At 73.6% G+C, this 228,439-nt stretch carries 159 protein-coding genes and 6 pseudogenes; 87 read left to right on the top strand and 78 right to left on the bottom strand.

The window, feature by feature from the left end:
- Nucleotides 1–367: pirin-like C-terminal cupin domain-containing protein (locus tag PUR61_RS24700; RefSeq protein ID WP_329881571.1), on the top strand; the 367-nt coding region annotated here is incomplete at its 5' end.
- Between the two features lie 73 nt (nucleotides 368–440).
- Nucleotides 441–746 carry a hypothetical protein gene (locus PUR61_RS24695; protein WP_329881570.1) on the top strand — a complete coding sequence of 102 codons (306 nt, stop codon included), beginning with the start codon at nucleotides 441–443 and terminating at the stop codon, nucleotides 744–746.
- A 164-nt stretch (nucleotides 747–910) separates the two neighbouring features.
- Here the strand turns inward: PUR61_RS24695 and PUR61_RS24690 are convergent, their stop codons facing one another.
- The gene (locus tag PUR61_RS24690; protein ID WP_329881569.1) at nucleotides 911–3,112 is read right to left on the bottom strand and encodes an MMPL family transporter; all 2,202 of its coding nucleotides are present in this window, start codon (nucleotides 3,110–3,112) and stop codon (nucleotides 911–913) included.
- Nucleotides 3,113–3,465: 353 nt separating this feature from the next.
- On the opposite strand from PUR61_RS24690, the gene PUR61_RS24685 reads away from it, so the two are divergent.
- From PUR61_RS24685 to PUR61_RS24655, 7 genes are all read left to right on the top strand, one after another.
- Nucleotides 3,466–4,785, top strand: coding sequence for a wax ester/triacylglycerol synthase domain-containing protein (locus PUR61_RS24685; RefSeq protein WP_329881568.1), 1,320 nt, complete (start codon nucleotides 3,466–3,468; stop codon nucleotides 4,783–4,785).
- Between the two features lie 427 nt (nucleotides 4,786–5,212).
- Entirely contained in the window at nucleotides 5,213–6,820 is a 1,608-nt protein-coding gene (locus PUR61_RS24680; protein ID WP_329881567.1) for a prenyltransferase/squalene oxidase repeat-containing protein, read from the top strand.
- Nucleotides 6,817–8,058, top strand: coding sequence for a cytochrome P450 (locus tag PUR61_RS24675; RefSeq protein WP_329881566.1), 1,242 nt, complete (start codon nucleotides 6,817–6,819; stop codon nucleotides 8,056–8,058). Before PUR61_RS24680 ends, PUR61_RS24675 begins: the two co-directional genes overlap by 4 nt.
- A complete protein-coding gene (locus PUR61_RS24670; protein WP_329881565.1) occupies nucleotides 8,055–8,696 on the top strand; it encodes an HAD family hydrolase in 642 nt (213 codons plus the stop codon). The genes PUR61_RS24675 and PUR61_RS24670 overlap by 4 nt, the downstream gene beginning before the upstream one ends.
- Nucleotides 8,697–8,939: 243 nt before the next feature.
- A complete protein-coding gene (locus PUR61_RS24665) occupies nucleotides 8,940–9,149 on the top strand; it encodes a cold-shock protein (protein ID WP_329881564.1) in 210 nt (69 codons plus the stop codon).
- Between the two features lie 756 nt (nucleotides 9,150–9,905).
- Nucleotides 9,906–10,679 (top strand): ABC transporter ATP-binding protein, encoded by a 774-nt coding sequence (locus PUR61_RS24660; RefSeq protein WP_329881563.1) that lies wholly within the window; start codon nucleotides 9,906–9,908, stop codon nucleotides 10,677–10,679.
- 275 nt (nucleotides 10,680–10,954) lie between these two features.
- Nucleotides 10,955–11,881 carry an alpha/beta fold hydrolase gene (locus tag PUR61_RS24655; protein ID WP_329881562.1) on the top strand — a complete coding sequence of 309 codons (927 nt, stop codon included), beginning with the start codon at nucleotides 10,955–10,957 and terminating at the stop codon, nucleotides 11,879–11,881.
- Nucleotides 11,882–11,949: 68 nt separating this feature from the next.
- Here the strand turns inward: PUR61_RS24655 and PUR61_RS24650 are convergent, their stop codons facing one another.
- Nucleotides 11,950–12,714: an ABC transporter permease gene (locus PUR61_RS24650; RefSeq protein ID WP_329881561.1), complete on the bottom strand. Its 765-nt coding sequence runs from the start codon at nucleotides 12,712–12,714 to the stop codon at nucleotides 11,950–11,952.
- Between the two features lie 199 nt (nucleotides 12,715–12,913).
- The gene (locus PUR61_RS24645) at nucleotides 12,914–14,143 is read right to left on the bottom strand and encodes a beta-ketoacyl-[acyl-carrier-protein] synthase family protein (RefSeq protein ID WP_329881560.1); all 1,230 of its coding nucleotides are present in this window, start codon (nucleotides 14,141–14,143) and stop codon (nucleotides 12,914–12,916) included.
- Between the two features lie 250 nt (nucleotides 14,144–14,393).
- Here PUR61_RS24645 and PUR61_RS24640 point away from each other — a divergent pair, with 250 nt between their 5' ends.
- Both PUR61_RS24640 and PUR61_RS24635 read left to right on the top strand, forming a co-directional pair.
- Nucleotides 14,394–14,681, top strand: coding sequence for an acyl carrier protein (locus PUR61_RS24640; RefSeq protein ID WP_329881559.1), 288 nt, complete (start codon nucleotides 14,394–14,396; stop codon nucleotides 14,679–14,681).
- Between the two features lie 5 nt (nucleotides 14,682–14,686).
- Entirely contained in the window at nucleotides 14,687–15,982 is a 1,296-nt protein-coding gene (locus PUR61_RS24635) for a cytochrome P450 (protein ID WP_329881558.1), read from the top strand.
- Between the two features lie 90 nt (nucleotides 15,983–16,072).
- Here the strand turns inward: PUR61_RS24635 and PUR61_RS24630 are convergent, their stop codons facing one another.
- From PUR61_RS24630 to PUR61_RS24540, 19 genes are all read right to left on the bottom strand, one after another.
- A complete protein-coding gene (locus PUR61_RS24630; RefSeq protein WP_329881557.1) occupies nucleotides 16,073–16,276 on the bottom strand; it encodes an antitoxin in 204 nt (67 codons plus the stop codon).
- Between the two features lie 176 nt (nucleotides 16,277–16,452).
- Complete coding sequence (locus PUR61_RS24625) at nucleotides 16,453–17,514, bottom strand: 5-methyltetrahydropteroyltriglutamate--homocysteine methyltransferase (protein ID WP_329881556.1); 1,062 nt, start codon at nucleotides 17,512–17,514, stop codon at nucleotides 16,453–16,455.
- Nucleotides 17,515–17,967: 453 nt separating this feature from the next.
- A complete protein-coding gene (locus PUR61_RS24620; protein WP_329881555.1) occupies nucleotides 17,968–19,206 on the bottom strand; it encodes a hypothetical protein in 1,239 nt (412 codons plus the stop codon).
- A gap of 493 nt (nucleotides 19,207–19,699) precedes the next feature.
- Nucleotides 19,700–21,787, bottom strand: a complete 2,088-nt coding sequence (locus PUR61_RS24615; RefSeq protein ID WP_329881554.1) for a DEAD/DEAH box helicase — start codon at nucleotides 21,785–21,787, stop codon at nucleotides 19,700–19,702.
- Between the two features lie 126 nt (nucleotides 21,788–21,913).
- The gene (locus tag PUR61_RS24610; RefSeq protein ID WP_329881553.1) at nucleotides 21,914–22,624 is read right to left on the bottom strand and encodes a glycosyltransferase; all 711 of its coding nucleotides are present in this window, start codon (nucleotides 22,622–22,624) and stop codon (nucleotides 21,914–21,916) included.
- A 76-nt stretch (nucleotides 22,625–22,700) separates the two neighbouring features.
- Nucleotides 22,701–23,297, bottom strand: a complete 597-nt coding sequence (gene folE, locus PUR61_RS24605; protein WP_329881552.1) for a GTP cyclohydrolase I — start codon at nucleotides 23,295–23,297, stop codon at nucleotides 22,701–22,703.
- Between the two features lie 46 nt (nucleotides 23,298–23,343).
- A complete protein-coding gene (locus PUR61_RS24600) occupies nucleotides 23,344–23,964 on the bottom strand; it encodes a PIG-L deacetylase family protein (protein WP_329881551.1) in 621 nt (206 codons plus the stop codon).
- The gene (locus tag PUR61_RS24595; protein ID WP_329881550.1) at nucleotides 23,958–24,821 is read right to left on the bottom strand and encodes a 5'-3' exonuclease; all 864 of its coding nucleotides are present in this window, start codon (nucleotides 24,819–24,821) and stop codon (nucleotides 23,958–23,960) included. The genes PUR61_RS24600 and PUR61_RS24595 overlap by 7 nt, the downstream gene beginning before the upstream one ends.
- On the bottom strand, nucleotides 24,821–25,954 hold the full coding sequence (locus tag PUR61_RS24590) for a glycosyltransferase family 4 protein (protein ID WP_329881549.1): 1,134 nt from the start codon (nucleotides 25,952–25,954) through the stop codon (nucleotides 24,821–24,823). Before PUR61_RS24590 ends, PUR61_RS24595 begins: the two co-directional genes overlap by 1 nt.
- On the bottom strand, nucleotides 25,951–26,508 hold the full coding sequence (locus PUR61_RS24585; RefSeq protein ID WP_329881548.1) for a phosphoribosyltransferase: 558 nt from the start codon (nucleotides 26,506–26,508) through the stop codon (nucleotides 25,951–25,953). The genes PUR61_RS24590 and PUR61_RS24585 overlap by 4 nt, the downstream gene beginning before the upstream one ends.
- Nucleotides 26,505–27,452, bottom strand: a complete 948-nt coding sequence (locus PUR61_RS24580; RefSeq protein WP_329881547.1) for a radical SAM protein — start codon at nucleotides 27,450–27,452, stop codon at nucleotides 26,505–26,507. Before PUR61_RS24580 ends, PUR61_RS24585 begins: the two co-directional genes overlap by 4 nt.
- Nucleotides 27,449–28,483, bottom strand: a complete 1,035-nt coding sequence (locus PUR61_RS24575; RefSeq protein ID WP_329881546.1) for a glycosyltransferase family 2 protein — start codon at nucleotides 28,481–28,483, stop codon at nucleotides 27,449–27,451. The genes PUR61_RS24580 and PUR61_RS24575 overlap by 4 nt, the downstream gene beginning before the upstream one ends.
- On the bottom strand, nucleotides 28,483–28,926 hold the full coding sequence (locus PUR61_RS24570; protein ID WP_329881545.1) for a hypothetical protein: 444 nt from the start codon (nucleotides 28,924–28,926) through the stop codon (nucleotides 28,483–28,485). Before PUR61_RS24570 ends, PUR61_RS24575 begins: the two co-directional genes overlap by 1 nt.
- Nucleotides 28,923–29,486 carry a formylglycine-generating enzyme family protein gene (locus PUR61_RS24565; RefSeq protein ID WP_329881544.1) on the bottom strand — a complete coding sequence of 188 codons (564 nt, stop codon included), beginning with the start codon at nucleotides 29,484–29,486 and terminating at the stop codon, nucleotides 28,923–28,925. The genes PUR61_RS24570 and PUR61_RS24565 overlap by 4 nt, the downstream gene beginning before the upstream one ends.
- An 11-nt stretch (nucleotides 29,487–29,497) precedes the next feature.
- A complete protein-coding gene (locus tag PUR61_RS24560; RefSeq protein WP_329881543.1) occupies nucleotides 29,498–30,196 on the bottom strand; it encodes a reverse transcriptase domain-containing protein in 699 nt (232 codons plus the stop codon).
- Nucleotides 30,197–30,440: 244 nt separating this feature from the next.
- Entirely contained in the window at nucleotides 30,441–31,154 is a 714-nt protein-coding gene (locus PUR61_RS24555; RefSeq protein ID WP_329881542.1) for a 7-carboxy-7-deazaguanine synthase QueE, read from the bottom strand.
- Nucleotides 31,151–31,537, bottom strand: coding sequence for a 6-pyruvoyl trahydropterin synthase family protein (locus PUR61_RS24550; protein ID WP_329881541.1), 387 nt, complete (start codon nucleotides 31,535–31,537; stop codon nucleotides 31,151–31,153). Before PUR61_RS24550 ends, PUR61_RS24555 begins: the two co-directional genes overlap by 4 nt.
- A gap of 11 nt (nucleotides 31,538–31,548) precedes the next feature.
- Nucleotides 31,549–32,265, bottom strand: a complete 717-nt coding sequence (gene queC / locus PUR61_RS24545; protein WP_329881540.1) for a 7-cyano-7-deazaguanine synthase QueC — start codon at nucleotides 32,263–32,265, stop codon at nucleotides 31,549–31,551.
- 187 nt (nucleotides 32,266–32,452) lie between these two features.
- The gene (locus tag PUR61_RS24540; protein WP_329881539.1) at nucleotides 32,453–32,704 is read right to left on the bottom strand and encodes a hypothetical protein; all 252 of its coding nucleotides are present in this window, start codon (nucleotides 32,702–32,704) and stop codon (nucleotides 32,453–32,455) included.
- 182 nt (nucleotides 32,705–32,886) lie between these two features.
- Here PUR61_RS24540 and PUR61_RS24535 point away from each other — a divergent pair, with 182 nt between their 5' ends.
- Together PUR61_RS24535 and PUR61_RS24530 are read left to right on the top strand one after the other, a co-directional pair.
- Nucleotides 32,887–33,636, top strand: coding sequence for a helix-turn-helix domain-containing protein (locus tag PUR61_RS24535; RefSeq protein ID WP_329881538.1), 750 nt, complete (start codon nucleotides 32,887–32,889; stop codon nucleotides 33,634–33,636).
- Nucleotides 33,633–34,103, top strand: a complete 471-nt coding sequence (locus PUR61_RS24530; RefSeq protein WP_329881537.1) for an NUDIX domain-containing protein — start codon at nucleotides 33,633–33,635, stop codon at nucleotides 34,101–34,103. The genes PUR61_RS24535 and PUR61_RS24530 overlap by 4 nt, the downstream gene beginning before the upstream one ends.
- On the opposite strand, the gene PUR61_RS24525 is transcribed toward PUR61_RS24530, so the two are convergent.
- The 3 genes from PUR61_RS24525 to PUR61_RS24515 form a co-directional block, all read right to left on the bottom strand.
- Nucleotides 34,104–34,649, bottom strand: a complete 546-nt coding sequence (locus tag PUR61_RS24525) for an HD domain-containing protein (protein ID WP_329881536.1) — start codon at nucleotides 34,647–34,649, stop codon at nucleotides 34,104–34,106.
- 92 nt (nucleotides 34,650–34,741) lie between these two features.
- Nucleotides 34,742–35,596, bottom strand: coding sequence for an IclR family transcriptional regulator (locus PUR61_RS24520; RefSeq protein WP_329881535.1), 855 nt, complete (start codon nucleotides 35,594–35,596; stop codon nucleotides 34,742–34,744).
- A gap of 116 nt (nucleotides 35,597–35,712) precedes the next feature.
- Nucleotides 35,713–36,660, bottom strand: coding sequence for a quinone oxidoreductase family protein (locus PUR61_RS24515; protein WP_329881534.1), 948 nt, complete (start codon nucleotides 36,658–36,660; stop codon nucleotides 35,713–35,715).
- Between the two features lie 786 nt (nucleotides 36,661–37,446).
- Between PUR61_RS24515 and PUR61_RS24510 the strand changes: the two genes are divergently transcribed.
- From PUR61_RS24510 to PUR61_RS24475, 8 genes and pseudogenes are all read left to right on the top strand, one after another.
- The gene (locus tag PUR61_RS24510) at nucleotides 37,447–37,770 is read left to right on the top strand and encodes a transcriptional regulator (RefSeq protein WP_329881533.1); all 324 of its coding nucleotides are present in this window, start codon (nucleotides 37,447–37,449) and stop codon (nucleotides 37,768–37,770) included.
- Between the two features lie 63 nt (nucleotides 37,771–37,833).
- Entirely contained in the window at nucleotides 37,834–38,826 is a 993-nt protein-coding gene (locus PUR61_RS24505; protein ID WP_329881532.1) for a hypothetical protein, read from the top strand.
- Nucleotides 38,826–39,533 carry an ATP-binding protein gene (locus tag PUR61_RS24500; protein WP_329881531.1) on the top strand — a complete coding sequence of 236 codons (708 nt, stop codon included), beginning with the start codon at nucleotides 38,826–38,828 and terminating at the stop codon, nucleotides 39,531–39,533. Before PUR61_RS24505 ends, PUR61_RS24500 begins: the two co-directional genes overlap by 1 nt.
- Before the next feature lie 106 nt (nucleotides 39,534–39,639).
- Nucleotides 39,640–40,212: a WhiB family transcriptional regulator gene (locus PUR61_RS24495; protein WP_329881530.1), complete on the top strand. Its 573-nt coding sequence runs from the start codon at nucleotides 39,640–39,642 to the stop codon at nucleotides 40,210–40,212.
- Nucleotides 40,209–41,181: pseudogene (locus PUR61_RS24490) on the top strand (DUF2637 domain-containing protein). The gene PUR61_RS24495 and the pseudogene PUR61_RS24490 overlap by 4 nt, the downstream one beginning before the upstream one ends.
- An 84-nt stretch (nucleotides 41,182–41,265) precedes the next feature.
- Nucleotides 41,266–41,490, top strand: a complete 225-nt coding sequence (locus PUR61_RS24485; RefSeq protein WP_329881529.1) for a hypothetical protein — start codon at nucleotides 41,266–41,268, stop codon at nucleotides 41,488–41,490.
- 131 nt (nucleotides 41,491–41,621) lie between these two features.
- Complete coding sequence (locus PUR61_RS24480; protein WP_329881528.1) at nucleotides 41,622–42,104, top strand: MobC family plasmid mobilization relaxosome protein; 483 nt, start codon at nucleotides 41,622–41,624, stop codon at nucleotides 42,102–42,104.
- A complete protein-coding gene (locus tag PUR61_RS24475) occupies nucleotides 42,101–43,795 on the top strand; it encodes a relaxase/mobilization nuclease domain-containing protein (RefSeq protein ID WP_329881527.1) in 1,695 nt (564 codons plus the stop codon). Before PUR61_RS24480 ends, PUR61_RS24475 begins: the two co-directional genes overlap by 4 nt.
- A 1,004-nt stretch (nucleotides 43,796–44,799) precedes the next feature.
- Here PUR61_RS24475 and PUR61_RS24470 read toward each other — a convergent pair.
- A complete protein-coding gene (locus PUR61_RS24470) occupies nucleotides 44,800–45,705 on the bottom strand; it encodes a universal stress protein (RefSeq protein ID WP_329881526.1) in 906 nt (301 codons plus the stop codon).
- A 326-nt stretch (nucleotides 45,706–46,031) separates the two neighbouring features.
- Here PUR61_RS24470 and PUR61_RS24465 point away from each other — a divergent pair, with 326 nt between their 5' ends.
- Entirely contained in the window at nucleotides 46,032–46,727 is a 696-nt protein-coding gene (locus tag PUR61_RS24465; RefSeq protein ID WP_329881525.1) for a CBS domain-containing protein, read from the top strand.
- A 121-nt stretch (nucleotides 46,728–46,848) separates the two neighbouring features.
- On the opposite strand, the gene PUR61_RS24460 is transcribed toward PUR61_RS24465, so the two are convergent.
- Both PUR61_RS24460 and PUR61_RS24455 read right to left on the bottom strand, forming a co-directional pair.
- Nucleotides 46,849–47,349 (bottom strand): universal stress protein, encoded by a 501-nt coding sequence (locus PUR61_RS24460; protein WP_329881524.1) that lies wholly within the window; start codon nucleotides 47,347–47,349, stop codon nucleotides 46,849–46,851.
- Nucleotides 47,350–47,812: 463 nt separating this feature from the next.
- The gene (locus PUR61_RS24455) at nucleotides 47,813–48,769 is read right to left on the bottom strand and encodes a proline dehydrogenase family protein (RefSeq protein ID WP_329881523.1); all 957 of its coding nucleotides are present in this window, start codon (nucleotides 48,767–48,769) and stop codon (nucleotides 47,813–47,815) included.
- 133 nt (nucleotides 48,770–48,902) lie between these two features.
- On the opposite strand from PUR61_RS24455, the gene PUR61_RS24450 reads away from it, so the two are divergent.
- Nucleotides 48,903–49,907, top strand: coding sequence for a GlxA family transcriptional regulator (locus tag PUR61_RS24450; protein ID WP_329881522.1), 1,005 nt, complete (start codon nucleotides 48,903–48,905; stop codon nucleotides 49,905–49,907).
- Between the two features lie 555 nt (nucleotides 49,908–50,462).
- Nucleotides 50,463–51,068 carry a hypothetical protein gene (locus PUR61_RS24445; RefSeq protein WP_329881521.1) on the top strand — a complete coding sequence of 202 codons (606 nt, stop codon included), beginning with the start codon at nucleotides 50,463–50,465 and terminating at the stop codon, nucleotides 51,066–51,068.
- Between the two features lie 113 nt (nucleotides 51,069–51,181).
- Here PUR61_RS24445 and PUR61_RS24440 read toward each other — a convergent pair whose 3' ends face one another.
- The 3 genes from PUR61_RS24440 to PUR61_RS24430 form a co-directional block, all read right to left on the bottom strand.
- Nucleotides 51,182–51,736, bottom strand: coding sequence for a hypothetical protein (locus PUR61_RS24440; protein ID WP_329881520.1), 555 nt, complete (start codon nucleotides 51,734–51,736; stop codon nucleotides 51,182–51,184).
- A gap of 543 nt (nucleotides 51,737–52,279) precedes the next feature.
- Nucleotides 52,280–52,663, bottom strand: a complete 384-nt coding sequence (locus tag PUR61_RS24435) for a pyridoxamine 5'-phosphate oxidase family protein (RefSeq protein ID WP_329881519.1) — start codon at nucleotides 52,661–52,663, stop codon at nucleotides 52,280–52,282.
- Nucleotides 52,664–52,766: 103 nt separating this feature from the next.
- The gene (locus PUR61_RS24430) at nucleotides 52,767–53,468 is read right to left on the bottom strand and encodes a response regulator transcription factor (protein WP_329881518.1); all 702 of its coding nucleotides are present in this window, start codon (nucleotides 53,466–53,468) and stop codon (nucleotides 52,767–52,769) included.
- A gap of 299 nt (nucleotides 53,469–53,767) precedes the next feature.
- On the opposite strand from PUR61_RS24430, the gene chrA reads away from it, so the two are divergent.
- Entirely contained in the window at nucleotides 53,768–54,928 is a 1,161-nt protein-coding gene (chrA, locus tag PUR61_RS24425; RefSeq protein ID WP_329881517.1) for a chromate efflux transporter, read from the top strand.
- Between the two features lie 92 nt (nucleotides 54,929–55,020).
- On the opposite strand, the gene PUR61_RS24420 is transcribed toward chrA, so the two are convergent.
- A complete protein-coding gene (locus PUR61_RS24420) occupies nucleotides 55,021–55,554 on the bottom strand; it encodes a flavodoxin family protein (RefSeq protein ID WP_329881516.1) in 534 nt (177 codons plus the stop codon).
- A gap of 716 nt (nucleotides 55,555–56,270) precedes the next feature.
- Nucleotides 56,271–56,699: pseudogene (locus PUR61_RS24415) on the bottom strand (GAF domain-containing protein); the annotation flags it as partial.
- Between the two features lie 249 nt (nucleotides 56,700–56,948).
- Between PUR61_RS24415 and PUR61_RS24410 the strand changes: the two are divergent.
- Complete coding sequence (locus PUR61_RS24410) at nucleotides 56,949–57,620, top strand: pyridoxamine 5'-phosphate oxidase family protein (RefSeq protein WP_329881515.1); 672 nt, start codon at nucleotides 56,949–56,951, stop codon at nucleotides 57,618–57,620.
- Nucleotides 57,621–57,969: 349 nt separating this feature from the next.
- Here PUR61_RS24410 and PUR61_RS45500 read toward each other — a convergent pair whose 3' ends face one another.
- The 3 genes from PUR61_RS45500 to PUR61_RS24400 form a co-directional block, all read right to left on the bottom strand.
- The gene (locus PUR61_RS45500) at nucleotides 57,970–58,344 is read right to left on the bottom strand and encodes an ester cyclase (RefSeq protein ID WP_443035227.1); all 375 of its coding nucleotides are present in this window, start codon (nucleotides 58,342–58,344) and stop codon (nucleotides 57,970–57,972) included.
- Entirely contained in the window at nucleotides 58,289–58,495 is a 207-nt protein-coding gene (locus PUR61_RS24405; protein WP_329881514.1) for a nuclear transport factor 2 family protein, read from the bottom strand. The genes PUR61_RS45500 and PUR61_RS24405 overlap by 56 nt, the downstream gene beginning before the upstream one ends.
- 231 nt (nucleotides 58,496–58,726) lie before the next feature.
- Nucleotides 58,727–59,251, bottom strand: coding sequence for a universal stress protein (locus tag PUR61_RS24400; RefSeq protein ID WP_443035230.1), 525 nt, complete (start codon nucleotides 59,249–59,251; stop codon nucleotides 58,727–58,729).
- Nucleotides 59,252–60,385: 1,134 nt separating this feature from the next.
- Between PUR61_RS24400 and PUR61_RS24395 the strand changes: the two genes are divergently transcribed.
- The 3 genes from PUR61_RS24395 to PUR61_RS24385 all read left to right on the top strand — a co-directional run bounded on the left by PUR61_RS24395 (nucleotide 60,386) and on the right by PUR61_RS24385 (nucleotide 64,333).
- Nucleotides 60,386–61,468: a hypothetical protein gene (locus tag PUR61_RS24395; RefSeq protein ID WP_329881512.1), complete on the top strand. Its 1,083-nt coding sequence runs from the start codon at nucleotides 60,386–60,388 to the stop codon at nucleotides 61,466–61,468.
- A 91-nt stretch (nucleotides 61,469–61,559) separates the two neighbouring features.
- On the top strand, nucleotides 61,560–63,092 hold the full coding sequence (locus tag PUR61_RS24390; protein ID WP_329881511.1) for a hypothetical protein: 1,533 nt from the start codon (nucleotides 61,560–61,562) through the stop codon (nucleotides 63,090–63,092).
- A 119-nt stretch (nucleotides 63,093–63,211) separates the two neighbouring features.
- Nucleotides 63,212–64,333 carry a hypothetical protein gene (locus PUR61_RS24385; protein ID WP_329881510.1) on the top strand — a complete coding sequence of 374 codons (1,122 nt, stop codon included), beginning with the start codon at nucleotides 63,212–63,214 and terminating at the stop codon, nucleotides 64,331–64,333.
- Between the two features lie 56 nt (nucleotides 64,334–64,389).
- Here PUR61_RS24385 and PUR61_RS24380 read toward each other — a convergent pair whose 3' ends face one another.
- From PUR61_RS24380 to PUR61_RS24365, 4 genes are all read right to left on the bottom strand, one after another.
- Nucleotides 64,390–64,524 carry a hypothetical protein gene (locus PUR61_RS24380; protein WP_329881509.1) on the bottom strand — a complete coding sequence of 45 codons (135 nt, stop codon included), beginning with the start codon at nucleotides 64,522–64,524 and terminating at the stop codon, nucleotides 64,390–64,392.
- 18 nt (nucleotides 64,525–64,542) lie between these two features.
- The gene (locus PUR61_RS24375) at nucleotides 64,543–64,701 is read right to left on the bottom strand and encodes a hypothetical protein (protein WP_329881508.1); all 159 of its coding nucleotides are present in this window, start codon (nucleotides 64,699–64,701) and stop codon (nucleotides 64,543–64,545) included.
- Between the two features lie 209 nt (nucleotides 64,702–64,910).
- On the bottom strand, nucleotides 64,911–65,273 hold the full coding sequence (locus PUR61_RS24370) for an RICIN domain-containing protein (protein ID WP_329881507.1): 363 nt from the start codon (nucleotides 65,271–65,273) through the stop codon (nucleotides 64,911–64,913).
- A gap of 168 nt (nucleotides 65,274–65,441) precedes the next feature.
- Nucleotides 65,442–67,169 carry an amidohydrolase gene (locus tag PUR61_RS24365; RefSeq protein ID WP_329881506.1) on the bottom strand — a complete coding sequence of 576 codons (1,728 nt, stop codon included), beginning with the start codon at nucleotides 67,167–67,169 and terminating at the stop codon, nucleotides 65,442–65,444.
- Between the two features lie 528 nt (nucleotides 67,170–67,697).
- Between PUR61_RS24365 and PUR61_RS24360 the strand changes: the two are divergent.
- Together PUR61_RS24360 and PUR61_RS24355 are read left to right on the top strand one after the other, a co-directional pair.
- A pseudogene (locus PUR61_RS24360) lies at nucleotides 67,698–68,315 on the top strand (carbohydrate binding domain-containing protein); the annotation flags it as partial.
- Between the two features lie 204 nt (nucleotides 68,316–68,519).
- Nucleotides 68,520–69,473, top strand: a pseudogene (locus tag PUR61_RS24355) (chitinase); the annotation flags it as partial.
- A 178-nt stretch (nucleotides 69,474–69,651) separates the two neighbouring features.
- Here the strand turns inward: PUR61_RS24355 and PUR61_RS24350 are convergent.
- Entirely contained in the window at nucleotides 69,652–70,014 is a 363-nt protein-coding gene (locus PUR61_RS24350; protein WP_329881505.1) for a hypothetical protein, read from the bottom strand.
- Between the two features lie 201 nt (nucleotides 70,015–70,215).
- Nucleotides 70,216–70,443, bottom strand: a complete 228-nt coding sequence (locus PUR61_RS24345; protein ID WP_329881504.1) for a hypothetical protein — start codon at nucleotides 70,441–70,443, stop codon at nucleotides 70,216–70,218.
- Nucleotides 70,444–70,977: 534 nt separating this feature from the next.
- On the opposite strand from PUR61_RS24345, the gene PUR61_RS24340 reads away from it, so the two are divergent.
- Nucleotides 70,978–71,181, top strand: coding sequence for a cold-shock protein (locus PUR61_RS24340; RefSeq protein ID WP_030918248.1), 204 nt, complete (start codon nucleotides 70,978–70,980; stop codon nucleotides 71,179–71,181).
- A gap of 363 nt (nucleotides 71,182–71,544) precedes the next feature.
- The gene (locus PUR61_RS24335) at nucleotides 71,545–71,922 is read left to right on the top strand and encodes a CBS domain-containing protein (protein ID WP_329881503.1); all 378 of its coding nucleotides are present in this window, start codon (nucleotides 71,545–71,547) and stop codon (nucleotides 71,920–71,922) included.
- Between the two features lie 142 nt (nucleotides 71,923–72,064).
- Here PUR61_RS24335 and PUR61_RS24330 read toward each other — a convergent pair whose 3' ends face one another.
- Nucleotides 72,065–73,285, bottom strand: a complete 1,221-nt coding sequence (locus PUR61_RS24330; RefSeq protein ID WP_329881502.1) for a Dyp-type peroxidase — start codon at nucleotides 73,283–73,285, stop codon at nucleotides 72,065–72,067.
- 31 nt (nucleotides 73,286–73,316) lie between these two features.
- On the opposite strand from PUR61_RS24330, the gene PUR61_RS24325 reads away from it, so the two are divergent.
- Nucleotides 73,317–74,663, top strand: a complete 1,347-nt coding sequence (locus PUR61_RS24325) for a right-handed parallel beta-helix repeat-containing protein (protein WP_329881501.1) — start codon at nucleotides 73,317–73,319, stop codon at nucleotides 74,661–74,663.
- Between the two features lie 42 nt (nucleotides 74,664–74,705).
- On the opposite strand, the gene PUR61_RS24320 is transcribed toward PUR61_RS24325, so the two are convergent.
- Both PUR61_RS24320 and PUR61_RS24315 read right to left on the bottom strand, forming a co-directional pair.
- Nucleotides 74,706–75,416, bottom strand: a complete 711-nt coding sequence (locus tag PUR61_RS24320; RefSeq protein WP_329881500.1) for a hypothetical protein — start codon at nucleotides 75,414–75,416, stop codon at nucleotides 74,706–74,708.
- Nucleotides 75,417–75,677: 261 nt separating this feature from the next.
- Entirely contained in the window at nucleotides 75,678–78,497 is a 2,820-nt protein-coding gene (locus PUR61_RS24315; protein WP_329881499.1) for an SdrD B-like domain-containing protein, read from the bottom strand.
- A gap of 657 nt (nucleotides 78,498–79,154) precedes the next feature.
- Between PUR61_RS24315 and PUR61_RS24310 the strand changes: the two genes are divergently transcribed.
- Nucleotides 79,155–80,309: an inorganic phosphate transporter gene (locus tag PUR61_RS24310; RefSeq protein WP_329881498.1), complete on the top strand. Its 1,155-nt coding sequence runs from the start codon at nucleotides 79,155–79,157 to the stop codon at nucleotides 80,307–80,309.
- Entirely contained in the window at nucleotides 80,306–80,575 is a 270-nt protein-coding gene (locus PUR61_RS24305; RefSeq protein WP_329881497.1) for a hypothetical protein, read from the top strand. The genes PUR61_RS24310 and PUR61_RS24305 overlap by 4 nt, the downstream gene beginning before the upstream one ends.
- 188 nt (nucleotides 80,576–80,763) lie before the next feature.
- Here PUR61_RS24305 and PUR61_RS24300 read toward each other — a convergent pair whose 3' ends face one another.
- The 7 genes from PUR61_RS24300 to PUR61_RS24270 all read right to left on the bottom strand — a co-directional run bounded on the left by PUR61_RS24300 (nucleotide 80,764) and on the right by PUR61_RS24270 (nucleotide 91,522).
- Complete coding sequence (locus PUR61_RS24300; protein WP_443035226.1) at nucleotides 80,764–81,786, bottom strand: ABC transporter ATP-binding protein; 1,023 nt, start codon at nucleotides 81,784–81,786, stop codon at nucleotides 80,764–80,766.
- Nucleotides 81,783–84,620, bottom strand: a complete 2,838-nt coding sequence (locus PUR61_RS24295) for a hypothetical protein (protein ID WP_329881496.1) — start codon at nucleotides 84,618–84,620, stop codon at nucleotides 81,783–81,785. The genes PUR61_RS24300 and PUR61_RS24295 overlap by 4 nt, the downstream gene beginning before the upstream one ends.
- A 94-nt stretch (nucleotides 84,621–84,714) precedes the next feature.
- Nucleotides 84,715–88,080, bottom strand: a complete 3,366-nt coding sequence (locus PUR61_RS24290; protein ID WP_329881495.1) for an FtsX-like permease family protein — start codon at nucleotides 88,078–88,080, stop codon at nucleotides 84,715–84,717.
- 233 nt (nucleotides 88,081–88,313) lie between these two features.
- Entirely contained in the window at nucleotides 88,314–88,949 is a 636-nt protein-coding gene (locus tag PUR61_RS24285; protein WP_329881574.1) for a LysE family translocator, read from the bottom strand.
- A 244-nt stretch (nucleotides 88,950–89,193) separates the two neighbouring features.
- On the bottom strand, nucleotides 89,194–89,739 hold the full coding sequence (locus PUR61_RS24280; RefSeq protein ID WP_329881494.1) for a dihydrofolate reductase family protein: 546 nt from the start codon (nucleotides 89,737–89,739) through the stop codon (nucleotides 89,194–89,196).
- Nucleotides 89,736–90,665 carry a haloalkane dehalogenase gene (locus tag PUR61_RS24275; protein ID WP_329881493.1) on the bottom strand — a complete coding sequence of 310 codons (930 nt, stop codon included), beginning with the start codon at nucleotides 90,663–90,665 and terminating at the stop codon, nucleotides 89,736–89,738. The genes PUR61_RS24280 and PUR61_RS24275 overlap by 4 nt, the downstream gene beginning before the upstream one ends.
- A gap of 41 nt (nucleotides 90,666–90,706) precedes the next feature.
- A complete protein-coding gene (locus PUR61_RS24270) occupies nucleotides 90,707–91,522 on the bottom strand; it encodes an SDR family oxidoreductase (RefSeq protein ID WP_329881492.1) in 816 nt (271 codons plus the stop codon).
- A gap of 107 nt (nucleotides 91,523–91,629) precedes the next feature.
- Here PUR61_RS24270 and PUR61_RS24265 point away from each other — a divergent pair, with 107 nt between their 5' ends.
- The 3 genes and pseudogenes from PUR61_RS24265 to PUR61_RS24255 all read left to right on the top strand — a co-directional run bounded on the left by PUR61_RS24265 (nucleotide 91,630) and on the right by PUR61_RS24255 (nucleotide 94,033).
- Entirely contained in the window at nucleotides 91,630–92,208 is a 579-nt protein-coding gene (locus PUR61_RS24265; RefSeq protein WP_329881491.1) for a TetR/AcrR family transcriptional regulator, read from the top strand.
- A gap of 368 nt (nucleotides 92,209–92,576) precedes the next feature.
- Nucleotides 92,577–93,176: pseudogene (locus tag PUR61_RS24260) on the top strand (helix-turn-helix domain-containing protein); the annotation flags it as partial.
- Between the two features lie 38 nt (nucleotides 93,177–93,214).
- A complete protein-coding gene (locus PUR61_RS24255; protein WP_443035229.1) occupies nucleotides 93,215–94,033 on the top strand; it encodes a CapA family protein in 819 nt (272 codons plus the stop codon).
- 123 nt (nucleotides 94,034–94,156) lie between these two features.
- On the opposite strand, the gene PUR61_RS24250 is transcribed toward PUR61_RS24255, so the two are convergent.
- Nucleotides 94,157–94,384, bottom strand: coding sequence for a hypothetical protein (locus tag PUR61_RS24250; RefSeq protein WP_329881489.1), 228 nt, complete (start codon nucleotides 94,382–94,384; stop codon nucleotides 94,157–94,159).
- Nucleotides 94,385–94,912: 528 nt separating this feature from the next.
- On the opposite strand from PUR61_RS24250, the gene PUR61_RS24245 reads away from it, so the two are divergent.
- From PUR61_RS24245 to PUR61_RS24235, 3 genes are all read left to right on the top strand, one after another.
- Nucleotides 94,913–95,116 (top strand): cold-shock protein, encoded by a 204-nt coding sequence (locus PUR61_RS24245; RefSeq protein ID WP_030918248.1) that lies wholly within the window; start codon nucleotides 94,913–94,915, stop codon nucleotides 95,114–95,116.
- Nucleotides 95,117–95,488: 372 nt separating this feature from the next.
- Nucleotides 95,489–97,042 carry a DEAD/DEAH box helicase gene (locus tag PUR61_RS24240; RefSeq protein WP_329881488.1) on the top strand — a complete coding sequence of 518 codons (1,554 nt, stop codon included), beginning with the start codon at nucleotides 95,489–95,491 and terminating at the stop codon, nucleotides 97,040–97,042.
- A 216-nt stretch (nucleotides 97,043–97,258) separates the two neighbouring features.
- The gene (locus tag PUR61_RS24235) at nucleotides 97,259–98,671 is read left to right on the top strand and encodes a SulP family inorganic anion transporter (RefSeq protein WP_443035228.1); all 1,413 of its coding nucleotides are present in this window, start codon (nucleotides 97,259–97,261) and stop codon (nucleotides 98,669–98,671) included.
- Nucleotides 98,672–98,772: 101 nt separating this feature from the next.
- On the opposite strand, the gene PUR61_RS24230 is transcribed toward PUR61_RS24235, so the two are convergent.
- Both PUR61_RS24230 and PUR61_RS24225 read right to left on the bottom strand, forming a co-directional pair.
- Nucleotides 98,773–99,591, bottom strand: a complete 819-nt coding sequence (locus PUR61_RS24230) for a DUF1206 domain-containing protein (protein WP_329881487.1) — start codon at nucleotides 99,589–99,591, stop codon at nucleotides 98,773–98,775.
- 149 nt (nucleotides 99,592–99,740) lie between these two features.
- The gene (locus PUR61_RS24225; RefSeq protein ID WP_329881486.1) at nucleotides 99,741–100,226 is read right to left on the bottom strand and encodes a hemerythrin domain-containing protein; all 486 of its coding nucleotides are present in this window, start codon (nucleotides 100,224–100,226) and stop codon (nucleotides 99,741–99,743) included.
- 329 nt (nucleotides 100,227–100,555) lie between these two features.
- On the opposite strand from PUR61_RS24225, the gene PUR61_RS45495 reads away from it, so the two are divergent.
- The 9 genes from PUR61_RS45495 to PUR61_RS24180 all read left to right on the top strand — a co-directional run bounded on the left by PUR61_RS45495 (nucleotide 100,556) and on the right by PUR61_RS24180 (nucleotide 108,389).
- On the top strand, nucleotides 100,556–101,344 hold the full coding sequence (locus PUR61_RS45495; RefSeq protein ID WP_443035225.1) for an SCO2400 family protein: 789 nt from the start codon (nucleotides 100,556–100,558) through the stop codon (nucleotides 101,342–101,344).
- A gap of 187 nt (nucleotides 101,345–101,531) precedes the next feature.
- Nucleotides 101,532–102,083 (top strand): RNA polymerase sigma factor, encoded by a 552-nt coding sequence (locus tag PUR61_RS24215; protein WP_329881484.1) that lies wholly within the window; start codon nucleotides 101,532–101,534, stop codon nucleotides 102,081–102,083.
- A complete protein-coding gene (locus tag PUR61_RS24210) occupies nucleotides 102,080–102,907 on the top strand; it encodes a zf-HC2 domain-containing protein (protein ID WP_329881483.1) in 828 nt (275 codons plus the stop codon). Before PUR61_RS24215 ends, PUR61_RS24210 begins: the two co-directional genes overlap by 4 nt.
- A 126-nt stretch (nucleotides 102,908–103,033) precedes the next feature.
- Nucleotides 103,034–103,846 (top strand): ATP-binding cassette domain-containing protein, encoded by an 813-nt coding sequence (locus tag PUR61_RS24205; RefSeq protein ID WP_329881482.1) that lies wholly within the window; start codon nucleotides 103,034–103,036, stop codon nucleotides 103,844–103,846.
- A gap of 66 nt (nucleotides 103,847–103,912) precedes the next feature.
- Nucleotides 103,913–105,229 (top strand): hypothetical protein, encoded by a 1,317-nt coding sequence (locus PUR61_RS24200; RefSeq protein ID WP_329881481.1) that lies wholly within the window; start codon nucleotides 103,913–103,915, stop codon nucleotides 105,227–105,229.
- A gap of 20 nt (nucleotides 105,230–105,249) precedes the next feature.
- Complete coding sequence (locus PUR61_RS24195; protein ID WP_329881480.1) at nucleotides 105,250–105,819, top strand: hypothetical protein; 570 nt, start codon at nucleotides 105,250–105,252, stop codon at nucleotides 105,817–105,819.
- A 91-nt stretch (nucleotides 105,820–105,910) separates the two neighbouring features.
- Nucleotides 105,911–106,270: an ArsR/SmtB family transcription factor gene (locus PUR61_RS24190; protein ID WP_329881479.1), complete on the top strand. Its 360-nt coding sequence runs from the start codon at nucleotides 105,911–105,913 to the stop codon at nucleotides 106,268–106,270.
- A gap of 180 nt (nucleotides 106,271–106,450) precedes the next feature.
- Nucleotides 106,451–107,644, top strand: a complete 1,194-nt coding sequence (locus tag PUR61_RS24185) for an MFS transporter (RefSeq protein ID WP_329881478.1) — start codon at nucleotides 106,451–106,453, stop codon at nucleotides 107,642–107,644.
- A gap of 112 nt (nucleotides 107,645–107,756) precedes the next feature.
- Nucleotides 107,757–108,389: a TOPRIM nucleotidyl transferase/hydrolase domain-containing protein gene (locus PUR61_RS24180; RefSeq protein ID WP_329881477.1), complete on the top strand. Its 633-nt coding sequence runs from the start codon at nucleotides 107,757–107,759 to the stop codon at nucleotides 108,387–108,389.
- Between the two features lie 184 nt (nucleotides 108,390–108,573).
- On the opposite strand, the gene PUR61_RS24175 is transcribed toward PUR61_RS24180, so the two are convergent.
- On the bottom strand, nucleotides 108,574–110,079 hold the full coding sequence (locus tag PUR61_RS24175) for an MFS transporter (RefSeq protein ID WP_329881476.1): 1,506 nt from the start codon (nucleotides 110,077–110,079) through the stop codon (nucleotides 108,574–108,576).
- Between the two features lie 262 nt (nucleotides 110,080–110,341).
- On the opposite strand from PUR61_RS24175, the gene htpG reads away from it, so the two are divergent.
- The 3 genes from htpG to PUR61_RS24160 all read left to right on the top strand — a co-directional run bounded on the left by htpG (nucleotide 110,342) and on the right by PUR61_RS24160 (nucleotide 116,372).
- On the top strand, nucleotides 110,342–112,258 hold the full coding sequence (gene htpG, locus PUR61_RS24170; protein ID WP_329881475.1) for a molecular chaperone HtpG: 1,917 nt from the start codon (nucleotides 110,342–110,344) through the stop codon (nucleotides 112,256–112,258).
- A gap of 643 nt (nucleotides 112,259–112,901) precedes the next feature.
- Nucleotides 112,902–114,101 (top strand): hypothetical protein, encoded by a 1,200-nt coding sequence (locus PUR61_RS24165; RefSeq protein WP_329881474.1) that lies wholly within the window; start codon nucleotides 112,902–112,904, stop codon nucleotides 114,099–114,101.
- A 60-nt stretch (nucleotides 114,102–114,161) separates the two neighbouring features.
- The gene (locus PUR61_RS24160) at nucleotides 114,162–116,372 is read left to right on the top strand and encodes a tetratricopeptide repeat protein (RefSeq protein WP_329881473.1); all 2,211 of its coding nucleotides are present in this window, start codon (nucleotides 114,162–114,164) and stop codon (nucleotides 116,370–116,372) included.
- Between the two features lie 151 nt (nucleotides 116,373–116,523).
- Here PUR61_RS24160 and PUR61_RS24155 read toward each other — a convergent pair whose 3' ends face one another.
- From PUR61_RS24155 to PUR61_RS24140, 4 genes are all read right to left on the bottom strand, one after another.
- On the bottom strand, nucleotides 116,524–117,087 hold the full coding sequence (locus PUR61_RS24155; protein ID WP_329881472.1) for a DUF6545 domain-containing protein: 564 nt from the start codon (nucleotides 117,085–117,087) through the stop codon (nucleotides 116,524–116,526).
- Nucleotides 117,084–117,632 (bottom strand): ParH-like protein, encoded by a 549-nt coding sequence (locus tag PUR61_RS24150; RefSeq protein ID WP_329881471.1) that lies wholly within the window; start codon nucleotides 117,630–117,632, stop codon nucleotides 117,084–117,086. Before PUR61_RS24150 ends, PUR61_RS24155 begins: the two co-directional genes overlap by 4 nt.
- Nucleotides 117,633–117,723: 91 nt before the next feature.
- Complete coding sequence (locus PUR61_RS24145) at nucleotides 117,724–118,143, bottom strand: XRE family transcriptional regulator (protein ID WP_329881470.1); 420 nt, start codon at nucleotides 118,141–118,143, stop codon at nucleotides 117,724–117,726.
- Between the two features lie 315 nt (nucleotides 118,144–118,458).
- Nucleotides 118,459–119,454 carry a helix-turn-helix transcriptional regulator gene (locus PUR61_RS24140; protein WP_329881469.1) on the bottom strand — a complete coding sequence of 332 codons (996 nt, stop codon included), beginning with the start codon at nucleotides 119,452–119,454 and terminating at the stop codon, nucleotides 118,459–118,461.
- A 333-nt stretch (nucleotides 119,455–119,787) separates the two neighbouring features.
- On the opposite strand from PUR61_RS24140, the gene PUR61_RS24135 reads away from it, so the two are divergent.
- From PUR61_RS24135 to PUR61_RS24060, 16 genes are all read left to right on the top strand, one after another.
- Entirely contained in the window at nucleotides 119,788–120,453 is a 666-nt protein-coding gene (locus PUR61_RS24135) for a LysE family translocator (protein ID WP_329881468.1), read from the top strand.
- A 299-nt stretch (nucleotides 120,454–120,752) separates the two neighbouring features.
- Entirely contained in the window at nucleotides 120,753–122,246 is a 1,494-nt protein-coding gene (locus PUR61_RS24130) for an AMP-binding protein (RefSeq protein ID WP_329881467.1), read from the top strand.
- A gap of 1 nt (nucleotide 122,247) precedes the next feature.
- Nucleotides 122,248–122,511 carry an acyl carrier protein gene (locus tag PUR61_RS24125; RefSeq protein ID WP_329881466.1) on the top strand — a complete coding sequence of 88 codons (264 nt, stop codon included), beginning with the start codon at nucleotides 122,248–122,250 and terminating at the stop codon, nucleotides 122,509–122,511.
- A 2-nt stretch (nucleotides 122,512–122,513) separates the two neighbouring features.
- The gene (locus PUR61_RS24120; RefSeq protein ID WP_329881465.1) at nucleotides 122,514–123,521 is read left to right on the top strand and encodes a hypothetical protein; all 1,008 of its coding nucleotides are present in this window, start codon (nucleotides 122,514–122,516) and stop codon (nucleotides 123,519–123,521) included.
- Nucleotides 123,514–124,368 (top strand): tryptophan synthase subunit alpha, encoded by an 855-nt coding sequence (trpA, locus tag PUR61_RS24115; protein ID WP_329881464.1) that lies wholly within the window; start codon nucleotides 123,514–123,516, stop codon nucleotides 124,366–124,368. The genes PUR61_RS24120 and trpA overlap by 8 nt, the downstream gene beginning before the upstream one ends.
- A 12-nt stretch (nucleotides 124,369–124,380) precedes the next feature.
- The gene (locus PUR61_RS24110) at nucleotides 124,381–124,755 is read left to right on the top strand and encodes an ectoine synthase (protein ID WP_329881463.1); all 375 of its coding nucleotides are present in this window, start codon (nucleotides 124,381–124,383) and stop codon (nucleotides 124,753–124,755) included.
- A gap of 40 nt (nucleotides 124,756–124,795) precedes the next feature.
- Complete coding sequence (locus PUR61_RS24105; RefSeq protein ID WP_329881462.1) at nucleotides 124,796–125,935, top strand: acyl-CoA dehydrogenase family protein; 1,140 nt, start codon at nucleotides 124,796–124,798, stop codon at nucleotides 125,933–125,935.
- Nucleotides 125,936–125,967: 32 nt separating this feature from the next.
- On the top strand, nucleotides 125,968–126,657 hold the full coding sequence (locus PUR61_RS24100) for a transglutaminase-like domain-containing protein (RefSeq protein ID WP_329881461.1): 690 nt from the start codon (nucleotides 125,968–125,970) through the stop codon (nucleotides 126,655–126,657).
- Nucleotides 126,658–126,701: 44 nt separating this feature from the next.
- The gene (locus PUR61_RS24095; RefSeq protein WP_329881460.1) at nucleotides 126,702–128,093 is read left to right on the top strand and encodes a TrpB-like pyridoxal phosphate-dependent enzyme; all 1,392 of its coding nucleotides are present in this window, start codon (nucleotides 126,702–126,704) and stop codon (nucleotides 128,091–128,093) included.
- Nucleotides 128,094–128,100: 7 nt separating this feature from the next.
- The gene (locus tag PUR61_RS24090; protein ID WP_329881459.1) at nucleotides 128,101–129,459 is read left to right on the top strand and encodes a hypothetical protein; all 1,359 of its coding nucleotides are present in this window, start codon (nucleotides 128,101–128,103) and stop codon (nucleotides 129,457–129,459) included.
- Nucleotides 129,456–130,958 carry a UbiD family decarboxylase gene (locus PUR61_RS24085; protein WP_329881458.1) on the top strand — a complete coding sequence of 501 codons (1,503 nt, stop codon included), beginning with the start codon at nucleotides 129,456–129,458 and terminating at the stop codon, nucleotides 130,956–130,958. The genes PUR61_RS24090 and PUR61_RS24085 overlap by 4 nt, the downstream gene beginning before the upstream one ends.
- An 85-nt stretch (nucleotides 130,959–131,043) precedes the next feature.
- On the top strand, nucleotides 131,044–146,310 hold the full coding sequence (locus tag PUR61_RS24080) for a non-ribosomal peptide synthetase (RefSeq protein WP_329881457.1): 15,267 nt from the start codon (nucleotides 131,044–131,046) through the stop codon (nucleotides 146,308–146,310).
- Between the two features lie 72 nt (nucleotides 146,311–146,382).
- On the top strand, nucleotides 146,383–146,589 hold the full coding sequence (locus tag PUR61_RS24075; RefSeq protein ID WP_329881456.1) for an MbtH family protein: 207 nt from the start codon (nucleotides 146,383–146,385) through the stop codon (nucleotides 146,587–146,589).
- Between the two features lie 91 nt (nucleotides 146,590–146,680).
- Entirely contained in the window at nucleotides 146,681–148,177 is a 1,497-nt protein-coding gene (locus PUR61_RS24070) for an MFS transporter (RefSeq protein WP_329881455.1), read from the top strand.
- Nucleotides 148,178–148,285: 108 nt separating this feature from the next.
- On the top strand, nucleotides 148,286–149,341 hold the full coding sequence (locus PUR61_RS24065; RefSeq protein WP_329881454.1) for a MupA/Atu3671 family FMN-dependent luciferase-like monooxygenase: 1,056 nt from the start codon (nucleotides 148,286–148,288) through the stop codon (nucleotides 149,339–149,341).
- Nucleotides 149,338–149,889 (top strand): NADPH-dependent FMN reductase, encoded by a 552-nt coding sequence (locus tag PUR61_RS24060; RefSeq protein ID WP_329881453.1) that lies wholly within the window; start codon nucleotides 149,338–149,340, stop codon nucleotides 149,887–149,889. The genes PUR61_RS24065 and PUR61_RS24060 overlap by 4 nt, the downstream gene beginning before the upstream one ends.
- Before the next feature lie 101 nt (nucleotides 149,890–149,990).
- On the opposite strand, the gene PUR61_RS24055 is transcribed toward PUR61_RS24060, so the two are convergent.
- The 8 genes from PUR61_RS24055 to PUR61_RS24020 form a co-directional block, all read right to left on the bottom strand.
- A complete protein-coding gene (locus PUR61_RS24055; protein ID WP_329881452.1) occupies nucleotides 149,991–150,191 on the bottom strand; it encodes an MbtH family protein in 201 nt (66 codons plus the stop codon).
- Between the two features lie 68 nt (nucleotides 150,192–150,259).
- Entirely contained in the window at nucleotides 150,260–151,003 is a 744-nt protein-coding gene (gene fabG / locus PUR61_RS24050; protein ID WP_329881451.1) for a 3-oxoacyl-ACP reductase FabG, read from the bottom strand.
- Complete coding sequence (locus PUR61_RS24045; protein WP_329881450.1) at nucleotides 151,000–162,018, bottom strand: non-ribosomal peptide synthetase; 11,019 nt, start codon at nucleotides 162,016–162,018, stop codon at nucleotides 151,000–151,002. The genes fabG and PUR61_RS24045 overlap by 4 nt, the downstream gene beginning before the upstream one ends.
- The gene (locus PUR61_RS24040; protein ID WP_329881449.1) at nucleotides 162,015–168,026 is read right to left on the bottom strand and encodes a type I polyketide synthase; all 6,012 of its coding nucleotides are present in this window, start codon (nucleotides 168,024–168,026) and stop codon (nucleotides 162,015–162,017) included. The genes PUR61_RS24045 and PUR61_RS24040 overlap by 4 nt, the downstream gene beginning before the upstream one ends.
- A gap of 8 nt (nucleotides 168,027–168,034) precedes the next feature.
- On the bottom strand, nucleotides 168,035–171,388 hold the full coding sequence (locus PUR61_RS24035) for an amino acid adenylation domain-containing protein (protein ID WP_329881448.1): 3,354 nt from the start codon (nucleotides 171,386–171,388) through the stop codon (nucleotides 168,035–168,037).
- Nucleotides 171,381–174,875 (bottom strand): type I polyketide synthase, encoded by a 3,495-nt coding sequence (locus PUR61_RS24030; RefSeq protein ID WP_329881447.1) that lies wholly within the window; start codon nucleotides 174,873–174,875, stop codon nucleotides 171,381–171,383. Before PUR61_RS24030 ends, PUR61_RS24035 begins: the two co-directional genes overlap by 8 nt.
- Nucleotides 174,872–179,767, bottom strand: coding sequence for a beta-ketoacyl synthase N-terminal-like domain-containing protein (locus PUR61_RS24025; RefSeq protein ID WP_329881446.1), 4,896 nt, complete (start codon nucleotides 179,765–179,767; stop codon nucleotides 174,872–174,874). The genes PUR61_RS24030 and PUR61_RS24025 overlap by 4 nt, the downstream gene beginning before the upstream one ends.
- A 5-nt stretch (nucleotides 179,768–179,772) precedes the next feature.
- Nucleotides 179,773–186,126, bottom strand: a complete 6,354-nt coding sequence (locus tag PUR61_RS24020) for a type I polyketide synthase (protein ID WP_329881445.1) — start codon at nucleotides 186,124–186,126, stop codon at nucleotides 179,773–179,775.
- Nucleotides 186,127–186,853: 727 nt separating this feature from the next.
- Here PUR61_RS24020 and PUR61_RS24015 point away from each other — a divergent pair.
- A complete protein-coding gene (locus PUR61_RS24015; protein ID WP_329881444.1) occupies nucleotides 186,854–187,459 on the top strand; it encodes a response regulator transcription factor in 606 nt (201 codons plus the stop codon).
- Nucleotides 187,460–187,624: 165 nt separating this feature from the next.
- Here the strand turns inward: PUR61_RS24015 and PUR61_RS24010 are convergent, their stop codons facing one another.
- Both PUR61_RS24010 and PUR61_RS24005 read right to left on the bottom strand, forming a co-directional pair.
- The gene (locus tag PUR61_RS24010) at nucleotides 187,625–188,617 is read right to left on the bottom strand and encodes a LuxR C-terminal-related transcriptional regulator (RefSeq protein WP_329881443.1); all 993 of its coding nucleotides are present in this window, start codon (nucleotides 188,615–188,617) and stop codon (nucleotides 187,625–187,627) included.
- Between the two features lie 1,207 nt (nucleotides 188,618–189,824).
- Nucleotides 189,825–192,626: a hypothetical protein gene (locus tag PUR61_RS24005; protein ID WP_329881442.1), complete on the bottom strand. Its 2,802-nt coding sequence runs from the start codon at nucleotides 192,624–192,626 to the stop codon at nucleotides 189,825–189,827.
- 1,004 nt (nucleotides 192,627–193,630) lie between these two features.
- Here PUR61_RS24005 and PUR61_RS24000 point away from each other — a divergent pair.
- From PUR61_RS24000 to PUR61_RS23985, 4 genes and pseudogenes are all read left to right on the top strand, one after another.
- Entirely contained in the window at nucleotides 193,631–193,909 is a 279-nt protein-coding gene (locus PUR61_RS24000; protein ID WP_329881441.1) for a hypothetical protein, read from the top strand.
- Between the two features lie 70 nt (nucleotides 193,910–193,979).
- Nucleotides 193,980–195,434: a diaminopimelate decarboxylase gene (lysA, locus tag PUR61_RS23995; protein ID WP_329881440.1), complete on the top strand. Its 1,455-nt coding sequence runs from the start codon at nucleotides 193,980–193,982 to the stop codon at nucleotides 195,432–195,434.
- 190 nt (nucleotides 195,435–195,624) lie between these two features.
- Nucleotides 195,625–196,077, top strand: a pseudogene (locus tag PUR61_RS23990) (SRPBCC family protein); the annotation flags it as partial.
- Nucleotides 196,078–196,479: 402 nt separating this feature from the next.
- Nucleotides 196,480–196,851, top strand: coding sequence for a low affinity iron permease family protein (locus PUR61_RS23985; RefSeq protein WP_329881439.1), 372 nt, complete (start codon nucleotides 196,480–196,482; stop codon nucleotides 196,849–196,851).
- A 106-nt stretch (nucleotides 196,852–196,957) separates the two neighbouring features.
- On the opposite strand, the gene PUR61_RS23980 is transcribed toward PUR61_RS23985, so the two are convergent.
- A complete protein-coding gene (locus tag PUR61_RS23980) occupies nucleotides 196,958–197,899 on the bottom strand; it encodes a nitrilase-related carbon-nitrogen hydrolase (RefSeq protein WP_329881438.1) in 942 nt (313 codons plus the stop codon).
- Between the two features lie 199 nt (nucleotides 197,900–198,098).
- Here PUR61_RS23980 and PUR61_RS23975 point away from each other — a divergent pair, with 199 nt between their 5' ends.
- Nucleotides 198,099–199,100, top strand: a complete 1,002-nt coding sequence (locus tag PUR61_RS23975; protein WP_329881437.1) for a LacI family DNA-binding transcriptional regulator — start codon at nucleotides 198,099–198,101, stop codon at nucleotides 199,098–199,100.
- A 30-nt stretch (nucleotides 199,101–199,130) separates the two neighbouring features.
- Here the strand turns inward: PUR61_RS23975 and PUR61_RS23970 are convergent, their stop codons facing one another.
- Nucleotides 199,131–199,682: an adenylate kinase gene (locus tag PUR61_RS23970; protein ID WP_329881436.1), complete on the bottom strand. Its 552-nt coding sequence runs from the start codon at nucleotides 199,680–199,682 to the stop codon at nucleotides 199,131–199,133.
- 171 nt (nucleotides 199,683–199,853) lie between these two features.
- On the opposite strand from PUR61_RS23970, the gene PUR61_RS23965 reads away from it, so the two are divergent.
- Together PUR61_RS23965 and PUR61_RS23960 are read left to right on the top strand one after the other, a co-directional pair.
- Complete coding sequence (locus PUR61_RS23965) at nucleotides 199,854–200,225, top strand: gamma-glutamylcyclotransferase family protein (RefSeq protein WP_329881435.1); 372 nt, start codon at nucleotides 199,854–199,856, stop codon at nucleotides 200,223–200,225.
- Nucleotides 200,226–200,420: 195 nt separating this feature from the next.
- Nucleotides 200,421–204,815, top strand: coding sequence for a molybdopterin-dependent oxidoreductase (locus PUR61_RS23960; protein ID WP_329881434.1), 4,395 nt, complete (start codon nucleotides 200,421–200,423; stop codon nucleotides 204,813–204,815).
- On the opposite strand, the gene PUR61_RS23955 is transcribed toward PUR61_RS23960, so the two are convergent.
- The gene (locus PUR61_RS23955) at nucleotides 204,809–205,129 is read right to left on the bottom strand and encodes a putative quinol monooxygenase (protein WP_329881433.1); all 321 of its coding nucleotides are present in this window, start codon (nucleotides 205,127–205,129) and stop codon (nucleotides 204,809–204,811) included. The two genes, PUR61_RS23960 and PUR61_RS23955, sit on opposite strands and share 7 nt — an antisense overlap.
- A gap of 119 nt (nucleotides 205,130–205,248) precedes the next feature.
- Between PUR61_RS23955 and PUR61_RS23950 the strand changes: the two genes are divergently transcribed.
- Nucleotides 205,249–205,566 (top strand): ArsR/SmtB family transcription factor, encoded by a 318-nt coding sequence (locus tag PUR61_RS23950; protein ID WP_329881432.1) that lies wholly within the window; start codon nucleotides 205,249–205,251, stop codon nucleotides 205,564–205,566.
- Between the two features lie 92 nt (nucleotides 205,567–205,658).
- Here PUR61_RS23950 and PUR61_RS23945 read toward each other — a convergent pair whose 3' ends face one another.
- The 3 genes from PUR61_RS23945 to PUR61_RS23935 form a co-directional block, all read right to left on the bottom strand.
- A complete protein-coding gene (locus tag PUR61_RS23945; protein ID WP_329881431.1) occupies nucleotides 205,659–206,585 on the bottom strand; it encodes an ACP S-malonyltransferase in 927 nt (308 codons plus the stop codon).
- Nucleotides 206,586–206,757: 172 nt separating this feature from the next.
- Nucleotides 206,758–208,194 (bottom strand): class I adenylate-forming enzyme family protein, encoded by a 1,437-nt coding sequence (locus PUR61_RS23940; protein ID WP_329881430.1) that lies wholly within the window; start codon nucleotides 208,192–208,194, stop codon nucleotides 206,758–206,760.
- 42 nt (nucleotides 208,195–208,236) lie between these two features.
- Nucleotides 208,237–209,355, bottom strand: a complete 1,119-nt coding sequence (locus PUR61_RS23935) for an agmatinase family protein (RefSeq protein ID WP_329881429.1) — start codon at nucleotides 209,353–209,355, stop codon at nucleotides 208,237–208,239.
- Nucleotides 209,356–209,962: 607 nt separating this feature from the next.
- Between PUR61_RS23935 and PUR61_RS23930 the strand changes: the two genes are divergently transcribed.
- From PUR61_RS23930 to PUR61_RS23910, 5 genes are all read left to right on the top strand, one after another.
- Nucleotides 209,963–212,677, top strand: a complete 2,715-nt coding sequence (locus tag PUR61_RS23930; RefSeq protein WP_329881428.1) for an ATP-binding protein — start codon at nucleotides 209,963–209,965, stop codon at nucleotides 212,675–212,677.
- A gap of 312 nt (nucleotides 212,678–212,989) precedes the next feature.
- Entirely contained in the window at nucleotides 212,990–213,835 is an 846-nt protein-coding gene (locus tag PUR61_RS23925) for an ABC transporter ATP-binding protein (protein ID WP_329881427.1), read from the top strand.
- Nucleotides 213,832–214,722 carry an ABC transporter permease gene (locus PUR61_RS23920; RefSeq protein ID WP_329881426.1) on the top strand — a complete coding sequence of 297 codons (891 nt, stop codon included), beginning with the start codon at nucleotides 213,832–213,834 and terminating at the stop codon, nucleotides 214,720–214,722. The genes PUR61_RS23925 and PUR61_RS23920 overlap by 4 nt, the downstream gene beginning before the upstream one ends.
- The gene (locus PUR61_RS23915) at nucleotides 214,719–215,891 is read left to right on the top strand and encodes a sensor histidine kinase (protein WP_329881425.1); all 1,173 of its coding nucleotides are present in this window, start codon (nucleotides 214,719–214,721) and stop codon (nucleotides 215,889–215,891) included. Before PUR61_RS23920 ends, PUR61_RS23915 begins: the two co-directional genes overlap by 4 nt.
- Nucleotides 215,888–216,508, top strand: coding sequence for a response regulator transcription factor (locus PUR61_RS23910; protein WP_329881424.1), 621 nt, complete (start codon nucleotides 215,888–215,890; stop codon nucleotides 216,506–216,508). Before PUR61_RS23915 ends, PUR61_RS23910 begins: the two co-directional genes overlap by 4 nt.
- A gap of 52 nt (nucleotides 216,509–216,560) precedes the next feature.
- Here PUR61_RS23910 and PUR61_RS23905 read toward each other — a convergent pair whose 3' ends face one another.
- Both PUR61_RS23905 and PUR61_RS23900 read right to left on the bottom strand, forming a co-directional pair.
- Complete coding sequence (locus tag PUR61_RS23905; RefSeq protein WP_329881572.1) at nucleotides 216,561–218,183, bottom strand: flavin monoamine oxidase family protein; 1,623 nt, start codon at nucleotides 218,181–218,183, stop codon at nucleotides 216,561–216,563.
- Nucleotides 218,184–218,221: 38 nt separating this feature from the next.
- Nucleotides 218,222–219,046 carry a carbon-nitrogen hydrolase family protein gene (locus tag PUR61_RS23900; RefSeq protein ID WP_329881423.1) on the bottom strand — a complete coding sequence of 275 codons (825 nt, stop codon included), beginning with the start codon at nucleotides 219,044–219,046 and terminating at the stop codon, nucleotides 218,222–218,224.
- Nucleotides 219,047–219,197: 151 nt separating this feature from the next.
- Between PUR61_RS23900 and PUR61_RS23895 the strand changes: the two genes are divergently transcribed.
- From PUR61_RS23895 to PUR61_RS23885, 3 genes are all read left to right on the top strand, one after another.
- A complete protein-coding gene (locus PUR61_RS23895) occupies nucleotides 219,198–219,698 on the top strand; it encodes a PH domain-containing protein (RefSeq protein ID WP_329881422.1) in 501 nt (166 codons plus the stop codon).
- Nucleotides 219,695–221,404 carry a PH domain-containing protein gene (locus PUR61_RS23890; protein WP_329881421.1) on the top strand — a complete coding sequence of 570 codons (1,710 nt, stop codon included), beginning with the start codon at nucleotides 219,695–219,697 and terminating at the stop codon, nucleotides 221,402–221,404. The genes PUR61_RS23895 and PUR61_RS23890 overlap by 4 nt, the downstream gene beginning before the upstream one ends.
- 151 nt (nucleotides 221,405–221,555) lie before the next feature.
- A partial coding sequence (locus PUR61_RS23885; RefSeq protein WP_329881420.1) for a type I polyketide synthase occupies nucleotides 221,556–228,439 on the top strand: 6,884 nt, incomplete at its 3' end.

The raw sequence follows: 228,439 nt of genomic DNA, 5'->3' as shown, positions 1-228,439 counted from the left end.
CGCCCACCACCGCCTCCCCCTCGAACCCGACTTCGAGTACGCCGTCCTCACCATGTCCGGCCACACCGAGGTCGACGGCGTCCGCCTCGACCCCGGCGCCATGCTCTACCTCGGCACCGGCCGCCCCCACCTCCCCCTCCACGCCCACACCGACGCCACCCTCCTCCTCCTCGGCGGCCACCCCTTCGAGGAGAAACTCGTCATGTGGTGGAACTTCATCGGCCGCACCGGCGAAGAAATCCTCCAAGCCCGCAACGACTGGGAAGCCGGCACCCGCTTCGGCGACGTCCACGGCTACGACGGTGCTCGACTGCGGGCGCCGGAGCTCCCCGACATCCCGCTGAAGGCCCGTGGGCGAGTGCGATGACCTGGGAAGATGCATCGAAGGAAGCATCTGTTCCCGTCGCTGCCGACTGGACCGTTCCGGCATCGGAAGGGCAATGGCAGAACGAGTTCCGCTGCCCGCGCCTGCCTCCTCGGGGGGGCAAGGCGCGGGGCGTGTCGATTCTCAGGTCTACGCGCGTTTTGCAAGGTCTGCCCGTATCGATGCTGACCTTTTGCTGACTTTTCTGACTGATCGTCAGTGGCGGGTCGGCCTGGTCGGCCATCTCTTGATCAAGCCGGCCTCGCCGTGTTCGGGCTGGGCCACGATCATGTTGCTGACCACCGAGGATCTGGTGGTGCTCGGCGACCCTTTGGGCTGGGTGAGGTTCGTGAGTGCCGCTTCCTGTCGGACGGCTGCCTGATTCCGTGGATGCAGGGCAGCCACCTGTTGGGCACGGCTCTCTCGATCGAGCAGGCTGCCGCAGCGCCGGCCGAGCGCAAGATGCTCTTGAAGAGGCGCCGGAAAGAGCGCCCGGCTGGTGAGGTGGGGCTGGCGCGTCCGGGGTCGGGGCGGCCGCTCGCAGGTCTACTCCCGTCCGATCAGGGCCGGGGTGGTCGCGCCCGCGTCGGCCGCGTTCGGGTCACCTACTGGCCTGCTGGGCGGTCGGCCGGGTGCCCACCAGTTGGCGTCGCCGAGCAGGCGAAGGGTCGCCGGGACGAGCAGGGCCCGTACGAGGGTCGCGTCCACGGCCACCGCGACGAAGATGCCGATCGCGATCTCCTTGACCATCAGGACGCCGCTGGTGGCGAAGGCCGCGACGACGGTGAGCATCAGCACCGCAGCGGAAGTGATGATCCCTCCGCTCTGACGCAGCCCGGTGACGATGGCCGCCTCGTTGTCGCCTGTGCGGCGGTAGTGCTCGCGGATCCGTGAGAGCAGGAAGAGTTCGTAGTCGATGGAGAGGCCGAACAGCAGGGCCAGCATGACGACGGGCTCCAGGGCGCCGATGTATCCGTTGGGCTGGAAGTCCAGCCGGCGGGAGAGGTGGCCGTCCTGGAAGATCCAGGTCACGACGCCGAATGCGACGCCCAGGGAGAGCCCGGTGGTCAGCAGTGCTTTGAGCGGCACCACGACCGAGCGGAACGCGAGGAGCAGCAGCGCGAAGCTGGTCAGGGCGATGCAGAGTCCGATCAGTGGCAGCCAGGTCCGGAGGGTCTGCCGCAGGTCGACGGTGGCGGCCGCCGGGCCGCCGACGTCGAACGCTCCTCCGTCGGGTGCGGGCAGTGCCCGGACGGACTCGACGAGGTCGGCTGCCGGGCCGCTCTCCGGGCCGCTGTGCGGGGATTTCGGTCCGGAGACGGTCACCACTGCCGACCGGCCCGATACGGCTGTGACGTGCACGGAGCTGGCACCCGGCAGCGCGGTGAGCTGCTGCTTCCAGGTTTCGAGGGCTGCGCTTCCCTCCGGGGAGCTCAGGGAGTGGGAGAACTGGGTGACGACCTGGATCCGGTCCAGCCCCAGTGCGGGGAAGTCGCGCGAGAGCGCCTCGGTGGCCTGCCGGACGGGTGCGCTCTGCGGAAGCGTGCGGTGGTCGGTGGCGCCGAAGCGTGCGTGGGTCATCGGCAGGGTCAGTACCGCCAGCGCGACCAGAGCGCCCGCCAGGTAGCGTACGGGCCGCCGGATCACCGTGCGGCCGAGTCGCGCCCAAGCGCTCTGCTCCGCCGTGGACTGCATGGCCGCCACGGGGTTGCGCAGCCATCGGGGCACGGGCAGCCGTAGCGTGTTCACCCGGTGGCCCAGAACGGCGAGCGCTGCGGGCAGCAGCGTCAGCGAGGTCAGTACCGCCAGGAGGGCGGTCACCGCTCCGGCAACCCCGACGGAACGGGTGTAGTCGAAGGGCAGCGCCACCAGCGCGAGCATGGCCGCGGCGATGGTCAGGCCGGAGAAGAGCACCGTGTGCCCGGCCGACGCCATCGTCGCCGCCAGCGCCCGGGCCGGCTCGCTGCCACGGTCGAGTTCCTCACGAAAGCGCGCGACCATGAACAGGGCGTAGTCCACGGCCAGCGCCATCGCCACCATCGTCACCAGGTTGAGGGTGAGGACGGAAACCGGCATGACCAGGGTGAGCAGCCTCAGGGCCGCCGTGGCGGCCACAATGCTGGCCGCTGCGACGGCCATCGGGAGCACGGCGGCCGTCAGGCTGCCGAAGACGAGCCACAACAGTAGGACAAGGACCGGCGCGCAGAAGAGTTCCGCTCGGGCCAGGTCGCTGCGAGCGAGGTCGGTGGTGTCGGCGTAGAACGGCGTCTGCCCGACGTAGGCGACATCGATGCCGGCGGGATGCGCGGTGCTGCGCACCGTGCGGTACGAGGCCATCTTCGCGGTGTCGTCAGTGCCACCCAGGCTCAGGACGACGGCCGCAGAGTGCCGGTCCTCGGAGAGGAAGGCCCGGCTCCCGGTGTTCCAGTAGTCCTGGGCGCCGGTCACCACCCCCGGTGGCAGAGAGCTGAGCGAGGCCTGGACTCCCTCTCGGAAGGCCGGATCGTCGGCCGTCCACCGGTCGCTGCGGTAGACGGCGACGGCATCGGTGCCGCCGTGGCCGAAGTTCTCCCGGATCGCCGCTGTCGCCGCCGCGGATTCGGCCCCCCTCGGGGTGTCCCCGCCGTTCGCGAGGTGTCCGAACACCCCCAGATCGAACCATCCCAGCAGGCACATCAGCATCAGGGCCGCCGCCAGCACGGCGCGGCGGTGACGAACGATGAGATCGCTGAAGGCGGCCGGGATCACACTCCTCCTGGTTCGGCTCCGAGAACCCACCTGTACGGGATACGGGATTACCGCACCTCAGCCGTGCGGCGCACTCCGTTCAGCCCGATTGTCCCGTCGCCGTCACCCGATCGGGTGCACCGGAGCGAGCCCCGCGCCGGGCGCGCTCCCACAACGCCGACGGAATGCGGTCGGCGGAACGCCACATCAGCCCGCATCGCAGCGCAACGCCTGGAATGCCCCGCACGGGTGACAGCCCGTCCACGCCGAAGGCCTCTCGCTCCTGCGGCACATCAACGAAATGCGAGCATGACCGAACCACATCACGGCGACCACCGACATGCCGCAGAGTCACACGACCGATCGAGGTACCCATGACCGATGCCGCTCGCAGCCACCCGCTTGCGACGATCGACCGATGCTTCCTCGCCTACGAACTCGAGCGGCCTGCGGCTTACTTGCAGATCGGCGGTGCCGCGCACATGTCCGGCCCGTCGCCCGGGTTGGACTTTCTGCGGGAGCACGTGAGAGGCCGCCTCGAACAGCTTCCCGTCCTGGGCCAACGAATCACCGGGAGCGGTCCGGGCGCGACCTGGGAGGCCGACCCCGGATGCGATCTCACCCGCCATGTCCGGCAGTTGAGAGTCGTCCAGGGCCCGCGCGCAGCGAGTGAGGCCGTCGGCCTCCTGCGCACGTTGCCGCTGCCGGCCGACGCACCGCCGTGGGATCTCTGGCTCGTCCACGGTTATGCCGAGGAGGAGTACCTGCTGTGCTACCGCGTCCACCACGCCGCACAGGACGGTCTCGCCGCCATCCGCACCATCGCCGCTCTGTTCAGTCCCCGACCACTGGCGACTGCTTCCGCGGCGAGCAGGCCTGCGAGGGGAACGAGACGGGCAGGGCCGCGCGACGTGCTGAGACTGGCAGCCGCCGTGGGAGCCGATCTGCTTCCCACCTCGCCGTGGTGGGCGGCACGCCATCCACGCAGCGGACAGCAGCTCCTGTCGACCGGCCACGTGCCGCGCCGGCTCATGGCAGACGTCGGATCGGCTGTCGGCGGCGGTGTCAACGATGTGTACCTGGCTGCTCTGGCCGCCACCTTGCGCCGCTGGGTACCCACCGACATCGCCTCGGCTCCGCCGCGTCGCGCGTTGCACGCCATGGTCCCGGTCAGCACCCGTGCGCTCGGCGAACCCGGCGCGGCGCGCAATCAGTTCGGCCTGGCGCGCATTCCCCTGCCCTGGCACGAGGCGTCACCGCTACGACGTCTTCGGCAGATCGTGGACCACGACAGTGAGGTGCTCACAGTCCGCGGGCGCCGCACGAGCCGTGCACTGTTCGACCGGCTGGGCCCCGGTGCCATGCTCGGGATGATGAAGCTGCTCAGCAACCCGGGGTACGCACCGCTGATCGCCTCCCACGTACCCTTTCCCCACCAGCTGGTCCTGGGGGACAGCGAAGCTGTCGCGGTGATCCCGCACATGCACCTGCCCGACCGCCACCCCCTGTCCGTGTGCCTCTGCACCTACCGGGACACTGCCCAGGTCGCCTTCGTCGCGGACCGGGCCCTTCCCGGCGCCGAGCAGCTCGGCCGGCTGTGGGCCGAGGAAGTACTGCTGCTCGCTCGTGAGACGGGGGTGACAGTGCAAGACCGAGGACGGCTACGACCGACTTGCGTGCGACCGGGGAGCTGACATCCCGACTGCAGGCCCACCATCCCGTAGCCGTGGTGGGCCCGGCGGGACGCTTGCGATGTCCGTGTGCAGCAGAGTCCCCGGGGAATCGACTCTCGCCCTGCGGCAGCTCGTGAACAGAACCACCGGTTGAACCCGCGGCATGTGGCGTGCTCCGCAGCGACTTCCGCTGGTGGTCCAGATCGAGGACCACCGATCGTGCGCCCGGCCGGCGCCGGGGTGCGACTATCGGCAGCGGGTGGTCGTGGTCGCGCAACGAGTAGCGAATGTTGGTCTTCTTCGGACCAGATTCGAAGATCCACAGGTTTCCGGCGGCGGTGTGGGATTCGCTCATCCTCGATGACGGGGTCCTGACAGCCGCTGGTCCGTGGCTGTAGGCGGCGGCACCGGCCGTGCCGTGCGAACCGGGGAGAACGAGGAGTCGACCGTGACGACAAGCGAGATCGAGACGACCGGACCGGGCACGGCCCGCGAACCGGAGCCGATGCCCGGAGGGCTCGCGGTGGCCGGGGAGCGGGCCCGGGAGCGGGTGCGGGAGAGGCTGAGTGCGGCGGTCGGCGCGGACGGCGCGGTGCGCAGGCCGTGTTCCAGTCGGACGCTGGAGTCCGCGCTGTTACTCCTACTGCTGCGCCGGCGCGGCGGCCACCCGCGCCAGGAGCAGGAGCTCGCGGAGTTCCTGGCCGCCCCGCAGGCGCAGGCCGACGGGTTCGACGCGGCGCTGGCGCGGGCGGTCCTGCACGGCCGGACGGTCGGCACCGACGTGGTGGGCGGTGAGCTGCTGGCCGGGTTCGACCACTTCACGCTGGCGCGCAAGCGGCTGCTGTTCGACGTCTACCTGGCCGTGGCGGGCGCGGTCCCGTTCGAGGCGTCGATGCTGCGTCCGTACCGTGCGGCGGACCCGGGCGCGGACAACACGGTCACCTGGATCGAGATGCTCATGCTGAGCGTGCGGGTCCTGGTCGCCCACGGTCTCGGCGCGGGCGACCAGGTCGACGACGGTGAGCGCGAACGGCTGCTGGAGCTGCTGGGCTCCAGTCGGGCTCCGGTGTGGGAGAACTACACCGCGGCCCACCTCCTGGCACTGCTGGCCGTCCAGGAGTTCGCCCCCGGGCACCCGCTGGTCGAAACCGGCGTGGCCGCGGTGCTGGCGTGCCGCAACCCGGACGGCGGGGTACCGAGCATGTCGAACCTGGACGTGTTCAACACCGGCCCCGCGGGGCTCGCGCTGGCCCGGGCGGGAGCGGACCGCGCGCTCCTCCACCGTATGTGCGACTACCTGATCGACCAACAGATGCCGGACGGTGGATGGACGTTCGCCGAGCGCATGCGGCACACCGACGTGGACGCCAGCTCCTACGCCGCCGCGTGCCTGGCCGCCGTCGACCCGCTGCGCCACCGCGAGGCCCTGCTGCGCGCGGGCGGGTACTTCCGGGGCATCGCCGGGAGGGACGGCGGCTTCCCGACCTACATGAAGGGCGACCCGTCCGAGGCCGGCATGACCGCCGGCGCGGTCAGCGCGCTGGCATGGAACGCCACCGACCACGGCGACCTGCTCGACGGCGCGGCCCGCTGGCTGCTGGACGCCCAGCACCAGGACGGCACCTTCGAGCGCAGCTGGAGCCTGAGCGAGGCGAACACGATCTGGCGGGCGACGTGGGCGCTGCACTCCGTGCCCGAGGCGACCCGCACCACCCTCAAGGCGCGCATCGCCGACGCCGACGCCGCCTCCCACCGCTTCCTCGCCGAGGCGCAGAACGCGGACGGCGGCTGGGGCTACCGGCCGGGCGATGCCAGCGACACCACCAGCACCTGCTACTCGCTGCTGGCCCTGGCCGCCATGGGCCGACGCCTCCAGGACGACGCCGTCGTGCGGGCGGGCGTGGCCCATCTGCTGTCCCGACAGGAACCCGACGGCTCCTTCGTCGCGCTGCCCGACCAGGTCGCCCCCCGGCCCCTGCTGTTCGACGCGCCCGTCTTCACGGACACCTGGGTCCTGCTCGCCCTGACCGGCTTCGACCGCGACGGCACCCGATGACCGGGCACCCCGCACAGGCGGGCACCGCCCGCGCACCGATGCCCCTGCCCGTCGACCGTCCCGGACCACTGGACCCGCCCGCCGAACTCCAGCGCCTGCGCACCGACCTGCCGGTGGCACCGCTGGCCTTCCCCGACGGCCCACCGGGCTGGCTGGTCACCCGCTACGACGACGTCCGCGCCGCCCTCGCCGACCCCCGGCTCAGCTCGCGGCGCCCCCACCTCAACTCCCACATCCGGGCCAGCCTCATCACCCCCGAGGAAATGGCCGCACTGCGCCCGAGCGACCTGCTCACCAGCGATCCGCCCGAACACACCCGGCTGCGCCGGCTTGTCAACGGCCAGTTCACCACCCGGCGGATCAACCAACTCGACGCCCGGATCCAGGCCATCGTCGACCAGCACCTCGACGCCCTGGCCACCGCGCCCCGCCCGGCGGACCTGATGGCCACCGTCGCCCTGCCCGTCCCGTCCCTGGTGATCAGCGAACTCCTCGGCGTCCCCTTCGCCGACCGCGACCGGTACCAGCGCCTCACCGCCGAACTGCTCTCCCTCGACCGCACCCGCGACCAACTCCTGGCCAGCAAGGCCGAGATGAAGTCCTACCTGCTGCACCTGATCGGTCTCCGACGCGCCGAACCCGCCGACGACCTGCTCTCCGGCCTGCTCCAGGCCCAGGCCACCGACGCCACACTGACCGACGACGAGATCGCCGCCCTCGCCCAACTCGTCCTCATCGCCGGCCACGAGACCACCGCCAACGTCATCGGCCTCGCCACCCTCCTCCTGCTGCGCCCGCCCCGCCTCTGGGACACCGTGCGCCAACGCCCCGACCTCGTGGACGGCGTCATCGAGGAAACCCTGCGCTACGCCACCGTCCTGCAGTTCGGCCTGCTCCGCGTCGCCCGCGAACCCCTCACCGTCGCCGGGCAAACCATCCAGGCGGGGGAGCGGGTCGTCCTCCACCTGCCCGCCGCCAACCGCGACCCCGCCCGCTTCACCGACCCCGACCACTTCGACCCCCACCGCCCCGACGCCGCCAAACACCTCAGCTTCGGCCACGGCCCCCACCACTGCATCGGCGACCAACTCGCCCGGATCGAACTGCGCACCGTCCTCACCACGATGCTGCACCGCTTCCCGGACCTGCGCCTGGCCGCCGACCCGGACGAGATCCCCACCCACCAGCACCGGGTCGTCCACGGCCCGGCCCGCCTCCCCGTGGACTTCACCCCATGACGAGCCATCAGCGCAGCAGCTCCCCGGTGACGGCGACGGCGACGGAGGCGCCGGAGGGCCGCACCGCCTACGCCGCCTACGCCGCCTACGCCTTCGACTTCGACGGCACCCTCGCCGACACCAGCGACATCAACCACGGCTCCGTGCAGGCCTCGCTCGCCGCCCACGGCATCACCGTCACCCTCGACTGGGTGGCCGCCGAACCCGTCTTCACCGCCCGCCAGTTACGCAGACGCCTCGCCCTCTCCGCGGCCGCGCTGCCCGAGGAGACCTTCGCCAGGGCCGCCCGCGCCTACTGGTTCGCCAACACCGACCGGATCAGACCGATCACCGCGGCCAGCACCACCGCACGCGCCGCCGCCGAACACGCCGCGATCGCCGTAGTCTCCGCCAACTACAGCGACATCGTCCGACACGGCCTGGAGGTCGTCGGGCTCGACGACCTCCCCTGGACCGTCGTCGGCCGCGACCATGTCGCCCACCCCAAACCCGCCCCCGACGCCTATCTGCACGCCGCCCGCCTCCTGGGGGTCGAGCCGGGCCGCTGCCTCGCCCACGAGGACACCGACGAAGGCGTTACCGCCGCCACGGCCGCCGGCATGCACGTCATCGACATCAGGCACCGACCCTGGCGGTAGACGCGAAGGCGGCCTGGCCGCCAGAGCCGGGCCGGCCACGCACCGGGAACGCGGCGGCCGACGCCGGTACCAAGGGCGCTGAAGGCCGGCTCGGCTGACCCGGACTCGCGGCCCGGGTGAGCGTCAACCGCAGCGGTGACGGTCGGCGGGGGGCCGGGTGGCAATACCGTTTCTCACCGTGGGTATCTGATTGGCTACAGTTGGACGGGATGCTCCTGTCCAACTGCCCCCGAGGAGTGACGCATGGCGACAGGCGTTGTGAAGTGGTTCAGCACGGAGAAGGGCTACGGCTTCATCGTGCGTGACGACGGCGGTCCGGACGTGTTCGTGCACTGGGCCGAGATCCGGGCCGAGGACGATCGCAAGGACCTGGCCGAGGGAGAGCAGGTCGACTTCACCATCACCCGGGGCCCCAAGGGGCCGCAGGCGGAGCAAGTCACCCCGATCGGCTGAGCGGACCACCGCTCGGAGCCGGCGCTCAGCAGCGATGCCACGGAGGTCGTCGTGGAGGGGTGCTGCTGGTGGAGAGCGTCGAGCCGGTCACCGCGAAACGGCCGCGGCGCGTTGCTCGCTGCGGATCGCGACGGGCAGGCCCTCGGTGGCTCCGCCCCGCCCCTCGCGTGACAGGTCGGTCGGCGCGGGTGCCGGTGGCCGTGCGGCATCGCACGGCCACCCGCCGCCAGCGTGGGCCGCCACCCAGGGGTGAACACGCAGGCTTCGCGGGTGGCGATGTCGTCGCTGTCCTCCACAAGTTCCCGGCGAACTCCGGCGGCCGGTAGCCCGGGCGCGCAGTACAGGGGTACCGGCCGACCGACCGGGCCTCCGCCGGCCCGGTCTCGGCGCCGCCGATCTCCAGGCTGGAACCGCGGTCGAGTTTCGGATCGCCGTAGAGGCGGACGTGGCCCCAGGACAGTTGGCGACGAGGGCGGGCGATGCCAGGGGGCGGCAGGCTCGGGCGGTCGGCAGCACACCTCCGGCGGTCAGGACCTGGCAGCGGGACCTCGACGCCATCGCAGAGACCGGCGTACTCGCCGGAGGGCCCCTCGTAGTCGTGGCAGGCTCCGTCGGCCCCGCTGCCCTCGCGCCCGTCCACGAGGCGGGCAGGCTGGGAAGGCGGTGCGGGCCGGACCATGACTTCCCGTTCGGCACAACTGCTGTCACCTGCCTGCGTGCTTGACCGTCGTCGAGCGCTGTTGTGATCTTGGGGGTATGAAGAAGTCGGGCGAGCCGGACAGTGTCGTGGTGCGGGCGGACGGGCTCCGGGTGGTGCGAGGCGGCCGTACGGTCCTGACGGACGTGGGGTTCCGTGTGCCGGCCAGGTCGGTCACCGGGCTGCTGGGGCCGAGCGGGTGCGGGAAGACCACGCTGCTGCGGTCGGTGGTCGGGATCCAGTCCGGCCTCGGCGGACGTCTGGAGGTGCTGGGCCTGCGGGCCGGATCCGCTGCCCTCCGGGGCAGGATCGGATATGCCTCCCAAGCCCCCTCGGTCTACCCGGACATCAGCGTCCGGTCGAACCTGCGCTACTTCGCGACGGCCCTGGGTGTGCCTCGGGCCCTGCGGACAGCGGAAGTCGACCGGGTGGTCGCGGCTGTGGATCTGATCGCCTGCCAGCGCCGACTGGTACGGCGTCTCTCCGGCGGCCAGCGCGCCCGGGTGTCGCTGGCGGTGGCACTGCTCGGCTCGCCGCCCCTGCTGGTCCTGGACGAGCCGACGGTCGGGCTCGACCCGGTACTGCGACGGGAGTTGTGGGAGCTGTTCGCCTCCTTCGCGGCACAGGGCATGACCATGCTGGTCTCCAGCCACGTCATGGACGAGGCAGACCGCTGCGACCGGCTGCTGCTCCTGCGGGAGGGCCGTGTGCTGGCGCACGGAGCGCGGGAGGATCTGCTGGTCCGCACGGGTACCGACCGGGCGGAGGACGCCTTTCTCGTCCTGGTCGAGCAGGATCGCCCGGTGCCGGCCCTTGCCGCGGACGGCCGGTAGCGACGGCGCGCAACGGCCCCCGGTCGACCGCGCGACCGGTGGCGTGGGTTCGGCCGCCGGCGCCGGTCGAGCTCGGCGAAGCAGGCGTTCCCCCGAACGAGTTGACCCAGCGCGCGGTATCACTCGTCCGGACGATCGTGGAGTGGACGGGCGGGGGGCGGCGGCTGCCAGGATCCGTGTGTCGCCGCGCGGGCCCGTGGGCCCGGTCCGGCCGTCAGGTGCAGGCAGGGCCCGACAAGAGGTCGGCGCGGCCGCCACGACCAAGGAGAAGGAGAGTGACCGAGGTGGCACAGCCGTCCGCGTCTGTGAGGGTCGTCCGCGTCGGGCCGGTGGACTTCGAGGTCGAGTTCAGGACCGGTCCCTCGCCGCGCACCGCTCCGGTGCTGGTCGTCCGGGCGCCGGCCGAGAGCCCTCGGATCATGGCGCAGCAGGCCGAGGCGGTCGTTTCGTGGGCCGATCTGGTGGGCGTGCGGATCGGCGGCGTCACGGCTCCCGGCGTACTGCCGGCCGGCGTCGGCATGGAAGACCTCGCGGACGGCCTCGGGGAAGTCCTCGACGAACTCGGCCTGGCCCGGGTGAACGTGTGCGGGGGCTCGTTCGCGGGGGATCTGGCGTACCGCTTCGCCGTGCGCCACCCCGACCGGCTGGAGCGGGTGGTGCTCACGGGCCCGGGCGGCCGGGTCGGCGATCACCTGCCCCCGGGTATGGGCCCGCTCGAGCTCGCCGAGCGCCTGATGGAAGCAGGCCGCCCCGCGACGGCCGACTACATCGCCTCGGCGCTGCTGTGCCTGGACCCCGCGCTGCCCGTGCGGGGGCGCGCGGTGCTGCGCCGGGCGATGTTGGAGCAATTGCACCGCTCCGACGACGCGGAGTTCCACAGGTGGCTGCGCTGTCTGGAACTCCAGTACACGGCACCGCCGCTGACCGGTGACGGGCCTGGGGCGCCCCTGCTCGCGGTGACCGGCGAACACGATGTCCCGGCCCCTCCGGCGGCTTGCCGCGCGCTTGCCGCACGCTGCCCGCAGGGTGTCTTCGCCACGATCCGCGAGAGCGACCACTTCGTCTTCCTCACCCGCCCGAGCGAGCACCTGGATCTGACCCGCCGCTTCCTCCTGGACGAGCCCCTCGACGACCTGCCCTACCTCGCCGAGCTCGAACGCCCCTACCGCACGGCGGCCGTCGTGCCCGCGGCCACCGGCTGACCGACCGATCGGCATCCCGAGCCGAACGCGCGGCAGTGCATGCCGCCGCCGCGCGGCTTCCCGGCCGCTCACCGGGTGCGCCGGCGCAGGGTGGCCGCGCCGGCGGCGAGCACCACGAGGGCGGCGCACCACAGGACCGTGATGTCGTGGAGGAACACGGTGCTGATCTCCCGGTGCCAGCGCAGCTGGGTGGCGCAGTCCACGGCGTAGGACAGCGGCAGGAAGTGCGAGGCCGTGCCCAGTCCTGCGGGCAGGTGGTCGCGGGGCATCAGGACGCCGCTGAGCATGAACTGCGGCAGGAGCACGCCCGGCATGAACTGCAGGGCCTGGAACTCGCTTCCCGCGAAGGCGCTGACGAACAGTCCGAGGGAGAGGCCGAGGACGGCGGCGCTCATGGCGGTGAGCAGGAGCAGCCACCACGGGCCGGCGATGTGCAGGCCGAGGAACCTCAGGGCAAGGGTGGTGACGACAGAGCCCTGGAGAGCGGCGACGATGCCGAATCCGAGGGTGTAGCCGGCGATCAGATCGGACTTCCTCATGGGCATGGCCAGCAGGCGTTCCAGGGTGCCCGAGGCGCGTTCGCGCTGGATCACGATGGACGACACCAGGAACATGCTCACGCAGGGGAGCACCGTGGTCAGTGAGCCGCCCACGCTCTGGAACGCCGCCGGTGTCGAGTGGTAGACCCCCTTCAGCAGGGTCAGCAACCCGGACGGAACGGCCAGCATCAGCAGCACGGTCCGCGGATCGTGAGAGAGCTGGTCGAGGACGCGGTGTGCGGTCGCCAGGGTGCGGGGCAGTGACGGGCGGATCCCTCCGGCGGTCTCGGACATCCGGCCGGCGCGGAGGGCAGGCGATGGATGCCCTTCTTGTGTCATGTGTCCTCCTGGTGGGAAACCGCCCGGGGCGTCGTGAGCTGTCGTGCCGGGTGAGGCATTCCCCACCAGGTCCCCATCGGAGCGGAGGACGGGGCGCCCGGGCTGCGGACACGCCGGAGCCGGCCGCCTCCACGGCCACGGTCGGCCCACGGCCTCACGGGGTGGTGAAGACCAGAACGGTGTTCTGGCCGCCGAAGCCGAAGGAGTTGGACAGGGCGGCGTCGACCGGAACGGGGCGCGGTCGGCCGGTGACGACGTCGAGTTCCCGTCCGGGATCCTGACGCAGCAGGTTGGCCGTCGGTGGGACGAGTTGCTGCTCAAGGGTCAGCACGGTCAGCGCCGCCTCGACGGCCCCGGCCGCTCCGAGGGGATGGCCCAGCACGCTCTTGGGCGCGGTGACGGGCGGCGGGGTGCCGTCGAACACGCGGAGCAGCGCCTGTGCCTCGGCGGCGTCGCCGGCGTGGGAGGAGGTGCCGTGCGCGTTGACGTGGCCGATGTCGCGCGGGGCGAGGCCGGCGTTGTGGAGTGCGGCGCGCAGGGCCTGTTCGGCTCCGGCGCCTTCGGGATGCGGGGCGACGGGGTGGTGGGCGTCGCAACTGCTGCCGTAGCCGCGCAGCCGGGCGCGGATGTGGGCGCCGCGGCGCAGGGCGTGGTCGGGGTGTTCGAGGACGAGGACGGCGGCGCCCTCGGAGAGGACGAAGCCGTCGCGGTCGGTGTCGAACGGGCGGGACGCGAGGCGCGGGGCGTCGGTCCGGCGGGACAGGGCCCGTACCTGGGTCAGGCAGGTGACGGTCATGCGGTCGCGGGCGGACTCGGCGCCGCCGGCGAGGACGATGTCGCAGGCTCCGGCGGCGATCAGGTCGCGGGCGACAGCGAGGGCGGTGGCGCCCGAGGCGCAGGCGCTGGAGACGCTGAAGTTGGGGCCGCGAACCCCCAGGTCGATGGCGATCTCGGCGGCGGCCGCGCTGGGAAGGCTGCGGGGCAGGCTCAGGGGGGAGACCAGGGTGGGACGTTCCTGGCCGAGGAGGGCGAACCCTTCGAGGTAGGTCTCCAGGCTGTTGCTGGCGGTGCCGAGAACGACGCCGATGCGCGTGGGAGACCAGGTGTCGGGGTCGAGCTTGGCGTCGACGACGGCTTGTCTGGCCGCGCTGAGCGCCAAGTGGGAGAAACGATCCGTCCGGCGGGCCAGCCGTCGCCCGTGGGCGGCGACGGGTTCGAAGTCCTCGACGCGGCAGGCGATGTCGACGGGCAGGCCGACGAGCTCCGGATCCTTTTGGGCGAGGCCCCGGCCGGCGCACATGGCGGACCAGACGGCGTCGGCGTCGTGGCCGGCCGGGGTGATCAACCCCAGGCCGGTGACGGCGATGTGGACAGGGTGCGGCACGAGCGGTGTCCTCCTACGGCCGGTCGAGCAGCGAAAGCGCTTCGGGGCACGTCGAAGCGCTCGGTGGTCACAGGTCGAGAACGAGCCCGGCCGTGATCGGCAACTGTCTGCCGCCCAACGGGGGACACCCGTGCGGCCGCCCCCCGAACGGTCCGAAGTGCGTGCCGTCTGCTCCCCACGGCCGTTGAAGGAAACGCAATCCGGTCGTTAAAGCACTACAAACGGCTATCAAACGAACAGAGAAGGACAGATGACTTCAGCACCTACACAGACGTCGATGAGCCGGGCCCGGCTGATCGAGATCCTCGCGCGGATCGCCGCGGTCTCCCCTGCGGAGATCGACGAGAACGGCACCCTCGAGTCCCTGGAGCTGGACTCCCTCGCCCTGGCGGAGCTGCTGGTCGCCGTCGAGAACGAGACCGGCGAGCAGATCGGCTTCGGCCTGGACTTCACACCGGTCACCACCATCGCGGAGGCCCACCGCATGCTGAACGCCGCGGCCGCCGTGACCGCCGCCACCGGGCCGTCGGCCGGTTAGCCCCCGTGCAGAGCGCCTCCCCCTCCCTCGCTCCCGCCGTCCGCCCGGCTCCGCCGGCACCCGGCGCAGGGCCGGTCGACCTGCTCGCCGCCCAACTCCCCTTCGACCCCGCCAGTGCGGCCTTCCGTTCCGATCCCTACCCCTTCTTCGAGCAGCTGAGAGCAGCATCCGGTCCCGTCCACCGCACAGCCTCCGGCGCACTGGTCCTCCTGGGGTACCACGAGTGCGCCGCCGCCCTGCGCGACCCGGCGCTCGGGCACGGCGCCGCCTCCGCACGGCAGACCACCGGCTACGGCATGCCGGCGCGCTCCTTCCTGCGCACGGACCCGCCCCACCACACCAGCATCCGGCGCCTCGTCAGCGGCGCCTTCACGGCGCAGGCCAGTCGACAGCTCGAACCACTGATCACCCGGAACCTGCACGCCCTGCTCGCCCCCGCCGGCCGGGGCGAACAGGTGGACGTCGTCACCGACATCGCCCAACCACTGGCCATGGGGACCATCAGCCACCTGCTGGGCATCCCCGCCGAGGAGCAGGACCGCTTCCAACAGTGCGCGGGAACCGTCATCAACGGCATGGACCCCACCAGCCTGCTCGACGACGAGCAACGCCGCCACGCCGCACAGGCCCGTATCACCCTGGTCCAGCACCTGCGCCTGCACCTGCGGCAGGCCGACCGGGCCGACGAAGCCGGCTCCGGGGCCGCGTCCACCATGCTGGCCAGGCTTGCCGCACCCGTGACGCCCGACACCGGACCGATTCCCGTCACCGAAGCGATCGCCACCACGGCCCAACTGCTCGCCGCGGGATACGAGACCACCGTCGGACTGATCGGCAACGGCCTGCACGCGCTCCTGACCCACCCCGCCCAGCTCCACCACCTCACCGCCGCCGGCTTCGGGCAGCAGGCGATGGAACGGGCCGTGGAGGAAATCCTTCGCTACGAGCCACCCGTGCAGGTGACCGTCCGCATCGCGCTGGCACCCACCACCGTCGGCGGACAGCACGTACCCGAGGGAACCCTCGTCCTCCTGGCGCTCGGCGCGGCCAACCGCGACCCCGACGTCCACGACCGCCCCCACGACCTGGACGTCACGCGGGACACCCCGCACCTCTCGTTCGGTCTGGGACCGCATTTCTGTCTGGGCGCACCGCTCGCCCGACTGGAGGCCCGACTCGCGCTCGACGCGCTGCTCCGGCGTCGGCCCACCCTGCTGGAACAGTCCGTCACCCACGTCCAGTCGGTCTTCACCCGCAGCGTGCAGCATCTGCGCGTGCGCCTGGGCGATCCACCGTACTGAGACGACTTTCCCCGGTGAGCAATGGACCGGGGTTCCGGCAGCTCGTGCCGCCGGAACCCCGGTGCGTGCGGACGTGTCACCGGCTTGCGGCTACGCCTGCGGCGGGGCGTCCTCGTCGGCGTCCGGCGCCTTTTCGCCCAACTGCTCCTTCAGCTTCTGCTGGGCGGTGTCGACCTGCTCGCTGTACTTGCCCTGGGTCTTCTCGTCGACGAAGTCCCCGGCCTTGTCGATGCCCTGTCCGGCCTTGTCCTCGTGTCCCTTGAGCAATTGCGCCATGTTGTCCAGAATCCCCATGGGGTCTCCTTCCGTTGGTTCCGGACGCCCGCGAGGGGCGGGCGGATGTCTCCGCCACCTGGGCGGGTGGCTCGCGGAGTTCAGCCCGTTCCGCGTGGTGGGTTCGTCCCCATTCGCCGGATCGTGGGCGCCGTCGGGCGGCAGCCCTCACCTGGTGGGCGAACGTGCCACCTTGGTCAGGCTCCCAGTTGCTCGGCGGCGAGCGCGGTGCCCTCCACGCGGGCGCGGATCTTGGCGAACGCGGTGTCCCGGGAGGTGGAGGCGTCGTCGGCGAACGGTGCGAAGCCGGCGTCGTCGCAGGTGCCGAGCTGGTCGAGCGGGATGTAGCGGGCGGCGCGCAGGACGCGGTCGCGGACCTCCTGGGCCGTCTCCACGCGTGGGTCGATCGGGTCGGTCACACCGACGAAGACGCGGATGCCGGACCGCAGTTGGCCGGCCACGATGCCCAGGACCCGGTCCGGGTCGGCCTCGCCGGCCAGCTGGAGGTAGAAGTTGCCCGCGGTGAGCTCGAACAGGTGCGGCAGCAGGTCGGCGTAGTCGACGTCGAGGCTGTGGGTGGAGTCCAGGTCGGCCCCGGAGCCGCTGTAGACGCCGATCCGGGCGCGCTCGGCCTCGGTGAAACGGGACAGCACCGTGTTGTTCAGCTCGACGAGGTCGCGCAGCAGCTGACCGCTCGGGTCGAGCTTGAGCGACAGGCGGCCTTCCTCGAAGTCCAGTTGGACGACGTGCGCGCCCGCGTCCAGGCAGCCGCGGATGTCCGTCTCCGCCTCGCCCGCCAGGTCGTCGAGGAACTGTTCGCGCGGGTAGCCGGCGATCCCGTCGGGCGGGTAGAGCAGGCTCAGGGCGGAGGGGGCGACGACGGCCTGCTTCACGGGGAGATCCGTGTGCTGCTTCGCGGCCCGCAGGTACTCCTGCGCGTACGTCTTGTAGCGGAAGGGGCCGGAGGTCAGGCGGGGCAGCTGCCGGGTGTGGCCGTCGGCGAACGGGACGACGGCGCCGTCGGGGTCCAGGTCGGACAGCCCTTGGAGCGGGTAGGTGAGGAAGCTGGGCTTGGCCTGCTCGCCGTCGGTGAGCACCGGCGACCCGGTGGCCGCCAGCTTCTCCACGGTCTCGCGGACGGCCTGGCTCCGGCTCGCGGCCAACTCGGTGTTGCTGAGGTGCCCGGCCCGGAGGTCCGAGGCCGCGACCTGGAGCGCGGGGGGACGGGGGATGCTGCCAATGAGTTCGGTAGGGATCACGGCGGCAGAGTAGAGGGAGCGGAAGCGCAAGGCGCCGCCGACACGTGCGAGATGTCCGGGTGAGCCACTTTCAGGGCATCGCGTCCCGCTCGGTTGACCCGGGAGCACGGGAACCGAGCAGGGCCGCGTGTGGGAGAGCTACCTGTTCGACCGGTTGCTGGACCCGGAGGGGACGAACGACGGCGCCGCCGCCGCACCGAACGCCGCCGTGCTGTACCTGTTCGGCGACGACGAGCAGGCCGTGCCGGCCGGCGCGCTGGGCATCCGCGACGCGGACCCCCAAGCCGCAGCAAGGCCCCTGACCGCAAGGGGTGACGGATCCACCTCCGTGCTCCCAGCCTCGCGGGCGGTCCCCGGCGGCCCCGGTCGGCGGCGTGCTCGGAAGGACTCCCACCAGGTCGCCGCGGTCACCAGGTCCGTCGCCGATCGGGGCGGATCCTGTCGGTGCCCCGGTCAGAGCAGGAAGACGGCGACGGTGGTGGTGATGAGCAGAGTGGTGACGACGGGCCAGTAGAGCAGTCGTGCGGCCATGTTGCCGTTCCAGTCGATCAGGCGGAAGCGGCGGGTGGAGGTGTACTCGACCACATTGAAGGCGACGAGGGCGATCACCAGGTAGAGGATGAAGTAGAAGTACTCGGCGTAGACGACGTCGGTGGAGCCGGTGGTGGAGCGCAGTGAGCTGTGCTGGACGGCGACGACGAGCATCATGGCGCCGCAGAAGCCGATGACGGTCCAGGTGGAGAAGCCGGCCAGCGAGCGGCGGTCGCTGTCGATGGTGACGACGAAGAGCGAGGCGAAGACCAGCAGCGCGATGACGATCAGCGGGACGAGCCGGTCGAGCAGCGGGCTGAGGTACTCGCGGGTGACGCCGGTGGAGAAGTGCAGGGCGGGGATGGTGGCGTCGGTGGTGGCGCCGGTGAGGCCGAGGGTGGAGCGGGTGGTGGATTCGCCCATGGAGAAGGCGCTGAAGTGGACGCGCCACTCGCCGGTGACCATGCCGGTATAGAGGCCGAGGGCCGTGGCGGGTTCCCAGGGCGGGTAGGCGGCGAAGCCCGGGACGAGGACGGTGCCGGGGGTCCTGGGCCACATCGTCGACCAGATGACCTGCCGGTCCAGGGGGTAGTTGCTGTAGTCGAACTGTTCGCGCAGGGTGGTGCGCAGTTTCCAGCCGACGGTCTTGGTGTTGTCGCTGTTGGTGTGGAGGTAGACCTGTTCGGTGGCGCCGCCGTCGACTGCGGCGGGGAGTTCGAGGTTGGCGGTCTTGGTGTCGGCGTCGGCGGGCAGGCGTTGCCAGAGGTAGCCGGTGAGGCGGATGTTGTTGGCGTCGGTGAACTGGGAGGTCTGGATCATCACGCCGGTGGGGATCTGCCGCATCCCGTCGAGTCCGTCGTCGCGCAGGTAGGAGGTGGCTGCCGCCTGGGTGGTGACCACGGTGCCGGGGGAGCCGGTGAGGGTGTCGTCGGCGGCGACCACGCCCCAGACGAAGACGGTGGCGAGCAGGCAGAGCACGCTGACGCTCACGCTGAACCAGCCCAGGGTGGACGGCTTGGCGGGGCGGGGGCGCAGCAGCAGCCAGGCCACCAGGGCGAGCCCGACCACCGAGCAGACCAGCACCACGGCCAGGCGGCGGCCGTGCAGCATCACCTCGTGCACCGGCTCGTCGATCCCGGCGGCGGCGACACCGGCGAGCACGAAGAGGCCGACGGCGAGGCCCGCCGTGACGACCCGCGAGGGGCCCAGCGGGCACGGGTGGGGCTGGCGGGCGAGGACATGGCGGCTCCGTGGGCGAACGGGGGGTGTGCCCAGAGCATGAGCACACCCCGCCGCGGCAGCGGGCGGGGAATCGCCCGTCCGGTGACGATCCGTCGGGAAGTTCCACCGGACGGCCCTTGGGCTCGGTGGCGAGGCTGTTCCGGGTGGAGTCGGCGGCTGTCGGTCAGGAACAGCAAGGTAGGTCAGCGACGCCGTCTGGGGCTGATGATTGGGGTGTCCACCCTGGAGCGGCTGATCCCCGGGGCCCGCGAGCGTGCGGAGAAGCGGGGCCTGTGGGCGACCCGGGCGGGCGCGTCGAGCCCGGAGCAGGCCCGGCGCCTGGCCGAGCCGGCCGCCGTTGCGGCCGGGCGGCGCATGTCGGAGCTGGACCGGCTGCGGCGCTCCCCGCTCGACATCAGCGCCCGCGGGGTGCTCAAGTGCTGTCGGTGGGCGGAGGGAGGTCGACGCCGCACGCCACGAGTTCGGCGTGTTGCCACGATGCGAGTGTGCCCTTGCGGGCACCTTGCCGGCAGTTCTTCAACCAGTTTCCGAGGCGATCACGGTCACCACCCTCTCCCGACACCGGGACGCGTGTGTGGCCGTGCTCAGCCGCGAACGCTTTCAGCAGCTTGATGTTGTCCCGGAAGCGGGCTTCGGCGACGTTGGTTACGAACCCGAGTTTGCTCAGGGCTCGGCGCTGGTCCGTGCTGAGGGAGTCGAAGCGGACGCGCTTGCCGCGGACCTGGGCGCCGAGGGGCCGTTGGTCGACGGTTGTGACGTACGTGCTCGGCACCAGGAGATCACTGTGCTCCGCCTTGTAGTCGGTCAGGTCCTGGAGAAGTTGCTCCCACTCGGCGTCCCGGGCGTTCCAGACCACGCCGAGTTCGTCGAGCCGGTGTGCGACGGAGGAGGGGAGGGAGCCCTGGCGGTGTCGGTGCTTGGCGTTGTTCAGCCAGAGCCCGGTTCGCTCTCCGCTGGGGCCGATCCAGTCCCGGTCGACGCGGAGGTGGCCGTGTTCGGACTGGAAGTGCCGCAGGTCTTCGAGGTGGCGTTCCCTTCGGGATGCGGTGGAGAGGACGGTTCTGGTGGTGATCGCGTCGATGAATCCCTCGGGGATTCCGGTCCCGCTGAATGAGATCCATTTCGGTAGCAGGGCGGCCGGTGCCGGGCGGTTCACGCGGTCGTGGGGCCGGCGCAGCCGGGTGAGGTGGCGGTGGAGCCGGTCGTCCAGTGCCGCCATGGCCTCGATCGTGGCGACGGCGGAGTCGAAGCCGCTGTCCTTGCGGGTGGCCGCGTCGTCGGTGGCGGTGGCCGGGACGATGATGGCTGCGACCTTGCGGCGGTTCGGGTCGCCTCGGCGCAGGGCCCGTCCGGCGATCTGGGTGATTTCGATCTTTGAACGGCGTGGATCGACGATGGCGACCGCGTCCGTGTCGGGGGCGTCGAATCCCTCGACCAGGAGGCGGCTGTTCGTGAGGACCGCCAGCCCGTCCGTGCTGGTCCGGAAGCGGTCGAGGATGCGTTGGCGGACGGATCGGTCCTGGCGTCCGTTGACGTGCCCGGTCCACAGTGAGTGCGGTCGGTGCTCGGGCGGTAGGTACTCCGTCGCGTGCTGGAGGACGTGGGCGAAGGTGCGGGCTGACGCCACCGTCGAGTGGTAGGTGATCATGCGGTGGGCGCCGCGCTCCGTCGCCGCGCGCAGGACCGAGACGGCCTTCGCCAATACGCCGGCTTCGATGTGCATGGGGCCCACGGTCAGGAAGGTGCCCTGCCGAATGTGCTCGGTGACAGCCCGGTCGGCGGCGTCGGCGACGACCAGCTCGTAGTCGGCGAGCCGGTTGCGCTCGACCGCTTCGCCGACGGACAGGTGGTAGGCGATGGGACCGAACCGGTCGCGTCGGACCAGGATGCCGTCGTTGCCGACGAGGTCCCTGAGTGTGGCCGTCATGGACAGGCGGCGTCGGGCCGGAACAAGCCGGTCGTCGCGGATCCGGGCCCAGCTGTTGCTGTCCGAGCGGTGGAGCTCGTCGGCGATGACGAGGTCCCAGGCACGGGCGCCGGCGCGGTGGGCGGCGATGACGGCGTGCAGGCTCTGGTAGGTGCAGACGGCGGTGGTCCTCCGGCCAGCAGCCATGCGCTCGGCCAGTGCACCGGGGTCGCTGAGGACCTGGGCACGAGCGCCGTCGGTGTCGTGGTTGAACCGGTCGAGCACCCGTGGCTCGGAACAGACCGCGATCACCTCGCCGAGGGCGCGGGAGCCGAAGGCCCACAGCCACTGGGTGAGCATCTGGGCGACCAGGTCCAGCGTGGGTACGGCGATCAGCACGCTGCCGGTGTTCGGGTCGACCAGTTCCTTGGCGATGGCGCCCGCTGTCACGGTCTTCCCGGATCCGCAGGCCATCAGCACGACGACTTTTGGGACTTCGGCCAGCATCGCGCAGGCCTTCTCCACCGCCTCGGCCTGCTCCGGCCAGAGCGTCAGGCCGGCGAAGGCACGTGGTTCGGTGAGGACGGAGGTCATGGCTGTCCTGCGGTAGGAGTTCGGGCGGGAACCGGTTCCCCGGCCTCGTGTTTCGGGGCCAGGGAACCGGCGTGGAAGTGGTGGACTTTCGTCGGCCGACGATCGGACGGGTCGCCGGGCGAGGGATCAGGATGAGGTGCCCTGTGCGCGGGCTCGCGCCGCGGCGGCGGTCCCGCGTCGCAGTCGCTCGGCGGGGTCGAGGCAGACCTGGACCAGGGCGGCGGCCAGGCCTTCGGAGCAGGGGTCGCTGACCCATCCGTTGGCGTCGTAGCCGCCCTGAACGATCACCTGCTCGACATCGGCGTCGGAGAGGAGGATCGGCGGGGTCGCGCACGCCATGGCCTCCCAGAGGGACGCCGTGGTGTGCCGGGCGGCGCTGACGTACGCGTCTGCCGCTGCGAAGAGCGAGGGCAACTCCCCGTGGGGGACTTGGCCCGCGAGGAGGACGGACTCGCGGAGGCCGGTCGTCATCACGAGGGACAGGAGGCGGTCGGCGTCGTCGCTCCCGCTTCTCGGGCTGCCGCAGACGACCAGGACGGGTTGCACGCGTGGCTCCAAGGTGCGGCCGGCCGTGCTGATGGCGTCGAACAGAAGAGGTAGGCGTTCGTCTCGGCCGGGACCGAGAACGGCGACGACGAGCGGTCCGAGGTGGAGTGTCTGCATCCGGAGGCGGGCGAGGTCCACGCCCTCGGACGTGATGCCCCGGTTGCCGGGCGCGGGATCGAACGGGTCCACAGCAAGGAGGCGTTGGAGCAGGGCCGCCCGCTCGGTCGAGCGCATCCTGGTGGGCGTGAACAGCGTGGTGTCCACGTTGGGTACGGGTGTGGCCGGAGCCAATCCGGTGTCCTTCCTTCCTGTACCGGTCGAAGCGGGAACCCCGGGCGGCAGCGGTTCGAAATCGGCGCCGCGTCGGTCACGCGGGGATGGGCAGGGCGAGGCGTTCGATCCGGGCGGCGAGATCGGGGTCGCTCTCGGTACGGCCGAGTCGGCACATGGTGGTGGTGCGGACGGCGCTGGCCTTGACGCCGCGCATGCTCATGCACAGGTGCTCGCCGACGGTGAAGACGGCGACGTCGTCGGAGCCGGCCGCCTTGGCGAGGTCGTGGGCGACGTCGCGGGTGATGCGTTCCTGGAGCTGGAGGGCGTGGGTGCGGGCCTCCAGGTGCCGGACCAGCTTGGACAGGCCGAGGACGGCGGTGTCCGGAACGTAGGCGATGGAGACTTCGAGGCGGAAGGGGAGCAGGTGGTGCTCGCAGATGCTCCACGCCTCGATGCCGCTCAGTAGGACGAAGTCGCCGTACTGACCCTCCTGGGCGAAGGTGGTGGCAAGCCGGCCGGGGTCGTGGTCGAGGAACTCGCTCCACCAGTCGGCGAATCGGCGGGGTGTGTCCTTGAGGCCGTCGCGGTCGGGGTCCTCGCCGAGGGCGAGCAGCAGGTGGCGGGTCAGCTCTTCGACGCGGTGGCGGTCGACGGGGCGGCGGCGCTGGGCGTGCACGGGTATGGACGTCATGGTCGTCCCTTGGGGTGAGTTGACGGAGGGCGTGAGGTGCGGTGTGTCAGAGGTGGGCGGCGCAGGGCAGGCAGCCGAGGATCGGGACGACGGTGAACGCCTCCGCGTACGCGGTGCCGATCCGGGCGCCCCAGAGCCTGCCGAGCGTCTCGGCCATGGGGCCGAAGTGCTGCTCGACGGGCTGGCTCGCGTGCTCGCGCAGTGCGGCCATCTTGGTGTCGAAGGTCGCGGTGGCGTCCACGATCACGTCGGCGCGGACCGGTCCGTCGAGAGTGAGCGAGTTGTAGGTGTCGCAGGTGTAGAAACGGCTCGGACGGCCGGTGGTGATCCGGGGCTCGGGGACGGCCGCGAGCACGGCGACGGCGACGGCCCGGTGCTCGGGGTGGACGTCGTCGAGCGGGTGGGTGATGACGATCTCCGGGCGCTCCTCCAGCAGCAGTTGCTGCAGCAGGGCGTGGTCGAGCCGGGGTACTTGGTGCAGGTCGGCGCCGAGGAGTGCGGCGCCCCGGCGGGCCTCGGCGTCGCGGACGTCGTCGCGGTGCGGGACGGCGATGGTGACGGGGGAGTACCTGGCGTGGAGCGCGAGCGTGGAGCCGGCCCACAGTTCGGCGTCGTCGGGGTGTGCGAAGACGGCCAGGACCGAGCCCGGCACCGAGTCGGCTACCACAGCCCCAGCTTCTCGACGACGTCGGCGGGCCTCGGCAATTGGGGGCTCGCCAGGCCGGTGGGGGTGACGGGCACGGCCAGGTCGCGGTGGACCGTGATCATCGCCTCCCAGCGGAGGATGTCGGCCCAGGCGGTGGTGATCGCCGTGCCCTTGGCGCCGGTCAGCCGTCCGGACCCGGGCAGGTCGCGCAGCCGCATGCCGTCGCGCAGCAGGGTGGCGGCGACCTTCGGGCCGATGCCCCGCACGCCGGGGATGTTGTCGGACTTGTCGCCGGTCAGGGCGCGGAAGGCCGGCCACTGGGTGGGGGTGACGCCGAAGCGGGTGAGGACCTGGTCGGCGGTGATGATCCGCCGGGAGGACTTCCGGGAGCGGTTGAGGATGCGCACGCGCGCGTCGAGGAGCTGGTAGTAGTCCATGTCGCGCGACATGATCAGCACCGGACGGGAATCCGCCGCCCGGGTGGCGAGGGTGGCGATGACGTCGTCGGCTTCGGCGTCGTCCACCTCGATCCACTGGATCCCGTGCGCGTCGAGCCCGTCCTTGACCGGGGCGAGGAACTGCAGTGGCTTGAGCGCCTCCGGTGTCGCCTCCCGGTTCGCCTTGTACTCCTGGTCGGTGGCGGCGCGTTCGGCGGAGCCGTGCTCGCCGTCGAAGACCACCAGGACCTCGGGTTCCGTGACGTCGAGGTCGTCACGGATCGCGGCGCGCAGCAGGGCGAAGAACGCGAACAGCCCGGTCAGCTCACGGGTTTTGTCGCGGGAGTGGATCGGGGCGGGGAAGCCAAAGGTGCCCGCCCACAGAAGGTTGAATCCGTCGACGAGCAGCAACGGAGCAGGGGTAGCTGTGGTTTCGGGCATCACGACACCGCCTCCAGAAAGAAGTCAGCGATTCGGCGGGGCTCGAACGCGGCCGCCCGCCGATACACGGTCTGTGTAGTCGCGGCGTACAGTATGTCATCCTCCAGAAGGGTTTGTGCCGCCTTGTGGAGGGCGGACGGCCCCTCGTCGTGGTCGACGAGCAGGTGGTCGCCGTGGCCCGTCGGGTCGATCAGGGCCGGCAGGTTGCCCACACGGTAGGCGACGACCGGGGTGCCCACACTCATCGCCTCCAACGCCACCAGGCCGAAGGTCTCCTGGTGGCTGGGGACGATCACGGCGGCCGCTCCGGCGAGCCAGGGCAGCACCTCGTCCCAGGCCAGCGCGCCGCGCAGGTGGACGTCCGGTGTGCGGGCCGCCGCCGCGCGGCAGCGGTCGAGGAGTTCGGACTGGGAGCCCTCGTCGGCCTCGAACCCGGCCTCGGCGAGGGCCACTTCGACCGGCCGGTCCCACCCGGCGGCGGCTTCGAGCAGTTCGAGCACACCTTTCTCCGGTCCGAGCCGCGCGAGGACGCGCACCGGGCCGCTGCGGCGCAGCTGCTCGCGGCGGGACGGCGGCGGCAGGGCCACCGAGGCGTCGGCCAGGAGCGCGTTGGGCACGACGCGGACAGGGCGGGTGCTCCAGCCGGCCAGCTCGTCGCGGACAACCACGGAGGGTACGAGGACGCGGGTGGCGCGGGCGAGTGCGGGACCCGCGTCGAGGGTGTGCGGTTTGACGTGGGCGGCGAGCGCCCGGCGGACGTGGCCGGGGACGTCGCCGCGCAGGCGGCCGAGCCCCCACAGCGCGTCGGTGAACAGGACGGTGTCGATGCGCCGTTCGGTGATCAGGTCCCGGAGCTGACGGGTCAGCGCGGCATCCTGCTGGGTGACGGCGCGCCGCAGTACGGCGTCGTCGCACGGGAACTGGACGCCGTCGAGCCGCAGACGGGCGATGGCGACACCGGGAAGGCCGGGGTGACCGGGCTGGGGTGCGGCGGTCGCGATGACGGGCCGGTGGCCGTTCCGCGCGAGGCCGACGGCGAGGGCGGCCGTTGCGCGTTCGATCCCGGCCGGGGCGTCGGGAGTCCAGGAGACGAGGACCAGCAGGACTCCGCGGGAGGAGGCGTGGGCGATCATCGGGCGCTCACCTGTCGCAAGGGCGGGAGCGGCTGGGTCGGGCCGTCGTGCGCACGCTCCCAGGGGAAGACGACCCAGTCGTTGACGGTCCAGGCCCACCGGTCCGGCGGTTGCGTGCAGCCGCGGTTGCGGAACAGCGCCGCCGACATGATCGCGGCACCGTCGTCGAGTCGCCCGCGCAGCGCCTCGGAGACGGCGGAGAACGTCGCTCCGGTGCCGGCGATGTCGTCGACGAGCAGCACCGTGCCGACGAAGTACTCGGGAAGGGTGCCGTCGACCACGACGTCGACGCTGCCGGTGGCCTGCTGCCACGGCGCGTCGCTCTTGTTGTGCTTGGCGGTGACCGAGTGGAAGGGCACCTTGAGGTAGTCGGCCATGAGGCGGGCCGGTTCGATCCCGCCGGAGGCGATGCCGATCACGCAGGTCACCTCCGGGTCGGTCCCGACGAGGGACTCGGCGAGGAGCCGGGCCGCGTCGAAGCACTGGTAGCGCGTGGGCGCGAACGGGACGTGCTGGGCGAAGACCCGCCTCGCGGCGTAGGGGGCGTCGGTCATGAGGCGCTCCCTGGGGCGGGCAGACGCAGGTCGGCGGGGCCGGTGACGGGGATGAACGCGGAGATGCCCGTGGCACCTCGGGTGTTGCGCCACGCGTAGCCGTCGGCGCGCAGGACGGTGAAGCCGCCGGCGCTTGTGCGGGTGCGCAGCCGGACCCGGACGCCGTCGGGGACGGTGAGCGGTGCGACGGTCTCCTGGGCCTGTTCGTCGGTGAGCGTCTGCTCGGCGGCGAGCGCCGAACCGGAGCCGATGGGGAGCATCTGGAGGAAGGTCACCCCGCCGGCGCCGAGGTGGTCGGCGAGTTCCAGCAGCTCCTGGGCCTCGTGCTTGTTGGACTGCATGAGGACCATCTGGAGCTGGACGAACAGGCCCTCGGCCGCGGCGGCGCGGACGCCTTCGATGGCCCGGCGGTAGCTGTCCTGGCCGCGCCAGGTGTCGTGGGTGGCTTCGGTGGCGCCGTCGAGGGAGACGCGGATCGCGTCGAAGGCGTCGGCGATCTCCTTGGTGCGGCGGGCGAGGTGCCAGCCGTTGGTGGTGCAGCTGACGACGCTGGTGCCCTGCTGGCGGATCGCCCGGGCGAGGTCGGGCAGATCACGCAGCAGAAGGGGCTCGCCGCCGGAGATGTCGACGCCCAGGACACCCGAAGCGGCGATGTGCGCGGCCAGGGTCAGCCGCTCGCCCACGGTGGACTCGCGGACGCTCTTGTCGTCGAGGCAGTGCGGGCAGTCCAGGTTGCAGCGCACGACCGGGGACCAGCACATGCTCAGCGGGTATTCGAGAGCGAGGTCGGCCGGGTCGGGCTGGGGCCAGGCGGCGACCTGCTGGTCGTCGAGGGCGACGCAGCCGGTGGGGAGGGACTGGGGCGGAAGGTGGTTGGTGCCGACCGCCGGGTCGTGCACCACGGTGGTGCCGCCGAACGTGGCAGCGGCGAACGTACGGATCATCGGGTGATCACCTCGGCGTCGGTCAGGTGCTTGTCAGCGGCGGTGGCGAAGGCATGCCCGCGCCCGCCGGGTGCGGGCAGGGCCAGCAGGCGGCGGTAGTGGGCGAGTGTCGCGGGCCAGGCGGCGAGCTTGCTCTGCCACTGGGCGGTGGCGTCCGGTGGGTCGAGGTGGTATCCGACGGCCTGGCGCAGCGGGATGACGAGGCAGCCGGCGGCGATCAAAGCCGCGCCGAGGTGGGTGTCCTCCATGCCCCAGCCCAGCGCACCGAACTCCTCGTCGAAGCCGCCGACGTCCACCAGTTGCTCGCGCGGAACGGCGAGCAGCGCGGTGACGGCCATCCTGGGCAGGTCCCAGTCGTAGTAGGAGCGTCCGTACCCGAGGGTCTGGAAGTCGTCGGTGGCATCCAGCGGGCGCCCGTGCAGCTCGTCGGTGAGCGTGATGCCCGAGTACGGCAGGCGCTTGCCCACCGGGGGCTTCCAGGTGACGCGGTGGTCGGCCGCGAGGAGCGGCGGCCCGTCGGGCAGCAGCGGCCGGCCGAGGGACGAAGCCTGGTAGGAGACGTTGTGCCGGAACCCGGTCAGCACGGTGTCGCCTGCGGCGCGGGCCGCGAAGTCGGCGAACACGTGGGAGGGCAGCACCATGTCCGCGTCGACGAACAGGACTGTCGGGGCTTGGGCGAGCCGGGCACCGACGTTCCGGGCCGTAGCCGAGCCGCGTCGGTCGGCCAGGCGTACCGCGGTGGTGACCGCCGGGTGCCGGCGGGCGATGTCGAACGTGGTGTCCGTGGAACCGTCGTCGACCAGGATCACCTCCACGTCGGCCGAGTGCTGCTGGGCAGTGATCGCGTCCAGCACCGTCGGCAGGGCGAAGGCGGTGTTGCGGGCGGGGATCACGACCGACAGTGCCTGGCCGGCACCGGCGCCGGCCGGAGTGGGCTCGTGCCAGCCCAGAGCAGTGCGTTCGGTGAATCCCGTCGTGAAGTGCCGGTGGGCGTTGGTCCGGGCCTTGAGCGTGCCCGCGAGGCTGTGCATCACGGCCACCTCCATTCGTCGAGCACAGCGGCGACCTGGGGCCAGCCGCGAGGGTCGGGGATCCACTGCAGAACCGGCCGTTCCGGCAGCGCCAGGAGGTCGGTGAGCAGGACCAGGTAGTCGGGTTCGAGGACCAGCAGCACGCGTCGCGGAACCCCGGTGGCGGCGAAGTCGCGTCGCAGCTGGGTGTTCACGATCGGGCGCAGTCCTTCGATCCGGTTCGAGTCGAGACGTTGGTCGTACGCGGCGAGCAGGTCGTCCGCTCCCACCAGGCCGTAGGCCGCGGAGAGGAAGCGGATCCGGCTGCGGGCGTGCGGGTGTTCGGCGAAGCGGGCCCGCAGCTGCGGGGCGATGCCCCCGGCGTACCGTTCCAGGGCGGGCACGAGGCCGGTCTCCGGTGTCTTTCGGCGCGAGCAGCCCGCGATCACGAGGTCTCCGATCACGCCGGTCTCACCACCCGGAAGCCGATGCCTGTCGAGGCGGACTCGGCCGGCGCGGCGTTCAGGAACGTGCACCTGGCGTACAGCGGCAGGGAGTTGTAGGAGCCGCCGCGGATGACGAAGCCGCCGCCGATCGTCTTGGAGGCGGTCCACTCCCAGCAGTTGCCGGCCATGTCCCACAGGCCGGTCGGTGTCCGCCCGCGCGGGTGGGAGTCGACGGGAGTCAGCCGCCCGCAGACGTCGCGAAGATTCGCCCGGCCGTCGTCCGGTTCCTCGTCGCCCCAGGGGTACGGGCGGCGTTCGGTCCCCGAGGCCGCCCACTCCCACTCCTTCGACACGGGCAGCCGACCGCCCAGATCGGCCGCGATCCGGGCCGCCTGAGCCTGGGGCAGTCCGACCAGCGGCCGGTGGTTGGGGCCGAGACCGAGTTGAGCGGATGTGACCGGAGTGACCGTCCATTCCAGGTCGACCACCCGCAGCGGCCTATGCCGGTCGCCGAACAGACACACCCCTCCCGGCACCGGCACCCAGACGAGCGTTCGTCCGGGCGGGTTCGTCGTCATCGCTTCCCCGCTCATCCGGCGATCAGGAACAGGTCTTCGGCGTTCACGCCGGCCCAGACCTTCGACTTCGTGAGGTTCGGCCGCAGACCGCAGCGCGCCAACGCCCCGGTGACGGCCTCGATCGCCTCGGCAGCCTGCTCGGCGCCTTCGCAGAAGACGCAGTAGTTGTCCGCGAACCGCACCGTTCGATGGTCGGCGAGGCGGGCGTCGGCGCGCGACAGGCGCAGGTTGATCAGCAGGGGCGCGAGAGCGGTGCCCGGGACCAGCGGACAGGGCAAGGACTCCAGTACCCGCTCGAACAAGCGCAGGAAGGAGCCATCGGCCACGTGCTCGGCCAGCCAGTCGGTGACCTCGGTCGCGTTCGACCCCTCCGACACCCTCCGCACGTCCACGTCCGCCACCCAGCGGTAGCCCTCGCGCAGGTGCTGCTCGGAGTCGCGCAGTGCGGTGATCCGGTTCCGACCGGCCCGGTAGCCCGAGACCCAATCGGCGAACGCCCGTTGCTCCAGTACCGGTTCGATCGCGCCCCGCATCGCGCGCTGGACGATCCGGTCGCCCACCGTCGGGATCACCGAGCGGAACTCCTTGCCGGTGTAGGCGGTGATCCCCACCTCCCGCAGCGGACCGGGAGTCCAGGAGCCCGTTCGCAGCTGTTCGGCCAGCGCTTCCAGTCGGCCGTCCATGCCCTGCCGGAACTGTGCCCAGCTCATTCCATCGGCACCCGGCGCGCCGGCCCGGCGCATGCACGCCCGCGCGGCGGTTTTGAGATGCCGGGGATCGACGAGGAACGACATCAGCGAATGGGCGCGCGGAGGAAGGGAGTTGGTTATAGTAGGTGGTGCCTGGACGGCATGCAGGATCCCGCTCCCCTCCACACCGATTGCTTGGCCGCTACCCAACACGCGCGGCCCCGGGGAGCTGGAACGACCGCGCCGTCCAGGTTCTTTGCTGTCCTCACCGGTCACGTTCGTCCTCCCAGAGCAGCGTGTGCAGCCGCGGGGTGAGGTTCCAGCCCCGCTCCAGGACCTCGTCGGCCAGCTCCCGCATTCCGCCGAGGACCGCTTCGCTGCTCGTTCCCTCCGGCATGATCCAGACGTTGGGAAGCGAGAACCTCGCCACCAGGGCGGCCACCTCGTCGAGCTGGGCGGCCTCGCGGACGACGAACTTGAACCGGGCCCTGCCACAGGCAGCGAACGCCGACAGTGCTTCCGGGACGATCCGCCGGTCCCTGGGACCGGCGAAAGCCTCCAGCTTCGGCGACACGTTGAATGCCGCGGCCGACTCGATCAGCTCCGGCTGCGGGACGACGGTGCCGTTCGTCTCCACCTCCACTCGGCGTCCGGACAGCAGCTGGACCAGGCCGACGAGCTGGGACTGCTGGAGCAGCGGCTCACCCCCGGTGACCACCACCAGCCTGGGCGTGCGGGCCATCACCCACGCCGCCAGGTCCTCGACGCTGTGCCGTGTGGACACCTCACGCGGGTTGAATCGGGTCCAGTCCCAGGTCTGCGGGGTGTCGCATCCGGGGCAGTGGAGGTTGCACCGCGACAGCCGGACGAACAAGGACTGCTGCCCGGCGCTCGGTCCTTCCCCCTGGAACGTCGGACCGAAGCACTCCGCCACCAGCAGGCCTTTGCCGAAGCCGGCATCACCTCCCGACAGGCTCACCGCTCCTCCAGCACGAACTCGGCCCAGCTGCTCTGCGTCTCCGACACCCGCACCGACACCAGCCGACCCGGCAACGACGGTTCCACGTGCTCCGCGAACCAGCCGGCCAGCCAGGCAGCGACGTTCTCCGACGTCGGCGTGACCGGCAGGGCGTCGTTCAGCAGCCGGTGGTCGAGGGTGCTGTCGATCATCTGCTTCACCGGGGCGAGATCGCCGAAGTCCGTGACGAACCCGGGCACCACCAGCCGGTCGGCGGTGAGGACGAACTCGACCGTGTAGGAGTGGCCGTGCAGCCGTGAGCACTGGTGCCCCGTCGGCAGACCGGGCAGGAAGTGGGCCGCCTCGAACCGGAACGCCTTCCCGATCCGGTACCGGCCGGACATACCGGTCCCTTTCATCGGGCCGCCCCAGTGGGTGTGATGGCGTACTCGGTCGGGTCCTCGACCTCGGCGAGCACGAACGCCTCGATCCGCTCGGTACACGTTCCGCACGTGCCGCAGTGCAGCTCGCCGCCGCGGTAGCAGGACCAGGTGTCCGCGAACGGCACACCGACCTGTCGGCCGACCGAGACGATGTCGGCCTTCGTCTGGTCGATGAACGGAGCCAGCAGCCGGAAGCCCTCGGGGAGCAACCCCTCGTTGCCGATCCGCGCCGTCTCGGCGAACAGGTCGAAGAACTCGGTGCGGCAGTCCGGATAGATGGCGTGGTCGCCGGCGTGGGCACCGAAGGCCACCGCGTCCGCATCCGTGGCGACCGCCGCGGCCACGGCGATCGAGAGCATGATCGCGTTCCGGTTCGGCACCACGGTGCTGCGCATGCTCTCGGCGGTGTAGTGGCCGTCGGGCACCGCGATCGCCGGGTTCGTCAGCGCGGAGCCCGACCGCAGGCGGCCGAGTCCGCTCAGGTCGACGATCTCGTGGCGTGCGCCGAGAAGGCCGGCGCTCCGCCGGGCGAAGTCGAGTTCCTTCCGGTGCCGCTGCCCGTAGTCGAAGGAGAGCAGCGTGAGCCTGCTGCCGCCGTCGGCGAGCCAGTAGGCGACGGTGGTGCTGTCCAGCCCACCGGAGGCGATCACCACCGCGTGTCGCGGGGGAGTGAGTTCAGTCATCTCCATACGTCTTCCTCGTAGTCCTCCGCAGTCAGAGGTCGGAGTGAGTCCGGTCGTCGCACGTCCGTGACGGGCCCGGAATGCGGGTCAACACTGCACAGACGGGTCATGCCGGTGTGGATGCGAGAGCTTCGCCGTGGACGAGCTGAGGCGGAGGAGAGCCTGGTGATCGAGGCCGTCCTCGGGGAGGCGATCAGGCCGGCGGGGCATCGGGGGTACTCGAGGAGAGGAGCGGCGTATGCTCCTCTGCGGCGTTCGGCTGGTGGTCGATGAGCAGGCCCATCAGCAGGACACCCAAGACGTTGCCGGCCAGCCAGGCCGCTTCGGGCAGAGATCTCATGCCGTCGGGCCGGGCGTCGCGGTTTCGCGGCCTGGTGCCTCCGGAGTCCGTTCGGGCGGCGCTGCTCGGCGCGACAGCGGTGGTGCTCAGAGCAGGCGATTTCATGGCAGGTCTCCACGGATGAGCCGGCGAGATCAGCTGGAGCCGACGCGTCAGTCCGAGCTGGTGGAGCATCAGGATGCCGGGAGCCAGTGGGACATGATCAGGTCTGAGCTGGACGTCTTGGGACGTCCTCGGTATCGTCCAGTGGCCTCAGTACGTCCCAAGACGTCCCATCCGGGAGCGCAATGGCGAACGAACGCCTTCGGTCCGCCCTGGTCATCCGCGGAGTGACCGAGGGGGAGCTGGCGGAGCACTGCGGCGTGGACGCCAAGACCGTCGAACGCTGGATCCTCAAGAACCGCGAACCTTACCGGCGGCACAGGCAAGCGGCGGCGGCCAAGCTGCAGATCGACGAGGACTACCTCTGGCCGGACGCGAAGTCCGAGATCCAGCGCCAGGACGAGGCCGACGCCGAGATCGTCCACGTCTACCCTCACCGTTCCTCCGTGCCTCCGGACTTGTGGCTGCAGTTCGCCGAGCGGGCCACCACCGAGATCGGGGTCCTCGTCCATGCCGGTGTGCACCTCGCGGAGAACCCCCGATGGCATCGGACGCTCACCGATCGGGCGCGGTCGGGAGTTCGCGTCCGTATGCTGCTGGGGGACCCGGACAGCCCGGAAATCGCGCGGAGGGGTGAGGAGGAAGAGATCGGTGAGGGGGTGGCGTACAAGGTGCGCGAGGTCATGAAACTCTACCGCCCGCTCTACGGCACACCCGGAATCGAGTTCCGCTCCCACTGCTCCACGCTGCACAATTCCCTGTACAGGTTCGACGACGAGATGCTCGTCAACACCCAGGTCTACGGCGTGAGTGCCCCGTTGGCCCCGGTGCTCCACCTGAGACGGGTTGCCGGAGCCCAGCTGGTCTTGACCTATCAGCAGAGCTTCGAAAAGGTCTGGGCGAGCGCTCTTCCCCTACCAAGGCAGGCACCGTGAGCCGTACCGACTACTTCGACGACCCGGGCGCCCCGGAGGCTCGGCGGATCGTTCCCGCTGTCACCGCCTTCGTGGTGAACGACCGCGGCGAACTCCTTCTGGAGCGGCGTTCGGACAATGGCCGCTGGGGCATGCCGGGGGGTGTTCTTGAGATCGGGGAGAACCTGCCCGGCGCAGTCGTGCGCGAGGTGCGGGAGGAGACAGGGATCGAGGTCGAGGTCACCGGCCTCGTCGGCACCTACAGCGACCCGGGCCATGTGATCGAGTTCTCCGACGGAGAGGTCCGTCAGGAGTTCTCCCTGTGCTTTCGGGCACGGCCGGTCGGTGGTGAACTGAGCGCGAGCTCCGAGTCCTTCGAGGTCCGGTGGGCGGCGCGCGCGGAACTGGAGGCGTTGGACATCGCTCCGACCACTCGGCTGCGGCTCGCCCACGGATTCCGGAACGAGGCGGCTCCGCACATCGGTTGATCAGGACTGCCCGCACCCGGTAAGCCGCTTCTCCACGCGTTCGACCATGCCCAGCAGGGCCGGCCGGGCTGCGAAGACGGCTCGGTGGACGACGTGGTCCGGGCCGTACCGCTGCAGCACCTCATCGAGCCGGGAGACGGGGTCGACCGCGGCGCCGCCGGGGCCGCTGGTGAGGTCGCAGTAGGTGATCGCATCCAAGAGTTCCGACGACGGCCGACGGAACGCCGCGAGCTCGGCCGACAAGCCGAGTTCGGCAGCCTCCCACTCCGACGAGGAGTGGAAGGCGACGAGCGAGCAGACCTCCGGATCCACCCCGAGCCGACTCAGGTGTCGGGCGCCGTCGATCATGTGCTGGCCGGTGTCGACCGCGGTGGATGCGTAACCGACATCGTGGAGGACCGCGGCGACCGCGAGGACCTCGGCGTCCGCCCCGAGTACCGGCGCGAGACGTTGGGCCTGCTCAAGGACCCGACGGGAGTGTGCCCAGCGCGAAGGGAGATCCGCGAGCAGGGATTCGGCCGTCCGGTGGGCAGTCCTCAGATCCATCGCCCCAGGCTAGGTGACGATGTGGCGCCGGCGCGCGCTGTCACCTGGTGGTGCGCCAGGTGACAGCGCGGCAGGCTCGTTGCGAACCGGATTCAGATGGCGGCCGCGACCGGGCTGGTGGTCAACTCGCTGATGCTTTCGGCGGCCTTGAGCGTGTGGAAGATCAGCGGGCGCAGGTCGGTCGGCATTTCGGTGGAGCGCTTGAGCATGAGGACGGCGCCCATGATGGAGTCGTGCCAGTGGACCGGGGCGGCTACGGAGTCCCAGCCGGGCATGCACTCCTGGCGGCCGACTCCGAAGCCGAGTCGGCGGATCTCGTCGAGGGTGGCGGCGAGCGCGTCGTTGTCGCGGATGACGCCCGGTCCGGCCGTGGGCGGTACTTCTTCGGCGAGGACGAGGTCCTGGATGGACCGGGGCAGGTGGGCGAGGATGACCCGTCCGGAGGCCCCGGTGCGCAGGGAGCGCGAGACGGAGACGACGTCCTCCGCGGACATGCCGACCTCGGCGGGGTCCATGTCGCCGATGACATAGTCGGTGCACAGGCGCTTCGCGCCGCCGAACGGGGCGAGGACGTAGAGCAGCGCAAGGCCGCCGGTGGCCCGATGGAGACGTTCGAGAACGCTGTGTGTGGACGCGGCGCCGGGGGAGTGGGCCATGGCCTGGACGCCGGCGCGGGCGGTGCTGGTGCCCAGCCGGTAGCGGCCCCGGCCGACCTGTTCGAAGACGCCGTCGCCGACGCCGGTCTGCAGGATCCGGTGGGTGGTGGCGTCGTCCAGGCCGGCGGCGCCGGCGATGGCGCGGAGCGGGTGCACGTCGCCGGTGAGGCGGGTGAAGGCCTGCTGGACGGCGAAGGCGCGGGCCGCGAGCGAGGACGGCGGCTTGCTCGGCGCGTTGCTCGGGTGCTGCCCGGGCACGGTGCCGATCGCGGGCGCGGTGGTGGTCTTCATGAGCGGTTCCGGGGAGTTGTTGCGCCGCGCGGCGGCGCGAGAGCGGCGTCTCGCGGTAACCCGCCGGGGGCGGGTGCGCGAGGTGTGAGGGTGGGTTGCCGGTCAGCGGTCAGCGGTCAGCGGTCGACGTCGAGGACGACCTTGCCGGCGGTGAGACGGGCCGCGAGGTCGTGATGGGCCTGGCGGGCCTGGCCGAGCTTGTAGGCCGGGCCGTTGAGCGGCTTGAGCCAACCCTCGGCGACCGCCGCGAACAACGCGGCCATCGAGTCCTTGAGGTGCGTGCGCGTCGGGTAGAGGTTGGGGAGCCAGAAGCCGCTGACGGCCTTCGAGGCGGCGAGCAGGCTGGTGATGGGCACGAGGCCCTCCGACCCCGTGACGGCTCCGAAGACGGACATCCGGCCGCGCGGGCTCAGCGCGGCGAGGGTGGCGTGGAAGACGTCGCCGCCGGTCATCTCCAGTGCTGCGCTGACGGGGCCGCCCGCGGCGTCGAGGATCCGCTCGGTGAGGGCTTCGGTGGTGGAGGAGTCGACGGTGGCGTCCGCGCCCAGGTCGACGGCGGTGCGGCGCTTCTCCTCGCTGGAGGCCATGGCGACGACCTTCGCGCCGGTGCGCTTGGCGAGCTGGACGGTGAGCGAGCCGACACCGCCGGCGGCGGCCGGGACCAGGAGGGTGTCCTCGGCCGTCACCCGCAGGTCGGTGAAGAGCAGGTGCCAGGCGGTGTTGCCCTGAAGCGTGAGCGCGACGGCGTCGTGGTCGGCGACGCCGTCCGGTACCTCGAAGGCGAGTCTTCGGTGGACGACTGTCGTCTCGGCGTAGCCGCCGCCGCGGCCGAGGGCGACGTAGCGGCGCCCGTCCTCGGCTGTGCCCAGGACCTCGTTGCCCGGAATGAACGGGGCGGGCATGGGAGCCGGATAGGTGCCTTCGCGCAGATGGATGTCGGCGTAGTTGACGCCGGCCAGCCGGGTGCGGAGTCGGAGGTGGCCGGGGCGGTCGTCCGGCTCGGGCATCTCGGTCAGCTCCAGTACCTCGGGGCCGCCGAACTCCCGCACGGCTATTGCGCGCATCTTGTTCAACCCTAAATATTGCATGCCTACTTCTTGGCGAGGCCCCTTTGCCAGTGGCCTCGGGCAGTGAATATGCCTGCCGAAGGAATGCCGCTTCAGCAGCGCATATAGGTGTACGAACAAGTAGATGATTTCGAGTGGTACTCGTCACGTCACGCTTCGTGGTCGAAGTCGGCTGCTTGCTTACGGCGAGAAGTCAAGGTCATAGCCATGCTGGGCTGGATGGTTCTGCTAGCGGAGCGTTGTCGAGTGGGGCGTTCAAGATCGTTTCTCAGTCTCCGAAAAGACGTCGCTCCTACTCGCGTAGATGCCTGGAATTCATTGACCGATATCCGGGTCGATCCTTAATGTCGTCCTCGCGCCACGATCTTCCGTGGCCTACGTGATGGAGGATCACATAATGAAGTTTCAGTACGAACTCAGCCTGGGTGGCGATTGCGCGTCCGGTCGTCGACAGGTCGGCGAGGCGTCGGTGGAATCACCACGGGTGAGAGCATGCGGGCCCCGCTCGCCAGCAGCGTCCACCGCTCGGGAACGGGCTGGATCTGTGGCCCGCGGTGCCCCTATGGTTCTGCTCCCGCCGCGAACGCCGCCCGCGGACGAAGAGGGCGGGCCGGTCTGAGGGCCGGCCGTCCGCGCCCTGAAATGAGACCGGCGTCCTGGAGCTACCAACTCCTGGACGCCGGGCCCGGCGCCCCGGAGGGCGTCGATTCACTGCCACGCGCGCAGCGGGACTTCTTCGCACGAGGACCGTTGCGCGCGCTCCTACGAAGCACGGAGTATCGCATGCCCGCCATACCCAGCGGAACCCTGGCCTGCCCGCCTACCGACGCAGGTCCGCGCCTCGCCGCCAAGCTCGCGGACATGGTCCCGGGCGCTGCCGCGGTCATCGTCGGCTTCACCGATCCGGCAACGCAGTGGCCCCACGCGTACGCCCGCGCGACCGATGCCGTCGGCCGTCCCGTCCGGCTGAGCCCCGTCGCCCGAAGGGTCGTCGCGCGTTGGGTTCTCCGGGCGCACCCGGCCGCCGACTGGACCCGGCCGCACATCCTGGACCTCACCACCGGGCAGCTCACCGCCGCCAACCACGCGCCGGTCCGGGGCCGCTGACATGGCGCGGATACGCTCCATCAAGCCGGAGACCTGGGTGAGCGAGACGCTCGCAGAGGTGAGGTGTCCATCCCCGCGGTGCTCACCTTCCTCGGCATGACCAACCACGCCGACGACCACGGCAGACACCGTGACAACGCGGCGGTGGTCTACGGCCTCATCTGGCCGCTGCGCGACGAAATGAGCCGCACGGACGTCGAGGAGCACCTTCGGCAGCTTGCCTCCGTCGACGCCATCTGCCGGTACACCGGCTGCGACGGCCGCCGGTACTTCCACTACCCGACCTGGCGCAACCACCAGAAGATCGACAAGCCCAGCTTGTCCCGGCTACCTGCGTGCCCGCACTGCGAGCCGGAGCGGTGCGGCGTCTGCAAGGGCCCCTGCATCCAGCGGGCCGCCCTCGCCGACACCCCGGGAGTCGTGGCCGAGGATGCCGCGAGCGCTCCCCGAGTGTTCGCCGAAGCCCCGGCGAACGCTCCAGCAGCCCTCGACCAGACCTGCGGGCCCCTCCGGGCTCCTGCGGCGCAGCCGGATCCCGCCGCCCCCGAAGCGGCAGAACCGGCGATCGGCGCCGACCCCGAGCTGGTTCCTGCTCCCCGGAAAACCACAGGTCAGACGGCATTCGGCGAAGGCTCTCCGAAGGTTCGCCGAGACCTCCCGGAGCCCTCGGCGCCTGGATCCAGGATCTTGGATCCTGGATCTTCTTCCCCTACGGGGCGGAAAGCGCCCGACGCGGACACCGTCTCGGCGAACCAGCTCGTCGGCGAGTACGTCGCCACCTGCGCCCAGCGCCCACCGGGCAGCGTGCTCGGCCACCTCGGCAAGGTCGTCAAGGCCCTGCTGGACGAAGGCATCGCGGTCGAGCACCTCCGTGCCGGGCTACGGCGGTTCGCCGAAATCCAGGGCCACCCGTCCCGGCTGCCGAGCCTGGTCAACGACGCCATGAACGCACGAGGCACCGGTTTGGCGCGGCCGGGATCGCGGCCTAACGTGCCAGCCCACCAGGCGTGGACCAACCCGGTCGACGCCGTCACCGCCTACGCCGAGGAGCTGTGATGCGCACCCACCGCGACCCGCAGACGCTCGCCGACGGCCCGACGATCCTCGACCGGATGGCCGGGATCCTCGCCGCCCGGGGCATCGACCGGGCCACGGTCGACGCCCTCCCGGACGAGGCGGAACCCTTCTCGACGGAGCAGGCCCTGTCCGCCGGGCTGCCGCCGCGCTACCGCGACGCGGCGGCCGATCACCCGCTGGTCCTCGCCTGGACCCGGCAGGTCGCCGCTCAGGCCGTCGCCCCGAGCACGGGAGCCCGACGGCAGCTGACCACCGGCCCGAGCCTGCTGATGGCCGGGGTGACCGGCACCGGCAAGACCCACCAGGCGTACGGCGCGGTGAGAGTGCTGGTGCAGGCCGGCATCGGCGTGCGCTGGCGGGCGACCACCGCCGCCGACCTCTACGCCGAACTCCGGCCGAGCTCCGACACCGACGCCGAGCGGGTGCTCGCCGCCTACAGCCGGGTGCCGCTGCTGATCCTCGACGACCTCGGCGCCGCCAAGAGCTCCGAGTTCGTCGAAGAGCAGACCTACCGGCTGATCAACCGCCGCTACAACCACTGCCTGCCCACTCTGATCACCACGAATCTGCAGATCAGGGACCTCAAGGCCTACCTCGGTGACCGCGTCACCTCCCGGCTCGCCCAGATGACCACCCGGGTCGAGTTCGAGCCGGTCGACCGCAGACGCCTCCAGCGCGCCGCCTGAACGGCCGCCGCCCCGGCCGCCCCGGCGAGCCGCACACCTTCACCGACCCAGCACACCTCTCCGCCGACACCGCCCCGCGGGCGGAGAGCGATCGGAGCCACCCCGCATGACCACCACCGCCACGTCGACCACCCCGGTCCGCCACCGCTCGCTCGGCGACCACACCTGGCAGGACCAGGCCGTCTGCCACCCGACCGAGTACAACCCCGTCGACCCCGAGACCTTCTTCCCCGGGCCGGAGGACACCGACAGGATCGCCACCGCCAAGGCACTGTGCGCCCAGTGCCCCGTTGCCCGCGCCTGCCTGGACGCCGCCCTCGAAGTCGGCGACACCCACGGCGTCCGAGGCGGCCTCACCCAGGAGGAACGCGAACCCCTGCACACCAGGATCGCCGAACGCCTCGACCACAGCCGGGTCAACGCCACCCTCGCCGGGCGCGACATCCACCTCACCAAGGCCGAGCGCCGAGCGGTGGTCCTCGCCGGCTACCGCCAGGACATCCCGGTCGAACGCCTCGCCCGGCTCCTCAAGATCACCGACGAGCATGCCCTCAAGCTCTACCGCGAGATCCGCCGCGCGATCCGGCACCGGCAGATCGCCGAGGACGCCGCCCACACCGCCAGGACCGGTGACAGCAACGACCAGCTCGGCCGCGACGACTTCGGGACGGCCGCGTGAGCGCGACTGCCCCGACGGCCCCGCACGTCACCGGCTGGGACCGGGCCGTCGTCATCGCCCTCGGCGCAGCCGGGTGCGCGCTCTCCTACGACGCGCTGCAGCAGATGGCCGTCGCCATCCACGTGAGGGGCTTCCTCACGTACCTCTTCCCCGTCATCGTCGACGGCTTCATCGCCTACGGGGTACGCGCCCTGCTGGTCCTGCGCACCGCGCCGCTGCGGGCCCGGATCTACGTGTGGGCGCTCTTCGGCGCGGCCACCGGGACGAGCCTGTGGGCCAACGCCCTTCACGCCGTCCGGCTGAACGAGCAGAACGCCACGGGGCTTCGGCTGGGTGACACGGTGGTCGCGGTGTTGTCCACCATCGCCCCGCTCGCTCTGGCCGGTGCCGTCCATCTCTACATCCCTCATCGCCCGCGGACCGGTCAGCCCCGCTTACCGGGACGGTCACGGTGACCGACCGGTCGAGGTCGACTCCGGTCAGGTCACCCCTGACCCCGGCCCGGTCACCGCCGAGGGGGTCGCACTGACCGGGCGACCGGTGGCGCTGACCGCCGGTCAGGACGGCGCCGGTCACCGCGCCTCCGGTCAGCCGGTCGGCAACCCGGTCACCGCCGCGATGCCGGACCCGCAGCCGGCCCCGGTCGGCTCGGTCAGCCTGAGCAAGCCTGCTGACCTGGGCAGTCAGCCGGACACCGACCGGCCGGTCACTGACCGACCGCCGGTCAAGCCGCTGGTCACCGCCCCGCCGGTCACCGACCGGGACGGTGACCGCCACCCCGACCTGGACACCGAGGACCTGTTGAGGATCGCCCGGCAGGCGGTCAGGGAGGAGGACAAGCTGACCCGCAAGGTGGTCGCCCAGGCGATCCGGGGTCAGCAGATCCCTCTGTCCAGCGACACCCTGACCCAGCTGATGGCCCAGCTTCGCGAACAGCACGGTCAGCCGGTCACCGCTGACCGGAGCTGACCGACCCCTGACCGCCGGGGTGACCGATCACGTCACCCCGGCCGGTCACGCACCCGAACCACCAGCGAATGGGAGCACCCCACCATGCGCACCACCCCGGCCACCTGGACCGAGGCGGACTCCTGGCTGGCTGTCCTGCACCAGCGTGGCCACCTCCACCGCGTCGAAACCGGCTCCGACGGTGCCCGGACCGTCCAACGAGGCCGGCACTCCCGCCCCTGGACCCTTCACCACCCGGTCCTGGCCATCGATTGGATCGAACACGTCGTCCGCGACGTCCAGCAGCGAGACACGGAGCGGAGCCGGTGACCGGAACCGGCCGTCCCGCAACCACCCCTGGACGGGTCAGTGACCGTGCTCAGGCTCCTGGCGGAGCAAGTTGTGGGGTAAGGAGTCCTTACCCCGCCCCCGCCCCGAAGGGGGCGAGGGCTCCCCAGCCGGTGGCAGACCCAGGGGGGCCTGCCACCGACCGGGGAGTCGGCCCAGGGGCGCCGACGAAGGGGGAGGAACAACAGATTCTGCTGTCGGCCGAAGCCATACCCGCCGCCACCGGCCGCCGCCTTCGCCAGCCCGTCCCGCGAACCAACCGCACCTGCCCCCGCTTCAGCGATCCCGAGTGGTCCCTCCTTCAGCACGCAGCCCAGCAGGCCGGCCTCGCCCCTGGCGGTTACACCGCCGCTGCCGCGGTCGCCGCCGCCACGAGCGCGGACCCGAACGCTGCCGTCGCCGACTACCGTCGAGGCATCCAGGAACTCATGGAGTCCAACCGCCAACTCGGCGGCATTGGCAACAACTTGAATCAGGTCGCCCACTTCCTCAACGCTGGCGGCCAGCCCGCAGCCGAGCTCCGGCAACTCCTGGCCCGCGTCGAAGCCTCCATCGACGCGGTCGACCAGGCGGTCGACTGGCTGGTTCGCCGGTGATCCCCAAGATCCGCACCGGCACCGGAGGCACCTACGGCCTCATCCGCTACCTCTTCGGCCCCGGCAAGCGCGACGAACACACCGACCAGCACGTCGTCGCCTCCTGGAACAACTTCGCTCCCGACCCAGGCCGCAACGCCCACCACACGGTCGCCCAGCTCGCCGGCCAACTCGACCAGCCCGTCAAGGCCATCGGCGACCGCGCCCCGGACACCACCATCTGGCACTGCTCGGTCCGCGCGGACCCCGGCGACCGCCACCTCGACGACAACGACTGGGCGACCATCGCCCGCCGCATCGTCCACGCCACCGGCATCGCCCCCACCGGCGACACCACCGCCTGCCGCTGGGTCGCCGTCCGCCACGCGCAGGACCACATCCACATCGCCGCCACCCTCGTCCGCCAGGACGGCCGCCTCGCCGGCCTCTCCTTCGACAAGCGCAAGGCCCAGGCGGAGGCCCGCCGAATCGAGGAGGACTACGGCCTGCGCCGGCTCACCCCCGGCGACGGCACCGCCGCCAAGACCCCCACCAGCCAGGAACGCTCCAAGGCCGAGCGCACGGGCCGCACCGAGACCCCACGCGAAACCCTGTGCGAAGCCGTCCGCCAGGCCGTCGCCGGAGCAGCCGGCGAAGAAGAGTTCTTCTCGCGGCTGCGTGAGGCGGGCCTACGGGTGAAGCTCCGCCACGCCCCCTCCGGCGACATCCTCGGCTACAACGTCGCCCTGCCCGGCGACCGCAACCGTGACAGCGAGCCGATTTGGTTCGCTGGGTCCACCCTCGCGCCCGACCTCTCCCTCCCGCGGATCCGCCGTCGTCTGACCGACGGCCCCGTCGACACAGCGGCACCCCGCACCGCCTCCTCCGGCACCGACCGGTCCGCTCCTGCCCGGCAGCGCCGGGACGCCGCCGCCATCGCCGACCGAGCCGTCTCCGTTCTCGGCGACGGTGACGACGCGGCCGCCGCCCAACTCGTCGGCGCCGGTGAACTCCTCGACGCACTCGCCCAGACCTCCCCGACCGCCACCCGCGCCGAACTGCGAGACGCCGCCCGCGCCTTCGAACGCGCCACCCGCAGCCACGTCCGGGCCGAGAACGCCGACATCCGCGCACTGCGCTCGGCTGCCCGCGGAATCGTCCACGCCGGGTCGGCGCTCGGACGTGGAGAGGACGCTGGCGCCACCGCGATGGTCCTGTCCACCCTGGTCCTGCTCACCCTGGCCGCCGCCCGCTGGCACTCCGCCCGGGGACACGCCCAGCAGGCAGCAGCCTCCCGCCAGGCCGCCGGCCACCTGCGCGTCGCCTACCAGCAGGCGGCGACGTCGCCGATGCGGGCGATGCGCGAGGCAGGCCGGGCCCTGCCCGAGCCCGAACGCCGCCGGCACGAAGCCACCATCCGCACCGCCCTCGGCGAACCGGACAACCTCACCGGCACGGCCCGAGAACACGACGCCCTGGCCGCCACCCTGGCCGAAGCCGAGAAGACCGGCCACGACCCGAAAGCCCTCCTCGAGGAAGCCGCCTCCTGGCGGGAACATCCCGCTCAAGCCGCGCGGGCGGATTCGCTGACCTGCGGAAACGATGGCAAGGCGCGTGTTGGACGGGCTGCGGTATCGTCCGGCCTGCCTGCTTGGAACGTTGACTTCCGGGGATTCGGAGCAGTCATGCCGCCGGCGGTGGAGCAAATGTAGGGGGTCTTCAATCCTCATTTCTGGCTGGGTGTAACAGGGGCTGATCGGATCGATGCTGACCTCTTGCTGACGTTCCTGACAGCCAATCAGTCAATTGGTCTGGACCTCATGGCATCTCCGCGCCGTTGCGCGGCGACAGTGTGATCCGGGTAGCCGGCGCGGCCGGCAGGTCGAGCACGTCGACGGGGCGGCGTACGCCGACGCGGTGTCGGGGTGCGCCGCCCTGGAGCGGTGCGGGGCTGCGGGGCGGCAGCCCAGAACGGGCGCCGGGGCGTAGGCCTCGCGTCAAGGACGGGTGCACCGGGACGTACCGGGTCTCCACTGGAACTGCGGGCCCGGTTCGGCGCTCCGCACCCACCCGGAAGGAAGCGTCCACCATGAGCGAGCCCCAGACCGTCGTCGCCGTCGCGAGGCCGCCGCACGGCGTTGGACAGCCCGCTGCCGTCCTGCCGCGCCGCCCGGACCGGGCGCCCGTCCTCGCCCTCCGGTCGGCCGGCGTCGAAGGCGTGGGTGAGCGAGAGGAAGTGTCCGCGTCCGACGTGGACGGCGCAGGCGAGGTGCGCGGGAGGGGCACATTGCTGCATCGCCATGCAGTACCTCGACTGAGGGCGCTTCCGCCGCAGCGCTGATCACGCTGGGTGAACAGACACGGCAGCGGGGCGGGTTCGGCCGGCGGTGGCGCACGCGGAGGGGCGGATCACGCCGACGGCGTGTCGGGAGGCGCAGCCCATCGGTCGGGAAGCCGGAGGAACAGGCCGCGAGGGTCGTCCCGGTGGGGGCGGATCACGGTCGAGGACTGTCTGTGGTCACAAGCAGTCGAGTGCCGTTGGCCCAAGGCACCAGACGGCGGCGAGCCGTCCGTTGTGGCCGGTCTGCGTGCTGAGAAGGAGGATGCGCCGGCCTGGCTGCGTCCTCACTTTCCCGGCCCTGTCGGTGCCGCCGCTCGTCAGCGAGGTCCCCCTGACAGTCGGCATGGCCGTCGACCGGTGGCTCCGCGTCCGGTCTCAGCCGTAGGAGACGACCGCGACCGGACACTGCACGTGGTGGATGGCGGCGTGTGCGACCGGGCCGACGTGGGCGCCGATTGGCGAACGTCGAATTCGGCGGCCGACCACGAGGAGGCCGGCGCCGGCTGCGGCCTCTACGACACCGGCCGCCGCGTTGTCGTGGACGAATGCCGTGTTCACGGTCACCTGGGGACAGCGCGACCTCCAGAGGGCGAGCGTGTCCGTGAGCTGCCGCTGTTCGAGGGCGGACAGCTCCCCGTACATGCTCTCTACGGCGGCGAGCGCCGTGTACTCGCTGCTGATCGGCGGCGCCCAGGCGTGGACGATCCGGAGCTGCACCGAGCGGAGCCCGGCGGCATCGAAGGCGAAGGCGATGACATCGTCGCAGGGGTGCCGGAGGTCGAGGCCGAGGACGACGTCGCCGTCGTCGGCCGCGTCCGGCGACGCGGTCGCCTGCTCGTCCGCCTCTGCCCGTACCAGGACGACCGGGCAGCTCGCCCGGCGCAGCACCTCCTGGCTCACCGAACCGACCAGGAAGCCGCGGACGGTGCTCAGCCCGCGCGAGCCGAGGACCAGCATGGTGGCGTTCCGGCCGGCCGCTTCGAGGGCCTCGGCCGGATCCTCACGGACGTGCGCCGAGGTGATCTCGGCGCCAGAGGCGAGGACGGCACGGAGCTCCGCCTCCTTGGCGGCCAATTGCTCCCGGCTCCAACTGATCGCGTCGTCGGTGCCGAGGACGTCGGTGTTCGGCCACGGCCAGGCCTGGACGAGTACGAGCGGCAGTCCGCGGAGCAGCGCCTCGCGGGCGCCCCATCCGGTCGCGGCCACGCTCTCCGGCGAGCCGTCGAAACCCACCACGATCGGTCCGCTCACAGGACCCTCCAGGGTAGGGGCGTGGGTCATGAGGGAGACGGTGGCCGGCCGAGCCCGGGCCTCGTTCGGGTCGGCAACCACTCCCGGCCGGGTCCGCCACCGTGCTGGGCCGGAGCGAGGGCGTCATCCCTCCTTCCATGGTGGGGCCGACGACGCGAATCGGCACGGGCAGACGGTGGGGCAGGCCCGGCGGGGCGAGGGGAAGCGGCCGTTCCGTGCATGCCGGGGTGCCGGTTGTCCCGGGTCGAACCGGCCCTGGCGGCAGGGACCGTCCGGCCCTGTGCGGAGGCGCCCCGCGCGCGGAGAGTGAGGGCGGGGCCCTCCGTACGGGCCCGATCCAGGGAGGAGTGAGGACGATGCAGCACCGCAGCGTCAGCGATGTCATGACCCGCGAGGTCGTTACCGCCCGGCCCGGCACGCCGTTCAAGGAGATCGCGGCACTGTGCCACCACAACGACATCACCGCGATCCCGGTCGTGGACGACCAGAGTCGGCCGATGGGCATGGTCTCCGAGGCGGACCTGATCCGCAAGGCGGCCGTGCTGCCGGACCAGGAGGGCCGTTACCCGGGCCGCAGGCTGGACACGAAGGACCGCGCCCGTGCCGAGGCCGAGACCGCAGGTGGGCTGATGACCAGCCCGGCCGTCACCGCCCGGCCGGGCTGGTCGGTGGCCGAAGCGGCGCGGGCCATGGACAAGCACCGGGTCAAGCGTCTGCCCGTGGTGGACGAGACCGGCCGCCTGGTCGGAATCGTCAGCCGCCGCGATCTGCTGCAGGTCTTCCTGCGGCAGGACAGGGCCGTTGCCGAGGAGATCGTCCACGACGTGCTGGGCGAGACCCTCCGGCTCGCCCCCGAGGACGTCCGGGCCATCGTCCAGGACGGTGTGGTCACCCTGACCGGCCGCCTGCCGCGACGGAGTCTCGTTCCGATCGTGGAACGGCTCTGCCGCGCGGTGGACGGTGTCGTCGCCGTCCACCACACCCTCGACTGGACCGAGGACGACACCGAGCCCCGGTTGGAGCACCCCCGTGCCTACCGGGCCGCCCGGTAGCGGGGGCTGGGGAAGCGGGTTGTCCTGAACCGCCTGCCGGTCGGCGCCGCACTGGCGCCGACCGGCAGGCGACTGCGATCCGACCGCCCTCCTTGGGTCTTCCCCGGGCCACCGAAAGTCCTTACGCCCGTGCGAGTAGCCCGGCCGCCGGCGGCCGGGCTACTCGCACGGGCGCCGTAGCGGTGCCGGGCGGCATCGGGCAGTGCCGAATACGGGCCTCTCCGTCGTCGGTTGACCGGAGGCGGCGTGTGTCCGGCAAGCCGGGTGCAGGCGGCGGGGTGGTGTCGCTCACCTGCCGTGACAGGTCGAACGGCGCGGGAGTGACGTGCCCGGGCCGGGGTGCGTCAGATGGCGTGCAGGCCGTGCGCCTCGAAGAGGGCGCGGGCTTCGGCGACACCTCCAGCCCGGGCAGCGCGGCCGTGACCCGGTCGCGGATCGCCGCCACCGGCTCAGGGACCACGGTGCCGCCGCCGAGGTCGCGGTCCAGGGCGTCGGCCTCCGTTCCGGCGACGTGGACGATGCGTAGACCCAGCCCCGATCGCCGGGCTTCCCGGGCGGCCCACTCGGCCGCCGCAGCGCTGGGCACCGAACCGTCGATCCCCACCACCACACCGTGCGACATGATTGCAACCTCCCTTGTCCCGGGCGGGCCGTGGCGCCGGTGCGCACGGTCCCGTCCGGCGACAAGCGTCCCGCCGGTCCGTGGCCCGGCCACAGGGCCGAGCAGTCCCACCCCGGTGCCGAAGGTCCCGGGTCCGCGGCCCGCAGGCGAATGCACCGCACTCCGGGCAGGCACGAGCAGCTTCCTCCGCCGTGGCCGGATGCACCCGGCGGGTGCCGTCCTCAAGCCGTTCGACCCGTATGACGGACACCCCGTCGAGGCCGAGCAGCAACGACGCTTCGTTGGGCAAGCCCGTGGCTCCTGCTTGATCTCTCCCCGGAGAAGAAATGATCACGCGCTCGATGGCGAGGCAGCAACGGCCCGGGGCTGTCGTTGCGGCGGATCGGCTCTGGCCGTCGGGTCACTGGCGCTTCGCAGGGCAGTGTGCTCAGGCGTCATGACGTGGGCCCGGATCAGGTGGTGGTCATGCGGCCGCGTCGACGAGGGCCTGGAGCAGGCGCTGGGGGTCTTCGGCGATGCGGTTGCAAACGTAGAGCCACCACTCCGTGCCGAAGACGATGTACTCCCGGGTGGGGTGGCCGCGCTCGGCCATGGCTTGGAGGCGGTCGGGCCCGAGGCCGAGGAGGGCCTCGAACTCCCAAGGATCGGAATCGGTGCCCTTCCCTCCGAGGTGCTGGTCAACGCGGTTGATCAGATCCCAGTCGTGCGTGGCGAAGGAGCACAGATGGCCCGAGTCGGCCAACTGTTGCGCATACGCAAGATAGGCGGCGGTCAGGGCCGGAGCCTCGCGCCGGTGGGCGATGGCCTCAGATTCGAGGAAGGCGCCCTTGACCAGGCGGATGCGGCCGGGACGGGAAAGCAGCTCCGGCAGGTCGTCTGCGGTGCGATACAGGCGTGCCTGGACGGTGATGCCCACATGGTCGAACCGCTCGCACAGCGTGCGGTGCAGCGCAAGAACCTCGTCGGTCCGGTCGGAGCCTTCAGCCGAGATCACCATCTCCCGCCCGGTGTCGGCGGTGGCCTGGGCAAGGCGGGAGGCGTTGGCAAGGGCAAGCTCCGCATCGACGGCGAGGCCGATGTGGGACAGGTCGAGGGAGATCGAGCACCCGGGTGGCAGCAGACGGGCCGCGGAGAGGAACGTGTCGGTCTCTTCCGTGGCTCGCCGGGGGTCGCGGCAGCTCTCGCCCATGTACTCCACGTTCACGCGGTGGCCTGCGGCCAGGACCTGCTGCGCCCGAGCCAGGGCGTCGGGCAGGGTTTCACCGGCCACGTACCGCCGCGCAACTTTGCGGGCCAGAGGGCCCAGGACCGGGTCGCCTGGGACGCGCCACTTCAGTTCCTCGTCGAGCGCGAGCCCACGGAGGACTTGGGCAGCCTGTGACGAGAGGGCAGCGTTGGTGGCGGGGGTCTGCGTGGTCATGCGCTGTGCCTAGCTGTTCGCGGGATGGATGAACGCCTGCGAGCCTTCCAGAGCGGTGCTCCCACCTGAGAGTGGCAGAAACGACAGGTAAGCTGAAATTTCTGCCACCGTGGTGAGAAGGGATCGGGATTCTGTGCTTCACGACGTCGCCGTCCTGGCCCTCCAGGGTGCCCACGCGTTCGAGCTGGGCGTGTTCTGCGAGGTCTTCGGGATCGACCGCAGCGACGACGCGCTGCCCGCGTACGACTTCGCTCTTGTCTCGGCCACCGGCGACAGCGTGCCGACCCGCCACGGCTTCGAGGTGCGGGCCCGGCACGGCCTGGAGCGGCTGGCCTCGGCGGACCTCATCTGCGTCCCGGCCTACGACCTCAATGTGCGCCAGCCGGACCACCTGACCGAGGAACTGCGGGCTGCTGTGAAGCGTGGCGCCCGGGTCCTGAGCATCTGCACCGGGGCCTTCCTCCTGGGCGAGGCCGGGCTGCTCGACGAGCGACGCTGTACCACGCACTGGCGCTACACCGACGAACTCGCCCGCCGCCACCCGCGTGCCCGGGTCGAGCCGGACGTGCTCTACGTCGACGAGGACCCGGTCATCACCGGCGCCGGCACCGCCGCTGGCGTCGACACCTGCCTCCACCTCATCCGCAAGGAGCACGGCAGCGCCGTCGCCAACGCCATCGCCCGCCGCATGGTCACACCCCCGCACCGGGACGGCGGCCAGCACCAGTACCGCCAACGTCCCCTCCCCCGGGAGGGGACCGGGTCCCTCGCCCCTGTCCTGGCCTGGGTGGAAGCCAACCTCGACCAGGACCTGACCGTCGACGCAATGGCCTACCGTGCCCACCTCTCCCCACGGACCTTCGCCCGACGCTTCCGGCAGGAGACCGGGACCACGCCGCTGCAATGGCTGACCGGGCAGAGAGTCCTGCTCGCGCAGCACCACCTGGAGACCACGGACGACCCAGTAACCGCGATCGCCCACCGCACGGGCTTCGGTACCGTCGACAACCTCCGCCACCACTTCGCCCGTCACCTCGGCACGACGCCCCAGGCGTACCGGCGGGCGTTCAGAGCCCTGCCCACCAGCCGACGATCCGCGCCCCTCACAGTTTCACGAGGGCCGCGCAGTACTGACTGATCGCTGTCCGGCCCTGAGAACAGAACCAGGTCGGCAAGCCCGTCACTCACCGTGACTGCACGGCGGTGGCCCAGACACTGTGCACCGCTCACGATCGAAGACCCGGCAAGCCGGTGCCGAGTTCGCTGCCGCTGCCGCTGCCGCTGCCGCTGCCGCTGCCGTCGTCGTCGTCGCTCCGCCGCCGTCCCACCGAGCGGCCGCGACGGAGCGGGCCGCGGCCGCCCGCTCCGGCGCCCGGCGCCGGATGGACCGACGGAGTGCGACGGCGCGCCATACCGCGCGGGGAGTGCGACCGCACCGGGACTGTCGTTCCCGCAGTCGGGACCAACGGCCCGCAGACCGGTGAGGTGCCCGGGGCGCAGGCTTCGAGTGGACACCGGGACCGCGAGCGCACCGACCGTCCGTGCCGCCCCTCACCACGGGCGGGACGGCCACGGGCGCCCGGACCGGACAGCGTCCCGAACTTCTGCTCGACCCGAGTCGGTACCGGGTGCTCCGGCGAACCGGCTCGAACGGACCGCCACCGCCGAACCGTCCCAGCAGAGGAGAGCCGACATGGCCACCCAGCACGCCCACGCGCCCCTGACGCCCCGCCGCACCACCTTCCGTCGCACCGTCGCCCGGCAGACCGCCGCCCGCACCGTGTCCGCCACGGCCGCCGCCCTCGCCACCGTGCGACTGGCGCTCGGGGCGCTGTTCCTCTGGGCCTTCCTCGACAAGACCTTCGGCCTCGGCTACGCCACCTCCGACGGCCGTGCCTGGATCGACGGAGCCTCACCCGCCCAGGGCTTCCTGAGCCACGTCGGAGCGGGGCCGTTCCGCGAGGCCTTCCACGCGCTGGCCGGCCAGGCCTGGGTGGACTGGACGTTCATGCTGAGCCTCCTCGGCCTCGGGCTCGCACTGATCGGAGGCGTCGGGCTGCGGATCGCCGCGGTCGGGGGCACGACTCTGCTCGCCCTGATGTGGGCCGCCGAGTGGCCGCCCGCCCGCCACTTGGCCGACGGCACCGCGAGCGGATCCACCAACCCGCTGCTCGACTACCACGTCCTCTACGCCTTGGTCCTCATCGTCCTGGCCGTGACCGGCTCCGGCGCCACCTGGGGCCTCGGCCGCCGCTGGGCGGCGCTACCGGTGGTCCGTGACAACGCCTGGCTCCGCTGACGTCCGCTCACCATCCGCCCCCGGGCCGGCCGCGACCTCCGTCGCGGTCGGCCCGCTTGCTGCCGGGTGCCCGGTGACGTCCCGGAGCCGGCCGACGGACACCTCGGGCCGGGTCAGGGGCCGACGGTGAGAGTCGTCTGGGAGGTGGTGTGGTCGATTCCGGCGCCTGCGCAGGCCAGCGGGTCGAGACTCGGCACGATGGTGATCTGCTCGGCGGGCAGGCCCGCGAACCGCCCCGCCGTGATCGTGCCCGTGCGGACCGACGCGCTCTGCCCGCCGATGCTGGTCAGGGTGGTCGTGTACGGGAAGGTGCTGGTCTGTCCGTTGTCCCAGGTGAAGATCCGGGTGCCGCTCTGGGTGGCGACGCCCGAGGAACAGGACTGGGACGGGTTGCTGAAGCTCTCGTCGTAGTGAGCGGACGTGACGGACGCCCCGATGCCGAGGCACGACCCCGGGCTTGCCAGGGCACCGAAGTCACCGTGAGCGGTGATGTCCGTGGGCTTGGCCGTGTTCGTGAGGGGAGGCGAGTAGCTGATCTGCGACTGCCCGGTGCAGGTCACCGTGGTGAGGAGCGGCGCCGCGGCGGCGGTCCCCGTGGCCGAGAACGGCAGGAGCAGAACGGTGGTGAGGCCGGCGGCGGTGAACGTGAGCGCTGAGCGACGAAGCATAGGGGAGCACCTCTTCGGGGCGTGGAGAGCGGGGAGAGCCGGCGCGGGAGTAGGAGGACCTGGCGTCCCTGCGCCAGGTGAAGTGCCGGTCACCACCCAGACTGCGGTGCGGGGAAGCGGGCGCAAGCCGTGTGCCCTTCCTGGCCGGTCCGGGTCACCCGGGAGCGTCGGGCGGTAGCTCCGACAGAGCAGTCCGCCTGCCCGGCACGGAAGCCGCCGGCCGGCCGGACGACCTCGTCCGCCGAGCGTCGTCGGATCCGCGGGGAACGGGTGGACGGGTGCTGTCACGTCGCAAGGCGGGTCTGCCAGAATCGACCGGCCGGGGGCAGGGGACGAGGGAGGCCCGCGTGGGTGGGGACGAGGTTCGGTCGCGTATCCCGCAGTTGAGGCTTGATGAGCTGCTGGAGGAGCCGAGAGCCTGGGGGGAGTCTTCGAGCTGACGAGCCCCGAGGCCGGCGGTACCAGGTTGGCCTGGTCGGTGCCGCTGGTGCACTGACCCGGTTCTCGGGCGGGGTGTTCGACGTTCGGCGTGCCGAGGTCCGGTCAGGGCCGGGCCGGGCGCGTCGACGGGAACAGGCGGCCGCTCACCAGTTCGGGGAGGATCCGGACGGTGACCGTGTCGGTCGGACCGTTCGCCGTGTGATCCGGCGCGACGTCGGCGCGGCCGAGGACGGTCACGCTCCAGCCGGTGCCTTCGGCAGCGTTGAGCTCTCCTGCCTCGAAGGCGACGATCGCGCCGGATACCGCACGGACCAATTCGGACTCGGCGCCGGCGCTCAGCAGCACGCTGCCGTCGGCGCCGAGGCTGTAGCGGGCGGGCTGAACGGCGGGCAGTGCACCGACGGTGTAGACGACCCGGCCGACCGCGAGGCCGGCGAGGCGTCGTCGGCATTCCCACTCGTCCAGCCTTGTGGAGTGAGGTGTCATGACATCGATGGTGCCTTCGCACCGGGCGCCGGGGGAGAGGCCGTTGGTCCCCGGTGACGCTGCCGACCGGACCTGCCCGGTCGGGTGTCCCGGGGCGGCCGGTTCAGCGGTTGGGCCGACCGGTCGGCTGCGTGCGGTCGGCCAGGGTCTGGTTGGCGATCAGGGCGGCCTGGACACGCCGCTCCACGCCCAGCTTGGCCAGCAGGCGGGAGATGTGGTTCTTGACGGTCTTCTCGGCGAGATAGAGCCGCTGGCCGATCTGCCGGTTGGTGAGCCCCTCGCCGACCAGCGCCAGGACCTCCCGCTCGCGCTCGGTGAGCTGGGGGAGGCCGGAGCTCGATGCGGTGACGGCGTCTCCGCGCAGGCGGGCCATCAGCCGGGTGGTGGCGCCGGGGTCGAGCATCGACTGGCCGGAGGCGACGGTGCGGACGGCGGAGACGAGGTCGGTACCACTGATCTGCTTGAGGACGTAGCCGGAGGCCCCGGCCATGATGGCGTCCAGGAGCGCATCCTCGTCGTCGAACGAGGTGAGGATCAGGCAGGCCAGGTCGGGCATGCGGGAGCGCAGTTCGCGGCAGACCGTCACCCCGTCGCCGTCCGGCAGCCGCATGTCGAGTACCGCGACGTCGGGGCGCAGCGCGGGGACACGGGCGAGCGCCTGCTCGACGGTGCCGGCCTCGCCGATCACCCGGAGGTCGGGCTCGGCGTCCAGCAGGTCGTGGACGCCGCGGCGGACCACCTCGTGGTCGTCCAGCAGGAACACCTTCACCGGGCCGCGCGCCCCAGCCGCAGGACTGTCCGCCATCACCACTCCAACCTCCCCGTGGGCCCGCCCTGGCGGCAGGTCGCGTGTGAACCTCCGCTAAGTCTGGCGTGACCGGGGGCGGTTCCGATAGGGCGGGACGGCCCTGTTTCGTCGGGGCGCCGGGAATGGCAGGGGAGTTGCGGCGATTGGCGCGGGGGAGCCGGGGCGTCACAAGGCGGTCTCCACCGGCAGGCCGGGCGGCACCGATTGTTCAACCGCCCCCGGTAGTGTCACCGGACCGAGGCAGTACCGGTGACGTGGGAGATGGGCGGGATGTGGCGGCGGACGAGGACCGGGGCGTGGGTGCGGTCCGGGTTGGGTTGGGGACGATAGCGCGGGAGTGGGGAAGGATCGGCTGCATCGGGTTCGGTGGCCCGCCCACTCACATCGCCCTGCTGCGGAAGCTGTGTGTCGAGCGGCGGGGGTGGATCGCGGCATCGGAGTTCGAGGACTCGATCACCGCGACGAACCTGCTCCCGGGGCCGGCCTCCACCCAGTTGGCGATCCTCACGGCCTGGCGTCTGCGGGGTGTGCCCGGCGCGCTGGTCGGCGGGGTGTGTTTCATCGTGCCGGGCCTTGTACTGATCCTGGCCCTGGCCGCGCTGTTCCTGTCCGGGAACCCGCCGCTGTGGGTGCGAGGGGCAGCCGCCGGTGCGGGGTCCGCGGTGGCGGCGGTCGCCCTGCAGGCGGCCTGGTCGCTCGCCCCGGCGAGTTGGAAGCGCGCGGGGACGGATCGCCCGGCACGGGTGCGTTGGGCCGGGTACGCGCTCGCGGGTGGGACTGCTGCGGCGCTGACGGGCCCGTGGCTGGTTCTGGTGCTCCTGGCGGCCGGCCTGGCCGAGGTCGCCGTCCGCACCCGCGGGAGGCAGGGGCCAGGTCGTCGGGTGGTGTCCTGGCCGCTGCTCGTTGCGGCTCCGGCGCTCGGTGGCGGCACGTTGGCGTTGGCGTGGGTGGCGTTGAAGGTCGGTGCACTGTCGTACGGCGGCGGGTTCGTGATCATCCCGCTGATGCAGGCCGATGCCGTCGACCGTTACCACTGGATGAGTGACGGCCAGTTCCTCAACGCGGTGGCGCTGGGGCAGATCACGCCGGGCCCGGTGGTGCAGACCGTCGCGGTGGTCGGGTACGCGGCTGCCGGAGTGTGGGGCGGACTGCTCGCCGCCGTGGTGGCGTTCGGCCCGTCGTTCCTGTTCGTGGTCTTCGGAGGGCGGCACTTCGACGGACTTCGGGCCAGCGAGCGGGTACAGGCGTTCTTCACGGGGGCCGGACCCGCTGTGATCGGTGCGATCGCCGGGTCGGCGATTCCCCTCGCCTCGGCGCTGCGGCACGGCTGGCAGTACGCGGTGCTGGCCGGCGCCTTGCTGTGGCTGCTGGCCGCTCGCAAGGGCGTGGTCAGCGCCCTGTGCGGAGCGGGTGCGCTGGGCGTTGTCGCGGCGCTGGTGGGCTGGGCGGTCGTCTGACCGCGGGGCAGTGTGCGGGAGCCTGCGCATCGCCACCACGGCATCCCGGGGGAACCCGTCGGGCCGCCGCGACCGGGGCGGCCGGTGGCCCGTCAGACCAGGCCGGCGCCCCAGGCACGGGCGCGGTCGAGTTCGCCCGCCCGCAGGGGGCCGTCGGCATCCTCGACGATGAACCCCTCGGGTTCCGCCAGCACGTCGTAGTGGTGGCGGGAGAGCCGTTGCGCTATGGCGTCCGCCGCGCCGCCGCTCATCCGCATGTCGGCGCGTGTGTCGAAGGCCGCTGCGTGGGTACCGGGCTCGGTCTTCGGGAGGTCGTGGAACCACGTGCGAAGACCGGGCCCCTCGGCCGTCGAAGCGGCCTCCCGAGCGGCGTCCTCGTGGTCCTCCTTCCTCGCCTCGGCCGTGGCGGCCATCCTGCGGCTGAGACCGGAGGACATGCCGTGCATGTGTGTCGGGCCGCCGACCACCAGGAGATCGGCGGTCCGCGTCATGTCGGCGTCGGCCTCTGCCACCGGGATGCAGTCGACCGCCGCGTCCGGGGCGGCTTCGTGGACGCCTGCGGCGATCGCCTCGGCGATCTCACGCGTGTTGCCGTACATGCTCTCGTACACGATCACTGTGTGCATCGCTCTCACCTCTGCTCCCATCGTCCTCCGCCACGCACTCTGGAGGCGTGGGTCGTTCGGCCCTGACCGCGCCGCCGAGAGGACCGCGGCCGCCGGGTGTGCGTCGGCGGTGGAGGACGCGGGCCACACCGGACGGCGGATCCCGTGCGGCGCGGTGCCGGTCGCCGGCCCGGCGGCTCGTCCGACCGGGGCCCGGAACCGGCGAGCGGGGCGGGAGCGGCCACGGTGGTTCGGCTCGGATGACCCTGCGCGGCGCCCGCCGCCGGATCGGCGGGCTCGTCCGGTCGGCCGTGGTCGCACGGAGCCGGGGCGTCGTCGTTACGGGCCGGTCGCCAGTTCCCGGGCGACGGATCCGGTCCAGTGGTCGACGTCGTCCCAGTCCCGGTGGTCGCCGAACCGCCCGCCCATCAGTCTGAAGACCAGGCGGCCGAGGGCCGGCCAGTGGTCGGGCTCCACCGCCCCCGCGAAGTCGTGGTGGTCCCGTGGGGTGACGGCGCTCCTGACGGCGGCCGGGTGGACCGTCCGGCCCTTGGCCGGGCGGTGGTGCCCGGAGAGACTGGTGGCACCGGTCCGGCCGGATCGATCGAGGTGACGAGGAGGCGGGCCATGTCGGCGCCATCCACGACCACCGTGCGCCCGGCCGCGCGAACCACCCTCAGGCGGCATCTCCGTCGTGCCGTGGGGCGGGACCCGAATCCCCTGTGCCGTCGGGTGGCGGACCGCATCGGCGGGTGCCCGGTCGGGAAGCCGTAGGAGGCCGGGTGGTCGGAGATCCGGGCAAGCCGCAGCGGCTGCGGGTGGCGGATCAGCTCACCCAGCACGCCGTGGCCGGCCGGCAGGCCGCCGATCAGCGCCGTCTGTTCGTCGGTGACGCCTACGGGGATGAACTGGGATAGCCTCCGGTCGTCGCCGATCACGCCCAGCGCGCCGTATTCGGCGTCCACCAGGGTCACCGCCGCTTCCACGATGTGCCGCAGAGCCTGGGCGAGCTCCAGGTCGCGCCCGACCGCCAGCACGGCCTCCAGCAGGCTGTGCACCCGGTCACGGGTGCCCCGGGCAGCGTCCAACCTGGTCTGAAGCTCGTCCAGCAGCTCGTCCAGTCGCAGCCTCGGGACAGCGGCGGAACTCTCCGATGCGCTGTCCAAGGGGCCCTCCTCGGCTCGCCCGATGCCACTGACCAGCGTAGGCGCGGACGCGGGACCGCGCCGGGCGGGAGGCGGCGCGGATCCGGGCCGCAGGGACGTCGGTCGGCCCTCCCCTGGCGACGTTCCCGGTGTGGAGGAACGCTTGAGGCGGGAGCGGAGCCGGCCTCGCTGCTTCGCGGCCCCGGAGGAGCGAGCCGGTCGCGCTGGTCCCGATGTGACGCGCAGTGTCCGAGAGCCGAGGAGCCCACCGTGAACCACACCCCTGACCTTGGCGCCGTACAGCGAGCCGAACCCGCCGACGTCGCCCGCCGGATCAGAGACCGCCGCAGCCGTCTCGGTCTGACGGAGCAGGAACTGGCCTACCAGGCGGCCATGGCACCGCAGTATCTGCGCCATCTGCTGAAGGTGGGCCCGGCGTTCGACCCTGCCGCATTCGTCCGGATCGCGGTCGCGCTCGGCACCACGTGGCCGGTGCTGCTGGAGGGCCGTGCCGACGCTCCACCGGGCCAGACCGACGCCGGCGCGCGGCCGGTGCTGTTCCACCTCACCGAGCCCGAGTGCTGGGAGCTGATGGGCTCGCGGGGCATCGGCCGGATAGCCCTGAACGCAGAGCCAGGACCGGCGGTCTACCCGGTCAACTACGCCGTGGACTCCCGGACGGTCGTCTACCGGACGGCACCACGCGCCGCCGCCCCGGCCGACGAATCGCCGGTCTCGTTCCAGGTGGACCACATCGACGACCGCGGGAGCCGGGGCTGGAGCGTCCTCGTCGTCGGCCGGGCCCGTCACGTGGAGGACCTTGACGAACAGCAGCGGCTGGCGCGGCTCCCCGGTACCACCCCGTGGGCCGGTGGTGACCGTCCGCTGTGGATTCGCATCCGTCCTGACGAGATCACGGGACGCCGTATCGGCCGCGAGTGAGGGGACGTGCGGCGCCTTGTCGGCGGATCGATGGGGCAGGGAGACGATCGGATCCGGTCGACCCGCAGAGTGCAAAGCCGGTCCGGTTCGAACCGTTCACTGAATGGCGTGAGCGAAAATTAGTCGAACGCGAACTGTCTTTCGAAGGCGTGGGCCGTTGAAAGCTGATGGCGGCGGCCTGGGGGCTCGACTGTCCGGTTCGTGAATCTGCCGGTCGGGTGAATTTCTCAAGAGGCGCCAACAGAACGCTCTGCCGAGGCCATGTCCCTTTGCCCGGAGGCTCGTTGAATGAGTCATGGGAAGGGGAGCGGTCCTCTGCAGGCGACTCCGGGCATGGTGGTAGCGCCTTCTAGGCGGGCCGTCGACCTGCCGCGCGCCGACGCTCGTGCCACCGTCGGGCAACCCGTGTCCTGAGGTTGAAGGCAGCCTGCACGGTGCACTCGGCAGCCGAACCCCGGGGTGGGAGCAACCCGAGCCGCCGGGCCCACTCGGCACCGTCGAAGGCGACCCGGTTGAGTCTGACCCGGCCGGAGTCGACGTCCATGAAGTCGACGCCGTGGATGTCGAAGGCGCGGCCGTTCGGTTCGAACCCCTGGAACCCGGTGCCGTTGAACGTGCCCGTGATCCGCCACGCGACGGCTGCGCGTCCCCGGTGACGGCCTCCACGGTCATCGAGAGTCCGGCAGGGCGTCGCGCAGCTCCGTGAAGAAGCCCCGCACGGCAATCCGTCCGTGCTGTTCCCCGAACGGGAAGATGTCGAAGGCGACGTCCTCGTGGACGAGTTCGGCGAACCGGTCGAGATCGCCGGAACTGAGGGCATCAACCGCGAGCCGTGCGATGTCGCCAGGAGCCGTCGGAGAGGTGTGCGTGCTCATTTCCTTCTCTTGATGCCCTTCCAAGCGTTGCTCGGGACGCGCGGGGAAGCCAACCGGCCGGACCTGACGGGCGCCGTCGCGGTTGAGCGGGACGCAGGTCAGAGGCCGGCAGCGGCCTCACCGAGCAGCGCCCGCGCTCTTGCGGCATCGTTCGCCCGTGTCGGGTTCGCACGCCGACCGTCCGGGTCGACGGGGCTGAGCGGTCGAGGTCCCGTCGGGAGGCGGTCGTCCTCAGCGCCCGCCGACCGGGACGGCGGGGACGGTGATGACCGGGCAGTGGGCACGATGCAGCAGGCCGTGCGGGACCGACCCGAGCCGCATGCCGGTGAAGCCGCCCCGTCCACGGCGCCCCACCACGACGGCGAGCGCGTGCTCGGAGGCCTTGGCGAGCTCCTCGACGGGGTGGCCGCGGATCACCTCGTGCGTCAGCGTGATGTCCGGGTGCGTCGCGCGGCGCCCGGCTGTGGCCTCGTCCAGCAGCCGCCGCAGGGACTGGACGGTGGCCTCCTCGTCGACGTGAATGTGGCCGACGAGGTGCGACTGCCAGATGAGGAGGGTGCGCAGCGCGGCCTGCCTTGGCGCGGCGAGGTCGAAGGCGAAGTCGATCGCGGCGGCTGCGGCTGACGAGGGGCTGGCGTCCACGCCGACCACCACGTAAGGAGGTTGCTGGGTGACATGCTCCGGTTCGCGGACGACGACCACGGGGCAGTGGGCCTGGGCACTCACCGGGACGGTCACCGAGGAGGCGCTCAGCACCTCTTCCAAGCGGCTGAGCCTGCGCGACCCGAGGACGACGAGTTCGGCCTGCCCTGTGCTCCACACTAGGGAGGTCGTGGTACCCGGCGCGAGGGTCGACCGGCCCTCGCGCCGGGCCGACCGCACCGGTACCGGTCGTCCGGCCTCGGAGCGGCGTCCGGGTGGGCCGCCGACCGGGGCGCTGTCGGCGGGCAGGTACCAGCGTGACTGCGGTCTGCTACGGCGGGCCCGGCTCCGGCGGCGGCGCCGCGCACCCGGGTGCCTCCAGAGCACCACCGGGGTGCTGCATCCGCCAGGGCCGACCGGCCCCACCTCCCGGGTCTCCTCCGCCCGGGAGGGCCCGAACCGCGCCGGACCTGCCGGAAGCAGCCCGGGCGTGGGACGGCAGCACGCGTCGGCGGCTCCGACGTGCTCCCGATCGCGCCTCCTCTGCCCGCGCAGCACGATGGGAGGAGCGACCGACTGAGGAGATCGAGATGGCCGGGACGGACCGGAGAGCGTACCTCCGGTCCTCACCCTGACGGTGAACCCCACCGTTGCGAGTCCCGCTGCCGTCCGGCGAACCGCTCAGCGACGCCGGTGCCGGAGACGGAGGCTTCCCGTGGTGTCCGGTGTTGCCACGACCGTAGGACTTCGAAAGCACTCAAACTCAAGTCCGACACCGCAACCCGGTCCGTCTGCCACGCCACGGACGGTGCCTCAGGGGCTGATGCCGGGCTCGCTCGTGAACCTTGGGTCGAACCGAGGCCCCACCAATCACCCGCCGGAGCACTCTACTGTCCGGCAGCCCTTGACGAGCATGTGAGACCCCGGGGCACAGCCGTGCCGGGAGCAGTTCGAGGGCGGCCTCTGGCTGGTGGTTGTCGCCCCTGGCTGCGAGTCTGTCGCACACCCTGCGTGTCTCGCCGATTCTCCGAAGCGGCCGGCCCAGCTGGGCGCTCGGCAGCGCTGGTCCTCGCGGCTCTGGGCTCTGGGCCGGCCGGCGGCGGCACCGGGCAGCACGGGACCCAGGGGTGTTAGGCCGGCCGGATGGCAGAAGCCGTCCGGTGGTGATCCGTAGGGGGTGTCATGTGATGGAGCGTCGTTTCTGTCATATGAAGGGCATATACGCTTTGATGATCATCCGGGAGAGCCATGCAGGTCTGCACCACCGGCAAACCGCTCCACCGTCCGGGGACCCTCGCCGTCAGACGCGCCGCCGTGGGATCCGTCGCCGTGCTCGCCCTGCTCGGGACGGCCCCGACTGCCTCGGCGGCGCAGGAGCAGCCGACCGCCGTGAACGGGACGATGGCCCAGCCACAGGCCCCGAAAGGGGGGCTCGTCACCGCGGCGCCCGACTTCTGGGAGGGCAGTGGCGACCTCTATTCCGCCGGCCTGGCCAAACACCCGTCCTACTACCAGGCGTTCGATCTCAATGACGGAGCCACCGGGTACCTCACACAGACCCTGCAGAACATCAGGAGCGGTGCCGTCATCACCGTGCGATGGGACGACTCGCCGAACCGCTACGACGGCAACACCGCCCAGCGGCGCTACGAGGTGAGCGCCACGGGCGGCGTCGCCGAGCAGTTCACCACACTCTCCGGGACGACGGTCGGCACACCCTGGCGGAACACCAACACCTACCGGTTCACCGCGGCCGGCGACAACCCGATCCTGCGGTTCACCTCACTGGAGACCGGTGTGCTCGGCGCACTGGTGTCCAACGTCCGCATCGACCAGGGCGCTGCGGCGGCGACGGATACTCCCTCACCGGCCGTCCCCACGGCGGGTACCCCCGCGCCGGAGCGGCCCGCGATCCCCTCCGGGGACAAGCCGCCGGTGGCCGACTCCGACGCCTGCGTGCCCTTCGCGGACGGCTCGCTGCCGGACGGCTGCACCGCGCAGACCGCCAACCAGCAGGCCATCGACGCCTGCCCGCCCGACAGCGCCCCGTGTGTGGCGAAGTACGCCACCGACGGTGCGGCCACCAAGCAGGACACGGCGTCCACCTCGGCCCTGGTGAACAGCATCGTCAACAAGGACCGGTACTCCGACCCGAAGACCGCGGCCGGCCAGATGTGCGCGATCTCCGCCCAGCACACCGGCGCCTACCGGCCCGACCAGTACGAGTACGACCCGAGAACCTGGAACTGCCGCCCGGGCCTGTCCGACCAGGACGGCGAGCAGACCCGCCCCACCCCGGGTGGAACGCTCACCCCGCTCCCCACCCCGTGACCTGCCGCCCCCGCCCGGCCCGCCGCCCGTGCACGCCGCGGCCCACCGCAGCACGCAGTGCGGGCGTACCGGGCCCCATCAGGAGGAACCCGTGCCGATCGGACCGATCAGGACTCCCGCCTCGTACGTACTCGGCGGGGCCGTCGCTCTCTCCCTTGCGTTCGCCGCGACGCCCGCCGCCGCCGAGGACCCGTGGACGCCCGTCGCCGTCGAGAACTCCGACTTCGCCTCCCCGCCGGTCGCCTCCGCCACCAACCCGACCGCGACGGTGCCGACCGGCTGGTACGGGGCGAACCCGACCCGGCTCCAGGTCTTCTCGGCTGCCCTCGCCAACCACCCCAGGCGGCTTCAGACGGTGTCGCTGAACTCGGACGGCCCCGGGAGGCTGCGGCAGCGCCTGTGGAACGTGAACGCGGGCGCCCAGGTCCGCGTCCGGTTCTCCGACTCGGCCTCCACCCTCGGCTCGTGCAGCCCGGCGGAGGTGGCGGGCGGCCAGAAGTACCGGGTCAGTGCCTACCGCGAGACGGCGTACGACGCCGCCGGTGAGCCGGCCAGGGCGGCCGGCGAGATCGTCCGCACCGTGCAGTACACCCAGGACTACACCACCCTCGGGTACACCAAGGCGGCCGGCACCGTCGGCTCCGGGGCCTGGTCGCCGGCCCCCAGGGTGTTCGAGTTCACCGCGGCCGAGGACAACCCGCTGATCGTCTTCGAGTCGCTGGAGGACAATCCTCAGCCGGACGCCTCCTGCGGCCCGTTGCTCGCCGCCGTCTCCGTGGAGGAGCAGGCCGCCTTCATCGACCACCGGATCGAGCAGAACAAGCTGCCGTGGAGCGCCTACAACGGCGTCGACGAGATCTCCCTGGCCTCGGCCGCCCAGAACTGCCGGGCTGCCGCCAACGCCTGCCGCTTCACCGCCGACCCCCGGTACAGCTACCAGTTCTACGGGAGCAACCGGATCCTGGACTACGCCTACCTCAACTGCACCCGCAACCAGGTGGTGGACCGGCGCACGGTCACCTGGGCCGAGGAGGGCTTCGACAGCATCAGCCAGGAGGCCGGCCGGGTCAGGAACGCCAACTCCGCCGACCAGAACCCGGCCAACACCGGCGAGGACGACGCCGGCATGCAGTCGGCCAACCCGAACATGTTCAAGCAGGTCGCGGCCGGGTTCCAGCGCAACGAGGGCAACTCCGGCCTGGCCAACACCACCAACCCGCTGACCGCCTCCCGTTCCACCACCAAGCAGGTGGAGCAGGCCGTCCAACCGGGGGAGGCCAGCTGGATCGAGGTGCAGCCCGCGCGTGAGCGTATCGAGGGGCTCTTCCGCAGCCCTGGCGGGATCACCATCGACGCGATGTTCGACTTTCCGTCCGGCAAGGTGCCCGACCGACTCTACGAACGCACCGGCCCGCTCACCCAGGACGAGAAGAAGCACTGCCTGACCGAGCGCCCGCTCAAGGTCACCCCCGACAACGGCGGCACCCGCTCCCTTCCCGCCGCCGGGCCGCTGCGCGGCGGTTCGCTCCGCGGCGGTCCGCTCCCGGACGGCCTGCCGCGCGTTCCTGCCTCGCCGCAGAACCGGGACACCCGGCTCACCGAGCTGTCCCCCGCCCGGCCGTGAACCCAGCGGCCCGCTCTTTCGCCCACGACCCGACCGATCGAGCCGAGCTTCAGAGGAGAGGCCCCGTGCACCATCCGAAAAACCCTCCCGTCCCCACTGGCCCCCGTACGCGCCGGGCCATGGCCGCCCGCGCCGGTGCCCTCACCCTGGCGCTGACGGCCACCACCGCACTGCCCGCCTTCGCCGCACCGGCCGGCAGCGCGCCGGGCGGAGCCGCCGTCGCCAAGGCGTTCCGCAACGGCCAGAGCATCCCGGTGAAGGACGCGCTGCGGGCCTGCAGACGCAGCGACTGCAACTTCCGCGTCACCGCGGGGCCGACGGAGTACGTCACCGCCGTCACCAACGTCGGCAGCGCGGTCGTCAACTGCACCAACGAGGACATGGCCGTCGAGCGCGAAGTCACCCTCACTTCCGGTATCACCGACAACATCGAGGGCGAGATCTCGGGGAAGGCCACCATCGAGGGGACCGTCGACAACACCACCGAGGTCACCACCACGGCGGAGAAGCAGGAATCGGTCACCCAGCAGACCACCGAGACCATCACCAACACCTCCACCGCCACTACCGAGGTCGCCGCGACGGTGACCGGCACACAGACCAACGGCAGCGGCAACACCTTCCACACCGCGCCCAAGGACACCGGTCCCAACAGCGAGTTCACCAGCTCCGCCCAGTCGCAGACCCAGGCCGAGACCGCCGTGACCAACACCGCCCAGAACGAAGTCGCCAAGGAGGCCCAGAACCAGCTGTCGACCACCACCCAGGCCACCGGCACCGTCTCGGCCAGGGACGAACTGCACGTCGGCATCAAGGGAGCCTTTGAAGCCGCCTTCCGGCTCACCGCCGGAACGGAACTCGCCGAGACCTCCTCCGAGAAGATGACCTACAAGATCACCCTCAAGCCGAAGGACATCCTGGTCCTCTCCGCGCAGAACGCCATGGTGCGCACCAACGGGGTCCTGCACGTCGACGACGACGCCGGAAGCAGCACCGTGGAGAACATCACCGTCGACAGCCCCTCCACCGTCAACGCCAGCTCCCTGCTCGCCCAGACCTTCACCGGGGCCGAACAGTGCGAGACACTGCGGCCCACCCAGGACGCGAAAGACCCCCAGCCCACACAGCCCAATCGCCGAAGCAGTACACCGGGACTGCGCAACACCCCGCTCCCGCCTCCCGGAACCGCGCCGACCTCCACCCGGGTCCTCCTGGCTGCCCCCCGAGCTCCGAGGAAGTAGCGGCCGGTCGAATGTGCGGCCGGACGTGGGTTCCGCTGTCGGGAGGCAGGCGGGTGCTACGGGTTCCGCACCGTCATACGCAGGTAGCCGCCACCACGTCCGCGGAAAGGACCGGGCAGGCTGCCGAGCGTGCCCATCAGGGCGACGTTCCCGCCCTTGCCGGGGTACTTTTCGCCCAGGACCAGAGCCATCCCCGACATGATCCGGGGTCAGGGGATGACGTCCTCCCCGGAGCCACGCGCCTGTGCGTGCAGGCCCTCCGTGCTGAACTTCACCCAGGCACCACCGTCCGGCCGGCCGATGTCCCCCAGGATCCAGCGGCCGTCGACGCGTTCCAGCGGGCCCAGGGAATTAGTTGTCTCGTTCACACGCCCATTTTCGATCGCGCATTCCTCGAATCGCACCGCAGTTGCCGTCGGCACCGGGACGGAATTGGACACATACTCGTGAACCGCCCTCTGGGAAGGGCCTTGGGGCGCCAGCCGTGCGGCTGGCGCCCTTCGGTGTTGCTCTGGCCGGCATGAGGCGTGGGCGACTTCGGCCTCATGCGCGGCCAGGTGTCGTCAAGGGTTGTGCATCAGTGGAGCTGGAAGGACCACTCCTGCTTCCAGCCGCCCTCGCAGGTCCACACGCCGAGCTGCTTGTGGTCGGAGTCGTGGGTGAGGCAGTTGTCGTCGTCGATCCGGATCCGGTACTTGCCGTTGCCGAGGCTGACGAACTGCCACTTCTGGTTGGGGGTGTTGCCCCACGCCTGCTGTTCGGCGACGTAGGTGTCGGGGTTCTCGGTGAGGTTGAAACCGAGGTCGTTGACGATCCGGTAGCGGTCCCCGCCCAGCGGTTTGATCGTCCAGGTGGACCCCTTGTACCCCAGGATGCCGCCCAGGATCGGCGCACCCCAGCTCGCGGTCTCGTTGGGCGCCGTCGCGCCCAGGGCATCCATACGACGGGGCCGGCCGGATTGCCCTTTCGTGCACGACCCCGGCCCGCCGGGCTTTGCGGACCGGCCTCGATACCGGTGACGTCAGGATTGCCGCCGACGGCCCGTGCGCCCGGCCCGGCCCGTGCGCCCGGCCCGGGCCGGGAACGACCGGCGGCCGTGGCCGCCGGTTCAGCAGGAGCAGCCCCAGTGCGGGGTGGGCGCGGTCGCCGGGTCGGCTGCCGGGGGCTCGGAGGCCCGGCCGGTCGGTGCGGGCGGGTGGACGGTGGCGCCGGCCTTGATGGTCTCGACGACCTCGATGTCGCGGATCTCCTCCGGATCGACGGTCAGCGGGTTGGCGCTGAGGACGACCAGGTCGGCGAGCTTGCCGACCTCGATGCTGCCCTTGCGGTCCTGTTCGCCGTACTGGTGGGCGGCGTTGATCGTGATCGCGCGGACGGCGTCCAGGGGCGACACCCGGTGCTGGGGCCCGAGGACGGCGCCGGTGCGGGTGCGCCGGGTCACCTGGCTGGACAGCACGGCGATCGAGTTCGGCAGGGCGACCGGCGCGTCGTGGTGCGAGGTGTAGCGCAGGCCCCGGTCGAGCGCCCAGCGGGCGGGGGAGATGGCCTCCGCCCGCTCCTCGCCGAGGACCACCGAGCGGTACCAGTCGCCCCAGTAGTAGGTGTGCATCGAGAAGAAGGAGGGCACGATCTCCAGCCGGGCGAACGCCTCGACCTGCTCCTCGCGGGCCGTCTGCGCGTGGATCGCCACGGTCGGCCGCCGCCCCGGCCCGGCGGCCTCGACCGCCCGGAGGAACTGGTCGATCGCCGCGTCGCCGTTGACGTGCGCCAGGACCTGCCAGCCCCGCTCGACCGCCGTGCCGACCTGCTTGGCGACCACCGCGTCGTCCGGCACCGTCGGGTACCCGCTGTAGCCGTCCGGCTGCCCGGCCGGCGGCGTCAGGTACGGCTTGGTCAGCCACGCGGTGCGCCCCTGCGGCGAGCCGTCGAGGACCAGCTTCACCCCGGCCGCCCGGACGCGGTCGACGTACGTGTCGCTCACGCCGATCGGGTCGTCCAGCGCGGAGGCGAGGGCATCCTCGGCCTTCACGTACGCGACCACGTCGACCGGGAGCAGCACGGCGGCTGCCGTGTCCCGCAGGGCCTTGAGGTTGGCGAGGTTGGTGCCGCCCTCCTGCACCGTGGTGAAGCCGAAGGCCGCCGCGGTGGCCGCGCCCGTGACGAACAGCGCCCGCAGTTCGCGTTCCGGCAGCCCCGCGAGTGCCGATTCCGAGGCCGGGGTGAACGCCTTCTCCTCCAGGACGCCGTCGGGCTCGCCGTACGAGGGCGGGACGGCGAGTTCCCGCCGCCGGATCACCCCGCCCTCGGGGTCGCGCGTGGCGGCGGAGAAGCCGAGCAGCCGCAGGCCGAGGCTGTTCACCGCGCCGAGGTGGAACGACTGGTGGATGGCCAGCACCGGGCGTTCCGTGGACACTTCGTCGAGGTCGTCGCGGGTGGGGTGCCGGCCCTCGTCGAGCATCGCGTCGTCGTACCCGAACCCGATGATCCACGCGGAGTCAGTCCCCGTCGGGCCGTCGGCCCAGGCGCGCAGCTTGTCCTTCAGCGAGCCGATGTCGGTGACGTCGCCGTCCGGCGCGGCCAGCAGGTTGGCGATGACGGTCTGCAGGCCGATGCCGCCGAGGTGTCCGTGGGCATCGATGAACCCGGGCAGGAGGGCGCGGCCTTCGAGGTCCCGTACGACGGTCCGCGGGCCGCTCCAGTGTTCCGCCTCCTTCCGGGTGCCGACGAAGACGATCGTGCCGTCCTTGACGGCCACCGCTTCGGGCGACGCGTCGCTGTGCTCGGCGACGGTGACGATCTCGCCGCCGTGGAGGATGAGGTCGGCCTGTTCGGCCATGCGGGTCTCCCGTTCGGTAGGGGGTGCGAAACCGGGTCCCAACCTAGGAGCCCGGTGGCCGAACGTCGTTGAGAACGGCCGACGTTCACCGGGACGGGTCAATCACCTGCCGGTCCCGCCGGGCCCGGCCGCCACGCGGTCCTCCGGCGCCCGCCGCCCCTGGTGGGGGGAATCCGGCCACCGGGCGCACGCCCGTGACGGCCGGCGGCCGGAACTCGCCTGTGGTCGGCCGGTCGAGGGAGGCGGCGGTGGGCGTGGCCACCACCGGGCCGCGGACCGGGTGATCGGTACAACTGCCTTCACCTCCAGTGTACTTGTCGGCCCTTCCGTGCGCGGACCCTCGGCGGGCCGCCCTCGCTCGACCGGGCCGCGCCTCCCGGGATTGGTCCAGACCTATTGACGGGCCTCGCCACCCCTTCTACGATCCGGTCCGGCACAGCCCCACATGTCCCCACCTCACCCAGAGCCGGGCGTCACGCCCCCACGCGTCGGTCATGTCCATGGCGCTCGGCGGGAAGGGAGCACAACATGTTCCGTCGGAGGTCCCGTACTCCGCGTCTGTCGGGCGATTCCCGCCCTGGTGCGAACCCCGGCCGCCTCGAAGGCGACCGGACCGGGAGCGAGTCGTCCCGAACCCCCCGCCCGCAGCGGGCGGCCGTGGAGCGCGCATCGCACGTGAACCGGACCGGCCGCACCCGGCCCGGACCGGCCGTCCTGCGGCGCTCCCTCGCCGGGATGAGCGCCGCGGCCGTCATCGGCGCCGGCCTCGCGGTGGCCGGTACCGTCACGGCCGGGGCCGTCACCCCCAACCTGGTGGCCAACTCCGGATTCGAGAACGGACTCGCCGACTGGACCTGTTCCGGCGGATCCGGCGCGGCCGTCGGCAGCCCGGTCCGCTCCGGCACCTCCGCGCTCAAGGCGACGCCGACCGGCCTGGACAACGCCCAGTGCACCCAGACCATCAGCGTGCAGCCCAACTCCCAGTACACGCTGAGCGCGTACGTCCAGGGCAGCTACATCTACCTGGGCGCCACCGGCACCGGCCTCACGGGCACCACCTCCACCTGGACGCCGAGCAGCTCGTCCTACAGCCAGCTCAGCGTGGCCTTCGCCACCGGGGCGAACACCACCTCGGTGACCGTCTTCCTGCACGGCTGGTACGGGCAGCCCGCGTACCACGTGGACGACGTGTCGCTCGCCGGCCCCGGCGGCAACAGCCCGTCGCCGACCACTCCGACGACGCCGCCCACCACGCCGCCCACGACGCCTCCGACCACCCCTCCCACGACACCGCCCACCACGCCGCCCACGACACCGCCCACGACGCCTCCGACCACGCCGCCGGGTGACACCTGCCCGACGAAGCCCAAGCCGTCGGGCAAGGTGCTGCAGGGCTACTGGGAGAACTGGGACGGTGCCGCGAACGGCGTGCACCCCGGCATGGGCTGGGTCCCCATCACGGACAGCCGGATCGCCGCGCACGGCTACAACGTCATCAACGCCGCCTTCCCGGTGATCCTCTCGGACGGCACCGTCCTGTGGCAGGACGGCATGGACGCCGGCGTCAAGGTCTCGACCCCGGCCGAGATGTGCCAGGCCAAGGCCGCCGGAGCCACGCTCCTGATGTCGATCGGCGGTGCTGCCGCCGGCATCGACCTCAGCTCCAGCACCGTCGCCGACAAGTTCGTGGCGACCGTCGTCCCGATCCTCAAGAAGTACAACTTCGACGGGATCGACATCGACATCGAGACCGGCCTGTCCGGGAGCGGCAACATCAACACCCTGTCCGCCTCCCAGTCCAACCTGATCCGCATCATCGACGGCGTCCTCGCCCAGATGCCCGCGGGATTCGGTCTGACGATGGCCCCCGAGACCGCGTACGTCACCGGCGGCAGCGTCACCTACGGGTCGATCTGGGGCTCCTACCTCCCGATCATCAAGAAGTACGTCGACAACGGTCGACTGTGGTGGCTGAACATGCAGTACTACAACGGCAGCATGTACGGCTGCTCCGGTGACTCCTACCAGGCCGGCACCGTCCAGGGCTTCACCGCGCAGACCACCTGCCTGAACAACGGCCTGGTCATCCAGGGCACCACGATCAAGGTGCCGTACGACAAGCAGGTGCCCGGTCTGCCGGCCCAACCCGGCGCGGGCGGCGGCTACATGGCGCCGGGCCTGGTCAGCCAGTCGTGGAACGCGTTCAGCGGTTCACTCAAGGGGCTCATGACGTGGTCGATCAACTGGGACGGTTCCAAGGGCTGGAGCTTCGGCGACAACGTCAAGTCCCTCCAGGGCCGTTGATGTCCCGCTGATGTCCCGCTGATTCCCGGGGCTCCGGTGCGCCGTTGCGCGCCGGAGCCGATCACGGACCGAAACCACCCCTGCGGGTGATCCGAGGCCGCCGAGGGCCCGGATCACCCGCAGGGGTGTGTGCTTCGCAGAGGAAATTCGCAGGGGAAGGGCGGGGCGACCGTGGCTGTCAGGTGTCGGAGTAGCTGAGGTCTCCGACCGTCCAGGCGTTGACGTCCTCGATGGCGATGCGGTACATGCCCCCGGTGTGGGGCAGCGCGAAGTCGCCCTGGAGGATCTTCGCCCGGTGGAGGTGGAGGTGGGTGGGGCGTGCGGGCGGGCCGTCTGCGGGCTGGGCGAAGAGGGCGGCGAACGGCTTCAGGTGATCGGACGCCTGGAGGACCTCCGCCACCCGCTCCCACCACAGGGTCACCGGCGCGAGCCTGCCGGTGATGACCGCGCCTGGGACCACCACGGTCAAGGACATCTGGTTGCTGTGCTCGGATTCGACCATCGCGGCGATGTCGACGAGCAGCCCGTCGGGGTTCGACATGACTCCCAGCCTAGGACACCGTGCCGGGGCCGCCTAGCCTTGCCCCGGGGCGGTCTCCGCGGCGCTGCCACGGCGAGGCGTTCCCACGGCGCGACCCGTGGGCGTGCCGCCGGCCGATCGGCCGGACGCCCGGCGTCGACGACCGCCGGTGCGTCGGCCGGAGCCGGAGGGAGGGGGTGAACGGCGAGGTGAGGCGCCGGGTCAGAGCTTGTACATCGAGGTGTAGGGCTGGGTGATGCGTTCCTGTCGGGATCCGAAGTCGACGAGAACCGCGATATCGCTGTCGCCCTCGACCCCGATGGCCCGGCCGAGGCCGAACGTGTCGTGGCTGACGCGGTCACCGACGGCGAAGTGTTTGCGCGGCGCTTCGACCCGGGCCTTGAAGGGGCTGGTGGGCAGGTGGCGGTGGACTGCTGCAGATTTCCTCATCCCTTCCAGTATGCGCCGGATATCGCGGGGGTGGGACTTTCCCGAAGCATTCGGGTTGCGCGGGCCGTAATGCCGGGTGTGCCGACAGGACTCCCCGGATCGGGGCGGGGCGCCGACCGGGGTGGGCCGGACGGGCCCGGGCGGGCCCGGGGCGCGCCCTGGGGGGCTGTCGCGGCGACGGCGGGCGCGCCGCACCCGGGCGAGTCGTGCCCCGGAGGGCCGCGGGCTCGGACGGTGCGGCTGACCGCACCAACAGACCTACCCCCGGAGCGCGTTGGCCGTCCCGGCGCCCCGGTGCCGGCGGCCCCGCGGCGAGGTGCCGAAAAACCCGGGGCGAAATATCCGCCCGCAGCGGGCCGGGGCCTGCTAGAGTCGTTTTAGTTGCAGTAGTGGTTCCCATGAACTTTGTGTGCGCCTGCTGATGTATCGCAGGCGCATTTTTGTTTCCCGGATATTTCCGGGTGGGTGCTCATCGCGGCGACTCGAAGCACGTGCTGTACGTGTTTCGGACTGCCCTTGAAGGAGATTGTTTTTATGGCTAATGGCACCGTGAAGTGGTTCAACGCGGAAAAGGGCTTCGGCTTCATCGAGCAGGAGGGTGGCGGCCCGGACGTCTTCGCCCACTACTCGAACATCAACGCCAACGGCTTCCGTGAGCTGCTTGAGGGCCAGAAGGTCGAGTTCGACGTCACGCAGGGCCAGAAGGGCCCGCAGGCCGAGAACATTCGCCCGCTGTAGTTTTTCTGCCACGGCACCCGCCCAGCAGCGAGGGGCCCGCACCGAGTACTTGATGCCCGGTGCGGGCCCTTCGGCATTGCGTCACGACGCATCCCGGGCCGTCCGGGCCCTCGGTCCCGCCACCGGCGGCCGTCCCCACGCGAGACGTACGGCGCCGCGTCCGGACCGGCCTCCTCCCGTGACAGTTCACGGTTCGCGGTTCTTCGCTCCCGCCCTCTGCGGTGAGCACCGACCGTAGGCGACGTGCCGCACGGTTCCACCGTCCACGCCCCGCCCGTCACACGCCCGGCCCGTTGCCTCGCGGCTTCCGCGTGCGCTGATCAACCGGCTGCCTCGGCGAACGACACGAGAAGGAGCCCGCCCATGACCACGACCCTCGAACACCCCACGACCACCACGGTCGGCGACCTCATGCGACACCCGGAGCTGCAGATCGGCGACGACGTCATGGTCGACACGGCGATGGACATCCTGCGGAGCTCCGGCGCGGACCACCTCCTGGTCCGCGACGAGGACGGTCGCTGCGCCGGGCTGCTGACCCACCTGCACCTGGCGCCCTTCCAGGCCCGCTCCTGGTACACCGAGCGCACCCCGGTGCGCAACATCGTCCTGGACCGCGGCCCGTTCGCCACCGCCGACATGTCGGCCACCACGGCTGCTGCCGCCATGCGCTCCCGCGACCTGACCAGCTGGCCGGTGGTGGACCACGACGGCCACGTCGTCGGCCTGCTCAGCATCTAGCGCCGACGCGGACGCCGACCGGCCAGGACGGACGGACGGGCGGGGGTCCTTCGCGCCCCGGGTGGGGCGCAGCGGTCCCGCCCTGACCCCCGCTACCGCGCGCGGGGCGCAGCCGGCTCCGGGGTGTGCGGGCCCGGGAGCGTCAGGACCACAGGTGGTCGCCCAGGGCGGTGCCCTCCGGGGCGCCGGGGAGCACGTGGGCGACGGCGGACGCCGTGTGTTCGAGGAACGGATTGAGGGCGTCACGGGTGGCGAGGCGCTCCTGGACGCGGGTGAACTGGCCGGGGTCGCGCATGAAGGCGCAGAAGAGCAGGCCGCGGTCGCCGGGGGCGTCGTCGTAGCTGTGGCCCCGGCGGAGCATGCGGGCCCCGCCGTCCAGCCGGGGGCCGGTGAGGCGGACGTGGGCGGTGGCGGGGATGACGTAGGCACCGTTCGGGTGCTTGGCGTAGAGGTCGGGCTCGTCGTGTTCGGCCGTGCCGGTCAGCGGGGCGCCGTCACCGGCGCGGCGGCCCATCGCGAGGTTCTGATGCTCCTCGGGGAGGGCGGCGAAGGCGGCGGTGTCCATCCGGATCCGTCGGTAGACCAGGACGGTGGCGTTCTCGTGCGGCCCCGGTGGGCCCCAGACCCACTGTCGGGCCGCGTCCTCGTCCGGGTTGGCGCTGCCGTCCTTGAAGCCGAACAGGTTGCGGGGCGTGGCGCCGGGCTCCGTGCCCGGCAGGAAGCCGGACTGCGACCAGCGGGGCGTGGCCCCGGCGGCCCGGGCGGCGGTGGCGGTGAGTTCGCCGACGACGGCGAGCGTCCAGTGGTCGGCGGCGCCGAGCTGGAGCAGCAGGTCGCCGCCGCTGCGCGCCGGGTCGAGGCGGTCGCCGGGGAACGCCGGCAGCTCGGCCAGCCCGGCGGGGACGGCGAGGCCGAGCCGGGCGGCGAGGGCGGGGCCGAGGCCGACCAGCGAGGTGAGCCGGGTGGTGCCGCCGGCCCGTAGCCGCGGGTCGGGTGACGGGCCGGTTCCGGCCGTCGCCGAGGCAAGGGTGCGGGTCCAGGCGGCGAGGAGGGTGCGCAGGGCCTCCCGGTCCGCGGCGGTGGAGCTCGGCGGGAGGTCGAAGGCGACCAGTTTCGTCGCCGCGAGCTGAGGGGACGTCACACCGGACTGCCGGGCGCCGTGGAAGGGGATCGGTGCCCCGGGCGGTGGGCCGTCGGCTCCGGTGGCGCGGCCCGATGTCCGGTCGCCGTCCGTCAGTTCGCCCGCCGCGGCTCCGACGCCGGCGGCGAGCACCGCACCGGCCGCCAGCAGCGCCCGCCGCCGCCCGAGGCCGGGCGCGGCGATCGGGTTCGACGACGACGCGTTTCCCGGTTCGGTGGGCATGCGCCCTATTGGAGACGATAGAACACGTGCCATGCAAATCACGTTTCCTGATCGTCCGTCAGCCCTCCGGGCCGGAGCGGCGGCGACCACCCTGGCCCTCGCGGTCGCCCTGTCCGCCGGGTGCTCCTCCGCGGGTCCGGCCTCGGACGACGCAGCACACCCGGCCGGGACCGTGGTCCGCGTGCCGGAGGACTTCCCCACCGTCCAGAAGGCCGTGGACGTTGCGCGGGAGGGCGACACGGTGCTGATCGGCCCGGGGACCTACCGCGAGAGCGTGCGCGTTCCCAAGCGGAACGTCGTGGTGCGCGGGACGGACCGCTCGGCCGTGGTGCTGGACGGCGGGCTCAAGCTGGCCAACGGCATCACCGTCACCGGGCCCGGCTCCGTGGTGGAGAACCTCACCGTCCACGGATACCTGGCCAACGGCGTCCTGTTCACCGGCGTCACGGACGAGAAGCTGCAGCAGCGCGGCGCGGGCGGCTCGGCGTACGACCCGTTGGACACCGCCCGCTTCCCGCCCGTGGAGGGCTTCCGTGCGACCAGGGTGACGTCGTACAACAACGGCCTGTACGGCATCTACGCCTTCGACGCGCGCTCCGGCGTGATCGAGGACTCCTACGCCTCCGGGCACGCCGACTCCGGCATCTACGTCGGCCAGTGCAAGCCCTGCGACACCGTCGTGCGCGGCAATACCGTGGAGCGCAACGCGGTGGGGGTCGAGCTGACCAACGCCTCCGACGGCCTGTCGATCGTGGGCAACCGCGTGGCCGGCAACCGGGTGGGCGTCACGGTCAACTCCAACGACCTGGAGGCGCTGGCCCCGCAGCACGGCGCGGTGATCGCGGGCAACGTGGTCGTCGACAACAACGCCGCCGACACGCCCGAACAGGCCGACGGCGGCTTCGGGATCGGCATCGGGATCGGCGGCGGCACCGCGAACCGGGTGGAGCGCAACCTCGTCCGGGGCAACCGCGCGGCCGGGGTGATCGTCACCGATCCGCCGGGCCACCCGGCGACCGGCAACCGGGTCGAGGGCAACCAGGTGGACGGCAACGGCGCCGACCTGGTGCTCGCCTCGGCGGACCCCGGCAACTGCTTCAGCGGCAACCGGCCCGCCACGCAGAGCCCTGACGGTCTGGAGGCGGCGGCGGGCTGCGGAAGCCCGGCGCACGGGCCGCTGCCGGCGGGCCGGACGGCGACGGTCCTGGCGCCGCCCGGCGTCCCGTTCAGCCGGGTGCCCGCGCCGCCCGCGCAGCCGTCGCTGCCCGACCCGACGGTGCCGGGCCGCCCGGCGACCGGTCTGCCGGGCGCGGTGGACCCGGGGGCGTACCCGCTTCCGACGGATGCCGGCGTGCTCCCGGCGCAGCCCGCGCGCTGACGGTCGGGCGAAGGGGCGGGAGGCGGGTCGGGGGTCAGCCGGTCAGCCGGTCAGCCATGGCGCCTCGGGGAGCTTGGCGACGTCGTCGTGTCCGGCGAACTCCACGGTGGTCGGGGTGCCCAGGCCCGGCATCCGCATCGTCACCCGCCTCAGCGTGGCGTCGGCGTCGACCCAGTAGGTCAGGGGCGACCGGCCGCCGTCGGGCGCGGCGCCCTGGGCGCGCGGGCCGGCGAACCGGTCGTGGATCCGGCCGTCCAGGCGGTCGGTGCCGAGCCAGCGCGCCCCGGACTGGGCGAGCAGCAGCGGGTTGTCCGGCCGGTCGGCGCCCAGCTGGACCAGCAGTTGGAGCCCGGCGTCCAGCGGGTCCGCCGTGTAGGTGCGCGGGGACCAGCCCTGCCGGGGGACGCGCTCGGCCTGCTGCCAGGCCGGTCCGTCGGTACCGGCGGGCTCGGGGGCGAGCCCGAGCCCGCCGGCGTCCCAGACGACCAGGCCGTGGTCGAGCGGGCCGCTCGCCCCCGTGACCCGGTAGCGGCCCACGCCCCGGCGGGTGCGGTAGTCCACGACACCCTCGACCCGGACGTCGACGCCCCCGCCCTCGGCGGCGGTGAGTGTCACGGTGACCGGGCCGGCCTGGTAGAGGTTCAGGCGCGACAGGGCCAGCCGGGAGGCCTCGTCGACGGTCACCGCGCGCTCCCCGGTCCCGTCGGCGACGGTCCGGTAGGCGACGACGCCGCCCGCGGCGGTGGCGCACACCACGAGCGCGACCAGGGTCCTGAACCGGAGGGTCCGACGACGTGCCGCGCGGGGGTCGCTCCCGGGCTTCCCGCTGCCCGCCCCGGTGCCCGCCTTCGCGGCTTCTGCCCTTCGGGCCCCTGTCGTCCGGGCCCCTGCGTTCCGGGCCATGCGATCGCCTTCTCTCGTCGGTCGGTCACGACGGTCGGGCGGGTCCACGGACCGGAGTCCGCGGATCCGCCCGACCGGTGCCGGTCCCTCAGGACCGCCGTGCGGGGCGTGCTACTGCTGGCGGGCCCTGCGTCGGCGGGCCAGCAGCACGAGCGCCGCGCCGAGGACGGTCAGCGCACCCGCGCCGGCCACCATCACCGGGATCCCCTCGCTCGCACCGGTGCTGGGCAGGTGCGACCCGGGGGCGGGGACGGGGGCGGGTGCCGGCGGGGCGGGCGGCTTCGTGGCCGGGCTCGGCTGCGTCGGAGCCTGCGTCGGAGCCTGCGTCTGCGTCGGCGTCGGCGTCGGCGTCGGGGTCGGCGTGGGCGTGGGCGTCGCGCTCGGCGTCGGCGTCGGGATCAGCCGGTTGACGGCCGTCACCTCGACCCCGGCGCCGAGGTTCTCGGCGTTCAGCACCAACGGCCCGAACACCGTCACCTCCGGCGGGGCGTAGCCCTCCGGCGGCGCCAGCTCCTGCCAGTAGTAGGTTCCCGGCACACCGCTGCCCTTGCAGATGCCGTCGGCTCCGGTCGTGCAGGGGTCTCCGGCCGCCGTGTCGGGCTTCTCGCCGGAACTCTGCAGCCCGTCGGTGCCGTTGGTCTCCTTCCACAGTCGGAACTTCGCGCCCGCCAGCGGCTTGCCGTCCTGGTCGTGCTTGACCAGGCGCAGCGCGCCCTCCTGCTGTCGGAAGCCGAAGTCGAAGGTGTGGTCGTTCTCGCCCGGTCCGCCCGTGGTGAGCGCTCGTTCGGCGTACTGCCCGCCCGCCGGGACGACGCCCTTGGAGTCGACGAACCGGTTGTCGCCGACGTCGGCGTCGGTCGGCACCCACTGGTACAGCGGGCCGCCCTTGGCGTAGTCGGCCGGGTTGTCGAGCCGGACGGTGTACTTCGTGCGCGGCTTGAGGCCGCCGGTGACGTTGGAGTCGTCGAAGTAGTACTCGCCGCGCGCCGTGGTCTTCGCGGTGCCGACGAGCTTCCCCGACTCGTCGTACAGGTTGACGGTCGCCGCGGGCACCGGGCGCTGGCCCGGGCGCTGGACGCCGCTGCGCTCGGGGTCGTACCAGACCCGGTTGCCGATCTGGAGCGGGGCCTGGTCGCAGAGCACCTCCAGGTCGCCCATCGAGGCGCCCTTGCCGAACGGGGCGATGGTCCCCGGCGGGTTGAGCCGCAGGCCGAAGAGCGGGTCCTGCTTGCCGTCGCGCTGGACGAACGCGGTGCCGTAGCCGTAGGCGGTGGAGTTGGGGTCGAAGCCGGAGGTCGCGATGGTGTTCTCGACCTTCGACAGTGCCATGCCGGCGAAGGCCGCGTTGTGGTGCGACCCCATCCGGCTGTTGTCGAAGAACCGGGTGCCGCGGGGCGAGAGCCCGCAGCCGTTGTTGGTGTCGAGCACGTACGTGCCGTTCGCCGGGCAGGCCTTGTTCAGGTCGCCGCCGGACAGCACGTTCGCGACGGAGGTCGGCGTGGGCGCGGCCGGCGCGCGGTCACCGAAGCGGTCGCGGAACGCCAGCAGCATCGAGCCGTCCGTCTCGAACGTGATCTCGCCCAACTCCGGTTCCGGCTGCGCCAGGTAGGCCCCGCAGACCTGGCCGTTCTGCGAGGTCGGGTAGGTGCCGGTCCACGGGAACCAGCCCGCCCCGTCGCAGGTGCCGCCGCCGACCGTGGAGCCGCGCGGGTAGTCGAGCGGCTGGTTCAGCACCGCCGGTGCGAAGGCGCCGGTGGCCAGGTCGAACGGCAGCACCACCGCGCGCAGGTCGGAGGCCTTGCCGGTCGACTCGCCCGAGCAGACGCCGCCGAGGTAGCCGGTGCCGTCCTGGAGGCCGAGGCCGAACGGCCGCCAGTCCCCGGCCGCGGGGCAGCCCGGGTCGGGGATCGGGTAGGCGGCCTTCGGTGCGGCCGCCGTGGGCCCGGTGGCGTCGTAGCGGTAGAGCTTGCGGTCGTTGAGGTTGACGACGAAGAGGTCCTTGCCGTCGTCGCTGATCTTGATGCCGCCGAGGCTCTCCTTGCCCGGCACCGCCAGGAACGCGTCGTCGGTGCCGCCGCCGTGGACGGTCGAACCGGCGTCCGGGACGGTGGTGAACAGCGAGGTCCGCTTCTGCGCGAGGTCGGTCACGTAGACCGCGCCGGCGCCGCCGGGGCCGTAGTCCGTGGTCCGCTTGGCGACGGCCGAGGAGAACACCCGCCGGTCCGCCCGGTTCCACGCGATGCCGTACAGCGCACCGGTCTCGGCGTTGGTGGCGACGTTGGTGACGTTCACGTCCACGCCGTCCGTACCGCGGGCGCTGTACGGGAAGGACACCAGCGTGCGCTGCGTCCCGCCCTCCCGCGTGGTCGGCTGGCAGGTCGTGACCAGCGGCGCGTTCTTCTGACAGTAGTCACCGGGGCTCCACAGCCCGGTGGTGTACGCCACGTTCTTGCCGCCGGAGAGGTCGACGAACTCCTCGTTGCTGCTCAGCTGGGTCGGGCCGCCGGCCAGGCCCTGGCGCGAGGCGAAGGCCGGGAACAGCTTGCCCGGCTTCGGATTCACCACCTGGACACGGTACTTGCCGCCGGTGAGCTTGGTCGCGGCCGGCGCCAGCGTCACCGTGCCGTCCGCCGCGGTGGTGCCCTCGATGCCGCCTCCCGCGTCGTCCGTGAGGGTCACCTTCACGCCGGCCAGACCCGGCTCCAGAGCGGGCGTCCAGACCCCGCTCGTGTCCACGGCCCGCACCACGCGGACCGTCACCGTCCCGTCGCCCGCCTGCGGGAAGGCCGCAGGCGCCGCCACCAGCGAGCCCGCGCCGATTCCGACGGCCAGCGCCGCGGCGCCGCCCACCGTGCGGCGGCCGAGCACTCCCGGCCGTCGCCGCTCCGGGCCGCGTACGGCTCCGGGCCTCTGTTCATGTGTCGTGGTCATCCCTGCTCTCATCGTGCGGTCGGGCCTCCGCCCCGGCCTCGCGAGGGAGTTCGCGTGTGGCGGGAAGCCGCTGTTTTTAACGGGAGCTTAAGGGGGTTTCACACAAGTTCGCAGGAGAACCAGGAACTTTGACGAGCCGTCAGGCGTTCCGGTCTGCTGGGTGGTGAGGTCACGTCAGATGCGCGACGGCACAACGGAGTTACCCCTGGCTACCGGCCGGAACGGCGGTCTTTCCGTGCGGGAGTCCCGTCGGCCGCGGTCCGCCGGACAGGTCCCGCACTCGAACGCGTTGCGAGGCGACGAACTGGGGCACAGGAAGCGCCCGTCGCCCGGATCGCGCCGAGTGCCGTGAACCGCGCGAGGAGCCCGGGGCGGTGTGGCCCGGCAGGGGTCGGGGGTCCGGTCCGGGTCCGGGGCGGGCGCGGGGGTGCGGCCGGGGCCACCGCACCCGACCCGGACGGCGAGGCCGCGGGGGAGGGGCCCCGGGATTCGTCCCTGCGCGCGGCGGTCCGCAGAACCGGCGCGGATCGCGCCGTCACGTGCGGTGGAGGGACCGCGCGGTGCCGTTGGTCCGATCGGATGGCCGCCCCCGGCACCCCGGCGCGCCGAGCCCTCGGGGGAGCGGACCGGTACGGACGACAGGTTAGGTTCGGGCCCGTGACCGGCAACGACGCGGTTCTGGTGTTGGTGGTCGCCACCGCACTGGGATTCGACTTCACCAACGGATTCCATGACACCGGCAACGCCATGGCGACCTCGATCGTCACGGAGGCGCTGCGCCCGCGTGTCGCGGTCGCGCTCTCGGCGGTGCTGAACCTGGTCGGCGCGTTCCTGTCGACCGCGGTCGCCGCGACCATCGCCAGTGGCCTGGTGCAGAGCGGCGACGTGACCCTGGTGGTGGTGTTCGCGGGCCTGGTCGGCAGCATCCTGTGGAACCTGGCCACCTGGTACTTCGGCATCCCGTCCAGTTCCTCGCACGCGCTCATCGGCGGCGTGGTCGGGGCCACGATGGCGGCGGCGGGCGCCTCCGCCGTCAAGTGGCAGGGGCTGGTCTCCAAGGTGATCGTGCCCGCCACGCTGTCCCCGTTCATCGCCGGCACGGTCGCGGTGGTCGGCACCCACCTCGTCTACCGCCTCACCCGTGACGTGTCCGAACGCGCGCGTGACCACGGCTTCCGGATCGGCCAGATCGGCTCGGCCTCGATGGTCTCCCTCGCCCACGGCACCAACGACGCGCAGAAGACCATGGGCATCATCACGCTGGCCCTGATCGCCAACGGCACCCTGCACGCCGGGGCCACGTCCCCGACCTGGGTCATCGCCTCCTGCGCGGTGGCGATCGCCCTGGGCACCTACCTCGGCGGCTGGCGGGTGATCCGGACGCTGGGCAAGGGACTGCTGGAGATCGGGTCGCCGCAGGGCATGGCCGCCGAGTCGGCCTCGGCCGCGGTGATCCTCTCCTCCACCGACTTCGGCTACTCGCTCTCCACCACCCACGTGGCCACCGGCTCGATCCTGGGCGCCGGGGTCGGGAAGAAGGGGGCCGTGGTGCGCTGGAACACCGCCCGCCGGATGGCGGTGGCCTGGCTGTTCACCCTGCCCGCCTCCGCCGCGGTCGGCGCCGCGGCCTACTGGGCCGCGCACGGGATCGGCGGGACCCTCGGCGTCGTGGTGATCTTCATCGCGCTGCTGCTGGCCTCGACCGCCTTCTTCGCCGCCTCCCGGCGGACGCCCGTGACGCCGGAGAACGTCAACTCCGCCTGGACCGGCTCGCTGGCCCCGACACCGGACGTGAACGAGGCGGCCTCGTGATCGACTGGATCAACCTGGACGCGCTGTGGAAGATCGTCGTGGTGGGCCTCCTCGCCGGCGCCGGCCTGCCGGCCCTGTTCGCCGTCGGTCTGCGCGCGCTCAACCCGCCGACCCACCCGGGTGCGCCTGCGACTGCGACTGCGTCTGCGACCGCGGCCGGGCGGCCGACCGCCGGGCCGGCCGGCTACGCGGCGGCCGGCCTGTGCTTCGCCGTCGTGCTCGCCGCGATCGGCTGGGGCATCTCCGTCATCGTCAACCACAGCTGAACGGCCCCGCCGTGCCGGAGGGCGTCCGTGGTGCGTCACGACGCCCCGGTGACCCGCCGTCCGGACCCGCGACATCTGCGCCGGGCCAGGGGGACCGCCCGGGCCCGCGCCCACCTGACCGTCGCGGCCGAGACCTCCCGGCGGACTCGGTGCCGCGGTACCGGGAGGATCAGTCCGTCGAGCCCGCCTCAGCCATCGGCTCCCACGTCCTCGGCGCCCTTGTTCCCGGCGTCCTCGCTCCCGGTTCCGTCGGCCTCGGTGGCGGTCGGCGGGCGGCCGTGGTCGGGCCACACGGAGATGTGGTCGCGTTCCAGCACGAGTCGCACGCGGTCCGCCAGGCCCAGCGACTCGGTGAACTCGCGCGGCAGCTGGAGCCGGCCGACCCGGTCCAGCACGGTGTACTCCTGGGCGGTGAGCGAGCCGTCCGTACTGGTGACGGCCACGTGGCGCAGCACCTCGGTCGACGTGCGCCCGTCGCGGATCCGTACCGTGCGACGGACCTGGTCGGCCACCAGGGCGTCGTGGGTGACGATCAGCACGGTGGTGCCCAGCTCGCTGTTGGCGGTGCGCAGGGCGGTGAAGATCTCCTCCGAGGTGGCGGTGTCGAGTTCGCCGGTGGGTTCGTCGGCGAGCAGCAGCCGTGGTTCGTTAGCCAGCGCGATGGCGATCGCCACACGCTGTTGCTCGCCGCCCGAGAGCGCGGCGGGGGTGCGGTCCGCGGCCCGGGCGATGCCCATCAGGCCGAGCAGTTCCATCGCCCGGGCGGCGCGCAGGCGGCGTGGCACACCGACGTATCCCATCGGCAGCTGGACGTTCTCGCGGGCCGTCAGGTACGGCAGCAGGTTGCGCGCGGTCTGCTGCTGGATCACCCCGACGGTCCGGCGCCGGTAGGCGGTCCGCTCGCGCCGCTTGAGCCCGCCCAGGTCGGTGCCGGCCACCTCGGCGGTGCCCGCGCTGGGGGTGTCCTGGCCGGCCAGGATGCCGAGCAGGGTGGACTTGCCGGATCCGGAGGCACCGACCAGGGCGAGCAGCTCGCCCTCCTGCACGGTCAGGTCGAGCCCCTGCAGGGCCTGCACCTCGACCCCGCCGCGGGCGGTCGCGCCGGTGCGGAAGATCCGCACGAGGCTCTCGCACGCCACGATGGGCCGGTCGGTCCCGCGCGCGGGTCGTTCGGCACCGGCCGCGGGTCGATCGGTGGGACGGGTGTTCACAGGGCCTCCCCCAGTCGTAGCACGGCGCCCAGCCCTCGGCGGCGGCCGATCGCCGCCTCCAGGACGGCGGCCGTCGTCATCAGCACGGCCAGCGCGACGCCGAGCCCCGCGGTGATCGTCCAGTCGATGTGTACGGCGGGCTCGAACGGCCCGCCGGTGATGGCCCCCAGCCGCAGGCCGGATCCGAGTGCGACGGGCAGCAGCAGGCCGAGCGCGGTGCCGCCGACCGCCGCCGCCAGCACCAGCGGCACCAGCTGGAGCAGTTGCAGGCCGAGCACCGCGCGGCTGCCGATCCCCAGGGTCCGCAGGTAGGACGTGGTCCGGCCGCGTTCGGTGGCACTGAGCAGCAGGTCCAGGGCGAACGTGCCGAGCGCGAGCAGCAGGCCGAGCGCGGTGGTGGCCCGGAAGGCGAGCCGGGCCGAGTGCGCCAGCCCGTCCGACCGCAGCGTGTCGCGTTCGTCGTCCCGGTCGCGGAGTTCGACCGACGGCCCGGGCACGCTGCTGGGGGCGAGGTGCATGGCGGCGCCGACCCGCACCGCGGCCGGGTCCAGGGCCGGCCCGCCGGCGGCCGGGTAGAGCAGGAGCGCGGAGGGGTGGTTCTTCTGGGCGGGCAGGCGCTTCGCGGACGGGCCGGTGAACACCAGCAGGGCGCCGGGACGGGGTCCGTCGCCGAGCACCGGCCCGAGGACCGGGTCGCGCAACGCCTCCTCGGACAGGGCGCCGACCACGTGGACCAGGATGCGGCCCGTCCCGAGCGCGGTCAGTTCGAAGGTGCCGTCGGGGACCCGGGCGGCGAGCTCGGGGTCGGCCAGCGCGGTGACCACGGGGACTTCGAGGTCGGCGCCGGTCCGCTCGATCGGCGCGTCGGCGCCGTCGGCGGCCAGCAGGGCGCGGGCCATCGGGGAGGACGGGTCGGCGGCGCTCAGCGCGGCGGCGTCCAGCCCGACGAACTGGGCGCCCGGGAACGTCGTGCCGTCGTCCTGCGAGGTGAGTTCCCCGCTCGCGCCGGTGACGGCCACCTGGTGCCCCACGGAGGCGACCGGCGGCAGGTCCCCGGCCACCTGGTCCTTCGGTCCGACCAGGGCCATGGGCGCCCCGCCGGTGTGCCACTGGGCGATCTGCTTCTGTCCGTCCGCGAGGGTGCGCGGAATCAGCCCCCCGTAGACGCCGTAGCCCATGGCCAGCACCAGGACCAGCAGGGAGAGCGCGGCCGCGCCGCTCTGCGCCCCGGCCCTGGCGAGAGCCACCAGCGGGACCAGACCGCGCGATCGCTGCGCCGAGCGGGTGGCCCGGCGGACCAGCGGGGGCAGCAGCCGGAGCAGGATCCCCACCGTGATCAGTGCCAGGAGTACCGGTGTGAACGCGAGTTGGGGGTCGATGCCGGTGCCCGCGTAGGCGCTGCGGGTCCGCAGTGCGACCAGTCCTCCGGCGGCCAGGAGCACGACCAGGGCTTCCAGGACGATTCGGCGCGAGCGCGGCAGGGGCCGGGTCCGCCCGGCGGAGGCGAGCAGGACGGCCGCCGGTGCGCACCAGACCAGCAGGGCGGCGACCAGGACGGGCACCCAGGAGCCGAGGGCGGCGCCCTGCGGCGCGAGAGCGCGGCCGATCGCCCAGCCGGCCGCGACCCCGGCGCCGACCGCCACCGCGGCCTCCACCAGCAGTCGGCCCGCGATCCCGAGCAGCCCGGCGCCGCGGGAGAGTTGGAGCGCGAAGGCGCCGGCCCGGCGGCGGGCCCCGAGCCGGGCGGCGGCGACCGCGGTGGCCACCACCATGGCGAGCAGCCCGGCGAGTGCGAAGCTCTGGAGCTGCTCGGTGCGTTGGCGCTGGACGGCGAAGGCGTCCAGCTCCGCGCCGAGCCGCTCGGTGGGGTTGACCGAGGGCACGATGTGGCCGGTCAGCATGCAGGCGTCCACGAGGCCGAGCCCGCACAACGCGTCCGGGCCGGCCTTGCGCAGTGCCTTCAGGCCGGATCGCATTCCGGCGATCCCGGCCGAGGTGGCGGCCGGTCCGGAGCGGTCGGTGGTCACCGGCAGTTCCCAGGCCACTGTGAACGCGAGGCTGTACTTGGCGATCAGCTCGATCCCGCCGGCACTGGTCAGCATCTGGCCGGCCAGTTTCTGGCCGGGGTCATCAGGCAGGATCCACGGGGCGACCAGCATCGGGGACTGCTGCCAGAGCCGCTTCGGGCCGAGGTCGGTACGGAAGACCCCGACCAGGAGCGCCGGGGCGGGCGATCCGGGGGCGGTGGTCGACAGATCGAAGTGCTGACCCACCGTCAGATTAAGTCTCTCCCGGGTGGCTTCGGACACCGCGACCTCGATCGGGCCTGCCTGGCCGGGCGGGACGAGCAGGTCGGCTCGGGGTTGCTGCGGCGCGCGGCCCTGGAGGTACTCGACCGCCCCGCCGGTGGCCTCGGGTTGGGGGTAGACGAGGCTGAACGACGGCGGCTTTCCGTAGGGCATGGGCATGCCGGGACCGCGTGCCGACGCGTCGAGGGTGGCGACACGGGCCCGCGGTTTGCCGAGCACGGTGGCCAGTGGGGAGGTCGCCGCGGTGCGCACCCGCTCGCCGAGCTTGTCGAGGTCCCGGTCGAGCGAGCCGGGGTCCGCGGCCGGCAGCCACGGCATCGGGGCGGTCGTGGTGGTGGCGGAGACCAGCGGCGCGTCCCGCTGGGCGCGGACCACCCGGTCCGCGAGCGTACCGGCCGCGAGCCGGTCGAACTGCGGCGGCCAGCTCAGCGGGATCGCCGTGAGCAGTGCGGCGAGCAGCGCGAGCACGGCCGAGACCGGCCAGGCGATCCGCGCCTCGCGCCGGATCAGGCGCAGTGTCAGCATGTGGGGCTCCCCCCGTCGAAGCGTCCGTCCTCGCGCACCCGGCCGGGACCGTCCGTGCGCCCTCGGCCCGCGCACCGCCGACCCTCCGCCGGGCTCATCCGTCGTCCCCCGCGCGCAGGGCCCGGACCAGGTCGACCCGGGCCAGCAGACGGGTGAGGACCAGCACGGCGAGGGTGAGCAGCAGCCCCCCGGCCAGCGCCGTGAGTACGGCGGCGGGCCGGCCCGGGTCGGCCACGATCGCCGGGAAGACCGACCCCCCGTAGTCCTCCAGTACGGTGAGCGCCAGCAGCAGGGCCGCGAGCAGCAGGCCCAGCAGCCCTCCGAACAGCACCGGAAGCACCGTCACCGCCACCTGTTCGGCGCGCAGCAGCGCGGTCAGCTCCGCGCGGCGGACACCCAGCGCGCGGAGCACCGCGAACTCCCGCCGGCGGGAGCGGACCGTGCTCACGGCGTGCAGGGTCAGCGCGGTCACCGCGAAGAACGGCGCGGTGACCAGGACCAGCAGCCAGGCGCAGCGCAGCCCGGCCCGGAACGGGTCGTCCGCCAGGCCGCCGGCGACCCTCAGGGCGCTCTGCGGCCGGCCGAACTCGCCGCGGCCGTCGACGGCGGCCCAGGTGGCCTCCGGGTCCGAACTGGCGAGCCACCACCGGGTGGCGACGGGTGGGGCGGCACCGGTGAGCGTGCGGTGCGCGGCGAGTGCGCGCACGTCCAGCAGGAGGTGGCCCTGGCCCCGGGAGTAACCGGGCAGCACGTCGACCTCGCCGGTGATCCGGACCTTCTGGGTACTCTGCCCGTCGCGCTCCCAGTTGAGCGGAACGGTGTCGCCGACCCTGGCGTTCACCGCGTCGAGCAGCACGCGGTCCGCGAGTACGGGCAGGATGGGGGGCACGGGCAGGAAGGCGCCCCCCTGCACGGCGCGGAGTTCGGGCACGCTGTCACCGCTCACGGGCTGCACCGCGAGGACCGCGTCCGATCCCGCCGGATCGGGGGGGTTCTCCGGCAGGTGGGATCGGATCACGGTGTGCAGCAGGTCGGACCCTTCGCTCTGCCAGGTGCAGGCCTCTGCCTGGGAGGCGATGTCGTCCGTGGGACGGCGTTCGGTGCCGGGGCAGTCGAGTGCGACCGGGGTGGCGAGGACCTTGCCCGAGCGGGCCCAGTTCTGCCCGGGCGGGAGCGAGAGGTCGGTTCGTTCTCCCGTGGCGGTGACGGCCGTGACCTTCGGCAGGCGCAGGTCGAGGGTGGAGCGCAGGAGCGTGCTGCCGGGGAAGTGGATTCCGAGCCGGCTGAGCGTCAGCGGACGGGCCCGCCGGTCGCTGTCTGCCAGGGCGAAGGTCAGCGAATGGGGGAGGCCGTCGGTCGGCAGGGGAGCGGTCAGCTGATCGGTCAGTCCGTCGGCGTCCTGGATCCAGAGCTGCAGGAGCAGACCGGGTGCCGGGATCGGCAGGTCGGTGCTCGCCCGGACGGTCACGTTCAGGGCGGCCGGCTCGCCGGGCAGGACGAGCCCCTGGGCGGGCACGGCGGTCAGGGGGGCCAGCAGCTCCTGGAGCGGACGGGCGGCCTGGTCCGGGCGGAGGCGCGGCAGCCCGGCGGCGGAGGCGGCCGTGGTGTCGACGGCGACCGTCTGTACCACGGTGGTGCCCAGGTAGGCGGTCTGCTCGGACACCGGGGTGAGGCTCGTCACGCCCGGGAGGGCGGCCAGTGCGGCGTGGCGCTGTCCGATCGCGCCGGACACTCCGGACAGCCGCAGATCGGCGCCGACCGCGTAGGCCGCCCGGTCCCGGTCGCTGGTCGGCAGTGCGGCCAGCACCCCGGCGGCCAGGCTGCTGCAGGCCACCGCCAGCAGCGTCACCAGCACCGGCACCGACTGGCGGCCGGCGTCGCGGCTCAGCCGCCAGGCGCCCAGGGGCAGGACCAGGCCGCGGGCCCGCCGGGCCGACCGCTCCAGCAGCCGCCCCACCGCCGGCAGCACCCGCAGCATGAGGACGGCCCCGGCCACCGCCATGACCAGCGGGGCGAGTACCAGGGTCAGGTCGACCGAGGAGTCGAACCCGACGCCGGCGTTCTTCACCACCACCCCCTCGTAGTGGTCGAGTTGGAAGTATCCGAACGCCGCCACGGCGAGCAGTGCCAGGTCAGCACCGGCCCGCTGCAGACCCAGCCGGCGCGGACTGCGTGCCCGCAGTGCCCGCTGGGCACCCGGGTCCATCGCCTGCCGGGCGAGCGGCAGCAGCAGGGCCGCGCCCTGCACCAGGAGGACGAAGCCGGCGGCCCACCAGACGGTTCGGCCGTCGCCTGCGGCCAGGCCGTCGGCCCCGACGGCGCGCAGCACGGCAGCCAGCAGCGGCTCGGCCAGCAGCACCCCGCCGACCGCCGCCGGCACCGCGGCCAGCGCCCACTCACCGGCCGCCGCCGCGAGCAGCCGCGCCGCGCCGGCACCCCGGGAGCTCTGGAGCGCGTGTTCGCCGGCGACCGCGTCGGCCAGGCGACGGGCGGTCAGGACGAGGACCACCGAGGCGAGCAGGGCGAGCAGGCCGAGCGGTACGGCGATCTCGGCCCTGGCCGTCAGGACCGGCACCACCTGCCGGTCGACCGCGGCGGGCAGTGTACTGCGTACCGCGGTGTCGGTCAGGGCCGGTTCGGCGCCGCGGTAGACCGAGCGGGCCGTGTCCGAGCGGGCGAAGACGGTCACCCGGTCGCGCAGCGCGGTGAGTTCGGACAGGCTCGACCGCCCGGTGTCGGGAAGGGCCAGCCAGACGGCGAGCATACGGCCGGTGAAGCCGGGCAGCGCGGCCAGCCGGGCACCGTCGACCAGCACGAGGGCCTGCTCCGCGGCGTCGGGGCCGCCGAGGCCGGTCCAGAACGCGGCGGCGTCCGGGTCCGGCCGGTAGACGCCGGTCACGGTGAACCGGAGCGGTTCGCCGGTGCCGGGCGTGCGGATGGCCGTGGTGCTGCCGCTGTCCAGGCCGAGCCGGTCGGCGGTGGTCTCGGGGAGGGCGACGCGCAGCCCGTCGCCGGCGGCCGGGGCGGCCTCGGGCGCGTCCGGCCAGGTGCCGCTGCGCAGTTGGGCGAAGCGGTCGGGAGCCGGCAGCACCGCCAGGCGGCCGGAGAGCACGGTTTCGGTGGCCCAGCAGCGCCCGTTGGGCGGCAGCGGGAGGTCGACGGTGCCGATGCCGCGCTGCGCCGTCTCGGTGCGGAACGGGGTGCCGGCCATGGTCCGGACCAGTGCCGAGTGCACCGCGCGGTCGGCCGCGGGCAGGCCCGGCGCCGTCCAGCGTGCGGTCACCTCGACCGAGCGCCCGGCGTCGGCGTCGAGCCGCTGGCGCACTCCGGCGGTGGCGGCCGACTGGGCCAGCCCGGTCACTGCGGACAGCACCGCCGTCGCCACCAGGATGCTCACGGCCAAGGCCGCCAGTACCAGTCCGTGCCGGCCGATCCGGCGCCTCACCCCCGCCAGTACCATCCATCGCTCCCCTCGGCACCCTCCGGAGATGGAGGGGCGCGCGTCACGAGACCAAGTGCGGTACAGAGTCGGGGTCTTGTCGCCACGGCCTGTTTTTGGTCTGGACCAATCGAACCGGCCCCATCTTGCACGACGGTCGGCCGGTCCGGCCGCGGGATGCTGCTTTTGCCTGGCTTGTCTGCCCGTAGAGGCAGCGGGGGCGCCGCCAGGCCGGGACGCGGCGACGTGGCCGGCTACTCCGGGGCGGTGACCAGCCGGACGGCCAGCGCGCCGAAGACGGCACCGCTGAGGACGTTCAGCCCCCGCGCCACCCGGGTGCTTCGACGCAGGAGAGCCGCCAGTCTGCCCGACAGCACGCCCACCGTGATGTCGACGGCCAGCCCGACAGCCACCATCGTCAGGCCGAGGAGCAGGAGTTGACCCGTGACGTGCCCCAGGCCGGGGCTCACGAACTGCGGCAGGAACGCGATGTTGAACATGATCACTTTGGGGTTGAGCAGGTTCGTCACGGTGCCCTTCGAGAAGGCGCGCAGCCGGCCGGGCACGGGGGCCCCGTCGTCACCGCCGTCGGCGCCGAGGGGCGACCGGTCACGGAACGCCTGGACGGCGAGGAGGACGAGATAGGCCGCGCCCGCCCAGCGCAGCACGTCGTAGAGCGCCGGCAGGTGGGCGAACAGCGACGACAGTCCGAGCATGGCGGCCAGGGCGTGCACCGTCGCCCCGAAGGCCACTCCCAGGGCGGCCATCACCCCCGCGGCCGGCCCGCCGCGGCCGCCCATGGCGACCACGAACAACATGTCGGGGCCCGGAGTGACGCACAGGGCCAGTGCGGCGGTCACGAAGGCCAGGTACAGCGGAAGGTCCAACATGACCAGCATCCATTTCTCCGTGCTTCACGGGTGCGGACCGGACGGGCCGTCGGGAGGGCCGTCGGATCAGGTGCGCGGCGACCGCCCGGGTGGGGCGGCCGGTACGGGGTCGGGCCCGAGGGATGGACGGTGACGACCCGTCGGTCTGTGGTTTGCGGTCTGTGGTCTCCGGATCCGCGCGGCCGTCCGGCGGTGCCCGCTCGGGGTGCCTGCCCGCAGCACGTGGCGGGCAGGCACCCTCCGGTCAGGCCGGCCGGTAGCTCAGGTCCAGCACGCCGGTGGAGAAGGCGGTCGAGCGGGTGAGCTGCAGCGGCACCCGGGCGGAGCCCTCGGCGAAGAGCCGCAGCCCGGTGCCCAGCACGATCGGGTGGACGAGCAGGCGCAGCTCGTCGACGAGCCCCGCCTCCAGCAGGGTGCGGGTCAGACCGATGCTGCCGGTCAGGTTGATGTTCCCGCCCGGCTGCTGCTTGAGCTCCTTGACCGCGGCGACGACGTCGCCCTCGATGACGGCCGAGTTGTTCCAGTCGGTGCCGGTGAGGGTGGTGGAGGCGACCAGCTTGCGGATGCCGTTGATGGCGTCGGCCATCTCACCGCTCCGGTGCGGCCAGACGGCGGCGAACGTCTCGTAGGTCTTCCGGCCCAGGAGCAGCGTGTCGGCCTCGGCGTGCATCTGGCCGACCGCGGCGCCCATCTCCTCGTTCATGAACGGGAAGTGCCAGGTCTCCGGCGCCTCCACGACGCCGTCCAGCGAGATGAACAGGCCGGTCACGATCTTGCGTGGTGCGGTCATGCGAATCCTCCGGGGAGTGGGTGGTGCTTCGGGTCTCGCCGGGCCTCGTCGGGCGAGGGGTCGCGGCGAAGCTTGTGGCGGTCCGCCCAGGCGGCGATCGCGGCGGCGATCGCGAGGGGCTGGTCCTCCGGCGTGTGGTGTCCGGCGACCGCGTCGCTGTGCTCGATGTCGAGGCCGGCGATGTTCGCCGCGCACCAGTCGACGATCTCCGGGCCCATCATGGCGCCGGGGCCGGGCGCGAAGGCGATCAGCAGTTTGGGGACGTCCGCGCTGGTCGCCAACCAGCGGTCGTAGGCCCGGATCCTGGCCACGACGTCGGCGGGTTCGCCATCGAGGGGCATCGACCGCGGCCACTGGAGCAGCGGTCGGCGGCTCTCCCGGGTGGGGTAGGGGCGGCGGTAGACGTCCAGATCGGCGGGGGAGAGGGGAGTGGCGACCGAGCCGGGCAGCAACTGCTCGACGAAGGCGTTGTCGTCGAGGATCATGGCCTCGCCCACCTGGGGCGTCCTGATCGCCCGGAACAGCCGGCGGCCGCCCTCGGGGAACTCCTCCCAGGCCATCGGCTTGACGATGGTCTCGGTGAACGCGATGCCGCGCACACGCCCGGGGTGCCGGGCGGCCCAGTCGAACGCCAGGGCGCCGCCCCAGTCGTGCCCGACCAGCACCACGTCCTCCAGGCCGAGTCCGTCGAACCAGGCGTCCAGGTAGCGGGCCTGGTCGGCGAAGGTGTACGCGAGGTCGGGCTTGCCGGACTCACCCATGCCGATCAGATCCGGGGCGAGGAGCCGGCCCGGCGTGCCGACGGCGGGGAGGACGTCCCGCCAGAGGTGGGAGGAGGTGGGGTTGCCGTGCAGGAAGACCATCGGCGCACCGGCGCCGACCTCCCGGTGGAACATGGTGGAGTCGAGTACGGGTCGAACGGGCAAGGCGCTACGTTCCTCTCAAGTGCGCGAGCCGGAAGGGTGGTTCAGCGGAAGGCGGGGGCGGTGCGGCCGGCCCACTCCGCGAAGGTCCGCGGCGCCCGGCCGAGGACGCGCTCGACGTCGGGGCTGATCGCCTGCTCGGCGGGCAGCGGCTCGCCGAGGATGGCGAGGGTGCCCTCCACCACCGGCTCGGGCATGAACGCCAGCATCTGCGCGCGGGCCTCGGCGCGGGTCTGCTCGACGAACCGCACCGGAGCGTCCAGCGCCGCGCCGATCGCCGCAGCCCGTTCGCGCGGGGTGACCACGGCCGGTCCGGTGAGCTCGTACGTCCGGCCCGCGTGGCCGTCCTCGCGCAGGACCGCGGCCGCGACCGCGGCGACGTCCGCCGGGTCGACGGTGGGCAGCCCGACGTCGCCGAAGGGCGCGGCGGCCGTCCGCTGCGCACGGATCGACTCGGCCCAGGCGAAGGCGTTCGAGTTCAGGCCGCCGGAGCGCAGGATCGTCCAGTCGAGACCCGAGCGGTGCACGGCGTCCTCGAACGCGGCGGGGTGGCCGTAGACCTCCGGCCGTGTCCCGGCGCCCTGCGAGGAGAGCAGGACGACGCGCCGCACCCCGCTCGCCGCGGCGAGATCGAGGACACCCTGCGGGTCGTCGCCGGCGACGAGCAGGAACAGGGCCCCGGCTCCGTCGAGGGCGGCGCCCAGACTCTTCGGGTCGGCGAGGTCGGCCTCGACGTGCTCGACCCCGTCAGGCAGTCGACCCGGGTTCCGGGACACGGCCGTCACCTGCTCGCCGGCTCCGACGAGGAGCCGCACGAGCTCCTGGCCGACGTTTCCGGTCGCACCCGTCACGACAATCACAAGAACCCCCATAGGCAAGGCAATCGGGCGGGCCAGCCGGATAAGTTAGTTGGCTGACTCAGATGAGACAGTAGCCGACGCCGCGTCAGGCGTCTACAGTCAGTCAGGTGACTGACTCAAGGAATACCCGGCGATCGTCGGGCAAGCGGGAACGGCTGGCGGCCGCCGCGGCGCAGGTGCTGCACGAGAAGGGCGTCGAACAGACCACGCTGGCCGACATCGCCCGGGCGGCGGACGTCCCCGTCGGGAACGTCTACTACTACTTCAAGACCAAGAACGAGCTGGTCGAGGCGGCCATCTCCGCGCACGCCCAGGGCCTCCGGGCCGTGATCGACACGCTCGACGCCCTTCCCGGGCCCAGGGAGAGGCTGAAGGCGCTCCTGAGCGGCTGGGTCGAGCAGCGCGAGCTCACCGCGCTCTACGGCTGCCCCACCGGAAGCCTCGCCTCGGAGCTCGACAAGCGGGCCGACGGCCTCGACGAGTCCGTCGCGGAGGTCATGCGGCAGCTCATCGACTGGGCGGAGGTCCAGTTCGAGGCGATGGGCCGCGACGACTCCCGTGAACTCGCGGTCGCGCTGGTGGCCGCGTACCAGGGGATCTCGCTGCTCACCAACACCCTCCGCGACCCCGAACTGATGGCCGTCGAGGGGCGCCGGCTGGAGCGCTGGATCGACTCGCTCGCCTGACCCGTCACCGGCGCCCGCCGGACCCCCGCCCGCGCGGCTCCCGGCGGTGCGGGCGGCGGGTCCGGTGCCGCCGCGGAACGCGCGCTCCGGGCCCGGCCGGCGACGGGCCGGGGCGCGCGGTGGATGAGCTTTCCCATGATCTTCAGCCGTTTCTGTCGCGCCGGGTGCCACGCGGCTCCCGGCGCCGCCGGATCGAGGTGGCCGCGAACGGCGGGCACGGTGCGGCGCGGTGGTGCGGGGCGGCGTCGCCCCCGGCCGGGTCGGTTCGTTGCCCGGGAAGGAAAAGCTATGTTGCGTTCACTGTGGGGTCAATTGACATGAGGGGGAATTTCGGTGCTTAATCCACCATATCTCGCGCAATTGTTGCAATGGAAATGCCGATGAATGCAACCGGAAGCGGTGGCTCATTGCAATGGCATGGCGGTGAACGCACCTTGATGCCGCCCTCAGGACCACGTACGCGACCACATCAGGAGCGACCGACCATGCCCCGAGGCAGGCTCACCCACCAGGACCGCCGACAGATCGCCGCAGGGCTGGCCGACGGACTCTCGTACACCGAGATCGCCAAAGGGCTGGAGCGGCCGACCTCGACCGTCACCCGTGAGGTCACGCGCAACGGCGGCCCGAGCGGCTACCGCGCCGACGGCGCCCAGCTGGCCACCCGGCGCCGGGCCCGCCGCGGAGCGGCCCTCCCGGCGGCTCCCGGGTCGGCCGGGGCACCCGAGCCGCCCGACCCGGCGTTCCCGCAGGAACTGCGGGCGTTCCAGGAACAGTTCATCGGGTTTCTGGTCAACGGGGGCCTCCCGCGGATGCCGGCAGGTGTCCTCGCCTGCCTGTGCACCAGCGACCACGGAAGCCTCACGGCGGCGGAACTCGCCGAACGTCTGAAGGTCAGCCCGGCCACCGTCTCCAAGGCGGTCGGCTACCTGGAGGGACAGGAACTGATCCGCCGTCGGCGCGACCCGCGGGAACGGCGCGACACGTACGTGATCGACGAGGACGTCTGGGTCCGTGCGATGATCGCCGGCGCCCGGGTGGACACCGTCCTCGCGCAGGTCGCGCGCGAGGGTGCGGGAATCCTCGGGGTGAAGTCGCCGGTCGGTCGCCGCCTCGACGGCATGGGGGCGTTCCTCGACCACGTCGGCCAGGACCTGATCCGGGCGGCCGAGCGCTGGCGGCACGGCTGACCCCTCGCGCGGCGTCCTCCGTGCGCCGGGGTTCTCCGTGCGCCGGCTACCCGGCCTTCAAGTCGCCGCCGCAGGTCGCCCGGGCACTCAAGGACGCCGGTTACACCTCCTGCGACACCGCCTCCAACCACACCCTCGACGACGGGGCGGCCGGTATCCGGTGCACCCTCGACGCGACGGACGCCGTGGGCCTGGCGCACACCGGCTCGGCCCGCGACCTGTCCGCCGGGCAGGGCGAGGGCCGGTCCGACATCGACCTGGTCCTCGGTACACACGCCCACATCCCGCAGGCATACGAGAAGATCAACGACACCTGGACGGTGTACGGCCTCGGCGACCAGCTCGCCGGGCACATGTTCACCTACGACGGCGCCGAGGACCCGCGCGGCAACGGGAGCTCGATCGCCCGCTTCACCTTCGCCCCGCCGGGCGCACCGGGGCGGCGATGGACGGTCGCCAAGGCCGAGTTCGTCCCCCAGGTGACGGACCTCGGCCCGCCCTACCGCGTTCTCGACCCGCGGGAGGCCGCCCGTAGTGACCCCGGTCGGGCCGACTGCGCCCGGGCGCTCGCCCACATCCGGTCGGTCGTGCTGAGCCGGGGCGCCGCCTCGGCCGGGCTGACCATGGCGCCGTGAAGCCGCCGGCGCCCCACGGACCGCGTCACTGCGCGGTCGGACGTGCGGGTGCGACGGCGGGGACGGTGGCGCGGCTTCGCGCCAGGGTGTGAGGAGGCCCCGGGCCGCCCCGGGGCCTCGTGGTCAGAGCTTGAACATCGAGGTGTACGGCTGGGTGATGCGTTCCTGCCGTGAACCGAAGTCGACGAGTACGGCGATGTCCCCGTCGCCTTCGACCTCGATGGCACGGCCGAGGCCGTAGCGGTCGTGGGTGACACGGTCGCCCACGGCGAACCGCTTGCGAGGTGCCTCGGCAGGAGCTTTGAAGGGGCTGGTGGGCAGGGGCCGGCGGACTGCTGGTGGTTTCGTCATTCCCCTCAGTATGCGCCGGAAATTGCGGGAGCGGACCCTCGGGTTGACTTCGATTCGGTCAAGCCCGAACGCCGTTCCCACCGTTCGAGCCCGCCGCCGTGCCGGCGGGGGGCGGGAGCGGTCGGCGGCGGCCGTCGCGGGGCCGGTGGCGCGGGGGCGCGCCCGTGCCCCGTCCGCTCCCGGCGATGTCGCACCGGCGAGGAAATTTCCGGCGGGGGGAGGAGTCCGTCGGGGACGGCAACGTCCCTGGTCACGCGGTGTGCCGCTGCCTCCGGCGGGTCGGATCGGCGGCCCGAGGGGGGAGGCTCCGGAGGAACCGGGAGCCAAAGGTTCCACCGAAGCGGGCTCGGGCCTGCTAGAGTCGCTGTTAGTTGCAGTAGTGGTTCCCATGAACTTTGTGTGCGCCTGCTGGTGTTTTGCGCAGGCGCATTTTTTGTTTCCCGGCTCTTCCCCGGGCGGGTCATCATCGCGGCGACTCGGAGTCTGCACCGTGCGGGCTCCGGACAGCCCTTGAAGGAGATTTTTTTTATGGCTAATGGCACCGTGAAGTGGTTCAACGCGGAAAAGGGCTTCGGCTTCATCGAGCAGGAGGGTGGCGGCCCGGACGTCTTCGCCCACTACTCGAACATCAACGCCAACGGCTTCCGTGAGCTGCTCGAGGGCCAGAAGGTCGAGTTCGACGTCACGCAGGGCCAGAAGGGCCCGCAGGCCGAGAACATTCGCCCGCTGTAGTTCTTCCGCCACGGCACCCGCCCGGCGGCGAGGGGCCCGCACCGCGTACATGCCCGGTGCGGGCCCCTCGGCTTTTCCCTGAACGACCCCGGCCGCCCGGGCTACCCGGCTCCCCGGTTCCGCCACCGGCGGCCGCTCCCACGCGAGACGCACTGCGCCGCGTCCGGATCGGCGCCCGACCGTGACAGCTCACGGTTCGAGGTTCCGCGTTCCCGCCCTCCGCGGTGAGCGCCGACCACGGGTGACGTGCCGCACGGCTTCGCCGTCCACGCTCCGCCCGTCACACTTTCTGGCTCGTTTTTTGTGGTCTCCGCCGGCGCCCCGCGCTGCGGACCTTCCTCGAAGCGCGCCGCTCCTGAGGAAGGTTTCCGCATGAACCGTTCCAGTCGTTCGTCCTACCAGAACGCCAACTCCCGCTCCGGAGGCGGCTTCGGCGCCGGCTCCCGTGCCGGCTCGGGCTCCCGCTCGGGTGGTGGCTTCGCCTCCGGCTCGGGCTCCCGCTCGGGTGGCGGGCGGCGCCCCTCCGGCGGGAGGGGTCGTCAGAATTCCACTCCGCAGGGTGAATTCGCCATGCCCGTCACCGTCACCCCGGCGCTTCCGGCCGTCGAGTCGTTCGACGAACTGGACATGCCGAACGCGCTGCTGGCGACGCTGACCCGGCGGGGCGTCACCTCGCCGTTCCCGATCCAGGCCGCCACGCTGCCGAACTCGCTGGCGGGGCGCGACGTCCTCGGCCGCGGTCGGACGGGTTCGGGCAAGACCATCGCGTTCGGTCTCGCCGTACTGGCCAACATCGCGGGGCAGCGGGCCGAGCCGCGCCGCCCGCTGGCGCTGGTGCTGGTCCCCACCCGTGAGCTCGCTCAGCAGGTCACCGAGGCGCTCACCCCGTACGCCCACGCGGTGCGACTGCGGATGGCGACCGCGGTGGGCGGGATGTCGATCGGCCGTCAGGCGCAGACGCTGAACCGCGGGGCGGAGGTCGTGGTGGCCACCCCCGGTCGGCTCAAGGACCTGATCCAGCGAGGCGACTGCCAGTTGGACGGGGTCGGTGTCGCGGTGCTCGACGAGGCCGACCAGATGGCCGACATGGGCTTCCTGCCGCAGGTCACCGAGTTGCTGGAGCAGGTCGCCGAGGGCTGCCAGACGATGCTGTTCTCCGCGACCCTGGACCGCAACGTGGACCGGCTGGTGCGCCGCTTCCTCAACGACCCGGTCACCCATTCGGTGGACCCGTCCGCGGCCGCGGTCAGCACCATGGAGCACCACGTGCTGCATGTGCAGAACTTCGACAAGAACGCCACGATCGCCCACATCGCCTCCCGCGAGGGCGGCGTGATCATGTTCACCGACACCAAGCACGGTGCGGACCGCCTGGTGGAGGACCTCCTCGCGAACGGCGTGAAGGCCGCGGCCCTGCACGGGGGCAAGTCCCAGCCGCAGCGCACCCGGACCCTGGAGCAGTTCCGCTCCGGCCAGGTGACGGCGCTGATCGCGACCAACGTCGCCGCCCGTGGCATCCACGTCGACGGGCTCGACCTGGTCGTCAACCTGGACCCGCCGGCCGACCACAAGGACTACCTGCACCGGGGCGGACGCACCGCCCGCGCGGGGGAGTCCGGCACCGTCGTCACGCTGGTGCTGCCCAACCAGCGCCGTGAGATGACCCGTCTGATGGCCACCGCCGGCATCACCCCCACCTCCACCCGGGTCCACCCCGGCGACGAGGAGCTCGCCCGCATCACCGGGGCCCGGGTGCCCACCGGGGTGCCCGTGGTGATCCCCGACCCCGTCGTCGAGCGCCCCCGCCGCAGGGCCTACGCGGGCGGTGGCGAGCGCCGTGGCCGCTCCGGCGAGACCGGGCGCAGCCCGCAGAGCACCACGGGTGCCCGTCGGCGGTCGCCGAGGCGCATCGCCCTGGCCGCGTAGGCGGAACGGCCGAAGGCGCGGGGTCCGCCACGGCGGTCCCCGCGCCGGACGGACGCCGGTCGCCCGGGCTCCCGCGATCCCCTTCTTGCGTGCACCGCCGGTCGCGCCCGAGTACGACAGGTCCACTCCGTCTTGCAGACTTCCCCGCCCGCCGCCCCGCGTTCACGCGTCCCCTTCCCGACCGGGCTGTCGGCGAAGGTCCTCCGCACCGAGGCGATGGCCGGTCTGGTGGTCGCGCTCGCGCTGATCCCCGAGGCCATCTCGTTCTCGATCATCGCCGGTGTCGACCCGAAGATCGGCCTGTTCGCCTCCTTCACCATGGCGGTGGTGATCTCGGTGGTCGGCGGCCGGGCGGCGATGATCTCCGCCGCCACCGGCGCCGTCGCCCTGGTGATAGCCCCGCTGAACCGCGAGCACGGCCTCGGCCATCTGGTCGCCGCGGTCATCCTCGGCGGCGTCGTCCAGATCGCGCTGGGCGCGCTGGGGGTGGCGAAGCTGATGCGCTTCGTCCCGCGCTCGGTCATGGTCGGCTTCGTCAACGCCCTGGCCGTCCTGATCTTCCTCACCCAGGTCCCCGAGATGCACGACGTGCCGTGGGCGGTCTACCCGTTGCTCGTCGGCGGCCTCGGGCTGATGGTGTTCCTCCCGAAGGTCACCAAGGCGGTCCCGGCGCCGCTGGTGGCCATCGTCGTCCTCACCGCGATCACGGTGGCGGCCGGCATCGCGGTACCGACCGTGGGGGACAAGGGCGACCTGCCGTCCTCCCTTCCCGTCCCCGGCCTGCCGGACGTGCCGTTCACCCTGGACACGCTGACCACCGTCGCCCCCTACGCCGTCGCGATGGCGCTGGTCGGGCTGATGGAGTCGCTGATGACCGCCAAGCTCGTCGACGAGATCACCGACACCCGCTCCTCCAAGACGCGCGAGTCGATCGGCCAGGGCGTCGCGAACATCGTCACCGGGTTCTTCGGCGGCATGGGTGGTTGCGCGATGATCGGCCAGACCATGATCAACGTGAAGGTGTCCGGCGCCCGGACCCGCCTGTCGACCTTCCTGGCGGGCGTGTTCCTGATGGTGCTGTGCATCGTGTTCGGCCCCGTGGTGTCGGACATCCCGATGGCCGCCCTGGTCGCCGTCATGGTGATGGTCTGCTTCGCGACCTTCGACTGGCACTCCGTGGCCCCGAGGACGCTGAAGCGGATGCCCGCCGGGGAGATCACCGTCATGGTGATCACGGTCGCGGTGGTCGTCGCGACCGGCAACCTCGCGGTCGGTGTCGCCGTCGGCTCGGTGACGGCCGTGGTCATCTTCGCGAAGCGCGTCGCCCGTCTGGCCGATGTCACGGCCGTCACCGACCCCGAGGGCGGCGAGGTGGTGTACGCGGTGACCGGCGAGCTGTTCTTCGCCTCCAGCAACGAGCTCGCGGGCCGGTTCGACTACGTGAACGGCCCGGCCAGGGTCGTGATCGACCTCTCGGCTGCGCACATCTGGGACGCCTCCTCCGTGGCCGCCCTCGACGCCGTCGAGGCCAAGTACGCCAAGCACGGGAAGACGGTCGAGATCGTCGGCCTCAACCAGTCCAGCGCGCGGCTCCACCGGACCCTCAGCGGTGAACTCACCAGCCACTGAGGGCCCGCATCCGTACCCGCACCGGTGCCGGCTCCGGGCGACGCGGCGGACGCCCGCGGGCGGTGGGTGTTCGGCCTGCCCGTGACGCTCGGCAGCAGGCGTCAGAAGCGTCGCCAGCGGACGGAGGCGAGGGAGAAGACGCCGAACAGCAGCAACCCCAGGGCCAGGACCGCCAGCAGCCACGGGCCGACCGGCGTGGCCGCGAAGGAGCGCAGGGTGTCGTCGACGCCCTTGGCCTGCGCCGGGTCGAAGCGGACGGCCGCGATCAGGGTGTGGACGCCGACGCCGACGAACACCACGCCGCGGGCGACGTTGCCGGCGATCCCGCCGGCCGTGACCGCGGCGCGGGTCCGCCGCCCCATGGCGGCCGTGTCCATCTTGCGCAGGAACTTCCGCAGGGCCGCCCGGGCGGCGATTCCGACTCCGACCCCGATCAGGACCAGACCGGCGGCCGAGACCAGGAACCGGCCACCGGTCCGGCCCAGCACGGTGGCCGTCCAGTCCTTGGACGCACTGTCGCTGTCGGACCCGCCCCCGGACCCGGCGGCGAACGCCGCGGTTCCCCAGCAGACCGACGCGTAGAATGCCGCGCGCCCGGTGTTGAGCAGCCTGCTGGTGGTCTTCTTGCGGCCCCGCTCACCGAAGGCGGCGGCCGAGGCGCGCCAGATCGTCATGCATCCGAAGCCCACGGCCAGCAGCCACAGCAGCACGCGGCCGAAGGGCTGGTCCGCGATCTGCCGGAGCGCGCCCTGGCGGTCGGCCTCCTCCGAGCCGCCGCCCAGCAGGGCGATCCGCAGGGCGAGGTAGCCGACCACGACGTAGACGAGGCCGCGGGCGGTGAACCCTCCCCGGCCGGCCAGGCGTAGCAGTCGGTCCGCGGAATCCCCACGGTGCTGCCGGGTCTGCGTGGCAGTGGACACGGCGACTCCCCCTTCGTCCGGGGCGCGCCCTGCGCCCGCCCGGGAGAGCGTGTGCCCGCGTCGGCCGCAGGTAGTCGCCCCGCCGGGCGCCGGGCGTGCGGAGGGCGGGGAACGGCGTCGGCGGGGCGGCGGTGCGCCGCCCCGCCGGCTCACGCCGTACCGAACCGGAAGACCCCGTCGGGCCAGTCGGCAGCCGGTCCGGACCTGTCGAGCGCCTCGCTGATCGCCCGTTCCTCGTAGCCGAAGTGGGACTCCATGACGGCCGCCAGTCCGTCGAGCTCGCGCCCGATCGCGTCGAGGGCAGGGCCTCGCGATTCGGTGGCCCGGTGCGCGAGTTCACCGACGCGGGACAGGATCGAGGAGATCATCCCGTGGTCCTCGACGAGCTTCGCGACCGTCGGCGCGAGATCGGGGCGTTCCCGCAGCAGGTGGGAGAACATCCCGTCGTCCTCGCCGCGGTGGTGCGACTCCAGGGCGGCGCAGAAGGCCAGGCAGTGGGTGACGAGTGTGTCGTCGCTCAGGCGGCGGTGCCCGAGATCCGTCCTGATCCCGGTGATCAGGCGGCGCAGTTCATCATGTGCTCGTGCGAGCTGCAGGCTCAGCGCGGCTGCACGGTCGCGATCCTGGGAGGCCAAGGTCGGCGGTCCCCTTCGGTTCCGCACCTCCATGCCTGACGCAGTCCGTCACCGGCACGCGATGCCCGGCCATCCGACCACGCGACGCGCCGGTACGGCAAGCAGGATCCGGGGCACGGTCAGGTCCCCGGTGCCCGGGTGACGGCGTGTCCGCCGCGGGGCCCGGGGGCGGCCGGCACACGGCATCTCTCCAGAAAACTCACAGCACGGTGTGGAACCCCCACAGCCGGGCTGCCTAGGCTCCGCATGCGCACGACGAAGTGCGCGGGGCCGGCGGCGACGGACGACGACCGGCGCGAGCCGGCCGCCCGGCAACACGGGAAGACCACATGGACTACTGCGCACCCTGCCGACGCCATCTGAACGGCGCTCTGGCCTGCCCCGGCTGCGGGGCGCCGGCGACCGGTCCGGAGCCGGCGGCGTACCGACCGGCGGACGCCGCGGCGGTGACGCGCCCGCAGCCCGGCGTGCCGGGGCCGGTGCCGCTGCCGGCCGGGCGCGGCGACGGTCGGACCGTCGGCCGGACCGGAGGTCGCGCGAACCCGCGGCGGATACGGCGACGGCCGGGGCGGATCGTGGTGTCCGTGGTCGGCCTGGCCGTCGTGGGGCTGGGAGCCGTGACGCTGGCGGCGAACGGCTCGGAGGGGGTGCCGCCCGAACCGGCGGCCGAACAGCCGGTGGCCACCGTGCCGCAGCACGTCCCGACCCCGCAGCCGACGGTGTCCGGCGCGCCGCCGTCCGCGACCGGGGCGCAGGGGCCGCCCACCCCGCAGCCCTCCGGCAGCCGCCCGCCCTCCGCCGCCGCATCACCCACCGCCCCCCTCTCCGCGTCCGCGTCCGCGTCCGCCCCGACCGCGGCCCCGTCCTCGGCGCCCCGGGGCGGCGCTCCGGCGGTGTCGGCGACCACCCGCGGGCCCGACCCGGTCGGCCCGAGTCCGGCGGCGCCGGGCCCGTCGGTGCCGGGCACGCCCCCGGCGGCTCCGGCGACCCCCGTGACCCCGGTGACCACCCCGCCTCCCGTCACGAGCCCGCCGTCCTCGCCCTCGACGCCGCCGACGGCCGCACCCGCCCCGCAGCCGACCCGCACCTGCACACCGTTCCTCTTCTGGTGCACCTGAGGACGTCCCGGCAGGGGCAGGGGCAGGGGCAGGGGCAGGACGCCGGGGGCCGCAGCGGGTGACTGCGGTGCCCGACGCCGGTCGGGAGCCCGCCTCCCCGCCGCGCGGACCGGCGCGATCCGGTGCTGTGACGTGGATCACGCCGCCGAGGAAAACCGGGAGCCGCCGTGCTCCGTCAGACCAGGACGTGAAACGTTCACCGGCCTCGCTGACCGAGGCCCAGCTGGTCCGACGGATCTCCTGCGGGGACACGGCGGCCTTCGACGAGCTGTACCGGCGCAGCGCCCCGTGGTTGACGGCGCGGCTGCGTCGGCGCTGCGCGGACGACGAGATCGTCGCCGAGGTCCTGCAGGAGACGTACATGGCGGTGTGGCGGGCGGCCGGGTCCTTCGCCGACAGCATGCGCGGCGAGGAGGCCGGTGGCTGGCTGTGGACGATCGCCGCCCGCCGGCTGGTGGACGCCTTCCGCGTACGCGGCCGGCACAGCACCCTCCCGCCGGCGACCGCCGCCCCGGGCCCGGCGCCCTCGGCCGAGCACGAGGTGCTGGACGCCGAGATCGGGGGCGACCTGGGTGCGGCGCTGGACCGGCTGGCTCCCGAGCTGCACCAGGTCCTGACCGCGATGGTGCTCGACGGGCTGACGGTCCGCGAGACGTCCGAGCTGCTGCGGATCCCCGAGGGCACCGTCAAGACCCGTGCCCGCCGTGCCCGCCTCGACATGCGAAAGGCCCTGTCATGACTGCGCACGTCCCCCGCGAGCTGCTGGTGAGCTACGTACTGGACCCCGGCGCCCCGACCGGGCCCAGTGCGGGTGCGCTGTGGACGCTGGAGGCCCACCTGGAGCGGTGCGCCGTCTGCCAGGCCGTGTTGAGGGAGGTGTCCCTCGCCCACCGTCCGGCCGACACCCTGCTGATGGCGCAGGTGCGCGAGCGCCTGACGGCGACCCTGACGCCGGTGCGCCGGCGCCGGTGGCGACGGGTGCGGAGCGAGCTGGCCCGGTGGGCGGCGCCGGCGCTCGGGCCGTGGGTGGCGGCGGTCGTCCTCGTCGTCCTCGGCGCCCTGGTGCTGTCGTCGGCCGTCCTGCGGGACTCGCCGACCCTGCTCCTGCTCGCGCCGGTGATGCCGCTGCTGGGCGTGGCGCTGAGCTGGGGCCCGCACTCCGATCCGGTCCACGAGCTGATCGCCACGACGCCCCGGTCGGGGCTCGGTCTGGTCCTGCGGCGGACCCTGGCCGTGCTGACCCTCGTCATCCCGGCTCTGGCGGTCGCCGGCGGGATCACCGGCGCCGCGTCCGCGCTGGTCCTGTTGCCGGCCCTCGCGTTGACGTGTGCGGGCCTGGCGCTGGGCAGCCTGGTGGGAATCCAGCGCGCCACCACCGGGCTGGGCGCCGGATGGGCCCTGTTCGTGGTCGTCCCCGCCGTCGACGGCAAGACCGTCCCGTTCTATCTGCAGGAGTCCGCGGCCCCGGGATGGGCGGCCGCGACCGCTGTCCTGGGTGTCGCCGTGGCCCTCTGCCACAGGGCCTACCTGCACCCCCGCGAGGCCCGCGCGCGCCAGCGCTGAACACCGCAACGCCGTTACGTGCGGAGCCCGTACCGCGCGGCGCCCGTTCCGCGCGGCGCCCCTGCACGTGGCGCGCGGCGCCCTTCACCCGTACCCCCTTCACCCGCACCGCGAGGAGACACGACCATGCCCGGAACCGGCATCGCGAGCGAGATCGCGCCCACCGGCTACGCCCATCACATCCAGGCCCACGCGCTGACCGTCCGGCGGGGCCGCCGCTCCGCCGTCGACGGGGTCCACCTGAAGCTGGGCGTCGGCGTGCACGGCCTGCTCGGCCCCAACGGGGCGGGCAAGACCACCCTGATCCGTACGCTCGCCACCGTCCTGACCCCGCACGGCGGCGAGCTGGAGCTCCTGGGCAGCGCGCGTCGCACCCGGGGCGAACTGCGTGAACTCCGCCGCCGGTTGGGCTACCTGCCGCAGTCCTTCGGACACTACCGGCGTTTCACGGTCAGGGAGTTCGTCGAGTACATGGCCTGGCTCAAGGAGGTGCCGAGCCGGCGGACCGCCGACGCGGTGCAGCACGCCATCGACCGCGTGGACCTGACCGGCCGGGCCGACGACCGCATGGGGTCGCTCTCCGGCGGCATGCTGCGCCGGGCCGGCATCGCCCAGGCGATCGTCAACGACCCCGACATCCTGCTGCTCGACGAGCCGACCGTCGGCCTGGACCCGGCCCAGCGCATGGAGTTCCGTGCCCTGCTGCGCGACATCGGCGCACAGTCCTGCGTCCTGGTCTCCACGCACCTCGTCGAGGACATCGGCGCCGCCTGCGCCGGCGTCGTGCTGATGTACGAGGGCGGCACGGTCTTCGCGGGCGACGTCGACCGGCTCCGCGCCGCGGGCACCGACGCGGACCCGGGCGACAGCGAGATCGAGCGCGGCTACTCCGCCCTCCTGCGCCGGCACCGGGAGGGGAAGGTCGGCGCCGGGGGATAGGCGACGCGGCACGACCACCGTCCGACACCCCTGCCCGCCCTGATCCCCGACGAATTGGAGTCCGTGATGTTCCGCATGGTGCGCCTGGAGGCGAAGCGCTCGATCGCCCTGCTGCTGTTCCTGGTGGTGGCCGCCCTGACCCGTGTCTTCCTCTGGATGGACGTCCAGCAGTGGGCGGCCAGTTGGACGCCCCTGGTCCACTCGATGCGGGGGACGGCCTGGATCGTGCTGCCGGTGGTGCTGGCCGCCGCGATCTGGCACGGCGGGCGGGAGCGGCGCGCCGAGGTCTCCGAGCTGTTCGCCGCCACGCCGCGGCCGCACCGGGTCCGTCTGCTGCCCGCCTTCCTGGTGTTCGCCGGTACGGCGGTGCTCGCCGTGGCGGCGGTGGTGGGATGGGCTGCGGTCGTGGTCGCCGGGAACGCGACCTTCGACGGCGGCGAGTGGCCGCTCGGCCTCGCGGTGGGACTGCTCGCCGCCGTCGCCGTCACCCTGGTCGGGCTGGGTGTCGGTCGGGTGGCACCCGCGCCGGTCGCGGCGCCGCTGGGCGCGGTAATGCTGTTCCTGGCCCTGACGTTCGCTCAGGTGCGGGACGACCGCCCGGCCAACCGCCTGGTGGACACCGTGCTGCCGATGCTGCCGGTCACGGACGACTTCCACCGGGTGCTGCCCGCCTTCTCGGTGGCCCAGGGCATCTGGTTCGCCGGCCTCGGGGCCACCGGCGTGCTGCTGGCCGTCGCGGTCACCTCGCGCGCCCGGGCCCTCGCCCTGGCGCCGGCCGTGGCCGGGGTGGCCCTCGGAGCGGTACTGGCGCCGTCGGGCGCGATCGTCCCCGCCCCGGCGGCCACCGCCCTGGTCTGTGCACCGGGCGACGACCGGATCTGTGTCACCCAGGTGCACAGCAGGGCTCTGCAGGACCTCATCGCGCCCGCGCGGAAGGTGCTCGAAGCCTTCGCCGAGGTGCCCGGCGGCCCGAAGCGGGTGCAGGAGGACCAGGTGAGCTGGATGTTCGACGACGGCAGGCCGACGGCCGGTGCCGATCTCGACACGGTCAGGGTCGCGCTTCCGTACCGGACCAGGGAGGGCGGCATCCGGTGGGAACCTGAAGCGGTCCTCTCGATCGTGGCCCAGGAAGCCACCGTCGACCCGGGCTGCTTCGACGGGCAGGAGGAGCAGCGCCGTGCGTTCGACGCCTCCGGTGCGATCACCGCGGCGCTCCTCGACACCCCCACCGACAAGCTGAGTCCCGCCGCCCGCCAGGCCTACGACACGCTGCGCGCGCTGCCGATCGAGGAGCGCCGCCGACGGATCGGGGACGGCCGCAGGGCCGGGCTGACCTGCGGGGACCCGCTGGCCGTCGTCATGGGTCGGGAGGCGGGCCGGTGACCCCGGGTCTGCGTGGTCTCGTGCTGCATTTGCGCAGCCGGGCGATCCCGGTGACCGTCCTGGTCTTCCTCGCCGCAGCCGGCGTCTCCTGGGCCGGATTCCGGCTCGACGATCCGGGCATGTCCCGGACGATCGGTCTGACCGCCCTGGTGCTGGGCGTCGCGGCGATCTCCCGGACGCTCTCCGGCCCGGACGAGGAACTGGAGCGCGGGACGCCCGTCCCCTGGCGGCTGATCCGCTTCCTCCACCTGGCGCTGCTGGGTGCGGTCCTCCTCGGCCTGCTGATCGCGGTCCGTCTGGTCGCCGGAGAGCGGACGCACGCCGTGCCGCTCGGCAACCTCGTGCTGGCCGGTCTGGCCCTGAGCGCGGTGACCGCTCTCGCCGCGGTGCTGCTGGGGGCGCACGCGGCCTGGGCCCCGCCGGTCGGCTGGGCCCTGGTCATGCTGACGGTGGGGTCCCGGAACTCCCCCGGCGGGCAGGCGCTGACCTGGATGGTGCAGGACCCCCGCACCGTCATCTCCACGACGGTGGCCGTCGCGCTGACGGTCGTGGGCGCCGCCGCCTACACCTGGCGGGGCAGCCGCTGGTGAACGGGGTGCGCCGGTCCTCCGGAGGCGCCGCGCGCCCCCGGAGGCTCGCCGGCCGAGCTTGACACGTTTCTTCGTATCGAGAATATTAGATATGTCTTACGGGGTCGTCGTAGTCGTCGTGCGGAGGGAGTGTGGGGCGGTGGATCCGCTGGCCGTTCACAAGGCGCTCGCGAACCCGGCGCGCGCGGACTTCCTGCGCTGGCTGAAGACGCCCGAGCGCTACTTCGACGAGGACTACTACCGTGAGCGCGGTGTCGGGTTCCACATCGGCGTGTGCGTGACGGACATCCGGGAGCAGTCGGGACTGGCCCAGTCGGTCGTCTCCGGCTATCTGCAGATCCTGCGGGACGCCGGGCTGCTCGTGTCGGAACGCGTCGGCAAGTGGACCTTCTACCGGCGCAACGAGGAAACGATCGCGGCGTTCGCCGCCTACGTCCGCGACGAGCTCTGAGGCTTCTCGGGCGGGCCGCGGGGCCTTGTCGGCCGGGCCCGGCGCCTCGCGGCGCCGGGCCGCCCTGCGGGCCCTTTTTTTCGGCATCATCCATCTAATTATCTAGATTTGTAGCTCGGTCTCCCGGGGCTGCGGGCCGGCGGTGAGCCGTCCTCCGGGGGCCGGGCGCGAAAGGCTGCCATGCGAAAGACCGGTCTCGTCGTCCTGACCCTCGCCCTGGGGGTGTTCGGGATCATCACCACGGAGATGGGCGTCGTCGGCGTCCTGCCCCGCATATCCGAGGAGTTGGGCGTCGCGCCGTCCACGGCCGGATGGCTGGTCGGCGTCTTCGCGCTCGTGGTCGCCGCCACCGGGCCGTTCACGACCCTCCTGGCCTCCGCCGTCCCCCGCAAGACGGTCCTCGCGACCGCGCTCGCCGTGTTCGCCGTCTCCAACGCCGTCTACGCGCTGACCGACCGGTTCGAGGTGATGTTCGTCTTCCGGGTGATCCCGGCGGTGTTCCACCCGGTGTTCTTCTCGGTCGCGCTCACCGCAGCGGCCCGGCTCGTCCCGGCGCAGCGGGCCACCCGGGCCGCGACGACGGTCTTCGCCGGCGTCACGGTCGGGTTCGCCTTCGGGGTGCCGCTCACCTCCTACCTCGCCGAACACCTGTCCCTCGCCGCCGCGTTCTGGTTCGGCGCGGGTGTCAACCTCCTCGCCCTCCTCGGCGTGCTGGCCCTCTTCCCGTCCATGCGGTCGGAGGAACGCCTCTCCTACGGAGACCAGTTGCTGATCCTGCGGCGCCCCCGGCTCTGGCTGGCGGTGCTGGCCGTCGTGGCCGTGTTCGCGGCGATGTTCTCGGTCTACGGGTACTTCGCCGAATACCTGGAGCAGGTCACCCGGCTGAGCGGCTCCCAGGTCGGCACCGCACTGATGGCGTTCGGGATCGTGATGGTCGCCGGGAACCTCCTCTTCGGCCGGATGCTGGAACGCGACCCGGTCCGCACGGTGACCGCCTTCCCGGTGCTCTACGTACTCGTCTACGCCGTGGTCTACGCGGTCGGACCGTGGGCCGTGCCGATGGCCGTCGGCGTGCTGCTCTGGGGGGCGGTGCACTCGGGCGGACTCGTCGTCAGCCAGAGCTGGCTGGCCCGGGACGCCCAGGACGCGCCCGAGTTCGGCAACAGCCTCTTCATCTCCTTCTCCAACCTCGGGATCACCCTCGGCAGCGCGGCGGGCGGGCTCGTGGTGTCCTCGCTGGGCGCGCACCGGCTGCCGTGGGCCGGAGCGGCGTTCGCCCTCGTCGCGCTGGCCGCCGTCCTGCTGCGGCGGCGCCTCGGGCCGGTCGTCGCGGCAGGCCCGGGCCGTGCCGGTCGTTCCGGAGGTCGTACGTGATCCTGAAGCGGACGGGCTCTCCGGGCGGGTGGAGCGCGGCCGGGAGCGTGCGGCGGCCGTGGTGCGCGGAAAAATCCGTGCCCGATCGCGTGCGCAGGAGCAGAATCGCCCTGTGGTGGACATGAGAGCGTTCCGGGACGCGGTCGTCGGCTGGGCGGCGGGCGGCCCCGAGGAACCGGCGCGGGAGTCGGCGGCGAGGGAACTGGCGGCGCGGCTCGGCGTGCGGACCGCGGTGCTGCTGGAAGGGCCGAGCGACCTGGAGGCCGTCGAGACGCTGGCGGCGCGCTGCGGCAGGGACCTGCCCGCCGAGGGCGTGTGCGCCGTCCCCATGGGCGGAGCCATGTGCGTCGGCCGCTACGCCGGCCTGCTCGGGCCGCCCGGGCTGGGTCTGCGGCTCGTCGGCCTCTGCGACGTGGGCGAGCAGGGCTTCTACGACCGCGGTCTGGATCGGGCCCGCGCGCCGCGCGAGGGGTTCTTCGTGTGCTCGGCGGACCTGGAGGACGAACTCATCCGGGCCCTGGGTGTGGCGCGGATCGAGGAGATCGTCCGGGCCGAGGGCGATCTCCCGGCCTGGCGGATCTTCGGACGCCAGCCCGCCCACCGGGGCGAGCCGCCGGAGCAGCAGATGCGGCGCTTCCTCGGCACGAAGAAGGGCCGCAAGATCCGCTACGGGCGCCTCCTGGCGGAGGCCGTCGACCTCGGGCAGGTACCCGCGCCCCTCGCGGGTCTGCTCGCCTGCCTGTGACCGCGCAGGAGGGGCGCGCTGCGGGGATCCGTGTCAGCGGGTGGCCGTAGGTTCGTGCGCAACGGCGGGCGGGACCGCCGTGCCGCCCCTCCGCACCGGATCGGGGCGAACATTTGTGCGGTGCGGTGCGGTGCGGTGCGGTGCCGGGACCGAACCGCACCGCACCGCCCACCGGCCGGGCCGGCTAGGCCGACGTCGTGCCGACGGCGCTCAGGGGCGAGGCCAGGGATTCCAGGCTGCGCCGTTCCGCGCGGACGCCGATCGCGGCCTCCACCAGCCCGGCGGCGGTCATCAGTCCCGCACCGATGCAGAACGCGAGGGTGGTGTCGGAGACGTTCCCGGTGCTCACCAGGCTGTTGAACAGCAGCGGCCCGCTGATGCCGCCGGCCGCCGTGCCGACGGCGTAGAAGAACGCAATGCACATCGCCCTGGTCTCCAGCGGGAAGATCTCGCTGACCGTCAGGTAGGCCGAACTCGCGCCCGCGGAGGCGAGGAAGAGCACGGCCGTCCAGCACGCCGTCATGGTGACGGCCGAGAGCGAGCCGTGCTGGAAGAGGGCGGCGGTGCCGAACAGCAGCAGGCCGGAGCCGAGGTAGGTGCCGGCGATCATCGGCTTGCGCCCGACCGAGTCGAAGAGGTGGCCGAGCAGCAGCGGGCCGAGGAAGTTGCCGACGGCGATCACCGCGAAGTAGTAGCCGGTGTCGCCCTGGGGGACGTCGAAGTACTGGGTGAGGATCACCGCGTAACCGAAGGTCACCGAGTTGTACAGGAACGCCTGGCCGATGAACAGCGCGAGGCCGAGCACCGTCCGGCGCGGGTAGCGGGCCACGACCGTGCGGGCGATCGTGACGAAGCCGAGCGGGGCGCGCTCACGGATCAGGATCGGCTCGTCGGTGAGCGGGGGCAGCGCGGTGCCGGTCTGCCGCTCGACGGCCCGTTCGGCCTCGGCGACCACCTTCTCCGCCTCGTCCGCGCGCCCGTGCGTGATCAGCCAGCGCGGACTCTCCGGGACGTGTCGGCGCACCAGCAGGATCACCAGGCCGAGGGCCAGACCCAGGCCGAAGGCGAGCCGCCAGCCGACGTCCGTGGCGAAGAGCGCGGTGTCGAGCAGGGCGATGGACGCGAACGCCCCGAACGCCGCGCCGATCCAGAAGCTGCCGTTGATGATCAGGTCGATCCGTCCGCGGACCCGGGCCGGGATCAGCTCGTCGACCGCGGAGTTGATCGCCGCGTACTCGCCGCCGATGCCGAAGCCGGTGAAGAAGCGGCAGACGAAGAAGAACCAGGCCGACGAGGAGAACGCCGTCACGGCGGTCGCGGCGAGGTAGACCGCGAGCGTCAGCATGAACAGTTTCTTGCGCCCCAGCCGGTCGGTCAGCCAGCCGAAGAACAGGGCCCCGCTGCACGCGCCCGCCACGTAGACGGCGGCGGCGACGGTGGTCACCTGGGTGGTCGAGATGGAGATCCCGCTGCCCTGCTCGGCGAGCCGGGCCGCCATGGTGCCGACGATCGTCACTTCCAGGCCGTCCAGGATCCAGACGGTGCCCAGGCCGATCACGATCCTCCAGTGCCAGCGGCACCACGGTAACCGGTCCAGCCGGGCCGGGACCCTGGTCTCGATCACGTCGTCGCTGCGGGAGGTGCGGGTCCGCTCTTCCGGTCGTTCGGACGGCTTCACCGGGTCGGCCATGACGGGTGTTCCTCTCGCGAGGTGTTCAGGACGCCCCCGCGTCTGCCCGGTCGCCCGGCGATCACACCGGCGGGTTCCCCGGCGGACGCGGCGGCCGGCCGCGGGCCCCCGCGCCGCCCGCGGCTCGGGACCCGGGCGGGTGGCGGACGGCCGGCGCGTGACGGCGGCCGGCGGGCTCGGCCTATCATTCCGGAGCCGACGGGGAGTCACCCGGACTCGCCCGTCCCGCCCAGCACGTTTCATCCCGAAAAGGAGCCTCCGAGTGGTTAGCACTGTCGAGACGCTGGAATTCCAGGCCGAGACGCGCCAGTTGCTCCGGTTGGTGATTCACTCGATCTACTCGAACAAGGACATCTTCCTGCGCGAGCTGATCTCGAACGCCTCCGACGCACTGGACAAGCTGCGGCTGGAGTCGCTGACCGACTCCGACCTCGACGCCGACACCTCCGACCTCCACATCCTCCTGGAGGTCGACGAGGCCGCCCGCACGCTGACCGTCCGCGACAACGGCATCGGCATGACCCGGGACGACGTCGTCGACCTGATCGGCACGATCGCCCGGTCCGGCACCGCCGGTCTGCTGGAGAAGATCAAGGAGACCCGGGACGCCGAGGCGGCGCAGAGCCTGATCGGTCAGTTCGGCGTCGGTTTCTACTCGGCGTTCATGGTCGCCGACCGGGTCACCCTGAGCACCCGGCGGGCCGGCACCGGTGCCGGGACCAGGTGGGAGTCCGACGGCGAGGGCACGTACAGCATCGAGGAGGTCGACGGACTGCCCGTGGGCACCTCGGTCACCCTGCACCTCAAGCCCGTCGACGGCGAGGACGGGGTCGCCGACTACCTGGCCGGGTGGAAGATCCGCCAGATCGTCAAGCAGTACTCGGACTTCATCCGCTGGCCGATCCGGATGGCGGCGGAGCGCCCCGGCGCCGACGGCGCCACCGAGCCCGGGGTCGACACGCTCAACTCGATGAAGGCCCTGTGGGCCCGGCCGCGCAGCGAGGTCACCGAGGCCGAGTACCACGAGTTCTACCGGCAGATCAGCCACGACTGGCTCGACCCGGCCGAGACGATCCACATGCGGGCCGAGGGCACCTTCGAGTACGAGGCGCTGTTGTTCATCCCCTCGCAGGCGCCGCTCGACCTGTTCTCGCGCGACACCCGGCGCGGCGTCCAGCTGTACGTCAAGCGCGTGTTCATCATGGACGACTGCGAAGCGCTGATGCCGGACTACCTGCGCTTCGTCAAGGGCGTGGTGGACGCCCACGACCTGTCGCTGAACATCTCCCGCGAGATCCTGCAGCACGACCGCCAGATCCGCGGCGTGCGCCGACGGCTGGTCAAGAAGGTGCTCGGCGCCCTCAAGAGCGTGCAGACCGCCGACGCCGAGCGCTACACGAAGCTGTGGGCCCAGTTCGGCCGGGTGCTGAAGGAGGGGCTGCTGGAGGACACGGACAACACCGAGGCCCTCCTGGAGCTGGTGTCGGCGGCCTCCACGCACGACGCGGAGCAGCCCACCACCCTGCGCGAGTACGTCGGACGCATGAAGGACGGCCAGGACGCGATCTACTACCTGGCCGGCGAGGACCGGGCCATGGTGGAGAACTCGCCCCACATGGAGGCCTTCGCCGCCCGGGGGTACGAGGTCCTGATCCTCACCGACCCGGTCGACGAGGTCTGGGTGGACCGGGTGCCCGCCTTCGACGGGCACCGTCTGCAGTCCGTCGCCAAGGGCCAGGTCGACCTCGGCGAGCCCGAGGACGGCGACCAGGACGCGGAGGCCGAGAAGGCCCGGCGCGAGCAGGACTTCGCCGCCCTGCTGCCGTGGCTGACGACGGCCCTGTCCGAGCAGGTGAAGCAGGTCCGCCTGTCGTCGCGCCTCACCACGTCGGCTGCCTGCGTCGTCGGCGACGCCCACGACATGACCCCGACCCTGGAGAAGATGTACCGGGCGACGGGGCAGCAGGTCCCCACGGTGAAGCGGATCCTGGAACTCAACCCCACGCACCCGCTGGTCACCGCGCTGCGCTCGGCGCACGAGGCGAACGCCGACGATCCCGCGCTCGCCGAGGTCGCCGAGCTGGTGTACGGCAGCGCGCTGCTCGCCGAGGGCGGCGACCTGCCCGACCCGGCCCGCTTCGCCCGGCTGCTGACCGCCCGTCTGACCCGGGCCCTGTGACCCGGGCCCGGTGACCGGTGGGGTGCGGCCCGCGGCGACCGGCCGCCGCGGGCCGCACCCCTGCCGCCGGCTTCCGGAGCGCCCTACGGCGGGCGATCCGGAAGCCGGACCGGAACTCAACTGAAGTAGATCATCCTCCGCCAGTCATTCATTTCAGTTTATATGTTGCCGAGGGACCTTTCTCCTGGGGCCGTGTCGATCCGGCCCGGAGTTGCGGCTGTCGCGCGCCGCGCGTCCCCTTCGAGCTGCGGAATCTCCCCGGATCGCCCGGGCGCCCCCGGATCGGGGGCGGCGATCCCTTGACGCGGTCACCACATCGTCAGCACTCTGGTGCCTGGCCGAGCTGATATGACTGAGCATCAGATGCTCATTCATCTCAGCTCATGGCTTCCCTGCGACCAGTGTGAAGGGAGGTGTCCGTCATGAAGAAGATCGTCGTCCGCAAGACCGGCCCGGTCCGTCTGACCAGCACGGCGCGTGCGCTGTACCTGCCGTGGGACTGCATGGTGCAGGCCTGATCCCTTTTCCCGGGGAAACGGGGGAGCGGTGTCGACCCGACATGGCACTGTCGACCGGCGCCGCTCCTCCTTCGCCCACCCCCTCCGCCCACCACCTCCGCCCACCCCCTTGCGGGAGGACACCCGTGCACTCCTCCGTGGACAGCAGCTCCGACGCCCCGGGCCTCGACCTGGACCGTCCGCTGCCACTGCGCCGGCTCGTCTACCTGGAGGAGGGCGACGAGGTCACCGTCGGCAGCCCGGAGACCGACACCTACGCCGTCCTCCCGGCCGACGGCGCCGAACTGGTCCGGATGCTGGCCGACGGCGTCACACCGCGCGAGGCCGCCCGGCGCTACGAGTCCGAGCACGGCGAGAGCGTCGACATCGCCGACCTGGTCGAGGCGCTCGTGGACCTGGACCTCGTCCGCTCCGCCGACGCCCCGGCGGAGGAGTCCGCACCCGTGCGCTGGCAACGGCTGGGCCGGGCCGTCTTCAGCCGGCCGGCACTGATCGGCTACGCGCTCGTGACGGCCCTCGCCGTGGTCGAGATGATCCGGGTCCCTCGGCTGGTACCCCGGATCGACAACCTCTTCTTCAGCTCCTCCTACACCCTCGTCGTGCTGATGCTGTTCTTCGGCCAGGCGCCGCTGCTCGCCCTGCACGAGGCCTTCCACGCGCTGGCCGGCCGCCGGCTCGGCCTGCGGTCGAGGCTCTCGGTCGGCCGCCGCCTGGTCTACCTGGTGCTGGAGACCTCCCTCGACGGGCTGGTCAGCGTGCCGAGACGGAAGCGCTACCTGCCGATCATGGCCGGCATGCTGGCGGACGTCCTGGCGATCGCCGTCCTCACCCTGGTCGCCGACGCGACGCACGGCGCCGCCCGGGGAGTGGCGTCGGTCTGCCTCGCGGTCGCCTACGCCACGACGCTGCGCCTCGCCTGGCAGGGCTTCTTCTACCTGCGGACCGACCTCTACGTCCTGCTCAGTACGCTCCTGGGCTCCGTGAACCTCCACGCCGCCGCCACGGACGTCCTGCGCAACGCCGTCCGGCGCGGCACCGGGCGCACGCCGCTGGACCTGTCCGTCCACCACCCGGTCGACCGGCGGGCCGCCCGCTGGTACGCCTGGCTGATGGTGGTGGGTTACGCGTTCACGCTCACCGTGTTCGCCGGCGTCGTCGTGCCGACGGCGTACCGCCTCCTGCACGATATGTGGCTGCGGCTGACCGGCCACGCCTCGGCGGCGGGCCGCCTCGACTCGCTCGTCCTCATGGTGCTCACCCTCGCGCAGACCGGCGCCGTCGTGGTCCTGGCCGCCCGGGAGCGGCGCGCCGCCCGGTCCGCCTGACCCCCGAACGCCCCGCCCCACCGCACCTCACCACGTCACCGCACGAAAGGCAGCTGCGTCATGGCCGAGCACCGCCACCACTGGGTCCGCGCCGCCCGGCGTCCCGACCGCGTCGACGCCCGCGAGCGGCTCGACCTGCCACCCGCCCTCGCCCTGGTGAACGCCGACCGCCGGCTGCGCGGGCCCTACACGGCCGTCGGGTCGATCCTGCGCACGATCGTCCCCGACGCGCTGGCGCGCTGCCCGGAGGCCGTCGCCGGACACGACATCGAGATCCTCTCCACCACGCCGGAGCTGCGCGACCTGGTGCCCGCCACCCGCGAGACGCTGACCTCGCTGGCGGTGCCCAAGGAGCGGACCCGCTTCTACTCCGCACTGCGCACCCTGCGGATCGCCCACGGTCTGGTCGAGTTCCTGGAGGCGTACCTGCGGGCGGTCGGCCCGGCCCCGCGCTCGCTGATCGTCGAGGACGCCCACCGGGCCGACCCCACCGACGGTGAGTTCCTCGCCGTCCTGCTGCGGCGGATCGACCCGGAGCTGCTCACCGTGGTGGTCACCACCGGGACCGAGGCGCCGGAGCGACCGGCCGGCCCCGGGAACGAGGTGCTGGCCGACGCGCTCGCCGCCCACTGCGCGGTGCTCGACGCGCCGGACGGGGGACGGCCGGCCGGGGACGCCGCCCGGACGGCGACCGGAACCGCCGCGCTCGGCCGCGCCCACGTCGCGGCGGACGGCGCAGGCGACGACCCCGACCGCATCGCCGCCTACCTGGCCCTGCCCGCCACCGAGCGCGCCCTGCTGCACGACCTGCGACGGGCGGAGCTGGAGACGGCCGGCGAGTCGTCCCTGCGGCTGGGGGCCATCGCCTGGCACGCGGAGCACGGCAGCGACCCGGCGGGCGTCGGGGCCGACACGCTGCGCCACGCCCTCGACCACTGCATGGACCTCGGCTACTACCACGCCGTCGTGGACCTCGGCGAGCGCGGGCGGCAGCTCGTCACCCACGAGAGCCACCCGACCCACTGGTGGGCCTTCACCACCAAGATGACCACCTCCTTCGCCGCGCTCGGCCTGGCCGATCTGGCGCTGCCGCTGTACGACGAGGCCCGGGCGCTCAGCGCCTCGCCCGAGGTCCACATGCAGGCCGCGTACGCCACGGCGATGCTCCACACCCGGCACTTCGACACCGACCGGCGCGACCACCGGCTCGCCCGGGGCTGGGTCAACCAGGCGATCGCCTTCGCCAGTTGGCACCCGGACCCGAAGGAGCGGGAGGCGCGCGTGGTGTTCAACCGCAACGGGCTCGCGCTGATCGAGGTCCACCAGGGCCGCCTCGAAGCGGCGTTGACGCTGCTGGACGGCTGCATCGCGACCCTCGACGAGACGCTGGAGCCGCACGAGCACGCGCTGCACCGCTCCGTGCTCCGCTACAACCGCGCTCAGGTGTACGCGGGCCTCCGCCGCCACGCCGAAGCCGTCGCCGACTACACCGCGGTGATCGAGTGCGACCCCAACTACTCCGAGTACTACTTCGACCGGGGCATGCTCTGGCGCGAACTCGGCCGTCCGGAACAGGCGCTCGCCGACTACGACCGCGCCGTCCGGCTCTCGCCACCCTTCCCCGAGGCCTACTTCAACCGCGCCGACGTCCTGGCCGAACTCGGCGACACCGACGCGGCGGTGGCGGACTTCGGGTACGTCCTCCAGCTCGACCCGGAGTTCCGTGACGCCCGCCTCAACCGGGCCTCCCTGCTGTTCGAGGCGGGTGAGTACCGGCTCGCCCGGGAGGACGTCCGGGCCGGTCTCGCGGGCGATCCGGAGAACCCCCGGCTGCTGTGCCTCAAGGGCCAGTTGCTGGCCGCCGAGGGTGAGGGAACCGCAGCCGCCGAGTCCTACGCGGCCGCGCTCGCCGCCGACCCCGGCTGCGCCCAGGCGTGGGCGCTGATCGGTGAACTCCGCTACCAGGAAGGCGATCTGGACGCGGCCGGCAGCAACCTGGCGCGTGCCGTCGAGCTCTCGACGGAGCCCGGCATCCGGTTCAACCTGGCCGTGGTCCACCACGACGCCGGGCGGTTCGGGGAGGCGCTCCGGCTCCTCGACGAGGTGGTCGACTCGACCGAGGACGTGGACGCCCGGCTGCAGCGGGCGCGTTGTCTCATCGGACTCGACCGGGTGGACAACGCCAGGGCCGACCTGCTCGCCTGCCTGGAGGCCGATCCCGAGTCCGCCGGGCAGGTGTACGAGCTGATGCCGGAGCTGGCCCGCGCCTGACACCGTCCGTCCCGCGTCCCACCGGGCGCGCCGTTCCCTCGCCCCGCCGGACCAGGCCGCCCCTGCCGCACCCGTCGCCCCCGTCGCCCCTGCCGTTCCCGCTGCCCCGCGCAACGGGGGCGGCAGGGGCGGCGGGGGCGGCGGCGTCCGGTCAGTGCGGTACCGCCGCCGCCCTGGCCAGCTCCTCGCGCACCCGCCTGCGGACGTGGGCCACCGCCGGCGAACCGGTGTACGCGGCGGCGACCCTGACCAGCCAGGCCGCCTCCTCGCGGAGGTCGGCCACCAGCGGGTGCGGCACGCACCCCTCGCCGGGCCCGGCGGGGAAGTGGTGCCGGGCCCGGGCCGCCTCCAGGACGGCGGCGATGGCGGCGGCCTCCACCACGACGGCGAACTCCTCGGCACGGGCCGGGCCGAGCACCTCCGCCACCCAGAGCGGGACGTGAGGATGCAGATGGGACCGGAGGGACAGCTGCCCGTCACGGATCTCGATGATCCGCCGGTACAGGGCGAACCGGATGTCCTGCCGCCGGGCCCTCGCCCGTCCGACGTTCCGGTCCTGGGTGACGAGTTCGATCTCCGGGACCACCGACCTCATCGCCGACCAGAGCGGGTCCAGCCTGCGGTGGTCACGCCGGGCGCGCGCCCGGCCGCCCCGGTCGTCCCAGCGGCTGACGGCACCGGCGAAGCAGGCTGCCGGTGTCGGCCACCCCGTCACCCGTGCCACGCCGCGCCGCGCGGCCCCGGCCGGCCGATCGTGCGCCACCACTGCGCCGTCCGGTCGGCCAGCCGGCCGATCGCGGTGGACCGGGGACGCTGCAGCGCCCGGTGCAGCGTCAGCGAGGCGACGAGCTCCGCCTCCTGCTCCTGCCGCTCCGTGTAGACCGACCGGCCGAGCACCCGGCGGACCAGCTCGTCCGGCAGCTGGGGTGTCAGCACGCGCGACACGACCGTGCTCAGTCCCGCGCCACCCGTGTGCGCGCAGAGCAGGTGACCGATCTCGTGCAGCACGATGTGCTGTTGGTGCAGGGCCGTGGTGTCGACCGCGTAGCCGATGTAGTCCGCGCGGTCGGTGCTGATCAGGACGCCGCACGGCGAGGGCGCCGGGCCGGAGAGGGGCATGAGCTCGATGGGCCTGCCGCGCAGCCGGGTGAGTGACTCGGTCAGTGCCGTGATGCCGAACGGTTCGGGAAGCGGTATCGACTCCGCGATGCCCCGACATCGCTGCCAGAGTTCATGGTCGACCCCACGCGAATGCCCCACGCCTGCCCCCCTGCTGTCCGACCGGCCCCGGTCGGGAGGCGATCCTACGGACGGGGGAGCGCGGGGAGAACCGCTTCGACGTCGATTTCCGCTACCTGCCACCGGCCTCGCGGCGGGCGATGGCCTCGATCATGTCGCTGATCGTGCCGAGGCCCTCGGGCGAGAGGGCCACCGCGCGCAGCGCCACGTCCCGGACGCCCGCGTCGCGCAGCGCTCCCAGCAGCGCCAGCTCCTCGGCGATCCGTGCGCTCTGCCGGTCGTCGAAGAAGTAGGTCGGCGGGACTTGGAAGAACTGTGCCAGCGCCTCCAGATGACGTTTCGTCGGGTTGTCCCGGCGGCCGGTCCGCAGCTGCCAGAGGTACGTGGCGGAGAAGCTCTCGCCGGTCGCCTCCCGACAGGCCCGGGCGACCTCCTCGTGGCTGTACTGCTCGCGGTCCGCGCGGCGGACGACGTCGAACAGCCGGTCCAGCTTCGCCGCGAGCGTGGACGCGACGGAGCCTGTGTCGGACACGGCCCACCCCTTCCCTCACCCCGTGCACACGCCCGGTGCGTGCGCGGACCGACCACTCCCGATGACCCGGGCCCGCGGAGCGGACCCGGGTCCTCATTCTAGGTGCCCCGTGGAGATGACGAGGGGGTACGCGGGGGACCGGTTCGATCGCACGGCCGGTGACCTGCGCGCGCGGTCGCACGCCCTGCCGGACACCCGGTCGTCCGGGAGGGGCCGGGTGTTGCGCCGGGTGTCGCGGTGGGCGGCGGTGGGCGGCGCCGGACCGCGGGGGCGGGCCGGCCCGGGCTCCTTCGGCCGGGCCGGCCCGCCCCCCGGCTACTTGAGCCAGCCCAGCTGTTGGGCCCGGACCCCGGCCCGGAAGCGGTTGTCCGCGCCGAGCTTCTCCATCAGGTCGTTCATCAGACGGCGCAGTGTCCGGGTGGAAACGCCGAGTTCGCGGGCTATCGCCTCGTCCTTGAAGCCGGCGTTCATCAGCCGCAGGATGCCCGCCTGCTGGCCGGTGAGCGGGGTGTCGACGGGGGTCTGGGGCGGCGGGGTGTCGGTGCCGAGCTCGACCGCCGACTGCCAGCAGTGCTCGAAGACCCGTCTGAGCAGGCGGGTGATCACCGGGCCGCGGGTGACCATGGCGGTGGGCTGCGCCTCCGTGCCGAAGGCCGGCGTGAAGGCCATCACGTCGTCGATGACGATCAGGCGGAACGGGATGGTGGGAGCCAGCCGGATCTGGACCCCGGAGCGCTGCATCTCCTCCAGCAGGGCGAGGCCCTGCGGCAGCCGCGCGGTGGAGGCGAGGTGGATGGTGCGCATCCCCACGCTGCGGTTGACGACCTTCTGGTTGCGTTCCAGACGGGCCTTGGAGCGGCTCTCGACGACCGGGCCGGGGTGCATGCTCAGCACCTCGTCCTGGGCGAGCTCGGTGCAGTCCTCCAGCACTTCGGAGATGTGGTCGAGGCCGACGATCAGTTCGGCGGGCGCGAGGCTCTCCTGCTGCTGGTACTGGTCGGCGAGTTCGGTGGTGAGGAGCCGCATCGCCTTGCGGACCCGGATGGTCTCCTCCAGCCAGCGTACGGCGGTCTGCTCGGCCTGCTGCGCGAGGCGGTTGAGCGCGACCTCGGTGGAGGTGACGGTGGGCCGCCCGCTGCCGCGGCCGGACCCGGTCAGTAACCCGAGCTCGGTGAGCAGCGCCGTGGCCTCGTGGAGGGAGGCCGGATCCAGGCCCGACCGGGCGCAGATCTCGGGTGTGCTCAGGTTCGGCTCGTTCCGCAACTGCCGGTAGAGGTCCGTCAGGACCTTCCGGTCGCGCTCAAGATCCATTGCTAACTCCGTGGTGGTGGTTCTGCTGCTCTGTGGTGCCCCCGTGGATAACCTGGCCGTCACCAGTCACGGCACCTATGGGACAGCTGTGATCCCTGGACTTGCCGAAGTGCGGTCGGCAGGATCGAAGGAACTTCGCTTGGGAAACAGAGTACGGCGGAGCTGAGACAAAGATCGATTAATTCGCTGGGGGGATGAGTAACATGGTGGCCATTCGGCAATCATTTCAGTCGGCTTGGGTGGGTTTCGGATTCCCGGGCGGGCGTGACGGGGACCTTGAGTGGGGCTGAGCCGTCCGGCTCGCTCCGCAGCTGACGGAGGGGGATGGGCCCGGTGGAGTTGACGCTCCCGTCGATGGCGGCGCTGCTGCTGTTCGTGCCGACGGTGGTCGCGGTGGTCGCGGTGCCCGGGCCGAACATGCTGCTCATCCTCAGTCGTGGCATCGGCCAGGGCCGGCGGGCGGCGTTCGCCTCGGCGCTCGGGGTGGAACTCGGCACGCTGGTCCACGTCCTGGGCACCGTGGTCGGGGTGTCGGCGCTGATCGCCGCCTCCGCCACGGCGTTCGACGTGGTGAAGTACGCCGGCGCCGCCTACCTGGTGTACCTGGGCATCCGCACCCTGCTGTCCAAGGGGGGCGCGCTGGGCGAGGGCCCGGCGGGCTCGGACAGCCCCCGGTCGGTCGGGACGCTGCTGCGCCAGGGGGCTCTGGTGAACGTGCTCAACCCCAAGGTCGCCCTCTTCTTCCTGGCGCTGCTGCCGCAGTACGTCGACCCGGAGCGGGGCTCCGGGGCGAGTCAGACCCTGGTGCTGGGGCTGGTGTTCTTCGCGATCGCCCTGGCCATGGATCTGGTGTACGCGGTGGCCTCGGTCGGGGTGGGCGCATGGCTCGCCCGTAGTGTGCGGTTCGCCCGTGCCCAGAAGTACATCACCGGCTGTACGTATCTTCTGCTGGGTATCTCCGCCGCGTTCGCGCAGCCTTCGGGGCGGCGCGCGGGCTGATCGGGCCGCCCCGGTTCCGGATTGCGGGATTCCACCTTCGGTATTCCGTCACGCGGAACTCCTCCGCGCCGACCGGGCGGTTTATCGGTCAACTTCTTCAGGTGTATTCATCTATTTACCCATGGACGAGTGCGGCCGCCCACGCCTGCGGCCGCCCGCCACCTGGCGATTCATCCTGCGCACATTTTCGGCGGCAGCCGTAATCGGCTTTCGGCTGCCCGCGCAGAACCGCTCAGACAGTCCGCAGACCACTCAGACCCACTCAGATACTCCCAGGACGTGAGACGGAGGACCGTTCGATGCCGTGGAGATCCCTCCCTGGCCGGATCGCCGAAGAGGCGAGAGTCCGCCCGCAGGCGCCGGCACTGCTCTGGCACGCGGACGAGGTGAGCTACGCCGAACTGCACCGCATGGCCGGTGCCGCCGCCGCGCGGCTGGCCGGGCTGGGCCTGGGCCCCGCAGAACCGGTGGCCATGGTGGCGAAGAAGTCGCCGCAGGCCGTCGCCGTGGTGCTGGCCTGCCTGATGCTCCGCCGGCCGGTGCTGTTGCCCTCGGCGGAGCTCGGCGCCGAGACCCTGGCCGCCCTGGTGGACCGCTGTGGCGCCCGACGCCTGCCAGACCCGATCCAACTGACCGAAGGACACGAGGAGTTCACCTTCGAGGGTGACCATGACCCGGAGGACGTGGCGCTGCTCCTGACCACGTCGGGCTCGACCGGGCTGCCCAAGGTCGTGCCGCTGACCGGTGGCGCGGTGACGCGGTTCGCCGACTGGGCCGCCGAGCAGTTCGGCATCGGCCCGGAGAGCACGGTGCTCAACTACGCACCGCTCAACTTCGACCTGTGCCTGCTCGACATCTGGACCACGCTCAGCCGCGGCGGGTGTGTCTCCCTGGTGGACCAGGACCTCGCCGCCAACCCGGCCCACCTGCTGGCGCAGTACCGCGCCCGGCCGGTCCAGGTCGTGCAGGGCGTCCCGATGCTCTACCAACTGCTCACCCAGGCCGCCGCGGGCGACCCGGCGCTGGTGCTGGACGGTGTGGAACACGCGCTGCTCACCGGCGACGCCGTCAGCGCCCGCGGCTTCGAACCGCTGCCGGCACTCCTGCCCAAGGCGGTCTTCCACAACGTCTACGGCTGCACCGAGACCAACGACAGCTTCCTCCACACGATCGACCCGGCGGACCCGATGCCGTACGGTACGGTGCCGATCGGCCGGCCGATCGACGGGGTCGACGCGCTGGTCCTGGACGAGGACGGCGTCGAGCTCGCCGGGCCGGGCCGCGGTGAACTCGTGGTCTCCACACCGTTCCAGACCGCCGGGTACCTGGACGCCGAGCTCGACCGGGGCGTCTTCTCCGAGCGGGCCGGAACCCGCTACTACCGCACCGGGGACCTGGTACGCCGTCACGACGACGGGGTGCTGACCCTGGAGGGCCGGCGGGACTTCGTGGTGAAGGTCCGTGGTGTGCGGATCAACACGGCCGAGGTCGAGACCGCCCTGCGCAGCCACCCGGCCGTCACCGAGGCGGCGGTGATCGCCGTCCCCGACGAGCTCGCCGGCACGCGACTGCACGCCGTCGTGCAGCGCGCCGAGGGCGGGAAGCTCAACTCCCTGACCATCCGCCAGCACGCCGCCGGGCTGCTGCCCCGGGTGGCCATCCCCGCCACCGTCGAGCTGGTGGACACCCCGCTGCCCCGCACCGGCACCGGGAAGCTCGACCGCAAGGCCGTCCAGCGCCGCCTCCTGCAGGCGCGGACCGACCGACCCGACACCACTGCCACCGGAGGCTGACATGGCGCGCACCGACGACATCAAGCGGTACCTGATCGATCAGTTCCTGCTGGAGGTCACGGTCGAGGAGATCGACGACGACTTCGACCTGCTGGCGAACGGCGTGATCGACAGCCTCGGCCTGCTGACCCTGGTCGGCTGGCTGGAGAACACCTACAAGCTGGACATCGACGCGCTCGACATCGTGCCGGACAACTTCCGCTCGGTCGCCTCGATCGACGCCTTCCTCGGTCAGGCCGAGCCGGTGGCGAGCGGAGCCAGCTGACCGTGTCCGATCTGCTGCAGAGCCTGGTCCGGGGCACCGAACCGGTGGAACGCCCGGTCTGGGCCGACTTCTGGGAGCGGCTGCACGAGCGCCGGCTGACGAACGGCGAGGCCCTCGCGGTGCTCGCCTCGCTCTCCACCCGCACCCCCGTGACGCCGACCCTGGAGTCCTTCCTCGGCTCGCTGGCCGACCGTGCCGCGCCGCTGCCGGCCCGCTGGCCCGGCGTCGTCAACCTGGTCGGCACCGGGGGCGGCCCCGCCACCTTCAACCTGACCACCGCCGCCGTCCTGGTGGCCGCGGCGACCGGGGTGCCGATCGTCAAGACCGGGTCGCGCGGCTACAGCAGCCGGTACGGCTCGATCGACATCCTGGACCGGCTGGGGCTGCCGACCGCGCGCTCGTACGCCGAGTGCGAGGACCTGCTCGGCCGCTTCGGCCTGGCCTTCGCCTCCGGGTTCGTCTACCCGGTCGAGCTGACCGAACTGGCGCGCGCCGTGCTGCCGTACGGCATGCAGCAGATCGGCCGGTTCGTCAACCTGCTCGGCCCGTTCCTGGCCGCGGTGCCCGTCGAGGTCCAGCTGACCGGTGTATCGTCGCCTGAACTCTGGGACGGATTCGCCGAGTTGGCGGCCGACCGGCGAGTCTGGCTGATCCGCAACGACCTCGGTGTGGACGAGCTGCTCAGCTTCACCGGGAACACCGTGCGGGCGAACGGCACGGAGCTGGCCGTCGGCCCCGGCACGGTGGGCGCGGCGGGCGGCACCCTCGCCGACCTCCGCCCGGCCGCGGAGGGCACCGACGCGGCCGAGCACCTGCTGGACCTGCTCCGGGGTCACGGCCCGGCGGCGGCGGTGGAGAGCATCTGCCTCAACGCGGCGGCCGCGGCGGTCGCCGCCGGCCGGACCACCGACTGGGCGGAGGCGTTCGCCACCGCCCGGGCGGCGGTGGTGGACGGCGCGGCGGTCGGGCTCGTGGAGCGGCTGCGCCGGGAGGTGCGGGCCGGTGTCTGACCCCACCGAGCACGACGGCCGGCCGGCGGGCGGGTTCTTCGCCGGCCGCAGCTCCGCCGACCCGGGTCTGGCGCTGTTCCTCAACGCCGGTGACCCGGGCCTGGACCGGCTCGCGGACCTCGTCCGGCTGCTGGACGAGGAGCGGGTGGACTGCCTCGAACTGGCCGTGCCGTTCCCCGACTCGGTGACCGACGGCCCGGTCATCCGGCGCTCCGCACGGCGGGCGCTGGAGCAGGGCGTCGACCTGGACGCGGTGCTCGGCTTCGTCGAGCGCGTCCGGCCGGAGCTGAGGCACACCCGGATCGCGCTGCTGGCCGACTGGGGCCACTCGGTGAAGCCGGTGGGCCTGGAGGAGTTCCTGCGCAGGGCCCGGGACGCGGGAGCGGACGCGACCCTGCTGCACGGCCTGCCGCCGCTGGCCAGGCGGCGGTACCTGGAGGCCGCGGAGCGGATCGGACAGCCGGTGGTCACCACCTGCTACCCGAACTCGCCCCGCGAAGTCCTTGCCGAGAGTGCCGAGTTCGCCTCGGCGTACCTGTACCTGGTGGCCCACTTCGGCCGCTCGGGCACGGCCCCGGCCCCGGACCGCTCGGCGCTCGCGCCGGTGGTCGCCACCCTCAAGGGGCTCACCCCGGCCCCGGTGGCCGTGGGATTCGGGGTCCGCACCGCCGAGGACGTCTCGGCCATGGGGGACCTGGGCGCGGACGCGGCGATCGTCGGAAGCGCCCTGGTGGCGGAGGTCGAACGGGTCCTGGAGACCGGTGGTGACCTGCTCGCCGAACTCGCGGGATTCATCGGTGGCCTGCGTCACCGACCCGTGCACGAAGAACAACTGTCCAATCACTGAACGGAGTTCGTCATGATCATTCGCAAGCTGGAGGACGTCAGAACGGTCGAGTGGGGCAACGGCGTCAGCCGCCGCTTCCTCCTGGAGTCGGACCGGATGGGCTACTCGGTCACCGACACGGTCGTGGCGGCCGGCACCAAGTCGCTGCTGGAGTACAAGCGGCACCTGGAGGCCTGCTACTGCATCTCCGGCCGCGGCGAGGTCGTCGACATGGCGGGCAACAGCCACGTCATCGAGCCCGGCACGCTCTACGCGCTGGACCAGCACGACGCGCACTGGCTGATCGCCTGGCCGGAGGAGGACCTGCGCCTCGTGTGCGTCTTCACCCCGGCGCTGCGCGGCGACGAGGTCCACGACCTCACCGGCGCCTCGTCCTCCCACTACTGATCCCGCCCGCGCCACCGACCACCGACCGGGGAATGAAGCGATGATCGAATGGTCCGCCGATCGGCGCGAGTTGCGCGACGGCCTGACACCGTGGTTCGAGAAGTTCGGCGACGACTACCTGGCCCACGACAAGGCCGCGCGGTTCCCGCGCGGACCCTGGCAGGCCGTGGTCGACTCGGGCCTGCTCGGGCTGCCGTTCGAGCCCGAGTACGGAGGGCTCGGCCAGGACCTGCTGACCACCATGTACGTCCTGGAGGGACTCGGCCACGGCTGCCGCAACGGCGGGCTCAACTTCTCCGTCACCACCAGCATGGTGAGCGTCGGAGTCCCGCTGCAGCGCTTCGGCACGGCCGCCCAGAAGGAGCGGTACCTGACCGGGGTGGCTGGGGGCGGCCTCATCGGAGCCCACGCGATCAGTGAACCCGGCGGTGGCTCGGACGCGCTGGCGATGCGTACCACCGCCGTGCCCGACGGCGACGCGTACGTGCTGAACGGGAGCAAGACCTTCGTCAGCAACGGACCGGTGGCGGATGTGATCGCGGTCTACGCCAAGACCGATCCGACCGCCGGTCCGCTCGGGGTGACCACCTTCCTGGTGGAGCGTGACACCCCCGGGCTGACCGTCGGCAACCCGATCGAGAAGATGGGCCTCAAGGCGTCCCCGATGTCGGAGCTGTTCTTCGACGACTGCCGGGTGCCGAAGGCCAACGTGATCGGCCGGCCGGGCACCGGGTTCCTGGTGCTCGACCACGTGATGAAGTGGGAGATCCTCTGCTCCTTCGCCGTCACCGTCGGCGAGATGCAGCGCCGGCTGGAGCAGTGCATCGCCTACGCCAAGGAGCGGACCGCGTTCGGGCAGCCGATCGGGTCGTTCCAGCTGGTGGCCGGCCGGATCGTGGAGATGCGGATCGGCGTCGAGACCTCGCGGCGGTGGCTCTACGACACCGCCGAGGCCCTCCTCGCCGGCCGGGACATCACCGTCGACCTGGCCTCCGCCAAGCTGGTGGTCAGCGAGGCGAACGTGGCGTCCGCCCTGAACGCCGTGCAGATCTTCGGGGGCAACGGCTACATGGCCGAGTACGGCGTCGAGCAGGAACTGCGCAACGCCGTCGCCGGGACGATCTACTCCGGCACCTCCGAGGTCCAGCGGGTCCGGATCGCCACCATGCTCGGCCTGTGAGCGCCCCCTTCCCAGAGTACGGAGTCCTCCCCATGTCGAGTGACGTGTCCGCCACCCTGGCGGCGACCGACTTCATCGACCACACCGCGCCGGAGGTGAGCGCCTTCGTCGCCGAGGTGCTGCCGGACGGCGGTACGGACGACCGCGACCGCGCGGTGCGGCTGTACTACGCCGTGCGGGACCGGATCAACTACGAGATCTACGGCGCGGAGTTCACCCGCGAGGCACTGACCGCCAGCGGGACCCTGCGGGCGAAGCGCGGCATGTGCATCCACAAGTCGCTGGTGTACCTGGCGGCGCTCCGCTCGGTCGGCGTCCCCGGCCGCCTGGTGCTCACCGACGTGCGCAACCACCTGGCGTCCGAGCGGATCAAGGAGTACGTCGGAGGCGACGTCTTCTACTACCACGCGCTCACCTCCGTCCAGCTGGACGGGCGCTGGGTGCGGGCCACCCCGGTCTTCAACAAGCTGCTCTGCCGTCTCTACGGGATGAAGCCGCTGGAGTTCGACGGGACGGCCGACAGCGTGCACCACCCCTTCGACGAGCACGGCGCCCGGCAGATGGAATTCCTGCACGAGCACGGCGAGTTCGACGACCTGCCGTACGACCTGGTGCTGACCGGGATGCGCCGTGAGCACCCCGGTCTGTTCGCCGGGCCGGAATCCCGGCGGTTCACCGCCGGTTCGCTGGTGGCCGACGCGGCCGCCCGCCGCACCACCTGACACCTCTTCCCCGCGACCCACCACCAGGCCCGGAGGCCGACACCGTGGACACCATCAAGTACCAGCTGGCCGATTCGCAGATCCCGACGTCCTGGTACAACCTGGCCGCCGACCTGCCCGTGCTCTCGCCCCCGCTGCACCCGGGCACGGGGCAGCCCGCGACGGTCGAGGACCTGGTCGGGATCATGCCGAAGGAGCTGGCCGAGCAGGAGCTCACCCTGGAGCGGGACATCGAGATCCCCTCCGTGGTCCGGCAGATCTACGCCCAGTGGCGGCCGGCGCCGCTGTTCCGGGCCCGCCGCCTGGAGAAGCTGCTCGACACCCCCGCGCGGATCTACTACAAGTACGAGGGCGGCAGCCCGGCCGGCAGCCACAAGCCCAACACCGGTATCGCGCAGGCCTTCTACAACAAGGAGGCCGGCATCCGCCGGCTCGCCACCGAGACCGGGGCCGGGCAGTGGGGCTCCTCGCTCTCCCTCGCCGGGGCCTTCTTCGGTCTGGAGGTCAAGGTCTTCATGGTGAAGGTCAGTTACCACCAGAAGCCCTACCGCCGCGCGCTGATGCACGCGTACGGCGCGACCTGCGTGCCCAGCCCGTCGACCGAGACCGCCGCCGGGCGCGGCATCCTGGCGGACGACCCGGACTGCCCGGGAAGCCTCGGCATCGCGACGTCCGAGGCGATCGAGGTCGCGATGAACGACCCGTTCACCAACTACGCGGGCGGCAGCGTGCTCAACCACGTCGCGCTGCACCAGACGGTGATCGGCAAGGAGGCACTGCTCCAGCTGGAGATGGCCGACGACTACCCGGACATCATCATCGGAGCGGCCGGCGGCGGCAGCAACCTGGCCGGCCTGGCCTTCCCGTTCCTCGGCGAGCAGCTGCGCGGCGGGCGCCGGGTGCGGGTGATCGCCGCGGAGCCGTCCGCCTGCCCGAGCCTCACCCAGGGCCGGGTCGCCTACGACTTCGGCGACACCACCGGACTGACCCCGCTGCTGAAGATGCACACCCTCGGCCACTCCTTCGTGCCGCCCGCGATCCACGCCGGCGGCCTGCGCTACCACGGCATCGCGCCGCTGGTCAGCCAGGCGCTGGAGGACGGCCTGCTGGAGGCGCGCGCCGTCCCGCAGACCAGCTGCTTCGAGGCCGGCGTGACCTTCGCCCGCACCGAGGGCATCGTGCCCGCGCCCGAGTCCACCCACGCCATCCGGGTGGCCATCGACGAGGCGCTGCGGCTCAAGGAGGAGGGCCGCTCCGAGGCCATCCTGTTCGGACTCTCCGGCCACGGCCACTTCGACCTCTCCGCCTACGAGAAGTACCTGGGCGGCGAGCTCGTCGACGAGGGCTTCGACCAGGAGCTCGTCGCGCGCTCGCTGGCCCGGCTGCCGGAGCAGTTCGGGTCGGGCTCCACCGGTACCCAGGCCACGGGGAGCTGAACGAACCGTGCGGCTGAAGGTGTGCGGGGTCACCGGTGAGGACCAGCTGCGGCTGCTCGCCGGAGCCCCGGTCGATCTGGTCGGGCTCTGGTACGGCGTGCCGGACGGGCCCGCGGACCTCGACCTGCCGGAGCTGGTCCGACTGGCCGAGTGCGCGCGCTCGGCCGGCGGGCCGGCCCCGGTCCTGGTGACCCTGCTCGCCGACCCGGCGGCACTGCGCGAAGCGGTCACCGCCTCGGGGGTGTCGCGGGTGCAGTTGCACGGCTACGCGACACCCGCCCAGGTGGCGGCGATCCGCGCGGAGCTGCCCGGCGTCGAGCTGCTGAAGGTGCTCCACGTCCGGGACGGCCGGGTGCTGGAGAAGCCGCTGATCGGGGCCTACGAGCAGGCGGGCGTGGACGTCTTCCTGTTCGACTCGGTGGGCGCCGACGGCCGGATCGGCAGCACCGGTGTGCCGCTGGACGCGGACGCCGTCGAGGCGGTGCTCGGGCGGCTGACCAAGCCGTTCATGCTGGCCGGCGGGATCAGCGCGGTCAACTCCGCCGCGTACCGGACCGTCCGGAGCCGCCCCGGCTTCGACGGCATCGACGTGGACAGCGCCGCGCGCGGTCCGGGCGGCGCCTTCGACACACAGCGGGTCGAGCGGATCAGCTCGGCCTGGCAGCCCGCCGCCGGGGCGTTCCCGGCGGCGCTGCTGGCCGCCCGGCTGCCGGTCGTCATGGAGCTCAAGGCCCGCAGCGCCCACGGCGAGGACCTGTTCCGCGGCCGGCCGGTGCAGGAGATCGTGGACCGGTACACCCGGCTGGGCGCGCCCGCGCTCTCGGTGGTCACCGGCTCCTGGTTCGGCGGCACCCCGGCGCTGCTGGACGAGGTCGTCGCCGCCACCGAACTGCCGGTCCTGGTCAAGGACTTCTTCACCAAGGACCGGCAGCTCGCGGCAGCCCGCGCGGCCGGTGCGGCGGCCGTCCTGCTCACCGCCACGGTGCTGCCGCGCGGGGTGCTGCCCGGGCTGATCGAGTCCGCCCTGGCCCACGGGCTGACCCCGTTCGTCGAGGTCACGGACGAACGCGAGCTGGCGACGGTGGTGCACGGCGAGTCCTGCGTGGTGGCCGTCAACAACAAGGACATCCGGCAGAAGGAACAGGACGCGCCCGACCTCGGCCGCAGCCTGCGCCTGCTGCCCGACGTCCTGGCCACCGGGACCAGGGTGCCCGTCAGCGCCAGCGGCATCGAGACGCCGCAGGACGCCAGGGGGCTGCTGGCCGCCGGGTACCGGGGCCTGCTGATCGGCACCGGCCTGCTGCGCCACCCCGACCTGGACGGCTGGTTCGGCGAGCTGGGCGAAGGAGCCGTGGCGACGTGGTGACCATCTACCCCCACCCCGCGGCGGAGACCGTGACCGCCGGGCTCTCGCTGCGCGCCGCGCTGGCCGGGCTGCCGGTGCTCGGCCGGGACGAGCCGATCGCCCGCGAGGCGGTCGCCGCCGACTTCGCCGAGCGGTACTCCGGCGTGCCGGCGGTCGGCCTGGCCCGGCCCGAACCGGCGGTGCTGTACACCGGGGTGCTGCCCGGCGCGGCCGGCCCGGCCGACGCGACGGACCCGCCCGGTCGTCCGGTGCCGTCCGGCCGCCCGGTCCCGCCGGTGCTGCTCGGGCTGTACGGCGACGAGGACCGGGTGCGCGGCTGGCTGCCCGGTCTGCCCCGGCACACCACGCCGCGGAGCGCCGCCGCCCTGGTGGCGGCCGGCCTCCCGCCGGTGCGGACGGACACCGCGCCCTGCCAGCAGGTGGTGGCGGGGGAGGTGGACCTGCGGGAGCTGCCGGTGCTCACCGCCACCCCCCGGGACGCCGGGCCGTACCTGACCGCCGCGCTCGTGCACGCGGGCGACGCCGCCACCGGGGGCAGCGCGCTCTCCGCGCACCGGATGCTGGTGATCGGCCGGGACCGGCTGACCGTCTGGATGGTGCCCGGCCGGCGGCTCGGGCAGCTCCACCAGGAGGCGGTGGCGCGCGGCGAACGCCTCCCGGTCACCGTCAACATCGGGGTGCCGCCCGCCGCGATGATCGCTTCGGCGATCAACTCCCGCTTCCTGCCGACCGGTTCGGACAAGCTGACGGTGGCCGGCGGCCTGGCCGGGGCGCCGGTCGGGCTCGTCCCCGCACTCACCCAGCCCGGTGCGACCGCGCTCGCGGAGAGCGAGATCGTGCTGGAGGGGTTTCTGGACGGCACGCTGGCCGACGAAGCCCTGCCGGGCTCCCGGCCGGACGGCTCGCTCCCGGAGTTCCTCGGCTACGACGGGCGGGCCAGGAGCGGGCTGCCGGTGCTCACCGTCACCGGTGTCACCACCCGGCGCGACCCGCTCTACCAGGCCGTGATCGGACCCGGCCGCGAGCAGTCGCACATCCTGGGCGCCGCCGGTGCGCTCTCGGTGGCCCTGTCGCTGCCGTCCGCGCCCGCGCTGCACGTGCACGACCTGCACTTCTCACCCGCGGGGGGCGGCATGCTCCTGCTCGCCGTCGCCGTCCGCAAGGAGTCCGCCGAGGGGGACCGGGCACTGGCCGCACTGGCCGAGGAGGTCGTGCGCCGGCACCCGTTCGTCAAGACGGTGCTCTTCACCGACGACGACGTCCGGATCCGCAGCGCCGAGGAACTGCTGTGGGCCCTCACCACCCGGGCCAACCTCGGCGCGGACTGCGTCGAACTGCCCGGGCACCCACCGGTCCCGATGGACCCGTCGCAGACCGCCGAATGGGCGGGGGAGCGCGGCGGTCCGCCGGAAGCGCCGGCCCGCACCTTCGTCGACGCCACCACCCCCTACCGGCTCCGCACCCGCACCGAGCGCAGCTTCCGGTCCGCACAGAGCTGACCACCGGGGCCGGCGCACCCCGCACCGCGAGCGCCACCGCTCAACGACGCGTCACCGAGCACGATGCCACCTCCGAGGGGAAGACATGACTGGGCAGCACACGGCCGGGCGCCGGATCGCCCCAGCCGACTGGAACGACACCGCGCAGGAGCTGCCCGGCACGTCGGCGACCCTGACCGGGCTGCTCGCCGACCAGGCAGCCCGTACGCCGGACCGCACCGCGCTGATCTTCGAGGACACCGAGCTCAGTTACGCCGAACTCGACACCAGAGCCGAGCGGCTGGCCGCCCGTCTGCGGCTGCACGGGGCCGGCCCGGACCGGCTGGTGGCGCTCACCGTGCCGCGCTCGGTGGAGCTGGTGGTCGCCCTGCTGGCGGTGCTCAGGACCGGCGCCGCCTACCTGCCGGTCGACCCCGACTACCCGGCCGACCGGATCGCCTACCTGCTCGACGACGCGGCGCCGGTGCTGCTGCTCAGCCACAGCACCGTGGGCCACCCGGCCGGGGCGGGCGTCCCGACCCTCGTCCTGGACGAGCTCCCGGAGACCGACGGGACTCCCGACGGGGCGTCCACCGGAGCACCGGTCGGGGCGCACGGCGGTCCGGGTGCCCCGAGCCCGGCCGACGCCGCGTACGTCATCTACACCTCCGGCTCCACCGGCCGCCCCAAGGGCGTCGTCGTCCCGCACGAGGGCATCGTCAACCGGCTCCACTGGATGCAGGCCGCGTACGGCCTGACCGAGGACGACCGGGTGCTCCAGAAGACCCCGTCCGGCTTCGACGTGTCGGTCTGGGAGTTCTTCTGGCCGCTGATCACCGGCGCCGTGCTGGTGGTCGCCCGCCCGGACGGACACCGCGACCCGGCCTACCTGGCCGAGCTGATCCGCGAACGCCGGGTCACCACCGTGCACTTCGTCCCGTCGATGCTCCAGGCCTTCGTCGACGAGCCCGCCGCCGCCGGCTGCACCGGGCTGCGCCGCGTGATCGCCAGCGGCGAGGCGCTGCCGGTCGAACTCGCCGCCCGCTTCCGGGCCCTGCTGCCCGGCGTGCCGCTGCACAACCTCTACGGGCCGACCGAGGCGTCCGTCGACGTCACCTTCTGGGAGTGCGTCCCCGAGCCGGGCGAGCTCTCCGTCCCGATCGGCCGGCCGGTCTGGAACACCCGGGTGCACGTGCTCGACGCCGAGCTGCGGCCGACCGCGATCGGCGAGACCGGCGAGCTCTACCTCTCCGGCGTCCAGCTGGCCCGCGGCTACCTCGGCCGCCCCGGACTGACCGCCGAGCGCTTCGTCGCCGACCCCTACGGGCCGCCCGGCACCCGGATGTACCGCACCGGCGACCTCGCCCGCTGGCGCGAGGACGGCGCGGTGGTGTACGCGGGCCGCGCCGACCACCAGGTGAAGATCCGCGGCCTGCGGATCGAACTGGGCGAGATCGAGGCGGTGCTGGACGCCCGGCCCGGCGTCGGCGCGTGCGCCGTGCTGGCCCGGGAGGACCGGCCCGGCAGCAAGCGGCTGGTGGCCTACCTGGTGCCGGAGCCGGACGGCGTCGTCGACGTCGCCGCGGTGCGCGAGGCCGCCGCCGCAGCCCTGCCCGAGTACATGGTGCCGAGCGCGTTCGTGCTGCTCGACGCCTTCCCGCTGACGCCGAACGGCAAGCTGGACCGCAAGGCCCTGCCGGCGCCCGCCGCCGCGCCGGACACCGTCCGGGCCGCTCCGCGCACGCCCACCGAGCTGATCCTGCACGACCTGGCCGCCGAACTGCTCGGCCTGCCGGAACTCTCGGTCGAGGAGAACTTCTTCGACCTCGGCGGCGACTCGATCCGCGCCATCCAGCTGGTCAGCCGGGCCCGCCGGGCCGGGTTCGCGCTCACCCAGCACGACGTGTTCACCCACCGCACCGTCGCGGCCCTCGCCGCCCTCGCCGGGGAGCCGGCCGAGGAGGCCGCCCTCGCGCTGCCCGCCCTGCCCGAGCCGCCCGCCGCCCAGCTGGCCCGGCTGCGCGCCGTCCAGCCCGACGCCGTCGAGTTCTGGCCGCTCTCCCCCCTCCAGCAGGGCCTGCTGTTCCACGCCGAGTACTCCAAGGGCGCCCTGGACGTCTACGCGGTCCAGCTGGTCTTCGAGCTGGACGCCGAGCCCGAGGCGCTGCGGACCGCGGTCGGCCGGCTGCTGGACCGCCACCCCAACCTCCGGGCCGGCTTCGCCCACGACGACCTGGAGCCGCCCGTCCAGTTCGTCCCGGCCGGCGCCGATCCGGAGTTCACCGTCGTCGAGTACGTCGGCCCGAACGCGCCGCGCAAGGCCGCCGAGCTGTTCGACGCCGAGCGCCGGCGCGGATTCGACCTCTCCACGCCGCCGCTGGTGCGGATCGCCGTCGCCGAGCTCGGCCCGCGCGGCCGCCGGGCCGCCCTGACCTTCCACCACATCCTGGTCGACGGCTGGTCGCTGCCGGTACTGCTGGACGAGCTGTCCGCGCTGCTCGCCGGCGCCGAGCCGGGCCCGGTCACCCCCTACCGCGACTACCTGGCCCTGCTCACCGGGCGCGACCAGGAAGCGTCCCGGGAGGCCTGGCGCACCCTGCTCGACGGGCTGGAGGAGCCCGTCCTGCTCGCCCCGGGCGCCGCCGGCGCCCGCATCGCCGACGAACTGCCCTGCGACCACTGGGTGGAGCTGTCCGCCGCGCTCACCGACCGGCTCGACGGCGTGCTGCGCGCCCGCGGGCTGACCCTCAACACCGCTGTCCAGGGCGCCTGGGCGCTGCTGCTGGCCCGGCTCACCGGCCGCGACGACGTGGTGTTCGGCGCCACCGTGTCGGGCCGGGCGCCCGAACTGCCCGGCATCGAGGGCATGGTGGGCCTGTTCATCAACACCGTGCCGGTCCGCGTCCGGATCGCACCCGGGCAGACCCTGTCCGCGCTGCTGGCCGGGCTCCAGGAGCAGCAGGCCGCGATGGCCGCCCACCAGTACACCGGGCTGGCCGAGATCCAGCAACTGGTCGGCCACGGCGAGCTGTTCGACACCCTGACGGTCTTCGAGAGCTTCCCCGGGGACCGCACCGGCGCCGCCGTGGACAGCCGCTACGCCGTGCACTACCCGCTGGCCCTGCTCGTCCACCCCGGCGAGCGGCTGCGGCTGCGGCTGAGCCACCAGACCCACAGCTTCAGCCCCGCCGAGGCCGTCCGGCTCGGCGAGCGGCTGGTCCGGCTGCTGACCGCGCTGGCCGACGACCCGGAGCAGCGGACCACCGAGGTCTCGGTGCTCTCCGCGACCGAGCGCCACCGGGTGCTGGAGACCTGGAACGACACCGACGCGCCGGTGGTCCACCGGACGCTGCCCGCGCTGTTCCGGGCCCAGGCGGCCGAGACGCCCGACCACCTCGCCGTCCTGGCGGGCGACCGCCGGCTCACCTACGCCGAGCTCGACGCCCGGGCCAACCGGCTCGCCCACGAGCTGATCGACCGCGGCGTCGGGCCCGAGCAGTTCGTGGCCCTCGCCCTGCCCCGGGACGAGCGCGCGGTGGTCGCCCTGCTGGCCGTCCTCAAGGCCGGCGCCGGCTACCTGCCGGTCGACCCCAAGTACCCGGTCGAGCGCATCGACTACCTGCTCCGGGACGCCCGGCCCGCCCTCGTGCTGACCGTCGGGGGAGTCGACCTGCCCGACACGGGGGTGCCCGCGCTGCTCCTCGACGAGCCCGGCCTCGCCGCCGCCCGCCCCGACACCGACCCGCAGGTGCCGCTGCGGCCCGAGCACCCGGCGTACGCCATCTACACCTCGGGCTCCACCGGCCGCCCCAAGGGCGTGGTGGTCCAGCACGCCTCGGTCGCCAACCTGGCGGCCTGGGCGCGCGAGGAGTTCGGACCGGAACGCCTCGCGCACGTGCTGCTCACCACCTCGCTCAACTTCGACGTCTCGGTGTTCGAGCTGTTCGGACCGCTGCTCTCCGGCGGTACCGTCGAGGTGCTGCCCGACCTCCTCGCGCTCGCCGACCGCGGCGGCCGCCCCGCCACGCTGATCAGCGGCGTGCCCTCCGCGCTCGCCCAGCTGGTCGCCCAGGGCGACCTGGACGCCAGGGCCGGCACCGTCGTCCTGGCGGGCGAGGGCCTGCCCGCCCAGGCCGCCACCGACATCGCGGCGGCCCTCGGCGCCGACCGGCTGGCCAACATCTACGGCCCCACCGAGGCCACCGTCTACGCCACCGCCTGGTACGGCACCGGCGCGGTGGACGCCGCCCCGCCGATCGGCCGGCCGCTGCGCCGCACCCGGGTCTACGTGCTGGACGCCGGGCTCCGCCCGGTGCCGGCCGGTGTCGCCGGCGAGCTGTACATCGCCGGTGACGGCGTGGCCCGCGGCTACCTGGGCCGCCCCGCGCTGACCGCCGAGCGGTTCGTCGCCGACCCGCACGGCGCCCCGGGCACCCGGATGTACCGCACCGGCGACCTCGCCCGCTGGACGGCCGACGGCCAGGTCGAGTACCTCGGCCGGCTCGACCACCAGGTGAAGATCCGCGGCTTCCGGATCGAACTCGGCGAGATCGAGGCCGAACTGGCCGGAGTCGACGGCGTCACCCAGGCCGTCGCCACGGTCCGCGAGGACCGCCCCGGCGACCGCCGCCTGGTCGGCTACGTGACCGGCACCGCCGGGCCCGACGAGGTGCGGCGCGTCCTGGCGCAGCGGCTGCCGGCCCACCTGGTGCCGTCCGCGGTCGTGGTGCTGGAGGCGTTCCCGCTCAACCCGAACGGCAAGCTGGACCGCAAGGCGCTGCCGGCGCCCGCCGCCGAGGCCGGGTCAGGCCCCGGCCGGGCCGCCCGGGGCCTGCCCGAGGAACTGCTCTGCGACCTGTTCGCCGAGGTGCTCGGTGTCGACCGGGTCGGCGTGCAGGACGACTTCTTCGCCCTCGGCGGCCACTCCCTGCTCGCCACCCGCCTGGTCAGCCGGATCCGTACCGCCTTCGGTGCCGAGCTCGGCGTCCGCGCGCTGTTCGACGCGCCCACGCCCGAGGCCCTGGCGCTGCAACTGGACGGCGCGGCCACCGCCCGGGCCCCGCTGGGCCGCCGCCCGCGGCCCGTACACCCGCCGCTCTCCTACGGCCAGCAGCGGCTCTGGTTCCTCAGCCGGATGGACGAGAACCCGGCCGCCGGCCACATCCCGGTCGCCCTGCGCCTGGGCGGCCCGCTGGACCGGGCGGCACTCACCGCGGCGCTGGCCGACGTCACCGCCCGGCACGAGGCGCTGCGCACCCTCTTCCCGGCCCGGGACGGCGAGCCCTACCAGCTGGTGCTGCCCGAGGCCGCCCCCGGGCTGCCGGTCACGCCGGTCCCGGCCGCGGGCCTCGCGGCCGCCCTGACCGCCTCGGCGGCCCGCCCGTTCGACCTCGCCGCCGAACCCCCGCTGCGCGCCGAGCTGTTCGAGCTCGGTGAGCAGGAGCACGTCCTCCTGCTGGTGCTGCACCACATCGCCGCCGACGGCTGGTCGATCGCGCCGCTGCGCCACGACCTGGCCCGCGCCTACGCCGCGCGGACCGTCGGCGACGTCCCGCGCTGGGACGAACTGCCCGCGCAGTACGTCGACTTCGCGCTCTGGCAGCGCGAGGCGCTCGGCTCCGAGGACGAGGCGGACAGCCCGTACGCCCGGCAGCTCGACCACTGGCGCCAGGCGCTGGCCGCGCTGCCGGACCAGCTCGAACTGCCCACCGACCGGCCCCGGCCGGCCCGGGCGAGCTACCGCGGCGAGAGCGTCCCCTTCGAGCTGGACGCCGAGCTGCACCGCGGGCTGCTGGCACTCGCCCGCTCCGAGCAGGCCACCCTGTTCATGGTGCTGCAGGCCGCCCTCGCGACCCTGCTCGGCAAGCTCGGCGCCGGCACCGACATCCCGATCGGCAGCCCCGTCGCCGGCCGCACCGACGAGGCCCTGGACGGCCTGGTCGGCCTCTTCATCAACAACCTGGTGCTGCGCACCGACACCTCCGGCGACCCGGCCTTCACCGAGCTGCTGCGCCGCGTCCGCGACACCGACCTCGCCGCCTACGGCAACCAGGACGTGCCGTTCGAACGGCTGGTGGAGGCGCTGAACCCGACCCGCTCGCTCGCCCGCCACGCGCTGTTCCAGGTCTTCCTGGCCCTGCAGAACACGCCCGACGCCGACCACGAACTGACCGGCCTCAGCACCGAGCCGGTCGAGGTCGCCCTCGACGCCGCCAAGTTCGACCTCTCGCTGTACTGCGAGGAGCGGCCCGGCGGCGGCATCACCGGCGTCGCCGAGTACAGCCTCGACCTCTACGACCGGTCGAGCGTCGAACTGCTGCTCACCAGGCTGCGCCGGCTGCTGGAGGCCGTCGTCGCCGACCCCGGCAGCCGCCTCGGCGGCCTCGACGTCCTCGGTGACGACGAGCGGGACCGGCTGCTGCACGACTGGAACGACACCGGCCGCGCCCTGCCCGCGCAGAGCCTGACCGAGCAGTTCGAGGCCGTCGCCCGGGCCACCCCGGACGCGCTCGCGGTCGTCGCCGGCACCGAGCGGCTGACGTACCGGGAGCTCGACGAGCGCGCCAACCGGCTCGCCCACCTGCTGATCGCCGAGGGCGTGCGGCCCGAGCAGTTCGTCGCGCTGGCCCTGCCGCGGACCGCGGACCTGGTCACCGCGCTGCTCGCCGTCCTCAAGACCGGCGCCGGCTACCTGCCGCTGGACGTGGACTACCCGGCCGAGCGGATCACCTACATGCTCCGGGACGCGGCCCCCGCCCTGGTCGTCACCACCTCCGACACCCCCGTCGACGGCGTCGTGCCCCGGCTGCTCCTCGACCGCGAGGACCGGCTCGCCGACCTGCCCACGACGTCCCCGGGCATCACCGTGGACCCCGCCACCCCGGCGTACGTGATCTACACCTCCGGGTCCACCGGCCGCCCCAAGGGCGTCGTCGTGCCCCGTTCCGCGCTCGGCAACTTCCTGGCCGCGATGGGCGAGCAGTTCCCGATGACCGCCGACGACCGTCTGCTCGGCGTCACCACCGTCGCCTTCGACATCGCCGCACTGGAGATGTACCTGCCGCTGCTGGCCGGCGCGGGGCTGGTGGTCGCCGCCAAGGAGACCGTCCAGGACCCGGCCGCGCTCGCCGCACTGATCGCGACCGAGCGGGTCCGCGTGGCCCAGGCCACCCCCTCGCTCTGGCAGGCGCTGATCGCCACCCACCCGCAGGCACTCGCCGGGGTACGGGTCCTCGTCGGCGGCGAGGCCGTGCCGCCCGCCCTGGCCGCCCGGCTGCGCGAACTGTCCGCCGGCGTCAGCAACATGTACGGCCCCACCGAGACCACCGTCTGGTCCACCTCGGCGGCACTGGACGGGCGCCCCGGCGCACCCGTCATCGGCCGGCCCGTCCACAACACCCGCATCCGCCTCCTCGACGGCAACCTCGCCCTCACCGCCCCCGGCGTCCCCGGTGAGCTGTACATCGCCGGCGACGGCCTGGCCCGCGGCTACCTCGGCCGCCCCGGACTGACCGCCGAGCGCTTCACCGCCGACCCGTACGGCCCGCCCGGCAGCCGGATGTACCGCACCGGCGACCTCGCCCGCTGGACGGCCGACGGCCACCTCGACTACCTCGGCCGGGTCGACCAGCAGGTCAAGCTGCGCGGCTTCCGGATCGAGCTCGGCGAGATCGAGTCCGTGCTCGCCGCCCACCCGCGCGTGGCGCAGGCCGCCGTCCTGGTCCGCGAGGACCGGCCCGGCGACAAGCGGCTCGTCGGGTACGTGGTGCCCGCCGCGGCCGACACCCCGGACGCCACCGGCCCCGACCCGGCCGAGCTGCGCCGGCACGCCGCGACCGAGCTGCCCGACTACATGGTGCCCGGCGCCGTCCTGCTGCTCGACCGGCTGCCGCTCACGCCCAACGGCAAGCTCGACCGCAAGGCCCTGCCCGCCCCCGCCCACGAGGACGAGCAGGGCGCCCGGGCCGGCCGCGCGGCGCGCACCGTCCAGGAGGAGCTGATCGCCGGCCTGTTCGCCGAGGTGCTCGGCCTGCCCTCGGTGCCGCTGGAGGAGAGCTTCTTCGCCCTCGGCGGCCACTCCCTGCTCGCCATCCGCCTGATCAGCCGGATCCGGGCCCTGTTCGACGCCGAGCTGAAGATCCGCCACCTGTTCGAGGCGCCGACCGTGGCCGGCCTCGCCGAACGGCTCGCCGGCGCCGCCGGCGCCCGCCCCGCACTGCGCCGCCACGAGCGACCCGAGCGGCTGCCGCTCTCCTACCAGCAGGGCCGCCTCTGGTTCCTCAACCGCTTCGAGGGCGGCTCGCCGCTGTACAACATCCCGATCGCGCTGCACCTCGACGGGCCGCTCGACCGGGCCGCGCTCGAAGCGGCGCTCGCCGACGTGACCGGGCGCCACCAGGCCCTGCGCACCCTCTTCCCGGAGTTCGACGGCGAGCCGTACCAGCGGGTCCTCGACCCGCAGGAGGCCCGCCCCCGGCTGCACGAGCGGGCGTCGACCCGCGAGACCCTCGCCGGCGACCTGCACGCCGCCTCCACCGGCGGCTTCGACCTCGCCACCGAGATCCCGCTGCGCGCCCACCTGCACGCCCTGGGCGAGCGGGAACACGTGCTGCTGCTGGTCCTGCACCACATCGCCGCCGACGGCCCGTCCACCACCCCGCTCACCCGCGACCTCTCCCGCGCCTACGCGGCCCGGACGGCGGGCTCCGCCCCGCAGTGGGACGAACTGCCCGTCCAGTACGGCGACTACACGCTCTGGCAGCGCGAGGTGCTCGGCTCCGAGGAGGACGAGCAGAGCCCGTTCTCCCAGCAGCTCGGCTTCTGGCGCACCGCGCTGGACGGCCTGCCCGACCAGCTCGACCTGCCCACCGACCGGCCGCGCCCGGCGGTCGCCGGCTACCGCGGCGGCACCGTCCCGCTGCGCATCGACGCCGGGCTCCACCGCCGGATCCAGGAGGTGGCCCGGGAGAACGGCGCCACCGTGTTCATGCTGCTCCAGACCGCGCTGGCCACCCTGCTCACCCGGCTCGGAGCCGGCGAGGACATCCCGATCGGCAGCCCGATCGCGGCCCGCACCGACGACGAACTCGACGAGCTGGTCGGCTTCTTCGTCAACACCCTGGTGCTGCGCACCGACACCTCCGGCGACCCGGCCTTCACCGAGCTGCTGGACCGCGTCCGCACCCACGACCTCGCCGCGTACGCCCACCCGGACCTGCCGTTCGAGCGGCTGGTCGAGCTGGTCAACCCGGCCCGGTCGCTGGCCCGCCACCCGCTGTTCCAGGTGATGCTGGCCTTCCAGGAGAGCCTCACCGCCGAACTCGACCTGCCGGGGCTGACCGGTCGCGCCGAGATCGTCCCGCTCGGGCTGGCCAAGTTCGACCTCGCACTCGACCTGGTCGAGCGGCGCGGCACGGACGGCCTGCCGGCCGGGATCGAGGGCGTCGTCGAGTACAGCGCCGACCTGTTCGACCGCGGGACCGCCGAGCGGTTCGCCGGACACCTGCTGCGCCTGCTGGAGAGCGCGGTCGCCGACCCCGGCCGCCGCATCGGCGAGCTGGAGATCCTCGGCACCGACGAGCGGCGGCTGCTGCTGCACGACTGGAACGACACCGCCCGCGAGGTCCCGGCCGCGACCCTGCCGGAGCTGTTCGAGGCCCAGGCGGCCCGCACCCCCGACGGCGACGCCGTGGTCTTCGGCGACACCGTGGTCTCGTACCGCGAGCTCAACGAACGGGCCAACCGGCTCGCCCACCGCCTGATCGGCCTCGGCGTCGGCCCCGAGCAGTTCGTCGCGCTCGCCGTGCCCCGCTCGGTCGAGATGGTCGTGGGACTGCTCGGCGTGGCCAAGGCCGGCGCCGCCTACCTGCCGATCGACCCCGGCTACCCGGCCGACCGCATCGCGTACATGCTGGCCGACGGAGACCCGGCGCTGGTGCTCACCACCGGGGCCGTCGCCGACCGGCTGCCCGCCGTGGACCGCCCGGTGATCGTCCTCGACCACCCGGAGGAGGACCGGTCGCAGCCGGCCGTCGACCCGACCGACGCGGACCGCACCGCGCCGCTCACCCTCGACCGGCCCGGCTACGTCATCTACACCTCCGGCTCCACGGGCCGCCCCAAGGGCGTGGTGGTCACCCACCGCGGCATCGCCTCGGTGGCCGGCACCCACGTCGACCGGCTCGGACTCGGCCCCGGAAGCCGCTTCCTGCTGGTCGTCTCTATCAGCTTCGACGTGTCGATGGCCGACATCGTGATGACGCTCTCCTCGGGCGCCGCCCTGGTGGTGCCCGGACCGGACCAGCAGGCCGCCGGCCAGGAGCTGTACGACCTGATCAGCCGGCACGGCGTCACCCACACCGACCTGGTCGCCCCGATGCTGGCCTCGCTGCCCGACGGCGACCTGCCCACCCTGCGCGGCTTCGTGGTCGGCGGGGAGGCCCTGCCCGCCGACATGGTCGAGCGCTGGTCCCCGGGCCGCACCGTGATGCAGGTCTACGGCCCCACCGAGACCACCGTCGTCGCCACCATGAGCGACCCGCTCAGCCCCGCCCCGCAGGCCCCGCCGATCGGCCGCCCGATCTGGAACACCCGCACCCACGTCCTGGACGCCGGCCTGCGGCCCGTCCCGGTCGGCGTGCCGGGCGAGCTCTACATCGCCGGATCCGGCCTGGCCCGCGGCTACTGGCAGCGGCCCGGCCTGACCGCCGAGCGCTTCGTCGCCGACCCGCACGGCCCGGCCGGCAGCCGGATGTACCGCACCGGCGACCTGGTGCGCCGACGCCCGGACGGCAACCTGGAGTTCCTCGGCCGGGTCGACCACCAGGTCAAGGTGCGCGGCTTCCGGATCGAGCTCGGCGAGATCGAGACCGCACTGGCCCGCCACCCCGGCGTCGCGGCGGGCGCCGTGGTCGTCAGCGAGGGCGCCGGCGGCGTCAAGCGGCTGGTCGGCTACGCCGTCCCCGCCACCGGCGCCGGCCTCGACCCGGCGGAGGTGCGCGCCTTCCTCGGCGGCGCCCTGCCCGACTACATGGTGCCGACCGTCGTCGTGGTCCTGGACGCACTGCCGCTGACGCCCAGCGGCAAGACCGACCGCAAGGCGCTGCCCGAACCGGACTTCGGCACCGCCGTGTCCGGCCGGGAGCCCCGCACCCCGCAGGAGGAGGCGCTCTGCACCCTGTTCGCCGACCTGCTCGGCCTGCCACGGGTCGGCATCGACGACAGCTTCTTCGACCTCGGCGGCCACTCCCTGCTCGCCACCCGGCTGGCCGGGCGCATCCGCACCGTCCTGGGCGTGGAGGTCGGCATCCGCACGCTCTTCGCGGCGCCGACCGTCGCTCGCCTCGCCGAGGAGCTCGGCGACGCCGAACAGGCCCGCCCCGCGCTGACGGCCGGCCCGCGCCCGGAGGTCGTCCCGCTCTCCTTCGCCCAGCGCCGGCTCTGGTTCCTCAACCGGCTGGAGGGACCGAACGCCACCTACAACATCCCGCTCTCCTTCCGGCTGCGGGGGCCGCTGGACCGCGCGGCGCTGCGGGCCGCCCTGGCCGACCTGACGGACCGTCACGAAAGCCTGCGCACCGTCTTCCCCGACCACGACGGCACCGCGCGACAGCACCTGCTGGCGCCCGCCGACGCCGCCCCGGACCTGGAGGTCCTCGGGACCGACGAGGACCGGCTCGCCGGCGCGGCCCGGGCCGCCGCCGCGCACGCCTTCGACCTGGCCACCGAGATCCCGCTGCGGGCCACCCTGTTCGCCCTCGGCGACCAGGACCACGTCCTGCTGCTCACCCTGCACCACATCGCCACCGACGGCTGGTCGATGGCCCCGCTGACCCGCGACCTCGCCACCGCCTACGCCGCGCGCAGCGCCGGCCGGACCCCCGGGTTCGCACCCCTGCCGGTCCAGTACGCCGACTACACCCTCTGGCAGCAGCGGGTGCTCGGCGCCGCCGACCGGCCGGGCAGCGTGCTCGCCGGCCAGCTCGACCACTGGCGGCGGGCGCTGGACGGCCTGCCGGAGGAGCTCGCGCTGCCCACCGACCGGCCCCGGCCGGCCGTGGCCGGCCACCGCGGCGAGGGCCTGGACTTCCGGGTCGACGCCCCGCTGCACGACGCCCTGGCCCGCCTGGCCAGGCAGCAGCAGGCGAGCCTCTTCATGGTCCTGCAGGCAGGTCTCGCCACCCTCTTCGGCGCCCTCGGCGCGGGATCGGACATCCCGTTCGGCACACCGATCGCCGGGCGCACCGACGAGGCGCTCGACGACCTGGTCGGCTTCTTCCTGAACACGCTGGTCCTGCGGACCGACACCTCGGGCGACCCGACGTTCCGCGAACTGGTCGACCGGGTCAAGGAGGCCGACCTGGCCGCCTACGCCCACCAGGACCTGCCGTTCGAGCACCTCGTCGAGGCCCTCAACCCCGTCCGCTCGCCCGCCCGGCACCCGCTGTTCCAGGTGCTGCTGACGGTGCACAACAACGCCGAGCCGGCCTTCGAGCTGCCCGGCCTGCGCACCGAGCTGTACGACACCGAGCAGAGCGGTGCCAAGTTCGACCTCGCCGCGCACTTCAGCGAGCGCTTCCACCCGGACGGCACGGCGGCCGGACTGGACGGCACCCTGCAGTTCGACGTCGACCTCTACGACCGCGCCACCGCCCGCGGGCTGGTCGACCGGCTGATCCGGCTGCTGACCCAGGCCGTCGCCGCGCCCGACCGGCCCGTCGGCAGGCTCGACGTGCTGGAACCGGTCGAGCACGAGCTGCTGCTCCACGACTGGAGCGGCGGCGAGCGGCCGGTGCCCGTCGTGCCCGTCCCCGAGCTGTTCGAGGCGCAGGCCGCCCGGACGCCCGACCGCCCCGCCCTGCGGGTCGCCGGGCAGACCCTCACCTACGCGGAGCTCAACGCCCGCGCCAACCGCCTCGCCCGGCTGCTGGTCGAGCGCGGCGCCGGCCCGGAGCGGCTGGTCGCCCTGGCCCTGCCGCGCTCGGCGGACCTGGTGGTGGCGCTGCTCGCGGTCCTCAAGTCCGGTGCCGCGTACCTGCCCGTCGACCCCTCGCACCCCGAGGACCGGATCGCCTACACCCTGGAGGACGCGGCACCGACCCTGCTGCTCACCACCCTGGAGGTGGGCGCCGGACTGCCGGTCGTCGACGGCCCCGAGGTCTGGGAGCTGGACCGGCCCGACGTGACCGGCCTGCTGTCCGGCCAGCGGGACACTGACCTGACCGACGCCGACCGGCTCGGCCGGCTGACGCCCCGCCACCCCGCGTACGTGATCTACACCTCGGGCTCCACCGGCCGCCCCAAGGGCGTACTGGTCGAGCACCGCTCGGTGGCGGACTACCTGGGCTGGACGGCGGCCGACTACCCGAGCGCCGGCGGCGCGGCCCTGGTGCACTCGCCGGTCTCCTTCGACCTGACGGTGACCGCGCTGTGGACCCCGCTGGTGGTCGGCGGCTGCGTGCACCTGGCCGCCCTGGAGGAGGACCCGCTGACCTCGGCCGCGCTCGCCGAGCAGCCGGTGACCTTCCTCAAGGCGACCCCGAGCCACCTGCCGCTGCTGGCCACGCTGCCCGACGCGTTCTCGCCCTCCGGGGAACTGCTGCTCGGCGGCGAGGCGCTGACCGGCGCGGTGGTCGCCGACTGGCGGCGCCGGCACCCGGACGCCACCGTGGTCAACGTGTACGGGCCGACGGAGGCGACGGTCAACTGCACCCAGTACCGGATCGCCCCCGGCGAGCCGCTGGCCGACGGCGCGGTGCCGATCGGCCGGCCGTTCGCCAACACCCGGGCGTACGTGCTCGACCCGCAGCTGCGGCTGGCCGCCCCCGGCGTCTCCGGCGAGCTGTACGTCGCCGGTGCCAGCCTGGCCCGCGGCTACCTCGGCCGCCCCGGGCTGACCGCCGAGCGCTTCACCGCCGACCCGTACGGCCCGCCCGGCAGCCGGATGTACCGCACCGGCGACCTCGCCCGCTGGACCGCGGACGGCCAGCTGGTCTACCTCGGCCGCGCCGACGACCAGGTGAAGCTGCGCGGCTTCCGGATCGAGCCCGGCGAGATCGCCGCCGCGCTGACCGGCCGTCCGGACATCGTCTCCGCCGCCGTGGTGGTGCGCGAGGACGTCCCCGGTGACCAGCGCCTGGTCGGCTACGTCGTCCCGGCGGCCGGCCCGCTGGACGGCTCCGCGATCCGGGCCGCGCTCGGCCGGACGCTGCCCGCCTACATGGTGCCGTCCGCACTGGTCGAGCTGGAGCGCCTGCCGCTCACGCCCAACGGCAAGCTGGACCGTCGCGCCCTGCCCGTACCGGACGCGGCCCCGTCGCTGCCCGGGCGCGCACCGCGGACGGCGCTGGAGAAGGAGCTGTGCGCCGCCTTCGCGGAGGTGCTCGACGTCCCGGTGGTCGGGGTCGACGACGGCTTCTTCGACCTCGGCGGCCACTCCCTGCTCGCCGCCCGGCTGATCGCCCGGCTGCGCGGGACCACCGGGGCCGACCTGGGCATCCGCGCCCTGTTCGAGGCGCCCACCGTCGCCCGGCTGGCCGAGCGGGTCACCGCCGGCGCGGCGGGGACGCTCGCGCGGTCGGACGACTTCGCCCCGCTGCTGCCGCTGCGCGCGGAGGGCACCCTGCCGCCGCTGTTCGCCGTCCACCCGGCGGCCGGCATCGCCTGGGTGTACTCCGGTCTGCTGCGCGAACTGGAGCCCCAGCGCCCGCTGTACGGCCTCCAGGCCCGCTCGCTGGCCGGAGCGGACGGCGCGCCGGCGACGCTCGCCGAGATGGCCGAGCAGTACCTCGCGCTGATCCGCGAGGTCCAGCCCGAGGGTCCGTACCACCTGCTGGGGTGGTCGTTCGGCGGCACGGTCGCGCACGAGATCGCCGTCCGGTTGCGCGAGCGGGGCGAGCAGGTCGCGCTGCTGGCCCTGCTCGACAGCTACCCGGCTCCGCGCCCCCAGGACGGCCTGACGGATGATCAGCAGGCGCTGGCGGATCTTCTTGACTCGCTAGGTCACCCGGTGCAGACTGGCGCCGTTGAGGCGCTCACGCCAGAGCGGGCGCTGGACCTGCTCAGGGCGCGACAGAGCCCGCTGGCCGAGCTGACGCCCGGACAACTGGTGGACCTGGCCCGCGGGTTCGTCCGGAACCTGGACCTGGCGAGCCGGTTCACGCCCCGCCGGTTCGACGGCGACCTGCTGTTCTTCACCGCCACGGCGGACAAGTCGGCCGACGACCCGACCGCCCACGACTGGGCGGCGCACATCACCGGGACGGTCCACGACCACCCGGTGGACTGCGAGCACGGCGCGATGACCCGTCCGCAGCCGATCGGCCGGATCGGCTCGGTGCTCGCCGCCGAGCTGCGCCGGACCGCGACCGGCTGAACCCCGCAACCCGCCGGGCCGGTCACCCGCGGCCGGCCCGGCTCCGCCCCGCTCCACCGAGAGGAACGCCCGATGAGCACCAACCCGTTCGAGAACGCCGACGGCAGCTACCTGGTCCTGGTGAACGAGGAGGGGCAGCACTCCCTCTGGCCGGTCACCGTGGCGGTCCCGGCCGGCTGGGACACCGCCTTCGGCCCCGACAGCCGCCAGTCCGCCCTCGACCACATCGAGGCCAACTGGACGGACCTGCGCCCGCGCAGCCTGGCCGAGCACGCCTGACCGGCGGACGCCCGACCGGCGCACGCCCGGCCCGCACGAGGGGCCGGGCCACCGAGGAGAGAACGATGAGCGAGCGAAACGAGGCCGGCCGATGAGTGCCACCGACACCGACCCGGAGACCGGCCGACCCGGCGTGCCGGAGCGGCTGCGAAACCCGTGGGTGGCGATGTTCGCCATCTGCTTCACCCAGGCGGTGGTCCTGCTGGACACCACGGCGGTGAACGTGGCCGTGCCCTCGCTGGCCGAGGGCCTGGGCGCCGGCGTCGACCAGGTGCTCTGGATGATCAACGCCTACCTGCTCTCCTACGCGGTGCTGCTGGTCACCGGCGGCAGGCTGGGCGACCTGTACGGCCCGCGCAGGATGTTCCTGATCGGCCTGGCCGTGTTCGTCCTCTCCTCGGCGGCCTGCGGCATCGCGCAGACGCCCGGCCAGGCGATCGCGGCCCGCGTCCTCCAGGGTGTCGGCGGCGCGCTCCAGACCCCGCAGGCGATGGCCGTCATCACCCGGATGTTCCCGGCCGACCGGCGCGGCGCCGCGATGGGCGTCTGGGGCTCCTTCGCGGGGATCGTCGCCGCCGCGGGACCCACCCTCGGTGGCTTCCTGGTCTCCTGGCTCGGCTGGCGGGGCATCTTCTACATCAACATCCCGGTCGGGGTGATCGGCGCGATCCTGGTGCTGACCTTCGTCCCGGCCCTGGAGCCGAACCGCAAGCACCGGATCGACGTCCTCGGCTCGGTCCTGCTCACCGTCGCCGTGTTCTGTGTGGTGTACGGCCTGATGGAGGGCGAGTCCCACCACTGGGGCCGGCTCTGGGGGCCGCTCACCGTCCCGATGCTGATGGTGGTCGGCGTGGTGGTGCTCGGACTCTTCCTGGTGGTCGAACGGGGCCGGCAGGACCGCGACCCGCTGGTGCCGTTCGCGATCCTGCGGGACCGCAACTTCACCGTGATGGCCGTGGTGGTGGGCGCGCTGCCGTGCGGCCTCGGCGGCATGCTCCTGCTCACCCCGCTCTACCTCCAGGAGGTGCAGGAGTTCAGCGCCTTCCAGGCCGGTCTGCTGATCGCCGTCGCCCCGCTGGTCTCGATCTTCGCCGCGCCGTACTCCGGCCGGTTCTGCGACCGCTTCGGCGGCAAGTACGTGATGGTGGCGGGTCTCACCCTCTTCGCGGTCGGGATCGCGCTGCTGGCGGCCCTGATCCGCGCCGACTCCGGTTGGACGGCGCTGCTGCCCGGCCTGGTCTTCGTGGGCCTCGGCATGGGCGTGGCCTACGCCCCGGCCGGGGTGGTCGCCTTCGAGAAGATCGAGCCCGCCATGTCCGGCGCCGCGTCGGGCCTGTTCAACACCACCCGGCTCTGCGGCAGCCTGCTCGGCAGCGCCTCGGTGGGCGCGCTCCTGCAGGCCCGCCTCGTCGGCGGCGACACGACCGGCGCCGTCCGCGCCACCTACCTGCTGCCGGTCGGCTTCCTCGTGGCCGGTGCGCTGGTCACCCTGCTGGTCCGGCGCTCGCGGCCGGCGGCCGCGGACGCCGGCGACGGTCCCGCCGGCGCGGCGCCTGCGCGGGCCACCAGCGGGAGCGGCAAGTCCTGACTTTCCGGTACCGCCCAAGCACGACCGACTTCCACCGGAGCTCCAGGCTCCGCCGGGCCACCGGCACCCGCCCGGGCCCGCATTCACCTTCGCCAGGGGGGCAAGGCAGTGCACTTCAGTCTCTTCTACTTCGCGGACGGCCAAGGTCGTGGACGGGAGCAGTACCGGCTGCTGCTGGAGGGCGCGCGGTTCGCCGACGCCCACGGCTTCAGCGCGGTCTGGACGCCGGAGCGGCATTTCCACGAGTTCGGCGGCCAGTACCCCAACCCGGCGGTCATCGGCGCGGCGCTGGCCTCCGTCACCGAGCGGATCGGCATCCGGGCCGGCAGTGTCGTGGGCCCGCTGCACCACCCGGTGCGGATCGCCGAGGAGTGGTCGGTGGTCGACAACCTCTCCGAGGGCCGGGTGGGCCTCTCCTTCGCCTCCGGCTGGCACGCCAACGACTTCGTCCTGCGCCCGGAGAACTACGCCGGCCGCAAGGAGGTGCTGATCGAGACCATCGACACGGTCCGGCGGCTGTGGCGCCAGGAGGAGGTCACGCTGCCGAACGGTGACGGCAACCCGGTGGCCGTGCGCAGCTACCCCGCGCCCGTCCAGTCCGAGCTGCCGGTGTGGCTCACCAGCGCGGGCAGCCCCGACACCTTCCGGCAGGCCGGTGAGCAGGGCCTCGGCCTGCTCACCCACCTCCTCGGCCAGGACCTGGAGGACCTGGCCAAGAAGATCGCCGCCTACCGCGCCGCCCTGCCCGGGGGCGCCGGGGGAGCGGCGGGCCAGGTGGCGCTGATGCTGCACACCTTCCTCGGCACCGACCGCGACGCCGTCCGGGAGACCGTCCGCCGGCCCTTCACCGACTACATCCGCAGCTCGATCGGCCTGATCATGAAGGCGGCCGGGGACATCCTGCCGGGCGTCAACCCGGACGAACTCGACGAGGACGACCTGGAGTTCCTGGTCGAGCGCTCCTTCGACCGGTACTTCGACACCGGCGGCCTGTTCGGCACCGTCGAGGACGGCCTGGCCACCCTGGAGCGCCTCGACGCGCTCGGCATCGACGAGGTGGCCTGCCTGATCGACTTCGGGGTGGACCCCGACCAGGTGCTGGCCGGACTGGAGCACCTGGACCGTCTCAAGGACGCCTGGGCCGCGCGCGGGGCGGGATCGTGAACCTCCTGCTGGTCACCGGCACCGTCGCGGGAACGTCCAGCTGCCACGCGCTCACCCGGCTGATCGGCGAGCGGGCCGAACTCACCGGACAGCTCACGGCCGGCGAGCTCGACCGGTCGCTGCTGGCGCTGCCCCCCCTCGACGCGGACCGCTACCGCAGCGGCGAACTGCTGCGGGAACCGGCGGTCGACCGGCTGTACAAGGAGGTGGCCGCCGCCGACGCCGTCGTGCTGGCCACGCCGGTCCAGCACGGCAGCCTCTCAGGGGTGCTCAAGAACCTCCTGGACCACCTGCCGGACGGCTCGCTCGCCGACCGTCCCGTCCTGGTCGCGGCCACCGCGACCAGCCTGCACAACGCCTCCGGCGCCTGCGACCACCTGCGGACGGTGGTCCGGGCCCTGGACGGCTGGGCGGTGCCCACCCACCTGGTGGCGCAGCGCAGCGACCTCGCCGACCCGGCGGCCCGTGCGGCGCTCACCGCCCGGATCGACGTGGCGGTGGCCGAACTGGCCCGGTTCGCCTCGGCCCTGGGGCCGGCGGTCCGCTGACCCCGGGGCCGTGCGCCCGTACCGCGTTCACCGGCCGGTGCCGGGGTCGAGAGGACCCCGGCACCGGCCGGATCGCCGTCCGTCCTTCGCCGCCCGCCGCTCTAGGACGGACCCGGGCGGCGAAGGCTCAGCGGACGGAGGTCGGTCCAGTGCGCCTCGACGTAGGACTCGCAGGCGTCCTCGGTGCCGGTGAAGCCGGCCGGGTGCCAGCCGGCGGGCACGGGGAGATCGGCGGGGAAGAGCCCGTGCTGCAGCTCGTCGTTGACCAGCACGGTCCAGTGCGCGGCGGGGCGGTCGTCCACGGGTGCTCCAGGCGAAGTCGGGGCGTCGGGCGGGTCGGGGGGCCGGGGATCGGGGGCCGGGCGGGTCGTCAGCGGAAGCCGCCGTCGATGCGGAAGACCTCGCCGGTGATGTAGGCGGCCCGCTCGGACACGAGGAAGGCGATCAGCTCGGCCACCTCCTCGGGACGGCCGAGCCGGCGCAGCGAGACCTGTTCGAGGGCGCGTCCGACGGCCTCGTCCGGTAGCCGGGCCACCAGATCGGTGTCGATGTAGCCGGGGGCCACCACGTTCGCCCGGATGCCGAACCGGCCGACCTCCTGGGAGAGGGACTTGGTGAACCCGATGATGCCGGCCTTGGTCGCCGCGTAGTTGCTCTGCCCGGCGTTGCCGCAGATGCCGGCGACCGAGGAGAGGTTGACGACGGCGCCGGACCGGCGCAGCACCATGCCGTCGATCACCGCACGGCAGGCGTGGTAGACGCCGCTGAGGTTGACCTGGAGGACGTCCTGCCAGTCCTGGTCCTCCATCAGCAGCAGCGGTGCGTCCCGCAGGATCGCCGCCGAGGTCACCAGGGCGGTGATCGGGCCCAGCGCGTCCTCGGCGCCGTCGACCAGCGCGCCCACCGCGGCGGCGTCGGACACGTCGGCCCGGCGGACGTAGGTGTTGCGGCCGAGGTCCAGCAGCTCCTTCTCCAGGGCCCGGGCGGACTCCGCGTCCGCCCCGTAGCACAGGGCGACGTCGAAGCCGTCCCGGGCCAGCCGCAGTGCGGTGGCGCGGCCGATCCCACGTGTCCCACCGGTGATCAGAGCCACCGGCCCGGCCGTCCTGGTCATCGTGTTCCCCTCTCCTGTCGGGTGCGGTGCTCGGTCTGCCCGGCCGAGTCCGGGGCGGGGGGTTGCGGTGCCGTGCGCTGCCGGACCAGGCGCCTCAGCTCGGCGATCCCGAGCTCCGGCCGCTGCGCCAACAGTGCGAGCAGGAAAGGCCACTGGCGCATCATCACGGCCATCGCCCGCGGCTCGATCCGCTCCGGGGAGTACAGCCACAGGCCGCGCAGGCCGCCGTCGGACTCGTGCATCATCAGGTACAGGTCGGCGTTGTGCGGCCGCATCTCGGTGATCAGCTCGGGGATCACCCCGTCGTCGCCGACGTTCAGGTTCAGCGGCGCCGACTTGAGGCCGTGCAGGTCCAGCGGCTCACCCGCGACGTTGAGCAGGTTGAACAGCAGCCGCAGCGGGTTGCGGTCCTCCCCGGCGTCCCGGCGGAGCCGCCGCAGCGGCACCTCCTGGTGCAGGTGGGCGTCCAGTACGCCCGCGCGGACCGCGGTGATCAGGTCCCGGACGGTCGCGTCCGGCGAGGGCCGGGGGCGCACCACCACCGGGTTGATGAAGAAGCCGATCATCTGCTCGGTCTCCGGGTGCTCCCGCCCGGCCAGCGGGAAGCCCACGGCGAGGTCGCCGTCCGCCACCCCGCCGTCCGCGCCGCCGCGGTCCGGGCCGCCGTCGGCGTAGGTCTGCAGCAGCAGGTGGAACGCCGAGAGCAGCACGATGAAGAGGGTGACGCCCTCCCGCTGCGCGGCGTCCCTCAGAGCCCCGGTGACGGCCGGCTCCAGGACGAAGCCGGTGGTGAACCCCTCCGCCGCGCCGGCCTTCTGGTGCTCCGGCGCCTCGAACCTCGGCAGCGGCGGCAGACCGTCCAACAACCGCTCCCAGTAGGCGACGTGCTCGTCCAGCGCGCCGTCGGCCAGCCGCCGCCGCTGCCACGCCGCCCAGTCCGGGTACTGGACCACCGGCTCGGGCAGCGTGGACTCCCGGCCCAGGACCCGGGCGGCGTACAGCTCGCGCAGTTCGCGCCCGAGCAGCGCGTAGGACCACAGGTCGACCACGATGTGGTGCAGCACCAGCACCAGCACCCACTCGTCCGGGGCGGTGGCGACCAGGGTGCCCCGGACCAGCGGCCCCCCGGCCAGGCTGAACGGGCGGCTCACCTCCGCCTCGACCAGCCGCCGCAGCTCCTCCTGCCGGGCCTGCTCCGTCCCGACCCGCAGGTCCGCGGTGGCCAGCGGCCAGCCCCCGACCGGATCCACCAGCTGCCGCCACTCGCCGGCGCCGTCGTCGACGATCCTGGTCCGCAGCGCCTCGTGGCGCCGCACGATCTCGTCCAGGCCGTGCCGCAGCGCCTCCCGGTCGAGCTCTCCGCTCAGGACGGTCGCGGTGATGACGTTGTGGTGCGCCTCGTCCGGGTCCACGGGCTGGTACATGATGTCCAGCTGGGCGAAGGACAGCGGGACGCCCCCGCGCCGGTCGGCCGGCGGGACGGCGCCGCCCCGCGGGCCGCCCCGGCCGAGGTGCCGGTTCCGGCGCCGGTCCGTCGGAGCGGGCCGGGCGACCGGCGGACCGCCCGCCCCGGGCAGGGCGGCGCAGGCGGCGACCGCCCGCAGGGCGGCGAACCAGGTCCCGGCCAGCTCGCGCACGTCCCGCTCGTCCAGCTGGTCGTCCGCCCAGGTCCAGCCGGCCGCCAGCTGCGGGCCCCCGGGGCCGTCGTAGGTGACCGCGTTCAGCTCCAGCGGGTGCGCGAGCAGGGTGACCTCCGCCTCGTCCCCGCCCGGGGCGGTTCCGGCGTCGGCCGTGACCGGTGCCCAGGGCGCGCCCTGCCCGGTGCCGGTGAAGCGTCCGAGGTAGTTGAAGGCGACCTCGGGGACGGGGAGCGCGGCCAGCGCGGCGGCGGTGTCCGGATTGAGGTGCCGCAGCAGGCCGAACCCCAGACCGTCGCCGGGCAGGGCGGCCAGCTGCTCCCTGATCCGGACCACGGCAGCGGCCAGCTCCGTCCCGGACTCCTCCACCTGGGCCCAGCCCAGCGGGCCGGAGGCGAGCCGGACCGGCTGGACGCCGGTGAACCAGCCCACGGTGCGGGACAGGTCGACCCCGGGCGCGAGGTCCTCGTGCCGGCCGTGGCCCTCCACGTCGACCAGCACCCCGCCGTCCGGTGCGCCGGGGCCGGGCCCGCCCCGGCGGTGGCGCCACTCCTCCAGGGCGATCCCGAAGGCGGCCAGGAGCACGTCCTGGACTCCGGTGTGGAAGGCCCCGGGGACCCGCCCCAGCAGGGGCGCGGTGTCGTCCGGCGGCAGGGTCAGGACCAGCCGCCCGATGCCGGTCCCGGCCCGGGCGACCGGTCGGTTCCCGGCGGGTCCGGCGGCGGCCGGTCCGCTCCCGGGCGGTGCGTTCTCCGGCCGGCGGGCCAGGAGCGGCGGGGCGCCGGCCAGCAGCCTCGTCCACTCCGGGAGCTCGGCGACGCGGTCCGGGGCGACCGCGTCGGCGGCCAGCAGGCCGGCCCAGCGGCGCACCGAGGTCCCCACGGGAGCCAGCACCACCGGCCGCCCCGCGAGCACCGCCTCACCGGCGATCCGCAGGTCCGGCAGCAGGATCCGCCAGGACACCCCGTCCACCACCAGGTGGTGGAGCACCAGCAGCAGCCGCCCCGGTTCGCGCGGCCCGGCGTCGAACCAGACCGCCCGGAGCACCACCCCGGCGACGGGGTCCAGCAGCCCGCGGGCCACAGCCGCGTGTCCGGCGACCCGCGCCCGCAGCCCTGCCTCGTCCGGTACGGTCCCGCCCGGCCCGGTGACGTCCACCCGGTGCAGCCGGTCCTCGACCCGCACCGAGCCGTGCGGCCCGGCCAGGAGCGACCAGCTGCCGTCCGGCCGGACGGTCAGCCGGGAGCGCAGCACGTCGTGGTGGTCGACCAGCGCCTGCAGCACCGCGGTCAACTGCCCCCGTCCGGTGCCCGGGGGGACCGCGACCACCGCCTCCTGGCTGAACCCGTCGATCGGGGTGTCCAGCCCGCGCAGCCACTCGACGATCGGGGTGGGGGCGATCTCGCCGGTCCCGACGTCCTCGGGGCCCTCCGCCGCCTCCGCGTCGGTGGCCACCGTGGCCAGGCCGGCGACGGACTGGTGGGCGAACACGTCCCGCACGGTGACCGTCAGCCCGGCGGTCCGGGCCTGGGAGACGACCTGGATCGCCTGGATGCTGTCGCCGCCCAGGTCGAAGAACCTGTCCCCGGTCCCGACCTCGGGAAGCCCCAGCACCTGCGCGTAGATCCCGCACAGGGTCTCCTCGACCGGCGTGCGGGGCCGCCCGGAACCGGGCGCCGCCGGGAAGTCGGGAGCCGGCAGCCGCTCCCGGTCCACCTTGCCGTTGGCGGTCAGCGGCAGGTCGTCGAGGACCACCACCGCGGCCGGGACCAGGTACGGCGGCAGCCGGCGGGCGAGCGCGGCCCGTACGGCCGCGGGATCCGGCCGCGCCGCCGGGCGCGGGACCACGTATCCGACCAGGATCCGGGTGCCGGGCCGGTCCTCACGGACCGTCACCACGGCCCGGGCGATCCCCGGCAGGGCGGCCAGGGCGGTCTCGATCTCGCCCGGCTCGATCCGGAAGCCGCGCACCTTCACCTGGTGGTCGGTCCGGCCGAGGAAGTCCAGCTGCCCGTCCGCCCGCCACCGCACCAGGTCCCCGGTGCGGTACATCCGCGCCCCGGGCGGCCCGTACGGGTCCGGGAGGAAGCGGCGTGCGGTCAGGCCGGGCCGGCCCAGGTAGCCGCGGGCCAGCCCGGAGCCGGCGACGTACAGCTCGCCCGGGACGCCGACCGGCACCGGCCGCAGCCCCTCGTCCAGGACACGCACCCGGGTGTTGGCGATCGGCCGGCCCACGGGCGGGACGCCGCCGCCCGACAGCGGCCCGGTCATGGTGGCGCACACGGTGACCTCGGTCGGGCCGTACGCGTTGACCATCCGGCGCCCGGCCGACCAGCGGGCGGCCAGCCCGGCCGGGCAGACCTCGCCGGCGACCACCAGGGACAGCCCGGCGGGCAGTCCCCCCTCCGGCACGGCCGCCAGCACGCTGGGCGGCAGGGTCACGTCCGTGACGCCGTACGCGGCGCAGGTCCGGGCCAGCGGCTCGCCCGGGAGCAGCTCCTCCTTCGGGAGCACGATCAGCGCGGCGCCGGACAGCAGCGCGTCGCACCGCTCCGCCACCGAGGCGTCGAAGCTCGGTGAGGCGAACTGCAGCAGCCGGCTGCGCCCGTCCAGCCCGAAGCCCTCGGTCTGGGCCGCGACCAGCGCGGGGATCCCGGTGTGGGTGACCACCACGCCCTTGGGCGTCCCCGTCGAGCCGGAGGTGTAGATGACGTACGCGGCGTGCGCCGGGGTCAGGGGTTCCGCGCGGTCGGCGTCCCCGGGCGCGGTGGCGGGGCGGGCGTCGAGCTCCCGGAGCACCTCCGGCCGGTCCAGGAGCAGGAGCGGGACGCCGGTGTCCGGGAGCACGCCGCTCAGCTCCCCGGTGGTGAGCAGCAGGACCGGGCCGGCGTCCCGGAGCAGGAGGGCGATCCGCTCCGGCGGGTAGTCCGGGTCGACGGGCAGATAGGCGGAGCCCGCCTTGACCACGGCCAGCATCGCGACCACCGACCGGGCCGAGCGGGGCAGGGCCACCGCCACCGGCCGGTCCGGACCCGCGCCGCGGTCGATCAGCAGCCGGGCCAGGCGGTTGGCCTCCGCCTCCAGCCGGGCGTACGTCAGCTCCCGCTCGGCGTCGACCACCGCGGTGCTGTCCGGGGTGCGGGCCACCTGGGCCTCGAACAGCTGCGGCAGGGTGGCCGACGGCAGGTCGCGGTCGGTGTCGTTCCACTCGGTCAGCAGCCGGTGCCGTTCGCCGGGGGTGAGCAGGTCCACGGCGCCGATCGGCACGTCCGGGGCGGCGCAGACCGCCAGCAGCAGACGGCGAAGCCGGTCGGCCAGGACCTCGACGGTGTCCGGGTCGAAGACGTCGGCGTTGTACTCGACCACGCCGTCGATCCCGGCCGGTGCGCCGGCGCCGGAGCCGCGTCGCCCGGTCAGCGCGAACACCAGGTCCATCCGGGCGGTGCCGGTGCTCACCGGTACGACCTCCTCGGCCAGGCCCGGCAGGCCGAGTTCGGCGTCGGGGAGGTTCTGCCAGGCGAGCATGACCTGGAAGAGCGGGTGGTGCGCGGTGGACCGGGCGGGCCGCAGCGCGTCCACCAGGAACTCGAACGGGACCTCCTGGTGGGCGAACCCGTCCAGGCTGCGTTCCCTTACCCGCGCGAGCAGCTCCCGGAAGGTGGGGCGGCCGGACGCGTCCACCCGCAGGACGAGGGTGTTGACGAAGAAGCCGACCAGGTCCTCGGTGGCGGCGTCGGTGCGGCCGGCGACGGTCGCCCCGATCGGGAGGTCGTCCCCGCCGCCCAGGCGGTGCAGCAGGGCGGCCAGGGCGGCGTGCACGACCATGAACTCGCTGGTGTCGTGGCGGCGCGCCAGGGCGGCGACGGCGTCGTGCAGTCCGGCGTCCCAGTGGAACGCGACCGTGCCGCCGCGGTGGCTCGCCTCGGCCGGGTGCGGCCGGTCGACGGGCAGCGCGATCCGCTCCGGCAGGCCGTCTAGCGCCCGCCGCCAGTGGTCGAGCTGCCGGGCCCGGACGCTGTCCGGATCCTCCGGGCCGCCGAGGAGCCGCCGCTGCCACAGCGTGTAGTCGGCGTACTGGACGGGCAGCGGTGTCCAGTGCGGCGGCCGGCCGGCCAGGCGGGCGGTGTAGGAGGTGGCCAGGTCGCGCCCGAGCAGGGCGACCGACCAGCCGTCCGCGGCGATGTGATGCACCACCAGGACCAGCGTGTGCCGCTCCGGGCCGTGGACCAGCAGTTCGGCGTGGAGCGGCGCCTCGCGGGCCAGGTCGAAGCGGTACCGGGCGGCGGCGGCCACCGCCTCGTCCGTGACGGGGCCGGGGACCTCGGTCACGGTCAGCCCGGGGCGTCCGGCCGCGGGGTCGAGGACGTGCTGGCGCGGCACGCCGCCCGTGTCGGGGAACGTGGTGCGCAGCGGCTCGTGTCGGTCGGTCAGGTCCGCCAGCGCCGCCCGCAGCGCGTCCACGTCCAGGGCGCCGGTCAGACGTACCGCCATCGGGATGTTGTAGGTGGCGGAGGGGCCCTGGACGCGGTCCAGGATCCAGAGCCGCTGCTGGGCGAAGGAGAGCGGCAGCTCGGCGGGCCGCGGCCCGGGCCGCAGCACGGGGCGGGGTTCGGGGCGCGGCGCCGGGGCCGCGCCGTCGTGGCCGACGACCTCGGGGTCGGTGCCGTCGGGGCGGGTTCCGTCGGCGTCGGCGGCGAGGCGGTGGGCCAGGCCGGCCACCGACGGCGTCTCGAACAGTGCGCGGACGTGGACCTCCACGCCCAGGGCGGCCCGGATCTGCGAGACCAGCCGGGTGGCGAGCAGGGAGTGGCCGCCCAGGTCGAAGAAGCTGTCGTGGACGCCGACCGCGGGCACCCCGAGCACCTTGGCGAAGAGCTCGCACAGCGCCTCCTCCCGCGCGTCGCGCGGCGCGACGAAGGCCGGGCCCAGGTCGCGGCGGTCGCCGTCCGGCGGGGGCAGGGCCCTGCGGTCGGTCTTGCCGTTGGGCGTCAGCGGCAGGGCGTCGAGGAGGACGAAGACGGACGGGACCATGTAGGCGGGCAGCCGCGCGGCCAGGGCGGACCGCAGGACGGGGGTGAGCCGGCGGGCCAGGCGGCGCCGGGCGCCGTTGACGTGGCGTGCCGGGTCCTGGTCGCCGGGCGGCGGCCCGGCCGCGGGCGGCAGCCCGACGGCGGGCTCGCCGTCGGCGCCGACGCGGCGGGCGACGAGGTCCAGCGCGCCGTCCGGGCCGTGCCCGGACCAGTCGAGGTCGATCCGGTACCCGGTCCGGTCGGCGAGGGACCACAGCTCCTCCGGGTCCACGGCCCCCTGGACCGGGAGGACGGGGGAGGCCGGCGGGTCCGCCGGGTCGCCGGCGGGCGCGGCGCCGAGCCGCCCGAGGGCGTCGGCGAGCGCGCGGACGCGGGCGTTGGGCACCCCGCGGACGGCGAGCAGGGACGGCCGCTCCGACGCCAGCCGGTCCTGAAGCGACGCCACGGTGAGCCGCTCGGCCTCCCAGTCCAGCCACGCGAAGTCCGCCTGCGGGGCCGCCTGGGCCTGTGCCCGGGCCCGGGCCTCCGCCGGCGGGTCCGTCCGTGCGGTGGTGAGGACCACGTCGTAGCGGAAGCGGGTCAGCTCGTTGTCGCAGTCGGCCCGCTTGGGCAGCACGCGGACCTCCTCGACGGCGGGGAACCGCCCCGGCAGGGAGGTGAACAGCCGCGGGTCGATCACGAGTTCCTCGTCCTCGTCCACGTGGCGCCGCACCCGCGCGAGCAACCGGTCTGCGGGGAGCCCGGGTTCGGCACGGGACAGCTGGACCGAGAGGTGGAACGACTCCAGCAGCGGCAGGCTGCGGACGTCGCCGAGGAACACCGACCCGCCCGGTGCGAGGCGGGCCAGCGCGGCTTCGACCACCCGCAGCAGGTACCGCTCGTCGGGGAAGTACTGCACCACCGAGTTGAGCACGACCACGTCGAAGAGCCCGTCGGGCAGCCGGTCCAGCCGGTCGGCCGCGCAGCGGTGGAGTTCGACCCGGCCGAAGGGGTGACCGGGGGCGTCGACGGCCGTCCTCAGGCCCGCGAGCGCGACCTCGGAGATGTCGGTGCCCCAGTACCGTTCGCAGTGCGGCGCGACCCGTTGCAGGATCAGCCCGGTGCCGCACCCGATCTCCAGCACCGAGCGGGGACGCAGGCCGAGCACGCGCTCCGCGGTGCGGTCGGCCCACTCGCGCATCTCCCCGGCCGGGATCGGTTCGCCGGTGTAGCTGCTGTTCCACCCGCGCAGGTCCTCGACGGGGATCGGTGCCGGCGCGGGGGAGCCGGCGCCCGCGAGGCCGGCGGGGGAGCGCCCGGGGCCGTCGGTGCCGGTGGGCGGCCGGCTGCCGTCCTCCTCGTCGTAGGCGGTGTCCCAGATCCGGCGCCACTCGTCGACCTGGTCCGGCCACTCCTCCGCCGGGCCGGAGCCGTCGTCGACGGCGGGCACCACGTACGCCACCAACCGCTGGTCACCGGGGACGTCCTCGCGGACCGTCACCACCGCGACCCCGACCTCCGGCCGCCGGGCCAACTCGCTCTCGACCTCACCGAGTTCGATCCGGAACCCGCGCAGCTTCACCTGGTGGTCCAGCCGGCCCAGGAACTCGATGCCGCCGTCACGCCGCCGGCGCACCAAGTCCCCGGTGCGGTACAGCCGCTCCTGCGGCCCGGCCCCGAACGGGTGCGGGACGAACCGTTCGGCGGTCAGCCCGGGCAGACCCAGGTAGTCCCGGGCCAGCCCCGCGCCGCCGATGTACAGCTCACCGGGGACACCGGCCGGCACCGGACGGCCCCGGTCGTCGAGCACGTGCAGTTCGGTGTTGGCGATCGGCTCGCCGATCGAGATCGGGCCCTCGCCCACCTCGGCCACCGCCGACCAGATCGTCGTCTCGGTGGGGCCGTACATGTTCCACAGCGTCACGCCGGTGGCCAGCAGCCGCCGGGCCAGCTCGGCCGGCAGCGCCTCGCCCCCGGCCAGCACCCGCAGACCCGGTGCGCCCGGCCAGCCCGAGTCCAGCAGCATCCGCCAGGTGGACGGCGTCGCCTGCATCACGGTGGCCCCGGAGGCGGTCAGCAACCGGGACAGCCGCTCGCCGTCGGCGACCGCCTCGCGTTCGGCGACCACCACCCGCGCGCCCTCGGCCAGCGGCAGCAGCAGCTCCAGCAGCGAGATGTCGAAGGAGTGCGTGGTGACCGCGAGCAGCGTCTGGTCCGGCCCGATGCCCGGCCGTTCCGCCATCGAGTACAGGAAGTTGCCGAGCGCCCGGTGCGGGATCCGGACCCCCTTCGGCTGCCCGGTCGAGCCGGAGGTGTAGATCACGTAGGCGAGGTCCTGCTCGGCCACCGGCTCGTCGAGGCCGTGCTCGGGCTCGACGAGGAGCCCGTCGTGGAGCTCGTCCAGGCACAGCACCTCGGCGCCGGTCCCGGGCAGCCGCTCCGCGACCGCCCGCCGGGTGAGCAGCACCGGCAGCCCGGAGTCGGCCAGCACGAAGGCGATCCGGTCCGGCGGGAACTCCGGGTCCAGCGGGACGAAGGCACCGCCGGCCTTCAGCACGGCCAGCATCGCCACCACCAGCTCGACCGAGCGCTCCGTGCAGATGCCGACCGGCACGTCCCGGCCGACACCGTGCCGCTTCAGCCGGTGGGCCAGCCGGTTGGAGCGCCGGTCCAGTTCGGCGTAGCTCAGCGCCTCCCGGCCGCAGCGGACGGCCTCGGCGGCCGGGGTGCGGGCGGCCCGGTCTTCGAAGCGACGGTGGGCGAACCCCGGGTCGGGCCACTCCCGGCGGGTGTCGTTCCACCGGTCGCGCAGCCGCCGCTCCTCCTCCGCCGCGAGCATCGGCACCTGCCCCACCGGGAGGTCCGGATCGGCGAGCAGGTTCTCGACCAGCAGCCGGAGGTGGCCGGACAGCTGGTCGACGGTGGCCGCGTCGAACAGGTCGCTGTTGTAGTCGAACCGCCCGCTCAGACCCTCCGGGCGGTCGAAGACCTGGAGCTCTAGGTCGAACCGGGCGGCGGTGCTGTCCACCTCCAGCGGTTCCAGGCGCAGCCCCGCGGCGTCGAAGGAGGGCATGGCGATGTTCTGGAAGACGAAGGAGACCTGGAAGACCGGGGAGCGGGACAGGTCCCGCTGCGGGTGCAGCTCCTCCACCAGCCGCTCGAACGGCAGCTCCTGGTGCGCGAAGGCGCCCAGGCACACCGGCCGTACCCGGCGCAGGAGTTCCCGGAACGTCGGGGCGCCCGACAGGTCCGTCCGCAGCGCCAGCGTGTTGGCGAAGTACCCGATCAGCCGCTCGACCTCGGGACGGCCCCGGTTGGCGACCGGCACCCCGACGACGACGTCCTCCTCGCGGGTGTAGCGGTGCAGCAGGACCTGGAAGGCCGCGAGGAGCGTCATGAAGGGCGTGACCCCCTCGCTCCGGCTGAACGACCGCACCCGGTCCATCAGGTGCGCGGGGAGGGCGAACGGCCGCGAACCGCCCCGGGTGCTGCGGACGGCGGGCCGGGGGCGGTCGGTGGGCAGCTCCAGGGCCGCGGGCGCCCCGGCGAGGGCCTGCTTCCAGTACTCCAGCTCGGCCGCCGCCCCCTCGCCGTCGAGCCGCCTGCGCTGCCACACCGCGTAGTCGGCGTACTGGACCGGCAGTTCGGGCAGCGCGGCCTCGGTGCCGGTGGCGTACGACCCGTAGAGGGTGACCAGCTCGTCGAGGAAGACCGAGGTGGACCAGAGGTCCCCGGCGATGTGGTGGATGGTGAGCAGCAGGACGTGCTCGTCCGGGGAGAGGCGCAGGAACCGCATCCGCAGCAGCGGGCCGGCCTCCAGGTCGAACGGGCGGGAGAACTCCTCCTGGGCCAGGGCGCGGATCCCGGCCTCCCCGTCCGGCCCGTGCAGGTGCTCGCAGGGCACGACGGTGAGCTCGGGCGCGGAGCCCTCGGTGACCACCTGCACGGGCTCGCCGTCCACCTCGCGGAAGGTGGTGCGCAGCGCCTCGTGGCGCCGGGCGATCTCCCGGACGGCGCGCTGCCAGAGGTCGAGGTCCAGCGGGCCGCGTACCCGGGTCGCGCCGGAGACGTTGTAGGCGGTGTCCCCGGGCGTCAACTGGTCGAGGAACCACATGCGTTGCTGCGGGAACGACGCGGGGAAGCGGTGCTGCCGCCGCCTCGCCGCCGGCGGCCGGGCGGTCTGCTGGGGAGTGGTCTGCTGCGGCGGTGCGGCCTGCTGGGGGGCGGGCCGCTGCCCGGCCTTCCTCCGGCGCAGGTGCTCGGCCAGCAGGGCCCTCTTCTCGGCGGCCGAGAGGGTGGCGGGGTCGGGGGTGGTCATCGCGCGTCCGTCCTCGTGTGTCCGGTGGCCGGCCTGCTCTCGCTCGCTCATGCCCGGTCCTCCCGGGCCCCGAGGTCGTCCGGCTCCTCGGCGAGCAGTGCCCGGAGCTGCGCCTCGACCTCGTCGTCGGACAGGTCGTCCAGCCCGTCCAGCCCGTCCAGCTCGTCGAGCCCGTCCAGCTCGTCGAGTGCGTCCGGTTCGTCGAGTGCGTCGAGGTCGCCGGGCCCGGTGAGGTCCGCCTCGTCGCGGCTCAGGATCTCGATCGCGTCCCCGTCGCGGCCGTTCCCCGCGCCCTCGCCGCCGGTCGCGGCCAGCAGCCCGACGGTGTGCGCGACGGTGGGGGTCTGGAAGAAGTCCCGCAGGTCGAGTTCGGTGCCGAACCGGCTCTGGATCCTGCTGTTGATCTGCACGGCCGCCAGCGAGTGGCCGCCCAGGGCGAAGAAGTCGTCGTCGACGCCGACCTCCTCGACGCCCAGGACCTCCCGCCAGACCGCCGCGACCGCCTCCTCCTGCTCGGTGGCCGGGGCCAGGAACGGGGTGGGGAGGTCGGGCCGCGGATGGGTGCCGCCCAGTGGCGCCAGCAGGTCGATCTCCCGCGCGAGGAGGGCGGGGGTGATCGACCGGGCCAGCCGGCGGAGCGCGCCGAAGTCCTTCGGCGTGACCACCAGGTGGGCCGGGAGTACGGGTTCCGCGAGGATCCGGGCGAAGGCCGCCCGGCCGTCCTCCTCGGCGAGGCCCTCGCCGAGCGCCCGCAGGGTCCCCGCTCCGGCGGGTGCCTCCCCGGGGCCGGCCGCCGAGGGGCCCGCCGTCGAGGCGTCGGCCGGCCCGGCCGTCGGTCCGGTGCCGGTGTCGGCGCCGGTCTCCGCCTCGGCCTCGGCCTCGGCCTCGGCCTCCGCGACGGTCTGCCGGAGCTGCTCCAGCAGGGCCTCGACGTCGTTGATCCGCTTGACCGTGAAGTCGGTCACCTGGACCAGCAACCGGCCGTCGGGGTCGAGGAGTTCGAGGTCGCAGGTGAGGGTCTCGCCGGACGACCCGTCGGGTTGCCGGATCTCCACGCCGACCAGCACGGTACCGGTCAGCGGGTGCAGGACCCGCAGGCTGCGGTAGGTGAGCGGGAGGTAGTACGGGTCCTGCGCGTGCAGCCGGAAGACCCCGCCCGCCATGTCGAGCAGGGCCGGGTGCAGCGGGTAGCCGTCCAGGTCGGCCAGGAAGGCGTCGTCCAGCCGGAGGGTGGCGAGCATCCGCCGGCCGCCGGTCCGGATGGTCTTCAGCACCTGCCAGCGCGGCCCGAACCAGAACCGGAGCGGTCCGCCGCCCTCCTCGAAGCGCTCCACCCCCAGCCGGCCCCGGATCTCCTCCTCGGTGGACAGGACCTCGGTGACCTCGCAGCGGGCCAGCACCTCGGCCAGGTCGCGCACGGTGTCCGGGCCGCGGTCGTGGAACGTCGCCCAGCCGACGGCGTGCTCCCGCCACCGTGCGCCGTCGCCGGTGCGGCTCCGGACCGTGAAGTGCGGCCGACCGTCCCGCTCCTCGATCGTGGTGTAGATCGTCCTGGTCCGCCCGTCGGGCACGATCACCGGTGTCATGAACAGCACGTCGTGGAGTTCGATCTCCCGGTCGGCGGCCTGTTCGGCCAGTGCGGCGCGGACCAGTTCGAGGTAGGCCGTGCCCGGGACCAGGCCGTGGCCCATCAGTCGGTGGTCGGCGACGATCCAGTGGTCCGCGGTGTTCAGGTCCGTGGCGTACGTCCGGGTGGTCCCCTCGGACCCGACCCGGCGGAGCAGCGGGTGTCCGGTGTCCTGCCCGGCCGGGTCGACCGTGCCCGGCCGGGAGGGGAGCCCGGCCGCCATGCCGACGCCCTCCCAGGTGCCCCAGGCGACGGAGGTCACCGGCCTGCCCTGCTGCCGCCTGCTCAGGGCGAAGGCGTCGAGGAAGGCGTTGGCCGCGGCGTAGTCGCTCTGGCCCGGCCCGCCCAGAACGGCCGTGACGGAGGAGCAGAGCAGGAAGAAGTCCAGCGGGTCGTCCTCGCAGAGCCGGTCCAGCACCAGGGTGCCGCGGGTCTTCGCCGCCAGCACCCGGTCCGCGTCCTCGCGTGTCTTCCGCGCGATCATCCCGCTGGACGGGGTTCCGGCCGCGTGCACGACGCCGTTCAACGCGCCGAACGCGGACCGTAGTTCGGCGATCCGGGCGGCGGTCTGCTCCGGGTCGGTCACGTCGGCCCGCAGCACGGCTACCCGGGCGCCGAGCTCCCGCAGCCGGGACAGCCGCCGGATCCGGACGCCGGTCGGGTCCTGCTCCCCGTGCGTCTCCAGCCACGCGGCCCAGTCCTCCTCGGCGGGGAAGTCCGACCGGCCGAGCAGCCCCAGCACGGGAGCCTCGACGCTGCGCGCGAGCTGCTCGGCGAGGGCCAGGCCCACTCCGCCGAGTCCGCCGGTGATCAGGTAGACGCCGCCGTCGCGCAGCGGGGCCACGGCCGGCCGGCCGGCGGTGCCGTCGGAGCCGTCGAGGCCCTCGGGGTCGTCGGAGCCGTCCGCCCCGAGCCGGAACGCATCGAAGTCACGGACCCACCAGTGCCGTCCACGCAGGGCCAGTTCGCGTTCCCCGGTGCCACGGACGAGCAGGTCGTGGACGGCGCGGACCGATCCGTCCGGCGGGGCGGCCGGGTCGGTGCCGGTGATGTCCAGCAGGCGGCACTCGACGTCCGGCAGCTCCTGCGGGACGACCGTGCAGGGGCCGGCCAGGGTGGCGTTCTCCGGTTGCAGCGGCTCGTCCCCGGTCACGCTGTGGACGCCGCGGCAGAGGACGTCGATGGTGATCGGCACCGACGGGCGGGCGTCCTCGATGCCCTGGGCCAGCGCGATCAGGCTGTCGAAGCCGACCCGTCGTGCCTCGTCGAGCCGGGTTTCGTCCAGCCGTGCCTCGTCGAGCCGTGCCTCGTCGAGCGCGTCGGCCGGGCCGCCGCCCAGGCTGAACAGGTGCACGATCCGGAGTGCTGCCGCGCTCCGCAGGTCCGGTGAGCGGAGGAGCTCGGCGAAGTGGTCACGGTCGGCCGGGTCCAGCGACCAGGACCGTTCGCCGCGGGAGCGGAGCCCGTCGTCGGCGCCGACCCGGACGACGGAGGCACCCCCGTCCTCCAATTGCCGGGCCAGGGTGCGGCCGAGGCCGAGGTCGTCGCCCAGCACCACCCAGAGCGGCTCCGGGCCGTCCCCGGGCCGCCGGCCGGTGCTGCGCGGTGCGAGGCGCCGCCAGCCGGGGGTGCGGAACCAGTCGCCGAGCGGCACGGCGGCGCCGTCCGCCGTGCCGTCCGTGGGGGTCGTGGTGGCGGTGGTGGCGGCGGGGTCGGGGTCCACCCAGTACCGCTGCCGCTGGAAGGCGTAGCCGGGCAGGCGCAGCACCCGGCGGCCCTCGGACGGCCGGACGGCCGCCCAGTCGACCGGGACGCCGGCGCTCCACAGCGAGCCCAGGGCCTCCAGCAGCCGTACCCGGTCGTCCGTCCGTTCGTGCGGGTGGCGCAGCGAGCCGGCCACGGTCCGGTCGTCGCGCCAGGCGCGGTGCTCGCGCACGAAGTTGCCGAGGGTGTGGCCCGGGCCCACCTCGACCAGGACCCGGGACGGGTCGGCCAGCAGCAGTCCGGCGGCCTCGGCGAAGCGCACGGGCTGCCGCAGGTGACGGCCCCAGTACTCCGGGCTGGTGGCCTGCTCGTCGGTGATCCAGGTGCCGGTCACGTTGGAGCAGAAGGGGATGCGCGGGGGGTTCAGCCGGACCTTGCGGACCTCCTCGACCAGCGGTCCGACGGCGCCGTCCATGGTGGCGGAGTGGAAGGCGTGCGAGGTGTGCAGCCGCCGGCAGGGGATGCCCGCGGCCCTGAGGCGGCGCTCCAGCCCGTCCACCGCGCCGGTCGGGCCGGAGACCACGCTCAGGGCGGTGGAGTTGACCGCGGCCAGGGCGAGGGCGGGACCGTCGCCGTCGTCGCCCAGCCAGGGCGTCAGCTCGTCCTCGGAGAGGAACACGGTGAGCATCGACCCGGCGGGCATGGCCTGGACCAGGCGGCCCCGTGCCGCCACCAGGTGGACGGCGTCCTCCACGGAGAAGACGCCCGCGAGGCAGGCCGCGACGTACTCGCCGACGCTGTGGCCGACCATGGCCTGCGGGTGGACGCCCCAGGCGGACCACTGGCGGGCGAGGGCGTACTCGACCAGGAACAGCGCCGGTTGGGCGAACTCGGTCCGGTTCAGCCGGGCTTCGGCCTCGGCCGCTCCTCCGGGCCGGGGGAAGAGCGAGTCGCGCAGGTCCGCGCCCAGCTCCGCGGCGAACAGCTCGGCGCAGCGGTCGAGTTCGGCGGTGAACACCGGCTCGTGCCGGTACAGGTCGCGGGCCATGTCGACGTACTGGGTGCCCTGGCCGGGGAACAGGAAGGCGACGGGAGCTTCGTCGGCGGCCCCGGCGGTCCCGGCGGTGACGGCGCGCAGTGCGGCGACGGCCTCCGCCCGGTCCCGGCCCACCACGGCCCGGCGCCGACCGAACGCGCGCCGCCGGCGGGCCAGCGTGTGGGCGACGTCGTCCAGGAGTGTGCCGGGGTGCTCCTCCAGGTGGTCGGCGAGCCGGTGCGCGGCCTGCTCGACCGCCTCCGGGGTCCTCCCCGACAGCGGCAGCAGGACCGGACCGGCGGGGGCGCCGGACTCGCGGGAGGGCGTGCGGCGGTCCTCCGGGCCGGCCTCCGCGTCGGCGTCCGGGCTGGGCCGCTCGGCGGGGGCCTCCTCCAGGACCAGGTGCACGTTGGTGCCGCCGATGCCGAACGAGCTGACCCCGGCCCGGCGCGGCCGGGATCCGCGGGGCCACGGCCGCAGCCGGTCGTTGACGAAGAACGGGCCGGACTCCAGGTCGAGTTCGGGGTTGGGCTTGGTGAAGTGCAGCGACGGCGGAATGGCCTCCTGCCGGAGCGCCAGCACGGTCTTGATGAGCGCGGCGACTCCGGCGGCGGCGTCCAGGTGACCGATGTTGCCCTTCACCGACCCGACCGCGCAGTAGCCGGTGGCCGCGGTGTCCTCCCGGAAGGCGCGGGTCAGCGCGGCGATCTCGATCGGGTCGCCGAGCGGGGTGCCCGTGCCGTGGGCCTCCACGTAGTCGACGGTGTCGGCGCCCACCCCGGCCATCGCGAGCGCCTCGGTGATCACCGACGCCTGTCCGTCGACCCCGGGCGCGGTGTAACCCGCCTTCAGTGAACCGTCGTTGTTGACCGCGGAGCCCAGGATGACGGCGTCCACGGTGTCGCCGTCGCGGCGGGCGTCGGCCAGCCGGCGCAGGACCACGACGCCGGTGCCGTTGCCGGGCACGGTGCCGCCCGCCGCGGCGTCGAAGGGGCGGCAGTGCCCGTCCGCCGAGAGGATGCCGCCGGGCTCGTACAGGTGGCCCTGGCGCAGCGGCGAGCCGACCGAGACGCCCCCGGCGAGTGCGAGGTCGCACTCGCCGCCCAGCAGGCTCTGGCAGGCCAGGTGGACCGCCGTGAGGGAGGTGGAGCAGGCGGTCTGCACGGTCAGCGCCGGGCCCGTCAGGCCGAGCTTGTACGCGACCCGGGTGGTGAGGAAGTCCTTGTCCCCGGCCAGCAGCGTCTGGTACGGCCCCGCGGCCTCGAAGACCCGGCGGTTGGCCGTCACGTTGTACAGCAGGTAGCTGTTCATGCCGGCCCCGGCGAAGACCCCGATCCGCCCCTCGAAGTCCTCCGGGACGCAGCCGGCGGACTCCAGGGCCTCCCACGCGCACTCCAGGAACACCCGGTGCTGCGGGTCCATGATCTCGGCCTCGCGCGGGCTGTAGCCGAAGAAGGCGGCGTCGAAGCGGTCGGCGCCGTCCAGCGCGCCCTTGGCCCTGACGTAGCCGTCCTGGCTCAGCAGGGCGGGGCTCACCCCCTCGGCCAGGAGCTCCTCCTCCGAGAAGACGGTCACGGACTCCCGGCCCTGTTCCAGGTTCCTCCAGAACGTGTCGACGTCGGGGGCCCCGGGGAAGCGGCCGGCCATACCGACGATGGCTATCTGGTCGAGCTCTTCGGACATCTCCGACATCGGGTCACCTATCGCTCTCGGGAACGGGCGCGGCGTCCGGCCGCCTGTCGCCGCCGGGCGTCGGCCCGCCGGCGGTTCTCCGCGCGCTGGCGCGCATCGGGCCCGGGGGTCGCGGCCGGACCCTCCGGTCGGCTCAGGTACGCGGCCAGCGACGCGACCGTGGGGTGCTGGAACAGCTCGACCATCGAGACCCGGTGTCCGGCGTCCGAGGCGAGCAGCGACCGCAGCTCGGCCATCAGCAGCGAGTGCCCGCCGAGGTCGAAGAAGTTGTCGTGGGCGCCGACCCGCTCGACCCCCAGGACCGCGCACCACAGTCCGGCCAGGGTGTGCTCCAGGCCGGCCGCGGGCGCCGTGAAGCGGGCCCCCGGCTCCGGCCGGCCGCCGCTCGGCTCGGGCAGGGCTGCGCGGTCCACCTTGCCGCTGGGCGTGAGCGGGAGGGCGTCCAGCACCTCGAAGACGGCGGGCACCATGTACGCGGGCAGGTGGCGCCGCAGGTGGCCGGCCAGCTCCGCGGGGTCGGGCGCCCCGGGGCCCCGCGCGGTGAGGTGGGCCACCAACCGGAGGTCACCGCCCCGGTGCGGGCGGGCGGTCACCACCGCCTCGCGCACGGCGGGGTGCGCGGTCAGCACGGCCTCGATCTCGCCCGGCTCGATCCGGAAGCCGCGCAGGTTGACCTGGTGGTCCAGCCGGCCCAGGAACTCCAGCGCGCCGTCCTCGCGGAAGCGGGCGAGGTCCCCGGTCCGGTACAGCCGGGCTCCCGGGTCCGCGTCGAACGGGTCCCGGACGAACCGTTCGGCGGTCAGTCCGGGCCGGTTCAGGTAGCCGCGGGCCAGACCCCGCCCGCCGAGGTGGAGCTCCCCGGGCACCCCGACCGGCACCGGCCGCAGCGACCCGTCCAGCACGTACACCCGGGTGTTGGCGATCGGCCTGCCGATCGGCACCGGCCGGCGGCCGTCCTCGGGCGTGCAGGTCCAGTGGGTCACGTCGACGGCCGCCTCGGTCGGGCCGTACAGGTTGTACAACCGGGCCCGGGAGCGGGCCAGGAAGCGGTCCTGGAGGTCGCGCGGCAGCGCCTCGCCGCTGCAGACCACCCGGCGCAGGGTGGTGCACTCCTCCACCGGCTCCTGGAGGAAGACCTGGAGCATCGACGGCACGAAGTGCACCGTCGTCACCCGCTCCTCCCGGATCGTGCGGGCCAGGTAGCCGCCGTCGCGGTGGCCCTCCGGGCGGGCGACCACGAGCGTGGCGCCCGTCGTCAGGGGCCAGAAGAACTCCCACACCGACACGTCGAAGGAGAACGGGGTCTTCTGCAGCACCCGGTCGGTGGCGTCCAGCCCGTAGGCGTCCTGCATCCACAGCAGCCGGTTGCGGATCCCGGCGTGCACGTTCATGACGCCCTTGGGGGTGCCGGTGGAGCCGGAGGTGTAGATCACGTAGGCCAGGTCCTCGCCGTCCACCGCGACCTGCGGGTCGTCGTCCGGCTCGCCGCCCGGTGCGGCCTCGAACTCCTCCACGCACAGCACCTCGGCCTCGGCGGCGGGCAGTCGCCCGAGCTCCTCGCGCCGGGTGAGCAGCACCGGGACCCGGGCGTCCCGGACCATGTGCTCCAGCCGGGCGGGCGGGAGGCCGGGGTCCAGCGGCAGGTAGGCGCCGCCCGCCTTGAGCACCGCCAGCAGCGCCACCACCAGCTCCGGCGACCGTTCCAGGCCGACGCCCACCACGACGTCCCGGCCGACCCCGAGCCGCAGCAGCCGGTGGGCGAGCCGGTTGGCCCGCCGGTTCAGTTCCCCGTAGGTCAGCCCGCGGCCCTCGAAGCGCACCGCCTCCGCCTCGGGGTGCCGTCGCGCCTGCTCCTCGAAGTCCTCGTGGATCCAGCCCCTCCCGGCGGGCCACTCCCGCGCGGTGGCGTTGAACTCCTCCAGGACCCTGCGGCGGTCGTCCCCCTCCAGCAGCTCCAGCCGGTCGACCGGGCGGTCCGGGTCCGCCACCACCTGTTCCGCCAGACGGCGGAAGTGGGCGGCGATCCGGGCCACGGTGGCCTCGTCGAAGAGGTCCCGGTCGTACTCGAACCAGCCGCTGAGCCCGCCGTCGCGGTCGAACGCCTGGAGTTCGAGGTCGAAGCGCGCGCCCTCGCTGCGGACCGGTAGGCGGTCCAGCTCCGCGCCGTTCAGGGTGAGCTGCGGCACCGCCTCCCGGCCGTAGGCGAAGCTCACCTGGTAGACCGGCGGCCGGCCGAGGTCGCGCGCGGTGTTCAGCTCCCCGACCACCAGCTCGAACGGCACCTCCTGGTGCTCGTAGGCGCCGAGGCAGGCCGTCCGGACCCGGTCGAGCACCTCGCCGAAGGACGGTTCCCCGCCCAGGTCGGTCCTGATCGCCAGGGTGTTGACGAAGTAGCCGATCAGCGGCTCCAGTTCGGGCCGGTCCCGGACGGCCATGGGCACGCCCACCACCACGTCCTGCTGCCGGCCGTACCGGGACAGCAGGACGGTGAAGACGGCCAGCAGCGCCATGTAGGTGGTCGCGCCGCTGCGGTGGGCGAGCCGGCCCAGCTCCCGCATCAGCGGTTCGGGGAGCTCGAAGGGCAGCGTGCCGCCGTTGAAGCCCTGGACCGCGGGGCGGGGCCGGTCCGTCGGCAGCTCCAGGGCCGCCGGGGCCCCCGCCAGGCGCTCCCGCCAGTAGGCCAGCTGCTCCGTCCACCGTCCCTGGTCCCGCTGTTCCCGCTGCCAGACGGCGAAGTCCCCGTACTGGACCGGGAGGTCCGGCAGGGGCGAGGGCCGGCCCGCGGCGAACGCCTCGTACAGGGCGGCGAGTTCGGACAGCAGCACCCACACCGACCAGCGGTCCGAGACCAGGTGGTGCAGGGCCAGCACCAGCACCGACTCGTCGTCCGCGGTCCGCAGCAGCGTCATCCGCACCAGCGGCCCGGTCTCCAGGTCGAACGGCTCGCCGATCGCCGCGGCGGCGATCCGCTCGTCCAGCGCCGTCCCGGTGAGCCGGTCCTGCCGCAGGTCGATCTCGGGCAGCTCCACCGTGAGCCGGGGCCGGACCAGTTGGGCCGGCCGGCCGTCGAGCAGCCGGAAGGCCGTGCGCAGCGCCTCGTGGCGCCGGACCACCTCGTTCAGCGCGTCCCGCAGGACCTCGGCGTCCACCGCCCCGCGGACGCGGACCGCGCCCGGCACGACGTACGCCGGGTTGCCCGGCCGGACCTGTTCCAGGAACCACATGCCCTGCTGGAACATCGAGAGCGGGAAGGCGTCCTCGGTCGTTCCGTCCTCCGCGAGCCGGCGGTCCGCGAGCAGTTCCGCGAGCCGCGCCCGCTGGGCCGGGGAGAGTTCGGCCAGCCGCCGTTCGAGGTCAGTCATCGGCCCGCTCCGCCCGCTCCGGAGCGCCCGCCCCGCCCCCGGACGCCCGGGCTCCGGGCGCCTCGTCCCCGGACACCTGGTCCAGGAGGGCCAGCAGCTCCGCCGTCCGGTCCCCGGCCCGCGCCACCCGCCGGATCGCCGGCACCTCGCCGCCGCCCGCCGTCCCCTGCCCCGCCGGGCGGCCCGCCAGCTCGCCGGCCACCTGCTCGGCCAGGCCGCGGACGGTCGCGCCCTTGAGGAAGTCGGCCACGGTCACCTTGATCCCGAGTCGGCTCTGGACCTCGTTCCTGAGCTCCACCGCCATCAGCGAGTCCAGCCCGAGACCGGACAGCGGCGCGTCGGGATCGACGGTGGCCGCCCTCGAACCCAGGGCCGTCCGCACGCTCGACGACAGCCGCTCGACCAGCGTGCCGACGCGTTCCCCGGCGGGCACCCGCAGCAGCTCCTCGGCCGTGGGGAGCCCGCTCGCCGCGGACCGGCCCGGCGCGCCGGGGACCCGGCGCGGCGCGGGCTGCCGGGCCGGCCGTTCCTCGACGCGCCGTTCCTCGCCGGTCCGTGTCTCGGCGCCCCGGCCGGGGCCTGGCCGCTGACCGCCGGGGCGATCCCCACCGCTGCCGTGGGCTCCGCCGGGGCGGGCCCGGCCGGCCCCGGCCGGAGCACCGCGGTCGGTCATCGGCGCCCCGCCGCCGTCCGGTTCGTGCCAGCAGCGGGTGGCGGCGAAGGGATAGTGCGGCAACGGCGCCCGGGAGCGGGCGTAGTCACGGTCGAAGCCGGCCCAGTCGACCTCGGCGCCGTCGGCGTACAGCCGGCCGAGGCTGCCGAGGAGGACCTCCCAGTCGTCGTACGAGGGCCGCAGGCTGGGCAGCGTCCGCACGTCGTCGCCGGTCAGGACCTCGCGCACCAGGCCCAGCAGGGTCGGCGCCGGACCGATCTCCAGGAAGGTGCGGTACCCCAGGTCGTACAGGGCCCGGACCCCGTCGGCGAAGAGCACCGGCTGCCGGGCGTGACGGAGCCAGTAGCCGGTGTCCAGGGCTTCGTCCCACGGCCACAGCCGGCCGGTCAGGTTGGACAGCAGCGGGATCCGGGGCGCGCCGAAGGAGACCTCGTCCAGGGCCTTGCGCAGCGGTTCCAGGACCGGTTCGACCAGCGGGGAGTGCGACGAGGTGGAGATGCGCAGCCGCTTGACCTCCGCGCCGCGGGCGGTGAACGTCCCGCAGACCGCGTCGACCACCTCCCGCACGCCGGAGACCGTGGTGTTGGCCGGGCCGTTGACGGCGGCGACCGAGATCAGGGCGGCGTCGTACCGGGCGAGCTCCTCGGCGACCTCCTCGACCGGGGCGGAGACGGCCGCCATGGCGCCCGACTCGGCGAGCCGCTGGAGCAGCCGGCCGCGCTCGGCGACCAGCCGCAGGCCGTCCTCCAGGGACATCGCGCCCGCGAAGCAGGCGGCGGTGTACTCGCCGAGGCTGTGGCCGATGACGGCGGCCGGCTCCACCCCCCACGAGCGCCAGAGCTCCGCCAGGGCGTACTCCACGGCGAAGAGGCCGGGCTGGGCGTACTCCATGGTGTTGATCAGGTCGGACTCGGCGGGCGGCCCGGGCCGCTCGGGGTGGAGGACGGAGAGCAACGGCACCGGCAGGACGTCCCGCAGGATCTCGTCACAGCGGTCGAGGGTCCGCCGGAAGGACGGCTGGGCCTCGTACAACTGCCGTGCCATGCCGGCCCGCTGTGGGCCCTGGCCGGTGAAGAGGAAGACCGTGTCACCGGTCGCGGCGCCGGCGCCCCCGGCCGGGCCCGACACCAGACCCTCCGCGGGGTCGTCCCGCACGAAGTCCGCGAGCCGGTCCGCGATCTCCCGGGGCGAGGCCCCGACGGCGGCGAGCCGGTGCGGGAAGTGCGAGCGCCCGGTGTTGGCGGAGAAGCACAGGTCGGCCGCAGCCTCCGGCTCCGCCGTCGCCAGCCGGTCCTGGTAGCGCCGGGCCAGCTTGAGCAGGGAGCTCCCGCTCTTCGCGGACAGGGCCAGCACCGAGAGGGGGCGCCGCCGGTCAGGTCCGGGCGCCGGGCGCTCCGGGGCCTGTTCCAGGATCAGGTGCGCGTTGGTGCCGCTGAACCCGAAGCTGCTCACGCCCGCCAGCCGCGGCGTTCCCTCCCCGGTCGGCCACGGGGTGAGGCCGGTCGGCACGGCGAAGGTGGTCCCGTCGAAGGAGATGTGCGGGTTGAGCTCGCCGAAGTGCAGGTTGGGCGGGATCAGGCCGCGGTCGAGGCAGAGCGCGGCCTTGATCAGCCCGGCGATCCCGGCCGCCGCCTCCAGGTGGCCGAGGTTGGTCTTCACCGCGCCCAGGTAGAGCGGCGCGCCCTCCGTGCGGCCGTAGACCTCGGCCAGCGCCGCCACCTCGATCGGGTCGCCCAGCTTGGTGCCGGCCCCGTGCGTCTCGATGTAGCCGAGCCGCTGCGGATCGACCCCGCCGGCCGCCAGCGCGCGGCGGAACAGGTCGCGCTGCGCGGCTCCGTTGGGCGCGGTCAGGCCCGAGCTGCGTCCGTCCTGGTTGACCGCGGAGCCGCGGATCACCGCGAGCACCCGGTCCTCGTCCCGCAGCGCGTCCGACAGCCGCTTGAGCACCACCACGCCGCAGCCCTCGCTGCGGACGAAGCCGTTCGCGGCCGCGTCGAAGGTCTTGCAGCGGCCGTCGTCGGCCAGCATCTCGGGGAACTGCGAGAAGGAGATGGCCGCCTCGGGCGACAGCACCGCGTTCACCCCGCCGCTGATCGCCAGGTCGCACTCGCCGAGCCGCAGGTTCTGGCACGCCTGGTGCACGGCGACCAGCGACGACGAGCAGGCGGTGTCCACCGAGACGCTCGGCCCGCGAAGGTCCAGCAGGTAGGACAGGCGGCCGCTGGCGATGCTGTGCGCGATGCCCGTGCTGGCGTGGGCCGTGATGTCCTCCGGCTCCCGGAAGAGGAGGCCGGCGTAGTCGTTGCTGCAGATCCCCAGGAAGACCCCGGTCCGGCTGCCGGCCAGCGCGTGCGGGGCCTGCCCGGCGTCCTCCAGGGCCTCCCAGGCGACCTCCAGCACCAGCCGCTGCTGCGGGTCCATGGACACCGCCTCGCGCCGGGAGATGCCGAAGAACTCGTGGTCGAAGCGGTCGATGCGGTCCAGGAAGCCGCCCCAGCGGGTACTTGTCCGCCCCGGGCGGCGCGGCTCCGGGTCGTAGAACGCGTCCACGTCCCAGCGGTCGGCCGGCACCTCGCCGATCGCGTCGGTGCCGCCGCTCAGCAGCTCCCAGTACGCATCGGTGTCGGTCACCCCGCCGGGGAACCGGCAGCCCACGCCCACGACGGCGATCGGCTCGGACCGGGCCTGCTCGTAGGCGTCGATCCGGTGCTGCATCCGCTCCATCGTCAGATAGGCGCGTTTCATCGCCGTCATCGACGCGGACCCGCCGTCCCGCGTGGTCCCGTCCCGGCCGGTCTCGTCCCGTGTGGTCATCGTCCCTGCCCCCGCTCGATCGGATCGGCACTGGCGTCGAACTGCTCGGTCCTGGCGAGGAGGAGCGCTTCGAGCTCGCGCTCCGAGAGCTCGTCGAGATCGAGCGCCGGGTCCGGACCCGGACGGGGCCCCGTCGTGGCGACCGGGGTGTTCCCGGGCTCCCGGACCGGTGGCGGTGCCGCCGCGGCGGCCTCCAGCGGGATGCCCATCCGCTCGGCGAGGAAGGGCACCAGCGCGTCGAGCGTGGGGTACTGCCAGCCGAGCGTCGACGGCAGCGCGACCCCGAGCGAGAGCTCCAGCCGCGAGCGCAGCTCCAGGGTGCGCAGCGAGTCGAAGCCGAGGCCGGCCAGCGGCGCCGTGCCGTCGATCGCGGCGGCGTCCGGCGCGGCCCCCTGTTCCCCGAGCACCCGGGCGGCGACGTCCCGGCAGTGCCCGGCCAGCAGGGCCCGGCGGCGCCGGCCCGGCTCGACCGCCAGCAGTTGCCGGCGGATCGCGTCGGCGTCGTCCGGGGCCGGTGCGTCGCCGTCGGGCCGGACCCGGGCCACCACGGCCCGGCTGCCCAGCAGCCGGCCGAGGGCGGCGACGCCCTCGCGGTCGACGCTCAGGGCGGGCAGTCCGAGGGCCCGGCGGTGTGCGGCCAGGGCGTCCAGGAAGGCGCCGACCGCGGCCTCCCGGCCGGGCGGGGCGGTGGGGGAGCACAGCACGAAGAAGTCCAGTTCCCTGGTGGCGGTGGCCAGATGGAGCTGCCACGCGCCGGCGGCCCGGGCCGCGGTGGAGCGCAGGAGCGCCTCGGCCGCCGGCACCGCGCCGTCGTGCGGGCCGTCCGCCGTGCCGTCCGCACCGCCGTCGTCCGTGTCGTCGTCCGTGCCGTCGTCCGGGGTGTCCCCGGTGTGGACGACACCGGCCAGGGGCGGCCCCGAGGCGTCCAGCCCGGCCAGGAGGTCGGCCACCTCCTCGGCGCGGGACAGGTCCACGAGCGGCCGTGCGATCTCGACGCCCCGGGAGCGCAGTTCGGCCAGCACCCCGGCCGCCCCCGCGGCACCGGCCGAGGCCCGGGCGTCCGGCTCGCCGTCCCCGCCGGGGGAGGGCGCCCCGACCAGCACGATGCGGCGGGCACCCCGGTCGGCGAGCTGCCGGGCGGCCTCCAGGGCCGCGGCCGATGCCCCACCGGTGACCAGGTACGACGCCTCCGCCCGGACGGTCCGGGCCGGGGGCACCGCGATCTCCGGTGCCTCGTCCGGCCGGAGCACCAGCTTCCCGGTGTGCCGGGCCCGGGCCATCCGGGCGAAGACCTTCCGGGCCTCGGAGAACGGGTGGGCCGTGACCGGGAGCGGCTCGAACTGCCCGCTGTCGAAGCCCCGCACCACCTCGTCGAACAGCTCGGCGAGCAGCGCCGGCCGCTCGTGGAAGGTGTGCTCCAGGTCGACGGCGAACAGCGAGCGGTTCCGCTTGAGGAAGCCGAGGCCGACCGGACTGTCGTCGTGGATGTCGCGCTTGCCGAGCTCCACGAACCTCCCGCCCGGCGCCAGCAGGGCGAGGCTGCGCCGCAGTGCCTCGCCGGTCAGCGAGTTGAGCACCACGTCGACGCCGCGGCCGTCGGTGAACCCGGCGATCTCGTCGGCGAAGGCCGGCGACCGGGAGTCCATCACCCGCGCCACACCCAGGTCGCGCAGGAACCGCCGCTTCTCCTCGGTCCCGGCCGTGGCGAGGACCTCGGCGCCGCACCGGCGGGCCACCGCCAGCGCGGCCAGGCCCACGCCCCCGGACGCCGAGTGGATCAGTACCTTCTCGCCCGCCCGCAGCCGGGCCAGGTGGCAGAGCCCGTACACGGCGGTGAGGAAGGCGACCGGGGTGGCCGCCGCCTGCTCGTCGTCGAGCGCCGCCGGTCGCGGCGCCACCAGGTGCGCCTCGGTGGTGGTGTACGCCGCGAGCGCGGACGGGACCACCGCCATCACCGGGTCGCCGACCCGGAAGCGGTCGACGCCCTCGCCCACCGCGCTGATCCGGCCGGCGCACTCGACACCCAGCGGGACCGTCCCGGTGGCGCCCGGGTAGGCGCCCATCGCCTTGAGGACGTCGCTGAAGTTGAGCCCGGCCGCCGTGACCTCGATCTCGACCTGGCCCGGACCCGGCGCGGCCCGTTCCCACCGGGTCGGCGTCAGGCTCTCCAGGATGCCGGGCCGCACGGCCAGGATCCGGTGGTTGGGATCGCGCCGACGGTCGAACGGCCGCCGCGGCCACGCCGCTTCGGTTCCGTCCGGGGTGACGTGCGGGACCGGGACGGGGGAGTGGCGGGCCGGGCCGCGCAGGGCGGTCCACGGCTCGTCACCAAGGCGGATCAGCAGGTCGAGCAGCCGGGCGGCGTCGTCCCGGGCCGGGTCCGGGTCGAGGTCGACGACGACGGGGCGGAGGCCGCCGAGCGCGGCGGCGGACGCCACGGCCGGTCCCGTCAGCAGCGCCCGGGCGGGCGCGGGAGCCGGGTCACCCTCGACCACCCGCTGGGCGCCCCGGGTCAGCAGCGCGACGCGCGGGCCGCCCGGCAGGCCGTCACGGGCGAGCTCCTCGATCAGCCGCAGGGCCGGGAGGGCGACGCCCTCCTGTTCCTCCGACGGCGGGAACGGTCCGGGGCCGCCCGGGGGCGGGCCGCCGGCGGTGTCCAGGCCCCAGGCGTACACCAGCCCGGTCAAGGGCTCGTCCCCGGCGGCGCGCACCTCCTTCAGCAGCGCGGTGAGATCCTCCGGGCGCAGCGGGTCGATCTCGTGGTGGAGCGGGTCCACGAGGTGGTGGTGCCGCCCGGGGGTGACGGTCACGCAGCTGCCGCCGCGGGCGGTGATCTCGGCGCGCAGCGCCTCGCCGACCCCCGTGCCGTCGGCGAACAGCAGCCATCGGCCGGGCGGGCCGGCGGGCGGCGCGCCGGCGTCGTCGTCCTGCCGTGCCCACTCCAGGGTGACGAGGGGAGGGCCGGCCGGCCGCTCCCGCCCGGCCGCCGGGTCGGTCGCCGGGTCGGTGGCCGTCGCCCCTGCGGCGGCCCCGCCGACGGCGGACCCGGCGGGGACCGGCCCGGTGACCGGTAGGGGCCCGTCCGCCGGCTCGGGTGCGTGACGCCGCCGCTGCCAGGGGTAGTTCGGGAGGTCGACGACGGCCCGGGGCAGGGCCCGGGAGCCGTCGTCCGCGCCGTCCGCGTCGTCCCGGCCCGGGTCCCGCTCGGCGAGGACCACGCCGGGCGGCGACCCGCCCTCGGCGAGCCCGTGGAGCGCCCGCAGCGCGGACGCCCGGTCGGGTGCGGTGACCCGCGCCTGCCAGCGGTGCCGCGCGCGACCGGCACCCACCGTGTACGCGAACGCCGGGTAGTGGCCGTCGTCCGGCAGCGCCGCGAGGCTCCGGTGGAACCCGGCCGCCAGGGCGCGCACCGCCTCCGGCGTCCGCGCCGAGACCACGAAGCCCCGGACCGGCACCGCCGCGCCCCCAGCACCCGCCGGGCCACCGCCCGCGTTCCCGCCTGCGCTCCCGGCCTTGCCCCCGGCGGTGTTCCCGGCCGTGTCCTCGGCCGCGCCGAGGACGACATGGGCGTTGGTCCCGCCCATCCCGAAGGCACTGACCGCCGCGTGGCGGCCACCGCGCTCCGGCCACGGCCGCAGCGCGGTCGGCAGGGTGATGCCGGTGCCGTCGAGGTCGATCAGCGGGTTCAGCGTGGCGAAGTGCACCAGCGGCGGCACCGCGCGCCGTTGCAGGCACAGCACCGCCTTGACCAGCGCGACGACCCCGGCGGCGGACTCCGGGTGGCCCAGGTTCGCCTTGACCGAGCCGACCACCAGCTCGGCCCCGCCGTTGCGGCGGCCCAGCGCGGCGGCGATCGCCTCCATCTCGATGGTGTCCCCGAGCGGGGTGCCGGTGCCGTGCGCCTCCACCAGGCCGATGTCGGCGGGGGCGAGCCCGGCGTCCGCCAGCGCCGTCCCGATCAGCGCGGCCTCCGACAGCACGTTGGGAGCGGTGAAGCCCGTCGAACGGCCGGTCTGGTTCACCGCCGAACCGTGGATCACGGCGTGCACCCGGTCACCGTCGCGCCGCGCGTCCTCCAGCCGCTTCAGGACCAGCACGCCGCAGCCCTCGCCCCGGGTGAAGCCGTTCGCCCGGGCGTCGAAGGGACTGCACCGCCCGTCCGGGGACAGCGTGCCCGCCAACCGGTGCAGCCGGGTCGCGCGCGGCGAGAGCACCAGGTTCACCCCGCCGGCCAGCGCCACGTCGCACTCCCGGCGGGCCAGCGCCTGCCGCGCCAGGTGGACCGAGACCAGGGACGAGGAGCAGGCCGTGTCCACCGTGACCGCCGGACCGGCCAGCCCCAGCGCGTACGCCAGCCGGCCCACCGTGAAGCAGTGGCCGTTGCCGGCGGCCCAGTGGGTGTCCGGCTCGCCCCGGTTCCAGTCCCAGTACTCCTGACCGGTGATGCCGACGAACAGCCCGGTCCGGGCGGCGTCCAACCGGTCCGGGGGGAGCGCGGCGTTCTCCAGGGCCTCCCAGGCGACCTCCAGCAGCAGCCGCTGCTGCGGGTCGACCCCGCGGGCCTCCTCGGCGCTCATCCCGAAGAACTCCGCGTCGAAGTCCATGACCTCGTCCAGGAAGCCGCCCACGTGGGGCAGCCGCTCCCACTCGGCGGCGAACGGCCCGCGCCGCCCTTCGGGCAGCGGGCGCACCAGGTCGCGGCCCTCCGCCAGCGCGCTCCAGTACCCGTCCAGGTCGGCGATGCCGCCCGGGAGCCGCAGGCCGATCCCGACGACGGCCAGCGGGCCGGTGCCGTTCGCGGCGTCGAGCTGCGCCCGCAGCTTCCGGACGGTGTCGAGCGCCCTCGTCAGCGGTGTGGGCGCGGCCGCGGTGATCTCGCGCTGTGCCTCCACGGCCCTCAGCCCTCGCCGTCCGTGGCGGCGTCCTCGCCGGCCGCCGGGTCACCGAGCAGCCGCTCGACCAGCACCGTGGAGAGCGTCCGGGCGGTGCCGTACGTCCACAGCAGGGTCGGCGACAGCCGCAGCCCGAACGCCGCCTCCAGCCGGTTGCGCAGTTCGAGCCCCATCAGCGAATCCAGCCCGAGCGACTTGAACGGCGTGTCCCGGTCGATCGCCCCGGTGTCCAGCCGCAGCACCCGGCCGGCCAGTTCCTGCACCTTGGCCTCCAGGAGTTCCTGCCACCGGTCCTGCGGGACGGACCGCAGCTCGGCGAGGAAGGCCGCACCGGCCGTCGTGGTGCTCCCGTGCCGGGCCAGTTCCCGCAGTGCGCCCCAGCTCTCCAGGGTCGCGGTGTCCGGGTACGCCTCCAGGTACTGCCGCAGGTCGATCGGCACGTACGCGACGACCTGCTCGTCCCCGCCGAGGAACCCCTCCAGGGCCCGCCACGCCTCCCCGGTGGTGAAGCCGGCCATCCCGCGTTCCGCCAGCCGGGCACCCCGGTTGTCCTCCCGGGCGGCCAGACCGACATCGGTGAACGGGCCCCACTGCACGCTCAGCGCGGGGAGTCCGCGCCGGCGCCGGGCCACCGCGAGCGCGTCCATGAAGGCGTTGCCCGCCGCGTAGGCCGCCTGCCCGGCGTTGCCGAACAGCGCCGCCGCCGACGAGAACAGCAGGAAGAAGTCCAGCGGGTCGCCCTCGGTGGCCGCGTCCAGGTTGAGCGCGCCGTCCACCTTGGGCGCCAGCACCCGCCGCAGCTGCTCCGGCGTCAGGTTCTGGACGGTGGCGTCGTCCAGCAGACCGGCCGCGTGCACCACCCCGCGGAGCGGCGGCAGCTGCGCCCGGACCCGGCGCACCGCCTCCGGGTCGGCGACGTCGGTCCGGAAGGTCTCCACCTCCACGCCGAGCGCCCGGACGGCCTCGATCCGCGCCACCGCCTCGGCCGACGGGGCCGAGCGCCCGACCAGCGCCAGCCGGCCCGCTCCGCGCTCCGCCAGGAACTCCGCCAGCGACAGGCCGAGGGCGCCGAGGCCACCGGTGAGCAGATAGGTGCCGTCGCCCCGGAAACGGCCGTCCCGCAGCGGTTCCGGGGCCACCGAGGTGACCGTGGCGGGGTCCGACAGCACGAACTTGCCGATGTGGTGGCCGCGTGACATCTCGCGCAGCGCCTCGGGGGCCTGCGCGAAGGTGTACCGCAGCAGCGGGACCGCCCCCAGCTCGCCCGCGCCGACCCGCTCCCACACCTCGGCGAACAGCCGGGTGAACAGCGCGGGACGGCGGGCGATCACACCGGCGAGGTCCAGCGAGGCCAGACCGATGCCCTTGCGGAACGCGCCGAGGCTCAGCGTGCGCCCGCCGTAGATGTCCTGCTTGCCCACCTCGACGAAGCGCCCGCCCTCCGCCAGGACCTCCAGGCCCAGCGGAATCGCCGCGCCGGTCAGCGAGTTGAGGACGACGTCCACGCCGCGTCCGTCGGTGGCCGCGCGCACCTCCTCCGCCCAGGAGAGGTCCCGGGAGTCGAAGACGTGCCGGATGCCGAGCTCCCGGAGCCGGCGGCGCTTCTCCTCGCTGCCCGCCGTCGCGACGACCTCGGCCCCGAGCAGCCGGGCCACCTCGATCGCCGCCAGACCCAGCCCCCCGGCCGCCGAGTGGATCAGCACCGTCTCGCCGGGGGCCAGCCCGGCGAGGTGCCGCAGCCCGTACCAGGCGGTGATGGTCACCGCCGGGATCGCCGCCGCGGTGGCGTCGTCCATCGACTCCGGCACCGGGTGGGCGTGATCGGCCCGCACCGTCTGGTGCGAGGCGAGCGACCCGCCGGCGGTGCACGCGACGACCCGGTCGCCGGGGGCGAAGCGCGACACCCCCTCGCCCGTCCGGGTGACCACGCCCACACCGTCCAGGCCGAGCAGCCGGGCGTCGGCCGTCGGGTCGGGGTAGGTGCCCATCACCTTCATCACGTCGATGAAGTTCAGCGCGGCCGCGCTGACCGCGATCTCGATCTCCCCGGGGCCGGGCGCGCGCCGCTCCAGCGGGCGGAACGCCAGCCCGTCCCAGGTGCCCTGGTGAGAGGGCGCGAGCCGGAAGGGCTGCTGCTCCACGGAGCGCCAGGCCGGCCTCGCCGGGTCCTGCCCGGCGTCCTCCGGCGTACCCGCTCCCCGCACCAGCCGGCCGACCAGCCGCTCCCCACCGCGCAGCACCACCTGGTCCGCGCCCTCGGCCGCGAGCAGCTCCGCGGCGCAGTCCGCCGACCAGTCGCCGTCCGCGGACCCGACGTCGACGAGCACGGACCGCAGCTCGGGGTGCTCACGGCGGAGCACCCGGCCGAAGCCCCAGTAGAGGGCCGCCCCGGGGTCGCAGTCACCGGCCACCGACGGCACGGGCTGCGCGTCGGCCGTGACCACGGCCAGCCGGGGGACCAGCGGGCGGGACGTGCAGGCCCGGACCAGCGCGGCCAGGGCCGCCAGGCCCTCGCGCCGGGCCCGCGGTCCGGCGTCGGCGCGCGGGGCCAGGAAGACCACCCCGCCCAACTCCTCGACCGAGCCCAGCTCCTGCGCCCACGCCTCGGTCCGCGCGGCCTCCTCGCCGGCGACCGTGCGGACCACGGCGCCGCCGCCCCGCGCATCCAGGGCCCCGACCAGCTCCCCGGCCGCCGGGTCACCGGGTGCGCCGGGTGCGCCGACCGTGCAGACCGCCCAGCGGCCGGTGAACCCGGCGGCCCCGCCGCCCTCCGCGTCCGCGCGGGCCTCCGGCCGGTACTCCAGCCGGTGCACCCGGTCGGCGTCCGCGACGGACGGGTCGGCCGTCGCCGCGAGGGTCTGCATCCGGAGCCCCTCCAGCGTCATCAGCGGCCGGCGGTCCGCGTCGAACAGGAACAGGTCGACCCTGCTCCCCTCGCGCCGCACCGCGTGCGACCACAGCGCGGTGACCGGCCCGGCCAGGTCCTGGTGCAGGTGGACGCGGTGCACCCCGACCGGGACGGCCGCCTCCTCGCCCGGGTAGAGCGGGACGCAGACCTGGAGCGCGCCGTCCCACAGCGCCGGATGGAGCCGGTGCGGGTGGCCGCCGGCCAGGCAGCCGTCCGGCAGCCGGACCTCCGCCAGGCTCTCCTCCGCACCACCGCGCAGCTCCACCACGCCCTGGAACGCCGGACCGTAGTTCAGCCCCCGCGCCGCGCAGTCCGCGTAGAACTCCGCGGCCGGCACGGCGGCCAGGCCCAGCAACTGCCCGGGGAAGGCCGGCACGCCCGTGGCCGTGTCGTCCGCCAGCACCCGCGCCGAGGCGTGCCGCACCCAGCCGTGCGCGCCCGCCTCCAGCGAGGAGAGGGTGAAGCTGCCGCCGCCCGTGAGGTCGTCCCGCCAGCCCAGACCGACCGTCACCGGTTCCTCGGTGAGCGTCAGATCGCTGTGGAAGGAGACGTCCGCGAGCGTGCGGTGCGGGCCGCCGGTCCGCGCCAGCGCCGTCCGCAGCGCCAGCTCCAGCATCCCCGTGCCGGGCAGCACCACCGCGTCGTACACCCGGTGGTCGCGCACCCAGGGGATGTCCGCCGGGGCCAGCTCCAGCGTCCCGTTCCAGGCGCCCTGCTCGGCCATCGAGGGGATCAGCACCAGGTCGTCCCCGGCGCCGTGAGCCGTGCGCCGCCGGACCGTCTCCACCCAGTGGGAGCTGCGCTGCCACGGATACGGCGGCACCGGCGCCCAGGCGTCCCGCGGCAGCCCGCGGAACGGTTCGAGACCGCTGACATAGGCCCGGGCCAGCGCCTCCCGGACCAGCTCCGACGAGCTCCGGTCGCGCCGCAGGGTCGACAGCACCTGCGGCGGGACCGGACGCTGCGCCGCCAGCTGTTCCAGGGACGGGGCGAGCACCGGGTGCGGGCTGATCTCCACGACGTGGGTGACACCGGTGTCGAAGAGGCGCTCCATCGCGTCGGCGAACATCACCGGCCGGCGCAGGTTGTCCATCCAGTACCGGGCGTCCAGCTCGGGGCCCTCCAACGAGGCCACCCGCACCGTCGACATCAGCTCGACGTCGCCCCGGCCCGGACGCACCGTCCGCAGGGCCGCCAGCAGGTCGTCCTCCAGCTCGTCCATCTGCGGGCTGTGCGAGGCGTAGTCCACGTTGACCAGGCGGCAGAACGTCCCCTCCGCCTCCAGCAACTCCTGGAGCGCCAGCACCAGTTCGGTGTCCCCGGAGAGCACGCAGCTGTTGGGCCCGTTGTTCACGGCGAGGGACACGCCCTCCTCGAACCCGGACAGCGCGGCCTTGGCGGCGTCGAGGTCGAGGTCCACCGCCAGCATCCGGCCCCGGCCCGAGGTGCGCCGGGCGATGGCGCTGCGGCGGGCCACCACCATCGCGCCGTCCTCGTACGACAGGATGCCCGCCGCCGTGGCCGCGGTCACCTCCCCCTGGCTGTGGCCGATCACCACGTCCGGGACGACGCCCGCCGCCCGCCACACCTCGCACAGACCCAGGGAGACCGCCCACAGGGTCGGCTGCAGCATGTCGATCCGCGACAGCCACTCCTCGCCGGCCTCGCCCGACACGACCCGCACCAGGTCCCAGTCGACGTACGGCTCCAGGGCCTCGGCGCAGCGGTGGATCACCGCGGCGAACACCGGGTCGGACGCCAGGAGTTCACGGCCCATGCCGTGCCACTGCGAGCCCTGCCCGGGGAAGACGAAGGCGGTGCGGCCCCGGTCCGCGGCGCGCCCGGTGAACACCTCTGGTCCGGGGGATCCGGGGCCGGCGGCGAGCCGGTCCAGCTGCGCGACGGCCTCCGCGGCGTCCACGGCGGTGAAGGCCGCCCGGACCGGGAGCTGGTCGCGCTGCCAGGCCAGCGTGCCGGCGAGCGCCGGGAGCGGGCAGGCGCCGGAGGTCAGCGCGTCCCGCAGGTCCCGGGCCCGCTGCGCCAGCGCCGGTTCCGAGTGTGCCGACAGCGGCAGCAGGACCGGTGCGCCCGGCCCGGGGGAGGAAGCGGAGGAGGCTGACGAGGGCGCGGGTTGCTCGGGGGTGGGTGCGGGGGCGGGCGCCCGGGTCAGCACCACGTGGGCGTTGGTGCCGCCCCACCCGAAGCTGCTCACCCCGATGAAGGCATGGTCCCGGGCCGGCAGCGGCAGGGGCTCCCGGACGACCCGCAGGTTGAGCTCGTCGAACGCGATCTCGGGGTTGAGCTCGGCGGAGTGCAGGCTCGGCGGCACGACCCCGTTCCGGAGCGAGAGCAGGGCCTTGAACAGCCCCGGGATGCCGGCGGCGGCCTCCAGGTGGCCGATGTTGGTCTTCACCGACCCGATGGGCAGCGGGCCCGCGTCCGCGCTGCGGGCCTGCCCCAGGACCCGGCCGGCCGCACCGGCCTCGATGGGGTCGCCGAGTGCGGTGCCGGTGCCGTGCGCCTCCAGGTACGCCACCCGGTCGGCCGGGATGCCCCAGTGCCGGTAGGCGTCGCGGAGCAGCTGCTCCTGACCCCCCGGGCTCGGCGAGACGACGCTCTGCCCGCCCCCGTCGTTGTTGACGGCGGTGCCCGCGATGACACCGTGGATCCGGTCTCCGTCCGCCAGCGCGCGGGCGACGGTCTTCACGTACAGGGCGCCGACGCCCTCGCCGCGCACGAAGCCGTTCGCCCCGGCGCCGAAGGCCTTGCAGCGGCCGTCCGGCGACAGTCCGCCGAAGTGGGTGAGGCCGATCGACGCGGTCGGATCGAGCATCAGGGCGACGCCGCCCACGATCGCGGCGTCGACCTCGCCGGCGCGGAGCGCCTGGGCGGCGAGGTGCGCCGCCACGAGCGCGGAGGAGCATCCGGTCTCGACGACCAGGCTGGGCCCGGTGAGCCCGAGGAAGTAGGAGACCCGGGCGGCGATCATGTCGAGCGCGTAGCCGGGGGCGGTGTGCTGGGTGACGCCGCTGCCGCTCTTCCGGCCGACGTGCTCGTAGTCGTGCCACCCCGCGCCCACGTAGACGCCGGTCCGGGTGCCGGCCAGCGTGCGGGCGGGTGTCCCGGCATCCTCCAGGGCCCGCCACGCGGCCTCCAGCATCAGCCGCTGCTGGGGGTCGAGCATCTCGGCCTCCCGGGGGGAGATACCGAAGAAGGTGGCGTCGAACCGGTCGACGTCGTCGAGGAATCCGCCGACGGCCTGGATCTCCCGCTGCGGGTCGAGTTGCGCGGTGGCGTCCCAGCGGGTGGCGGGGACGGGGCGGATGGCGTCGCCCTCTTCCAGCAGCAGGCGCCAGAAGCTCTCGACGTCCGGAGCTCCGGGGAACCGTCCTGCCATGCCGATGACGGCCAGGGCCTGGGTCGGGTCCTGGACCACGTGATCTGCGTGCATGTCCTCTTCCTCGGCATCCGTGGTGAGCCGGCTCGGTCGGGAGCCGGCTCCCCGGGCGGCAGGTGCGCGGGCGGGCAGGTGCGTGGGTGAGCGGGGTGCGTGGGCACGAAGGCGTCCGTCGGACGGGTGTCCGGACGGGCACGTGTCGGCTCGCTCCGGGGGCGATGGGCCGGGGACGGGCCGGGGACGGTGAGGTCGCCCGGCCCGGGCGGGTGAGGCCCGGAGCGCGTGCGGCGGGTGAGGGTCGTCGCGTGCGGGGAGAGGCGGCCCGGTCGGGCCGGTCGTGCGGTGCCTGGGGGGCGGACGCCGGGGGCCGGCGTACCCGTGCGGGGCGATGCGGACGGCGGTGAGGGGTCACGGGGCGGACGACGGACCGGCGTCGGCGCGGACGCACACCGCGACGGCCGTCGATCACCAGTGCGCATGGTGGTCCGGGCCGGTTGCGGCGGACAAGGCTTTGACCTGCTTTTACTGACACTTGTCACGTCCATGCGCCGGGAAGGTCGGGTCGGCGGGGGAGCCGGGATACGTTGAAGGGTCACCAGTGACACGCGTAGACCCGCAAAGGTCCAGCAGGCAGGCCCCGGATCCGCCAGTCCTGCTGAGGACATGTCCGCTCGCGGACGTCCGGATCCGTCGACGGGGCCGGAGGGCCGGCCACACACTGGGCGCGGACCGGATCGATCACCATGAGTTCCGTTCACGGGATCCCAGGGGGGACCTAGTGATGACCATCCGTGTGTTGATAGCCGACGAGCACCTGCTTCCCCTGGAGGCGATCGCCGAGGTGCTCGCGGCCGTGTCCGACTTCGAGGTCGTCGGCGCGGTGAGCAGGAGCTCGCTGATCGTCCCGATGGCGGTGCGCCGGCGGCCCGACGTGGCCGTGCTGGGGATGGGCACCGCGCAGGGCGGCTTCCGTCTGGTGCGGGAGCTGGGCAAGCGGCTGCCCGACTGCCGGGTCGTCATCATGACGGCACGGCCCACCAGGGCTCTGGTGGACCGTGCCGTGTCGGCGGGGGTCCTCGGGGTCATCCCGAAGCAGACGAGGATCCCCCGCCTGGTCGACGCCATCCGGGCCGCCGCCGCGGGCGGCCGGGCGACCGCGTCCGCGCAGCCGTCCCCCCGGGCGCCGGTCGCCGATCAGGTCCTGAGCAACCGCGAGCGCGAGATACTCCGGCTCACCGCGACGGGCGCCTCGGTGAAGGAGGTGGCCCGCGAGCTCTATCTGGCGACGGGAACGGTTCGCAACCTCACCTCGTGCGCGATGAGGAAGCTCGACGGGAGGAATCGGTTCGACGCCGCGCGGATCGCCTTCGAACGGGGACTGCTCTGAGGGCGTTCGTCTCCGGAACGTCCGTCTCCGGAAAGCCCCTCGCGGGGCCGGGCTTTTCCGGAACGGCTTTTTCCGGAAGGAGGATTTCCGGAAGGGAACTTTCCGGAACGGGAGTTTCCGCCGAACGGCGACTGCCGCGGCCGGAAGCGGGGAGGCACCCGGATTTCACGGCGCCATTGCTTCCTGTTCGAGAAGTCCGAGTCGGGTGGCCCGCACCATGCCCGTGAGTCTGTTGTCGGTCTCCAGAACGCGGAGGATGTCGGCGACGAAACGCCGCACCGTCCGGTCGGAGTACCCGAGATGACGGGCGATGGACTTGTCGGTGGCCCCGGCGGCCATCATGCGCAGCACCAGCCTGTGGGTGTCGGTGAGGACCGGCGCCGAACCGGTGGTCCTGCGCCGGCGGGTGTACGGTGCGGCGGTGGACCAGCTGTGCTCGAAGACCCGGGTGAAGATCTGGGCCAGCAGGCCGCCGTTGATCACCACGTTCCGGCGCAGCCCTTCGAGGTGCGACTGGGTGGCGACCTTCTCCCGGTCGAGGATGACCAGGCGCAGCGGCAGCGACTCGGCGGTCCTGATCTCGGCGCCGGACTCCTGGAGTGCACTCACGTACGCGGTGGCGGCCGGGCTGTCGAGGGCCGAGGACGGCGCGATGAGCCGGTAGCGGACTCCCCGTCTGAGCAGTTCGACGTCCTCGCGGAGGCAGAGTTCCAGGGACTCCTGTTCGGTCAGCGTCGGCAGCATCAGCGACACCTCGTACCTGCTGGACGCGTGCAGGTCCCCCAGTCTTCGGCGCAGTTGGTCCCTGGACGCGATGACCTCGACCGCCAGGCCCTCCCGCTCGGACGCCGGCATGGTCAGGAACCCGTTCGTCAGGTCGGCGATCAGGTCGTTGGTGCGGGTGAGCTCGGTGATGCGTTCCTGCTGATCGGCGAACAGGCGTCTCAGGACGCTCTGCGGGGTGGCGACCGGGGTGGTCGAGTCCCGGTCGAGGAGGCCGTTCCCGGTCAGCCACTCCACGGCTTCGTGGACCTGGTCGAGTTCGAGGCCGAGGTTATCGGCAATTTCTTCGTGGCATATGCCGCCGTTCTCGGTGCGGAGAAGTGAGTGGTAGACGCGGTACGCGAAGCGAGCGCCGATCTCGGTTGCCGCGGTCATCGCCGTGTACTCCAGCCGTAGATACGGATCATGAGCGGGGACGCGTGGTTGAGCACGAAAGAAATCCGGAGCGCCTGGCCCCGGCTGGCGACATTACTTGAACCACTTGACCGCCGGTCAAGGGGGCGCGGACGCGGTACCGGTCGTGCGACGGGCGACAGAAAGGCCGACCGTCGGGAGGGGCCCCAGGTCAGTGGCGGCCCGTGGGGGGCGGTGCCGGAATCAACAGGGTGTTGTTCGTGCGCCGCCTGAAACTATGAGGGGTCGCGGTGGCCGGATCCTTCGTCGGGCCCCGTGCGGTCCGTCCCCGCCGGGGATGCCCGGCGAGCCCGCCGGGGCCCTGGGCCGACGGCCGGTGCGGCCGGCCGCCCCGACCCCGCGAGGTCGGGGCCGCGATGCCGCCCTCGCTTCCGCCGCTGACGCTCGTGTGCCGTCTCCGGACCCACCCTCGCCTGCGGACGACCCTCATGGTGGGACGCCTCCGGCGAACGGTCCGGCCGCCTCGCGGGCGGGCGTCGGCGTGGCCTGGTCCGTCGGGCCGAATAGATCCGTCGTCTACGAACTCTTGTGCCGGATGTGGATCTTTTCGGAGCGCGCCCGCCGAAGCCCTCCGGATGGTCCACCGTGGAATTTTCGGCCGGCCGGTGCGAATGTCCCGGCGCCTCGCGGCGACCCCTTCCTCAACCGGTTTCCCCGCCGTGCTCCCCGCGGATCCACGAGCGCATCATCGACGTCGTCCGTGTCCCGGCGCCGCACCGGTTCCCGCCTCGCGACACCCGGACCGGGCCGGATCCGGGGCTGTCGGCCGCACGGCCTGCGCCTGTTCCGGGAGGCCCGATCGGACGATCCGTCGCGGCCGTGGGCCCGCGCGACGGAATTCGTGCACCGGGCGGACCCGGATGCGCCCTTGTCGGAGTAACCTGGAAGGTGCCGGAGAACTTACCGGAAGGACGCAATCGCGAGGAGGATCATGTGCAGACTAGTGGAGCAGGAGCCCTGATTCTGCGACTCGTGATCGCGAAATCCCAGCCCAGCCGTTCGGCCGGGAGATGACGGGATTACCGAGATGCCGGGGGGCGCAGGTGACAAATCCTGTTGTTCGGCGTTCATGCAGGGTGTGGGCCGTTTTCGCAGAGATGCGAAGGCGGCCTTTTTGTTCTTTCGTCGCATGGTGGCCGCCGTGCGATCCCCTCGGGCGGCGCCACGCTCACGCGGTCGGCCGGTCTCCCGCCCTCAGCTCGGTGGCGATCTGACGCCGGCCCGACACGAACGCCTCCAGGACCACCCCCGCACAGATCAGCAGGGCCAGGCCCGCGGTGGGCAGCAGCACCGGCATCAGGAGCGGGGTGAGCGAGCCGCGGGCCTCGGAGCCGACCAGCAGCGACAGGTCGAACGCCGGGCCGAGGAGTCCGACCGCCGCCGCTGCGACCACCCCGCCGCAGACCGCCGCCGCCAGGGTCTGCGGGATCGTCTCGGTGATGATCAGTGCCAGCCCCTGGCGGGGGCGCAGGCCCATGGTGCGCAGCCGGGCGAGCAGTGCCGCACGGTCGGGGGACGCCCGCAGCAGCGTCAGCAGGACGGCGAGCAGCGCGAATCCGGCACCGGCGGCGACCGCGGACCGGAACAGCCGCGCGGCGGAGCGCTGGAGCGGGTCGGCGGCGAGTTCGGCGTCCACCTCGCCGCTGGTGCGCACCGTGTACCCGGCAGGCACCTTGTCCGGGTCCTCGCTGATGGCCCGGGCCTCCTCGCGCAGGAGTCCGGCCACGCCGGTCACCTCGGTGAGGCCGCGCTCCATGACCAGGGACCTGAGCCGGCCCGGGTCGATGTCGCCGGCGGCGAGCCAGCTGGTGGCCCCCGCGAGCGCGGGAACCCGTGCGACGGAGGGTCCCGCGGGCACGACGACGAACGCGCGGACGGCGTCCGGGATCGCGGGAGTGGCGTCGACGCGACCCGCGACGCCGGTGAGCAGTTCGCCGCCGGGGACGCGCAACCGCTGCGGGCCGTCGGACAGTTCCCCGGCGAGGCCCGTGCTGATCAGGGCGGGCACCGGGGTGTCGGGGCCGCCGTGCGGGCCGGCCAGCACGGCGGGGTCGAAGGTGCCGGCGCCGGTCGTCCGGGCGATCTCGGCGTACGCGGTTGGCTCGGCCACCACCAGGGTGACCTGGAGGGCGGTCCGGCCGGCGCGCAGGACGTAGGTCTGCCCCTCGACCCGGACCGCGGTCGAGGCTCGCACGCCCGGCATGGCCGAGGCGGCCGAGGTGAACGCCGCCGGGAGGGTGGCGTCGAGCGGGACGGACACTGCGGCATCGCCGCCCACGGCCGTCCGGGCCGCCTGCAGCCGGACGCCGTCGAGGGTGGCGAGCACGGTGGTTCCGAAACCGGCGGTGCTGACGGCCAGCAGCAGGGCGAGGGGTGCCAGCACCGCCGGCCGGTGGCGGCCCGAGGCGTCGCGGGTGGCCCGGGCGAGGCCGAGGAAGCCGGTCAGGCCGCGGCCGTGCCGGGCGAGCAGGGCCAGCCGGCCGGCCACGAGCGGTTGGACGCGGGCCAGCAGCAGGCCGCCGGTGAGCGCGAGCAGCAGGGGCGCGGTCACCAGCAGCGGGTCGGTGCCGGTTCCGGGGGCGAGGCCGCGCCGGCGGACCTCGACCACGGCCGCGACGGTGACGGCCAGGACGGCGAGTTCGCCGACGATCCGCCGCCGGCCGTTCCCACCGGCGGCGGTGCGGGCCCGGCCCGGGGGGAGGACGGCCCGGACCGGGAAGGCCAGGACCGCGAGCAGGGTGGCGGTCACGGCCGCGAGTACGGCCGCGCCCCACCGGGGGGTGGGCAGCAGCGTCAGCGCGAGTGCGGTGGCGACGGCGGCGGCGGGCAGGACGGTCACCGCGCCCTCGCCCAGCAGCCGCAGCAGGATGCCCGGGCGTGAACCGCCGCGGGCCCGGAGCAGCCGGATCTCGGCGGCGCGCCGGTCGGCGGCGAGGGCGGCGGCCAGGCAGAGCACCACGGTGGCGACGCCCGCGACGCCGGCCGGGCCGATCGCCGCGAGCGGGGCGGCGGCCTCGTACCGGGTGGTGGCGCTGGCGAGGACCTCGGTCAGGAAGGTGCTGAACTGGAGCTCGGGCCGGTCGGTCACTTCGGCGACCTTGAGGGAGCCGGGCCCGGACAGGTACGAGGCGAGCGCGGAGCGCGTCTCGGCGAGCCGGTCCGCGCGCAGGGCGTGGGGGTCGATGGGCAGGCGCCAGAAGTTCTCCCCGCCCTCGCCCCAGGCGGCCAGCGCGGACAGGTTCTCGCCACCGGTGAACCCGCTGGTCACCCACCGGATGCTGCCGTCCTCCCGGATCTTCAGGCAGGCGCGTTCCGGGCAGGTCAGGACCTCCCAGAAACGGTCGTCGGGGTCGTCGGCGCGGTAGAGCCCGACGATCCGGGCGCGGGCCGGGCCGCCGTTGTCGACGAGGTCGCCGATCCCGGCGTGGACGGTCTCGGCGGCGGCCCGGCTGAGGACGACGGGCAGGGGCTCGCCCGGTGCCGAGGGGCCGGGCCAGACGCCCTCGGTCAGGGTCGCGTGTTCGGCCAGGCCGTGCAGGTAGAGCACGGAGAGCACGGGGGCGTCGCCGTGCGGGCGGTCGTACCCCTCGTTCAGCATCGGCCGGTCGATCCGGGCGCGGGTGCCGTAGTTCTCGCCGTCCCGGGTGAGCGGGAGGTTCGGGGTGATCTGTTCGACCAACCGGTCGCGCAGGGCGTCGAGTCGGGCGCCGTCCTCGCCGGGCCGCGGAGCGACGCCGGCCTGCAGGGTGGTCCCGTTGACGCCGCGGTCCAGGACGAACTGCCGCAGCGCGCCGTCCGCGCCCCGGTCGGCGGCGCGCGGGAGGGCCACCGCGAGGAAGACGGTGAGGAGCGTGAGCACGGCCGTGAGCAGGGAGGCGACGGGGGCCGAGCGCAGCCGGGTGCGGACCCAGGGCGCGGGACGGTGGTCGTCGGTCGGGACGGGCGCGGTGGCGCCGGCCTTGGTGGTCACATCTCCTCCACGGGGCGCCGCCGGGCGGCCACGTTGCGACGGCGGCGGCCCCGTCCGGCAGGGGCGCACGGCACAGCGGTCACCGGATAGCGGACGATCTTTTCAGACGCGGTCCGGGAACGGAAGGCGTGTGCGTGAAGGGGTAGGCAGGTCCGAATTCCCCGCACGGGCGCGGCTGCACCTTCGGGCATCGGGCGTCCGGTACGTCGCGCGAGGACGCCGGTAGCCGGTCGCCTCACGCCGGGCCCGGGCGGCGGCCTCGGCGCCTGGCCCTGGTCCGCGTCCGACCCCACCGCGCACCCCGGCGCACCCCCCGTGCGGTGCCTCCGGTACGTCCCCGCACCTGCCGACGGCCCTGCGGGCAGCCACTACCGCCCCGCGCGCGGATCCGGGATGATCGGCGAAGGCGAACCGACGGGGACGGCGGCGCACCTGGCACGGCGACGGCACACGGGCGAGCGTCCCGGCGCAGCGGATCTCGACGGGCCCAAGCCCTGGGCCCGACCGGCGGAGACCGGCGCGGAATCGGTGACGACGGAGGAACGGGCCGGGACCGACACCCAGCGACACACCGGCACCGAGCGGCGCGCCGCGGACCGGGCCGACGCCCCCGGCGCGAACTCGCCGGGGAGACGGGCATCGCCGGTGCCGAGTTCACGGGATACGCCGGGGCCGTCGACTTCACGACCGTCCACGGCCTCCGTGCGCGCCGGCACGTCTTCACCGCCCGGGTCCCCGCCGGGCAGCCGGTCGCCCTCAGCGACGAGCACGACCGCTTCACCTGGGCGGCACCGGGCGACGAACGGGTCGCCGCGCTCCGCACCCCGCGCCCCTGACCGGCGGCGGCGCACCCGTCCGCGCCGTCGGGCGTCAGGAAGGCGTCAAGGACGGGCCGGTGGGCGTAGACCGTGCGTCAAGGGGGCGGCGCCCGGCCCGCGGCGGGTCTCCACTGGAACTGCGGGCCCCCGACCGGTGCCCGCGACCCCACCGGAAGGACGCCCCCCATGAGCGAGATCCAGGCCGTCGCCACCGCCGTCACCGTCGCGAGGCCGCCGTACGGGACCGGCCGGAACCTCCCGGCGCGCCGTGCCGACTGGGCTCCGGTCCGTGAGATCCGCCCGGTCCGGGGCGAGGGCGAGGGCGAGGGCGAGGGCGAGGGCGAGGGCGCGGACACGGGCGCGGGGCCGACGTCGGGTCCGGGCGCGGACGAGGCCGTGGACGCCGACCGGCGGCCGCGCGGGCGTGCGGCGCACTGCCGGATCGCCATGTGGTACGTCGACTGACGCCGTCCGCAGCCCCCCGCGAGGCCCGCCCCGCCGCACCCCGAGACCCTGACAGCAGGAGCCGCACGCCATGACGAAGCAGGTCACCGCCCCGTTCACCGCCCCTGCCACCGCCCCGTTCGCGGTCCCGCTCGCGGCCCTCCCCGCGCCCGGCGCCGCTCCGGCCGCCGCTTCCGTCCGACCCTCCGGCCCCTCGGCGGTCGGCCGGACGGGAGCGGCCGAAGCGGTCGGCACCGGACCCTGGCCGGCCTCGGCGCGCCCGGGACGCGGCGGGGACCTGACGGTCGGGGGCGTGTCCCTGGCCGAGGCCGCCGACCGCTTCGGCACCCCCCTCTACGTCCTGGACGAGGCCGAGGTGCGTGCCCGTGCCCGCGCCTTCCGGCAGGCCCTGCCGCAGGCCGACGTGCTCTACGCGGCCAAGGCCTTCCTGTGCAGCGCGATGGCCGACTGGGTCTCCGAGGAGGGGCTCGGGCTGGACGTCTGCTCGGCCGGTGAGCTCCGGCTGGCGGTCGCGGCGGGCTTCCCGGCCCGGCGGATCGTGCTGCACGGCAACGCCAAGACCCCGGAGGAGCTGAGGCTCGCCCGCCGCCTCCGGGTCGGCCGGATCGTCATCGACGGGCCCTCGGAGATCTCCCGGCTGGCGGCCCTGGTGGCGGCGGACACCCCGCAGCGGGTGCTGGTCCGCGTGGTCCCCGGGATCGCCGCCGGTCACCACGAGGCCGTGCGCACGGGCGTCGGCGGCCAGAAGTTCGGCTTCCCGATCGACGGCGGCGACGCGGCGGACGCCGTCGCCCGGGTGCTGGCCCAGCCCGGCCTCGACCTCGCCGGCCTCCACTGCCACCTGGGTTCCCAGATCACCGAGGTCGAGCCCTACCTCGCCGCCGTGGACACCGTCGTGCGGTTCCTGGCCGGGGTACGGGCCCGCCACGGCATCGAACTGCCCGAGCTGGACCTCGGCGGCGGCCACGGCATCCGGTACCTGCCGGGGGACGACGAGCTCGACCCCGCGGACTTCGCCGACCGGGTGACCGCCCGGCTGGCCGCCCGCTGCGCCGAGTCCGGCCTCGCCGTGCCGCGGCTGGTGGTCGAGCCGGGCCGCGCGATCGTCGGGCCGGCCGGGGTGGCGGTCTACCGCGTGCTGTCGGTGAAGCACACCGCCGACGGCCGGGTCTTCGCCGCCGTCGACGGTGGCATGAGCGACAACCCGCGGCCCTCGCTCTACGGCTCGCGCTACACCGTCCGGCTGGTGGGCCGGCCCTCCGATGCCCCGCCGGCCCGGGCCGACGTGGTCGGTCGGCACTGCGAGGCGGGCGACGTCCTGGTCCGGGACGCCCGGCTGCCCGCCGACCTGCGCGCCGGTGACCTGCTGGCCGTCCCGGCGGCCGGCGCGTACCAGCTCTCGATGGCCTCCGGCTACAACCTGGTCGGCCGCCCGGCCGTCGCCGCGGTCCGTGACGGCCGGGCCCGCCTGCTGATCCGCCGGGAGACGGTCGAGGACTTCCGGGCCCGTGAGGTCGGCCGCTGACCTGCGGGCCGCGTGCCTCCGCCGCCGTCCCGGGACCCCCCGTCTCCCGGGCGGGAGCGGCCCGCTGCCGTCGCCGCCCGGGCCGGTCCGGTCGGGCGACATCGGATTCGTCTGATTACCAGCCCGATCAGCGGGCAGGCGCTCCGACGGTACGGAACTGCTGTGCCGCTCGATTCGGAAGGAGACTGTTGTGAGCACCGTGAAGGAGTCCATCGACGTGGACGTCCCGCTGCACAACGCCTACAACCAGTGGACGCAGTTCGAGGAGTTCCCGCGCTTCATGGACGGAGTCGAGGAGGTCCGCCAGACGGACGACCGGCACTGCCACTGGACGACGAAGGTCGCAGGCGCCCGCCGCGAGTTCGACACCGAGATCGTCGACCAGCTCCCCGACGAGCGGATCGCATGGCGCACGGTGGGCGGTGACGTCCAGCAGATGGGCGTCGTGACGTTCCACCGCATCGACGACTCGCACACCACGGTGAGTCTGGCCATGGAGTTCGAGCCGCACGGCATGGCCGAGAAGGCCGGCGCGATGCTCGGCGTCCTGGACCGGCAGGTCAAGGGCGACCTGAAGCGCTTCAAGGGCTTCATCGAGGAGCGGGGCCGGGAGACCGGCGGCTGGCGCGGCCGGCTGGCGCCGGACGGCAGCGGCGGCCCGGTCGGCGGCGCGGACACCCCGGCCGCCGGTGGCGGCCCGGTCGGCGGGATCGGCGACGCGCCCGTGCGGGAGACGCCTCAGGCCCGGATGACCGGCGAGGGCGCACCGCCCGCGCCCGACGGCCGGGACGACCCCCGCCGGGGCTGACGCCGCGGCGTCAGGACACCCGCGCCCGCACGACCACGTTTCCAAGGGCGGACGGCGGCCACCGATCGGTGGCCGCCCGTCCCGGAAGGACCGGTGGAGGATGACCGAGTTCGGCGCCGCCCGCTCCGGTGAGGAGTGCGCCCCGGCCCGGAGCACGGCCGGGGCTGCGGCAGGGACCCGGCGGGCGCCGCGCGGCGCCCGCCGGGTCCGCTCGCGGTGGACGGGAGGGCGAGGGACATGACGCTCTCCCACCCCGCCACCCGAGGTGAGGACGGCGAGCGGGGCCGGTTCGAGCGGCTCGCCGAGAACGCCTCCAACCTGACCGGCTCGCCGGCGTTCTCCGTGTTCTGCGTCGTGCTGGTGGCCGCCTTCTTCGCGGTCCACGCGGCGGGTCTGTCGACGGAGTGGCAGATCCTCGTCGGCGACACGATGGCCGCGGTCACGCTGCTGTTGCTGGCGCTGCTCAAGAACGCCGAGCGGCGCGCCGAGCACGCCGTCCAGCGCAAGCTCGACGCGATCGCCGCCGCCCTCCTCGAACAGCACGAGGGCCACGAGGGGGAGGCCCACCGGCAGCTCCGGAAGGCGATCCGCATGGAGGAACGCCTCTGACGCCCGCTCCGCCGACCCCTCCGGACAGCCGACGTCGCCGGACGTCGGTGCCGTCGGTGCCGGTGCCCCCGCAGTCGGGGGCACCGGCATCCGGCGTTCCCGCGCGTCAGCCCCGGGCGGTCAGCGGCGCGTAGGCGTCCGGGCGGCGGGTGGAGTTGAACGGGAAGAGTTCGAGCCAGTCGTGGCGCTGGTCGAGGTCGAGGTCGGCGACCAGGACGGCGGCCTCGTCGCGCGGGGCCTGCGCGAGAACGCGGCCGTAGGGGTCCACGATGAAGGAGCTGCCGTAGAAGGTGAGCTCGCCCTCGACGCCGGTGCGGTTGGGGACGATCATGAACGTGGCGTTGGCGATGGCGTTGCCGGTGATGACCTTCTGCCACAGCGGCTGGGTGTCGAAGCCGGGGTGGCCGGGCTCGGAGCCGATGGCGGTGGGGTAGATGAGGGCGTCGGCGCCGGCGAGGGAGTAGGCGCGGGCGAGCTCGGGGAACCACTGGTCCCAGCAGGTGGGCATGCCCACGGCGGCGCCGCCGACCTCGGCCAGCGGGAACGCGTCGTCGCCGGCGGGGCCCTGGCGGAACCAGGTGTCCTCGTAGTAGCCCTCGGTCACGGGGATGTGGAGCTTGCGGGTGCGCTGCACCAGGGTGCCGTCGGGTGCCACCAGGATCGCGGTGTTGTAGCCGAGGCCGTCGGGGCCCTCCGGGCCGTCGGCCTTCTCGAACAGCGAGGCGTGGACGTGCAGGCCGTGCTCGCGGGCCGCGGCCGCGGCGAAGGCGAAGGTCGGACCGGTCAGCAGGTCCTCGGGCTCGACGGCCTGCGGGTGGTCCGCCTGGCGCAGGACGGCGAAGTACGGGGAGAGCGTCAGCTCCTGGAGCGCGACCAGGCTCGCGCCCTGCTCGGCGGCCAGGCGGATGCCCTCCAGCAGACCGGCGCGGTGCTGTTCCGGGTCCTGGTGCCAGCGCTGCTGGACGACGGCCACCCGCAGGGCGGCGCGCTGCGGGGCGCGGGTGCGGGCCGGGGAGGCCGGCGGGTTCAGGGCGGTGATCAGACGCATGGCGGTTCCCGGGGGTGGCTGGGCCGGCGGCCTCGTCGCCGCCGTGCCGGAACGTTCCGGCACGGGGAAGAGTAGCCATGCCGGAACGTTCCGGCAATACGCGCCGGAGACCGCCCGCCGTGCCCCGGCCGGCGAACGGGATCGAGGGCGGGCCCGAGGTGGGGAGCGCGCCCCGGGGCGGTGTCTAGACTTCCGGGCTGTGACCAGCCAACCTGTGACCCTGTTCGACGTGGCCCGGGCGGCCGGGGTGTCCAAGAGCACGGCCTCCGACGCGCTGCAGGGCTCCGGCAGGGTCGCGGAGGCCACCCGTGAACGCGTCCGGGCGGCGGCCCGCGAGCTCGGCTACCGCCCCAACTCGGCCGCTCGCAGCCTCCGCCGCTCCAGCACCGGGGCGATCGGCCTGCACCTGCCGCGGACGGCGACGCGCCTGGAGTACTACATGAACCTGGCGTTCGGCGCGGTCGAGCGGGCCAGGGAGGACGGACTGGACCTCGTCCTGCTGGCCCCGGGGACGGCGTCCGGCGGCGGACTCGCCGCGCGGGTGGACGGCCTGCTGGTGATCGACCCCGAGGTCGACGACCCGGAGGTCCCGTACCTGCTGGGCTCCGGCGTGCCGGTGGTGACGGGGGAGCGCTACCTGGGCGGCGGCGTCGCCCCCAGCGGCGCGGTGGTGTGCGACAACGCCGCCTCGCTCGCCTCGCTGCTCGATCACCTCGCGGCGCGCGGAGCACGCCGCCCGGCGCTGCTGGCCCCCGGCCCGGGGTCCGACTGGGCCGCGGCGCTGCGGGCCGCCGCCGCCGACTGGACCCGGCAGCAGGGCGTCGAGGTCACGGTGCGGACGGTCCCGTTCGCGGCCACGCCCGCCGAGGCGGAGGCCGCCACCGCGGAGCTGCTCGCCGGCACCCCGGGCCTGGACGCGGTGGTGTGCGCCCCCGACGGCGCGGTGCCCGGCGTGCTGACGGCCGCGGCCCGGGCGGGCCTGCGGGTCGGCGCGGACCTGCTGGTGGCCGCGTGCGTCGACGGCCCCGCGGCGCGGGGGGCGAGCCCGCAGGTGACGGCGGTGGACCTGCGCGCGGCGCAGTACGGACGCGCGTGCGCGGAGCTGCTGAGCGATCTGCTGGCGGGAGCGGCGGTCCCCGGCGTGGTGCGCCGGCACGACTGGGCACTGCGCGTCCGGGCGTCCACCGCCGGCCACGGCTGACCGGCCGCCCCCAGCCGGCACCGACCGGACCTACCGCTCCGTCGTGGTGCCGGGGCGGGCGGGGAGCGGCCGGGGGACCGTGCGCAGCCAGGCGCGGGCGGCCCGGGCCGAGGTGAGGTGGACCAGCGTCAGCCCGGGGTTGGCGGCGAGGCGGTCCAGGGTCCGTCGGCGGTACGCGGAGTGCTGGCTCCAGGCCCGGCGGATCGGGTGCTCCGGGTCGCGCCACTCCCGGAAGTGCTCCCGGTTGCCGTTCCACAGCTCGCGGCGGGTGAGCGCACGGGCGAGCGAGCGGCGCAGGACGCGGTGCATGACGGTGTACCGGGGCAGGTCGAGCCAGACGTAGGTGTCGGCCCGGGTGGTCAGCAGATCCCCGAGCAGCCCGGTGTACTGGTCCTCGGTGACCCAGCGGGCGGTGTGCGCGAACGCCTCGACGTCGGAGCGGAACGCGGGCCGCGGGGTCCAGTTCGGCCCGTGGTGCAGGGCGTCCAGTTCGTACTGCGGCAGGCCGAGCCGCGCGGCCAGCCGCCCCGCCGCCGTCGTCTTGCCCGCACCCGGGATGCCCGCGACCAGTACCCGCTCCACGGCCGTCACCCTAGTCCGTGGAGCGCGGACCCCGTACACTGCCGGGCCCGGCGGCCTGGTCGGCGGAGCGCCCCGAAGGGCAGGATTCGCGTCACGGTGCTGCACCGTGCGAATCGCGTTCGATAGGTTGGGGCCGGCGTGCGCAACCGAGTCCGCGGAGGGGTTCTCTCGATGACCGATCAGACGGTCCACCACCTGTTCTCCTACGGGACGCTCCAGCTCCCCGGGGTCCAGCTCGCCCGGTTCGGCCGGCGCCTCGACGGGCGGCCGGACGCGCTGCCGGGCTTCCGCCTGACCTCCATCGCGATCACGGACCCGGAGGTGATCGCGGCCAGCGGCACCGACCGCCACCCCCTGGTGGTGGCCTCCGCCGAGGGCGGCGACGCGGTGGAGGGAAGCGTCTTCGCCCTCACCGACGCCGAGCTCGCCGCGGCGGACGACTACGAGGTCGACGACTACGCCAGGACCGAGGTCGTCCTGCGGTCCGGTACCAGGGCCTGGGCCTACCTCGACGCCGGTCCCCGGGACGTCACGGCCCTCTGAGCGGGGACCGCACGCCGAGGATGTCGCCCCGGACGGGGCGCGGACCGGCCGCCGCTGCGCTCACGGCGGCCCGGAGCATGTGTGCGATCCGGTTAACTCCCCGATCCACGGGCCGTGACAAGGCGGTAATGCGGCCTTCCTAGGGTCACGATCGTGGGAGCTTCCCACCGCTTGGTCCTTCGGGAGGGAGTCTCGGTGACGACGCCAGGTTCGAAGGCGGACAGTGTGCGGACGGTCTGCTCGTACTGCGGCGTCGGCTGCGGCATCGTGCTCGACATCGGCCGGGACGCCGTCAGCGGCCGGCGCACCGTCGTGAAGGCGGTCGGGGACCGGAAGCACCCGGCGAACCGCGGGCGGCTCTGCACGAAGGGCGCGACCGGCGCCGAGCTGATGGCCGCCTCCGGGCGGGCCACCAGAGCCCTGGTCCGTGCCGAGCGCGGCGCCGAGCCGGCCGAGGCGGACGTCGACGAGGCGATCACGGCAGTGGCCGGACGCCTGCGGGCGATCCTGGACCGGCACGGCCCCGACGCACTCGCCTTCTACGTCTCCGGGCAGATGTCCCTGGAGGCGCAGTACCTGGCGAACAAGCTCGCCAAGGGGTTCGTGCGGACCCACCGGATCGAGTCGAACTCCCGGCTCTGCATGGCCTCGGCCGGCACCGGTTACAAGCTGTCGCTCGGCGCGGACGGCCCGCCCGGCTCGTACCAGGACTTCGACCACGCGGACGTGTTCCTCGTCATCGGCTCGAACATGGCCGACTGCCACCCGATCCTGTTCCTGCGGATGATGGACCGGATCAGGTCGGCCGGGGCGAAGCTCGTCGTCGTCGACCCGCGGCGCAACGCCACCGCCGACAAGGCCGACCTGTTCCTGCAGATCCGGCCGGGGACCGACCTCGCCCTGCTGAACGGACTGCTGCACCTGCTGGTGGCGAACGGCCACACCGACGAGGCGTTCATCGCGGAGTTCACCGACGGCTGGGAGGCGATGCCCGCCTTCCTGGCGGACTACCCGCCGGCGAGGGTCGCCGAGATCACCGGGATACCGGAGGCCGACATCCGGCAGGCCGCGCAGTGGATCGGTGCGGCGGGGGAGTGGACGAGCTGCTGGACGATGGGCCTCAACCAGTCCACCCACGGCACCTGGAACACCAACGCCCTGGTCAACCTGCACCTCGCGACGGGTGCGATCTGCCGCCCCGGCAGCGGCCCGTTCTCGCTGACCGGCCAGCCCAACGCGATGGGCGGCCGGGAGATGGGGTACATGGGCCCGGGCCTGCCCGGCCAGCGATCGGTTCTCGTGGACGCCGAGCGGGCCTTCGTCGAGGACCTGTGGGGGATCGGGGCGGGCACCCTGCGCACCGACGTCGGGCGCGGCACGGTCGAGATGTTCGAGCAGATGGCCGCCGGTGACGTCAAGGCGTGCTGGATCATCTGCACCAATCCGGTGGCCTCCGTCGCCAACCGCAGGACCGTCATCGCCGCCCTGGAGGCCGCGGAACTGGTCATCACCCAGGACGTGTTCACGGAGACCGAGACCAACGCGTACGCGGACGTGGTGCTGCCCGCCACGCTGTGGGCCGAGTCCGACGGCGTCATGATCAACTCGGAGCGGAACCTCACCCTCGTCCAGGGCGTCGTCGACCCGCCCGGGCAGGCCCTGCCCGACTGGCAGCTGATCGCCCGGGTGGCCTGCGCGATGGGCTTCGCCGACGCCTTCACCTACGCGAGCGCCGAGGAGGTCTTCGAGGAGCTCAAGCGGGCCTGGAACCCGGCGACCGGCTGGGACCTGCGCGGCGTCGACTACCGGAGGCTGCGCGAGACCCCGGTGCAGTGGCCGGCGCCGTCCCCGGACGGCAGCGACCGCAACCCGATCCGCTACCTCAACGACGGCGTCAGCCAGACCCTGCTGGAGCGGGCGGACGGCACCCGTCCCCGGTTGGCGTTCCCCACCGCCGACGGCCGGGCCCGGTTCTTCGGCCGCCCGCACCTGCCCGCCGCCGAACTCCCCGACGACGACTACCCGTTCGTCCTCAACACCGGCCGCCTCCAGCACCAGTGGCACACCCTCACCAAGACCGGAAAGGTCGGCAAGCTCAACCGGCTGAACCCCGGTCCCTTCGTCGAGCTCCACCCGGAGGACGCCGCCGCGATGGGCGCGGAGGAGGGGGACCACGTCGAGGTCGCCTCCCGGCGGGGCCGCGCCGTTCTGCCCGCCGTCGTCACCGACCGGGTCCGCCCGGGCAACTGCTTCGCGCCGTTCCACTGGAACGACCTCTTCGGTGAGTACCTCGGCATCAACGCCGTCACCAACGACGCCGTCGACCCGGCCTCCTTCCAGCCCGAGTTCAAGGCCTGCGCCGTGGCGCTGCGGGTGGTGCCGGCCCCGGTGCCCGCGGACTCCGTGCCGGGGGCGGCGGTGTCGGGGCCCGCCGTCCCACCGCAGGCCCCGGCCGCCCCGCCGCCGGGTGTCGGCGCCGTCCCGGGCGTCGACGCGGGGCCGGGGGCGGCGGTGGAGGGTGGCAGGGCCGGTGCCCTGCCCGCCCTGGCCGCGCTGCTCGGCATCGAGCACCTCGCGCCGCCGGTGCTCGCCGAACCGGAGCGCCGCTACCTGTCCGGCTTCCTCGCCGGGGTCGCGCTGGCGCCGCCCGGCGGCGTGCCGGTGCTGCCGGCCGACGCGCCGTTCGCCCCGGAGACGGCGCGGTGGGTGGACGGCCTGCTGGCCGGGGCGTTCTCCCGGACGGCGACTCCCGCCGCGCCCGCCCCCGCCGCCCCGCTCCACGGGTCGGCCGGCGCCGCCCCCGAACCCGTCCGGGCCCGGGAACTGCTCGTCCTGTGGGCCTCGCAGACCGGCACCGCCGAGGAGTTCGCCGCCGGGGCCGCCGCCCGGCTGGCCGAGGCGGGCCGCCCCCCGGCCCTGCTCGCCATGGCCGACACCACGCCCGGACGGCTCACCGCGGGCACCGACCTGCTCATCGTCACCAGCACCTTCGGCGACGGTGACGCACCCGACAACGGCGCCGACTTCTGGCAGGCGCTGGCCGACGGCGGCGCGGCCCGGCTGGACGGCGTGCGGTACTCCGTCCTCGCCTTCGGCGACTCCAGCTACGACGACTTCTGCGGCCACGGGCGGCGCCTCGACGAACGGCTCGCGGAGCTCGGCGCCACCCGCCTGCACCCGCGGACCGACTGCGAGGCGGACGACGACGAGGCCGCCGGGACGTGGCTGGAGCAGGTCACCGGCGTGCTCGCGGCTCCCCTCGACGCTCCCCTCGTCGGCCCCCTTCCCGGCTCCGTCGCCGACGCGGCCGGCCGGCCGGCCGCCGCCGGGCCGTCCACCGCCGGGCCGTCCGTCACGGCGGGCGGCGCACCGGAGCCTCCCGCGCCCGCCGCCGCGACGGCCCCCGCCGTACCGCCCGCAGCCGCGTCCGCCGCCCTGCTCTCCACGGTCCGGGCCGCCGCGCCGGCCGGCTCCTCGAAGGCGTCCCCCTTCACCACCCTCCTGATCGGCAACCGGGTGCTGAGCCTGCCCGGGGCGCAGAAGGAGGTGCGGCAGTTCGCGTTCGACACCCACGGCGGCAGGCTCGCCTACGAGGCCGGTGACGCCCTCGGGGTGTGGCCGGCCAACGGGTCCGGGCTGGTCGCGGAGTGGCTCGCGCTGACGGGCCTCGACGCGGAGCGGGGCGTGACCCTGCCCGGCGTCGGCGACCTCCCCCTCGGCGAGGCCCTGCGGACCCGGCTCGACATCACCCGCATCACCCCGGACCTGCTCGGCTTCCTCGCCGAGCGCACCGGCGACCGCGACCTCAAGCGGCTGCTGCGGCCGGACAACAAGGGCGAGCTGGCGCGGTGGAGCTGGGGCCGGCAGGCCGCCGACGTGGTCGCGGCCTTCCCGGTCCGGGCGAGCGCCGCCGAGTGGGCCGGCGTGCTCCGGCGGCTCCAGCCCCGGCTTTACTCCGTCTCCTCCAGCCCGCTGGCGCACCCCGGGGAGGTGCGCCTCACGGTGTCCGTGGTCCGCTACACCAACGACCTCGGCCGCGACCGCAACGGCGTCTGCTCGACCTACCTCGCCGACTGCGCCGACGACGGCCCGGTGCAGGTGTTCGTCCAGCGCTCCCCGCACTTCCGCCCGCCGGGCTCCTCCACGACGCCGATGATCATGGTGGGCCCCGGCACCGGCGTCGCGCCGTTCGTCGGCTTCCTGGAGGATCGGCGGGCCCGTGGCCACACCGGCGCGAACTGGCTGTTCTTCGGCGAGCAGCGCGAAGCCACCGACTTCTACTACCGGGAGGAGCTGGAGGCGTTCCGCGCCTCCGGTCACCTGGACCGCCTCGACGTCGCCTTCTCGCGCGACCAGCGCAACAAGGTCTACGTCCAGGACCGGATGCGCGAGCACGGGCCGCGCCTGTGGCGGTGGCTCCAGGACGGTGCCCACGTCTACGTCTGCGGCGACGCCGGCCGGATGGCCAAGGACGTCGACCGGGCGTTGCGGGAGATCGTCGCCGCCCACGGCGGGATGGACGAGGAGTCGGCCGCCGGGTACGTCCGGCAGTTGGCGGGCGACAAGCGCTACGTCCGGGACGTCTACTGATCCCCGCTCGGCCGGTAGGGGCTGTGCATGGTGAGGAAACGGATGTCGAGGTCGGTCTCCAGGTAGTCCATCCGCCGCTCCCAGAAGGCCCGCATGTGGGGGAGGGCGAGGTGGGCGTCGAGGTCGGCCTCGGAGCGCCATGCCTCGTAGAAGACGAAGACGCCGGGCTCCTGGCGGTCCTCGTGGAAGTGGTACTCCAGGCAGCCGGACTCCTGCCGGGTGGGTTCGACGAACGAGAGCAGGAGCTCCTTCAGCTCCTCGGCGCGTTCGGGCCTGGGGCGGGCGGTGCCGACGAGCGTGAACGGCTGGGACATGCGGGGTTCCCCCTCCGGGAGGTCCTGGGACAGGCGTAGGTACAGGAAATCTCGTACCTGGGCGACGCTAGCCGACCCGCAGGTACGATGCAATCCATACCTGGAGGGAGGTGTCCCGGATGCCCGACGACGAAGGCCACCCGAGCGTCGAGGAGATCGAGCTCGGCCCCGTGCTCTCCGCGCTGGCGGATCCGCTGCGCCGCCGCGTGGTGCGCGAGCTGGCCACCGGACCCGACGGCGCCGCGCGGACGTGCAGCTCGTTCGCGCTGCCGGTCTCGAAGGCGACCGTCACGTACCACTTCCGCGCCCTGCGCGAGGCCGGGCTGATCCGGCAGGTCGACCGGGGCAACAGCCGGATGGCCTGCCTGCGCCGGGCCGACATCGAGCAGCGCTTCCCCGGGCTGCTGGGCATCGTGGCGGCCGAGCCGGAGGGGTGAGCGCGGGCGCGGGGAAGTCCCGTCCGGGCCGGCGCGCGTGACGTACGCTCACGCCGGGCCCGCGCCCGGGGCTCGCACGAGGCGCGGCCGGGTCAGCGGGACGCCGTGGCGCGCCGGCGGGGGCGGACCATGACCCGTCGCAGGTCGCAGAGTTCGACGTCGAAGTTCTTCGCGGTGGTGCGCAGCCGGGAGAGCATCGCGTCCGGGCCGGTGATCCAGAGCCGGTCGACGCCCAGTTCGCGCAGCGACCGCGCGGTGTCCACCCAGCGGATCGGGCTGACGAACCCGTCGAGCAGGGCGGTCCGCAGCTCCGCGGGCCCGGTCAGGACGGCCCCGTCGTAGTAGGAGACGATCGGGATCCTGGGCGCCGCCAGGGTGTACCGCGCGTACACCTCCTCCATCCGGGCCCTGACCCCGGTGAACAGGGACGTGTGGGCGGGCGGGCGCATCGTGTAGAGCGAGTAGCCGCCGGCTTCGCTGATCGCCGACTTGAAGGCGGCCAGTTCCGCCTCGCGCAGCGACACCATGTGGAAGTCGGTGTCCATCCGGCCGGAGACGTCGTGCCACTCCAGGCCGCCCAGCAGCGGGTCGAGCCGCTCCTCGGGCACCCGGACGAACGAGTGGGTGACGATGTCGCGGTGCTCGGTGGCGAAGTACTCGCGCTCGACCCGGGCGATCTCGTCGACCAGCCGGACGGTGTCGGCGAACGGCAGCGCGCCCGTGTAGGCCAGGGCGGTCCGCTCCCCGAAGCTCGGGCCGGCGCAGTACTCGGGTGCGGCGCCGAGCCGCTGCTCCGCCCACTCCGCCAGGGCCAGGCACGCGACGAGCACCGCCACCTGGACCGGTTCGGCGTAGTCGTCGTCGGCCGGTGCGTCGGCCAGCGCGTCGGCGAGGCGGTAGCCGAGTGCCTCGTCGGCTTCGGCGAGCCGCCGGCGCGCGAGCGGATGGATCATCAGGAACGTGCCGAGCTCCTCGCGGCGGACCGGGGAGAGGGCCGGGAAGACGATCGCGGCGGTCATCGGGGGGCCTCCGTGGGTGCCCCGCCCCGCGGGGCGGGGCGGGAGCGGTCGACTGCGGTGCGGGGGAGGGGGAGCCGGTCCGACGCCCGCGCCGCGCCGCCGGAGGGAGCACCGCCGAGCGGCGCGCCGCCGGTCGGTGCCGCGCCCTCCGGGGCGGCGTGCGGGCCGCGGCTCACGAGTGGACCGGCTTCTGGGCGGCGGGCGGGGCGGCCAGCCTCTCCAGCGCCTTCCGGTCGGGCTTCCCGTTGCGGTTGAGCGGCAGCCGGTCCAGGACGACGACCCGGTTGGGCTGCTCGTAGGCCGGCAGGACCGCGCAGATCCGCTCCCGCCAGTGCGCGGCGTCCGCGCCGGTCTCGTCCTCGACGAAGAACACCAGGGAGCTGCCGCGCCGTTCGTCCGGGACCGCGATCACCTTGGCCGAGCAGCCCGCCTCGGCGATCCGCGCCTCGATCCGCTCGGGGTAGAGCGTGTAGCCCATCCGGTGCACGGCCAGCTTGCGGCCGAGGACGGACAGGTTGCCGTGCTCGTCCAGGCGCCCGAAGTCGCCGGTGCGCCGCCAGCCGCGGGCGACCGGGGCGAGGTGGCCGTCCGGGCCGAGGTAGCCCTCCATGAGCTCCGGCGAGTCGACCTCGATCTCGCCCGCCTCGAACGGGCCGAGCACCGCGCCCGCGTCGTCGACGATCCGCACGCCCATGCCGACGACGGGCCGGCCGGTGGCCACGGGGTTGTCCGCGGTCGCGAAGGCGACGTTGCCCAGCTCGGTGCTGCCGTAGCTGTCCAGCAGGGGCTTGCCGCACAGGTCGACGTACCGGTCGACCAGGGTGGGGTCCAGCGGGGCCGCGCCGCTGCAGAACAGCCGCACGCCGCGCAGGTCGGCCGTCGGGTCGGGGCGCCGGCTGACGATGTTCCAGATGCTGCGGTAGGTGGCGGGCGTCGCGTCGAGCACGGTGGCGCCGGTCCGGCCGGCCATGGCGACCGCCTGGTCGACCCGGCGGTACGGGGCGACCACCAGGGAGCAGCGGACCAGCCAGGCGATGAACACCATGGAGAGCCCGTACTGGTGGGAGAACGGCAGCAGCGGCAGCAGGACGTCGTCCGGGCGGTGGCCGATCTGGGCGGCGTTGCGCTCCAGGTTCCGCAGGAACCGCGCGCCGGTCTTCACCACGCCCTTCGGGACGCCGGTCGACCCGGAGGACCACATGATCAGCCCGTCCGGCAGCCCGCGCCAGAGGTCGAGGTCGAGCGGGCCGTCCAGCTCGGCGGGCGGCCGGGACCCGGCGGCGGCCAGCAGGTCCTGGACGAGGACGGTCCGGTCCCCGGCGGGCGGCAGCGCGTTGCCGTCCACGACGGTCAGCGAGGCCCGGGTCAGCCGGTGGATGCGGGTGGTCTCCTCGGCGGTGTCCTGGTGGTCGAGGAGCACGATCGAGGCGCCGGCGTGGGCGAGGCCGAGCAGCACGGTGATCCAGGCGGCCGAGTTGTCCGCCTTGAACAGCACACGGGTTCCCGGCCGGACGCCGAGGTCGGCCAGGACCGCGGCGACGCCGACGGCCGATCGCTCCACGTCGGTCAGGGACTGGGCGGAGTCGGGTGCGAACACAGTGGCGGTCATCGGCGGATGCCGTCCTTCCGCGGGTGTCGGATGCAGGCGGGGTCAGATCAGCGGGAACTTCAGCTGGCCCGACGCGATCGGATTGACGTAGTCGGCGCTGGTCATTCCGGCCTTCTTCATCGCCAGGCCGGTCAGGCCCTCGAAGATGGCCCGGCGGGCGTTCATGGTGGTGGAGTAGCCGGGGTCGAGGTGCGGCGCGATCTCGACGACGTCCATCCCGATGACGTTGGTCTCCGCGCACAGCCGCCGGAAGGCCGGGAACAGCTCACGCGGGGTCAGCCCACCGGGCTCCGGCGTGCCGGTGCCGGGCGCGTAGGCGGGGTCGAGGACGTCGATGTCGAGCGACAGGTAGATGAACTCCGGTCCGTCGTGCACCTCTTCGATGACCTTGTCGAGCACCGCGTTGAAGCCCAGCCGCTCGATCTCGACCATGAAGTGGGTCCGCATGCCGTTGCGGCGCATCCAGTTGAACAGCGCGTCGTCCGGGCCGGTCGGCGTGCGCAGGCCGATCTGCACGAAGTTCTTGCCGGGGATCCGCTTCTCGTCGATCAGGCGCCGGAGCGGGGTGCCGTGGGTGACGCGGTGGCCGAAGATGTGCTCGTGGCAGTCGGGGTGGGCGTCGAAGTGCACCACGCCGATCTTGTCCGGTCCGTACAGGTCGGCGAGCGCGCCGACGCTGGCGATCATGAGCGAGTGGTCGCCGCCCAGGATGACCGGCACGGCCCCGACGTCCGCGACCTCGCGGACCGTCGCGGCGATCGACGGCAGCGACTTCTCGACACTGAAGATGTCGATCGCCGCGTCCCCGTAGTCGACCACCTTGAGGAGGTTGAACGGGCTCACCCGGGTGCTGGCGTTGACCAGGAGCTCGGGGGTGTTGAAGAGGTAGCGCTCGTCGGAGCGCAGTGCGCGCGGTCCGTAGGCGGCGCCGCGGTGGCCGGACGAGGAGTCCAGCGGGACGCCGAACACGGCGACGTCGACGCCGCCGGCGCGCAGGTCCTCCTGGTCGAGGCAGACCGGGACCCCCATGAAGGTGGGGATGCCGGTGTAGGCCGGCTGGAGGAAGTTGCGCCGGAGGTCGATCGGGCCGGGTGCGCGGGAGGGAGCCTGCGACCGGTCGATCGGAATGCGCCAGGAGTCTTCGGCATCGTTTTCCGTCACGCTGATTCCTTACCGTGGCCTGACCGTCAATTGGCTTTACGGCGATATCGTCAACACGCTCGCGGCGGCTTCCCAACGCCGACGGAAGGCTATGGAGCGGTGTTTAGCGGGCCAACCCCAGCGGATCCCCTATCGGGCGGAGGGTCGCAGGGGTTCGATTCGCCCGCAAGGCCCGAAGAGGCAGGGGATGCCCCGATTTGCACCGGAGGCGCGACCGCGGGGATCCGGGGCCCGCGGAGCGGTGGTCCGCGGTTCGTCCAGGGAGCGTCGGAGGTGGTGGCGCGCCTGCGGAGGCGGCGCGACCGACCCCGTGAGCACCGCAACTCCCGTGCGGGGCACGCCCAAACATCTGATGCCCTTTCGGGCACATGATTTTTTGTTCACATCGCGTACTCCATCGATTCAATGGGGGATCACCTTCCGAGGGGCATACTGAGGCCGTCGCACGAAGAGATCAAATGCATTTTTTACGGTGATAGCGGCGAAACATATCGATGCCACGTTCATTCGGCCGAATGTCGCGCCGTCTTTCTCGGGTGCGGCGGAGAGCCGCGGGCATCGGCGGATCGCCGGACCAATGGATGTGCCCTCGGGGAGGACCACGCAGGTGTTTGTCGAACGTCAGGAGCAGCTCGCCGGTTTCACGGCCGCGCTGGAGGATTGCCGAGCCGGAAACGGCCGGCTGCTGTCAGTCGTCGGCCCCATGGCCAGCGGGAAGACCACGCTGCTGCGCGCGTTCACGGAGCACGCCGAAGCGGCGGGGTTCCACGTCCTGTGGGCCACCGGCTCCCGGACCGAGCGGGAGCTGCCGCTGAGCCTGGTCAACCAGTTCTGCCACGGCTTCCCGTCCCCGACCGACCACACCGACCGGGCCGGACTGATCCGCGAGGTGCACAACGCGTCCGCGGCACTGCTGGCCAACAGCGAGCGGGCGCCGCTGGTCGTCGCCGTCGACGACCTGCACCACGTCGACCCCCTCTCCCTGCACTGCCTGCTCTACCTGGTCCGGCGCATCCGCAACGCGCGGGTCCTCGTGGTGGTCAGCGGCCGCGACCTGACGGAGCCGACCGATCCGCAGCTGTACGCCGAGCTGATGGTGCTGGCGGCCGACAACCACATCGAGATCCCGCCGCTCTCCCGGCACGGCGTCGGCGAACTGCTCGCCGCGGCCTTCGGGACCCACCCGGCCGACCCGCTCGTCGACGCCTGTACCCGGGCGTCCGGGGGGAACCCGCTGCTGGCCCGGACGCTGATCGCGGACCTCCGCAGCGCCGGCGGGCCCGGCCTGGACCGGGACGGGCAGGTCGTCCCCGGCCGCGCCTACACCGCCGCGGCCCGCAGGTACGTGGAACGCTGCGAACCGGTGACCCGGCGCGTCCTCGCCGCCGCCGCCCTGCTGGACGGCCGCCCGCCGGCCGGCCTGCTCACCCTCGCCCGGCTGGCCGAGGTCGACACCGCGGCGGCCCGGCGGGAACTGTCCGGCCTGGAGAACGCGGGCCTGATCAGCGACGGCCGGCTCCCGCACCCGCAGGCCCGCCAGGCGGTGCTCGACCAGCTGCCGCCCGAAGCCCTGACCGACCTCCACCTGAGGGCGGCCCGGATCCAGTACGAGGGAGGGGCGGCGCCGCTCCCGGTCGCCCGCCACCTGCTGGCGGCCGGCCGGACACCGGCCTGGGCCGGCCCCGTCCTCGGCGCCGCCGCGGAGGAACTGCTCGGCAGCGGCGACGCGGACCTCGCCACCGCCCTGCTGCGGCTCGCGCACGACGGCGCGACCGACGAGGCGGAGCGCGTCGCGTTCAAGGTCGCGCTGCTCCGGGCGGAGTGGTGTACCGACCCGGCCTCCGCCGGGCACCGACTGGGACAGCTCACCGACGCCGTCCGGACCGGCCGGGTCGACGTCGCCGCACGCGTCACCACCGCGTACTGCCTGCTCTGGCTGGGGCGCACGGCCGAGACGGTCGAGGTGCTCGACGGCCTCGCCACGCTGGAGGCCGACACGGAGGAGCGCGCCAGGATCCGGCTCCTCACCGCATGGACCCGGTTCACCCACCCCGGCCTGCTCCGCGACGACCCGGCCGAACCCTGGGCACCGCAGCGCGCCGCCGAGACCGTGGTCAACACCAAGGAGGCGCTGGCCCAGGCCCTGGAGACCGTCCTGGTCAAGGGCCCGAACAGCGCGGCGGTGATCACGGCCGAACAGGCACTGCCCCGCTCGTCGGCCCGCGGCGACGCCCTGACCATGCACGTCGCGGCGCTCACCATCCTCATCTACGCCGACCAGCTCGAAACCGCGACCCAGTGGACCGACCGCCTGCTGACCCAGGCCCGCGAACGCGGCGTGTCGTCCATGGAGGGCATCCTGACGGCGATCCGCGCCGACATCGCGTACCGCTCCGGCCGGCTCGCCGACGCGCAGCGCCACGCCGAGGCCGCGCTCGCCACCATGTGCCGCGAGAGCTGGTCGACCGCGGTCGGCGGCCCGCTGGGCACCCTGCTGCTGGCGCTCACCGCACGCGGCCGGCTCGCCGAAGCCGCCCGCTACCTCGACGAGCCGGTCCCGGACGCGATGTTCGAGACCGTCTGGGGCCTGCACTACCTGCGGGCACGCGGCACCTACTACCTGGCGGCCGGTCAGCCGGAGGCCGCCCTGGACGACTTCACCACCTGCGGCGACCTGATGGCCCGCTGGAACCTCGACCTGCCGGCGCTCGCGCCCTGGCGCATCCACGCGGCCCGCGCGCACCTGGCCCTCGGCCGGCCGCAGCAGGCCCGCATGCTGGCCGAGAGCCAGCTGACCCAGCTGGGCCAGGAACCGAGCCGGACCAAGGCGGCGGCCCTGCGCGTGCTGGCCGCGGTCTCCCCGCTCGCCCAGCGCCCCACGCTGCTGCGCGAGGCCGCCGAGATGCTCCGCGGCTGCGGCGACCTGCTGGAGCTGGCCCACACGCTGGCCGACCTCAGCCAGGCCCAGCGCTCGCTCGGCGACTTCCACCGCGCCCGAATGACCGTCCGGCGGGCCTACGGCCTGGCCGGCGACTGCCAGGCCGACGGCCTGCGCCAGCGGCTGCTCCCCGACGTCGACGACGCGGCGCCGGAGGAGGCCGAGGAGTCCTACACGGAGGCCCTCAATTCGCTCAGCGACGCGGAGCGGAGGGTCGCCGTCCTGGCGGCCCAGGGCAACACCAACCGGCAGATCGCCAACCGGCTGCTGGTCACCCTGAGCACCGTCGAGCAGCATCTGACCAAGGTCTACCGCAAGCTCAGCGTGACCCGGCGGGCCGACCTCCTGGCGAAACTCGGGCCGAGGGTCAGCAACGTCGCGTGAGCTCCGCCGGCGGGCGGGCGGCCCGGTGGGCGGCCCGCCCGCCGGCCGGCTCACGGGCTCGGCGAGGTGCCCGGCGGAGCACCCGTGTCGGGGTGCTCCGCCGGGCACCCACGAGGGGTCGACCGGCCGACGGGTGTCCACGCTCGGAGGCTAGACCCGGCGCCCACCGGGCCCAACCCCTAGCGGACCCCGGTCGGTCGGTGCCCGGACGGTCCGCGCACGACGTCCGCCGACCGGTGTCGTCCGATCGACGGACAACTGTCGGTCCACCGGCCGTCGCGGCCCACCGGCCCGGCGGCCGAAGCTGGCACGGTGACAGAAGCGGTGCAGGTACGCGGCCTACGCAAGGCCTATCAAGGGGCTCCCGCCGTCGACGGCGTGGACCTGGACATCGGGGACGGCGAGATCTTCGCGCTGCTGGGCCCCAACGGAGCGGGCAAGACGACGACCGTCGAGATCCTCGAAGGGTTCCGCAAGCGCGACGCCGGCAGCGTCCGGGTGCTCGGCGAGGACCCGGAACGCGCGCCCCGGCGCTGGCGGTACGGCATCGGACTGGTGCTGCAGAACGCCTCCGACATGGCCGACATGACCGTCACGGAGACCGTGCGCCACTTCGCCGGGTACTACCCCGCCCCCCGCCCGGTCGACGAGGTGATCGAACTCGTCGGCCTGACCGGCAAGGCCGGGAGCAAGGTGCGGACGCTCTCCGGCGGGCAACGGCGGCGGGTCGACGTCGCGATCGGCGTCGTCGGCCGGCCCCGGCTGCTGTTCCTCGACGAGCCCACGACCGGGTTCGACCCGGAGGCGCGCCGCCAGTTCTGGTCGCTGATCCGCCGGCTCTCCGAGGAGGACGGCACCACGATCCTGCTGACCACCCACTACCTGGACGAGGCCGAGGCACTCGCGCACCGGGTGGGCGTCATCGCCGGCGGCCGGATCCTCGCCGTCGACACCCCGGCCGACCTCGGCGGGCGCGCGTCGGCCGAGGCCACCGTGAGCTGGTCCGAGAACGGCGAGCCGCGTCAGCTGCGCACCGCCGGCCCCACCGCCGCCGTGGCGGACCTCTCCGCCCGGTTCGACGGCGAGGTCCCCGGACTGGTCGTCACCCGGCCTTCGCTGGAGGACGTCTACCTCGACCTGATCGGAGGCTCCCGATGACCACCGCGCCCACCGCGTCCACCGCGCCCACCGAAACCACCGCGCCCGCCGCGTCCACCGGGCGCCCGGCCCCGGGCACCGTCCGGGAACCGTCGGTCCTCGGCCTCTGCCTGGCCCGCGGCGGGGTCGAGCTCCGCCAGTTCTTCCGCGAACGCACCGCCGTGATCTTCACGTTCGCACTTCCGGTCGTGCTGCTGACCCTGCTCGGCTCGATCTTCGACCGGCAGCTCGGTGCCTCCGGCATCCCCTCCAGCCAGCTGCTCGCCGCCGGCATGATCGCCGGCGGGATCGGCTCGACCTGCTTCGTCAACCTCGCCGTCAGCATCACCAGCGACCGCGAGGACGGCACGCTCAAGCGGCTGCGCGGCGTACCGATGCCGCCGATCGCCTACTTCGTCGGGAAGATCGTGCTGGTCCTGGTGACCGCCGTGGCCGAGATGGTGATCGTCCTGGCCGTCGGCGTGCTCTTCTACGACCTGCCGTTGCCCACCGACGTCACGCGCTGGGCGACGTTCGCCTGGGTCTTCCTGCTGGGCGTGACCGGCTGCGCGCTGCTCGGCACCGCGATGAGCAGCGTTCCGCGCTCGGTGCGCGGCGCGGCACCCATCGTCAACCTGCCGTTCCTCGTCCTGCAGTTCGTCTCGGGTATCTTCATCGTGCCGCTGACCACGCTGCCGACGGCGTTGCAGCACATCGGCGCCGTGTTCCCGCTCAAGTGGATGGCACAGGGCTTCCGCTCGGTGTTCCTCCCCGACTCGGCGGCCGGTGCGGAACCGGCCGGCGCCTGGGAGCACGGACGCATCGCCCTGGTGCTGGCGGCCTGGTGCCTCGGAGGTCTGATCCTGTGCCTGACCACGTTCCGCTGGCAGGGAAGGAAGGACGGTTGAGTCGCGCCCCCGACGAGTGGCTGCGCTGGCAGCCGGTCTGGGACGCGTACTTCGTCCTGGTCAGCGCGGCCGGCCTGGGCGGCGTCCTGCTCACCGGCGGCCCCGGCCCCGCCCGGCGGGCCGGGGCCGCCGCGCTGCTGGTCGTGCTGGTCGCCGCGCACCTGGCGCTCGGCCGGCGGCTGATCCGCACCGGCCGGGGCACCCGGCAGGCCCTGCTCTACCAGGTGGGCGTGGTCCTGGTGTTCGCCGCCGCGGTCGGACTGACGACCAGCAGCGCGCTCGTCCTGTTCGCGCTGTGCGCACCGGCGTTCATGACCACCGGCCCGGTCGCCGGCACGCTCGCCGTGCTGGCGATGAACCTGGTCTGGCTCGGGGTCGCGCTGGCCGGGGACACCTTCCCCGGCTCCGGCGGGCTGCCGGCCGTCGTCGGGACGACGGTCGCGGCGCTCTCGGTCGTCCTCGGCGTCTGGGTGAGCCAGATCATCCGGCAGAGCACCGAACGGGCCGTGCTGATCAGGGAGCTGGAGGCCGCCCGGGCCGAGCTCGGCCGGGTGTCCTACGAAGCCGGACGGGCCGCCGAACGCGAGCAGGTCGCCGACGTCATCCACGACACCCTCGCCCAGGGCCTGTCCAGCACGATCATGCTGCTGCAGGCCGCCGGCTCGGCGCTGGAGGCCGACCCCGCACGGGCCCGCCACTACCTGGAGGTCGCCGAGGCCACCAGCCGCGACAACCTGGCCGACGCCCGGGCGCTGATCACCGCCCGCCCCCTGCCCGAGGCCACCTCCGCCTCCCTCGTCGACGGGCTCCGCCGCGAGGTCGACCGCCTCCGGGACGTGCACGGCATCGACGCCACCCTCCAGGTGGACGGAGCCCCCGATCCGGCGGACACCGCGCTCAACGTCGACCTGCTCCGGCACGCGCAGGAGGCGCTGAGCAACGTCCGCAAGCACGCCGCGGCCGGCCGCGTCGAGGTCGTCCTCGCCACCGACGCCGGCGGCGTCCGGCTGGAGGTGCACGACGACGGCGGCGGGTTCGCCGCCGACACCGCCACGGCCGGCCACGGCCTCCCGCTGATGCGGCGGCGGCTGCGCCAGGCCGGCGGCGAGCTGGAGGTCGACTCGGCGCCCGGCGAAGGCACCTCCCTCCGGATCCGGGTGCCCGCATGACAATCACCGTCCTGCTGGTCGACGACCACCCGGTGATCCGGGCCGGCATCCGCGCGATGCTCCACGACCAGCCCGAACTGACCATCGTCGGCGAGGCGGTGTCCGGCTCCGCCGCCCTGGCCGCCGCCCGCGAACTGACGCCCGACGTCGTCCTGATGGACCTGCGGATGCCCGACGGAGACGGGGTCGGCGCCACCGAGGCCATCCTCGCCGAGCTCCCCGCGACCCGCGTGGTGATCCTCACGACCTACCGGACCGACGGTGACATCCTCCGCGCGGTCGAGGCGGGGGCCGTCGGCTACCTGCTGAAGGACACCTCGCCGGCCGAACTCGCCCAGGCCGTCCGGGCCGCCGCACGCGGCGAGACCGTGCTCTCCCCGGCGGTCGCCGCCACGCTCCTCGGCCGGGTCCGCCAGCCCCGCACGGAGACGCTGTCCCGCCGGGAGGCCGAAGTCCTGCGCCTGGTCGCCGAAGGGCTGACCAACGCCGCCGTCGGGCGCGCCCTGCACATCACCGAGGCCACCGTGAAGACCTACGTCGTACGGATCTTCACCAAGCTGGGCGTGTCCGACCGCACCGCCGCCGTCATGGCGGCGGTGCAGGCCGGAATCCTCTGAACGGGACGGCGGACCGCCGCCCGGTGCCCTCCCGCCCGGCGGGCCGTCCCGTTCAGGAGGGCAGCTCGATCGGCGCCAGCGCGGGGAAGTCGTCCCCCGGGCCCGGGTTGCCGGCGGGCGTCCGGCCGCCGAGGTGGTGCAGGACGCCCCAGACGGCGTTGAGCGCGGTGGTCACCGCCCCCTCGGCGAACCCGCCGGTCCACGACACGTCGTCACCGGCGAGGAAGACCCCGCGCTGGTGCGCGGGAAGCGCGTCCTGCACGAAGTGCGTGAAAAGGCGCCGCTGGTAGCGGTACTGGCCGGGCAGGTTGCTCTTGAACGCGCCCATGAAGTGCGGCTCGGTCTCCCACGTCACCGCGACCGGCGGCGCGATGATCCGGCTGCGGACGTCCACGTCCGGATAGATCCTGCGCAGGTGCCGGAGCATGACGTCCAACCGCTCCTCGGCCGACAGCGCGGCGGTCTTCAAGGAGTCGTCGTTCCAGGTGTACGACAGACACATCACCCCCGGCGCGTCCGGGCCGTCGTCGAACAGGTAGACGCCCCGCGGCGCCCGGTCGGTGAGCGTCATCCCCATCACCGGACGCCCCGTCCGGTCGTCGACGTCCTGCCAGAACGGCCGGTCCACCAGCGCGAACAGCTTCGAGGCGCCCATGTAGTGGGTGCGCTCGACCGCGGTCCACACGTCGTTCGGGAACAGGTCCTCGGCCGTGTCGATCCCGGACAGCAGCAGCCGCACCTGCGGAGTCAGCACGGCCGCCGCGAACTCGGCGGCCCCCTCGGCCGTCTCCACCGCGATCCCGCCGTCGCTGCGGGAGAGCCGGGTGACCGCGGGCCACGGCCCGTCGGGGTGCAGATCCGCCAGCGAGGTGCCGGCCGGCCAGTAGGCCGACCGGGCCGGCGCGTGCCGCCACAGCCGCAGGGGGAGCTGCTGGGCGCCGCCGGTCAGCTCCCGGTGGCCCTCGTCGGCCCCGGTGTAGACGACCCGCAGGATCTCCAGCATCGAGTTGGGGAAGTCGGTGTCCCAGCCACCGGAACCGAAACCGACCTGACCGAAGATCTCCCGGTGCCGGAACGACGCGAACGCCGACGAGGACGCCAGGAAGCCGTAGAAGGACTGGTCGTCCAGGAGCGGCACCAGCCGGTTCCAGATCGCCTTGATCATGGCCGTGTCCCGGCGGCGGATCGCCGAGTCCATCGCGCTGAAGTCGGCGCCCTCCTCCAGCACCTTGGTCCAGGCGTCGTAGACCTCCTGGTACGCCGACGGCAGGTCCTCCGGCACCCGGGCGAAGTGCCGGTCGCCGTTCACGTCGACGACGGTGTGCGGCGTCGCCGCGGCCATCGGGTTCGGGAACGGCCGGGTCTCCAGCCCCACCAGGCCGATGTAGTGGAACAGCGTCGTGGCCGAGGCCGGGAACCGCATCGCGCCCAGCTCCGCGACCGTCCCGGGATGCCCCGGGAAACTCGCGGTCCGCATCCGGCCGCCGAGCTCCCCCGCCTCGAACACCACCGGACGCAGCCCCAGACGCATCAGCTCGTACGCGGCGACCAACCCGGAGATCCCGCCGCCGACCACCGCGACCGGCGTACCCAGCCGCCCGGGCGGAACCGACCCCAGACCGTCGGCGTGACGCACCCACCGGTCGTGGGCGAAGGGGAAATCGGGGCCGAGCATGGTGACCGGCGGCGCCGACAGGTCCGCCGCGAAGGCGGTCACTGCGCAGCGCCGTACAGTTCGGGCCGCCGGTTCAGCAGGTACGGGGTGGCCCGCCGGCTCGCGTCGATCGCCGCGCGGTCCACCTCGGCGACGAACAGCGCCTCGGCGTCCCCGGGCCCCTCGGCGCGGAGCAGCCCGTCCGGGCCGACCACCCGGCCGAGCCCGCAGTAGCCGTGCGGCCCCGCGCCGTACCAGTTGACGTAGGCCACGAAGAGCTGGCTCTCGAAGGCCCGCGCCGCGACCAGCGTCCGGGGGACGAACTCCCACGGGCGGACCAGCGCCGTCGGCACGACCAGCAGCTCGGTGCCGGCCAGCGCGTGCGCCCGCACGGTCTCCGGGAACTCCACGTCGTAGCAGATCAGCAGACCGACCGTGAGCGAGCCCAGCTTCGCCTGGACCACCAGCCGGTCCCCGGGCGCGAACACCGAGCGGTCGAACTCGCCGTACAGGTGGGTCTTGCGGTACCGGGCCGCCACCGCGCCGTCGGAACCGACGAGCTGGACGCTGTTGTAGACGCCCCCGTCGGCCAGTTCGGGCCAGCCGTACACGATCGCCAGACGATTGCGCACGGCGATCTCGCGCACGCCGTCGGCGAGCGCCCCGTCGGCCGGCTCCGCCAGCTCCACCGTGCGGGCCAGGCCCAACTGGTAGCCGGTCGCCGACATCTCCGGCGTGACCAGCAGCTCCGCACCGCCGTCCGCCGCCGCCGCGGCGGCCCGGGCCAGCCGCTCCAGGAAGTCGTCACGGCCCGACTCCCCGCCGATCCAAGCGGGTTGCCAGCACGCGACGCGCGTCGCCTTCGCTGTTTCCGAAGAAGTCATCGTTCGTTCGTCCCGAAATTCGAGGGCGTGATGAGGTGACGGAGAACTGATATCCGGGCCCGACCCGGCCGACAACCCCTAATCGCCTCGGATACCCCAGTGCCCCCGGCGGAGGTTGTCCGTGAATTGGATCGGCCTTTAGAGTGACGAGGTGTCCCGCCGCGAAGTACCGCGCCTCCGACCCCCCCGACACCGGCTCGAACGCCGCGCCCTGGGCTGGTGGAGCGCCCAGGCCGCCCTCGTCGCACTGCCCCCCGTCCTGATGCTGGCGCTGCTGACCGCGCTGATCCCGCCCGCCCGCACCTGGCTCGGACTCGCCCTCGCGATCGTCTCCGCCGCCGCACTCGCCTACCTGCTGGTGATGCCCGCCTGGCGGTACCGCGTCCACCGCTGGGAAGCCACCGACGACGCGGTCTACGCGGTGTCCGGCTGGTTCTGGCAGCGGGCCCGGATCGCCCCGCTGGCCCGGATCCAGACCGTCGACACCGCCAGCGGGCCCGTCCAGCGACTGTTCGGACTGGCGGGCCTCGTGGTGACCACCGCGTCGGCCGCCGGCCCGGTCCGCATCCAGGGCCTGGACCGCCAGGTCGCCGCCGACCTGGCCGAGACCCTGGCCGCCCGCGCCCAGGCCCTGCCCGGAGACGGCCAGTGACCGCAGAGCGCTGGCAGCGGCTGGACCCGCGCATGCCGGCGACCTGCCTCACCTGGCTGGTCCCGCCGCTCTGCTCCACCCTGCTGACCCTGCTGATCACCGGCGGCACCCTCGACCTCGCCGCCGCCATCACGCTGGGCTCCATCGGCCTCACCTGCCTGGTCATCGCGACACTCTTCGGCGTCCGGCTCCTGACCACCCGCTACCGGATCACCGACCAGCGCGTCGAACTGCGCAGCGGCCTGCTCTTCCGACGGCACCGTGCGGTGCCCCGCGACCGGATCCGCAGCGTCGACATCACCGCGAGCCCGCTCCACCGGCTGCTCGGACTGCGCACCGTCCGGATCAGCACCGGCACGCACGTCGCCGCCGACGACCGGCAACTCGCCCTCGACGGCGTGTCCCGGACCTCCGCCGAACACGTCCGGCGCCGACTCGCATCCGACGGGGCGACCGCGGACACCACCCTCGCCGTCCTGCGCCTGAGCTGGCTCCGGTACGCGCCGCTGACCGTCTGGGGCCTCGCCTGGATCGGATTCGTCGCCGGCGGATTCGCCCGCCTGCTCGACTCGCTGCGGATCAACCCCGCCGACGTCGGCTTCCTCCGCGCCGCCTGGACCGGACTCACCGCCCTGCCGCTCTGGGCCGCCGTCACCGTGCCGGTCCTGGCCGTCCTCCTGCTCGGCGCGCTCACCTCCCTGGTGACCTTCGTCGAGACCTGGTGGGACTACCGGCTCGACGAGGTCGACGACGGCACCCTCCGGCTGCGCCGCGGCCTGTTCAGCACCCGCTCGCTCTGGCTGGAACGCCGCCGGCTGCGCGGCATCCAGATCGCCGAGCCCCAACCCCTGCGGCTCGCCCGCGGCGCCCGGCTCAACGCGATCGCCACCGGGCTCGGCGCCGCCGACGACCGGTCGACGTCCACCAAGAGCGCGCTGCTCCCGCCGACGTCACGGCAGGAGACCGACCGGGTCGCCACCGCCGTCCTCGGCGAGGACCCGGACTTCCTGGCCGCCCTGCGGCTGGCCCCGGCACCCCGGGCGGCGCTGCGCCGCCGGATCACCTGGGCCCTGGCGGCGGTCGCCCTCGTCGAGACGCCCCTGGTGGTCCTCGGGGTGCTCCTGACCGACGTGCTGCTCCACATCGCCTGGATCTCGGCCCTCGTGCTGCTGCCGTCGGCGCTGGCCGCCGCCGTCGACGCCTACCGCAGCCTCGGCTGCGGCCTGCACGGCAGGTACGTGGTCACCCGCTACGGCACCTACGCCCGGCGCACCGTCCTGCTCGACCGGTCGGGAATCCTCGGCTGGGCCGTCCACCAGTCGGCGTCCCAGCGCAGGGCCGGCCTGGCCACGCTGGTCGCGGTGGTCGCCGCCGGCCGCGGCGGCTACCGGATCCGCGACGTCGCCCTCGCCGACGGGCTCGCGCTGGTCCGCGAAGCGACGCCCGGAATCCTCGACGAGTTCTTCGAGGCGGCACCTGACGGAACGCCCGGTCGGCCCGGGATCCCGGCCCCCGCCGCCGACGACGTCCCCGCCGCCGACGCCCCCGCTGCCCCCGCCGCCGCCCCCGCCGCCCCCGCCGCCGCCGACGACGCCGACGACGCCGCCGATGACGCAGCCCCCGCCGCCGCCGGTGATGCCGCCCCCGAGGACACGCGGCACGGAGCGTTCCGGGCCCGCCCGGACGAGCGGTCCCCCTCGGCCTGAACCCGGATCCGCCACCGGGCCCTCCCGCCGCGGGGGCCAGACCCCCTGCTCCCTAGGGGTGCGGTAGGAGCTGTGCCCCGGGAACCGGCTGGTTAGCCTCGCCGAACGGTGTGGGCTATCCACGGTTCTTCTCGCCGAAGGTGAGCGCTTGATGATGAGTTCGTCCGGGGACTTCGGAGCATCCGTGCCGAGCGGCAGTGCCGGAACGGGCACCGGGGCGGGGCCGGAGCTGCGGTCGCGCCTGGCCGCCCTGCCGGCGCCCGAGGCGCAGCAGGTGCTCACCGGCCTGGTGACCGAGCTCGCCGCCGCCGCGCTGCGCCGCCCGGCCGACGAGCCGGTCGCCGCCCACGGCACCTTCTTCGAGACCGGCTTCGACTCGCTGACCGCAGTGGAGCTGCACAGCCGGCTGACCGCCGCGACCGGACTCGCGCTCCCCGTGACGCTGGCGTTCGACTACCCGACGCCCGCCGCGCTCGCTCGCCACCTCTACGCCGAACTGCTCGGCCTCGCCCCGGAACGGGCCGACGGCGACACCGCCGAAGGACACGCCGACGAGCCGATCGCGATCGTCGGCATGGCCTGCCGCTTCCCCGGCGGGGTCGGCTCGGCCGACGACCTCTGGCACCTCGTGGAGTCGGGGACCGACGCGATCGGGGAGTTCCCGACCGACCGCGGATGGGACCTCGACGCGCTCTACTCCGCCGACCCCGACGAGCCGGGCACCAGCTACACCCGCCAGGGCGGATTCCTCTACGAAGCGGCCGGGTTCGACGCCGACTTCTTCGGGATCAACCCGCGCGAAGCGCTCGCCATGGACGCCCAGCAGCGCCTCGTCCTGGAGACCTCGTGGGAGGCGCTGGAGGGCGCCGGCATCCCGCCGGAGACGCTGCGCGAACAGCGCGTCGGCGTCTTCGTCGGTGCCGAGGCGCAGGAGTACGGGCCGCGGCTCCAGGACGCCACCGACGCCCTGGAGGGCTACCTGGTCACCGGCAACGCGGCGAGCGTCGCGTCCGGCCGCGTCTCCTACACCCTGGGCCTCCAGGGCCCGGCGCTCACCGTCGACACGGCCTGCTCGTCCTCGCTGGTCGCCCTCCACCTGGCCGCGCAGGCGCTGCGCCAGGGCGAGTGCACCATGGCGCTCGCCGGCGGCGTCGCCGTGATGGCGAGCCCGGCGTCGTTCGTGGCGTTCTCCCGGCAGCGCGGGCTCGCCGCCGACGGCCGGTGCAAGCCGTTCGCTGCCGCGGCCGACGGGACCGCCTGGGCCGAGGGTGTCGGCATGCTGCTGGTCGAGCGGCTCTCCTCCGCGCAGGCCGCCGGCAGGCGGGTGCTCGCCGTGATCCGGGGCTCCGCCGTCAACCAGGACGGCGCGTCCAACGGACTCACCGCGCCGAACGGCCCGTCCCAGCAGCGGGTGATCCGGCAGGCCCTGGCCAACGCGCGGCTGGAGCCGACCGACGTCGACGCCGTCGAGGCGCACGGCACCGGTACCACGCTCGGCGACCCGATCGAGGCCCAGGCGCTGCTGGCCACCTACGGCCGCGACCGGGACGGGGCCGCACCGCTCTGGCTCGGCTCCCTGAAGTCGAACATCGGGCACGCCCAGGCCGCGGCCGGGGTGGGCGGCGTCATCAAGATGGTGCAGGCCTTCCGCCACGACCTGCTCCCGAAGACCCTGCACGTGGACGAGCCGACGCCGCACGTGGACTGGACCACGGGCGCCGTGCGGCTGCTCACCGAGGCCCAGGGGTGGCCCGAGACCGACCGGCCCCGCCGGGCGGCGGTCTCCTCGTTCGGCATGAGCGGCACCAACGCCCACCTGATCCTCGAAGCACCGCCGGCGCAGGACCCCGCGCCCGCGGCGGCCCCGGCGCCCGGCTCGGCCCCCGCGCAGGGCGCACCGGACCGGGACACCGCGGACCGGGACACCACGGCGGCCCGGACGTTCGCGCTGCCGGTCTCGGGACGGACCCCGGAGGCGCTCGCCGGGCAGGCGGCACAGCTGCTGTCGCGGCTGGACGGGCCGGACGCCGGCCTCGCCGACCTGGGCCTGTCCCTGGCCACCACGCGCACCCACTTCGCCCACCGCGCCGTCGTCCTCGGCACGGACCGCGAGCAGCTGGCCGAGGGCCTCGCCGCGCTCGTCGCCGGGAGCCCGTCCGCCCGGGTGGTCACCGGGACCGCCGCGGGCCCGGGCCGGACCGCCTTCCTGTTCACCGGCCAGGGCTCGCAGCGGACGGCGATGGGCCGTGAACTGTACGCCACCGAACCGGTGTTCGCCGCAGCCTTCGACGAGGCAGCCTGGTACCTCGACCTGCAACTCGACCGGCCGCTGGCCGACGCGCTCACCGACGGCGACCTGCTCGGCCGGACCGAGTACGCCCAGCCGGCGATCTTCGCCGTCGAGGTGGCCCTGTTCGCGCTGCTCCGGCACTGGGGCGTCACCCCGGACGTCCTGGTCGGCCACTCGATCGGCGAGATCGCGGCCGCCCACGCCGCCGGAGTGCTGTCGATCGCCGACGCCGCCGCCCTGGTCGGCGCACGCGGCCGGCTGATGCAGGAACTGCCGCCCGGCGGCGCGATGCTGGCCGTCCGCGCGACCGAGACCGACGTGCGCGCGGCGTTCCCGGAGATCGACGTCGCGGCGGTCAACGGACCGACTGCCGTCGTGCTCTCGGGAGCCGCGGGCGACATCGACCGGGCCGAGGCGGCGGCGGCCGAGCTGGGCTGGAGGACCACCCGGCTGCGGACCGGCCACGCGTTCCACTCGCGGCTGATGGAACCGATGCTCGCCGAGTTCCGCCGTGTCCTGCGCTTCCTGACGTTCCACGAGCCGAAGCTGCCGGTCGTCTCCACCGTGACCGGACGGCCCGTCGAGCCGGGGCAGTGGAGCGACCCCGCGTACTGGGTCGAGCAGGTCCGCGAGCCGGTCCGCTTCGCCGACGCGCTGGCCGCGCTGGACGGTGTCACGGTGCACGTGGAGCTCGGGCCGGACGCCGTCCTCACCGCGCTCGCACAGCAGGCCGCCCCGGAGACACTCTGCGTCCCGCTGCTGCGGCGCGACCGGGACGAAGCCGCCACCGCGGCCGCGGCCCTGGCCGCACTGCACGCCAACGGCACGGCGGTGGACTGGCCCGCCCTCTTCCCGCACGCCCGGGTGGTGGACCTGCCGACCTACGCGTTCCAGCGACAGCGCTTCTGGCTGGAGAGCGCTCCGGCGCGCTCCGGTCCGACCGACCCGACCGACCCGGGCGACGCCGGCTTCTGGGCCGCGGTCGACCGCGCCGACCTCCCCGCGCTCGCCGCGGAGCTCGGCGTCGACACCGCGGCCGTGGCCGAGGTCCTGCCGGCGCTCGCCTCCTGGCGGACCCGCAGCCGCGAACGCTCGCTCGTCGACGGCTGGCGGTACCGCGTCACGTGGCAGCCGGCGGCCGAGGCAGGCACCCCGGCCGTGGGCGCAGCGGCGACCGCGACCGCGACGGCGGTGGCGGTGGCGGCGACCGAGGCCGGGAGGGCCGGCCTCACCGGCACCTGGGCACTCGTGGGCGACGACGCCCACGGCCTCGGCGCGCTGCTCGCGGCGCTCGGGGCGACCGTCGTGCCGCTGACCGACGCGGCGGCCGCGGCGGACCTCGACCTCACCGGCGTGGTGGCCTCCCCGTCCTCCGTGGGCGAAGCACTGCGACACGTCCGGGCGCTGGCCGACACCGGCTGCCGCGCCCCGCTGTGGCTGGTGACGCGCGGCGCCGTCTCGACCGGCCGCTCGGACGGCGCCGTGGACGTCGACCAGGCCGCGCTGTGGGGCTTCGGCCGCGTCGTCGGCCTGGAGCACCCCGAGTTCTGGGGCGGCCTGCTGGACCTGCCCGAGGCCGTCGACTCCCGTGCGGCGGCCCGGATCGCCGCCGTCCTCGGCGGCGCGCTGGGCACGGAGGACCAGATCGCGGTGCGCACCGGCGGCGTGCTGGTACGCCGGCTGGAACACGCGCCGGCGAGCACGGCGGCCCCCGCCTGGCGCCCGCGCGGCACGGTGCTGATCACCGGCGGCACGAGCGGCCTCGGGGCCGAGGTCGCCCGGTGGGCGTCCGACGGCGCCGAACGGCTGGTGCTGGTGTCGCGGCGCGGAGCGCGGGCGCCCGGCGCGGCGGAGCTGCTGGCCGAGCTGCCGACCGCGGAGATCCACGCCTGCGACCTGGCCGACCGGTCCGCGGTCGAAGCCCTGCTGACGGCGGTCGGCCCGATCGACTCCGTCGTGCACGCGGCAGGCGTCGGCGAGGACGCGACGCTGGTCGAGGCCGACGACGCCCACCTGGACCGCGTGCTGTCCGGCAAGGTCGACGGGGCGTTGCACCTGGACGCGCTGGTCGGTACGCGACTCGACGCGTTCGTGGTCTTCTCCTCCATCTCCGGAGTCTGGGGCAGCCGCGGCCAGGCCGCGTACGCGGCGGCCAACGCCGCCCTGGACGCCCTCGTCACCCGCCGCCGCGCCCACGGACTGCCGGGCACCGCGATCGCCTGGGGCCCCTGGGCGCGGATCGGCATGGCCGCCGACCAGGGCGAGACCGAGCTGCTGCGCCGCCAGGGCCTCCTCCCGCTGGCGCCCGCCCAGGCGATCACCGCCCTGGCCGCCGCGGTAGGCGGCGGGGACGGCGCCGTCACCGTCGCCGACGTCCGCTGGGCCGAGTTCGTCCCGCTGTTCGCCTCGGCCCGCCCGCGCCCGCTGTTCGACGCTCTGCCCGAGGCCGCGGCGACCACCGTCGGCGGCACCGTGTTCTCCACCCTGGGTCAGCGCCTCGCGGGCCTCGCCGCAGGGGAGCGGGCGCGGTTCGTCGCGGACCTGGTGCGCATGCACGTCGCCGTGGTCCTGGGCCACACGTCCGACGAGGCGGTGGCGCTCGACCGCGCGTTCAAGGAGCTGGGCTTCGACTCGCTCACCGCCGTCGAGCTGCGCAACCGGCTGCAGGCCGCGACCGGCCTGGCGCTGCCGGCGACCCTGGTCTTCGACCACCCCAGCGTCGAGCGGCTGGCCGCCCACCTCCTCGAAGAACTCGGCGGCTCCGTCGAGGCGGTCGACGCCGTCGGCGTCCCGCGGACGGCCGCGGCCGACGACGACCCGATCGTCGTGGTGGGGATGGCCTGCCGGTTCCCGGGCGGCGCGGACACCCCCGAGGCGTTCTGGAACCTCGTGGCCTCCGGCGCCGAGGCGATGGGCGGTTTCCCGACCGACCGCGGCTGGGACCTGGACGGCCTGTACCACCCCGACCCGGACCGCGCGGGCACCTCCTACGCCCGGGAGGGCGGATTCCTCTACGGCGCGGGCGAGTTCGACGCCGACCTGTTCGGGATCTCGCCGCGCGAGGCGCTCGCGACGGACCCGCAGCAGCGGTTGCTGCTGGAGACCACGTGGGAAGCGCTGGAGAGCGGCGGCTTCGACCCGACGGCTCTGCGCGGTGCCCAGATCGGCGTGTTCGCCGGCTCCAACGGCCAGGACTACGCCAGCCAGCGGCACGACGTCCCCACCGACCTGGAGGGGTACCTCGGCACCGGAACGGCCGGCAGCGTCGTCTCCGGGCGGCTCTCCTACACGTTCGGGCTCGAAGGCCCGGCGGTGACGGTGGACACGGCCTGCTCCTCGTCGCTGGTGGCCCTCCACCTGGCGGTGCAGGCGCTGCGGTCGGGCGAATGCTCGATGGCCCTGGCCGGTGGTGTGACGGTGATGTCCACGCCGGACGCGTTCATCGACTTCTCCCGACAGCGGGGACTCGCCCCTGACGGCCGGTGCAAGCCGTTCGGCGCAGGCGCCGACGGCACCGCCTGGGGCGAGGGTGTCGGCATGCTGCTCGTGGAGCGGTTGTCGTCGGCGCGGGCTGCGGGTCGTCGGGTGCTGGCGGTGGTGCGGGGTACGGCGGTGAACCAGGACGGTGCGTCGAACGGTCTGACGGCGCCGAACGGTCCGTCGCAGCAGCGGGTGATCCGGGCCGCGCTGGCGCAGGCGGGCCTGTCGGCGTCCGACGTGGACGCGGTGGAGGCGCACGGCACCGGTACCGCCCTGGGCGACCCGATCGAGGCCCAGGCGCTGCTGGCGACGTACGGGCAGGACCGGGACGGCGGCGAGCCGTTGTGGCTGGGGTCGGTGAAGTCGAACATCGGGCACACGCAGGCCGCGGCCGGTGTCGCGGGCATCATCAAGATGATTCTCGCGATGCGGCACGGTGTGCTGCCCGCGACGCTGAACGCCGACGAGCCGTCCCCGCACGTGGAGTGGGCGTCCGGCGCGGTGTCGCTGTTGACGGAGTCGCGGCCGTGGAGCGCCGGGGACCGGCCTCGTCGGGCGGGTGTGTCGGCGTTCGGTGTGAGCGGGACGAACGCGCACGTGATCGTGGAGGAGCCCCCGGCGGTCGAGCCCGCTGCTGTGGCGGCGGTGGAACTGCCTGTGGTACCGGTGCTGTTGTCCGGCCGGACCCCGGACGCGCTGCGGGCCCAGGCCGAGCGGCTGGGGGCAGTGGCAGGCGAGGACCTGCCCGGAATCGGCCTTGCGTCGCTCTCCCGTGGGGCATTGGCTCACCGGGCGGTGGTCCTCGCCGGTGGGACCGGTGAGTTGATCGGTGGCCTGGGCGCGGTGGCGTCCGGTGCGGGTGGTCTGACGGGCACCGCACGGGCGGGCGGGGTGGCGTTCCTGTTCACGGGTCAGGGTGCGCAGCGTGCGTCGATGGGCCGGGGGTTGTACGAGGCTTTCCCGGTCTTCGCGGACGCGTTCGACCAGGTGGCGTTGCACGTGGATGCCCATCTGGACCGGCCGTTGGCTGAGGTCCTCGCGGACGAGGAGCTGATCCACCGCACCGGGTACGCGCAGCCGGCCCTGTTCGCGGTCGAGGTCGCCTTGCACGCGCTGCTCACGCACTGGGGTGTGCGGGCGGACGTGCTGGTCGGGCACTCGATCGGCGAGGTTGCCGCCGCGCACGTGGCCGGGGTGCTGTCTCTGCCGGACGCGGCCACGCTGGTCGCGGCGCGCGGCAGGTTGATGCAGGCCCTTCCGGCGGG

Source organism: Streptomyces sp. BE20, assembly GCF_036322525.1.
Lineage (GTDB): Bacteria > Actinomycetota > Actinomycetes > Streptomycetales > Streptomycetaceae > Kitasatospora.
Note: the sequence above shows the minus strand (reverse complement) of the source record. Positions and strands in the feature narration are given on the sequence as shown.

Bases quoted from the DNA above. Each gene is read 5' to 3' on its own strand.
- PUR61_RS24695 (WP_329881570.1), top strand. From the start codon at position 441: ATGGCAGAACGAGTTCCGCTGCCCGCGCCTGCCTCCTCGGGGGGGCAA.
- PUR61_RS24685 (WP_329881568.1), top strand. From the start codon at position 3,466: ATGACCGATGCCGCTCGCAGCCACCCGCTTGCGACGATCGACCGATGC.
- PUR61_RS24675 (WP_329881566.1), top strand. From the start codon at position 6,817: ATGACCGGGCACCCCGCACAGGCGGGCACCGCCCGCGCACCGATGCCC.
- PUR61_RS24670 (WP_329881565.1), top strand. From the start codon at position 8,055: ATGACGAGCCATCAGCGCAGCAGCTCCCCGGTGACGGCGACGGCGACG.
- PUR61_RS24665 (WP_329881564.1), top strand. From the start codon at position 8,940: ATGGCGACAGGCGTTGTGAAGTGGTTCAGCACGGAGAAGGGCTACGGC.
- PUR61_RS24660 (WP_329881563.1), top strand. From the start codon at position 9,906: ATGAAGAAGTCGGGCGAGCCGGACAGTGTCGTGGTGCGGGCGGACGGG.
- PUR61_RS24650 (WP_329881561.1), bottom strand. From the start codon at position 12,714: ATGTCCGAGACCGCCGGAGGGATCCGCCCGTCACTGCCCCGCACCCTG.
- PUR61_RS24640 (WP_329881559.1), top strand. From the start codon at position 14,394: ATGACTTCAGCACCTACACAGACGTCGATGAGCCGGGCCCGGCTGATC.
- PUR61_RS24630 (WP_329881557.1), bottom strand. From the start codon at position 16,276: ATGGGGATTCTGGACAACATGGCGCAATTGCTCAAGGGACACGAGGAC.
- PUR61_RS24615 (WP_329881554.1), bottom strand. From the start codon at position 21,787: ATGACCTCCGTCCTCACCGAACCACGTGCCTTCGCCGGCCTGACGCTC.
- folE (WP_329881552.1), bottom strand. From the start codon at position 23,297: ATGACGTCCATACCCGTGCACGCCCAGCGCCGCCGCCCCGTCGACCGC.
- PUR61_RS24595 (WP_329881550.1), bottom strand. From the start codon at position 24,821: ATGCCCGAAACCACAGCTACCCCTGCTCCGTTGCTGCTCGTCGACGGA.
- PUR61_RS24590 (WP_329881549.1), bottom strand. From the start codon at position 25,954: ATGATCGCCCACGCCTCCTCCCGCGGAGTCCTGCTGGTCCTCGTCTCC.
- PUR61_RS24585 (WP_329881548.1), bottom strand. From the start codon at position 26,508: ATGACCGACGCCCCCTACGCCGCGAGGCGGGTCTTCGCCCAGCACGTC.
- PUR61_RS24580 (WP_329881547.1), bottom strand. From the start codon at position 27,452: ATGATCCGTACGTTCGCCGCTGCCACGTTCGGCGGCACCACCGTGGTG.
- PUR61_RS24575 (WP_329881546.1), bottom strand. From the start codon at position 28,483: ATGCACAGCCTCGCGGGCACGCTCAAGGCCCGGACCAACGCCCACCGG.
- PUR61_RS24565 (WP_329881544.1), bottom strand. From the start codon at position 29,486: ATGACGACGAACCCGCCCGGACGAACGCTCGTCTGGGTGCCGGTGCCG.
- PUR61_RS24560 (WP_329881543.1), bottom strand. From the start codon at position 30,196: ATGAGCTGGGCACAGTTCCGGCAGGGCATGGACGGCCGACTGGAAGCG.
- PUR61_RS24550 (WP_329881541.1), bottom strand. From the start codon at position 31,537: ATGTCCGGCCGGTACCGGATCGGGAAGGCGTTCCGGTTCGAGGCGGCC.
- queC (WP_329881540.1), bottom strand. From the start codon at position 32,265: ATGGAGATGACTGAACTCACTCCCCCGCGACACGCGGTGGTGATCGCC.
- PUR61_RS24540 (WP_329881539.1), bottom strand. From the start codon at position 32,704: ATGAAATCGCCTGCTCTGAGCACCACCGCTGTCGCGCCGAGCAGCGCC.
- PUR61_RS24535 (WP_329881538.1), top strand. From the start codon at position 32,887: ATGGCGAACGAACGCCTTCGGTCCGCCCTGGTCATCCGCGGAGTGACC.
- PUR61_RS24525 (WP_329881536.1), bottom strand. From the start codon at position 34,649: ATGGATCTGAGGACTGCCCACCGGACGGCCGAATCCCTGCTCGCGGAT.
- PUR61_RS24520 (WP_329881535.1), bottom strand. From the start codon at position 35,596: ATGAAGACCACCACCGCGCCCGCGATCGGCACCGTGCCCGGGCAGCAC.
- PUR61_RS24515 (WP_329881534.1), bottom strand. From the start codon at position 36,660: ATGCGCGCAATAGCCGTGCGGGAGTTCGGCGGCCCCGAGGTACTGGAG.
- PUR61_RS24510 (WP_329881533.1), top strand. From the start codon at position 37,447: ATGCCCGCCATACCCAGCGGAACCCTGGCCTGCCCGCCTACCGACGCA.
- PUR61_RS24500 (WP_329881531.1), top strand. From the start codon at position 38,826: ATGCGCACCCACCGCGACCCGCAGACGCTCGCCGACGGCCCGACGATC.
- PUR61_RS24495 (WP_329881530.1), top strand. From the start codon at position 39,640: ATGACCACCACCGCCACGTCGACCACCCCGGTCCGCCACCGCTCGCTC.
- PUR61_RS24485 (WP_329881529.1), top strand. From the start codon at position 41,266: ATGCGCACCACCCCGGCCACCTGGACCGAGGCGGACTCCTGGCTGGCT.
- PUR61_RS24470 (WP_329881526.1), bottom strand. From the start codon at position 45,705: ATGACCCACGCCCCTACCCTGGAGGGTCCTGTGAGCGGACCGATCGTG.
- PUR61_RS24465 (WP_329881525.1), top strand. From the start codon at position 46,032: ATGCAGCACCGCAGCGTCAGCGATGTCATGACCCGCGAGGTCGTTACC.
- PUR61_RS24460 (WP_329881524.1), bottom strand. From the start codon at position 47,349: ATGTCGCACGGTGTGGTGGTGGGGATCGACGGTTCGGTGCCCAGCGCT.
- PUR61_RS24455 (WP_329881523.1), bottom strand. From the start codon at position 48,769: ATGACCACGCAGACCCCCGCCACCAACGCTGCCCTCTCGTCACAGGCT.
- PUR61_RS24445 (WP_329881521.1), top strand. From the start codon at position 50,463: ATGGCCACCCAGCACGCCCACGCGCCCCTGACGCCCCGCCGCACCACC.
- PUR61_RS24440 (WP_329881520.1), bottom strand. From the start codon at position 51,736: ATGCTTCGTCGCTCAGCGCTCACGTTCACCGCCGCCGGCCTCACCACC.
- PUR61_RS24435 (WP_329881519.1), bottom strand. From the start codon at position 52,663: ATGACACCTCACTCCACAAGGCTGGACGAGTGGGAATGCCGACGACGC.
- PUR61_RS24430 (WP_329881518.1), bottom strand. From the start codon at position 53,468: ATGGCGGACAGTCCTGCGGCTGGGGCGCGCGGCCCGGTGAAGGTGTTC.
- PUR61_RS24420 (WP_329881516.1), bottom strand. From the start codon at position 55,554: ATGCACACAGTGATCGTGTACGAGAGCATGTACGGCAACACGCGTGAG.
- PUR61_RS24405 (WP_329881514.1), bottom strand. From the start codon at position 58,495: ATGAGCACGCACACCTCTCCGACGGCTCCTGGCGACATCGCACGGCTC.
- PUR61_RS24395 (WP_329881512.1), top strand. From the start codon at position 60,386: ATGCAGGTCTGCACCACCGGCAAACCGCTCCACCGTCCGGGGACCCTC.
- PUR61_RS24385 (WP_329881510.1), top strand. From the start codon at position 63,212: ATGGCCGCCCGCGCCGGTGCCCTCACCCTGGCGCTGACGGCCACCACC.
- PUR61_RS24380 (WP_329881509.1), bottom strand. From the start codon at position 64,524: ATGGCTCTGGTCCTGGGCGAAAAGTACCCCGGCAAGGGCGGGAACGTC.
- PUR61_RS24370 (WP_329881507.1), bottom strand. From the start codon at position 65,273: ATGGATGCCCTGGGCGCGACGGCGCCCAACGAGACCGCGAGCTGGGGT.
- PUR61_RS24365 (WP_329881506.1), bottom strand. From the start codon at position 67,169: ATGGCCGAACAGGCCGACCTCATCCTCCACGGCGGCGAGATCGTCACC.
- PUR61_RS24350 (WP_329881505.1), bottom strand. From the start codon at position 70,014: ATGTCGAACCCCGACGGGCTGCTCGTCGACATCGCCGCGATGGTCGAA.
- PUR61_RS24345 (WP_329881504.1), bottom strand. From the start codon at position 70,443: ATGAGGAAATCTGCAGCAGTCCACCGCCACCTGCCCACCAGCCCCTTC.
- PUR61_RS24340 (WP_030918248.1), top strand. From the start codon at position 70,978: ATGGCTAATGGCACCGTGAAGTGGTTCAACGCGGAAAAGGGCTTCGGC.
- PUR61_RS24335 (WP_329881503.1), top strand. From the start codon at position 71,545: ATGACCACGACCCTCGAACACCCCACGACCACCACGGTCGGCGACCTC.
- PUR61_RS24330 (WP_329881502.1), bottom strand. From the start codon at position 73,285: ATGCCCACCGAACCGGGAAACGCGTCGTCGTCGAACCCGATCGCCGCG.
- PUR61_RS24325 (WP_329881501.1), top strand. From the start codon at position 73,317: ATGCAAATCACGTTTCCTGATCGTCCGTCAGCCCTCCGGGCCGGAGCG.
- PUR61_RS24315 (WP_329881499.1), bottom strand. From the start codon at position 78,497: ATGACCACGACACATGAACAGAGGCCCGGAGCCGTACGCGGCCCGGAG.
- PUR61_RS24295 (WP_329881496.1), bottom strand. From the start codon at position 84,620: ATGCTGACACTGCGCCTGATCCGGCGCGAGGCGCGGATCGCCTGGCCG.
- PUR61_RS24290 (WP_329881495.1), bottom strand. From the start codon at position 88,080: ATGGTACTGGCGGGGGTGAGGCGCCGGATCGGCCGGCACGGACTGGTA.
- PUR61_RS24285 (WP_329881574.1), bottom strand. From the start codon at position 88,949: ATGTTGGACCTTCCGCTGTACCTGGCCTTCGTGACCGCCGCACTGGCC.
- PUR61_RS24280 (WP_329881494.1), bottom strand. From the start codon at position 89,739: ATGACCGCACCACGCAAGATCGTGACCGGCCTGTTCATCTCGCTGGAC.
- PUR61_RS24250 (WP_329881489.1), bottom strand. From the start codon at position 94,384: ATGACGAAACCACCAGCAGTCCGCCGGCCCCTGCCCACCAGCCCCTTC.
- PUR61_RS24245 (WP_030918248.1), top strand. From the start codon at position 94,913: ATGGCTAATGGCACCGTGAAGTGGTTCAACGCGGAAAAGGGCTTCGGC.
- PUR61_RS24240 (WP_329881488.1), top strand. From the start codon at position 95,489: ATGAACCGTTCCAGTCGTTCGTCCTACCAGAACGCCAACTCCCGCTCC.
- PUR61_RS24235 (WP_443035228.1), top strand. From the start codon at position 97,259: ATGGCCGGTCTGGTGGTCGCGCTCGCGCTGATCCCCGAGGCCATCTCG.
- PUR61_RS45495 (WP_443035225.1), top strand. From the start codon at position 100,556: ATGGACTACTGCGCACCCTGCCGACGCCATCTGAACGGCGCTCTGGCC.
- PUR61_RS24210 (WP_329881483.1), top strand. From the start codon at position 102,080: ATGACTGCGCACGTCCCCCGCGAGCTGCTGGTGAGCTACGTACTGGAC.
- PUR61_RS24205 (WP_329881482.1), top strand. From the start codon at position 103,034: ATGCCCGGAACCGGCATCGCGAGCGAGATCGCGCCCACCGGCTACGCC.
- PUR61_RS24200 (WP_329881481.1), top strand. From the start codon at position 103,913: ATGTTCCGCATGGTGCGCCTGGAGGCGAAGCGCTCGATCGCCCTGCTG.
- PUR61_RS24190 (WP_329881479.1), top strand. From the start codon at position 105,911: ATGTCTTACGGGGTCGTCGTAGTCGTCGTGCGGAGGGAGTGTGGGGCG.
- PUR61_RS24185 (WP_329881478.1), top strand. From the start codon at position 106,451: ATGCGAAAGACCGGTCTCGTCGTCCTGACCCTCGCCCTGGGGGTGTTC.
- PUR61_RS24175 (WP_329881476.1), bottom strand. From the start codon at position 110,079: ATGGCCGACCCGGTGAAGCCGTCCGAACGACCGGAAGAGCGGACCCGC.
- PUR61_RS24160 (WP_329881473.1), top strand. From the start codon at position 114,162: ATGGCCGAGCACCGCCACCACTGGGTCCGCGCCGCCCGGCGTCCCGAC.
- PUR61_RS24140 (WP_329881469.1), bottom strand. From the start codon at position 119,454: ATGGATCTTGAGCGCGACCGGAAGGTCCTGACGGACCTCTACCGGCAG.
- PUR61_RS24130 (WP_329881467.1), top strand. From the start codon at position 120,753: ATGCCGTGGAGATCCCTCCCTGGCCGGATCGCCGAAGAGGCGAGAGTC.
- PUR61_RS24125 (WP_329881466.1), top strand. From the start codon at position 122,248: ATGGCGCGCACCGACGACATCAAGCGGTACCTGATCGATCAGTTCCTG.
- PUR61_RS24110 (WP_329881463.1), top strand. From the start codon at position 124,381: ATGATCATTCGCAAGCTGGAGGACGTCAGAACGGTCGAGTGGGGCAAC.
- PUR61_RS24105 (WP_329881462.1), top strand. From the start codon at position 124,796: ATGATCGAATGGTCCGCCGATCGGCGCGAGTTGCGCGACGGCCTGACA.
- PUR61_RS24100 (WP_329881461.1), top strand. From the start codon at position 125,968: ATGTCGAGTGACGTGTCCGCCACCCTGGCGGCGACCGACTTCATCGAC.
- PUR61_RS24080 (WP_329881457.1), top strand. From the start codon at position 131,044: ATGACTGGGCAGCACACGGCCGGGCGCCGGATCGCCCCAGCCGACTGG.
- PUR61_RS24075 (WP_329881456.1), top strand. From the start codon at position 146,383: ATGAGCACCAACCCGTTCGAGAACGCCGACGGCAGCTACCTGGTCCTG.
- PUR61_RS24070 (WP_329881455.1), top strand. From the start codon at position 146,681: ATGAGTGCCACCGACACCGACCCGGAGACCGGCCGACCCGGCGTGCCG.
- fabG (WP_329881451.1), bottom strand. From the start codon at position 151,003: ATGACCAGGACGGCCGGGCCGGTGGCTCTGATCACCGGTGGGACACGT.
- PUR61_RS24045 (WP_329881450.1), bottom strand. From the start codon at position 162,018: ATGAGCGAGCGAGAGCAGGCCGGCCACCGGACACACGAGGACGGACGC.
- PUR61_RS24040 (WP_329881449.1), bottom strand. From the start codon at position 168,026: ATGTCGGAGATGTCCGAAGAGCTCGACCAGATAGCCATCGTCGGTATG.
- PUR61_RS24035 (WP_329881448.1), bottom strand. From the start codon at position 171,388: ATGACTGACCTCGAACGGCGGCTGGCCGAACTCTCCCCGGCCCAGCGG.
- PUR61_RS24030 (WP_329881447.1), bottom strand. From the start codon at position 174,875: ATGACCACACGGGACGAGACCGGCCGGGACGGGACCACGCGGGACGGC.
- PUR61_RS24020 (WP_329881445.1), bottom strand. From the start codon at position 186,126: ATGCACGCAGATCACGTGGTCCAGGACCCGACCCAGGCCCTGGCCGTC.
- PUR61_RS24015 (WP_329881444.1), top strand. From the start codon at position 186,854: ATGACCATCCGTGTGTTGATAGCCGACGAGCACCTGCTTCCCCTGGAG.
- PUR61_RS24010 (WP_329881443.1), bottom strand. From the start codon at position 188,617: ATGACCGCGGCAACCGAGATCGGCGCTCGCTTCGCGTACCGCGTCTAC.
- PUR61_RS24000 (WP_329881441.1), top strand. From the start codon at position 193,631: ATGAGCGAGATCCAGGCCGTCGCCACCGCCGTCACCGTCGCGAGGCCG.
- lysA (WP_329881440.1), top strand. From the start codon at position 193,980: ATGACGAAGCAGGTCACCGCCCCGTTCACCGCCCCTGCCACCGCCCCG.
- PUR61_RS23985 (WP_329881439.1), top strand. From the start codon at position 196,480: ATGACGCTCTCCCACCCCGCCACCCGAGGTGAGGACGGCGAGCGGGGC.
- PUR61_RS23980 (WP_329881438.1), bottom strand. From the start codon at position 197,899: ATGCGTCTGATCACCGCCCTGAACCCGCCGGCCTCCCCGGCCCGCACC.
- PUR61_RS23965 (WP_329881435.1), top strand. From the start codon at position 199,854: ATGACCGATCAGACGGTCCACCACCTGTTCTCCTACGGGACGCTCCAG.
- PUR61_RS23955 (WP_329881433.1), bottom strand. From the start codon at position 205,129: ATGTCCCAGCCGTTCACGCTCGTCGGCACCGCCCGCCCCAGGCCCGAA.
- PUR61_RS23950 (WP_329881432.1), top strand. From the start codon at position 205,249: ATGCCCGACGACGAAGGCCACCCGAGCGTCGAGGAGATCGAGCTCGGC.
- PUR61_RS23945 (WP_329881431.1), bottom strand. From the start codon at position 206,585: ATGACCGCCGCGATCGTCTTCCCGGCCCTCTCCCCGGTCCGCCGCGAG.
- PUR61_RS23940 (WP_329881430.1), bottom strand. From the start codon at position 208,194: ATGACCGCCACTGTGTTCGCACCCGACTCCGCCCAGTCCCTGACCGAC.
- PUR61_RS23920 (WP_329881426.1), top strand. From the start codon at position 213,832: ATGACCACCGCGCCCACCGCGTCCACCGCGCCCACCGAAACCACCGCG.
- PUR61_RS23910 (WP_329881424.1), top strand. From the start codon at position 215,888: ATGACAATCACCGTCCTGCTGGTCGACGACCACCCGGTGATCCGGGCC.
- PUR61_RS23905 (WP_329881572.1), bottom strand. From the start codon at position 218,183: ATGCTCGGCCCCGATTTCCCCTTCGCCCACGACCGGTGGGTGCGTCAC.
- PUR61_RS23900 (WP_329881423.1), bottom strand. From the start codon at position 219,046: ATGACTTCTTCGGAAACAGCGAAGGCGACGCGCGTCGCGTGCTGGCAA.